Here is a 230,686-nt window from a genome sequence, read left to right on the forward strand (position 1 = left end):
GAGGGCCGGATGGTTCGGAAATCCAATCCTAACCCTTCTTGACCACCCGCCGCCCCATAGGATCTGTGGTTCCTGCCGCCTGCATTTTTTTCGCAGGCGGGCCATGGGTGCGGCCAGCGCCCGGCATTCCCCGCGCCCTCTGCACTTTCAAGAGGGACGAACTGATCGCAGACCTCGGGCATGAGATGCCGCGAGAACGCAGCGTCATGGCTGAGCTGATCGACACCTGCTGTTTGAGCCGTGAATCCGCCACCCCCACCGCTGTCGTCCCGGACAAGCGGCGACGCGCGCCAGCGCGGCGCTGCGCCGATCCGGGACCCACACTCCGCGGCCGACGTGATGCGGGAGGTGTCAACGACCAGCCTGCCTCAAACTTCTCCCTGGGGTTATGGATCCCGGCGTTCGCCGGGATGACAGTGGAGGGTTTCGCACCGGCCCCTGGCCAACCCGCGACGCAATGGTGCGAACCCGCGCACACCGGCCCTAAACCCGCTATGGTGCGCGAAAGCCTCGATTCCACCTGGTGCCCCATGCTGCGGATCTCCCGCGACCTTGCCATCGACGAGAACGACATCGAGATCTCGTTCGTCCGCGCCTCCGGACCCGGCGGCCAGAACGTCAACAAGCTGTCGACCTCGGCGCAGCTGCGCTTCGACACGACCCGGATCACGCTGCCCGAGGATGCCGCGGCACGGCTGGCGCGGCTGGCCGGCCAGCGGATGACCAAGAACGGCGTCATCGTGATCCAGGCCGAGCGCTTCCGCACCCAGGAGCGCAACAAGGCCGATGCGATCGACCGCCTGGTGGCGCTGTTGAAGGAGGCGATGATCAGGCCGAAGGTGCGGCGCCCGACCAAGCCGACCTTCGGCTCGAAGCAGCGCCGGCTCGAAGGCAAGAAGATCCGCAGCGACGTCAAAGCGGGACGCGGCGGGCGTCGCTTCGACGATTAGTCCGCAACGCTGACACATCCTGCGGGCGGACGCGTCCTGCGCACGCTTTGTTCCTGCTGAAACAGCCCGCTACTACCACGGTGCTTTCACTGCGACCTAGTCTCATCAAAAATGATGAGAGAGGATCGATGTCGGGACAGCGTGCAGCGCAAACTGCTTTTCTTCGCGTTGGACTTGGATGTTGCGGCGCGATGCTGGGCGCGGCCGCCGCGCTCGCGCAGATGGCGCTGCCCTCGCCGAAGCCCGTCGACGGCGCGACTCTCTTCAAGCAGCAATGCGGTGTCTGCCATACGCTGAGCAGCGGCGAACCGATGCGACAGGGACCGCCGCTATCGAAGATCGTCGGCCGCCGCGCCGGATCGATCGACGGCTTCCGCTACTCGGCCGGCTTCGCCAAGGCCGACTTCAGTTGGGACGAAGCCAAGCTCGACGCATGGCTGACCAATCCGCAAGAGCTGATCCCCGGCGCCGTGATGGCCTATCGCCAGGCCAAGCCCGAATTGCGCGCCGCGATCATCACCTATTTGAAGGACAATTGAGATGGCAAAGCCCGTTCATTCCATGATCCGCGTGCTCGACGAGGCCAAGGCGATCGATTTCTACAAGCGCGCCTTCGGGCTCGAGATCGCCGACAACCTGCGCTTCGACGGCTTCGCGCTGATCTATCTGCGCCACCCGTCGTCGCCGTTCGAGGTCGAGCTGACCGTCAACTTCGACCGCAAGGAGCCTTACACGCTCGGCGACGGCTACGGCCATCTCGCTGTCGTGGTCGACGATCTCGATGCCGAGCATGCCCGCTTCGAGCGCGAGAACCTGGCACCAGGCCCGTTGCGCGATTTCAAGCACAATGGTGCGACACTCGCGCGCTTCTTCTTCGTCACCGATCCCGACGGCTACAAGATCGAGGTCATCCAGCGCGGCGGCCGCTTCGGATGAGCCGCTGACCACGAAAATACACCAAACAAAAAACCAACGGAGGATACCCATGAGAGAAGTCGATCGCCGCAACAAATACGACCGCCGCGTCTTTCTCAAGGGCGCGGCCTCGACCGTGCCGGCCGCAGCCGTGGCTTCCGCGACCGGCCTTGGCATTGCCGATGCCTGGGCGGAGGACGCCAAGGCGCTGACGCCGGCGACCCTGAAGACGCTGGTGAAGGTCGCGCGCGACATCTACCCGCACGACTTCCTCGCCGACCGCTACTACATCACCGCGGTCAAGCCGTGGGACGGCAAGGCGGCGGAGGATGCCGCCGTGAAGGCGATGATCAATGACGGCATCGCCCGGCTCGACCAGGATGCACGCGACCGCCACAAGGTGCCGTATGCGCAGGTGCCGTGGGAGGTCGATCGCGTCGCGCTGCTGCAGGGCATCGAGCAGACGACCTTCTTCAAGACCATCCGCGGCGACCTCGTCGTCTCGCTCTACAATCAGAAGGAGCTCTGGCCGAAATTCGGCTACGAGGGCTCCTCCGCCGAGCATGGCGGCTACATCAACCGTGGCTTCTCCGACATCGACTGGCTGCCGAAAGCCTGACGCCGGCGAACAACAGAGAACACGGAGGAAACCACCATGGCAAAATTCGATCAGAACGATTCGAGCGTCGTCGTCATCATCGGCTCGGGCGCCGGCGGCGGCACGCTCGGCAACGAGCTCGCGCAGAAGGGCATCAAGGTCGTCATTCTCGAAGCCGGCAATCGCTACGAGATTCCCGACTTCATCAACGACGAATGGGAGAGCTTCACCCAGCTCGCCTGGACCGACATGCGCACCACGTCCGGCACCTGGCGCGTGGCCAAGGACTTCGCCAATCTGCCGGCCTGGATCGTCAAGGCGGTCGGCGGCTCCACCGTGCACTGGGCCGGCGCCTCGCTGCGCTTCGACGAGCACGAGTTCAAGGCCCGCACCACCTATGGCGGCGTGCCCGGCACCAGCCTTCTGGATTGGCCGGTGACCTTGGCCGAGATGGAGCCGTGGTACGCCAAGGCCGAGTTCAAGATGGGCGTGACCCGCACCAACGACATTCCCGGTCTGCCCGGCAACAACAATTTCAAGGTGCTCGAAGCCGGCGCCCGGAAGATCGGCTACAAGACCGTGCACACCGGCAACATGGCAATCAACTCGCAGCCGCGCGACGGCCGCGGCGCCTGCCAGCAGATTGGCTTCTGCTTCCAGGGTTGCAAGTCCGGTGCGAAATGGTCGACCTTGTACACCGAGATCCCGAAGGGCGAGGCCACCGGCAATCTCGAGGTGCGGCCGGGCAGCATGGCGATCAAGATCGAGCATGACGCCTCGGGCAAGGTAACCGGCGTGGTCTATGCCGACAGCCAGGGCAAGATGCAGCTGCAGAAGGCCCGTATCGTCGCCGTCGCCGGCAACTCGATCGAGAGCCCGCGGCTGCTGCTCAACAGCGCCTCGAACATGTTCCCGGACGGCCTTGCCAACTCCTCCGGCCAGGTCGGGCGCAACTACATGCGGCACATGACCGGCAGCGTCTATGCGACGTTCGAGAACCCGGTGCACATGTATCGCGGCACGACGATGGCCGGCATCGTCCGCGACGAGGCGGCATTCAATCCGAAGCGTGGCTTCGTCGGCGGCTACGAGATGGAGACCTTGTCGCTCGGCCTGCCGTTCATGGCGGCGTTCCTCAATCCCGGCGCCTGGGGCCGCAGCTTCACGGCGGCGATGGAGACCTATCCGCGCATGGCCGGCATGTGGCTGGTCGGCGAGGACATGCCGCAGGAGACCAACCGCATCACGCTCGATCCCGTGGCGAAGGACAAGTTCGGCATGCCGGTGGCGTCGGTGCATTTCGACGATCATCCCAACGACGTCGCGATGCGCGCCCACGCCTACAAGCAGGGCTCGGCGATCTACGAGGCGGTCGGCGCCACCGTGACCTATCCGACCACGCCCTACCCCTCGACGCACAATCTCGGCACCAACCGGATGAGCGAGAAGGCCAAGGACGGCGTCGTCAACAAGTTCGGCCAGACGCACGACATCAAGAACCTGTTCGTCTCCGACGGCAGCCAGTTCACCACGGGCGCGGCGTGCAATCCCACGCTGACGATCGTCGCGCTGGCGATCCGGCAGGCCGACTACATTGCGGGAGCGATGCAGAAGAAGGAGATCTGAGGGACAAGGTCGTGCGATGGGGCACACTTGGCGCTCCACACTCGGTCAGCGCCTCCCCCGCTTGCGGGGGAGGTCGCATCGCATCAAAGATGCGATGCGGGTGGGGGAACGCTCCGGCGGGACTACTGATGTGGCGCCCCCACCCCGCCCTCCCCCGCAGGCGGGGGAGGGAGACGACAGAGCCGGCGTGCGGCTACTCCGCCGCGTCCATGATCGCGGCCGCGGGAAAATCCGGCAGCGCCGCGGTCGCCTTCGCCCGGTAGATCAGACAGGAGCACCTCAACAGCGACGCAAAATTCTTCACCTCGCCGTGATGATCGAGCACCTCGGCGTAGAGCGTGGTCACGAACTTGGCGAGGCTCATGCCCTCCTTGGCGGCGATCTCCTCGAGCGTGTCCCAGAACGCCATTTCGAGCCGGATCGAGGTGCTATGGCCGCCGATCCGCAACGAGCGGGTCTGCGATGCATAGTCGCGCTGAGGCTGGTGTGCGAACAGATGGCACATGGGCTTCCTCCGGCTGATCGTTATTTTTGCGAAACGATATACTGGCCCCGCCCGCCTCACAATCCCGTTGGAGAACGCCGCATTCGTCTGCCGCACTGCGTGAAAAACGCTATTCTCCCGGCAACACAAGTGGCGCCGCGACAGCGGCGTCGCATCAACGTTCCGAGCCGCACCATGCCCGTCCGCCAGCTTCCCGAACAGATCGTCAACCGCATCGCCGCCGGCGAGGTGGTCGAGCGGCCGGCGAGCGTGGTCAAGGAGCTGGTCGAGAATGCGATCGATGCCGGCGCGAGCCGCATCGACATCTTCACCGATGGCGGCGGCCGGCGAAAGATCGCGATCACCGACGACGGTGGCGGTATGACGGCGGCCGATCTTGCGCTCGCGGTCGAGCGCCACGCGACCTCGAAGCTCGACGACGAGGATCTGCTGCAGATCCGCACCCTCGGGTTCCGCGGCGAGGCGCTGCCCTCGATCGGCTCGGTGGCGCGGCTGTCGATCACGACGCGGCACAAGAGCGAGCCGCATGCCTGGGCGCTCGCGGTCGATTGCGGCGACAAGTCTCCGATCGTGCCGGCCGCGCTCAACCAGGGCACCCGCGTCGAGGTCGCCGATCTGTTCCACGCCACGCCGGCCCGGCTGAAGTTCCTCAAGACCGACCGCACCGAGGCCGAGGCGATCCGCGAGGTGGTGCGGCGGCTGGCGATGGCGCGGCCCGATATTGCGTTTACGCTGGCCGGCGAGGAGCGCGCGCCGGTGACCTGGGCGGCCGCGCTGCCCGGCGCGCCGGGCCAGCTGACGCGGCTTGGCGACATTCTCGGCGCCGACTTCCGTAGCCATGCGATCGCCGTGCGCAGTGAGCGCGATCATGTGATGATCGAAGGCTTCGCCGCGGCGCCGGCGCTGACGCGGGCCAATGCGCTCGGGCAGTATCTGTTCGTCAACGGCCGCCCGGTACGCGACAAGCTGATTCTCGGCGCGGTGCGTGCTGCCTATGCCGACTATCTGCCGCGCGACCGCCATCCCGTGGTGGCGCTGTTCGTGACGCTCGACCCGCGCGAGGTCGACGCCAACGTGCATCCGGCCAAGACCGAGGTGCGCTTCCGCAATGCCGGCCTCGTGCGCGCGCTGATCATTCACGCGCTGAAGGAAGGCCTCGCCCGCGAGGGCCGCCGCACCGCGGCCAATGACGGTGGCGCGACCATCGCCGCGTTCCGCCCGGCGTTCGCGCCGCAGCCGCGGCCTGCCAATTGGGATTGGCAACGCTCGCCGTCGGCGCCTGTGATGCCGCACTTCGGCGGCTCGTTCCCATCGGCCGCGCCCTCGCCCGCTGCCACATCATTTGGTCTCGCCGAGTCGACGCAGTCCGCATTCGACGTCGGCACGCCGCGCGCCGATCTGCGGCTGCATGAGCAGCCGGCCGCGCCCGACCTGCTCGACCGCCCGCTCGGCGCCGCGCGTACGCAGATCCACGACACCTACATCGTGGCGCAGACCCGCGACGGCCTCGTCATCGTCGACCAGCACGCCGCGCATGAGCGCATCGTCTATGAGCGATTGAAGGCCTCGCTCGCCGCGCATGGCGTGCAGCGGCAGATCCTGCTGATCCCCGACATCGTCGAGCTGGACGAGGCGACCGTCGAGGCGCTGCTCGCGCGCTCCGACGAGCTCGCCTCATTCGGGCTCGCGATTGAATCCTTCGGCCCCGGCGCCGTTGCCGTGCGCGAGACACCGTCGCTGCTCGGCAAGATCAATGCATCCGCGCTGCTGCGCGATCTCGCCGAGCATATGGAGGAATGGGGCGAGGCGCTGCCGCTCGAACGCCGCCTGATGCACGTCGCCGCCACCATGGCCTGCCACGGCTCCGTCCGCGCCGGCCGCCGCCTCAAGCCGGAGGAAATGAACGCGCTGCTCCGCGAGATGGAGGACACGCCCAACTCCGGCCAATGCAACCACGGCCGCCCGACCTACGTCGAGCTCAAGCTCGCCGACGTCGAGAAGCTGTTCGGGAGGAGATAGCGGCCACGAATTGGAGCACGACGAGAGCGACAAACTGGCTGTCGTCCCGGGCAAGCCACCGGCAACGCGCAGCGTTGTCCGGCGGCGCCGACCCGAGACCTATACGCCGCAGCAGAAGTGATGGGCGAGTACGCCGTCGCGAGCGTCGCGCGTCCCAACCCGATCCTGTGGTTATGGGCCCCTGCGTTCGCAGGGGCGACAGTGAGCAAGGATCACGCGCTGCGCAAAAATACGAACTCGGTGTCGTCATAGGCGCGGCGTTCGAGTTCGGTGAAGCCTTCAGGCACCTTGAACGCGGCCTTGGCTTCCTCGACGACCAGAAGCGCCGATGGCACCAGCCAGCCGCCGTCGCGCAACGCGGCCAGCGCCTTCTCCGCCAGGCCCTTGCCATAGGGCGGGTCGAGGAACACCAGCGAGAACGGCTCGACCGGATGCGCAGGACCGAGATCGGTGGCATCGCGGCGGTAGACCTTGGTGACACCGCCGAGGCCGAGCGCCTCGACATTGTTGCGCAGCAGCGCCCTTGCCTCGGCGCCGTTGTCGACGAACAGCGTGAACGCCGCGCCGCGCGAGACAGCCTCGATGCCGAGCGCGCCGGTGCCAGCGAACAAGTCGAGCACGCGCGCGCCGGCGATCGGATCGTCGTAGGCGTGGACGAGGATGTTGAACAGCGCCTCGCGCAGCCGATCCTGCGTCGGCCGAATCTCGCGCGACGCAGGCGAAGCGATGTTGCGGCCTCTCAGCCGTCCACCGACGACACGCATCGCAACGCCCTACTCGTCCTGCGGCGTGATATCGCGCTTGCCGTGATAGCCGCGCTTCGGCCGCCGTGGCGGGCCAGAAAAGCGCGCCTCGGCCTCGTGGCGCTCGCGCGCCTCGTCGCTGCCGGTACGCTGGACCAGCACGCGGCGGCCCTTGCGATCGGCGACCACCTCGCGCTTCGGCTTGGGCTTCGGATCCGGCAACGGCTCGCGATTGCCCTTGCCGGCTGGACCGAGATCGGCGCCCGATTGCGCGATGACCTTCTCGCCGAGCTGCTCGCGCAGAACTCGCGTCTTGACCTCCTGCACCTCGCCCTCGGGCAGCTCCAAAAGCTGGAATGGGCCGTAGGAGACGCGGATCAGGCGGTTCACCTCGAGGCCGAGATGAGCGAGCACGTTGCGCACCTCGCGGTTCTTGCCCTCGCGGATCGCAACCACGAGCCAGACGTTCGCACCCTGGTCGCGTTCGAGCGTGGCTTCGATCGGTCCGTATTTGACGCCGTCGACCTCGACGCCTGCGGCGAGCTGATCGAGCTGCGCCTGCGTGATCTCGCCATGGGCGCGAACGCGATAACGCCGCGTCCAGCCGGTGTCCGGCAATTCGAGCACGCGCGCCAGCCCGCCGTCATTCGTGAGCAGCAGCAGGCCCTCGGTGTTGAAGTCGAGCCGGCCGATCGAGATCAGCCGCGGCAGGCCCTCGGGCAGATTGTCGAATACCGTCGGTCGCCCCTCCGGGTCGCTGTGCGTCGTCATCAGCCCGCGCGGCTTGTGATACAGAAACAGCCGCGTGCGCTCGCGCTCCGGCAGCGGCGCGCCGTCGACCTGGATCACGTCGTTCTCGGTGACGTCGAGCGCCGGCGAGTTGATGATGCGGCCATTCACCGTCACGCGGCCCTGCGTGACCATCTCCTCGGCATCGCGCCGCGAGGCCAGCCCTGCGCGCGCCAGCACCTTGGCGATGCGCTCGCCCGCCTTCTTCGGCGCGGCCGGCTCGGCCGCGACGCGGGGGCTGCGCTTGTCCGTCTCCGGCTTGCGCTCGCGATAGGCGCCGCGGCCGCCAAACGCCGGGCGCTTGGCGAAGACCTTGCTGTCGTCCTCGTTGTCGCGGCGCGGCCGCTCGGAGAAGCCTTCGCCGCCGCGGCGCTCGCTGCGCGGATGCTCCTGCCAATCGGTGCGGCCCTCAGGACGGCGACGCGGCTTGTCGAAGCCGCGGTCGTCGCCGCGATCACGCGGACGATCGAATTTCGGCCTGTCGAACTTCGGCTTGTCGAACTTGGGACGATCCTCACGGCTGCGCTCGGTGCGCGGCCGGTCAAAGCTGCGCCCGCCTTCTCGCGGCGGACGCGCACTGCGCTCCGGACGATCTCCCTCCGCGCCGCGCTTCTGCCACGGCTTGCTCTCGCCACGGGCCGGACGATCGCCAAACTCCTTGCGCGGACCACGCGGTCCGGCCCCGAACTTGCGTTCGCCACGATCGCCATCAGCACCGCGGGAAAACTTCCTTTCGCCGCCGAACTTGCGCTCCGGCCGATCGCCGCTGCGCGGCGGACGGTCGCCAAAGCTGCGCTCCGCCCGCGGCCGGTCGCTGCGATCGCGGGCGCCTTCGCCGCGCGGCGTATAGGGCCGCTTGTCACCGTCACGCTCGCGCGCAGCGTAGGGTTTGCGCTCGCCGAACTTGCGCTCGGACGATCGCCCGGCAGGACGAGCCTCGTCGCGACCAGTGCGCGGCGTATAGGGACGCTTCTCGCCGCCCCGCTCGTCCCGATCGAATTTGGGCCGGTCACCCCGCGGCTTGAAGGCGCGCTTCTCGCCATCGCCGTCCCGCGCCGGGCGCGCGGCATAGGGCCGATCGCCACGCGGCCGCTCATCGCGGTTGAACCGTGGCTTGTCGCCAAAGGATTTGCGCGGCGCATCGCCCTCGTCGCGGCGGCGCGGCGCGCGGCCCTCGTCGAAGGCGCGCTTGCCCCGGCCACCCGCTTCCTTGTCGCCGAAGCCGCGCTTGGCGAACTTCTTCTCCGGCCCGCGTGCGGCGCCCGAGCGTCCCTTGCCGCCCTCGGACCGCCCCCGCGGGGCGCCGCCGCGGCGGCCGCGGGAATCGTTGTCTTTGTCGGTGGTGCGGGGCATGAAGGTCTCACTTCGAGGTGCAGGACGAGGCGTGAACCGCGCGCTTCTGAAGCAGCGCATGTCACGCAGGAAATCGGGGTCCGGTTGTGCTGAAGGGCGATCCAGTAGCAGACTTGGGCGGGCGTGACGAGCCATGAACGGCCCTTCTTTCATGGATTTGGCGCTGAAAGCGGCCGAATCGGCCGCACTTTCCGGCGAGGTGCCGATCGGCTGCGTCGTGGTGCGGAACAACGCGGTGATCGCCGCCGCCGCCAACCGCACTTTGACCGACCGCGACCCGACCGCGCATGCCGAGATCCTGGCACTGCGGCAGGCGGCCCAGGTCGTCGGCAGCGAGCGGCTGGTCGAGTGCGACCTCTACGTCACGCTCGAGCCCTGCACGATGTGCGCTGGCGCGATCTCCTTCGCGCGCATCCGACGGCTGTATTATGGGGCCGCCGATCCGAAGGGCGGCGCGGTCGAGTCGGGTGTGCGCTTCTTCACTGCGCCGACCTGCCATCACGCGCCGGAGGTCTATTCGGCCGTGGGCGAGCAACAGGCGGCGCAGATGCTCAAGGAGTTCTTCAAGGCGCGGCGATGAGGCTCGGTCAGCCTATGCAGCCGCCTCCTTGCGCAGCGCGCGAAAGCTCATGCGAACAGGGAGGCTGGAGACGCCGCTCATGAAGGGCGACCGCACCCGGCGCACCCGCCCGGCCAGTTCGATCCGGTCGGTCCGGCGCAGCAGCTCCGCAAATAGCGCCCGCATCTGCATCCGCGCCAACTGCAGTCCCATGCAGATGTGCGGGCCACGGCCGAAGGCGATGTGCGGGTTCGGACTGCGATCGATCCGGTACGCGCCGGCATCCTCGAACACGACCTCGTCGCGGTTCGCGGAATGGAAGAACAAGGCCAGCGCATCGCCTTCGCGAATGCGTTGCCCCGCGACCTCGGTGTCGCGGACCGCGGTGCGCATGAAGTGCCGCACCGGCGAGGTCCAGCGCAGCATTTCCTCGATCGCCGGATCGAGCAGCTCGGGCTCGGCCCGCAGCCGCGCCATCTGCTCGGGCGCTGCAAGCAGCGCCGCCAGGCCGCCGGCCAATGCGAGCGCCGTCGTATCGTGGCCCGCCGTGACCAGCAGGATGAAGTAGGAGATCAGCTCGTAATGCGGCATCGCTGCGCCATGCGGCGCGGCATGCGCAATCAGGCTGGCGAGATCGTCGCGCGGCTGGGCGCGCCGATCGGCCACGACGGCTTCGAAATAATCGCGCAGCGCCAGCATGGCCGTCCGCATCGTATCGCCCGGCGACTCGGCCAGACGGCGCTTCGGATCCTCGGCGCCCACGAAGGCCTGGGCCAGCCGCGCAAGCCGGGCATCGTCGGCCTCCGGCGTGCCCAGCATGCGGCCGATCACCCGGAAGGTGAAGGGCAGCGCCACGTCAACAGCGAAATCGCATGCGTCCCCGTGCGCGGCAACCCGGTCGACGATCTCGGCTGCCCATTGTGCCAGCCAGGTTTCCATCGCGCGCAAGGCCGGCGGCGCGAACGCCGCCTGGATGATGGCCCGATAGACACCATGATCCGGCGGATCCATCTCGGTCAGGCCGCGCACGAGTTGCGGCTTGCCGGTGACACGCTGCAGCACGGCCTCGGCGGTCTCGCTGGCAAGATAGGTGCGCGGGCCCGCGGCAAACTCCCTGCTTCGGGTCTCGATCGAAACGATGTCGGCGTAGCGCATGACGGCCCAGAACGGGCGCACGCCCTCACGCTCCACCCAATGCAGCGGTGACCGTCTGCGGAGCAGCGCGCAGGCCCGTTCGAGCCGCGCGGGACTGGCGTGACCTTGCGAGGAGATCAGCACGTCGATCGCGCTGTCGATGGCAGCGCTGTGACCGGCTTTCGAAGCAGGCGGCGGAGCTGCCGACATCAGCGCGAGAGCCCCGCCTGCGGCTGAGCGGCGTGAGGCGGCCGGCGTACCAGGAGCGTGAATTCCTTCATGCCATAGTTGCCGGCGATCTCGACTGCCGCTGCAAATTCCTGGTCGCAATAAGCGGCCCAAACGTCCGGCGCCGTGCGATACAGGCGCGCCTTGGCGGGATCGCCGTCCTGCTCCTCGTCAGCGGCAGCTCGCATGAAATTGACCGCAAAGCCGCGCCGGCTGGTCGCGAACATGCGCTGCAACATGGCCTTGATGTAGCCTTCCCAGGCGTCGCGCGAATAGCCGACATTGACGTTCATGATGCCGGAGGCGACCGAATAGTCGGCGATGCGCGGGCTCTCCGAAGCGACGACGAAGCGCCGCAAGGGGGCGGCGAAGCGGCGCCGCGCCCGGCTGATCATGGCGCGGGACAGGTCGATGCCGAGATAGTCAATCTCACAGGACGCAAATCGCGATTCAAGAAACGGCACCAGCGCGCCATAGCCGCAGCCGATGTCGTTGAGGCTGAACGGCGCCGACGCATCGCATAGCTTCATTAGCTGCACGAAGCGCAGGCCCTGCGTCGCTTCGCACGACCAGTCGACGCCGCGCGGCGTCGCGCCATGACGCGCGACGCACGCTGTGTAGTAGGCATCGACGTCGGAGCAGATGGCTTCACCAGAAGGAGCCTCGTGTCCGACGACGCTGCCCGAGGTCCCACTCATTTCTTCTTGCCGCGCTTCTGAACACGCCTGGTGCGCGCAACCTCGGCCAGATTCTGACGCGCCTCCCGTCCGGGAGTGGTCGGTATCGAAACGATCACGTGCGTTTCGAGCGAGAAAACGACCGGACGGCCTTGCGTAACCGTCACCCGAGGATCGTCCGCTGCCGAATGGCAGACGATCGAAACAGGCAAGGGCTTCTCGGATTCGAGGTCGTCCTTGAAAGCACGGATGACACGGTCGTGACCATTCACGCCATCATGATCCGACGGATAGGTCCTGAGGTGTTCCAAGAAGCGGTACCAGCGGCGACGCTCAGTCCAATCCTGCGGCACGATTCCCAGCAAGGCGAAAGACTGCTGCAAACCATGCTGCAGGGAAAAAACTCCGAACTCGCGCTGCAGCTCGACCATCTCCGGCAATGCTTCGGCCTCGAAACGCCTATTCAACTGCACCAAAATATCGAGTGTCGTACTGTCTTTAATCATCATCCCCATGTGCCCAGCCCTCCTAATAACGCTTCATGGAAAGCGGGCATACTGCACGGGTCATCTAGTACCTTCAAGGGACGATCGGCACGCTATCAACATGGGTCTGTAGATCTCGGCACCGGAGACGTCCAGCAGGCGCTCGGCGTCGAGCAGCGAGACGAAAGCTGCTGCGTCGTTGCGCAAGTCGGAATCGGTCGCGCTGACCAAACATTGCAGCAGCACGGCATGGAGTTCGCCGATCCGATCAGTCCTGCGCCGGGCGATGACGCTGGCTTCCTCAGCAACATCGAACGCGCCACGCAGGTCTCCTGCGCGATACAGGACGTCAGCCAGATCACTCATCATGCGCGCCTCGAACTCGAGGCCTGCTCTGGCGCGCCTCGAGTACTCGATCGCCTCCCGGAGATCATACGCAGCGTGAGTGAAATCGCCTGCGGCCGCCCGGGCAAGACCAGCCCCCGCCAACGCCTGCACACGAATATACGGCATCCCCGACGCTTCAGAGATCTGAAACAGTTCGGCCGAGTGCAGGGCTGCGGCCTCAGCACGATCTTGGCATCGCGCAAACTCGATTGCAGCGAAGTGCGGGATAAAGCGTATGACGGGAGCCAACTGTTCGGGAGGGGTGTTCAACAGTTCGAAAAGCTGGATTTCAAGTTCGGCGAAACGGCCGAGCTGCACCAGGATTCGCGTCTTGAGGCATTTGATCCAGTATTCGACATCGAACCCCAGGATCTGATTTGGCGTCAGACCCAGGGTCACATTACTGTCAAAACCACCTTGGCTGGCGATCGCCTCTTGGGCCGTGTCGGCCGCCGCCAGCGCTTCTCGTGCCCTGCCTGACATAAGAAGTGCCTGCGCCAGCATGGCGTTGACAGTCGCGTAGCGGCCGACATCCCCCTCCTCCGAGGTCAGCTTGACCGCGTTCTGCACGAGGTTAACGTAGTCGTCGGCCGCGCCCGTCGATGCGAGGACGCGGCCGTAAGCGCCGAGCAGGATCGGCTCATGCATCTTGTCGGAGGAGCGGGCATAGCGCAGCGCCTCCTCAGCGAAAGGCCTCACCTCCTCGGCCGAGATGCCCTCGCGCCATCCGCAGTTGAGGATCTGGCCGCTGGCCAGGGCGCGCAGGCGATCGACGTGCTCGGATGGCGGCACCGTCTGCAGCATGGAGCGGATCTTTTTCCAAAGCCGCAGCGCCTCCGCCGTGTTGGTGCGGCCGATCCAGCGCGCCGCGCGCTGCAGATGCTCGACGGCCTGCATGGTCTGGCCGGCGAATTCGTAATGCGAGGCGATCAGGGCGGCGAACTCGTCCTGCGTGCCCCAATCCAGCGCCTCGATCGCCTTGGCCACGGCCGCGTGCACGCCGCTCAGACGCGAGCGCAGCTGCATGGCATAGGCCACCTCCTGGATCAGCGGATGGCGGAAGGCGAGCACGCCCATGTCGAACGGCGGCAGATCATAGAGAAGATCGGCATGTCTCAGTTGTGCGAGCGCGTCGAACAGGTCCGCCTCGCTGAGCCCGACGACCGGCTTGAGCACGGCGAGCGCGACCGAGCGGCCGATCACAGCCGCTGTTTCCAGGACGCTCTTGGCGGTCTCGCTCAGACGGTCGATGCGGGCCGCTACCACGGCATGCACCGTCGGCGGCAGCGGAATCGGGCCGATCCCGCCCTTCAGCCGATAGGCGCCGCGCTCACCCTCGAACCCGCCGCTCTCGGAGACCGCGCTCGCCAATTCCTCGAGGAAGAACGGATTGCCCTGAGCGCGCTCGACGATGTCGCGCGCCAGCACCTCCAGCGAAGGATCGTCACCAAACACCCCGCGTAGCAGCTCGCTTGCCTCCTCGGAGGCCAGCGGAACGATGTGCAGTTCGTGAAATGGGACCTGCTGCATGAAGGAGGCGGCGAAACCCGGCCTGTAGTTCACGACCAGCAGCGTCTTGGTGCCGATCGTGGCCTCCGCGAGCGCCTCGACGAACTCCTCGCTGGCCTCGTCGATCCAATGCAGATCCTCGATCATGATCACCATGGCGCCATCAGCCGGCGCGGCGCGGAACAGCGTCTTGAACACGTTCAGGAGACGGGTCTTGAACACGCCGGGATCGAGCCGGAGCGCCGGACGTGACGGATCGGCGAGGTTCATGAAGTCCAAGAGCAGGACCAGCGCCGTGTCGGGCATGGCAATGGCTTCGAGCCGGTCGACCACGCGCTGGCGCGACACCTCCACCGGCTCCTTCGGCCGGATGCCGAAGAAGTCGCGCAGCAATTCGAGCACCGGCTGGAACGGGGTGGCGCGGCCATGTGCCAGCACGCGCGCCTCGTAGACGCGAATGCCCTGGCGGCGACAGTGCTCGGCGAACTCGAAGCACAGCCGGCTCTTGCCGATGCCGGCCTCACCCACAATGCCGACGACAGCGCCGCGCGCCGCCAGGACGTCGTCGAGCTCGCGTTCGAGCACGGCGAGCTGAGCGTTGCGCCCGATCAGCGGCAACAGGCGCTGGCCGCTACGAAAGACGTCGCTCGCCGGCGCACTGAGGCGGCCGATCAGCTTGTAGATCGACACCGGCGAGGCAATGCCGCGCAGCGTGTGGGTGCCGAGGGGCTCGGCTTCGACGAACTGCCTGGCGCCGGTGTAGGTCTCCTTGCTGATCAGGATGGTCCCGGGCTCGGCCATGTGCTCCAGACGATTGGCCAGATGGACGTTGGCGCCGGCCGCGTCGTAGGTCTGGTACATGCTGTTCTCGACGACCTGGACGATCACCTCGCCGGTGTGCAGTCCGACCCGGACCTGCAAATGCGGGTCGGCGAGGCGCGCGATGGAGTCCTGCATCGCCAGCGCGCCGAGGCAGCCGCGAACCGCATGATCCTCATGCGGCACCGGCGCTCCGAACAGGGCCATGACGCCGTCGCCCTGCGTCTTGTTGACGACGCCATCATAGCGGTGAACCGCCTCCTTCATGAGGTTGAGCACCGGGTCGAGCCGCTGCATCGCGAGCTCGGGATCGCCGAGGCTATCGATCAGCTGAGTGGAATCGCGGATGTCGGCGAACAGGATGGTGAGACGCTTGCGTTCTCCGCCCTTGCTGCTCAGCGTCCTCAGGACGCGCTGCGCCGCCTGGTCGGGCGGAGCCGGCCGGCCGGGCAACGGCGCACCGCATTGGCCGCAGAAGCGATTCGACGGGCTGTTGGTCTGGTTGCAAGCCTCACATCTGAGGCCGAGCGGCTCGCCGCACCGGTCGCACGAGGCTCTCCCTGGCTGATTCTGCCTGCCGCACCGCGCGCATTCCATGGCCCCTCCGTTCCACGGCGGAACTGATTCATCCCATCACGGCATGAGTCTATGGAACTGCCACAATTCTCGCGGGAAAAATAGCCTTGTGGGGCCGAAGGCGGCGATCACGATGCTCAGCCCTGAGCGCTTTCCTGCGCCACCGCCTGCCAGGCAATGTCGCGCCGGCAGAAGCCGTCGGTCCATTTGATGCGGTCGACGGCCTGATAGGCCCGCGCCTGAGCCTCGGTGACGCTCTTTCCCGACGCGCAGACGTTGAGGACGCGTCCGCCATTGGCGAGAATGGCGCCGTCCCTCGCCACCGTGCCGGCGTGGAAGATCTCCACGCCCTCGATCCGCGCGGCATCGTCGAGTCCCTCGATGACACCGCCTTTCGCGTAGTCGCCGGGATAGCCACTCGCGGCCATGACCACGGTGACGGCGGCGTCGGGAAACCAGCGCAGGTCGAAATTCTTCAACTGCCCGTCGCAGGCGGCCAGCATGGCGGGCACGAGATCCGACATCATCCGCAGCATCAGCACCTGACATTCCGGATCGCCGAAGCGCACGTTGTATTCGAACAGCTTCGGCCCCTGGGCGGTCAGCATCAGGCCGGCATAGAGAATGCCCTTGAACGGAGTGCCACGCGCATTCATTCCGGCGATGGTCGGCTGAATGATCTGATTCATGATCCTGTCATGAATCTCCTGCGTGACGAACGGCGTCGGCGAATACGCCCCCATGCCGCCGGTGTTCGGTCCCTGGTCGTGATCGAACACCCGCTTGTGATCCTGGGCGGAGGCCAGCGGAATCGCGGTCTCACCGTCGCACAGCGCGAAGAACGACACCTCCCGACCTTCGAGAAACTCCTCGATGACGACCTCGGCGCCAGCGACGCCGAAGCCGCCCTCGAACATCATCTTGATGGCGTCCTCGGCCTCGGCAACCGTCTTGGCCACGACGACCCCCTTGCCGGCCGCGAGCCCGTCTGCCTTGACGACGATCGGCGCGCCGTGCTCGCGGACATAAGCGAGCGCCTCGGGGGCATTGTCGAAGCGGCAGTAGGCGCCGGTCGGGATGTCGTATTCGGCGCAGAGATCCTTGGTGTAGCCCTTGGAGCCCTCGAGCTTGGCGGCGAGCCTGGACGGGCCGAACGCCTTGATGCCGACAGCCTCGAGATCGTCGACGATGCCGGCGGCGAGCGGCGTCTCGGGGCCGACCACCACCAGATCCACCTTGTTCGCCCGGCAGAAGGCGATTACCGCCACATGATCGGCGACGTCGAGCGCGACACATTCGGCCTCCTTGGCGATCCCGGCATTGCCGGGCGCGCACCACAGCTTGGTGAGCAGCGGCGAGCCGGCAATCTTCCAGGCGAGCGCGTGCTCGCGGCCGCCGGAACCAAGGAGCAGAATGTTCATCGTCGATGCCGTCGCAGGGGTGGGCCAATTTGGACGCCCCAATTGCCCGGCCATCGCTACAGAGTCAAATCATGGCTCGGACGGCTTGACGGCGGCGCCGGCGATGATCTCCTGCAGGCTGGCGACGTGGCGGGCGAACGCCGCCCGGCCGGCCGCGGTCGCCGTCACCGTGGTCTGCGGCTTCTTGCCGACGAAGGCCTTGTCCACGGCGGCGTAGCCGGCGCGCGCCAGCGTGTCGATATGGGCGCCGAGATTACCGTCGGTGGCGCCGGTCAGCTTCTTCAGCCGGACGAATTCCAGCCCGGCCCCGGCAGGCAGGGCATTCAGCGCCGCCATGATCTTCAGCCGCAGCGGTTGGTGGATGATCTCGTCGAGCTCCGCCAAACCGTCAGCCCCGCCGCATCCACAAGCCGCCGAGAACCAGGCCGCCGCCATTGACGAACGCCATCCACAACGGGAAAGCCGCGCCGATGAAGAGGTAGCCGACCAGGGTCAACGCGGTGACGCACAGGCCGAACACCGTGAAGGCCGCGCCGAACCATAATCCGGCAAGACCGTAGAACAGCATGAAATAGACCGGCCAGAACGCGCCCATTTCACGCGGTCCGAAATGGCCGATCGCTTCGACGAAGAAGCCGAACGCAAAGAACATGACGAAGGCGAGCAGGGCCCGGAGATCGAAGCTGCGGACGCCGGAACGCGCCTTCTCCGTCGCGCCCAACACCACCGATCCGGCCAGACCGAGGACATAGACCGACAGCCAGGCCTTGTCGGCGTAGTAAGGCGCCAGATAGGTCACGAGATTGCCGGCAAAGACGAGGACGCCCCAGAGGATCATCATCAGGCTCGACAGCCGATAGATCTGCGACTGCCGCACGCGCTTCGTGACATCCTCGATGTCGCTGAGCGCCCGCGCGGCTTCCAGGCTGTCGATCATGCGGCTTGAACCCCTAGCGCGTCGCCACGTCCTCGGCGATCGCGCTCACCGCCTGCGGCGCCGACACGATCTCCATGTGATTGACGCCCGCGATCAGCTTCACGTCAACACCGGGCGCGACGGCCTGCACCGCGCCGGCATATTTGTCGGCGAGCATCAGCTCGTCATCGGCGCCGGCGATGACGGTCACCGGATGCTTCGCCGCAGCGAGATCGGCCTTGTAGTCACGGGTCGCGAAATTGCGGAACAGCCGGTAGCTGTAGGTCGAGGCCACGAATTTCTCCGAGTTCGGCCTGACAGCAAAGGCCAGCGCGGGCAGCGCCTCGCAGCATCTCAGGCCGACGCGATCGAGCACGCCGAGCGCGAGGATGCGCGGAGTGTCGGGACTGGCCCAACCGCCCGAGTTCTCCCGGTTGGTGGGCGCGTCATAGCCGAGATAGGGCGACAGCAGCACGGAGCGCGCGAACAGGTCCTGGGTCGGCGCGCTGGCCGCGCGCAGCGCGAAGCCGCCGCCGGCCGAATGGCCGAGCAGCACGATCGGCTGGGACGGCGCGGTCCTCCTGACCTCTGCGACGAGATCGGTCAAATCGTCCTCGAGCTGGCCGAGATAGCCGATGTCGCCGCGGGTGCCCGAGCCGCCATGGCCGCGGATGTCGGGCGCGAACGTGTCGATGCCCCGGGCGGCGAGCCCATCCGCCAGCGCATGTACGGCGACGCTCGAGCCGGAGGAGCCGTGCACGAGGATGGCAACCTTGCCGATCGGCGTCGCCCGCGCCGGATAGTGGCGGTAGGCGAGCTCCGTGCCGTCCCGGGCGCTGAAGCGCTGTAGGGCCGGCATCGTGCTCCGATCGACACGCCCGACGGTCTCCGAGATCGATTTCAGCTCGGGCGGGCGCACCAACGGCGTCGCGATCATCCCGCCCAGAAGAAGGGCAAGGGCCCCGGCGAGGCCGAAGCCCCAACCGATGAGCCGACGCACGATCTTGATGCTTGCCCGCATACCCCTCTCCATTTCCTATAGAGTACTCTGTATTACAGAGTTATCGAAAAGGCAACGGCTTGATTGGCGGCGGACGCGGAAAGCCCCTACCTTGGCAACTGCTCCCCGAACCGAATCAAACAGCGATGCCGCCTGCGGAAGCCTTGCCCAACGCGCCCGAATTCACCGTCACCGAGCTGTCCTCGGCGCTGAAGCGCACGGTCGAGGACCAGTTCGGCCATGTCCGGGTGCGCGGCGAGATCACCGGCTTTCGCGGGCCGCATTCCTCGGGGCATTGCTATTTCGCGCTCAAGGACGAGAGCGCCAAGATCGAGGCGGTGGTCTGGAAGGGCGTGCATGGCCGCATGCGCTTCAAGCCCCAGGAAGGGCTCGAGGTGATCGCCACCGGCAAGCTCACCACCTACCCGAATTCGTCGAAGTACCAGATCGTCATCGAGGCGCTGGAGCCGGCCGGGATCGGCGCGCTGATGGCGCTGATGGAGGAGCGCAAGCGGAAGCTCGGCGCCGAAGGACTGTTCGATCCCGCACGCAAGCAACTGCTGCCGTGGCTGCCCGAGGTGATCGGCGTCGTCACCTCGCCGACCGGGGCCGTCATCCGCGACATCCTGCACCGGCTCGAGGACCGCTTTCCTCGCCGCGTGCTGGTCTGGCCCGTGAAGGTGCAGGGCGAAGGCTCGGCCGAGCAGGTTGCCGCCGCGATCCGCGGCTTCAACGATTTGCCGCAGGATGGCCCGATCCCGCGGCCCGACGTGCTGATCGTCGCGCGCGGCGGCGGCTCGCTGGAGGACCTGTGGTCGTTCAACGAGGAGATCGTGGTCCGCGCCGCGGCCGAGAGCATGATCCCGCTGATCTCGGCGGTCGGCCACGAGACCGACGTGACCTTGATCGATTTCGCCGCCGACAAACGTGCGCCGACGCCGACAGCAGCCGCGGAAATGGCGGTGCCGGTGCGCAGCGAGCTGATGCAGGAGGTCGCAAGCCTCGCGCGCCGTGTCAGCGTCTGCTGGCAGCGCGGCCAGGAGAGCCGCCGCAACGAGCTGCGCGCCGCCGCGCGCGCCCTGCCCGGCGCCGGCGACCTGCTGGCCATTCCCCGGCAGCGGCTGGATTCGGCGGCCGCCAGCCTGCCGCGCGCGCTCAAGACCAACACGCATGTGCACTTTCGCCAGTTCGCAGCGGCGAGCGCCAAGCTCACTCTGCGCGTGCTGCACGCGCAGATCGCGCAATCGCGCCATCGCCTCATCGCTTCGTCCGAGCGGCTGTCGCTGTCGTCGCGCGGCCAGCTGCACCGGCGGCGCGAGCGATTCGAGGCGCTCGACGCCCGCTTCAAGGCCTCGCGCCAGGCCTATGCGCAGGCCAAGCGCCAGGCCATCGGTCGCGAGCGCGACCGAACCGAACGTCTTGCCGAGCGGGCCCGGCGCGCGTTGCAGACTCAGCTCCAGCGCCTGACGGCCCGCGTGGGACAGAACGAAAAGCTCCTCACCGCGCTGTCCTATCGCAGCGTGCTGGCGCGTGGATTTGCACTGGTGCGCGACGAGGCCGGCCATCCGTTGCACCATGCCGCGAGCATCGGTCCGGGCGCCGCACTCTCGATCGAATTTGCGGACGGCAAGGTCACGGCCACGGCGGGCGCGGACCGCCCGCTTCCAGCCGCGGCGCCAGCATCGCCAAAAGCCCCGCGTGAGGGCAAGCCTTCGGCGCCGAAGCGCACGCCCGATCCCGCCGATCAGGGCAGCCTGTTCTGAGTGGTCCTCAGCGCGCGAGCCAATCGGCCACGAGCTTCTGCGCATCGGCACGCGCCTCGGGATCCGAGCCGACATGGCCGCGCTCGGGCGCCCCGGCGTCCGACCCTGCGACTTGATGCAGCGGCAGGTTCACACGATCGAAATCGTGATAGGCGCCGGGATAGATGACGATGCGGGTCAGCGCGCTGCGGCCGCGCGCGCCATCGATCATCTGTCGGCACGCCGGCGGCGAATAGACGTCGTCCAGGCCGCCGATCAGCACCAATGTCGGGACGCGCGTGCTCCAGCCGAGGCCGGACGAGGCGCGGCAATCCGGATAGAACGCCACCGCCGAGCGGAAATCCGGCGAGACATGCTCGGGCAATTGCGGGCGCACCGCCCACAACAGCGCGCTCGCGCCGCTGGCCCAGCCAACGAGGCTGACCCGGTCGGGCATCGCCCAGGCTTGCTCGGCCAGCCATTTCTGCGCGATCACGATGTCAGCGACACGCTCGCGCCGGCCGCTGATACGACGCTCCTTGACGCGGCATTGCGGCCCCAATCCGCGCGAGCCGTAGCTGTCCGGCAGCAGGACGGCCTTGCCGTCCTTGACCAGTTCCTCGGCCCAGTCGCGATAGCGCGGCAGCACCGGCTCGGAGCGGCCGGAAAGCCCGCCGCAGCCGTGCAGCGCGACGACGACCGGAAATGGGCCGGCCCCCTTCGGCCGGTAGAGCTGGGCGCGCAGCACATAGCTTCCCGAGGGGATCTCGACCGCGACGGGCGCCGGCAATGGCTCAGCCAAGGCTGAAAACGCCGTGGCGCAGAGCATTGAGACGACGATGGCGACGAGGGAGCGCATCAAACCAGCCGGGCGGGACAAGCGGCGGATATTGAAAGCTAGCTAGCACGGAGTTTCGAGCAGAAGCATCACAAATCAGTGGGTTTGCGCGGGGGGACATGGCCCCCCATCTATGCTAGGAAATCATCGAAATTCGGCCTGTCGTGTGCGCGCTGCGCCCGCGTAGGGGGACTTCACGTCAAGGAATTGGAGATCGCGGACGTGCTCAACAAGTTTGGTCCCTCGGGCCAGGGCGAGGCGCAGGTGCAGTATCTGGATGGCGATTTCCGCGTGATCTCGCCGGGAAGCTATGTGCGCTGCGCGGTCACCGATGTGCGGATCCCGCTGGACGAGCTGAAGTATTGGAGCGTCGATCTGCAGGAAGCCTATGCCCTGCCGAGCGCCGTGCTGCAGCGGCACTATCCGGGCGCATTGAAGGCCAGCGGCTGACCGTTCCGCTTCGCTGACAGCCGCTGCACAACCAGCGCGCGCAACGCGGCGAGATCGCCGAACTGCAGTGTCACCGGGAATGCCATGACATCGGGCGCGGCCTCGTGGCCGCGGAACCGCACGAGATCTTTTTCCGTGGTCACCAGGGTAAATCCATCACGCCTGGCTTCGTTGGCAAGGGCTACAACGTCGGCCGTCGTGAATGGGTGGTGATCCGGAAAGGCACGCTCCCGCCTGACGTCGAGACCGGCGCCGCGAAGGGTGCGGAAGAATCGGGCGGGATCGCCGATCCCGGCGAACGCCAGCAGCGGCCTGCCCTGCAGCGCCGCGACGATCTGCGCATCGGGCTGCAACGCGGCTGAAAACACCGGCTTGCCGGCCGCCAACACATGTGAGGCGACAGCCTCGCTGGCTCGGCCGCTACCGATCACGACCAACGCGTCGGTGCGCGCCAGCTGCGGTGGCAGCGGCGCGCGCAACGGGCCGGCGGGAAACACCTCGGAATTGCCGAGGCCGCGCGCGCCGTCGATCACGATCAACGCGAGATCCTTGGTGATCGACGGGTTCTGGAAGCCATCGTCCATCAGGATGACGGAGGCGCCCTGCGCCTTGACGAGACCGATGCCGTCGGCGCGGTTGCGCGCCACGACGACCGGCACTCGCGCCGCCATCATCAGCGGCTCGTCACCGACATCGGCAGCCTCATGGACAGCGGGATCGACGACGACGGGCCCGTGCAGCCGGCCGCCATAGCCACGGCTCAGCACCACCGGCTGCTCGCCGAGGTCACGCAGCATATCGGTCAGCGCCAGCACGGTCGGCGTCTTGCCCGCCCCGCCGACATGGAAATTGCCGACGCAGATCACCGGCAGGCCGGCATCGATGCCGGCTTGCGCCATGCGGCGTGCGGCAACGGCGCCGTAGAGTTTCGAGAGCGGGAACAGCAGACGCGATTGCCAGGACGGCGGCCGATGCCAGAAGGCCGGCTCACGCATCGCCGGCTGCCCCCATTTCGAGCCTGACCTGCAATAGATACGGCTCCAGCGCCGACAGCGTCCGCTCCAGCGCGCCACCGAGCTGATCGACCACGCGCGTTCCTGCCGCAACCAGGCTGTTGCCGGCTGCGGGATCAGCAAGCAGCTGCCGGAGTTGGCGGATCAGCGCCTCCTGATCGGGGGCGAGCCTGGCTCCCCCGGCTCTGTCCAGCGACTCATAGACGTCGGTGAAGTTGAACACGTGGGGTCCGTGCACGATGGCCGCGCCGAGCTTGACAGCCTCGATCGGATTCTGGCCGCCATGCTCGACCAGCGACCCGCCCATGAACACGACCGGCGCCAGCCGGTAGAACAGGCCGAGCTCACCCATCGTGTCGGCGACGTAGATGTCGGTGCCTGCGAGCGGCTGTTCCTCGCGCGAACGCAAGGCGCCCTGCAGGCCGGCGCTTGCGACGAGTTCGGCGACGGCCGGGCCACGATGCGGATGGCGCGGCACGATCACGGTGAGCAGCGACGGATAGGTAGCCGACAAGGCCTTGTGGGCCGCGATCAGGATCTCGTCCTCGCCGGGATGCGTGGAGGCGGCGACGACGACCGGACGGCCGCGCGTCATCGCCGTGAGCCGATCGAGCTTCGCCGGATCGGCGGGCGGCGCCGGCACGTCGAGCTTGAGATTGCCGGTGGTGATGACGGTGCGCGCGCCGAGCGCGGAGAACCGGTCGGCGTCCGCCTGCGACTGCGTCAGGAAGAGATCAAAGCGTCCCAGCAGGGCGGAGATGGTGCCGGACATGCGGCGCCAGCGCGGGAACGAGCGCGGCGACATGCGGCCGTTGATCACCACCATCGGCACCCGCCGCGAGGCGCCAGCGAGGATGAGATTCGGCCAGAGGTCCGACTCGATGAACAGCCCGAGCGAGGGACGCCAATGATCGAGAAAGCGCTCCACGAAGCGCGGCGTGTCATAGGGCACGTATTGGTGGATCACGTCGGGCGGGAAGCGCTTGGCCACGATGGCGGCCGACGTCACGGTGCCGGACGTGATGAGGATGCGGATGTTGAGCTCACGCAGCCGCTCGATCAGCGCCGCCGCCGCCAGCACCTCGCCGACGCTGGCACCGTGAATCCAGACCAGCGGACCCAGCGGGCGCGTGTCGTGGCTCAGGCCGCGCCGCTCGTCGGTCCGCTCGGGATCCTCCTTGCCATGCTTGAGCCGCTGTCTGATCAGTGCCGGCGCAAGCGGCACCGCCGCCGAGGACAACCCGCGGTAGACACGCAGGGCCATCGGCAGCGGCCTAGGCACTTGATGCTCCCGACGCGACCGGCGGAGGACAGGCCTCGGGACGACCGACGATCTCATAGGCGCGGCGCATGCACTCGTTCAGCGTCGCCTCGAGGTCGAGACGCGCCTCTTCCATCATCGCGGCGTCGGCATCGCGCGGCACGTTGATTTCCTTGATTCCCACCAATGCGCCGCGGCCGAATGGCAAATTGATGGTGGTGCTGTCCCAGTTCTTCAGGCGGATGAAGCGGCTCGTGACCATTGCGAACGGCATGATCGGACGTCCTGATTCGCGCGCGAGCATGATGATGCCCAGCCCCGCAATCCGCGCACGCTTCGGCACATCGGCGGTCGATGCCACATTATAGTTGTCTTCGAGCGCCCGCACCATCTCCTTGAACGCCCCCACCCCGCCTTTCCGGTGGAAGGAGGAGCCATGATCGCCGGAGCCGCGGATGGTTCCGATGCCGAGCCGCTCGGCGGCGATCGCGTTGAACTCGCCGTCGCGATGGCGGGAGATCAGCACCTTGGCGCGATAGCTCGGCTTGTTCTTGATGAAGGGTGTCAGCAGATGCTGGCCGTGCCAGAACGCGAAGATCGCCGGCATCTGCGGCTCGACGATGTCGTAGACCTCGGGCGGCTCATAGGTGAAGCGATTGGTCAGCCACACAAGGCGCAGGTACTCGGCCGCGAGGAACCCGACGGCGCGCTGGAACCAGCCGCTACGCAGCGTATTGCGGATCAGGTGTTTCAAGTCGCGAGCTTTGCGTCTTACTTCGCATCCTGACCGGGATCGAGCAGCCGGTGCAGGTGAACGATGAAATAGCGCATGTGGGCGTTGTCGACCGTCATCTGCGCCTTGGCGCGCCAGGCGGCGTGGGCCGCCGCGTAGTTCGGATAGACGCCAACGATATCGACCTTGTCGAGATCCTTGAATTCGTTCTTGTCGAGATTGATGAGCTCGCCGCCGATCACGAGGTGAAGGAGCTGCTGCGAGGCGCTATCTGTCATCGGTATTGTTTCCTAGTCAACGCCTTGCAGGCGACGTGGAGGGTGCGATCCAGGGGCGTTCAGTCCGGCGGTAACCTGCGATACTGCGCGACGATGTCGGCATGTCGGTCGCGGCCCGCTGCCACCAGCATCCCGTGCACCACCTCCGGACGATTATAGAGGATCGCCTCGCCGGACAACGCGGTCATTTTACCCCCCGCTTCCTGCACGATCAAATGAGCCGCCGCAAGATCCCAATCGCGGCTTTGCCCGCCTGCAAAAGCGGCATCGAGCCCGCCATGCGCGACACGGCACAGACGCAGCGCCAATGATCCGATTCGCGGATGGAGTTCAATCCGCGCAGAACTCGGAGCCAACCGCTCAACCAACGGTTTTGGACCGGCCACCCGCGCGAAGTCGAGCACGCGTCCGGTCGAGGCCTGAACCGGCTCGTCGTTCAACGTGGTGCCGCTGCCGCGGGCGGCAAAGAAGAACTCCTCGCTGACCGGGACATGCACCGCGGCGAGTATCGGCGCGCCGTGCTCGACCAGCGCGACGCTCACGCACCAGTCGTTGCGGCCGCCGAGATAGGACCGCGTGCCATCGATCGGATCGACGATCCAGACCCTCGACCGACCGAGTCTCGCCCGATCATCCGCGCTCTCTTCGGACAGCCAGCCGTAATCCGGCGTTGCCGATCGCAGCCTGAGCTCAAGCAGCGCATTGACCGCCATGTCGGCTTCGGAGACGGGCGACGACGCACCCTTGGTCCATTTGCGCAACTCCGTTCCGAACATCGAACGTGCGAGCTCGCCGGCTTCGCGCACCGCCTCCTTCAGGAGCCTGGCGTCTGCCGCGAGGCTGGTCTCGTCCGGTTTCTCGATCTCACCGTCCGCCAAGCGTCAATCCTTCGATGCGCACCGTCGGCGCATTGACGCCATAGCGGAATTCCAGATCGCTGGCAGGCGTCATCGACTTGAAGATCTCGAACAGATGCCCGGCGATCGTCACCTCGCTCACGGCATAGCCGATCTCGCCATTCTCGATCCAGAAGCCGGACGCGCCACGGCTGTAGTCCCCGGTGACGCCGTTGACGCCCGAGCCGATCAGGTCGGTGACGTAGAAGCCCTGCTTGATGTCCGAGATCAGCTCCTTAGCTGTCACGACGCCGGCTTCGAGATGCAGATTGAACGGACCGGGCGAAGGCGACGACGACACGCCGCGATGGGCGTGGCCGGTCGTCACCATGCCGAGCTCGCGCGCGGTGCCCGAATCCAGCAGCCACGTCGTCAGCACGCCATCGTCGACCAGCGCGGTCTGCTTCACCTTCACGCCCTCGGCGTCGAACGGCTGCGACCGCAGCCCACGCTTGCGCAGCGGATCATCGATGATGCGGATACCCTTGGCGAACAGTTGCGCGCCGAGCTTGTCCTTGAGGAAGCTGGTCTTGCGCGCGATCGAGGCGCCATTGATGGCGCCGACCAGATGTCCGACCAGCGAGCCGGACACGCGGGGATCGAACACGACCGGCACCTGGCACGTGGCAACCTTGCGCGGATTGGCGCGCGCCACCGCGCGTTCGCCAGCGCTGCGCCCGACGGCCGCGGGCGCCAGCAGGTCGGCGCCGTGCGGAGCCGCCGTGTAGTCGTAGTCGCGCTCCATCCCGGTGCCTTCGCCGGAAATGGCGGTCGTCGAGATGCTTTGGCTCGAGCGCAGATAGGCGCCGTGAAAACCGTCGCTCGTCACCAGCACCATGCCGCCGATGCCGGTCGAGGCCGACGCACCACCGGACTTCGTCACGCCCTTCACGCCGAGCGCGGCAGCCTCCGCCTCCTGGGCACGGCGCTCCAGCTCTGCGGTCGAGGGAATCTGCGGATCGAGCAGGTCGAGTTCGGGAATGTCGCGCGCCAGCAGCGCCGGATCGGCGAGGCCGACATATTGGTCGTCAGGCGCCACCCGCGCCATCGCCACGGCCCGCTCGGCCAGCCGCGCCACGCCGTCCCCGCTGACGTCGTTGGTCGACACCACGGCCTGGCGCTTGCCGACGAGAACGCGCAGGCCGACATCGTCGCCTTCCGAGCGCTCGGATTCCTCGACGCGCCCGTCACGGACCTCGACGCCTTGCGAGATGCCGCGCACCGCGATGGCGTCGGCGGCATCGGCGCCGGCCTTCCTCGCGGCTTCCACCAGCCGCTCGGCGAGCGTTCGCAGGGCGGACTGGTCAAGCAGATCTGATTGGGCTGAGGTCGACGATGAGGCTGGGGAAGAGGTCACGAACACGATCCGATCGATGTCAGGTGGGCGGCGAAGACGGCTCAATCCAAAGGAAATGTGGCCTGTTCACGCCGACTTCAAGCAGGACGGCAGACGGCACATCGGATTGTCGGCAAATCGGCAAGGTCTCGTCAATCATGCGGGGCAAGCGCTTGTCAATCATGACGGTAGGAGGATCACGCGTGAGATCTGATTAACCAGGCTTGTTAAGCCGATACGGGCGATCCGCGTGGCAAGGTCACACGCATCGACCGGGAGCATAATCCCGGCGGGGAGACCAAGCCGTGAGGCGTCAAACAGCAACAGGCGGAAGCCATTCCGCTGGGTCGGGCCGCGCCCTGCGGCTCGACCCTCTTTCCCTGCCCGTCTCGTACAGCGCGCACGATACCCGTGCCGATGGCGGAATCCGGCAGATCGAATTGCACCGGGAGCGCGTGGTCCTGCGTCGTGCCGTCAGCGGCATGCGCATGGCCCTGAACCTCCGCGTCAGCGATTTCCTCGGCATCGGCGTGCGCGAGATCGACGACACACAGGTGATGCTGGTGCTCGTCCACCGCGACCCTTCCCTGACCATCCCGCTCTGCGTCAGCGACGACCAGAACGAGATCGTTGCTGCGTGGGCGATGTGGAGCGAGACCTTCGCGCTGCCCCAGTTGCAGGACACGCGCCGGGAGGCCACGCCGCGCCGCCGCCGCCGCAACGCGATCCGCTCGCGCCGCCCGCGCTTCCTGATGCGACGCCGTGTCGGCTACCAGCTCAATCCAGCCTCGGTCCATCGCGGCGAGCGCGAGATCATCGCGCGCAGCTGATCAGGTTGCGCGCAGCACGGCATCGACCAACAGCCCTGCGAACAGCAGCAGTCCGGCATCGCGGTTCGACTTGAACACCCGCAGGCAAAGCGCCGGATCGGCGATATCCAGACGCCGGATCTGCCAGCCGAGATGGGCGGCGAAACACGCCAGCCCGAGCCACGCCGCGACATGCACGTGGGCGGTCGCGAACGCGGCCCCAATCAGGATGACGGCCAGACTGTAGAAGATGACCAGCGCCAGATGCGTGCGGTCGGCAAACAGGCGCGCGGTCGACTTGATGCCGATCAGCGCGTCATCCTCGGCGTCCTGATGCGCGTAGATCGTGTCGTAGGCGATCACCCACGAGATCGACCCGGCGTAGAGCAGCAGCGCGGTGGCATCGATGCGGCCGAACGCGACCGCAAATCCCATCAGCGCGCCCCACGAGAAGGCGAGACCCAGCACGACCTGCGGCCACCAGGTGACACGCTTCATGAACGGATAGATCGCGACGATCAGCAGCGAGGCGATGCCGGTGGCGATCGCGAACCGGTTGAACTGCAGCAGCACCACCAAGCCGATCAGGGCCTGCGCCACCAGGAAGGCGAGCGCCTGCTTGACGCCGACCTGACCGGCGGGAATCGGTCGCGAACGTGTGCGCTCCACCTTGGCGTCGAGATCGCGGTCGGTGATGTCGTTCCAGGTGCAGCCGGCGCCACGCATGACGAACGCGCCGACGAAATAGAGCCCGATCCACGCCGGCAACATGGATAGGTTCCCGGCGATCCCAGCGGCCAGAGCGGCCGACCACCAGCACGGCATCAGCAGCAGCCAGGATCCGATCGGGCGATCGAAGCGGGCGAGACGCAGGTAGGGCCGGCTCCAGACCGGCGCCAGCGTATCGACCCAATTGCCGGTCGCGTCAGCAACGCGGACGGCCGTGTCGCTCATCGGGTGAGAACGTTGCCGGTCATGGTGTCGAAGGCGGATCCGCCCTTCTTCGTTGTGTTGGCCTCAGGCAACGCGGCCGACGAGCCCAGGACGTCGCTCAGGCTCGGAGCGGAGGGCCTTCCGGCCCCCGACTGCATCTGCGCCGCCACGGCACAGACCTTCTTTTCCAGCGCGTCGGTGTTCTTGTGACCGGCCTTCAGCTGATCGGCGATCTGCTGAGGAATGCCGCAGCTCGCCGAATGCGCCTCGACATATTTGATCATCTTCACTTCGGCCTTGCCGAAATTTGCGATCAGCTTGCAGGCCTCGTCAGGCGAGGCCTTGCGGTCGCTCGCGGCCTTGATCAGCTTGCCGCGACGCTCGGCTTCCTCGCGCAGCGGAATGAACTCCTTCATGCAGCTCTCCGGCGGGCCCCCCTGCGGCGCGGCTCCCATCGGGGCCGGCTGGAAGCCACCACCGCCGCCGAACGCCGAGGCGCCTGGACTGGGGAACGGACTTGCCGGAGCTGCGGCCCGGGTCGGCGCCGCGCCGTTGATGGGCGGAAACGGCGAGTTGCTGGTCTGGGCCTGACCAGGCATCGGCGCGGGAAAGGAGCTCTGCGCGAAGAGCTGCCCTGTGGAGAGCACCAGGGCGGCAATGGCGAGCGGCATGAAAGACTGGCGGACGATCAAGGCTGGTTCTCCGGTAAGACCAAGAATCCTCAACACTTCCGGATGAAAGCACGATCCGATCCGGGGCTTTTACGATTCTCGCCCGTCCAGCACAACCGCGGAGTTGATCACAGCCGCGGCGGAGGGACGCAGCCGGGTTCCAACCGGCGCGGAGGCCCAAAACGAGGCCCTTCCCGAACATCGGGGCCCAAAATCCGTTCACTCCGCGCCCTCGCCCACCTGGTCAGGCCGGAGTCGCCAGTTCGGCGGCCGGCGGGACGGTTCACGTCGCCGTGCAGACCTTGCGCATGACGGCCAGGGTATTTTCGTGATTCGCCTTCAGCTGATCGGTGATCTTGGGCGGGATGCCGCAGAGTGAAGCATGGGCGACCGCGTAGTCGATCATCTTGGTCTGGGCGAGCTCGTAGTCATGCACCAGCTGGCAAGCCTCGCCGGGCGCGAAACGCCGCTCGGTCGCCGCCTTGAGCAGCTTGGCCCGGCGGGCGGTCTCGTCCCGCAGCGGGGTGAATTCCTTCAGGCAGGTTTCGGGCGGGCGAAAGCCGGCCGCTGCGGCACCACCCGGCACCGCGGGAGCCGCTTGCTGGGGCGGAGCAGCGATCGCCTTGTCGTCGGCCCGGGACGGCCCGGCGACCGTCACCACGATGACCGCGGCAAGCGCCCAAGTCGAATGTCTCAAGATCAAGGCCGTTCTCCGCTTCAAGGCTCACGGAATCGTCGGATGTCCGTCCCCAAGGGACGACCGGCGGGATCGAACCGGTAAAATCTGTCGACAGCACGGCCGAAAGGCGCCATCGCCAATACCCGATACAACACCCCGTGACGGCTCCGCCGGCTTTGCGGCCGGCGCGTGGTCTGGTTAAGCAACATCCATCATCGGCACCGCTTCGCTCCATGCCCGCATACGACTTCACCGCCCCGCGCCTGTTCGTCGACGCACCCTTGCAGGAGGGAGGCACGGTCGCGCTCGACCGCAATCAGAGCAACTATCTCGGCAACGTCCTGCGTCTCGGCACCGGCGATCACGTCTTGGTCTTCAACGGCCGCGACGGCGAATGGCGGGCCGTGATCGAGGGCCGCAAGCGGCCAGATGGCCTGACGATCCAGCAGCAGAGCCGGCCCCAGGATCACCTGCCGGACATCGCCTACGTCTTCGCACCGCTCAAGCACGCGAGGCTGGACTACATGGTGCAGAAGGCGGTCGAGATGGGCGCCTCGTGCCTGCAGCCGGTCATCACCCGTCACACCCAGGTGTCGCGCGTGAATGGCGAGCGCATGCGCGCCAACGTGGTCGAGGCCACCGAACAATGCGGCATCCTCAGTCTCGCCGAGGTGAAGGACCCGGTGCCGTTGGAGCGCTTCCTCGCGCAGCGGCAACCTGAGCGGCTGCTGGTGTTCTGCGACGAGGCCGCCGAACTGGCCGATCCGCTGCAGGCGCTGCGCGGCGGCAAGGACCCGGCCGGCATCGACCTGCTGATCGGACCGGAGGGCGGTTTTGCCGACGACGAGCGGGCGCTGCTGCTCCGCCAGCCGCACGTGATCAGGCTAGCGCTGGGCCCGCGCATCCTGCGCGCGGATACGGCCGGCGTTGCCGCCCTCGCCGTGATCCAGGCTACGCTCGGGGACTGGACCGGCCCCCGCGGTTAAGGCATCCGGCCAATTGTGGCTTACCGCGGCCATTCGCAGTCGAAACCGTCAAACGGCCATGCTAAGGGGCAGCCGCGGCCTCCAGAGGCGCTCACTCCACTTTGGAACTCGATCGACATGACCGGACCCGCTCCAACCGGACCCGCCGCGTGGGCGGACATGCTGCTGCAATCCTTCGCCCAGGCCGGCTATGAGCGGGCCGAACCGGCGATCCTGCAGCCGGCCGAGCCATTTCTCGATCTCTCCGGGGAGGACATCCGCAAGAGCCTCTATCTGACCGGCGACGCCGCCGGCGAAGAGCTCTGCCTGCGCCCCGACCTGACCATTCCCGTCGCCCGTGACTACCTCGCCTCGGCCCGCGCCGGGCATCCGGCTGGCTTCAGCTATCTCGGTCCAGTATTTCGTTACCGCGAGGGCCGCCCGAGCGAGTTCCTACAGGCCGGCATCGAATCGTTCGGCCGTCAGGATCGGCCCGCCGCGGATGCCGAGATGCTGGCGCTGGCGATCGAGGCGACCGCCACCGCCGGCCTTGCCGCGGTGGATATCCGCACCGGCGACGTCGCGCTTTTCACGGCCTTGATCGACGCCCTCGATCTCTATCCGGTATGGCGACGGCGGCTGATCAAGGACTTCAACCGCAAGCGCACCCTGGCGCAGGACCTCGAGCGGCTGGCGATCGCCTCGGTGGCCCCGCGCAACGAGTATGAGGGGGTGCTCGCCGCCTTGGCCGGCTCCGACCGCAAGGCGGCGCACGCCCTGGTCACCGACCTGATGTCGATTGCCGGCGCAACCGCGGTCGGCGGCCGCACGGTGGCGGAGATCGCCGACCGTTTCCTCGAGCAGTCCACCCTCAAGAGCGGCGCGCTGCCGCGTGACGCGCTGGACCGTATCAAGCGCTTCCTCGCAATCAGCGGGAGCCCGACCGAGGCTGTCCAGCAGCTTCGCGCGCTCGCCGCTGACGCCAAGCTCGACATTTCAGCGGCGATCGACACGTTCGAGGCTCGCGCCGGCTTCATGGCCCAGCGCGGCATCGACATCACCAAGGTGCGCTTCGCCACGTCGTTCGGCCGCGGCCTCGACTACTACACCGGTTTCGAGTTCGAACTGCATCATCCGGGCAATGGCGACGAGCCACTGGTCGCCGGCGGCCGTTATGACGGCCTGCTGAGCCAGCTTGGCGCCGCCGAGTCGATTCCGGCCGTCGGCTTCTCGATCTGGATCGAGCGCCTGGCCCAGAGCAGCGCCGTCGGCAAGTCCCCGCGCGGGAGAGCATCATGAGCGGCCCCCTCGTCCTCGCCGTTCCCTCCAAGGGACGTCTGCAGGAGAATGCCGAGGCCTTCTTCGGCCGCGCCGGGCTGAACCTGTCCAAGCCCGGCGGCGCGCGCGACTATCGCGGCACCATCGCAGGTCTCGACAATGTCGAGATCGCCTATCTCTCTGCGAGTGAAATCGCCTCGCAACTGGCGCGCGGCACCGTGCATCTCGGCGTCACCGGCGAGGATCTTGTGCGCGAGAGCATCACCGATGCCGACAAGCGCGTGCTGCTGATCGATACGCTCGGCTTCGGCGGCGCCAACGTCGTCGTCGCCGTGCCGCAGGCCTGGATCGACGTCCGCACCATGGCCGATCTCGATGACGTCACCACCGGCTTTCGCGCCCAGCACAATCGCCGCATGCGCGTCGCCACCAAGTACATCAACCTGACGCGCAGCTTCTTCGCCGCCCATGGCATCGTCGATTACCGCATCGTCGAGAGCGCCGGCGCCACCGAGGGCGCGCCGGCGGTCGGCACCGCCGAGCTCATCGTCGACATCACCAGCACCGGCTCGACGCTCGCCGCCAACGGGCTGAAGGTGCTGGACGACGGCGTGATCCTGCGCAGCCAGGCCAATCTGGTCGCCTCCCGCGACGCCGACTGGTCGGAGGGGCCGCGCGAGAGCGCCCGGATCATTCTCGACCACATCCATGCCCGCGCCCGCGCCAGCAAATACCGCGAGGTCCGCACCCGCTTCAAAGGGTGCGACGCAGCAATGCTGACCGAGGCGCACAACCGCTTCGGCGTCGTGGCGCCGTTCGGCGGCCCGACCTCGTCCGGCATGCTCACCCTGCACTGCCCGCCGGCGCAGATCTACGCGCTCGGCAGCTTTCTGCGCGCGCATGGCGCCGAGACCGTCTCGGTCGCCTCGCTCGACTATGTGCTCGACCGCGAAAATCCGCTGTTTGCTCGCCTCGAGGCCTTCCTGCGATCATAAATCGCCGTTCATCGTAGCGACAGGCGAGCGCAGCTACCATATGTTGGTAGCAGAACGAGGACGCTGAGCAATGCTGGGAACTGACGTGTCGGATCTGACCACGACTGCGGCCGACGCCGCGTCGCAGGGATTGTCGATCGTTATCCCCGTCTACAACGAGGGCGCGGGACTGACGGCGCTGCACGAGCGGCTGAATAATCTCGCCCGTACGCTGCGCCAGCGCTTCGGTCTCGCCTGCGAGCTCGTCTATGTCGACGATGGCAGCCGCGACAATACGCTCGCGATTGCGCGCACCTTGCAGGCCGATGCGCTCGACATCCAGGTCGTCTCGCTGTCGCGCAATTTCGGCAAGGAGGCCGCGCTGATGGCCGGCCTCGATCATGCCCGGCGCGGCGCCGTGCTGTTCATGGACGGCGATGGCCAGCATCCGCCGGCCCTGGTCGAGCAGCTCGTCACGCACTGGATCAAGGACGGCTATGACGTCGTCTATACCGCCAAGGCGCATCGCGACAACGAGCCGTTCCTGCGCCGCGTCGCCGTGCACGGCTTCTACGCGCTCATCAACTGGGGCGCGCGGCAGAAGATCCCGGAGGATGCCGGCGACTTCCGGCTGCTGTCGCCGCGCGCGGTGGCGGCGCTGCGGCAATTGCCCGAGCGCAACCGCTTCTTCAAGGGACTCGCGAGCTGGATCGGCTTCCGCCAGATCCGCGTCGACTACGAGCCTGCCGCGCGTGCCCATGGCGTGACGGCCTTCAACCTGACCAGCCTGCTTGGCCTGTCGATCGAAGGCCTGACCTCGTTCTCGGTCGCCCCGCTGCGGTTCGCCAGCCTGCTCGGAATCCTGCTCGCCTCGGCGGCCTTTCTGTTCGGCCTCTCGATCCTGTGGGAGACTTTAGCCACCGGCAAGTCGGTGCCCGGCTATCCCTCGCTGATGGTCGGCCTGATGACGATCGGCGGCGTGCAACTGATCATGATCGGCATCATGGGCGAGTATATCGGCAAGATCCTGTCCGAGCTGAAAGCGCGTCCGATCTACTTCGTCGCCGAGCACAGCGAGAAGCGTGCAGCGCTCGATGCGCGCAGCGACGGCGCCGAGAGGAACGCCGCCGAATGAGCGCGACGCCGCACCGGCGCATCTGGCTGTGCGCCGATGACTATGGCATCAGCCCCGGGGTTAACAGCGCCATCCGAGACCTGATCGCGCGCGGTCGGCTGAACGCAACCTCGGTGATGACCGTGGGCGCCGCGATCGGGCGCGACGAGGTGACGGAGCTGACCAAGGTCGCGTCCGACAGCCCGCGTTGCGCCATCGGCCTGCACGTCACGCTGACCGCGCCGTTTCGGCCCCTGACGATGCATTTCCGTCCCTCGGAAGGCGGCATGTTCCTGCCCTTCCCGAAGCTGCTGCGCGCCGGACTGACCCGTCGGCTCGATCCCGAGATGATCCGTGCCGAGGTCCTGGTTCAGCTTGCGGCGTTCGGCGATTTGTTCGGTCGCGCCCCCGATTTCGTCGACGGCCACCAGCATGCCCAGCTCTATCCGCAGGTGCGCGAGGGCTTTCTCGCCGCCGTCAAGGAAACTGCGCCCACGGCCTGGGTGCGCCAGGGCGGCCGCAATCTGCCCCTGATGCAGCGGCTGGCGGCACCGAAAGCGCTGCTGCTGGACGTGCTCAGCGCGCAATTCCGCCGTCAGGCCAGGCGGGCCGAGATCGCCTTCAATCCCGGCTTCGCGGGCGCCTACGACTTCACCAAGGCCTCCGACTTCGGAGCTTTGATGGATGGCTTCCTCGACGAGTTGCCCGAGCATGGGCTGGTGATGTGCCACCCCGGTTTCGTCGATGACGTCCTCATCGAGCTCGATCCGCTGACGGTGCAGCGCGAGCATGAGCACGCCTATCTTGCCGGCGAGCATTTTCCGGGCCTGTTGGAGCGCCGCAAGGTGACGCTCGGCTGATGGATGTTTCGCGTGCCCCGGCGAACAAAACCCGGCGCGGCGGCGTTCGAAGTGGGAGGGAGACAGGCATGCCGTCCGCCTTCGGCTTCCGAAACGCCTCGCAAGTGCAAAGACGCTTTGTCGCATACGGAAATTTAATCCGCGCCCCGGCTGGCCGGGCCACAAAGTCCCCCTAAATCTTGGCCGCGCTTGGCCGGAACAAGGCAAGCGGCAGGAGAACGACATGACACCGCAAGAACGCCAACTCATCGACGATCTGTTCGACCGGCTTGCCACGTTGGAGAGTGCACCGCGTGATCCGGAGGCTGCCGCCGCCATCGCCCAGGCGCTGCAGCGGGCTCCCAATGCCGTCTATGCGCTGGTGCAGACGGTGCTGGTGCAGGACGAGGCCCTGAAGCGCGCCAACGCCCGCATCGAGGAGCTGCAGCACGCCCAGGCCCCGCAGGGCCAGTCCGGCGGCTTCCTCGATTCGATGCGCGACAGCATCTTCGGCTCGGGCAGCCGCGGTTCGGTCCCCAACGTGCCGCCGCCGTCGCAGAGCCGCCCGGTCTGGAACAGCGGCCAGGCGATACCCCCGGGCTACCAGGGCCAACCCGGCTATCCCGGCCAGCCCAGCTCCTATGACCAGGGCGGCTTCGGCCAGCCGCGCGGCGGCATGTTCGGCGGGGGAGGCGGCTCGTTCCTCGGCACGGCGGCGGCCGCGGCGGCCGGCATGGTCGGCGGCTCGCTGCTGCTCGGCGGCATCCGCTCGATGATGGGCGGCGGGTCGCATCAGGCGTTCGGTGACACCACGATCATCGAGGAGCGGGGCGGCGGTGCCAGCCCGTGGAGCGGCGACCAGTCCGGCGGCTCGCTGGCGCGCGACGCCGGTCTCGACGACATCGGCCGCCCGGGCGGCGACGGCGGCCGGGCCGGCCTGTTCGACCAGGCGAGCCATGACGACAGCGGCAATGACAGCGACGCGGCCGACTTCGATGCCGATGACGGCTATGGCGACGACGACGGTGGCAGCGACTACGCGTGAAGCTCCCGGGTCGCAGCCAACTCAAGAATGCAAAGGCCGCCCTCCACGGGCGGCCTTTTTCAGTTGCGGATGTCGTGCAGCGGCGGTCGTCAGAGCACGATGACCCGGGCACCGACGTTCACGCGGCCATAGAGGTCGATGACGTCCTCGTTGCGCATCCGGATACATCCTGACGAGACGTTGGTGCCGATCGTCCATGGCTCGTTCGAACCGTGGATCCGATACAGCGACGAGCCGAGATACATCGCGCGTGCGCCGAGCGGGTTCTGTGGTCCGCCCTCCATGTGCCGCGGCAGGTCGGGCCGGCGCGCGAGCATTTCCGGCGGCGGCGTCCAGTCCGGCCATTCACGCTTGGCCGAGATCGTCTTCACGCCCGACCAGGTGAAGCCGGGGCGGCCGACGCCGATGCCATAGCGGAGCGCCCTGCCCTCGCCCTGGACCAGATAGAGGAACTTGTTCGGCGTATCGATGACGATCGTGCCCGGCCGTTCTTTGCCGTCATAGTCAACGATCTGTTTCTCGTATTTCGGATCGAGTGGCCGCTGCGTCTGCTCATAGGCCTCCTCATCCGGCAATCCCTGCTGCGGGACCATGCCCGGCGCCAGCCGCTGCGGCTCGTAGTAGGACGGCTGCTGCTGGTACATCGGCTGTCCCGGCGGAGGCGCGCCGCGGCCGCCTTGCGGATCCCCGAACAGGAATTCGATGAAGCCGCCACCCATGCGCGAGCGTTCGACATAGGCGGTGCGCACCGGCGCGGACTGCTGCGGCGGGCCGCTATAGATCACGGTCGGCTGCTGAAATCCCTGGGCCGCGGCGCGGCCCAGACCTGCATGGAAAACGCATGCGCCGGCCAGCAGCGCTGCGGATACTGATTTGAACATCGACGTACTCTGTACTGTTTCGTCTGAAGACTGTTCATCGCGCGAGGCAAATGCGCCGCCGCGTATCGTCAATAAAGAGCAAAACCCGATCGCTTTGGTAAACGCAGGAGGCGCCGGGATTCACCATCGCTGCACACCGCGGCGGTTTTGATCGCTAGCGTTTATTTTGCGTGAAGGCCGCTGGCGCATGGTTAATCGTTGACGCACGATGCACGCCAGCGTTGCTCAACGGCGGTTCCTGGCGTGAACGCGATGTTAAATAGCCTCTGCGTAGAACTGATCCGAGCAAAAGGTCAGGGATACTATCATGGCGGTTCGCAAGCGTTTCCGTATCGAAGAAGCAATCGTCGGCCATATGCCGGAGCCTGAATTCGTAGGCGGCGAGATCGGCCCCAACCACAAGGAAATCATGGACGAGCTCCGCGCGATCCGCTCCCAGATGGCCAATGCGATCCGCAGCGGCGGCAGCAACACGGCGAACGCCGCCATCGAAGAGTCCGCCGCACGCGAGGTCGCCGAAGCGCGCGCGCTGCTCGAGACCTATCGTGCCCAGATCGAGCAGTGCGAAAAGCTCAAGGTCGAGCTCGACCTGATCCACGACGCGATCAACCGCACCAAGGGCGAGATCGCGACCCTCCATGCCAAGAGCTTCAACGGCGAGGAGATGGCCAAGGTCAACGGCGAGCTCGGCGCGGTCGTCGGCGGCACCGAGCAGGCGACGCAGCAGATCCTCGAAGCCGCGGAGGCGATCGACCAGGCCGCCAGCGCGCTGTCCAAGGTGGACTCGGCCGACCAGCAGAAGATCCTGAGCGAAGAGATCCAGGAGCGGGTGGTCTCGATCTTCGAGGCCTGCAACTTCCAGGACCTGACCGGCCAGCGCATCAACAAGGTCATGACCACGATGAAGTTCATCGAGCACCACATCGTGGTGATGATGGACATCTGGGGCGGCGTCGACGCCATCAAGGCGCACACGCCGCCGATCGTCGACCACCGCGAGGGCGACGCCCGGCTGCTGAACGGCCCGAAGGCGGAAGGTGACGTCGGCCACGCTTCGCAGGACGACATCGACGCGATGTTCAACTGACCTCGTCCTGCCTGACCGGCGGCCACGCCGGCCAGGCATGGCACCGAGCAGCACCAAGCAAAACGCCGGCGCTTTCACCGGCGTTTTTCGTTTGGCTTTTGGGTGTGGCCGGGGCTTGTCGCGAGGGCTTCGCCCGGATCTCAGGCGCGCGGTCCGCAGCGGACGTAGACCATCGTCTGGTAACGGGTCGCCGCATCCTTGTCGACGAAGCGGGTGATCAGCACACGGCCGTCAAAGGAGACGACCTCGCGGTCCTGCTCGCCGCCGGGCGGTCCGGCCGGGCCGATATAGTTCTTGCCGCTGGCCGAGCCCTTCAGGCGCAGCTCCTGGGGGGTCGCCTGGTCGGCCAGATGCATCACGACACCGCCGGACGTGCCCGCCCCGATGACATAGGGCTGTTTGCACTGCGCCAACGCCATCTTCTCGGTGCGCGGACGGTCGTTGGGGTTGTTGTAAGCGGCGAGGCCCCATTTGCCGACGAGATCCTCGGGGCGGATCGTCGCCGGAACCTCGGGCTCGACCGGCGCCTCGGTCTGCATGGGGGGCGACGGCGACAGGCTGAAGCCCGTGCACGCTCCCAGAAGCATCGTGAGCGCCGACGCGATCGCGAGATTGGCAACCGGCCGCGCGCACCGTGAACTCGTCATGGCATCCCCTTAGGAACAAGATCGTGGCTGCCCCGTCCGGCAACCAAACCCAAAACGCTCGTCAGAGCAATGACGTCGGATGACGACGCCGCTCCACTAACATGTCTGGCCCGGGACAACATCCCCTAACAGCCTCAAGAACGGCTTAACTGCCGGCCGTTGCTTGACAGGAACAGCCGCAAGCCATATTTCCCCGAGCGGTCTTTAGCACTCGGAGGGCGCGATTGCTAAGGCTGCGAGCCAGTTGGCGCCAAGTGGGCGTCAAATGTGGCCGCATTCAGATTTCCTCCGACAGCAACAACTTATCCAAGCACCCCAAAAGGGATCCGTCATGGCCAAATCGAAGTTTCGTCCCCTGCACGACCGCGTCGTGGTTAAGCGCATCGACGCCGAAGAGAAGACCAAGGGCGGCATCATCATTCCCGACAGCGCCAAGGAAAAGCCCTCGCAGGGCGAAGTCGTCGCCGTCGGCCCGGGCGGCCGTGATGAGAGCGGCAAGCTGATCCCGATCGACGTCAAGGTCGGCGACCGCGTGTTGTTCGGCAAGTGGTCCGGAACCGAGGTCAAGCTGGACGGCGAGGAGCTCCTGATCATGAAGGAGTCCGACATCATGGGCGTCGTCGCCTGATCCCGACCTGCCGGGGGCGGCGATCAGCCGCCCCGGGCGAAAATGCTCTGCAACCTCGTTCCGGCGACAGACGGGCGATCACGCCCCTCGCCGTCGAGGTCTACTCCAGGAGAATTTTGAAATGGCAGCCAAGGACGTCAAATTCGCCGGCGACGCACGCGACCGCATGCTGCGCGGCGTCGACATTCTCGCCAACGCCGTCAAGGTGACGCTCGGCCCGAAGGGCCGCAACGTCGTCATCGAGAAGAGCTTCGGCGCTCCGCGCATCACCAAGGACGGCGTCACCGTCGCCAAGGAGATCGAGCTGGAGGACAAGTTCGAGAACATGGGCGCGCAGATGCTGCGCGAGGTCGCCTCCAAGACCAACGACACCGCCGGTGACGGCACCACCACCGCGACCGTGCTGGCCCAGGCCATCGTGCGCGAGGGCGCCAAGGCGGTTGCCGCCGGCATGAACCCGATGGATCTCAAGCGCGGCATCGACATCGCGGTGGCCGCCGTGATCAAGGACATCGAGAAGCGCGCCAAGCCGGTCGCCTCGTCCTCCGAGGTCGCCCAGGTCGGCACCATCTCCGCCAATGGCGACGCCGCGATCGGCAAGATGATCGCCCAGGCGATGCAGAAGGTCGGCAACGAGGGCGTCATCACGGTCGAGGAGAACAAGTCGCTCGATACCGAGGTCGACATCGTCGAAGGCATGAAGTTCGACCGCGGCTATCTCTCGCCCTACTTCGTCACCAATGCCGAGAAGATGACCGCCGAGCTCGACGACGTCTACGTGCTCTTGCACGAGAAGAAGCTGTCGGGCCTGCAGGCCATGCTGCCGGTGCTCGAAGCCGTGGTGCAGTCGGGCCGCCCGCTGCTGATCATCGCCGAGGACGTCGAGGGCGAGGCGCTGGCGACCCTGGTCGTCAACCGCCTGCGCGGCGGCCTGAAGGTCGCCGCCGTCAAGGCGCCGGGCTTCGGTGATCGCCGCAAGGCGATGCTCGAGGACATCGCGATTCTGACCGGCGGTCAGCTGATCTCGGAAGACCTCGGCATGAAGCTCGAGAACGTCACGGTGAAGATGCTCGGCCGCGCCAAGAAGGTCGTGATCGACAAGGAGAACACCACGATCGTCAACGGCGCCGGCAAGAAGGCCGACATCGAGGCGCGCGTCGGCCAGATCAAGGCGCAGATCGAGGAGACCACCTCGGACTACGACCGCGAGAAGCTGCAGGAGCGTCTGGCCAAGCTCGCCGGCGGCGTCGCGGTGATCCGCGTCGGCGGCGCGACCGAGATCGAGGTCAAGGAGAAGAAGGACCGCGTCGAGGACGCCCTCAACGCGACCCGCGCTGCGGTGCAGGAAGGCATCGTCCCCGGCGGCGGCGTGGCGCTGCTGCGCGCCAAGAAGGCGGTCGGCCGCATCACCAACGCCAATTCGGACGTCCAGGCCGGCATCAACATCGTGCTGAAGGCGCTCGAGGCTCCGATTCGCCAGATCTCCGAGAACGCCGGCGTCGAAGGCTCGATCGTGGTCGGCAAGATCCTGGACGAGAAGTCCGAGACCTTCGGCTTCGACGCGCAGACCGAGGACTATGTCGACATGGTCGCCAAGGGCATCATCGACCCGGCCAAGGTCGTCCGCACGGCGCTGCAGGACGCCTCGTCGGTCGCAGGCCTCCTGGTCACCACCGAAGCCATGGTCGCCGAGCTGCCGAAGGACGCGGCTCCGGCGATGCCGGCCGGCGGCGGCATGGGTGGAATGGGCGGCATGGGCTTCTGAGCCCCCCTTGCATCACCGAGACGTTCAGGAAGGCCGCCTCCGGGCGGCCTTCTTTTTGGCCGAGTGTCCGCGCCCGGGGGTGCAGCGATCGCAAATCGGCGCTACAGCTTAAGGCCGATTCTGCCCCCACAAGGATTTTCAGATGCGCGCGATTTTGCTTGCGCTGGCCGTGATTGCAGCGGCCGCGCCGGAACTCGGTTGGGCCCAGAGCAAGAGCGGGACCAAGGCCCCCGCCAACGAGACTCGGTATTTCACTGCGATCGACGGCCTGATGGACGGCAATGCCGACGTGATCCTGAAGGAGACGCGCCAGGGCAAGACCGTCACCGCCGCCACGCTCGACGTCTGCTATCCCGTCGCAAAGAATTCGGATCGCAAGGACCGCTTCGTGGTCAGCCTCACCGTCAATGGCCAGACCTTGACCGGTGCGACCCAGAGCAACGGCGCCAAGGAGCCGGTCACGGTGAAGCTGAATCGCAAGCCGACCGGCGACACGTTCGAGTTCCGCGGACAGATCGCGATCGGCAAGACCGTCACCGAGGTGACGTCGACCGACAATTCCGACGTCAGCGAGAAAGAGTTCCAGGAGAGCCAGTCGAGCGACGACGGCATCAGCGCCCAGCCGAAGGACTTCACCGACGTCTCGCCCGAGGCGGTCTCGGTCCGGCTCAAGCTCGACGCGGTGACCGACTTCCTCAAGAGCCTGAAGGGCGAGAACGTCGAAGTTTCGCTGTCGAGCCTCATCGTGAGCTGCGACGCACTGCGCGCGGGCGAGCAGACCATCAGCATGACCGTCGACCCCGAACGAGCCGGCGCACTGATCGCGAAGGCGCGGACCATGAACGGCGTCGTCACCGCCGGCTGGACCGCCGGCACGGTCGAGATGGACCGCACCATCCGCTTTGCGGCGGCCGACTGGCGCGACGGTGACAAGATCAACAAGGACAAGCTGGCGGGCGCCATCTCCGACGTGCTGGCCAAGACCTACAATGCCAGGCCGACGAGTGCGGCGTGGAATCCGGTCAGCGGCAAGCTGAAGCTGACGTTGAAGCGGCCGAGCCAGCTGATGCCGGCGCTCGAGCTGACCGACGTCATCGAGGTCACCGGCCTCGTCTCGGCGGACAAGCCGGGCGGCGCGGACGCGCTGATGCTGTGGATCAGCAGCCCGACGACGACCACCGTCGATGAGGCATCGAGCGCCAAGCTGATCCTGTCGGACGAATCCTCGGGCGACGAGGAAAGCGATACCCGCGACGACGGCGGTGCCATCGACGAGCTGGCGAAGGCCTTCAAGGCCAAGCGCTGGGATGCGGACAACTCCGTCTGGAAGTAAGGCGACGGCAGGCGCCGCGATCTCAGATGCCACCCTCCCCTGGAGGGGGAGGGTCGATCGCACGCGAAGCGGGCGAGCGGGGTGGGGTGACGCCGCGGGCACCGGTGCACGTGGGGAGATCACCCCACCCCGCCTCCCATTCGCTGCGCTCATGAGAGGCGACCCTCCCCCTCCAGGGGAGGGTGACAGCGGGGCTGACCTCAAAGCTGCGTGCTGCGGAATCGCGAACGTGCATGAAGCAGGACCAGGTGCCGGACCATGACAGCGAGGTCCACATGCCGATATATCGATGTGACCAAGACTAGGACTTTCGATACGGCCGTCTCGGCTCAATTGGTGTTGAGCCGGAAGCGCAGCGTCTTCGGTCCGATGAAGATGATCAGGTCGCCCTGACGCTTCCAGTTCGTCGCCGCGCTCAGCGTCGCGATCAGCTCGTCATCGGCTTGCGCGCGTGCCGCCGGGCAGTTGCGGTCCTCGATCTTGCTGGCGATGAACACGATGGTGTTGCCGGCGACCGAGAACTGCCCCTTGCCGCCCTTGCACCAGAGCTCCAGCACGGTCTCGCCGTTGTCGCCGATGTCGAGATCCGGCACGCGCTTCGAGCCGGGCATTGGTAACGCATCGAGCGTCATCTCCATTCCGAAGGGAAACTCCTCCGCCGACGCGCCGGCAAGCGGCAGGCCCGACATCGACAACGCCATCATCGCCACGGCGCAGCCACGCTTCAACACTTGCATCGTTCCTCTTCAGAGCAATCACACGCAGGGCTGCGCCTTCCAGGCGACGACCGTGATCCCCGCCGCGCCACGGCTCCCGCACAAATGTGTTCCAAACATAGCAAACCCCGCGCCGCAGCTGCGGCGCGGGGCTTTTGTCGCTGCCGGTGTTGCTACTTCAGCACCATCGCCGTGAACGGATAGACGTAGGCCTGCAAGGTGACGAACAGGCCGACCAGACAGGCCAGCACGATCGAATGCAGGAAGACGTAGCGCAGGATCGAGCTCTCGTGGCCGTACCAGTTGGTGGCGGTCGAAGCGACCACGATCGACTGCGCATCGATCATCTTGCCCATGACACCACCGGATGAGTTGGCAGCCGCCATCAGGACAGGCGACAGGCCGAGCTGCTCGGAGGTGATCTTCTGCAGGTTTCCGAACAGCACGTTCGAGGCCGTATCCGATCCCGTCAGCGCCACGCCCAACCAGCCGAGCAAGGTGCCGAAGAACGGATAGAGCACGCCGGTCGCGGCGAAGGCGAGGCCGAGCGTTGCGTCGACGCCGGACAGCCGAGTCAGCGTGCCGATCGCCAGCATCGCCGAGATCGTGATCAGCGAGATCGCGCACAGACGGATGGTGCGGCCATATTCCGCGATCAGCTTGCCCGGTCCGACACCCATCAGGAAGCCGGAGATGATCGCGGCGATCAGCATGCCGGTGCCGGTGAAGGTCAGGTAGGTGAACGAGAACACCGCGCCTTCCGGTGTCGGCTTCGCGGCCACCGGCGGCATCTTGTTGATCAGCTTGTCGAGCTCGGGCACCGGATAGTTCCAGGTGAAGATCGAGTTCGCCCAGGCCTTGAAGGCGCCGTTGCCCCAGATCAGCATGATCACGCAGACGATGATCCAGGGCAGCAGCGCGCCCCAGAGCTCGGCTTGCGTCAGCGGCGTGCGGTCCAGCGGCTTCGCCGCCGTCATCGTGGCGGCCGATTCGTCACGCCCGCGCAACGCCGGCGACAGCCACAGCTGCCTCGGCTGCCAGACCTTCAGGAACAGGATCAGCGCGCCCATCGAGATCAGCGAGGCGCCGATGTCGACGATCCACGGATTGATGTAGTTGGAGATCAGGAATTGCGGGACCGCGAACGAGACGGCGGTGACCAGGATCGCCGGCCAGACGTCCTTCATGCCCTTCCAGCCCGCGAACGCCCAGATCACCCAGAACGGCACGATCAGCGAGAACACCGGCAGCTGCCGGCCGACCATTGCGCCCAGGATGTAGGGATCGAGACCGGTGACCGAGGCGAGGCCCTGGATCGGCGTGCCCAAGGCGCCATAGGCGACCGGGGCGGTGTTGGCGATCAGCGACAGGCCGGACGCCGCGAGCGGCGAGAAGCCGAGGCCGATCAGCACGGCACCGGTGATCGCCACCGGTGTGCCGAAGCCCGACGCGCCCTCGAAGAACGCGCCAAAGGAGAAGGCGACCAGCAGCAGCTGCAGCCGCCGGTCTTCCGTGACGCCGCCGATGGCGCGCTTGAGCAACTCGAAGCGGCCGGTCGAGACCGTGACCTGGTAGAGGAAGATGACGTTCAGGACGATCCAGCCGATCGGAAAGAAGCCGGTGATGACGCCCAGAAACGTCGCGCGCAGCGACATGTTGGCCGGCATCGTGAACACGAAGATCGTGATCAGGTTGGTCAGGATCACGGCGATGATCGCCGCGATGTGTGCCTTCACCTTGCCGCTGGCGATCAGCACCAGCAGCGTCACCACTGGGACGGCGGCGGCCAGCGTCGACAGCGCCGGGCTCCCCATCGGGTCGTAGATTTGATTCCACATCGTGACTTCTCCCCCCACGTTCTTGTTGTTGGACCCGGTCCGGCGGGACGGATCAGGTCTCCTCGCCCAGGCCCCCAAGCCCGGCAAAGGTCGGAAAAGGAGATCACAAAACCGGCAACGCCCAACTCTGCTCAAATTCTCGCGAAATCTGGCGGCGGTCGCAGTCCCTCTCCCCTGCCCCATGCTACGGTTTGTCACACGCGACCGACAAGCCGGCGGTCACCCGCCACATTACGACTTTAGTCTATACAGGCGGCAATCACTGCGATTTTCTCGTTTTTCGTCAGCCCGTTAAGACCTTTTCTCAGGAGCAGCCCCTCTGTGAACAATCTGCGCTCGACCGTCGCCACCGTCTGGCGGATCGCCATTCCCTACTTCCGCTCCGAGGACAAGGTCGCCGGCCGCAGCCTGCTCGCCGCCGTGATCACCATCGAGCTGTCGCTGGTTGCGATCCAGGTTCTGGTGAACCAGTGGCAGAGCCGGTTCTTCAACGCGCTGCAGCAATACGACTGGAACAGCTTCATCTGGGAGCTCGGCGTGTTCGTCGTGCTGGCCACCGTCTTCATCATTCTGGCCGTGTACCAGCTCTATCTCAATCAGTGGCTGCAGATCCGCTGGCGGCGGTGGATGACCGAGGCCTACCTCAAGCGCTGGCTCGGCGAGGCCAACCACTATCGCATGCAGCTCAAGGGAGACGCGGCAGACAACCCTGACCAGCGCGTCGCCGAAGATGTGAAGCAGTTCATCGAGCAAACGCTCACGATCACGATCGGCCTGCTGAGCTCGATCGTGACGCTGGCCTCGTTCGTCGTGGTTCTCTGGGGCCTGTCGGAAGAGGCTCCGTTGACGCTGTTCGGTACGGAGTATCGGATACCCGGCTATCTGGTCTGGGGAGCCCTGTTGTACTCGATCTTCGGCACGGCACTAACGCATTGGATCGGCTGGCCGCTTGTCAATCTGAATTTCGAGCAGCAGCGCTATGAAGCCGATTTCCGCTTCAACTTGGTGCGGGTACGCGAGAGCTCGGAGCAGATCGCGCTGTTGCGCGGCGAAGCCGTCGAGCAGGGCCAGTTGGCGAGCCGGTTCGGTCGCGTGGTCCAGAATTGGTATCAGATCATGAGCCGGACCAAACGGCTGACGGCCTTCACCGCCGGCTATTCGCAGGCGGCCACGATCTTTCCCTACGTGCTGGTCGCGCCGGCCTATTTCGCCAAGAAGGTTCAGCTAGGCGGCGTGATGCAGACACTGTCGGCATTCTCGCAGGTGCAGGGCGCGCTGTCGTTCTTCGTGTCGGCCTATCGTACACTGGCTGACTGGCGCTCGACCGTCGCCCGTCTCGACGGCTTCGACATGTCGATCGAGAGCGCCGCCAAGCTCTCGGGCGAGCCGCAGACGATCGATGTCGTCAACCACGCGGACGACAGCATCGACCTCGCCCAGCTGCTGCTGAAGCTGCCGAACGGGCTGCCGCTGATCGCGGCCGACGGTTTCAGCCTCAAGAGCAGCGAACGCACGCTGCTGACCGGGCCGTCGGGCGCCGGCAAGTCGACGCTGTTCCGCGCCATCGCCGGGGTCTGGCCGTTCGGCAGCGGTGCGATCAGCGTGCCCGCGCATGCCAAGCTGATGATGCTGCCGCAGCGGCCCTACTTCCCGATCGGCCCGCTCAAGGCCGCGATCGTCTATCCGGCAGCGGCCGACGCGTTCAGCATCGACCTGGTCAAGGAGGCGCTCGTCGCTGTGGGCCTGCCGCAGCTCGCCGACCGGCTCGACGAGGACGCACACTGGAACCGGATGCTGTCGCTGGGCGAGCAGCAGCGACTCGGCATCGCCCGCGCCCTGCTGCATCAGCCGCAATATCTCTTCCTCGACGAGGCCACGGCGTCGCTGGACGAGCCGAGCGAAGCCCGGCTGTATCGGATCATCGCCGAGCGGCTGCCGCAGACCACAGTCGTCTCGATCGGGCACCGCTCGACCCTGCACGATCTCCATGATCGAAGGGTCGAGCTGATTCGGGATGGCGACCGGTTCTCGCTGCGGCCGGCGGGACAGGCTGCCGACGCGACCGCGGGTGGCGGCAACTGAAGCGAACGCTGCGGACCTCATGGATGAAGACGCGCTGCACAGCGGCGCGTCTCCAACAGCAAGGGGTCTGAGAGATCCGCCCCGAACCCAGCCCATTGTCCCGAGGGCGCCGCCAGGGATCTCATCGCGCCCCTGCGCCCCATGAGAAGTCCAATTGCCCGGGCGGCGTCCGAGCCATCGCGATCCAGAAGATGGCGATCCAGAAGATGGCGTTCCAGAAGGACGGCAAGACGCCCGAGCGACCACGGCGAGCTGCTGTCACCAAAGCAGAAGGGCGGCAGATTGCTCTGCCGCCCTCGTCAGGAATTTCGATCCGCCTTGGGACGATTACTTCAGGTTGGTCATCGCCGTCAGGTCGACCGAGAGCTTGGCGATGCCGGTCGCACCGCACCACTTCGAGCCCAGGCCACCCGGGTTGATCGCGGTGACGTTGGTGGTGCCGCTGGCGGTGAAGTCGCCAGTGAAGGCGTTGCAATTGCCCTTCGACAGGTTGGTGTCGGAGTAGCGCAGATCCAGCGTGAACACCTTGTAGGTGAAGCCGACGCCAACGTTCCAGGTGTTGTAGTCGGCGTAGTGGATGCCGTTCGGGAAGGCCGCGGTGCCGTAGAAGCTGTCGGTGGTACCGAACCACTGGCGACCGAACTCACCCGAGACGTACATGCCGACGCCGCTCGATCCAAACAGGGTGCTCGGAGCGGTATACTTGCCGGTGACCGAGGCGTAGTTGCCCCAGGCGCCGGAGTTCAGGAAGCTCGGGGTATAGAATTCGGTGACGCCGAACGACCAGTTGTCGTTCACCGTATAGGTGCCCTTGCCGTAGACCTCGAAGAAGCTGACGTCCTTCTTCATGGTGTTGAAGTTCGTCAAGGTGTTGGCCTGGCACTCGGCGCTCAGCGCGCGGCCGGCGAAGTCCGTCGTGGCGCCGCCGCCGTAATAGCAGGTGCCGCCCGGATACAGGTAGCCCCAGACGCCGATGTCGAAGGCGAAGGCGCCGAAGGTCGGGCGGATACCGCCGTAGATGTCGATCTCGGCCGCAGCCCGGTTCGGGAAGGAGATGCTCTCGCCAGCAACGCCGACGTAGAACTGCAGGTCCTTGTTGACGTTGAAGCGCGGCTCGAAATAGGCGGCGACCGACGGCTTGTGGTTCGACTGGGTGATGCCGCGGAAGACGTAGTCGTTCATGATCGCCGCGCCGAACGCGATATCCCATGGTTCAAACGCCACCGGAGGCGGAGCCTTATAGGCCTTGACCGCCATGTCCGCCGCCGAAGCCGATCCCGAAACCATTGCCAGCGCCGTTGCCAGCAAAGCCCACTTTTTCATGACGATCCCCATCACCCTATTTTCGAAAAAGCCTGCCCCACATTGGCCCCCCAGGGCGCAAACAAGACCGGCTGCGTCATCCAGACGCAATTTGTGCCAGGGTCTCGCCGCAGGTGAAGCAAAAAAGCGCGGCATCTGCCGCCTTTTTGGGCGTTTCGACAATTCCACGGCAGGTAGTCAGCGCGTGTTGCATTTGAACAACAAATCTCCGTGTTCTAGAGCAGCCCAGGACGCACATTCGGGTGTGCCGGCACGCTGACTCGTCGTGCCGCAAGCGAAATGCCGCAGCGCATCGGGATCGGATTCGCCCGGCCGTAGATCTGCGGGGGCGACGCTGGCGACGAGCAGATCGACAAAACGGCCAGCCAAAACAGAGCCAACAGACGGTGGCAACAACAAACGAGAAGGCCGCAGCGTTGCCGCCGCGGCCTCCCGATGTGAATTCGTTCGGTGGTGAGAACGATCCGATCCGGAAAGATCAGCTCCCGGAGGCAGTCCCCTCTCCGTCCTCGTGCGCCTCAGGTGCCACGCTCGGCATCGCCCAACTGGTTTCGGCAGCCGATTCGGTTGCGCTCACTTCGGGGGTTTCGACCAGAGGAGCCATCTTGGGAGCCCGCTTCTTGGCGGCCTTCTTCTTCGGCGCAGCGGGAGCCTTCGCGGCCGACGTCTTGGCCTTCTTGGCGGGAGCCTTCTTCGCAGCAGCCTTCTTGGCAGGAACCTTGGCCGGGCTCTTGGCCGCCTTCTTCGCCGCGGCCTTCACGGTCTTCTTCGCCTTCTTGGCCGGCGCCTTTGCAGCCTTCTTGGAAGCCTTTTTCGCGGACTTCTTGGCAGCCTTCTTGGCGGACTTCTTCGTCGCCTTCTTGGCTGTCTTGGCCTGCGCCATCAGCTTCTTCTTCTCTTTCTTGTCCTTCTTCGCCTTCTTGTCCTTCGCCATCAGAATCCCTCCAGTTGCCGCCGATCGATCAACTCATCCGGCGGGACGGGCCGGCAGTCAGCACGCGCCCGTCCGTCAAATCATTCCTGGTCGCGGACCGCCCGTCGCCCAGTCGAGAAGCTCAACGGTGTGCACGACGGGAACGGTGGTGCCGCTGGCAATCTGCATCATGCAGCCGATATTGCCTGCCGCGATCACATTCGGCTTGACGGTCGCGATGTTGGCGACCTTGCGATCGCGCAGCTTCATCGCGATGTCAGGCTGGAGAATGTTGTAGGTCCCCGCCGAACCGCAACACAAATGACTCTCCGGTATATCTTTCACCACGAATCCGCACTTGGAAAGCAATTCTTTCGGAATGCTCGTGATTTTCTGCCCATGTTGCAGCGAGCAGGCGGAGTGATAGGCCACGACGAGGTCGTCGTGCCGAGATGCGGAGACCAGATCGAGACCTGCGAGATACTCGCTGATGTCCTTCGCCATGGCCGACACGGCCGCAGCGGGCGCTGCATATTGCGGGTCCTCGCGCAGCATGTGTCCGTAGTCCTTGATGACGGTGCCGCAGCCCGAGGTCGTCACCAGGATGGCGTCGAGACCGCCACGCTTTGCCTCGGCAGCCCACACCCCGACATTGGCGCGGGCGCGCGCCAGCGCGTCGGCGTCCTGCCCCATGTGATGGGTCAGCGCACCGCAGCATTGCTCGTCCCTGACCAGCACGACCTCGACGCCGTGCCGCGTCAGGACGCTGATCGCAGCCTGGTTGATGCGGGGCGCGAGCGCCGCCTGCGCGCAGCCCTGCAGCAGCGCGACGCGGCCGCGACGCTCGCCCTGCGCGGCAAACACGCTGCCGCCCGCGGGCCCCGGCGGCGGCAGCGCCGCGGCCGGCGCCAGATCGAGCATCGCCCTGACGCGCCGCAGCAGGCTCGGCACAGGTCCCTGCGTCGCGGAGGATGCCGGCAGCAGCGCCTTGAACGGCCGGCCGAGCCGCGCCAGGGTCATCGCGAGCCGAAACTCGCGCGGCCGCGGCAGCACATAGGCGAGCACGGCGCGCAGCAGCCGGTCCGTCAGCGGGCGCTGGTAGCTCTGCTCGATTCGCCCCCGCGCCTGGTCGACGAGGTGCATGTAGTGGACGCCGGACGGGCAGGTCGTCATGCAGGCCAGGCACGACAGGCAGCGGTCGATGTGCTTGACCACGTCGGCGGTCGGGGCCTGGTCCTTCTCGAGCATCTGCTTGATCAGGTAGATCCGGCCGCGCGGGCTGTCGAGCTCGTCGCCGAGCAGCACGTAGGTCGGACAGGTCGCGGTGCAGAAGCCGCAATGCACGCAGGCGCGCAGGATCTTGTCGGCGACCGCGATGTCGGGATCGGCGAGCTGCGCCAAGGTGAACTCGGTCTTCATGACGCAACGCTCCGCCTGATACGGCCGCGGTTGAGAATGGTCTTGGGATCGAAGGAGACGCGAACCCGCTCCTCCAGCGCGGCGACACCCGGCGGCTGCGGCTGGAAGACGTCGACCGCCAGACGCATCTCGTCCCACGCGCGGAGCAGGGTGGCGTGGCCGCCAACGGCCTCGGCCTGCTTGCGCACCAGCCCCGCGGACGCATCGGGCTGCGGCGGCAGCGCCGCCCAGATCAGCCCCCCGCCCCAGTCATAGATCACCTCGCCGCCGGTCTGGCGCGTCAAGGCCTGCCCGATGACGCCGCCGGATACGGGCGGACAGACGATCCGCCAGACCGGCCAGGCGCCGAGCGGCCCGTTGGCCGCGAACGGCAGCACGTCGCGCACGGCGCTCCAGACATCGGCGGAGGCGTCGTCCGCGATGATCTCGGCCGCACCGAAGGTCGCGAGCTGCTTGGCGAGCGACGCCGCCCGATGCGCCGCGGACGCCGTGATGCCCTCGAGCCTGATCACCGTGACCGCCTCGCGCGGCGAGCCGATCGGGCTCAGCCCATCGACCTCCGGCCGCAAGGTCGAAGCCGGCAGATGGGCGGCGCCCGACACGTCGAACGGCGACCCCAGCGCCGCGGTCATGGCGCGGTTGGCCTTGAGGTCGTCGAGCCCGCGCAGCACCAGGGTGCGCTCGGATTCCGGCCGCGGCATCACCTTCAGCGTCGCCTCGGTCATGACCGCGAGCGTGCCCCAGGAGCCCGCCAGCAGCTTGCAGAGATCATAGCCGGTGACGTTCTTGACGACCTTGCCGCCGGTCTTGAAGCTCTCGCCGAAGCCGGAGACCGCGTGGGCGCCGAGCAGATGGTCGCGCGCCCCGCCGGCGCGGATGCGCCGCGGACCGGCCAACCCGGCCGCGATCATGCCGCCGAGCGTGCCGCGGCCACTTGTTCCGAGCAGCGGCCCCGTATCCATCGGCTCGAACGCGAATTGCTGGCTCTTCGAATCGATCAGCGACAAGAGGTCGGCGAGCGGCGCCCCGGCCTGCGCGGTGATGATGAGCTCGTTGGGCTCGTAGCCGACGACGGCGCTCAGGGCCGACAGGTCGAGCACGGCGTTGGTGGTCGTGATCTGCCCGATCTGGCGCTTCGAGCCATGGCCGATGACGTCGAGCGGCTGCTCGCTGGCGATCGCGGCGCGAACCACCTCCTCCACGTCGGCTGCGTTGCGTACTTTGAGGGCGTCCACCGCTGCTCGCCTTGCTTGTTGATGATGACAGGCGGCCCAGCGCGACGCGCGGCCACCAGCGTTGGAATCCTTCTAGAGCATGATCTGCGAAAAGGGCAGCCCGGTCCGGCGAAAAGATCGTGCATGGACAAGGAGATGGGAGGGGCGGACGGGCGCAGATGGCGGAACGTTCGGGCGGGTCTCGGCCGAGTGCAGTTCCCTTGTCGTGGAGAGGCCGGTAGGCTTAGCGCCGAAGCGCTCGCATAGCCCCGTAGGAGCGGGTTAGCCGCCGATTTTTTGAGGCCCATGGCGGATGACGCGTTCGGCTATCCGCCCTCATCCCTTGATCGCAACGTCAACATTTTGTATATACAGAATCCGCATGAAAATTGTTTGGGATGAGCCGAAACGCCTAGCGAACATAGCCAAGCACCGCTTGGATTTCGCCGCATTGACCGAGGACTTCTTTGCGAACGCCCTGGTGCTTTCCGCCAAGAGCGGTCGCTACCGAGCGATCGGAGTGGACGCAAACGGCGTGATCTCTGTCGTATTCGCCGTACTTGGCCTCGAAGGAATTTCGGTGATTTCGATGCGCCCGGCCTCCAAGAACGAAAGAAAGCTGTTCAATGCCACCAGCTAAGACGAAGCGCGCCTACTCGAAGGCTGACATGAAAGCTGTCTCGGACAATCCGGAATGGACCGAGAAGGATTTCGCCAGGGCCAAGCCATTTTCTGAGGTCTTGTCCGAGATTGCGAAAACAATCGCCCGGCGAGGTCCACAAAAGGAGCCGACAAAGATCCCGGTGAGTATCCGCTTGAGCCCCGTCGTCGTGAAGTATTTCAAATCAAAGGGACCGGGCTGGCAGACAAAAATAGATGACGCCCTGGTTGAGATCGTCACCAAGAAGCCCACGAACAAGCGCAAGGCAGCGAAGAAGTCACCCCGCCAGGCAGCGTGAACAGTCCGTACGACGGGTTCGCGAAGCGTCACCCGCCGACTTTGCGAGACCATGGCGGATGACGCCTTCGGCTCATCCGCCTTACGCCCTCTTATGCGCATCCATCCTTCGTCCGCCATCGAAGGATCGAGTGCAGGAACTGGGGTATCGTTGCCCTTGCAGCACTTCAACGAAAGGACTGATCACGATGACCGGATATGCCATCGAGACGAAAACCGTGAACGAGGCCGTCAGCGGCGGCGGCCTGCTGGTGGTGGCGCAATGGGAGGCCAGGGCCGGCGAAGCCGACCGCGTCGCCGAGATCCTGTCGCGCTTCCTGCCCAAAGCGCAGCGCGAGCCCGGCGCCGAGTTGTTCCTGATCTCCCGCGCCAAGGACAACCCGGCGCAGTTCCTGTTCTACGAGCTGTTCCGCGACGAAGCGGCCTTCAAGGCCCACCAGGAGAGCGACCACTTCAAGACCTATATCGCCGGCCAGGCCTTGCCGCTGCTGGCCCGGCGCGAGCGGATGCAGTACGGGTTGATTTAGGGCGTGAGCCCATCGAGATCGGGTTCGGTGGATAGCGGTCTGTCCGTTTCTTGCTATTGGAAGGGACAGGCCGCGTCAGAGGACGCTATTCGCAGAGAGCGAGTACGGTTTTCACTATCTTCGTCACGCTCCAGCTTGCTTCTTCGCAAATTTTTTGGGGCTATCCTCTTTTTTGGCGAGCAACGGCACCCCGCACCACGCATTGATGCCGACACATCGAACTTCAACAGCATTGCCGTCAATCTCAACCAAAGTGCTAGCTATTCCCGAAAGCCAATCGATAAGCGCTTCGAACGTAAGCGGTTTGCGCGTCGCTGGATCGAGCCACTTGCGATCCCGGTGATGCGTGACGACAAGAACGCCGTGACGGCGGGTCTCAGGCTTGAGGTAATCCACTGCAAGCTGAGTTCGGAGCGCATCTTCGAGTTGACTGGCTGTCCAGAGCTTTCCTCCATGCTTGACTTCGATCGCGACCTCACATTGAGAGGTCGTAGAGGCAACAATGATATCAGGCCTGTCGCGCTTAGCGACTTCAGCTTCGCGATAGGCATGGTATCGCCCCAGAGATCGCAATTGCAGTTGCTCGGTGAGCCATTGCTGAACCTCTTCCTCGTCTTTTGCTCGCTCTAACAATTGGCGCGACGTTGAATCGCCCTTTGAAAATTTCAGGACAATGTCGCGTAGGACACCTAGGACTAATCTAAGTAAATCATCTCCGGTCTTTACGGGTGCGATGCGCTTGTCTCCAAACGCCACAACTTCGGTAGCAGTCCATGCTGGGTGTTCAGCATCACGCTCGGCCTTACCGCGAGCTAGTTCACGAAACCTTTCCGATCTGATTGCGAAATTAGGGTCCTGAGCTATCCGTAACATCGCGCGATAGGCATCAGCGCCTGGGCGATCCAACAAAGCCGACAAAATCGTATTCCGCGCGCTTTGTGCATGGTCTCTCGCATTGGGAGAATAAGAGCCTTCGTGTACAACGTCATGTTCCGCTCGGATATGCGAATACGCCGCCCGCAAAAGCTTTTCGAGCGTGGCAACCGAAGCCCTTGAAAGCGCACCGCCAACAAGTGAGTCGTGCCTATCGAACAGCTTTCCAAGCGTATACTCGGCACGAGCCCGACGATCGTTGGGCGCCGGACTATCAAGCCACGCGACAAGATCGTTTGCTCCGCTGTCGGGATCTACCAATAAAAGCAGGGCAAGATAATTTAAGGCAAAGTCGTTCGCGCACGCCGCAACATGACGCGTAAACCTACGTCGCGCAACACGCAGGATTCGCTGTTTGTCGGCTTCGACAAACTGAAAATTGCGCACAATGCGACTGGATTGCGCAAGTGCTTCAATACTAGGAGCTTCCGTCTTTAAAAACTGATCGAGGAGCATCCCTTGTATCGGCTGTTGTAAGGATGTTGCCGGAGCTCCGTATCTCGAAAGAAAATCGGTGCCCCCATTAGCCGCAGCCGACCACTCCAAGGCGATTTCCTGCTCCAAAACCGGCAAGACTATATTCGGATGAGCCATCGCCAAAGCGTCAATCCAATCGGGATACCCTTGGCCGGACTCGCATCCGTGCCTTGCGGCGCGCAGGGCTTCGTCATCGGTCAGGCGATTGACCCATTCTACGTCTTCCGCAGCCTCGATGCCGACACCAGTGAACGCCAACACAGTAATATATTTCGTCGTTATGCCACTATCAGGTGTGCGTTTCGGACGCTCCGGACTGATGTTCCGCCAAGCCATCTTCATTCCGTCTCGATAAGCTTGAGCGACTTCCCGCCCAAATCCCTCTTTGAGAAGACGCCACTGACGTCCAGCCGCTGGCTCAGCACCTTGGGTCCGCGCCTGTAGCCACCGCGTAAGGTCCCATAAACGATGAATCCCGGCCTGCCATGATGTAAGGTTCTTGGGATCGGAAAGCAGGCTCGGATTGTCTCGAAGCTGATCTTTGAACCTCACCCAAGAGGCCTTATCCTCAGCGGTCTGCCGGTCACATTTCCTTTGCCGCGCTTTGGCCTCACGTTTCCAGCTAACTTCTTCCGGATCTTCAGCGGGTGGGTTCAAATAACCTTCTAAATCTTCCAAAAGGACTGATGATGCTGCGACGATATTGCGGAGATTTTCGGCTTCGGACTGCAGCTTTGCCCCTCTTGTGAGGACATGGATAATTGCACTGAAAATGACGCGCTTGTCGTCCTCCATAAATCGGGTCGACAATTCGGAATAGAGGGCGGGAAGATCAACTTGGGTAAACTCCCATAGAATCTGCCCTAACCCGAGACCGACTTGCCAGTATCTAAGCGGTTTACGCTCGATCCGCGAATTCGCACGCTGTTCCTCTAGATCGGAACAGAAGAGCGTAAGATTTAGCTTCGAACGCTTTTGCACGAGTTCGCGAAGGTTCGGCGCATCGTCGTCGCCTATATGTGAGCGGGAATCACATCGCTCAACAGCCATCAGTAGTTTAACTAGGCCAGGCGGCGGAGCGGTATCGCCTAGGATTGCGATTTCACGTGCGGCTAGCACGTCCAAATGCCTCGCAAGCTCGTAGTGACGCTTTGAGATGCGACAATGGGAGTCAGCGAATGGAGGCTGGAGACAAAGCTCGCCTAACCCGAAAGCAAGTGCAGAGCGTTCCGCCTTGTTGGGCGCAGCGTTGTAGAGTTGCTGGACGTTGTGCGCGAATCCGTCAGCTGTGGAACGGCCAGCGGGCTTTGATAAGTCGATAAGCCGTAGCAGATCCTCTAAGCTCAAATTGCGCGGATAGAGAACTTGAGCGAATGCCGAGGCGAGAGTTGCGCTGGCATTCGCACACGACTTCATCAGTTCGCGACTGGCTGTAGCGAGCGCTTCTTGCTCCCCACATGCTTCAAGAGCCTGAAGAGCGACGATCCGATGATAATCGGGAGCAGTGTTATCAAGCGCCACCACACGGGAAATATTGGCGCAGCCCCTTATGCTTCCGTCGCGAATGAGACGCAGCATGTCAAAGCGAAACTCTACCCGGTCATTTGCCTTCCAAACGGCTGCAACGGTATCTGCGAGATCTTGATGAGAGAACGACCATAAGGCACGCCAATCCAAACTGTCGTCCGCGATCTCCGCTGCTTTATGCTTCGCAGCGTAGACCGTCAAAATTCGCTTGCGAGCATCGAGGGATAACGAGCCGGGGTCGCCGTGCCGCAGAAGTACCAGCGGTTCACGTCGAATAATTTCGTCGCGAATACTCGGGTGCCAAAGTGAAAGCCACGCTGCTGCTGGACGTAGCGACGGAACGACAGTCTCGACCCCATATCGATCCACGAAGAGGATCTGCCATATCTCAGATATCGGGCATTTTGCGGAGATGAGGCGGTCCAGCCATTTTGCCGTAAGATATTCTTGGGTGGAGCGATGGTGAAAGCGAATTCGGCCATAGGTGGCTGGCGCAAACACCCCTCGGCGAAGGATCGCATTGCATTGTGCTTCGTTCCAATCGTTCAAGATCAGCAAAGCATCCAGCGCTCCGATGGCCAAGCTCGGATCAGGATCGTGATTCGGCGCTCGCAGCGTGAAGGATTTACCGAATGTCAAAGCTGCTGCGAGACGTGCTGCTCCCTCTCGGCTCTTCGCAAGTGACAAGGTTTCGTTGTCGGCCCGGTGCGTGTCGCGTTCTCGCAGTTTGCGGGTAATCCCGTGCTCCGCCATTTCGGCGAAGGAACCGAACTGCTTATGTGTCTTCCAGTATTCCGCGAGGTCGAGAAGATCGCCCGGTCGTTCCGCGAAAGCTTCGAGCCCATTGCGGTCTATCCCGGCGATGAACGCGTCAAGATTGGTGGCTCCGGCTTTCTTAGCGAGGGCGCGATATTGTTCAGCCGAAAGCGGGACCAGTTGAACGACGAGCAATTCATTTGGTGTCTTCTCGGCTCCTTTTTTCCGGGTCGATGTTTGCTTTTTGTCGAATAGCGGATCGAGAAGCGCGCTTTCATCACCCTCGGTCAGGGAATTTGCAGTTTCAAAAGCCGGGAGCCACTGGCCGATGGTTTCGCGGTCTTCGAGACCTTTCCAGTCGGTCACGCGACAGGAGATTAACACTCTAGCGCGTTCAACACCCGCACCCACTTCGCGCGCAAATCGCTTTAGAGCGCCTGCGAAGTTTTTCCTGTTCAGGCGCGCCTCGTCAATAGAATCAAAGAAGAACCAAGCCTCATCTGTACTGTTTGACCAGCGTTCGAATTGTCTGGCTGCATTCGCATCGAGTGCGGATTCGAACCCCTGGTCGGCAAGTTCTTCGATTGGCAGGTAGAACGCTGCTTTGCCTTCCTCGGTCAATCGCTCGACTTGATGTTTGAACTCCTCGGACTTTCCACTTGATGCCTCAGCCAAAAGCACCACGCGGCGGTGCTCGCGTAGATCTTTCCAATCAAGCCAGCCGCCCACCTTCCGCCCCCAAACAGGGCCGATGTCCAAACTCGGTTCGCTATCCTTGCTAAGAGGAACGAAGGAACGATTGAGTTCAACGAAAGCCATTTTGGGAGCACAAGAAAAAGAGCGGGGGACCTCGATATGAACCAACAACCACAACGATTTCAAGCCGAAGCTCGAATCACGGTCAGACAACCTTAGAGATAGTCACATCATAAATCTTATGATGGGTCTCTCGCAGCACAATGCGGCCGGCCACGACGTATAACGCATTGCGTAGGGAGTACTGATTGGGCCAACTTAAAGGGTGGCGACGCGATTCTTCCAACCAGTCGAACTTTTTTCTTTCGCTTTTACAGAAATTATGTCATACTTCGCCCATCCCGCCTCACCGAGAGGGGCGTACGCGCGGTCGTCACGATATGCGAGGCGGGGATGCGGTGGCCGTGTCGGGTCGCAGCGTGATCTGATCATGCCGACGAACGACGTCGATGCGGACGTGAAATCGTGTGGTCCTGGCCTCCCGGTGCTGAGGCCAAGCGGGCGATGCCCTTTGCGGGGCGCGCAGGCGACGGGGACAATCAAGCCGGCCCCCGAGGAGATCACGTATAAGCGTTAAGACCGCCGCGCAGGGAATGCCGGTTGATCGGCTGAACCTGTGGTACCTGCCGCCTGCATTTTTTTCGCAGGCGGGCCATGGGTGAGGCCTTCACCCGGCATTCCCTGCGCCCTCTCGTTTGTTTTGGAGGGCGGACGATCGCACGATCCGGGCGTCATGCGCCGCGGGGATGCGAAGTCATGTCCGATATTGTCTGGGATATGGACCTCACGCCGTCGGCATGGCTGGACGGGCCTCATGGTTCGAGACGGCGCTGCGCGCCTCCTCACCATGAGGGTTCAGCTCCGAGAGCGGCGCGGCACATGGACCGTCAGCAGCGTGGTCATGGAGAGAGCGAGAGTGCTCGATCGATCTACACGGTACGTGTTCTGGGCACGACTTCCGCTCCTCACCCTGAGGAGCCCGCCGCAGGCGGGCGTCTCGAAGGGCGAGGCCCGACTGCGGCCTCATGGTTCGAGACGGCGCTATCGCGCCTCCTCACCATGAGGGTCTCCAGCATTTGCGGGACGTGAGATCGAGCAGACACCAAACGATGCTGCCCTGCTCTCACGCGCGCTTTTCAGAACCGCGGCAGATCCGGAAACGCCAGCTTGCCGCCATGGACATGCATGCGCCCAAGCTCGGCGCAGCGATGCAAGGTCGGGAACACCTTGCCGGGATTGAGCAGGCCCTGGCTGTCGAAGGCGCATTTGACGCGCTGCTGCTGGTTGAGGTCGATCTCGGAAAACATCTCCGGCATCAGGTCGCGCTTCTCGATTCCCACACCATGCTCGCCGGTCAGGACACCGCCGAGCTCGACGCAGCAGCGCAGGATGTCGGCGCCGAACGCCTCCGCCCGCTCCATCTCGCCCGGCTTGTTGGCGTCGTACAGGATCAGCGGATGAAGGTTGCCGTCGCCGGCATGGAACACGTTGGCGCAGCCGAGCTGGTATTTTTCCGACAGCTCGCGGATGCGCGCGAGCGCCTTCGGCAGCGCGCCGCGCGGGATGGTGCCGTCCATGCAGAGATAGTCCGGCGAGATGCGCCCGACGGCGGGGAATGCCGCCTTGCGGCCGGCCCAGAACAGGTTGCGCTCGGCCTCGGAGGTCGAGATCCGGCAGGTGGTCGAGCCGCAGGCGTTGGCAATCGTTTCGACACGGCCGATCAGCTCGTCGACCTCGACGCCGGGACCGTCGAGCTCGATGATCAGGAGCGCCTCGACGTCGAGCGGATAGCCGGCATGGACGAAGGCCTCGGCGGCGTGGATCGCCGGCTTGTCCATCATCTCCATGCCGCCGGGAATGATGCCGGCGCCGATGATGCGGGCGACGCATTCGCCGGCGGCCTCGACCTCGGCGAACCCGACCATCAGCGCGCGCGCCGTCTCCGGCTTCTGCAGGATGCGCACCGTCACCTCGGTGACCACGCCGAGCAGGCCCTCGGAGCCGGTGATCAGCCCCATCAGGTCGTAGCCGGCGTTCTCGGCGCATTTGCCGCCGATGCGCAGCACCTCGCCGGTCATCAGCACGATCTCGCAGCCGAGCACGTTGTTGGTGGTCATGCCGTATTTCAGGCAGTGCACGCCGCCGGAATTCTCCGCGACATTGCCGCCGATCGAGCAGGCGATCTGCGAGGACGGATCGGGTGCATAGTAGAAGCCGGCATGCGCAACCGCCTGGCTGATGGCGAGATTGGTCACGCCGGGCTCGGTGACGACGACGCGGTTGTCGAAGTCGATGTCGCGGATGCGCTTGAACTTGCCGAGCCCGAGCAGCACGCCATCGGCCAGCGGCAGCGCGCCGCCGGACAGCGACGTCCCCGAGCCCCGCGGAACCACCTTGATGCCCTGCTCGTGGCAATATTTCAGGACCTTCGACACCTGCGCAGTGGTCTCCGGCAGCACCACGACCATCGGCGGCTGGCGGTAGGCCATCAACCCATCGGACTCGTAAGGGAGCATCTCGGCGGCGCTGTCGATGACGCCTTCGCCCGGCACGATTGCGCGCAGTGCAGCAACGATCTCGTCGCGGCGCGCCAGCACCGCCCGATCAGCTTCCGGCATCATGATCGCCATCGCGTTCCTCCGGCCCTCGATTTGCCCTGGCATATCAATCACAACGGAAACGGTTTGGATAGGCAGCGGATCAGCATCGGAGTTTGCGGCAGAGCAACAAACTCCGCCATTATGCTGATTTGCCTCAGCGCTTCCCCGCTTGTGCGTCGCTTGAGGCCATGCCACAACCTGCGCGCAAACTCGTCTCGTAACCCACAGAGCCTGATCCATGAAGAAAATGACTTTGAGCGCGCTCGTCATCCTCGCCTCGTCGTCGCTGGCGTCTGCCGCGCTGGCGCAGGATGCGGCCGCCGGCAAGACGTCCTTCAACAAGTGCCTGCCCTGCCACGCGATCGGCGAAGGCGCGAAGAACAAGGTCGGTCCGGAACTCAACGGCCTCGATGGACGCAAGTCGGGCAGCGCGCCGGACTACAATTATTCGGAAGCCAACAAGAACTCGGGCATCACCTGGAACGAGGCGGTCTTCAAGGAATACATCAAGGACCCGAAGGCCAAGATCCCCGGCACCAAGATGACCTTCGCGGGCATCAAGAACGAGACCGAGATCAACAATCTCTGGGCCTATGTCGCGTCGTTCGACAAGGACGGCAAGCAGAAGCAGTAAGCGGTCGGCCGCGGCCCTCCGCTCGAGACCTGGAGGCCCCGGCAGACGCCGGGGCCTTTCCATCATCAGGGCGCCGCTTCGACGGCTGTGAGCGCGCTGACCATCCGATCGACCTCGCCCACCACGAGCTCCGGCACCGCATTCTGGACCATGTGCCCGAGGTCGGGCACGACGATCAGGCGCGCCTGGGGCAAGACCCGCGCGAGCGGCCGGGAATGGATCTCGGTATAGACCGTCCTGTCGGCATCGCCGGCCAGGATCGTGACCGGCACCTTGATCTCGCCATAGCGCGGCGCCTGCTCGATCACCGCCTGCTTCAGGGTGACGAGGTCGCGCGCATTGGCCAGGAATTCGCGCGGCCGCAGCAACAGCGGCGTCGCGGTCTGGTCGACGAAATCGTCCGGCATCTCCTGCGGCGCGAACACCCCGCGGGCACCAGGCGCCATCAGCGCCAGGCCGAGCGGCAGCGTGATCGTATGCGCCAGCAAGGGCCCGACCACCGGCGTCGTGACGGCCGCATTGTACTGCCCGACCCCGCCCCGCCAGGGATAGGCGACCGGCGCCAGCATGACGAGGCCCGCGACCCGGTCAGGGAAGTCGAGCGCCATGCGCAGGCCGAGCGCACCGCTCCAGGAATGGACCACCAGGATCACCGGGCCGATGCCGAGCCGGGCCAGCGCCTCGTCCAGCATGCGGGCCTGAACCGCGGGCGTCGAATCCTCGGCGCGATCGCGCGGGCTCCAGCCGTGGCCGGGACGGTCGACCAGGAGCACCCGATGACGCCGGGCGAGCAGGTCGCCCAGCGGCCTGCGCATCGCCTCGAGGTTCGAGCTGGCGCCGTGGACAAGCAGAAGCGGCGGCCGCTCCCCGTCACGCGGCCCGATATCCACAAGATTGATGGTCGCTCCATCGACCTCGACCGCCTCTCCCTGGGCCGGATAGCGTCTTTCCATCAGCACGACGCCGGCCTGGGTCAGCAGCGCCAGCAGCCCCAGGGCCCCCACTACGAGTATTGAAATCATTGATGATTTTCTGCCTGTCACCTGGACAGATACGGGTCAGATCGCAGCAGGTTGCGGCTGCGGCCGCCGTCTCCCGTCATTTCGCCCGCGAATCCTGTCATGATGGCGTCGTCGGCCATTTTATAACCATGGTCAGGACATTTCCTCGCAATCAGCCGATGGCCGTGAATTACTTGCGGTCGGGTCATTGCGCAGTCGAAGCACGATGACCGGCCCTGCGTTTAGTTTGGTGTTTTGGGAGGGGGTTACCGATGAGCTTTCGTTCAAGCGAGGCAGCCATCGACGAGATCGTCGCGAGCTGCAACGGCGACCTTCGCGGCGCGCTGAAGGCGCTGCTGCTGGTCAACGAGCATCTCGAGGCCGAGATCGCACAACTCTATGCCGCGGCCGCCCAGTACGGCCTGCCGGACCGCCGCAGCACCGCGTTCCACTGAGCCGCCAGCCCGCTCGCGGGCGAGCCGATCAGTCCTCCTGCGTCATGTCCTTGTTCGGGCACGCGTTGATCGTGGATCTCGCGAGCTTGGCGTCATCCTTCGATTTGAAGGGGCCGGACGCGAACCAGATGTCGCCCATGATCGTGACGACCGGGTTGCTGGTCACGATCTCGCAGCGATTGGTGGCGCGGTTGCCGACCACCCAGAACAGATCCGGATCCTCGGCCCAGGCGGCCGACATCGTCGTCATCACCAGCGCTGCCGTCAGCACCGCCCGCCGCATCGCGTCTCTCCTGCCGAGCTCCATCGTTGAGAGGCAGCTAGGTTCGCGCGGCCGGTCCGACAAGGACGGCCGCCCAGACGTGGTTAATCGGCCGTTACGGCTAGATGTCGCGCCCCTCGACCTTCTCGGTGAGGGTTTTCACCAGCTCCGGCACCTTGTCGAGATGCGGATTGACCTCGAGCGCCTTGCGGAACGCGTCCAGCGCCCGCTTCTCCTCGCCGAGATCCTGCATGATCATGCCGAGACCTGCGAGCGCGCCGAAGTGGCGCGGCTCACGCAGCAGGACCTGCTGGATGTCGGCAAGCGAGCGGCCGTAATCGTTCTGGAGGTAATAGATGGTCGCGCGACGGTTCCAGGCCTCGACATAGTCCGGACGAAGCTTAATCACCGAGTCCAGCAGCTTGAGCGCCACCTCGTTCTGCTTCGCGTCCATCGCCGCTTTGGAGCGCGACATCAGCAGGGCGACGGTATCGCTGGGGGTCTGCAGCCAGATCGCCCAAATCCGCGCCTCGACATGCTTGGCGCTGATCTCGTCGGGCGCCGCCTTCAGGGCACCGAACAGGAAATCGAGGCCCTTGGTCTTGTCGGCGCCGATCTTCGGCAGCTTGGCCGGAGCCTCGGGCGGCTTTGGCTTGACGCCGGCCCGCGGCTCCCCCTGCGCAAAGGCAAGATGCGGTACCGAAATGACGACAACGGCGAGAAGAATCGCCCGCAAGGATCGCTTGGCCATGCCCCAAGTCTAAACGCAGTCGGCGCGTCCTGCAAAGCAGCACGCGCCTCAAAGACCTGTGAGGAGGCCCCTCTTCTCGAGGGGAGATCTACGGGATCAGCCCTGGCGCGCCTTGAAGCGGCGCTGGACCTTGTTGATCACATAGACGCGGCCCTTGCGGCGGACCAGACGGTTGGCGCGATGGCGGCCACGCAGCGACTTCAGCGAGTTACGGACCTTCATGGGACATCCTGATACGTTGAAAGGCCGTGTTGGACAGGCCGGAAGTGGCAAATACAAAGGGAGTTCCGCAAGCGACCAAGTCGCCCGGATTGGCCGGTTTCTAACCACCGGCCCGCCGGATGTCAATCATGGCGGGCCCCGTCTTCAACAGAACCGGCCGGCGACGCGCCCCTCGATCCAACTTGGCGATTGCCAAATTTGTTATATCCTATAATCAATTTTCCAAAGCCAAGAACCAACCGCCGGGAACGCCCATGCCCAAGCTCGCTCTGCCCAAGATCGACGATGTCGTCGCCATCGACATCCATACCCATGCCGAGGAGCCCTGCGGCATGCATGCGGATGACGGCTACGACGATTTCCAGGCCCAGATGGCCGACTACTTCAAGTCGCCGCACAAGCATCCGCCGACGGTGCCGGAGACGGCCGCCTATTATCGCTCCAAGAACATCGCCGCGGTGATCTTCCCGGTCGACGCCGAGCGCGAGACCGGCTTTCGGCGCTACAACAATTACGAGATGCTCGAGGTCGCCTCAGACCATCTCGACGTCCTCATCCCCTTCGTCAGCATCGATCCGCACAAGGGCAAGCTCGGCGTGCGCGAGGCGCGCAAGCTGATCGAGGAGTATGGCGTCCGCGGCTTCAAGTTCCACCCGACGATGCAGGGCTTCTACGCCAACGACCGGCTGGCCTATCCGCTGTATGAGGCGATCAACGACGGCGGCGCGATCGCACTGTTTCACACCGGCCAGACCGGCGTCGGCTCGGGCATGCCGGGCGGCATGGGGATGCGGCTGAAATATTCCAACCCGATGTACATGGACGACGTCGCGGCCGACTTCCCCGACCTCAAGATCATCCTCGCCCATCCCTCCTTCCCCTGGCAGGAGGAGGCGCTGTCGGTGGCGACCCACAAGCCGAACGTCTATATCGACCTGTCGGGCTGGTCGCCAAAGTACTTCCCGCCGATCCTGGTGCGCTACATCAACTCGATCCTGCAGGACAAGATGCTGTTCGGCTCGGACTGGCCGGTCATCACGCCGGACCGCTGGCTCGCCGATTTCGCCAAGCTCGAGATTCGCGACGAGATCCGGCCGAAGGTGTTGAAGGCCAACGCCCGCAAGCTGCTCGGGATCTGACTTCGTCGGTCCTGCCCTTGCCGCCCCGCGCAAGTCACGGGCATCATGCTATCATCCGCAGGCGCGGTGGCCATCAGCCTTAGCGCCTGTATGCTTTCGATCAGGTGAGCGCCGTGCCCTTCAAAGCCGTGGTCTTCGATGCCTATGGCACGCTGTACGACATCCAGTCGGTAGCGGCCGTGACCGAGCAGGCCTTTCCCGGCCATGGCGACATCATCACGCAGATCTGGCGCATCAAGCAGCTCGAATACACCTGGCTGCGCTCGCTGATGCAGCGCTACGAGGACTTCACCGCCGTCACCCGCGACTCGCTGATCTACACGCTGCGCGTTCTCGGGCTGCAGGCCGATGCGGCGACGCTGGACCGCATCATCGCCAAATATCTCGATCTCGATCCCTACCCCGATGCGAGGGCTGCGCTCGCCGCGATGAAGGATCATCGGCTCGCGATCCTCTCCAACGGCAGCCCTGCGATGCTCGACAGCCTGGTCAAGGCCAGCGGCTTCGATGCTCCGCTCGATGCGGTCATCAGCGTGGATGCCCGGAAGATCTTCAAGCCGAGTCCCCAGGCGTACGCGCTGATCGAGGAGACGCTCGGGTTTGCGCCCGACGAGGTGCTGTTCGTGTCCTCCAACCCCTGGGACGTCTGCGGCGCCAAGGCGTTCGGATTGAACGTCGCCTGGATCGAGCGCGTCACCCCGGACGCCATGGCGGCTGCCTGCAACAAGACCGACCTCGTCGCGCCGCTCACCCTGTTCAAGGCGCTGCGCACCCAGATGGACGAGTTGGGTTTGGCGCCGGACTATCGTATTGCTGCGCTATCCGAACTGCCCGAGATCGTCGCCAAACATGAGCCTTGATTCCGTCCGCGCCTTCTTCACCGAAAAAGCCCCCGATATCGACGTCCTCGTCTCCAGCCAGAGTTCCGCCACCGTGGCGCTCGCGGCGGAAGCCTATGGTGTCGAGCCGGCCCGCATCGCCAAGACGCTGTCGCTGCGCGTCGGCGAGCGCGTCATCCTGATCGTCGCCGCGGGCCACGCAAGGATGGACAACAAGAAGGTCAAGGCGCAGTTCGGCGGCAAGCCGAAGATGCTCGGCCTCGACGAGGTCGCCGACATCACCGGTCACGAGGTCGGCGGCGTCTGTCCGTTCGGGCTGAAATCGCCGCTGCCGGTCTATTGCGACGTCTCGCTGAAAGCCTTCGACATCGTCGTGCCGGCGGCAGGCTCGACCCATAGCGCCGTCAAGATCACGCCGGACCGCATGGCCGAGCTGACATCGGCCGAATGGGTCGACGTTTGCGAGGTCGCGACTTAGTCGTCGCACCGAAATGATACCAGGCGCGGCAGCTTCATCGCGTCGTGCGCTCATTTGGCGACTGACGAAAGCTCGCTCTGTTGCGAGCGAGCGGTGCCCGACTTCAAAAATAGCGCCCCCATGAGCGCCATGAACCATGCAACGAACGGATGCCAGAGCGGCACCGCCAGCAGTCCGAACCATCCGAAAGCGATTTCCGGCACTCGAGCGTTGCGCTCATAGCTCCGGGACGCGGGCATGAGTCCACCATTTGCGTCGTTGAAGGTGCAGGGTCCACGCCGGGCGGTCTCGACGCCGTCTTGTGTGTAGACGATCAACGCACGTGCACGCACGGAGCAGATCAGCACATCTCCCGCGTCACTGACACCGATATCGAAGGCGCCGCCTTGCGAACCGACGTAAAAACCTCGCTCGAAGCCCTGGGGACCATAGCGCTGCACTCTCCCCAACGGCTCGCTCGCAACGAACACACGTCCATTTGGAGCTGCAACCCGGGCCGAGCCAAGCGCGTTTGGAAGCTCGATCGCATTCAGCCAATCGTCCGGAAACACCCCCAATCCGAGCGGTAGCAAAAACCCAATGATTCCGAGAGCGACGGCGCACCTTGCAACGGCGCTCGGCAGCTGCTTCCACATGGAAACCACTCCCCCGAACGTCACTTGCGCTTCCCTTTCGCCAGCTCCTTGACCAGGAACTCCGCCAGCACCTCGACCCGGGCGGGGCGCGGGCCGCCGGGCGGCATCACCAGATGCATCGCCCCTTCGGGCTGGCTCCAGCCCTTCAGGATCACCTCGACCTCGCCCGAGGCGATCGCGTCGCCAACGATGAAGTCCGGCAGGTCGGCGATGCCGAGGCCGGCGAGCACCGCCGGCAGCACCGCCTCGCCATTGTTGACGCGCAGCTGTCCGGCGGGACGCACGCTGGCCTGCTCGCCGGCTGCATTGGTGTAGTGCCAGACGCCGGCGGTGGAGAGATAGGCGTAGCCGAAGCATTTGTGCTCGGCAAGATGCATCGGATGCGTCGGCCGTCCGTGCCGCTTCAGATAGGACGGCGCCGCCACCGTATAGCGCGGCATCGCGCAGAGGCGGCGCGCCACCAGTGATGAGTCCGGCAGCCGCGCGATGCGCAGCGCGAGATCGAACCCCTCGCCGATGAGATCGACGGTCGCATCGCTCATGTGCAGATCGATCGACACTTCCGGATATTGTTCGAGAAAGACCGGCAGCAGCGGTGCGATCTTCTTCACACCGAAGGTCATCGGCACCGCGAAGCGCACCAGCCCGCGCGGCGTCAGCGATTGCGCCAACGCCTCGGTCTCCGCCGCCTCGCCATCGGCGAGCAGTTGCGCGGCCCTCTCTGACAGCCGCTGCCCGGCATCGGTCAGCGCCAGACGGCGCGAGGTGCGGTTGAACAGCCGCGTGCCCAGGCGTTCTTCCAGCCGGCTCACGGCCTTCGACACTGACGCCTTGGACAGGCTCAGCTCCTGCGCCGCGCCGGCGAAGGAGCGCAGCTCGACGACCTTGGCGAAGATCGCCATCGCCTCGAAATCCGGAAGTCGCGCCATCGGCGGCAATCTCACTTTTGGAAACAATGGGTTTCAATAGTTTCTATTTCTATACTCGGATCGTCAGCCTATTCCAGTGCCCAACGGCACGGCGGCTCGCGGCCGACGTGCAACAACGGAGCAGACCCATGATCGAATTGAAGCCCTTTGCGGCGCTGGGCGGCGCCGACCACGGTTGGCTGAAGGCCAAGCACCATTTCTCGTTCGCGAACTATTACGACCCCAGCAACATGGGCCACGGCGCCCTGCGGGTCTGGAACGACGACGAGATCGCGCCGAACACCGGCTTCCCTGCACATCCGCACCGGAACATGGAGATCATCACCTATGTCCGCGAAGGCGCGATCACGCATCAGGACAGCCTCGGCAACAAGGGCCGCACCGAGGCCGGCGACGTCCAGGTGATGAGCGCGGGCAGCGGCATCCGCCACTCCGAGTACAATCTGGAGCCGACCACGACACGGATCTTCCAGATCTGGATCGAGCCGACCACCGATGGCGGCCAGCCGACCTGGGGCGCCAAGCCGTTCCCGAAGTCCGACCGCTCCGGCAAGCTGGTCACGCTGGCGAGCGGCTTCGCAGATGACGGCGACGCGTTGCCGATCCGCGCCAAGGCGCGCGTACTCGGCACCACGCTGAAGGCAGGCGAGACCGCCGAGTACAGCGCCGACAATTCCCGGCACATCTATCTGGTGCCCGCGGCCGGCAGCGTCGAAGTCAACGGCGTCCGAGTCAACGCCCGCGACGGCGCCGCCATCCGCGACGAGGCCACGCTGAAGATCACCGCGCTCGAAGATTCCGAGCTGGTGCTCGTCGACGCCGCCTAACCGTCTCACGCGATCCCGGCCGGGCATCCGGCCGGGACGCTCTTCCCGATCATCCTCGTCCCCACGGAGACTGCCATGACCAAGGTTCTCGTTCTCTACTACTCCGCCTACGGCCACATCGAAGCGATGGCCAACGCGGTGGCCGAAGGCGCCCGCGAGGCCGGCGCCACCGTGGACGTCAAGCGCGTGCCCGAGCTGGTGCCGGCCGACGTTGCCAAGGCCTCCTACTACAAGCTCGACCAGACTGCCCCGATCGCCAAGGTCGAGGAGCTCGCCGATTACGACGCGATCATCGTCGGCACCGGCACCCGCTTCGGCCGCATGGCCTCGCAGATGGCCAACTTCCTCGATCAGGCCGGCGGCCTGTGGGCCAAGGGCGCGCTCCACGGCAAGGTCGGCGGCGCCTTCACCTCGACCGCGACCCAGCACGGCGGCCAGGAAACCACCCTGTTCTCGCTCATCACCAACCTGCTGCACTTCGGCATGACCATCGTCGGCCTCAACTACGGCTTCGCCGGCCAGATGACGCTCGACGAGGTCACCGGCGGCTCGCCCTATGGCGCCACCACCATCACCGGCGGTGACGGCAGCCGGCAGCCGAGCGCGAACGAGCTGGCGGGGGCGCGCTATCAGGGCCGCGTCATCGCCGAGACCGCAAAGAAGCTGCATGGCTGATGCGACTGGGGCGGCACTTCCGCAAACGAAGTGCCGCCCCATTTCACAAGAGTTGGAAAGTAGGAGAGGAGTCCGCAATGCCCGCCATGCTCGAACTGGTGACGCTGGCCCGGTTGGCCCGCCATCCCCTGCAGATGATGGCGCGCCGCTGGTACTGCAAGAGCCTCTACCGCGCCAGCCGCGGCCAGCGCCGCTGCCCGGAATGCACGGCCGCTACAGCGGCTTGATCTGCACCTTCCTGAACTTCACGACGCCCGAGCCGTATTGCAGGGCGATCGGTCCCGCCGCGTGCTTGCTGTCGTCGACATCGGCGGTCTTCTCGCCGTTGAGGATCACGGTCAGCCGCGTGCCCTTGGCGGTGATCTCGTAGGTATTCCACTTGCCGCCGGCCTTCGGCATCGGATCGACCTTGGACACGTCGACGATCGCGCCGGTGCCGTATTTCGGATCGGGCCGCTTGTCGAAGATGTTGACCTCGTAGCAGATGTTGGAGTCGATCTTCGCCGACTGGTCGCAGCGGATGAAGATGCCGCTGTTGGCGGCGTCATCGACCCAGAACTCGGCCTTGATCTGGAAGTCCTTGTAGCTCACCTTGGTCACCAGATACGATGGATCCTTGCCGTCGAGCTTGTCGGCCGACAGCGCGCCGTCCTTCATCTCCCAATTGGCCTTGCCGACCTCGGTGAAGTCGGCCTTGGTCGTGGAGTCGACCAGGGTCACCCAGCCGTCATCGGCCAATGCCGCTCCCGTCATGCCTGCGCCCGCAATCAATAGTCCGGCCGCGAGCCCACTCAAGCGATACCGCATCGAAACTCCTCCCTGATTTCTGTTTCGTTCGTCGCCACGATAGCAAAGCGCCGGACAATTCAAACGGGTTTCGATGCTGCACCTGCTCTATCGTCTCCTCCAACTACACCGCCGTGGCGCGCGCAAAATCGACATAGATCTCGCGCAGCCGCGCCGCCACCGGTCCCGGCTTGCCGTCGCCGACGGGCTTGCCGTCGATCGTGACCACCGGCTGCACGAACGAGCTCGCGCTGGTGATGAAGGCTTCCTTCGCCGCGAGCGCCTCCTCCACCGTGAACAGCCGCTCCTCGACCTTGAGCTGGCGCTCCTCGGCGAGCTTCACCACGGCCTTGCGGGTGCAGCCCGGCAGGATCGCGTTCGAGTTCGGCCGCGTCACGATGACGTCGTCCTTGGTCAGGATGAAGGCCGAGGACGAGCCGCCCTCGGTGACATGACCGTCCTCGACCATCCACGCCTCGCCGGCCCCGGCCGCGGCGGCCGCCTGCTTCGCGAGCACCTGCGCCAGTAGCGCCACGCTCTTGATGTCGCGGCGCGCCCAGCGGATGTCGGGCACGGTGATGACGCCAATTCCCGTCTTCGCCGAGGGCGCATTGATGATATCCTTGGCGGTGACGAACATCACCAAGGTCGGCTTGACGTCTCCCTTGGGAAACGGGAAGTCGCGGCCCTTGTCGGCGCCGCGCGTCACCTGCAGATAGACCATGCCCTGGTCGAGCCGGTTGCGTGCGACCAGCTCCTTCTGCAGCTCCTCGATCCGCGCCAGGCTCTCCGGCAGCGCCAGCCCGATCTCGCCGACCGAGCGCTCCAGGCGGGCAAGATGCGGGGCACTGTCGACCAGCTTGCCATCGAGCACCGCCGCCACTTCGTAGATGCCGTCGGCAAACAGGAAGCCGCGATCGAGGACCGAGACCTTGGCCTCGGACAGGGGCACGAAGGCGCCGTTGACGTAAGCGATCGGGTCCAAATTCATATTCTCCAACTTCGAGATTCAGGGTTCGCGCGTTCCGCGCGCCCCGGAACGACGGTAAGTGCTAATGCGACAGGATCTTCGACAAGAACTGCTGCGCCCGCTCGCTGCGCGGCTGGCCGAAGAAATCCTCCTTCTTGGCGTCCTCGACGATCTCGCCGCGGTCCATGAAGATGACGCGGTGGGCGACCTTCCTGGCGAAGCCCATCTCGTGGGTCACGACCATCATGGTCATGCCCTCGCGGGCGAGATCGACCATGACGTCAAGCACCTCGCTGATCATCTCCGGATCGAGCGCCGAGGTCGGCTCGTCGAACAGCATCGCGATCGGGTCCATGGCGAGCGCACGTGCGATCGCCACGCGCTGCTGCTGACCGCCGGAGAGCTGCGCCGGAAACTTCTGCGCCTGCTCCTTGAGACCGACGCGATCCAGGAGCTTCATGCCCTTCGCGGTCGCTTCCTCATGGCCACGACCCAGCACCTTCTGCTGGGCGAGGCAGAGATTGTCGATGATCTTGAGATGCGGAAACAGCTCGAAGTGCTGGAACACCATGCCGACCCGCGAGCGCAGCTTCGGCAGGTTGGTCTTGGAATCATTGACCTTGAGGCCGTCGATCGTGATCACGCCGTCCTGGAACGGCTCCAGCGCGTTGACACATTTGATCAGGGTCGACTTGCCGGAGCCGGAGGGGCCGCAGACCACCACCACCTCGCCCTTGGCGACCGAGGTCGTGCAGTCCTTCAGCACCTGGAAGCTCGGGCTGTACCATTTGTTGACGTGGCTGATTTCGATCATGGGAGCCGACTATCTGATGATGGAGATGCGCGACTGCAGGCGGCGGACGCCGTAGGACGCGACACAGGAGATGGTGAAGTAGACCAGGGCCGCGAACAGGTACATCTCGACCAGACGGCCGTCGCGCTGGGCGACTTTCGAAGCAGCGCCGAGGAAGTCCGGAATCGAGAGCACGTAGACCAGCGACGTGTCCTGGAACAGCACGATGGTCTGCGTCAGCAGCACCGGCAGCATGTTGCGGAACGCCTGCGGCAGCACGACGTAGCGCATGGTCTGCGCATAGGTCAGGCCGAGCGCCGAGGCTGCGGCCGGCTGGCCGCGCGAGATCGACTGGATGCCGGCGCGCATGATCTCGGAGAAATAGGCCGCCTCGAACAGGATGAAGGTGATCAGGGAGGACGCGAACGCGCCGACCTTGATCGGCCGCGACGAGCCGGTGATCCACTGCCCGATATAGGGCACCAGGAAGTAGAACCAGAAGATCACCAGAACCAGCGGCAGCGAGCGCATGAAGTCGACATAGAGCCCGGCGATAAAGCCCATCACCCGATAGCCGGACAGCCGCATCAGCGCGATCAGGGTGCCGAACACAAGACCGCCCGTCGCCGACAGCGCCGTCAAGGTCAGCGTGAAGGTCATGCCGTCGATGAAAAGATAGCTCAGCGAGCGGCGGATGACGTCGAAATCGAAATTGGCCAGCATCTCATTTGCCCGTGATGTAGCCAGGGACCGCCACTGCGCGCTCCAGGAGCCGCATGCCGATCACGACGATGACGTTGATGACGAGATACATCAAGGTGGCGGCGCTGAAGGCCTCGAACACCTGGAACGAGAATTCCTGCATGGCGCGCGCAGCGCCCGTCAGCTCGATCAGACCGATCGTGATTGCGACGGCGCTGTTCTTGACCGTGTTGAGAAATTCGGACGTCAGCGGCGGCAGGATGATGCGGAAAGCCATCGGCAGCAGCACGTAACGGTAGGCCTGCAAGGTGGTGAGGCCGAGCGCGGTCGCCGCCAGCTTCTGGCCGCGCGGTAGCGAGCCGATGCCGGCCGCCAATTGCACGGCGACACGCGCCGACATGAACAGGCCGATGCCGACGGCCGCCGTATAGAATGGCGCATTGGGCATCTGCTTCAGCCACAGGCCGATCGTGGGCGGCAACAGCTCCGGCAGCACGAAGAACCACAGGAACAGCTGCACCAAAAGCGGCATGTTGCGGAAGAACTCGACATAGGCGAAGGCGATCCAGGTCGCCAGCTTGGACGGCAAGCTGCGCAGGATGCCGACGATCGTGCCGCAGATCAGCGCGATCACCCAGGCCGACAGCGAGGTCACGATGGTGACCTTCAGCCCCGCCAGCAGCATGTCGAAATAGGTGCCGGCCCCGGTCGGGTTCGGCTCCAGGAAGATGTGCCAGTTCCAGGTGTAGTTCACGGGGACATCCTGAGAGGGAATTAGCTCGCAAGTCGCATTACACAGTCTTTGCCAAAAACTCGCTGCGCTCCCTCCCCCTTGCGGGGGAGGGTCGGGGTGGGGGGTCCACACGGGCAATCTTTCCTGAGACCCCCACCCCCGACCCCTCCCCGCAAGGGGGAGGGGGGCGCATCGAATTCGGCGCGAGAGCTGCGACCTCACCTTACGGCTTGTACGAGTCCGGATCCGGCGAATCCGACGGCTTGGCGAACTCGGCCTTCAGCTCGGCCGACAGCGGGGTGTTGAGGTTCAGGCCCTTCGGCGGGATCTTCTGCATGAACCATTTGTCATACAGCTTGGCGCCCTCGCCGCTGGTGTAGATCTTGGCGGTCGCCGCATCGACCACCTTCTTGAACTGCGGGTCGTCCTTGCGCAGCATGATGCCGTAGGGCTCGGGCTTCGAGAACGCGTCCTTGGAGACGACATAGGCGGCCGGATCCTTGGAGCCGGCGACGAGGCTCGCCAGAAGAATGTCGTCCATCACGAAGGCGACGGCGCGATCGGTCTCCACCATCAGGAAGGCCTCGGCATGATCCTTGGCCGGGATGATGTTGATGCCGAGATTGCGCGCGGCATTGGCCTCGGTCAACTGCTTGATGTTGGTGGTGCCGGCGGTCGACACGACCGATTTACCCTTCAGATCGTCGATCGAGTTGATCTTGCTCGCCTTCTTCGAGACGTAGCGGCTCGCCGTCAGGAAGTGGGTGTTGGTGAAGGAGATCTGCTTCTGGCGCTCGGCATTGTTGGTGGTCGAGCCGCATTCCAGATCGATGGTGCCGTTGGCGAGCAGCGGGATGCGGGTCGACGACGTCACCGGGTTGAGCTTCACATCGAGCTTGTCGAGCTTGAGCTCCTTCTTCACGGCATCGACGATGCCCATGCAGATGTCGATGGCGAAGCCGATCGGCTTCTGATTGTCGTCGAGATAGGAGAACGGGATCGAGGAGTCGCGGACGCCGAGCGTAATGGTGCCGGTCTCCTTGATGTTCTTCAGGGTCCCCGTCAGGTCCTCGGCCTGCGCCTGGCCGGCGCAGAGCGCGGCGGCGACGGCAAGACCGAATAGGCGAAGCTGCTTCATAACTGATCTCCTCAATCCGGCTGATTGCCGGATGCTTGCATAAACCACAGCGAACTCAAAATGGCCCCCGCCCCCCGGACGATCTCCGGCCGGACGAGCGCGGGCACCATAGACCGCCCCGCGGCGGGACGTCCTCGGACGATCGCGACAAATTGCCTGTCCCGCGTCCCCTTCGACAAGACGTTCGGGCTGAAACGGCAGCGCCGAACGTCGGGATGGTAAACTGCGAGGGGCTCGCGAGCCCCGCGACCAGACGAAAGTCTCACTCGGGCGGTTCCCGCACGCGGCAATGCAACCGCACGGCACACGGGCCTCGTGGTTCGAGACGCGCCGCGCGCAGCAACCCCGCCTTCCATCTTCCTGACCGGCGCGGCGTTCCTCACCATGAACGTCACCGCGGACTTCGCCAAGGCACCAGTCCTCGCCCTGAGGAGCCCGCCGAAGGCGGCCGTCTCGAAGGGCGGCCGCAGGCGCTGAACACGACCGGGGCGTCGCTCACCCCGCCTCAGGCAGCGAGAGGTGAGCACCGATAACGCCAAGAGATGTGTGCTCATGCCTCTTCTCGCCTCACAACGGCTTCTGCAGCTCGCCGAGATCCCAGAACAGCCCGGCCATCAGGCCGAGCGCCTCCTCCGTGACATCCAGCAGAATGTGCTCATCCGGCGCGTGCTGCGAGCAGCCCGGATAGGAATGCGGCACCCACATGGTCGGCATCTTCAGCACGTCGGCAAACACGTCATTGGGCAGCGAGCCGCCGAAGTTCGGCAGCACGGCGGGCGCTTTGCCGGTGCTCATCTTGACGGACTCCGCGGCCCATTTGATCCAGGGGCTGTCGATGTCGGCGCGCGAGGCCATGAAGCTCTGCGCCATGCTGACTTCGATCATCGGGAAGCCATGCGCGGCGAGATGGTTCTTCACGTCGGCTACGATGCTGTCGACCTTGGTGCCGACGACGAAACGCAGCTGCAGCACGGCGCGGGCGCGGCCGGGGATCGCATTCGCCGGCTTGTCGATATTGCCGGAGGAGATCGCGAGCACCTCGAGCGTATTCCAGGCATAGAGCCGCTCCGCGGGCGTCAACCCCTCCTCGCCCCAATTGTCCGACAGCGCCGGCTCGTCGGCGGTCGGCTCCACCTTCACGTCGGCGAGGATGGCGCGGATCGCATTGGTGAGACGCGGCGGCTTCAGCGACTCCAGCTTGATACGGCCGTGGCCGTCGACCAGCGTGGCGATCGCGTTCGCCAGAATGGTCGCCGGATTGGCAAGCACGCCGCCCCAATTGCCGGAGTGATTGCCGCCCTCGCGCAGCTTGACGTCGAGATGCAACCGGATGCCGCCGCGGCAGCCGAGAAAGATGGTGGGGCGCGCGGTCGACAGCCGCGGGCCGTCCGAGCCGATGAAGACGTCGGCCTTCAAGGCGTCGCGATGCAGATCGGCCACCTTGGCGAGATCGGGCGAGCCGATCTCCTCGCCCATCTCGATGATGAACTTGGCATTGAAGCCGAGCTTGCCGCCACGCGCCTCGCGCACCGCGCGCAGCGCCGCCATGTTGACGCTGTGCTGGCCCTTGTTGTCGGCGGTGCCGCGGCCATAGAGACGATTGCCCGCCGGCGTCACCGCCCAGGGATCGCGGCCGTCGCGCCATTCGCCAGCCATGCCGTCGACGGTGTCGCCGTGGCCATAGCTGAGCACCGTCGGGGCGCTGTCGCTCTCGTGGTAGGTCGCGATCAGAAACGGCGACTTGCCGCTCGGCGAGGGCACGATCTCGGAGGAAAAGCCGAGCGCTGCAAAGGACGGCGTCAGCTCTTTGGTCAGATACGCCGCGAGCTCGTCCTTGCGCTCGGGATTGAGGCTCTCGGTGCGATAGGCGACCCGGCGGCCGAGCTCGGCCAAGAAGTCACCGCTCGTCAGCGTCTGACGGGCACGGGCAATTGCATCAATCCTGGTCATGGCGCTTTTCCAGTCACAACGAAGGCGGCGTCATATCGGGATCGCGCGGCGAGCGGAAGGGGCTGGGTTTGAATTCAATGCTGACATCAAGCAAGTCTCGGATTTCGGAACCGCGTAGCCTGCCATCAAACTCGGTGGTTGGATCGTGCTGCGGCTTGCTCGGTACTCCTCGCCCGCCCGTGTAACGCCAGCCCCGTCCTCGTCCCGGACGAAAGTGGTCAACTGACAATCCAGAGGCGCAGTCTCTCAATTCACCGCGTGGCTGACCATCACCTCGATCAGCTTGGCGCCGGGCCTGCGGAACGCGTCCGACAAGGTCGGATTCAGCTCGCGCGGATCACTGATGCGCATCGCCTCGCAGCCGCGCGACTGTGCCAGCCCTGCAAAATCCACCGGCGGGTCGGCAAAATCCATGCCGATGTAGTTGTCGTCGCCGTGAAACGACAGCAGCCGCTGCTTGATGATGCGATAGCCGCCATTGTTGACGATGACCACCGACAGCGGCAGCTTGTGATGCGCTGCGGTCCACAGCGCCTGGATCGAATACATCGCGCTGCCGTCGCCGGAATAGCACACGACCGGACGATCGGGATTGGCGAGACTGACACCGACCGAGGCCGGCAGGCCCCAGCCGATGCCGCCGGAGGCGAGGCCGTGATAATTGTAGCGGTCGCGATAGGGCCACAGCGCCGTCATGTAGCGCGCCGAGGTCAGGCCCTCGTCGACCAGGATGCCGTGCTCAGGCATCGCCTCGGCGACCTGCAGCGCCAGATAGTCCGGGTCGATCGGCGTCCGCTCGCGCGCCGCTTCGATCTGCGCGGCCAGCTTGCGGCGCCGCGCGCTCCAGTTCTTCGAGGACAATTCGGCCAGGCATTCCTGCGCACGCGCCTGCAGGGCCGCGCCGCCGAGCTCGCGCAAGAGCGGCGTGAGCTGAAGCAGCGTCTCGCGAACGTCGGACTTGAGCGCGATCTCGGCACCGAAATTCTTTCCCAGCTCCCAATCGACGAGGCCGATCTGCACGATCGGCAAGCCCTCGGGCAGGGGCTCGATGTCGCTATGCACGGACATCCGCAAGGGATCGGCGCCGAGCACGATGAGAAGATCGTGTGGCGCGAGCAGGTCGCGGACCTGCTGCTGCGCGCGCGACAATGAGCCGATGTAGCAGGGATGCTCGGACAGGAAATGCGCGCCATAGGGCGCGGACTGCTGATGCACGGGAGCGCCGATCGCCGACGCGAACTCGGCCGCCTGCCGCAGCGCATCGCTCTTGACGATCTCGTCGCCGGTGATGATCACCGGCCGCTGCGCCCTGAGAATGCGCTGCGCCAGCGCCTGCAACGCGTCCGCGGCCGGCAACACGCGCGCATCGACCCGGGTGGAACGGCCGAGCTCGATGCCGGCTTCGGCATTGAGGATATCGCCGGGCAGCGAGATGAAGACGGGACCGGTCGGCGGCGTGGTCGCCACCTTGGCGGCGCGCCTGATGATGCGCGGCAGGTCCTCCAGCCTCGTCACCTCGACCGCCCATTTCACCAGCGGCTCGGCCATCCGCACCAGCGGGCCGTAGAGCAGCGGCTCCATCAGGCCGTGGCCCTGCTCCTGCTGGCCGGCGGTGAGGATCATCGGCGTTCCGGTGAACTGCGCATTGTAGAGCGCGCCCATGGCGTTGCCGAGACCCGGCGCGACGTGGACGTTGCAGGCGACGAGGCGTCCCGAGGCGCGGCTGAAGCCGTCGGCGATCGCCACCACCAGGCTCTCCTGCATCGCCATCACATAGGTGAGATCGGGATGGTCCTTCAGCGCGTGCATGATCGGCAGCTCGGTGGTACCGGGATTGCCGAACAGATGCGTGATGCCCTCATCCTTGAGCAGCGCGAGGAAGGCCGAGCGTCCGGTGGTGCGGTTTTTCATGGGTCGGCTCCTCCAGGCACGGTCCTATTAGTTGACGCCAACTCTCGCTCCACCGTCATTGCGAGCGAAGCGAAGCAATCCAGGGTGGCGCACGCGACTCTGGATTGCTTCGTCGCTACGCTCCTCGCAATGACGGCGGAGAGAGCGCGAGCTACGCCTTCGCCATGGCGTCATACGCCGGATAGTCCGTGTAGCCCTTCTCCTCGCCTCCATAAAAGGTCGGACGGTGATACGGCGTCAGCGGCCAGCCGTGCCGCAGCCGGCGCGGCAGGTCCGGGTTGGAGATGAAGGTGCGGCCGAAGGCGATGGCGTCGGCGTGGCCGGCCTGGATCGCGGCGTCCGCCGGCTCGCCGGTGAAGCCGCCGGCGCCGATCAGCACGCCCTTCCACACCGGCCGGAACAGAGCGATGGCCGACGGCACGTTCTGCCAGTTGACGTCGGCGCGGCCGGCGCCGGAGGAGCGCGGCTCGATCAGATGCAGATAGGCGATGCCGAGCTTGTTGAGCGCCTCGATCGCGTATGTATAGAGCGGCATCGGCTCGGCCTCGCCGGAGCCGTTGGCGATGCCATAGGGCGACAGCCGTACGCCGACCTTGTCGGCGCCGCAGGCGTCGATCACCGCCTGCGTGACCTCGAGCAGGAAGCGGCAGCGGTTCGCGATTCCGCCGCCATAGCGGTCGGTGCGCTGGTTGCTGCGGGTCTGCAGGAACTGCTCGATCAGATAGCCGTTCGCGCCATGCACCTCGACACCGTCGAAGCCCGCCGCGATCGCGTTGCTCGCCGCTTGGCCATAGGCCGCGACGAGCGCGGGGATCTCGTCGGTCTCCAGCGCCCGCGGCGTCTCGTAGGTCGCCGGCCTGCCGTCCGCCGTCATTGCCTTGAGATCGTCGCCGATCGCGATCGCCGACGGCGCCACCGGCAGCGCGCCGCCCGGCTGGAACGAGGAGTGCGAGACGCGGCCGACGTGCCAGAGTTGCAGAAAGATGAATCCGCCCTTGGCATGCACCGCGTCGACGACCTGCTTCCAGCCCGCGATCTGCGCCGCGCTGTAGATGCCCGGCACGTTCGGGCTGCCGGTGCCGGTCGGCGCGACCGGCGAGGCCTCGGCGATGATCAGCCCGCCCGGCGTCGCGCGCTGCGCATAATACTCGACGTTGAGCGGCCGCGGCGCGAGCGTCTCCCTTGCGGCGCGCATGCGGGTCAACGGCGCCATCACGACGCGGTGCCTGAGGCGATAAGGACCGATCGTGAGCGGTGAAAACAGCGCAGGCAGCATTTCGTCCCCAGATGTCGTTGCGATTGTCGATTGGGATCATCTTGTTCGCAAAACATGATGGTGGCAATGTCCGCCCCACCTCCGCACGAGCAGACCCTCCATGCCGAAAGCGAACGCCCTGCCCTCGCTCAGCCTGCGCATCGATCTCGATGACGGCAGCCGGATCGGGCCGGGCAAGATCGCGCTGCTGGAGAACATCGAGCGACACGGCTCGATCTCTGCGGCCGGGCGCGCGATGGACATGTCCTACAAGCGGGCCTGGGACCTCGTCGACGAGATCAACCGGGTATGCCGGCAGCCCGCGGTCGCGCGGCAGACCGGCGGCCGCAATGGCGGTGGCGCGGCGCTGACGGCGTTCGGCGCGCAGTTGGTCGAACGTTACCGGCGCATCGAGCGCGATGCGGCTGACGCCGTGAAGAAGGATCTCGCCGCGCTGCGCAGCGACATCGAGAAGCCGAGGAAGGCGCGCGGGGCCAAGGCCGCGTCGTAAGCCGGTTCCAGCCGACGCGATGCATCTGCGACCGGACTGGTGCGCCTCGCGTTGCAGCCGCAAGAAACCCCTCTTGCCGTCAGCCGGATGATCTTGCGGCCGCGCCAGGATGTCATACACCAGCATCTCATCGTCATGCCGGAGAACCTGCCGTGTCTCACCCTGCCTTATCCGCCGACCACACCGCCGTCATCACCGGAGGCGCCTCCGGCATCGGGCTCGCCGCCGCCATGCGCTTCGCAGAACGCGGCATGAACGTCTGCATCGCCGATGTCGACGAGGCCCGGCTGCGCGACGCCGCCGCCAGGCTCGCGGCTGCGGCCAAGCGTGGCGAGGCTGCGGTCATGACCGCCACGGTCGATGTGAGCAACCGGGACAGCGTGGTCGCGCTCGAAACGGCGGTGCGCGCACGCTTCGGCGCGATCGACGTGCTGATGAACAATGCCGGTATCCAGCCGGGCAGCAAGATGCTTGCCGACGACAATTGGCAGCGCATCCTCGGCGTCAATCTGTGGGGCATCATCCATGGCGCGCAGGTGTTCGCCCCCGGCATGATCCCGCAAGGCAGGCCGGCGCTGATCATCAATACCGGCTCCAAGCAGGGCATCACCACGCCGCCCGGCGATCCCGCCTACAACGTCTCGAAGGCCGGCGTGAAGGCGTTCACCGAGGCGCTGCAGCACGAGCTGCGCAACACGCCCGGCTGCCAGGTGACGGCGCATCTGTTCATTCCGGGCTTCGTGTTCACGCCGCTGACGGCGAATGGCCGCGTCGAGAAGCCGGCCGCCGCCTGGACGCCGGAGCAGACGGTCGACTTCATGCTGGAGCGCGTTACGGCCGGCGACTTCTACGTGCTGTGCCCTGACAACGACGTGCCGCGCGCGCTGGACGAGCGGCGCATCCTGTGGGCGGCCGGCGACATCGTCGAGAACCGGCCGCCGCTGTCGCGCTGGCATGCCGACTACGCCGACGCATTCGCCGAGTTCGCAAAGATATCGCCATGATCCGACCACATCGGAGCGGCGGCGCATAGCTGCTCCCGGTCTCAGCACAAGCTCCCAGACGCGTCGGATCGTCGCAAGGCTGTCCGCGTACGTTCGGGACGTCTACCCGTCGACCGAATCGCTACGGTCGAATGCTCTTGCAACTTACTGATTTGCCGCGGGCGCGACGTCGCCGCTGGTCGCCGGCTCTTGAAGCGCCCCTCAACCGTCAAGCGGTGAGATGTCGCAGCTCTGCGGGAGCGCCACCCGTACGCCGCACGACAATCTGACGCAGACGCATTCCACAATCCCTGCGCGAAGCAGCCACGAAGCAGGCAGCAGATAGCCCTCATCATCCGCACCCGCGTCAGCCGCGCCCCGTTGCTTCGGCTCATCCGCAGTGGTGCGCAGCTTTGAGGAGTACGTTGGACATGTCGCGCCATCACCGTCACCATCACGACAGTCACCACGGTCACCATCATCACAACGACCACCACCACCATCATCATCACAATCATCACTGCCAGCCGGCGCCTGCGCCAATGCCTCCGACGCCGCCCACGCCGCCGACGCCCGCGCTCGGCTTTGCCGATCTCGGCGTCGTCTTCAACGACGCGACGCGCTTTCTCGAAGGCGGGCTGTGGCGCAACGTGGTCGAGGAAGGCGGCCAGGGGCTTGGCAGCGTCTACAACTACACTGGCGATCTCACCGTGATTCAGGATGGTCTGAAGGCGATGGTTGCCGCCGGCCAGTTCACCGGTCAGACGCTCACCAACATCAACAAGATCCTCGCCGACATCACGGTCGCGCAGGATGCCGCGATGGCTTCGGTGACCGGCGGCGGCGCGTTCGGCAGCATCGCCGCCGCGGACACAGCGCTGCGCAACGCGCATCTCGACATCCTCAACGTCGTCAACAACGATCCGAACCTTGCGGGCAAGGCGACCAATGCCGACGGCGCCACCGGCTTCCTGCAGGCGCCGGCGCTGCTGCCCGAAGGCGTGACGGCCGCAACCGCCGCCAAGGGCACGCTGGCCGAGCTCGGCCTGATCTTCAACGATGCCGCCAACCGGCTGATCGGCGGCGTGAACGAAAGCAATGTCGACGTCATCCAGGACGATGTCGACGCGCTGATCGCCGGCCTCAATGCGCTGGTCGCCGCCAATCCGCTGCAGTTCGGCGGCCTGACCGGCGTGCACGCGCTCGCCATCATCGACCAGCTCGCGCTCGTCAACACCCACATCAACGGCGCGGCCGGCAATGTCGACATCGGGCGCGCGCTGAACGACGACTTCCTCGACATCATCGACATCGTCGCCGGCGACACCAATCTCGCCAACATGGCGCAGCAGAACGGCCTGAACGGCTGGAGCGGCTTCGGCGACTTCCTCAACCCGACGCCGGCCTATCAGGACAACCAGGCACAGACCGATTTCTGGGCCATGTTCATCGCCCAGTCGAACGCGCTCGGCAAGGCGGCGATATCAGCCGTCAATTCCGGCGACGCCGCCGCGATGGCCAAGGTCACCGCCGACCTGATGACCTTCAAGAAGGACGTCACCGATTTCGACGCGGCGCAGGGCGGTATCTTCCAGGCCCGCTTCGACAACGAGCTGCTCGGCGACCAGAGCACGCTCGGCGCCGAGATCGCCAAGATTCTCGAAGGCTTCCAGGCCGGCAACAAGGCGCTGGTCGCCGCGGCCGCCGACCAGATGCACCAGAACGCAGCCGATGTCGGCGGCAACAACATCCCGGTCAATGGCGGCGCCTACAATGTCGACGGCACCACGATCGGCCAGGTGCTGGCGACCACCGGCGGCGGCAACAGTGCCGACGCCGCCGCGCTGCTGGCCGCGGTCGCCAGCGCGCCGGCCTCGAACGTGATCATGCTTCCAAGCGCCGCGCCAGCAGCACACGCCAGCGCCGCGCCGGCGACCCTGGTCATGGACGGTCCGATGATGGAGGGGCCGATGATGGAGATGTCACAGCATCAGCATCATCACATGTGGGCGTGATCACCTGTCGCTCGGGCGCCTGCATCAGCAGGCGCCTGACGAGCGCGAGCGCCGTTTCCGTGGCCGGATCGGCCGAGATCACGGAGACCGCGAGCACGATGAGATCGACCGGCTGGTACGACAGCACGATGACATGCGTCGCATGCCGCGCATCCATCAGCGCCACCACGCGCTCGACGGCGGGGTCGGTGACCGCCCGCCGCCACGGCGCATCGGCCCGGCGCAGCACACGGCTTGACGCGAGAAAGTCGCGCAGCAGCGGCGGATCATAGGCGGTCAGCTCATCCTCGCGACAGCGGCGTGCGCTTTCGAAGACCGGCTGGCGCGTGAGCTCGGCGATCAGACCGTCGCGCGTCGCCGCGATCGACGCCCCGATCGAGTCGAGCACGCCCGGCTCGCGGGCTTGCAGCATCGCGCGCAAGGCATCGCCGATCAGCCCGATCGTGAGCACGCCGGCCACCGCGACCGCGCAGAAACGCATCAATTGCGCCGCATCGACGTCCGGCGACAGCGCGGCCGCGGCGGCGCCGAGCAGGGCGGCGCCGAGGATTCGCAACAATGTCAGCAGCCCGCCCTGACGCTGCGTCTCCGCGCTGGCGCCGGCGATCAGGATCGCGGTCACCGCCAGCAGCGCGCCCAATGCGCCGAGCCGCACCGGCATGCTCGGCGCCAGCACGCGGAAATCGGTGATGATGAAGGGAATGACCATGACGGCGCCGAACGCGACGCGATCGATGACGCGGTTCTCCCAGGCCAGCAGGCTCGCGCGGTCGCGGCGAAGCAGCAGCCAGGCGCAGGTCGCAAAGCCTGCGAGCTGAAAGGCCGACAGCACGATCGTGTGCTGGCTTTCGAACTCGACCGGACCGAGCGCGCCGGCGAGCGCGAGCACCACGCCGACGGCCAGCGCGATCGCCTTGAGCGCGCGATGCGCGTGCCGGCGCAGCAGACCTTCCGTCACCACCAGCGCGCCGAGCGGGATCAGCGCCGCCGGAATCAGCGAGACGCGGTCGAGGAAAGCACTGTCCGTCCACCAGGCGACGCCGCGCAACAGGAACAGCGAGGCGACGGTCCCGAGCAGAACGACCAGCCGCGCCGTCAGCGGTCCCCTGGAATCGCGCCGGTGCAGCATGGCGGCGGCAACCGCGAGGCCGATCGCGCCGCAGAGGTTGACGACGGAGTCCGCAACGATGCCGGCCGTCATGGCGCGGGTTCGCCGGGCTGCAGGCGCGGACGGAGCGTGCCGAACGTCCTGGTGTCGTCGAGCCAATGCACCAGCGGCAGGATCATCCGCTGCAGCGCCAGCACGGCCGAGGTCGCCAGCAGCGCCGGCAGCGAGCCGGAGGGGATCTCGCGCAGCAGATAGCGCCGGGCGGCGGCGAGATCGATTCGGCCGAGCTGCAGCAGATCGTCGCCCCTGGTGTAGTCCAGCTCGCGCGCGCAGAAGCCGTTGTAGATGGCGTCGCGATGCTTGGGCGCATCGTCATACGTCTTCTTCAGCGCATCGGAGCCGCCGGTATAGGCGTTGGTGATGACGAAGCGCGCCTCGTCGAACCCGGCCTCGCCGCCGACACCGAACACCGCGCGATGCGCCCGCATGATGCCGCGCGCGAGCTGAAGATGCGCAAAGCTCTGTCGGGCCTGCGGCAGCGGCGACGGATAGACGTCGGAGAAGGTCTCGCAGACCATGCCGGCCACCGCCGGCACCTGCGTGACGTTGGAGATCCATTTCGGCCGCAGGCCGTCACGGATGAACAGCAGCAGCGTCGTGAGGCCGTAAAGCACGCCGGAAAGGCCTTTGCCGCGCGCTTCCGGGTCGACCATCACCAATCCGAGATGGATCACCTGCTGGCTGTCGCCGTCGCGCTCGACCTGCATCACCGCGAGCGCATTGAAGGCGATCGGCCGGCCGCCCGCCTCCTCCGACACCACCGTGATGATGGCGTGCGCGAGCGGGTCGCGCTCGCCTGAGAAGATGCCATAGGTGAGCTCGCCGGCGGGCAGCGTCTTGCCGGCGACGGTGCGGAGATCGGCCACGAGCGCCGCCAGCGCCGCGTCGTCCAGGGTCGTGCCCGGGCTCTCGACGATGCGCGTGCACAACTCCGCATGGGTTCGCAGCGACAGGTCCATCGCCTCCTGCCCCAGCGCCGTCAGCCAGAAGCCGACATTGTCGTGGATACGCCTGGCCGTTGCGACGACGTTCATTGCTCTCATCCACCTGCCCGATCAGAAACGGCTCGCCGAAGCCGTGCCGGAAGTTCACGACATACGCTCCGCGCCGTTAATTCATGATCATGACGCAGGACGGAGCGTCAGTGACGGTAAACGCAGGTTGAACGACCGCAAGCGGTGGACGCCATCGCATCCACCGCTTCCCGGCACGCGCGGAGTGTCCCCCTCACCGGATTGCATCTTCGATGCAATCCGGCCTCTACCCGCGAGTGGGGAGAGGCGAGGAAACCGCTGCTCACGCCGCCTTCGACACCTCCATCAGCAGGCGCTCGGCGCGGGCGTCCTCGATGCGGTTGACGAGCTTGCCGCTCTCGTGGCGGTCACGCAGGGTCTTGGTCAGGGTGACGCAAGTCTGCACCAGCATGACGATGCCCATCGTCAGATAGCCCTTCATCCAGAGATCGATCGGCATGAAGAACACGCCGAGGGCGACGAGGAAAGCGGAGGCGGCGAACGAGGCGTAGGAGAAGGTGATGAAGGCGCTGCTGTGGGGCTGGGTGTTCTGGTTCATGGTCGGCTCCTATGATGACAATCAGGTTGGCTGATGCGTTTCGATCGGTGGTGACGAAATTCAGTTGGCCGGTGCAGTGCGGCCGGCTTTCAGCCGCGCCAGCACGTCGTCGGCGGTGGTCTTGATGCGCGGGCCAAAGCCCTGCTCGGCGAGCTTCTCGGCGGTGGTGATCGGCCCCGTCGCGGCATCGAGCTCCATCAGCGCCACGTCGGCCGCCTGAGCCTCGATCTGCCGCTCGCGCAGCCGTTTCAGCGTCGCCTCCGCCTCGGGCAGCGTGCATTCGTAGGGACGCGCCGCCTCGATGCCGCCGCGGCGCAGATTGCGCACGGCCTCGGAGGCGCGCGCAATCCGCCGGCCGCGATCGAGCTCGGCAATGCGCGCCTCGGCGTTGGCGACATGCTTCTTCAGCCTGGTGATCTCGGTCGCGAACAGCGCCCGCGCCGTCCTGGCAGCGTCACGCTCGGCCTCGAGGCCAGCGATCGCCTGCGCCGCCTCGCGGGCCAGATCCTCGCGGCCGCCGTCGAGCGCTGCGGTGGCGCGCACCTCGAGATCGGTGATCCGCGCCAAGGTCGCCTCGAGCCGCTTGCCCTCCTGCTGGTCCTGCGCGATGGCCAGCGCCAGCGCGCGCTTGCTGCGATCGACGGCGGCAGCGGCGTCACGCAGCTGCTGATCCAGGATCACCAGCGCGGTACGGTCCTGCAGCTCCTCCTCCGCGACGGCCACGGTGCCCCGAAACAGCGTCAGAACAGTCTTGAACATTGTGAACTCCCTGTTATGAGCATTGCTCATATAGTTTCTTCTAGCGCAATCATGAGCGGCGCTCAAGAAGTATTTTGAGCATCGCTCAATATTTTGGTTAACAATGTCCAAGACACTGGAAAGACGTGCAAAACAGCGCGAAGCCCTGATCGAGGCCGCCGAGCGGATGATCCGGACGAGGGGTCTCGCCGGTCTGAAGACGCGCGATCTTGCCCAGGAGATCGGCGTCGCCAATGGCGCGGTCTACAATCTCGTCGCCGATGTCGACGAGCTCGTGCTGATGGTTGGATCACGCACCCTGGCGCGGCTCGACGCGGAATTGTCGGCGGCCGAAAGCGCCGGGCCGCCGGGCCCCGAGGCTGCGCTGGTGCGCATCGCGATCGCCTATTGCGACTTCGCCGCCCACAATCTCGAGCTCTGGCGCGCGCTGTTCGAGCATCGCATGGCGCCCGAGAAGCCGTTGCCCGACTGGGCCATCGCCGACCAGATGCACCTGTTCCGTCACATCCACCAGCCGCTGGCGGCGTTGTTTCCGCAGCGCTCGTTCGACGACATCAGCGTCACCGCGCGCAGCCTGTTCTCGGCGGTCCACGGCATGGTCGCGCTCGGCTTGGAGCAGAAGCTGATCGCTGTGCCGCTCGCGGCCTTGCGCGCGCAGATCGCGACCATGGTGAAGGCGATGGTGACGGGACTGGTGGCGGAGGAGACGGCCGGCCGGTGACGCGGAGCTCGGCGTCGCGCGCAGCGTCATCGGATGCTGATGCCAACAACAAGTACGGCTGCTTCACGGCACTTCTCTCCTGCCTGCTGCGATAGCTAGTTGCTGCCCCGGCGGCGCGGCTCCCGCCTTGTTCAGCCGGAATTGACGGCGAGAACAAACAACCGCCCCATTGCTTCGCAGTATCATGCCGACGTTCGGACTTGTTCCAGACAACATGTCTGGAACTGCCGTTCCACCGACGCTCGACGACGAGTGTTAGTTCGTGTGACATGTGCAGATCTCGGCGCATGGCCACGCTCATCCGGCCGGCAGAACCTGCAGCGTATGCCGCGCGATCCAGAAAAAACTCCAACGAGTCCATGACGCGCGAGCCAAGGGGAAAATCGTGAGACATCTGCGTGCGCCCAATGACGACCGCGATCCGCCATTCCCGTCCGGCTACGACGACGGCCGGCGTCCGCTGTATGAACAACCGTGGCGCGACGAGCACGATCGGCCTACCCCTGCTGAATTCGCGTCCCGTTATGGCGTGCAGGAGGTTCCTCGGCCGCCACGGGAACGGCGTCTCCTCGGCGCGTTGAGCATGATGGGGCTCGTGGCTGTCGCCGCAGGCGTGGCCGGCTTTGCAGCGACGAAACTTCCGACGCGGTGGAGTGCTGGGCTCTCCGCCAACGGCCGTGCGGAGGTTGCAGCCACGGCAACGGTGCCGTCATCGCCGGCCCGAGCCGCGCAGACCGTTGCACCGGTCCAAGATGCTCTCCCAACTGGAGCGATTGCGAGCGCCGTCCCCGTCGTCACGCCGGATCAGAGCCTGCCGCTGAGGGAGGAGGACCGCGCGCCGAAGTTCGATACACGGATGGCCAATGCCGCGTCGGCGCAGCCGACCAGCGCGCGGCCCCCGGTCCAGGGCGTGACGGATACCGAAATCAGCTTCGGAATGGCGGCGCCGTTCTCTGGTCCGGCCAGGGAGATGGGCCATCAGCTCAAGCTCGGCATCGACCTCGCCTTCGCGCAGGCCAACGAGGAAGGCGGCGTGCATGGCCGGCAGCTCAAGCTCTACACGGCCGATGATGCCTATGAGCCGACGCGGACGCTGAACGCGATGAAGGAACTCTACGAGCAGCACAGGGTGTTCGGCTTCGTCGAGAACTACGGCAGTCCGACGGCCCTGATCTCGGTGCCGTACGCGCTCGAGCATCATGCGCTCTATTTCGGCGCCTTCACCGGCGCTCCTTCGCTCCGCCACGATCCGCCGGATCGCTACGTCTTCAACTACCGTGCCGGCTACGCCGAGGAAGCCCATGCGCTCGTGAACTATCTCGTCAAGAGCCGCAAGCTGCGTCCGCAGGAGATCGGAGTTCTCACCCAGCAGGATGCCTACGGCGACGCGGGGTGGGAGGGTGTCAGCAAGGCGATGCACGGGCTGCGCGGCGGCGTGGGCGACGCCTTCCGCATGAGCTACAGCCGCAACACCGTCAATGTCGACGAGGCCATCGCGCAACTGCGCCGGCAGAAGCATGCGATCAAGGCGGTGGTGCTGGTCGCCACCTTTCGCGCCGCGGCCAAGTTCATCGAGAAGACCCGCGACCTGTATCCGGACATGATCTACGCGACGATTTCGGGTGTCGGCAGCACCGGCCTCGCCAGTGAGCTGATGGTGCTCGGCCCGCGCTATGCGGACGGCGTCATCTGCACCCAGGTCACGCCGGCGGTCGACGGCTACGCGTCCGTTACCCTGAACTACAAGAAGGCGCTCGACAGATATTTCCCGGGAGAGCCGGCGGACTACTCGTCCCTGGAAGCCTATCTCACCGCCAACATCCTGATCGAAGGACTGCGTCGCGCCGGTCCCGCTGTCGACACCGAGTCGCTGGTCGATGTCCTCGAATCGATGCGGAATTACGAGCTGGGCGTTGGATCAAGGGTGAGCTTCGGCCCGTCCGACCACCAGGCGCTGCACAAGGTCTGGGGCACGCAGCTCGACAAGACCGGCCAGTATCACGCAATAGATCTCGAATAGGCTGAATGGCCTGGGCTCGCCGCTCCGTGCAGCGTGCATGAGCGGGTTGCTTTCATCGGCGCTTTCGGCCATATCGATCGCATGATCAAGACTGAGACCTTGCACGCGAACACGTGGTGGCGCTCCATCTAGGAGCGGCACGGCCTCGTCATTCATTCGCCCGTCGCCGCCGTTCATCGGCCTGCGACGCGGTTCTTGTCATCAACAGCATCGAAGAGCTCGATCGAGCGGCGGTTCTCACTTCTGGAGAACCACGATGCCTCTCTCAATGCCAGAACGTCCCGTCATCCTGACCGGCGACAGGACCACCGGCCCCCTGCACCTCGGCCACTATGTCGGCTCGCTGCAGAACCGCGTCGCGCTGCAATCGACGCATCGGCAATTCCTGCTGCTGGCCGATGCCCAGGCGCTGACGGACAACGCCCACGATCCGGGCAAGGTGAGCCGGAACATCCTGGAGATCGCGACCGACTATCTCGCCGTCGGCATCGACCCGGAGATGACGACCATCTGCCTGCAATCGCACCTGCCGGCGCTGGCCGATCTCACGCTGCTCTACATGAACTTCGTCACGGTGGCGCGGCTCGAGCGCAACCCGACCATCAAGGACGAGATCCAGACACGCGGCTTCGGCCGCGATATACCGGCCGGCTTCCTGTGCTATCCCGTCGCGCAGGCCGCGGACATCACCGCCTTCAGGGCGACCATCGTGCCGGTCGGCGAGGACCAGGCGCCGCTGATCGAGCAGACCAACGAGATCGTCCGCCGCATCAACCGCCAAGCGGGCACGGAGGTGCTCCCCGAGGCACGCGCGCTGATCCCGAGCGTCGGACGCCTGCCTGGCGTGGACGGCAAGGCCAAGATGAGCAAATCACAGGGCAACACGATTCCACTCTCCGCCACCGCGGACCAGATTCGCGATGCCGTCCGCCGCATGTTCACCGATCCCGGCCACGTCAGGGCCGCCGATCCGGGGCGTGTCGAAGGCAATGTCGTTTTTACCTATCTCGACGCGTTCGACGACGATCACGCGGCGGTCGCGGACCTGAAGGCGCGCTACGTCCGCGGCGGCCTCGGAGACAGCGTCGTGAAGCAGCGACTTGATGACGTGCTGCAGGCCGTGGTCGCGCCGATCCGCGACCGGCGGGCAGCGTTTGCGCGTGATCCCGACCATGTTCTCGAGATCGTCAGGCACGGCACCGAACTGGCGCGCACCGTCACCGATGCGACCTTGCGCGACGTACGCGAGGCGCTGGGTCTGTTTGCGCTGCATTAGCGGTGCGATGCTAATGTCTGATAACATGAATTAACTAATTCCCGCTCCGCTGCGTCACTGGAACACGAAACGGCTGCGCGTGTCCCGTCGAAATAGGCGCTGCGCTGTCAAGCGGCCGCGAAAGGCGCTATGCTGCGTTCGCGCCTGCCCAACTGTGATGCCGAGATCCGGTTTCGAAGTATTCAGCACTCGCGTTTCACCCGGAGAACACATGGCGAAGCGACCCATCGTAAAGCCGCCGACGGCCGCAAAGCCGCAGCCAAAGAAGCAGGCTTTCGATCCGGCGGTGTTCCTGAAGACCGAAGGCCCAGGCCGGACGATCGGGAAATACCGAAAGGACCAGCAGATCTTTTCCCAGGGCGGCCTCGCCGATGTGCTGTTCTATATCATCACGGGCACGGTCAAGATCGTCGTCCATTCCGAGCAGGGCAAGGAGGCGGTCATCGCGCTGCTCGGTCAGGACGATTTTTTCGGCGAGGGGTGCCTGGCCGGCCAGTCTCATCGGCTGTCGGCGGCGTCGGCCATCACGGACAGCGAAATCCTGCGGATCACCAAATCGGCCGCGATCAGCACCCTGCGCGAGCAGCCGGCGTTCTCCGAGGTGTTCGTTTCGCACATCCTCGCCCGCACGATCCGCGTCGAGGCCGATCTCATCGATCAGTTGTTCAATTCGAGCGAGAAGCGCCTTGCGCGGGCGCTACTGCTGCTGGCCAATTTCGGCAATGACGGCAAGCCGCAGCGGGTCATCGCGAAGGTCAGCCAGGAGATGCTGGCCGACATGATCGGCACCACCCGCTCGCGGGTCAGTCACTTCATGAACAAGTTCCGCAAGCTGGGCTTCATCGACTACAACGGCCATCTCGTGATCCACAACTCCCTGCTGAACGTGGTTCTGCACGATCAGCCGCATATCGCAGGCGTGAAGTCGGTTGAAGGCAAGGCGCCCCTCAAGAGCCTATGACCGTGCATCTCGAGTGACCGTGCATCTCGAGATCGAGCTGGCCCTGCTCGATCCACGCCACCATCAAATCAATGCTGGCTGCGCACCGCCGTCGTGGGCGGCTGGAGAAATGCATCGAACCGCTGCTTGACGATGGCGTAACATTCGCACGAGGCTTTCTCGAGTCCGGGCCGGTCGAGCACCTGAATGGTGCCGCGACGATAGCTGATCAGGCCGGCCGCCTGCATGGATTGCGCGGCAAGCGTCACCGACTTGCGATTGGCGCCGAGGATCTGCGACAGGAATTCATGCGTGTACGGAAGCACCGCCCCTTCGGCCCGGTCGTGCATCATCAGCAGCGCATCGGCAGATGCGCTCTTCGGGATCCATCTGTCACACGCCCCACGACTCGCTGTCGGTGGGCCACACCACCGAGCGGAAAGAATTGCCGCCGAATGAGCGGAGCTGGCCGACGCGCCAACCCGGCCTGCCGCCTGGCTCGCATAGGGCGGTCTCCGATGATGAGGGTGCTGCCCCGCCCACTGAAAGGCTGGCATGAGCACGCCTCTCGCCACGGCATCAGTGCCCGCTCTCCGTGGAAGGTCCTCTGGATGAGCGCGCGGGGGGCACAGCGAGCGTCAGGTGCTACTGCCCGCGCCGGGGAGCCATTCTCCTCGATTCGGCTCCCGACGAATTGCGCTGCGGCAAACTGGACCCATGTTCGCTTTTGCTCAGACTCCGACCGGGAACGGCAACACAATAGTCTCATAATATCAAATTGTAAGGAAGAGAGCAGCGGGGAATTTGTAGTCGGAGTGCGTCCTGTTTTGGAGAATTCGCGTGTTGAGACATCAGAGCCAAGATACCGCTTTTCCGATCTTTCTCGAGCGGGCAGGCGTCCGGAATGACATACGCAGCTACAGGCTCATCCAACAATCTGTGCTCGCCGAATTCAGTCGTGCTGCATTGCAGACCCGCGATATCAACAGCGTTCTTCAGCGCGCCACCGCGCTCTGCGCCAAGGGCCTCAATGCACCGTTCACGATGGCGATGGAATTCGTGGCGGATGGCAAGAGACTGCTGGTCCGCGCGGGTTACGGATGGCCGAGCCCGGTCGAGCAATCATCGTTCGTCGTGGACAGCGCCTCGCCTGCTGGCCGCGCCTTCCAGACAGGTCAAGCCATCATCACCAGTCGCGGCCCCCCTGATGGTCGCTTCGAGACACCGGGACTTCTTCCAGTAGACCGCGGCATCAAGACGTCGATCAGCGTCCGGATCGATCGCGGCGGACAAGGCGGCGGCTATTTCGGCGTGCTCCAGGTCGACAGTCCGGCCCCCCGCCGCTTCGACGAGGCAGACGTTGCCTTCCTCACTGCATTCGCCGACATCGTCGGGATTGCAATCGAGCGCCTGCATGAGGAGACGCGGCTCCGGGAAGCCTTGGACCATCAAGCCATGCTGACGCGCGAAATGGGCCACCGCGTCAAGAACAGCCTCGCATCCGTCGTGGCCATGCTCCGCGTCCAGTCGTTCGGGTCGCATTCGGCTGAAGCCAAGCGCGCCCTCGAAGACGCAGGATCGCGCGTGGCGGCCATTGCCCAGGTTCATGATCATCTCTCGCGGGCCTCGCAGATCGGCTTGATCGACGTCGACGTCTTCCTCAATGACTTCTGCAGCCGGCTGCAACGCGTCGCGGGAACGAATGTGCTGCGCTGCGACTCCGACCCGATACGGCTTTCGGCCGATCATGCCGTTCCTCTCGGCCTGCTGATCAATGAGCTGGTCAGCAACGCCGTGAAACATGCCTACCCCGGCCGGGACGGGACGATCGACATCTCCGCCCGTGACATCGACGGCTGGCTACACCTCAGCGTGTCCGATCATGGTGTCGGTCTGCCGGCCGGTTTCGACATCGATCAACCGCGCGCGAGCCTGGGGTTCCGGATGATCAAGGGGATGGTCGAGCAGCTCCGCGGCCGCCTCTCCGTCAGCGCCAACCAGTCAACCGGCACGCGTGTCCTGGTCGAACTGCCGATGATCCCCCGCAATGAAGGGATTGCACCCGCGGCAGCACTCGTCACCGCAGAGCGACCGGTGCTGGAGAAGACCCGGTGATCCCTTGGGCGATCATCATTCGCCAGCACGGCCGATGACGTGATCCTCGATGCGCCGCTGACAAGGCCGGCCGCTTTCTCGAACGGCAGCTCTTTGTCAATGCTCCTCGTCCACGTGCCGCTGGTGGCGACGAGCGCGCTACACGCTTCATGGTGAGACCACACCGCAAATCCGAACATGCGCGAGCCCGGCGGCATTTACCGGGCGGAAACCGTTGCTGGCGTTCAATGCGAGCATGGCACAGTTGCGCATGGAAGTTCGCGATTCGACCGGCACCATCCTGCCGGGCTATGGCGACGCATTCTTCGACCTCAGGCTCCCCGGCGATCACCGCCGCGTGGCGCGGACCCTGCTCCAGATCATTCGCGGCGACGATGTCCGCTCACCGGTGCACAGCGTCCACTTCTTCCGGGGCGCTTCCGAGATCGGCTGCTGGTCGGTCGACGACGAGCGCGCGGAGATGAGCTTCGTGGACCAGTTCGCGCACACGCCGCCCGCCGCGGCGTAACAGCTTCCCCGACGAGCTCAAGGCACGCGGCATCGGCCTCACGCGATCCGCGGGTGCGCGGTCTGGTGTCAGGTCCAGGCCGAGCGGATGATCGTGCCGTCATAGTCGGTGCCGAAAATCGCGAAGTCCGGCACATGGCCGAGGATCGCCGTCAGCGCCCGCGGGATCAGGTGCGTCTCGGGATCGCGCAGCTCACCGATCAGGCCTGACGCGTCGGCACCGCCGGCGTTGAAGTGCGGCGATGGCCGGTGGACAGATTGTCGTAGCAGACCGGCGCGTAGCCGGCCTCGGCGACAGCCTTGCAGCAATGAGCCCCGATGTAGCCGGCGCCGCCGGCAACCAGGATCGCTCCCTTGTGATCCATGCATGAAGGCCTTCTGATCAGCAAACGGCTGGATCGAGTCGCGGATGCGAAATGTGACCCAGCGAGCCGACCGCTGCAACCGGGCAGCGCGCGCCGGCTGGCGTCACCGACAACCGCTTGGCGGAAGGCCGCTCCGCGCTCTTAACGCTCTCGCACCCGGCCGGTCGTCCGATTGCGGTCAGGTGACGCCGAATAGCGGGCGTCCCGCGACTACAGCACGACATCTAGCCGTGAACAGACCTCGTACCGGGCCGCGCCGCTGATTCGGACGCGGTTCGTTCAAGCCACGTTCTGAACGTTAACGTGAGCGCGCACGACGTCGCATTCTGGGACATCATGCGCGGGCTCGCCGTGGCAGCGAGTCCAGCGCTGATGTCGTTGGCGCGATCCCGGCGCGGCGAGGTCGGCGCGGCTCCAGGTGTAGGCCGTGCCTGCGCGCCCGCCCGGCACGCCGATCCGTTCGGCGCGCAGATGTCCATGCCCCCAGGTGCATGGCTCACAATCCAGAGTCCAGGTGGCACGCGGCGCAGAATGGGGTACGAGTCGTCGGACTGATCAGCGTCGGCCGATGCGGGAGACGTCCCTTGAGTGAAACACCGAGCAACGTCGACGCGGCGGCGCGCGCTGCAGCGACGCCACCGCCCTCGTCCGCCGCGGCGCCCGGGCTCTCGGCGCGTCTCGGCATTCCGCTGCTTGCGATGATCGCAGCGCTCGCCTTCGTGGCGCTCGCGACCACGCGCTGGAACGCCTGGACCGGCAACGCAACGACCCAATCGACCAACGATGCCTATGTGCGCGCCGACCTGACGCAGCTCTCGAGCCGCGTGGCCGGCGAGGTGACGAAGGTTGCGGTCAGCGATTTCCAGCAGGTCAAGGCCGGCGACCTGCTGGTCCAGATCGATCCGGCCGACTACGAGGCACAGGTGTCGCAGGCCGAGGCCAATGTCGAAGCGGCGCAGGCGGCGCTCGACAACCTCAGCAATCAGGTCGAGCTGCAATACGCAACCATCGCGCAGGCCGAAGCGCAGCAGGTCTCGGCCGGCGCGGCCGAGGTGCAGGCCAGGCAGGAGGAAGAGCGCCAGCAGTCGCTGTCGCAGAGCGAGGCAGGTACCAAGCAGCGGCTGGAACAGGCAACGGCCGCCTATGCCAAGGCACAGGCGGACGTGCGCGCGAGCCGCGCGGTGATCGCCGCGCAGCGCCACCAGCTCGAGGTGCTCACCGGCACCAAGAAGCAGCGCGGCGCCGATCTCGCCGGCGCCAAGGCCGCGCTCGCCGCCGCGCGGCTCAAGCTCGGCTACACCAGGATCACCGCGCCGTTCGACGGCGTCGTCGGGCAGCGCCAGGTCCAGGTCGGCGACTACGTCAATATCGGCAGCAGCCTGATCGCGGTGGTGCCGCTGCCGCATGTTTTCGTCATCGCCAACTACAAGGAAACGCAGCTCACCCATGTCGCGCCCGGCCAGCCGGTCGAGGTCACCGTGGACTCGTTCCCCGGCGAAAGCCTGCACGGCCGCGTCGAGCGGATCGCGCCGGCCTCCGGCTCGCAATTCGCGCTGCTGCCGCCCGACAATGCCACCGGCAATTTCACCAAGGTCGTACAGCGCATTCCGGTCCGCATCGCCCTCGACGGCGACCAGCCGCTGCTCGCGCGGCTGCTGCCGGGGATGTCGGTCGTGACCCACATCCGCACCGCCGGCCAGGCCGATGGCACCAAGTGAGACCGAGCGCGGACCGCTGTCGCGCGGCGGCCAGGCGGCGCATCCGCTGTTTGCCGTCGGCGCCGTCCTGCTCGGCTCGTTCCTGGCGAATTTCGACAGCCGGCTGACCTCGGTCGGCCTGCCCGATCTGCGCGGCGCGTTCTCGCTCGGTTTTGACGAGGGCGCCTGGCTGTCCACCGCGGCGATCGGCTCGCAGATCGTGATCGCGCCGGCCGTGGCGTGGCTCGCGACGGTGTTCGGTCTGCGCCGTGTGCTGGGTATTCCCAGCCTCATCTATGCGGTGCTGTCCCTGATCATTCCGTTCGTGCGCGACTACCCGACCTTGATCGCGCTCGCGATCCTGCACGGCATGCTGCTCGGCACCTTCGTGCCGGCCACGCTCATGATCATCTTCCGCAACCTGCCGATCCGCTGGTGGCTGCCGGCGATCTCGATCTATGCGATCCGGGTCGGCTTCGCGCTGGATACCTCGACCTCGCTGGTCGGCTTCTATGTCGAGCATCTCGGCTGGCAGTGGCTGTACTGGCAGGGCGTCGTGCTGGCGCCGCTGATGGCGCTGATGGTCTATCTCGGCACCCCGGCCGAGCCCGTCAACCGCGCGCTGCTCGAGAACGCCGACTGGGGCGGGATGCTGTTGCTCGGCAGCGCCGTGGCGATGATCTATGCCGGTCTCGACCAGGGCAACCGGCTCGACTGGCTGCAATCTGGCACGGTGATGGCGCTGCTAGGCGGCGGCGCCGTGCTGTTCGTCCTGTTCCTCGTCAACGAGGCGCTCGCCCCGCAGCCATGGGCGCATTTCAACGTGCTGTTCTCGCGCAACATCGGGCTGTCGCTGGTCGTGATCCTGCTCTACACGCTGACCAGCCTCTCGAATGCGTCGCTGGTGCCGAACTTCCTCGTCACCATCACGCAGTTGCGGCCGGAGCAGAGCGGCTCGCTGCTGTTGTTCTACGGCGCGCTGCCGATGGTCGTGCTGGTGCCGCTGTCGATCGTCCTGCTTCGCCATCTCGATCCTCGCATCGTCGTCGTGCTCGGTCTCAGTGCCTTCGCGGCGGCCAATCTGCTCGGCACCCAGATCACCCATGCCTGGGCACGCGAGGATTTCATCGTCATCGTCGTGCTGCAGTCGATCGGACAGGCCCTGACCTTGCTTCCGATCATCATCCTCGCGCTGTCGAATTCCGATCCGGCGCGGGCGACGTCCTTTGCGGCCTATATCCAGGTGATGCGGCTCGGCGGCGCCGAAATCGGCGTCGCCCTGATGGGAACGTGGCTGCGGGTGCGCGAGCAGGTGCATTCGGCCTATCTCGGCCTCAATATCCAGAGCAGCGATCTCGACGTCGCGCGCGCGCTGCAACGGCTGACCGGCTATTTCGCCACGCATGGCGGCGGCCAGGCCAAGGCCCGCGCCGTCGGGACCTTGGCCGCGCAGGTGCAGCGCGAGGCCAACGTGCTCGCTTATCTCGACGCGTTCTGGCTGTGCTTCTGGCTCGCGATCGCCTCGCTGGTGCTGGTTGCGCTGATCACCCGCGCGCCGCCCGGTCCGTTCTCGCCGGCCCCCATTGGGTTGAGAACGGCGTGGACGCGACGATTCGGATCGTCGCCGACGTGAGAGCGACGACATTCTCCGACGCGGCACGGCTGCAACGTCACAACACACGCGCCTCGCGGCGGCGCCGAGGTTGCTTAACTTTCTGACGCCGGCACAGCAGCACGGCGCGTGCGCCGGAGCTGCATCTTGCATCTCAATTCAGCGTGGCACGAGATGTAGCCGTGAACAGACCTCGTACCGTGACTCGCCGCCGATTCGGACGCGGTTCGTTCCAGCCGCGTTCCGAACGTTAACGTCGCAAACCGCAGCGTCACACTCTGGGACATCGTGCCGCGAGAGCTGCGGCCGGTCATCTTAACCTTTCGCGACCAGGCCAGACGCGGCTGTCCATCGCAACGTCTGGATCTCGTAGGTCGCGGAAGCGCGCCGCGACATCTAGGCGTGAACAGACCCCGTACCGTGACGCGCAGCCGATTCGGACGTGGTTCGTTCCGAGCGCGTTCCGAACGTTAACGGCGCGGCCAGCAGCGTCGCACTCTGGGACATTACGCACGCGATGGTTGCGGAAGCGGGTCGAGCGGCCATTTCGGACGCTTGATCTTCCTGTAGGGCAACGTCGTGACATCGCGCGCGACCACGCCGGGCGCATCGACCATGATGATGTCGGCCGCGATCGGCGCAAATGCCGCGCGGAAATGCTGGGCGGATTTCACCACGACGAGCTTGCGCGTGGCAGGATCGCAGCCGAGCTGCGTGAAGAAGTCGGTGCCGAACGCCTGGCAACGGAACGTCGTGATCACGACCTCGACGCCATTGCTCACGATCAACGCGCAATCGCCGAGCTTGGCGGGCGTGCCGGCAAGGCCCGTCATCACCATGTTCTCCTTCAGCGCCTTGATCTCCCAGGTCGCATCGACCGGATCACCCGACAGCGGACCGATCTTGCCGCCGATCCGCAGCGGCAGCTTGGCGCCAACGCCGGCATCGAAGGCGATGCGCACCGCGATCGGATCCCAGAGTGGACCGAGGCAGGCATTGCCGATGTTGCGGTCGAGCAGCCGGCGCAGGATGAACGTGGAATCGCCGGGCGCACCGCCGCCGGGATTGTCGCTGGCATCGCCGAGCACGATGGTGCCGTCTGTCGCCAAGGCCTGGTCAAGCGCGGCATCGACGGCGGGCATACGCTCGGTCACCGCCTCGCGCATGCCGATCAGTTCGTCCGCAAGGCGGCGTGCCAGCGCCTTCGCCCTGACACCATCCGGATCGACGGCGGCATCGCTGTAGACCAGCACCTTGGTGCCCATGTCAGGCGTGTCGCCCCAGCCGAAGCCGTGCACGATCGAGACCGAGACGATGCCGTCCTTGCCTTCGAGCGCGGTGATGCGGTCGACGAAGCTGCGCACCGGCTCGCGCGTGGTGTGCAGGGTGACGATCATGTCGGTGTCGACCAGGGCCTTCTGCAGCTTCAGCCGCTTCTCGGCGATCTCGGTGCAATGCTTCACCAGATCCTGCGCGCGCTCGAGGATGTCGGTGTGCGGATATTCCTTCCAGCAGATCAGCAGATCGGCGCTTCTGACCATCAGCTCGCTCATGTGAACGTGGGGGTCGAGCGTCGCACCGATGACCACATCGGGCCCGACGATCTCGCGGATGCGCGCGAGCAGCTCACCCTCGCAATCATCGTAGCCGTCGGCGATCATCGCGCCGTGCAGGCCGATCAACGCCATGTCGACCGGCAGCGCGGCTTTGAGGTCGGCAAGAATCTGGTCACGCAGGGTCTCGAACGCGGCGCGGGTGACCAGCCCGTTGGGCACGGCCGCAGCCACCAGCCCTTCGATCAGCGTCCAGCCCTTGGACGGCCCGACCTGGCGCGCAGCCCATAGCGGCCCGCCATGCATCTGCATCTTGTCCGGATGCTGGCCGGCCGGGAAGTAGGCGCGCTCATGGAAGGTCGCGAGCCCCGTGGGCATCGGCGCGAAGGTGTTGGTCTCGGTGGCAAGGGCGGCGGAGAAGACACGCATGGAGGGGAGGCTCTTGGTTCGCGCGAGGGACGAGGATGCGGCGCAGGGGACCGCATCGCGTCCATCAGCACAAGCCGGCAGGAATGAAGAGCGCCCCGTCGCCCAGCGCATGAGCGGCGTCAGACCGCGCTCTCAACCGCGACCGACTGATCCTCGATCGCCTTGATCGCGACCAGCGCGACCTGCGTCAGCGCCTCGCGGTCGGCGCCTGACGACGCCATCACGCTCATGCCGGTGATGACGGCCGAGACATAGCGGGCGAGCGCCGCAGGGTCGGCGGTGGCAGCCAGATCGCCTTCGCCCTTTGCGCGATCGAAACGCTGCCGGAGCTGTTCCTCGGTCTGCGCACGGCGGGCCGCGAGCTCGAACGGCACATTGGCCGAGCCGGAGCCGCAGGCGAGACCGCCCTGCACCAGCAGGCAGCCGGGCGGATTGGAGGGATCGGTCTGTTTCTCGGCGACGCCCATCAGCATCCGCGCGGTGACCTCGCGGGCGGTCGGCGCACTCAGCACCTCGTCCATCCAGGCCTCCCGTCGCGCCGTGTAGCGGTCGAGCGCGGCCCTGAGCAGGGCCTCCTTGCTGCCGAACGCGGCGTAGAGGCTGGGCGGGTTGATGCCCATGGCGTCGGTGAGCTGGGCGATGGTGGCGCCCTCATAGCCATGGCGCCAGAACACCTCCATCGCCTGGTCCAGCGCGGTGTCGCGATCGAAAGTCCGGGGCCGTCCGATGCCCATGTGCAAAACTCCTGTTCCGTCTCCGCCCCGTCCGATTCTTATCTAGTTGTTATTGAACGCGATTTCTTTGATCTGGCGCAGTCGCCGAAAGTCGGGCTACTATTTTCGTAGTATCCGTTACATAAGTCTCTTGCGAACCGGTTGCCAGCGCCACATTTGTAGCGAGCACTACAAAACTGGAGCGCGCCAATGCCTTCGCCCGAAATTCGTTCCTCCGGCCGCCTGAAGCGGTGGCTGAGCACCGTCGCCGCCGCTGGCCTGCTGATTGCCGCCGGATCCTATGCCGGCTCCCATTATTTCAACTTCAGTTCCGCGCCGAATGCAGCCCGCGCTGCGGCCCCCGAACAGGCCGTCGCCGTTACGGTTGCCGTGGTCGAGCCGCGAAAGGCGAGCCTGTGGGACGAGTTCTCCGGCCGGCTCGAAGCTGTCGAGCGGGTCGAGATCCGGCCGCGGGTGGCCGGTGCCATTCTCGGCACCAATTTCACCGAGGGCTCGCTGGTCAAGGCTGGCGACGTCCTCTTCAAGATCGACCCGGCGCCCTACGCAGCCGAGGTCGACCGGGCGCAGGCGCAGCTGGAAGCGGCGCGCGCCCGCGCCGCTTTCGCTGCCAACGAACTGGAGCGCGGCGCGCAGCTGGTCGGCAATTCGATCGTGACCAAGCGCGATTACGACCAGCGCGACAACGGCAATCGCGAGGCGATCGCCAACGTCAAGGCCGCCGAGGCGACCTTGCAGACGGCCAAACTCAACCTCGACTACACACAGGTGCGGGCGCCAGTCGACGGCCGGGTCGGCCGGATCGAGGTCACCGTCGGCAACCTCGTCGCCGCCGGCTCGGCCTCGCCGGTGCTGACTTCGCTGGTGTCCGTCAATCCGATCTATGCGAGCTTCGATGCCACCGAAGAGCTGGTGTTGCGCGCATTGTCGGCGATCGCCGATGGCTCGGGCAAGCGCGGCAATCTCGACCGCATCCCGGTCGAGATGACGACCTCGGGCGGCATCGCGGCATCCGGCCACATCCAGTTGATCGACAATCAAGTCAACGGGCAGAGCGGCACGATCCGCGTCCGCGCCGTGTTCAAGAACGAGGACGGCCGGCTGATCCCCGGCCAGTTCGCGCGCGTGCGCATGGGCCAGCCGCAGCAGCAATCGCTGGTGCTGCTCGACGAGCGCGCCATCGGCACCGACCAGGACAAAAAATTCGTGATGGTGGTCGGTGACGACGAGCGCGCTGTCTATCGCCCGGTCAGCCTCGGCGGCAGCGTCGACGGCCTGCGCATCATCTCCGCCGGTCTCAAGCCCGGCGAGCGCGTCGTCGTCAACGGCCTGCAGCGGGTGCGGCCGGGTGCGTTGTTGAAGACGCAGGTGGCCGCGATGGGCGCACGCGATGGGGCGGCGTCAGACAACAAGCAACTGGCGCAGCGCTGATCGTCATTGAGGCCCGGCTATCCGCGACCACCACAACTGTCGTCCCCGCGAAAGCGGGGACCCATAACCACCGGCCCTGCTTGTCGACCAAGGAAGATGACCCGCAGTCTTTTTCACCAATTGGCCGTCCGCGGTATGGGTCCCGGCGTTCGCCGGGACGACACCGGATGTGAGGCGGCAGCGAGCCAAACAGGCCAAGCGAAATCCACACTACACGCTGACATCTCCCGACCACGGGGCCTCCCATGAACCTCTCCAAATTCTTCATCGACCGGCCGATCTTCGCAGGCGTGCTGTCGACGCTGATCTTCCTCGGCGGCTTGATCGCGCTGTTCTCCATGCCGATCTCTGAATACCCCGACGTCGTGCCGCCCTCCGTCGTGGTGCGCGCGACCTATCCCGGCGCCAATCCGAAGGTGATCGCCGAGACGGTGGCGACGCCGATCGAGGAGCAGATCAACGGCGTCGAGAACATGCTCTATATGAGCAGCCAGGCGACCACCGACGGCGCGATGACGCTCACGGTCACCTTCAAGCTCGGCACCGATCCGGACAAGGCCACGCAGTTGGTGCAGAACCGCGTGCAGCAGGCCGAGCCGCGGCTGCCCAACGTCGTGCGCCAGCTCGGCGTCATCACCAAGAAGAGCTCGCCCGACCTCACCATGGTCGTGCATCTGATCTCGCCGAACGGCCGCTACGATACGACGTACCTGCGCAACTACGCGGTGCTCAACGTCAAGGACCGGCTGGCGCGCATCGACGGCGTCGGCGACGTGCAGCTGTTCGGCGCCGGCGACTATTCGATGCGGGTCTGGGTCGATCCGCAGAAGGCGGCCGAGCACGGCCTGTCGGCGTCCGACATCGTCAAGGCGATCCAGGCGCAGAACGTCGAAGCCGCGGCCGGCGTGGTCGGCGCATCGCCCAGCGTCAAGGGGCTCGACCTGCAGCTCTCGGTCAATGCCGAGGGCCGGCTGTCGAACGAGGACCAGTTCGCCGACATCGTGGTGAAGACCGGCGCCCATGGCGAGATCACGCGGCTGCGCGACGTCGCGCGCATCGAGCTCGGCGCCTCGGAATATGGACTGCGCTCGCTGCTCGACAACAAGCAGGCGGTGGCGATCCCGATCTTCCAGGCACCCGGCTCCAACGCGCTGCAGATCTCCGACAACGTCCGCGCCACCATGGCCGAGATCAAGAAGACGATGCCGGAGGGCGTCGAGTATCACATCGTCTACGATCCGACCCAGTTCGTGCGATCCTCGATCGAGGCCGTCGTGCACACGCTGTTCGAGGCCATCGTGCTGGTCGTGATCGTGGTGATCCTGTTCCTGCAGACCTGGCGCGCCTCGATCATCCCGCTGCTGGCGGTGCCCGTCTCGATCGTCGGCACCTTCGCGGTGATGCACCTGTTCGGCTTCTCGATCAACGCGCTCAGCCTGTTCGGCTTGGTGCTCGCCATCGGCATCGTCGTCGACGACGCCATCGTCGTGGTCGAGAACGTCGAGCGCAACATCGAGAGCGGCCTGTCGCCACGCGACGCCACCTACCAGGCGATGCGCGAGGTGTCCGGACCGATCATCGCGATCGCGCTGGTGCTGGTCGCCGTGTTCGTGCCGCTCGCCTTCATCTCCGGCCTCACGGGACAGTTCTACAAGCAGTTCGCGCTGACGATCGCGATCTCGACCGTGATCTCCGCCGTCAACTCGCTGACCCTGTCGCCGGCGCTGTCGGCGCTGCTCCTCAAGGGCCATCACGAGCCGAAGGACCGCCTCACCCGCATCCTCGACAAGAGCCTCGGCTGGTTCTTCCGCGGCTTCAACCGCGCCTTCGTCCGCGCCTCCAACAATTACAGCGGCAGCGTGTCGAAGGTGATCATCGGCAAGGCCGCGGTGATGATCCTCTATGTCCTGCTGGTCGGCGCCACCGCCGTGCTGTTCAAGCAGGTGCCGGGCGGCTTCGTGCCGGGCCAGGACAAGCAGTATCTGGTCGGCTTCGCGCGGCTGCCCGATGGCGCCACGCTCGACCGCTCCGAGGAGGTCATCCGCAAGATGAGCGACATCGCGCTGACCCAGCCCGGTGTCGAGAGCTCGGTCGCCTTCCCCGGCCTGTCGATCTCCGGCTTCACCAACTCCTCCAATGCCGGCATCGTGTTCTCGACCCTGAAGCCGTTCGACGAGCGCAAGGATCCGTCGCTGTCCGGCGGCGCGCTGGCGATGGAGCTCAACAAGAAATATGCGGGCATTCAAGACGCCTTCATCGCGATGTTCCCGCCGCCACCGGTCAACGGCTTGGGCACCATCGGCGGCTTCAAGCTGCAGATCGAGGACCGCGCCGGGCTCGGCTATGAGGCGCTCAACGACGTCACCAAGGCGTTCATGGCGGGCCTGCAAAAGTCGCCGGAGATCGCCGGCGTGTTCTCGAGCTTCCAGGTCAACGTGCCGCAACTGTTCGCCGACATCGACCGCACCAAGGCGCTGCAGCTCGGCGTGCCCGTGACCGAGGTGTTCAACACCCTGCAGATCTACCTCGGCTCGTACTACGTGAACGACTTCAACAAGTTCGGCCGCACCTATTCGGTGCGCGTGCAGGCCGACGCGCCGTTCCGCGCCCGTGCCGACGATATCCGCCAGCTCAAGGTGCGCTCCGCCTCCGGCGACATGGTGCCGCTGTCGGCGCTGCTCAACGTGCGACAGAGCGCAGGTCCCGAACGCGCCATCCGCTACAACGGCTTCCTGTCGTCGGACATCAACGCGGCAGCGGCGCCCGGCTTCTCCTCGGGCCAGGCGCAGGCGGCGGCGGAGCGGGTCGCGGCCGAGGTGCTGCCGCCGGGCTTCGCCTTCGAATGGACCGACCTGACCTATCAGGAGTTCATCGCCGGCAATTCGGGCCTGTGGGTGTTTCCGCTCGCGATCCTGCTGGTGTTCCTGGTGCTGGCCGCGCTGTACGAGAGCCTCACCTTGCCGCTCGCGATCCTGATGATCGTGCCGATGGCGCTGCTGGCGGCGATGTTCGGCGTCTACCTCTCGAAGGGCGACAACAACATCTTCACCCAGATCGGCCTGATCGTGCTCGTCGGCCTCTCCGCCAAGAACGCGATCCTGATCGTCGAATTCGCGCGCGAGCTCGAATTCGCCGGGCGCACGCCGCTGCGCGCCGCGATCGAGGCCAGCCGGCTCCGGTTGCGCCCCATCCTGATGACGTCGATGGCCTTCATCATGGGCGTGCTGCCGCTGGTGCTATCGACCGGTGCAGGCTCGGAGATGCGGCGGGCGATGGGCGTCGCGGTGTTCTCCGGCATGATCGGCGTCACCGTGTTCGGCCTGTTCCTGACGCCCGTGTTCTACGTGCTGCTGCGGACGCTGACCGGCATGAAGCCGCTGACCCAGCACGGCGGCCACGGCACGGTGGCAGCGCAGCCTGCGGAGTAAACGGCATGTGAACAAGCGTGATGTCGGACGCGGAGAAACGCAATCGTCTCTTGTTTCGTAGAGGCAAGTGACAGTCGGCGTCCTCATCACGCTTCCCCGATGATCCGGGGCACGATCAATTCTCAGCGACTGTGAACTGGATCACAGACCAGCGCAGCGGAATGGAGGACGCCAACTCCAGCACGTTGCGCCGACCCGGCGGCCTGTCCCGCACCAGGCCGCCGGGTCATTCGACCGAAGGAGTTGCAACATGGATTTTTTGAATCATCTCGTCGCCGCCAGGCTGAAGAAGACGGCAAAGGGTTTTGAACGCATCGGCGCACACGGTGCAGCGCGGCGGCTGCCGGCTCCGACCCGTGCACGGGCGACGAGCAGACCGGCGCTCGGCCTCGTCGTCGACAATTCGGCGGAGAGCGAACCGGTACCGGCGCTTGCCTGCCCGGACGATCAAGGCTGCAGCGCCGGATTGTAGGGCCGCAGGCCCCCAACGCGTCCCCGAGGTTGAACCCGGCCGGACCAGGCCAGGCGCCGGCAGCGGACGATCTCAACACGTCCTGCCGCAACGCGGCCGACGCCGCCCCTAGCGCCAAAATGGCATCATCTCACGATCAAAACTCGCGCTTGCCACGGCTGGGAACAGCCGATAGCTTTTTTGAACCTTTCAAAGCGCGACGGATCATCGAGCATGTTTTCACGGCGGACCAGCCCCACGAGTGTGAAGGTGTCGAACGGAACGGGTCGGGCGACGCCACGCGCGGCCCTCACCGTCTCGAAGACGGTGCTGGTGGCTGCGGCAGCCGTGCTGAGCCTCGCCTCGGCGGCGCAAGCGCGCGATCTCACGGTGGTGTCGTGGGGCGGCAACTATCAGGACGCGCAGCGCAAGATCTACTTCCAGCCGTTCGCCGCCAAGCTCGGCGCCACCGTGCTCGACGAGAGCTGGGACGGCGGCTACGGCGTGCTGCAGGCCAAGGTGAAGGCCGGGGTGCCGAACTGGGATGCGGTGCAGGTCGAGGCCGAGGAGCTCGAGCTCGGCTGCAGCGACGGCATCTATGAGAAGATCGACTGGAGCAAGATCGGCGACAAGAAAGGCTTCATCCCGGCCGGCGTGAGCGATTGCGGCGTCGGCGCCATCGTCTGGTCGACAGGCATGTCCTATGACGGCGACAAGATCAAGGACGCGCCGAAGACGTGGGCGGACTTCTGGGACACGGCGAAGTTTCCCGGCAAGCGCGGCCTGCGCAAGGGCGCCAAATACACGCTCGAATTCGCGCTGATGGCCGACGGCGTGCCGGCGGCCGACGTCTACAAGATGCTGAAGACCAAGGAGGGCGTCGAGCGCGCCTTCAAGAAGCTCGACGCGCTGAAGGCCGACATCGTCTGGTGGGAGGCCGGTGCGCAGCCGTTGCAGCTGTTGTCGTCCGGCCAGGTCGCGATGACCTCGGTCTATAACGGCCGCATCAGCGCCATCAACCGCACGGAGGGCAAGCATTTCGGTTTCGTGTTTCCGGGCAGCATCTACGCGGTCGATAGCTGGGTGGTGCTGAAGGGCTCGCCAAACAAGGATGCCGCGATGAACTTCATCGCGTTTGCGAGCCAGGCCGAGAACCAGGCCAAGCTGCCCGAATACATCGCCTACGGCCTGCCGAACATCGCCGCCGCCAAGCTGGTGCCGGAAAAATTCGCCGCCGAGTTGCCGACGACCCCCGATAATCTCAAGCAGGCGATCGCGCTCGACGTCGGCTTCTGGACCGACAATTCGGAAGAGCTGTCGAAGCGCTTCAACGCCTGGCTGGCGCGCTGAGGCTCGCCGCTTCAGCAAACCGGGCGCGCGATGATCGTCGTCGCGACGCGCGCCTGCCCTCCTCGCGCATGAGTCCCGGCGAGGTCCGCGCCGAAAGCCTCCGTCATGGATACCCCCTTCATCTCGTTCCGGCAGGTGGTCAAGCGCTTCGCTGCGCTGACCGTGGTCGACGATCTCGATCTCGATATCGCCCGCGGTGAGTTCGTCGCCCTGCTCGGGCCCTCCGGCTCCGGCAAGACCACGCTCTTGATGATGCTCGCCGGCTTCGAGCAGCCGACCAGCGGCACGATCGAGGTCGGCGGCGCCAGGGTCGACGGGCTGCCGCCGCACAAGCGCAACATGGGTGTGGTGTTCCAGAACTACGCGCTGTTCCCGCATATGAGCGTGCGCGACAACATCGCCTTTCCGCTCAAGATGCGCGGCACGTCCAAGCCCGAGATCGCGCAGCGCGTCGCCCGCGTGCTCGACATGGTCAAGCTGTCGACCATGGCCGAGCGCAAGCCGGCGCAGCTGTCCGGCGGCCAGCAGCAGCGCGTCGCGCTTGCCCGCGCCCTGGTGTTCGAGCCGCAGGTGGTGCTGATGGACGAGCCGCTCGGCGCGCTCGACAAGAAGCTGCGTGAGCAGATGCAGCTCGACATCCGCGACCTGCACCGCCGGCTCGGCCTCACCATCGTGTTCGTCACCCACGATCAGGACGAGGCGCTGACGATGTCGGACCGCATCGCCGTGTTCAACCACGGCAGGATCGAGCAGATCGGCACGCCGCGCGAGATCTACGAGCTGCCGCGCACGCCCTTCGTCGCCGAGTTCATCGGCGAGACCAACCTGCTGGCGTGCAAGGTCGACGAGCACGCGGGCGAGGCGGTGCGGCTGACGACGGACTCGGGCCTCGCGCTGGCGGCGCATGCCGGGGCCGGCCGCATTGATGGCGGCAGGGTGCAGGTCTCGATCCGTCCCGAGGCCATCCGGATCAACGATCATGCAGCGGCGACCGCGAACCGCCTGACCGCGCGCATCCTGGATGCGGTGTATTTCGGCGATCACATGCGTCTGGTCGCCACGGTCGGCGCGCAGCGGCTGATCATCAAGGGCGATCGTGCCGGTGGTCAGGCTGCGGAGGTCGGCCGCGACGTGGCGCTGTCATTCGCGGCGTCGGATGTCTGGGTGGTGGGATCATGCGACCAGACCTCGCCCAGCGCCTGAAGGCGGCCCTGCTGCTCGCGCCGCTTCTGGCGTTCATGCTGTCGTTCTTCGTCGTGCCGCTGGTGACGATGATGAAGTCGGCGGTATCGGATCCGGTCGCGACCGAGTCCCTGCCCCGCACCCACAAGGCGCTGGCGCGCTGGGACCGCATAAGCGTGCCTCCTGCAACCGCACAGGCCGCGTTCGTCGACGACATCCGCAAGCTGGCCAATGACGAGCAGTTCGGCGATCTCGTTCGCCGCCTGAACAGCGCGCAGTCCGGCTTCCGCAGCCTGCTCGGCAAGACCCGCCGCGCGCTCGACAGCTCCGGCGCGGTCGACCTCGCCGCGATCGACTCGCGCTGGAGCGAGACCTCCTATTGGACGACCATCGCCGAGGCCGTGGCCTCGCCCTGGACCGACAAGAACCTGCTCGCCGCCGTCGACCTCGAGCGCGACGCCGCCGGCAATATCGCTGCGATGCCGGAGGGCGCCTCGGCCAACCGCCTGATCATGATCCGGACCTTCGTGACCTCGGCGCTGGTGACGCTGGCCTGCATCCTCATCGGCCTGCCGTTCGCGATGGTGGCCGCCTCGGTCGAGGGCTGGCGCCGGCAGATCCTGCTCGGCGCGGTGCTGCTGCCGCTGTGGACCTCGCTCCTGGTGCGCACCGCGGCCTGGTATGTCGTGCTGCAGGACAACGGCCTGATCAATGCCACGCTCAGGGGATTGGGCCTTACTTCAGCGCCGGTGCCGCTGATGTTCAACCGGCTCGGCGTCGTCATCGCGATGACGCATGTGCTGCTGCCGTTCATGGTGCTGCCGATCTTCAGCGTGCTGATCGCGATTCCGCGCAACCTGATGCCGGCGGCGGCCTCGCTCGGCGCGCATCCGCTGCGCGCCTTCGTCCACGTGCTGCTGCCGCTTTCGATGCGCGGCGTCGTCTCCGGCGCGCTACTCGTGTTCATGGCCGCGCTCGGCTATTACATCACGCCCGCGCTGATCGGCGGCGCCAACGATCAGATGATCAGCTCGGTGATCGCCTACTACGCCACGGGAGCCGCGAACTGGGGCATGGCCGGCGCGCTCGGCCTCGTCCTGCTGGCGATGACGATCCTGCTCTATGCCGTCTACATCCGGCTGACCTCGGCCGAGGAGCAGCGCGCATGAAATGGCTGCCGCTCATCAAGCTGCTGTTCGCGATCGCCGTCGTCGTGTTCCTGCTCGGACCATTGATCGCGGTGCTGCCGTTGTCGCTGACCGACAGCGTGTTCCTGAACTACCCCATTCCCGGCTATTCGACGCGCTGGTTTCGCGAGCTGGTCACGGCCGAGTCCTGGCGGCTGTCCATCGTCAACAGCCTGCTGATCGGCTCGGGGACCACAGCCCTTGCAACGTTGCTCGGCACGCTCGCCGCGCTCGGCCTGCGCGGCAGGCGCGCCTCGCTGCTGATCTCGACCTTGCGCACCGTGTTCCTGCTGCCGATGGTCGTGCCGGCGGTGGTGCTCGGCGTCGGCATGCAGCTGATGTTTTCGCGCTATGGGCTCACCAACACCTATCTCGGCGTCATCATCGCGCACACCGTCGTCGCCGTGCCGTTCGTGCTGGTCAACGTCTCCTCGGCCTTGCAGGGAGTCGATATCCAGGTCGAGCGGGCCGCCGCGAGCCTCGGCGCCTCGCCCGCCATGGTGCTGCGCTCGGTGACCTTTCCCATCGCGCTGCCCGGCATCATCTCCGGCGCATTGTTCGCTTTCGCGACCTCGCTGGACGAGGTGGTGCTGACGCTGTTCGTCGCCGGCCCCAATCAGCGCACCCTGGCGCGGCAGATGTTCGCCACCATCCGCGAGAACATCAGCCCGGCGATCGTCTCGGCGGCGGCCGTGTTCATCGTCGGCACGATCGCGCTGTCGCTGGCGATGCTCGCGATCCGGCGGCGGATGTCGTGACGAGCGAGCTGCCGTGCGCATCCGCCAGTTGAGTGACCCGTCATGCCCGGGCTTGACCCGGCCACGACGTCGTTGAGAGAGCTGGGCAACAATTCTTATCGTTGGACGTGGTCGCGCTATCCCACCTTTACATATTTCCGCCAGTCATGCGCTTCCTTGAACCCCAGCACCTCGCGCGCCTTGCGGTTCGACAGCGGCGCTTCGCGTTCGCCGAGCTCGCGGGTGATCGGGACGTTGGGACAGTAGCGGCGCAGCAGCTCGCGCGTCGGGATATCAGCCGTCACCGTGTCGTTGACGGCATTGAAGACCTGGAAGCCGAGACCATCCTTCTGGATCGCCAGATGCACGATCTCGCCGAGGTCGCGGGCGTCGATATAGGACCACGCATTGCGCTTGCGCGACGGGGGATCGGCGAGAAAGCCGGGAAACCTGTCGTATTCATGCGGCTCGATGACGTTGCCGATGCGCAAGCAATAGATGTCGATGCCGTAGCGCATTGCAAACGCCCGCGCGGTCTTTTCGTTCACGACCTTGGACAGCCCGTAGGAATCCATCGGATCGGTGTCGTAGTCCTCCTCGAGCGGAAAGCTCCTGAAGTCCTTGTCGCCCTCCGCGAAGCAGACCCCGTAAGTGGTCTCGCTGGAGGCGATGATGATCTTGCGCACGCTGAGTTTGGCCGCGGCCTCGATGACGTTGTAGGTGCTGATCGTGTTCACGCGAAAGGTCTCATTGTCGGGCTCGATGAGCACCCGCGGGATCGCGGCGAAATGCACCACGGCATCCGGCGCCCGTGGCGGCCGGCCGGCGTTGAAGCCGCCGAAGCCATGATGCGTGGTCAGCGCGTTGAAGGCCTGGCCGCTGTCCGTCAGATCGGCGATCAGGGTATTGATCCCGGGGTGATCGAACGGCTTGAGGTCGACGTTGAGGAGCTCGTAGCCCTCGTCCTGCAGATGCGGCAGCACATGCCTGCCCGCCTTGCCTGTTCCCCCGGTGAACACCACGCGTTTGGCTGTCATTGTTCTGTCCTCGTGAATGCGTCGGTTCTAGCAGCTTCCGCCGCGCCCGCTCCATAGGAACTTCCAACCGGCCGCGGCCCGCTGTCCCTCGACGTCGAACCGTGTTGCCGCGCCGCATGGGCTGACGAACGCGCCGGCCGGCAGGCGATCCATTTCAAGCTGCTCCTTGTAGATGAAATATTCCACGCACGATTCCAACAATCCGAATTCGGCCAATGTCCCGACAGGCCAAACCCAAGCAACTCATTCGCCTCTGATCCATCACGACGCCGGCGACAGCGGCCGCTGAGAATCTTTCTCACCATCAGTAGCCAAGTTCCCGCACTCGTGATCGGTAACTAATTGCCGTTACGTAGATGCCCTGGGCGGCTGGTCCGTCCCGGAAAGGAGTTGTCATGCGATTGTCGTCTCGCGTCGTCGCGCCGTCATTCGTTGCAGTATTGGCGACGATCCTGCTCTGCGGCCCGTCCGTCTCGCAACCCGCAAAAGGCTCCGCCTCCACTGCTCCTGTTTCGAAATATCAAGGTAGTACTTGAGCAGCGTGATACCCGAACGCTCGATCATTGCCTCGAATGCCGGCACGGTCTCGAGGAATTCCTCGGTTTCCTCCTTGGTGCAGAAGCCCATGATGCTCTCAACTCCAGCCCGTTTATATAAACTGCGATTGAACAGCACGATCTCTCCTGCCGCGAGCAAGTGCGAAACGTGACGCTGCAAGTACCATGAACACTGTTCCCGATTGCTTGCCGGCCCCAGCGCCACGACGTGGGTATCACGCGGGCTTAGATGTTCGACGATCGACTTGATCGTGTCATCCTTGCCGGCGGCGTCGCGACCTTCGACGATGACGAGAATGCGCTGACCGCGCTCAATCACGCAGCGCTGCAGCTTCACGAGCTCTCCGATGAGACGAGATCAGATTTGTCCAATCGATGCACGCTGACGTTGCGCTAGATCAATTCATACAGGCCTTCTCGGATCATTGTCGTTTTTGAGACACCGGATGCGGGTAGCTGCGCTCCCCGAAATGATCTTGGAGATGCCCTATGAACAAGTCGTCCAAAACCGTGCTGGCTGCACTCATCATCGCCACCACACCACTTCTCGTTGCCCCTGTCATTGCCGCTCCGGTAACCTCCCCGCTGATGCTGCGCAGCGCCGTGGCGCCATCGGTCGAGACCGTGCGATATCGCCATGGCTGGCACGGCGGCGCGGGTGTCGGAATTGGTGCAGGCATCGCTGGCGCGCTGATCGGCGGAGCGATCATTGGGGCAACGCAACCCTACGGATACTACGGCTACGGTCCCGGGCCGGTCTACGTCGCTCCGGCTCCCTATGTGGGCGACGCCGTCAACTATTGTGCGCAACGCTTCAGGTCTTATGACCCGTATTCCGGCACGTATCTTGGTTACGACGGCTTACGACATCCGTGCCCGTGAGAGTAACCGGAGTCTCCGCCTGTCTGTTGTGATTCAAGCCTGTGATCTATTCAGATCAACCGCTCGAAATATAACAAATCCGCTATAGCTGGACGCCTCATTGGCGGGCTCCGTTCCTCCTTGTCCACTCATGAAAATGAGTGGACATTATTGGACTCCGTGCTCCCCTTCAGAGGCTGCTCCAGTCTCGCCGGGCGCTGTTCTTCTGAAACAAGGGCCTCCTCGTCCGGCGTGACGGAGGTCTACTACTGACGCTATCGTGGCCGCTACTACCGCGCTTCCGGAGTCCGCAATCGGTTCTGGGATTCCCGGCGCCGAAGCTGGAGCCGCTACCTACCGACCCGGCTATTTCGCGCCGGGCTACTACGCACCAGGCCAATACGGTTGTCCCTACCGCTATCGTCGCCGCCACGTGCCATGCTGAGGGCACGATTGATCCAAGATATATAGAAGAGACGCGGCAACGCTCATCTGCGTTTGGGAACGTCACGGCTAAACACGCGCCGCGCAGCCCAAGCTTGTTGCCGTGATTAGGTCAACTCGGTTGACGCGTTCTCCTTTATCGTCATGCCGGCCTTTCCGCCTCGAAATTACCCCCGCGGTTTTGCGCTACATCAAGGTCGCCATGACCGCGAGGAGCAGGCTGTTTTTCTCTTTCTTCAACCTGCGGAGAAACCAGATGAGCCTTCCGAGATTGTGGACTACCAGCCAGGAGCCTGCATTCGACCCATTCAGGGCCATGCGGCGTGAAATGGAGAACGCGCTTCGCGTTTTCGATCAGGGTTTGCCTTCTCCCAGCATCGGTGCCGGGGCGCCAGCAGTCAGTGTGGCGGAAACCAAGGATGCCTTCGAAGTGACCGCCGAACTTCCCGGCGTGGACGACAAAGATATCAAGGTCAGCCTGGACGGCAACCAGCTGGTTATCTCCGGCGAGAAGAAGGCGGAGAGCACGAAGGACGAAAAGGACTGGCACGTCGAGGAGCGCAGCTACGGCTCATTCTATCGATCGATGTCTCTCCCATTCGAGCCGGAAGAGGGAGCCGTCGAAGCTCACTTCGACAAAGGCGTGCTGCATCTCGCCATCAAGAAGCCGGCCAAGGCGGTGAAAACCACCAAGACGATCGATATCAAGACAGGTGCTCCACCGAGCGCAAGCCCCGCACCGAACAAGGCCGCCGCACCTGGCAAGGCCGCCTAGTTCTGCTCGGCAGAAAGCCGGAGACCAGACCGAGGCAATCCGGTCGCGGTCTCCGGATTTTGTCCTTCGCCTTCTCCGGTGCCGCGATGAGACTTCGTAGCTTGATCGGCTTCTTGGTCTCAGCGAGCCTCCGTCACGCTTCTGCGATAGAATGAGAGCTCCGATGAAGAAGTCAGTTCGCTCAATTGAGGAGTCTGAGCAGAAGGTGCCACGTGCCGACCGGCCGCCGTCGGAAGGATTTGTGGTCATTGTCGACGGGCACTTCAAGTCGGCGTTTGAGACGGCCGAAGCGGCCGAAGCATCAGGTCGTAAACTGAAGTCGACCTATCCGATGCTCAAAATCGAAATCTATGACGCCGCTACAAGGGTCAGAACCTTGTTGACCCAAGACACATAGCTATCGCATCGTCCTCGTCGGGAGCGGACAATGGCCTTCCTAAAAAGGGAACTGTATCGCCAGGTGAAAGGCCCCGATATCACACGCGAGGATCGCTGTTTCCTTGTCTTCGATACAGACACCAAGAACTTGTATGTCGAGCGAGAGGTGGCGCGTTTGGAGACTGGCATTGGGGGCACGATCGAATACCAAACGGCGACAATGGATATTTCGGACTATCTGACGCAGGGCGGTCAAACAGCTGGTCACCGCGAACTTTGGCGTTTGCTGAGAGCGCTCTTCAACGAGGACCGCGACGGTGCCGGCCCCTCGCGCGAGGTCTAACTTCGCCGCACCTTTCCACCGCCATCATCTGATGAACTGCGCACCCCAAGCCGACTGACCCGGCGCCGCGCGCACGACAACCTGCGGCGACGTCATGTTGGGCTTTGCTTCTCTTTTACAATTTGCGCCAATAGTCTGCGCACTCGCTCATCGTGAAATGTCATTCCGAAAAGGGCCAGAACGACCTGGCCAGGCGGAAGTTCCTCGTCGCCCTTTGCCTGCCGAATGAACATTTCCATCTCGCCATTTTCACGAACAACGATAGCCGCGTCGTTGGCCTTGGCCGGCACCGGGCCGTATAGCTTGATCCCAATCAACAATTCGGCCTAGCCGTAGCCTATGGTGGCAATGACCATCATCCCAGGCCCGGAGCCAAAGCGAGATGAACACGCAGCTCGGCACTGGTGCTGCGGCCGAAAGCAGGGAAGCTCTGCCCTATGTGCCGCGTCCATCGACTGGACGCCCGGTCAGCGAGCCGGCCGTACAGCCACGATTTGCGACGAGGCGCTGGGTTCTCGTTGGGATCGCGGCACTGCTTCTTGCTGCATCCCTGGGCATCTGGTGGTCGTTCAGCGGCGACGCTTCAGTTCGATATGAGACAGCATCTGTTGCGATTGGCGACATCGCGCGCGACATCAACGCCACGGGGTCGGTCAATCCGGAATTGACGATCATTGTCGGGACCTATGTCTCCGGCGTGATCCAGGAATTGAGTTGCGATTACAACACGCAGGTCAAACGCGGACAAAGCTGCGCCAAGATTGATCCCCGCCCCTATCAGAGCATCGTCGATCAGGCGAAAGCCAGTCTCGCCATCGCGAAAGCGCAACTGGAGAAGGACAAGGCATCGCTCACCTATGCCAAGGCCAACCTGGAACGCCTCGCCACGCTCGTCAGGACAAGCGCCGTGTCGGAGGACGCCTACGACAATGCGAAAAACGTGTACGATCAGGCTCTGGCGCAAATTGCGTTTGACGGGGCCACCATCCAGCAGCGCGAAGCCGTGCTCGCCGCGGCACAGGTCAATCTCGACTATACCAACATCATCTCGCCGGTCGATGGCACGGTCGTTTCGCGCGCCGTCACCATGGGACAAACTGTGGCGGCGAGTTTCCAGACTCCCACCTTGTTTCTGATCGCGACCGACCTCACCAGGATGCAGGTGGACGCCAATGTCAGCGAGAGCGACATCGGCGGCATCAAGAATGGCGACAAGGCGACGTTCACGGTCGACGCATATCCGAAACGTCTGTTCGAGGGAACGGTGACCCAGGTCCGCCAGTCCCCGCAAACCGTGCAGAACGTCATCACTTACGATGTCGTCGTGAGCGTCAACAACCCTGATCTGGCGCTCAAGCCGGGCCTGACGGCGGCGACAAGGATCATCGTCGATCGGCGCAGCGGCGTGCTCCGAGTTCCGAACCGGGCGTTGCGTTATGTCCCGACCGGGACCGCCCTTGGCGACACGAAACAAGCGCGCGTTTGGGTGCTGCGGGACGGATCGCCGGTGCCGGTTCAGGTCATGGTCGGGCTCGACGACGACGAGTTTACGGAGATCGTGCAGGGCGACCTGAAGATCGACGGCCGGGTGATCGTCGCGGAGCAACGGAATTCAGCGAAAGCACGTTCCAGCGTGCCGCGGCCCCGCCTCTGATCGCATCGGCTACAACGATTGAAGGCACATGGCGGAGCCGGTTATCAGGATTGAGGGAGTGTCGCGGACATATCATGTCGGCGACATCGACGTTCGCGCGCTTTCGGACGTCAGCCTGATCGTCGAACATGGCGAGTTCATCGCCATCATGGGCGCGTCCGGATCGGGCAAGTCGACGCTGATGTCGATCCTCGGTTGCCTCGATCGGCCTACCGCCGGTCATTACTGGTTCGACGGCATCGACGTCGCGCAGCTTGCAGAGCCGGATCTCGCCGGCCTTCGCAGCGAGCGGCTTGGGTTCGTATTCCAGAGCTTCAATCTATTGCCGCGCACCAGCGCCATCGACAACGTCGCCTTGCCGCTTCTGTACGCGATGTCCGGCCAGAGCCATGCGAGCGCGCGCTTCGAGCGGGCTCGCGCGGTTCTGGACAAGCTCGGGCTGCGCGACCGGGAACGCAACACGCCGGGCCAGTTGTCGGGCGGGCAGCAGCAGCGGGTGGCAATCGCGCGGGCCCTGATCAATCAGCCGAGCCTGCTGTTGGCGGATGAGCCGACCGGCAATCTCGATACCCGCAACTCCAACGAGATCATGCAGACGCTCAGCTCGCTCAATCGCGAACAGGGCGTCACCATCATCGTGGTGACCCACGAGCCGGATGTCGCGGCCTTTGCCGATCGCGTGCTGACCATGCGCGACGGCCAGATCATCACGGATGTGAAGAAGACAAAGGTCGCCAAGGCGCCGCAGCCGGCCAGCGGGACGGCGGACAAATTGGTCCAGCCAAGGGAACGGTCGGCCTACGTCGCAATGTCGGTCGCATCATGGCCCTTTGCCTGGATGGTGATGACGGCGGCCGCCGAGGCGATCTGGCGCAACAAGATGCGTTCAGCGCTGACAATGCTTGGAGTCTTCATCGGCGTCGCCGCATTGATTGTCATGGTGTCCGTCGGCCAGGGAGCGAACGAGGCGGTCCGAAAGGAGATCGCAAGGCTCGGGACCAACCTCGTGGTCATCCTGCCGGGCGCCGCCACAAGCGGGGGCGCTCGGGGGGGCTCCGGAAGCGCTTCGACGCTGACCGTTGCCGACGTCCGGGCGATCCGGCAGGAGGCACCCGCCGCCGGGGCGGTGAGCTACCTCATCCGCCAGCCGGGGCTGATCCGCTTTGCGAACCAGAACTGGACCACCGGCATTCAGGGCGTAAGCGCCAATTATCCTCCGATGACGAACTGGCAGATCGCCGCAGGGCGGGCGATCACTCCGGAGGACGAGCGAAGCTCGGCGCTGGTCGCGGTCCTCGGCGAGACCGTGCGCCGGCAACTCTTCGGCACCTCTCAGAATCCGATCGGGGCGACGGTGCAGGCCAAGGGTGTGTCGTTGCGGGTGGTCGGAATTCTTGAAACCAAGGGACAGACATCTTTTGGGCAGGACCAGGACGATCTGATCATGGTTCCGTTCACCACCGCCGAGCGCAAGATTATCGGCGTTGCCGCCCCAAGCCAGCAGCAAACGGCGATCAACTGGATTTATCCGACGCCGCCGAATCCGTATGGGCTTCAACCGCGCATGACCGGGTATGTGAATCAGATTTACGTGCAGGCGGTGGATCAGGCCGGCATCCAGGCGGCGATCGATCAAGCTACTGAAATCCTGGCGCGGCGTCACCGCATCCGCCCAGGCACCATCAACGATTTTTCCGTGCGCAACCTCAGTCAGATTGCGCAGACCGCGGAGGGAAGCAGCCGCATCATGGCGCTCCTCTTGGCCGCGGTGGCGTCCATCTCGCTTGTGGTCGGCGGCATCGGCATCATGAACATCCTGCTCGTCTCGGTGACGGAGCGAACGCGGGAGATCGGACTACGGATGGCGATTGGCGCGCGGAGATTGCACGTCCTGCTACAATTTCTTGCCGAGGCGATCTTCATCAGCGTCAGCGGCGGCATCGTGGGAATTGTCATCGGCGCGGCGTTGTCCGTCGCCATCTCCATCCTCACAGGCTGGCCGGCGCCGATATCCCTGGCCGCGATTGCCGGCGGGTTCCTGTTCTCGGCAGCCGTTGGCATATTCTTCGGCTACTACCCCGCGCGAAAGGCCGCTCGGCTCGATCCCATCGAAGCGCTGCGCTACGAGTAAGCAATACGTTGACCAGACGGCCCGACGTTGACGGGCTCGGGAAACTTGCGCATCCTAACTCCTTCACGAAATTTCGAAAGACTTCGCTCGTATGGACTGAACGAACCAGGCCAGGACGCAGAAGCCTAATCGACGGAAGCCGCCGCCCCATCAGCAACGCCGTCGAGTTTCGCCAGGCGCTTCGGTCGCGGGCCCGAACTCGCCGTATTCCGGACTGCCTCGGTCAGCATCTCACGGAGCTCGGCCTTCGTCTTATGCGGTTGCCGCGTGCTCGATTTCTGCCATTTTGCCATCTACCTAATATGGGGATGCCCGCGCAAAATGCCACTTTTTGGTTCCGGGCATGGGTCTTCGGCGGCGACGAGAGGCGGAACGCCCAGGAGCTCATACGCACGATCGACGATGTGTCCAAAGATATCGTCTGCGAACATGACGCGGGCTTCAGCGAGCAATTGTCCACGAGTGGACATGTTAGCTCGATTCATGTCCACCCGACGAGGCAAACGTCATCCCGCTGTTGCTCGGAGGGGATTGGCTGACGCCGGCTCAGCAGGCTGATGTGGCCGCGTTCGTGCCGAAGGCGCTCGACGCGCTGCTCCTGGACGGCGGACGCTTCACCTGGGCCGCCGGGCCGCTGACCAAGGGCTCGAACCTCCGCCATGGCACCGGCGGTCTGGCTCGACCGCGTGCGCCAGTTCGCCTGGGATTGCATCGCGGGCGACGCGCGGTTTCCCACCATCGATGTGGTCTGACGTCAGCGGTCTGCTGAGACGGCTTCCAGTCATCCGCACGCAGGGCAAAGCGCCGATGTCGGCCTGGGTGACTCGACGGGGAGCGATGGACGACGACAAGCGATATTTACGCCGAGGATGGACGGTGCTCGCGAAACGCAGTCGCGAGGGTTCTAAGCGCTTCGCGGGATTTGGCGTCCGAGAGTGTCGAGAGAAGAATGATTTCGGACGAGGGAAGCGAGGGCAGTCCGAACCGCCGGCTAACCTCGACCGTGCCGGCCGGCGCGAGCCGGCACGAGAATACGGCGGTGGCCAAGCCGGCCGAAACCGCGTCGGACACGACGGAGGAACCGCCGCCGAGGAAAACCTCCGTCCAGGCTATTCCCGCAGCGTCGAGCGCGCGGGTGGCGATGTCACGGACTCCGCAGGACGGCGACAACGCGGCCAAACGCAGCGGCTCGCCTGCTCGATGCACGAAGTCCGGAGATGCAAACCAGCCGAAGTGTTCCGGCGCAAGCACCTCGCCATCACGCCGGTCGTCCTCCCTGCGGATAATCGCCGCATCGATTTCGCCACGGTCGAAAGCGTCCAGCAGGTTGCGCGAATTGTCGAGCCGCACTTCGATGGTGAGCGCCGGGTCGTGTGCGTTCAACCGCGCCAGCAGTGTCGGAATCTCCGATCCCGCCACATGGCTGGCAATGCCGAGCGCAAACCGGCGACGAGTCGAGGATAGCCCCGCGACGGCGCGGTCATGGGCGGCAAGAAAGTCGCGCGCCGATTCAAGGAACACCGCGCCCTGCGCCGACAGCCGGACCAACCGCGGCGTCCGTTCGATCAGTTTCTGGCCGAGCCGGTCTTCAAGCCGTTTCAGCTTTACGCTGATCGCGCCCTGGGTGGTGCCAAGCACCTCCGCCGCCCGCGTGAAGCTCTGCTGATCGGCGATCGTCACGAAGGCCTGGACGGCATCCACGTCCAGTATGGTCATCCCATCTATCCAAATTTGCTGTCTTTGAAATATCCAACCATCCAGTTCTGGAATGGTCAAGTCCCGACTATGTTGCGTCCCACCGCAACACGCGAACCGAGTTGCGCCGCCTCTCATCACCGCTGGACTCCACCATTGCCGACCACAACGTCGGAAGGCCGAATCATGACCCCTGCACTGACACGCCGAAGTACAATCGCCTTGGCCGCCGCCTGCCTCTCGTCCCTCATGTTCGGCCTGGAGATTTCCAGCATCCCCGCAATCCTGCCGACGCTGGAGCAGGTGCTGCGCGCCGATTTCAAGCAACTCCAATGGATCATGAACGCCTATACGATCGCGGTGACGACCGTTCTGATGGCGACCGGGACGCTGGCCGACCGCTATGGGCGCAAGCGCATCTTCATGGTCTCTATCGCCGCGTTCGGCGTGACGTCGCTTGTCTGCGGCGTGACCGAGAACGTCTCGGTGCTGATCGGCGCCCGATTTCTCCAGGGCCTCAGCGGCGGCGCGATGCTGATCTGTCAGATCGCCATCCTTTCTCATCAATTCCAGGAAGGACGGCAGCGCGCCATCGCCTTCGGCTGGTGGGGGATCATCTTCGGCATTGGTCTCGGCTTCGGTCCGGTCATCGGCGGCGCGATCGTCGCGGTCTCGAGCTGGGAGTGGGTGTTCTTCGTCCATGTCGCGTTTGCGATCCTGACACTGATGCTCACCCTCAGCGGCGTTCAGGAATCGAAGGACTCTGAGGCCGGCAGTCTCGACGTTGCGGGCATCATCACACTGTCGTTGTCGGTCTTCTGTCTCGCTTTCTTCATCACGCAGGGACCGGATCTTGGCTTCACCAGCCCGACCGCCCTGGGCGTCATTGGCGTTGCGATCGCGAGCTTCATCGCTTTCATCATCGCCGAAAGGTTCAGCCCGCGACCGATGTTCGACTTCTCGGTATTCCGCATCCGCGCTTTTTCCGGCGCAATCATCGGCTCGGCCGCGATGAACTTCAGCTTCTGGCCCTTCATGATCTATTTGCCGATCTGGTTTCAGGCGGGCCTCGGCTACGACAGTGTCTCTGCTGGTCTCGCATTGCTTGCCTACACCCTTCCGACGCTCGTCGTGCCGCCGCTGGCGGAGCGGCTTTCGCTACGCTATCAGCCCGGTTTCGTCATTCCCGTTGGCCTGTTCATGATCGGTCTGGGCTTCATTCTGATGAAATTTGGTAGCGCCGCCGCGCAGGCAAGCTGGCTGACGATGCTGCCCGGGTCGCTGTTCGCCGGGATCGGCCTCGGCCTGACCAACACCCCTGTTACCAATACGACAACGGGTGCGGTTTCGAGCGATCGTGCCGGTATGGCGTCCGGCATCGACATGAGCGCCCGGATGATCTCACTGGCGATCAATATCGCGGTGATGGGTTTCATCTTGATCAGCGGCGTGCTGGCACACCTCAAAAATGCGCTGCCGGATTCATTGGACGCCGCGCATCTGCGCTTCTTCGCCGAGAGGATCGCCGCAGGAAGTCTTGTTTCCGTTCCAGAGCTGTCGGAGTCGCTCGTCCATCAGGCGCTTGTCCAAGGCTTTGGATGGGTGATGCTTTACGGTGGGGTTGGCGTTTGGGGGCTCGCTCTCGTCAGCCTGCTTGCTTTTCGGCCTCAGGACCATCGATCGATGAAGTCGCCGATGGTTTGAAGGCAGCGCGGTGAATGGTCCGTTCGGCCGTCGGCCAGTCTCTTCGAACTCACGACCCGTCGGCGAAAGATCGAGTGGCCCGGCCCGCCGGGCAAATCGCTGCCGCGCAAGCAGCCTGCACGAGGCGCGATGTGCCGGCTCATCCCCGCGGGCTCGAGGTCGATTGCGGCCCCAACCGCATGCGCCGAAAAACTCATTTCGCGCGCCGGTTCAAACACATCGCCCTCGCCGGCCATTCGAGCAAGAAGATTTCTGTTTCTTTTTTCCAGAAATCGTGCTTTCCTCTCGTCCGTCCCGTCTCACAAGAGGGGCGCTTCGCGGTCGTCACGAACGTCGAGGCGGGATGCGGTGGGCGTGTCGATGTTGCAGCGTGGCTGAGCCGCGCCGACGAACGACGTTGATGCGCACGGTCAAGTCGCGTGGTCCTGGCATCCCGATGCTGATGTCCAGCGCAACGTGCGCAAGCACGTTGTGCGATACGGTGGCCAGAAAGCCCGGCGCACCGGGGAGATCGCGAAGCAGCCGTCAAAACCATCGCGCGGGGAATGCCGGGTGTTCTCGGCTGAACCTGTGGTGACTGCCGCCTGCTTTTTTTCTGCAGGCGGGCCATGGGTGCGGCCAGCGCCCGGCATTCCCCGCGCCCTCTTCTCGAAGAGGGCGATCGATCAGCAAGCCTCGGACGCGACAGCGCGCCGCGAGACAGCGAAGCCATGTCCTTTGATCATGTCGACAACGTCAAGTTCGCCAAATCGGCCAGCACCGGACCGTCCATCGGCATGCCGCTCTGCAGGCCTCGCGTTCGGCGCAGGTGCGCCTCCGTGCACCGGAAAATCGCACGTGCCGACAATGTCAGCGCCTGGATCTCGGTGCCTGGTTCTTCGAAGGTCGGGGAATGGACCGAGGTTGGGTCACCGGCCGGATCGGCCGATGGTGGGCACGACAGGGATCGAACCTGTGACCCCTACCATGTCAAGGTAGTGCTCTCCCGCTGAGCTACGTGCCCTAGTCCAGAAGTCCGTTCGGGTGGGCGTCCCTATATCGGCTCCCACGCAGGCAGGCAAGGACGCAAAATGCCGAAATTGGGAATAATCCGCCAGTTCCGGACGTCCGTCCCCGGCGGCTCAGGCCGCCAGCATCTTGTTGACCTCGCTGACGAGCTCGCGGAGGTGCACCGGCTTGGACAGCACCTTGGCGTTCTTGGGCGCCTCCGAATCGGAGTTCAGCGCGACCGCGGCGAAGCCGGTGATGAACATGATCTTGATGTCCGGATCGAGCTCGGAGGCGCGGCGCGCCAGCTCGATGCCGTCCATCTCCGGCATCACGATGTCGGTGAGCAGCATCTCGAACGGCTCCTCGCGCAGCCGCTGGTAGGCCGACATGCCATTGTCGTGGGGCGAGACCTGGAACCCGGCATTTTCCAATGCCTTGACCAGGAAGCGGCGCATGTCGTTGTCGTCTTCGGCGAGCAGGATTTTGTGCATGGCGAGGGGTTGTCTGGTCCGGGTGAGAGGCGGAGCGTTGCCGCCACTAAGCCTGACGGGCGGTAAATTTCGGGTGAAAGATTGCGCCTTTTGATCCGACATCGGCAAGGCAATTTGAGGGCTGAAGGTGCGGTCTTCGACCGAAACAGCACGCCAGCTCAGAGTTGTTCCAAACGGCGGGTGAACTTTTTCATTGCTTTTCGCTTGGCAGAACGGCTCGGATTATCGAAGATGTGCGTTGGCAAGAGCAGTGCCTGCGTTGTCCAGCGCGAATCGGCCGGAGGATACCGGCGCATCAACGGACGTGACATCGACGCACGTGACCAAGGGGACGGCGCCCAGAGATGACGGACTTTGATGGCGAATTGCCGCCGTTCGAGATCATGGAGCCGACCGAATGGCGCGCGCCCATCATCTTCAATTCCCCTCACTCCGGATCGGCCTACCCCGACGATTTCCTCCAGGCCTCGCGCATCGATCTGCCGTCGCTGCGGCGCTCCGAAGATTCGTTCATGGACGAATTGATCGGCGACCTCCTGTCGCGCGGGTTTCCGGTGGTCCGGGTGCATTTCCCGCGCTGCTATGTCGACGTCAATCGCGAGCCCTATGAGCTCGATCCGCGGATGTTCACCGGGCGGCTGCCGAGCTTTGCCAACACCCGCTCGATGCGGGTGGCCGGCGGCCTCGGCACGATCCCGCGCGTGGTCGGCGACGGCCAGGAGATCTATCGCGACCGGCTGAGCGTCGACGAGGCGCTGCACCGCATCGAGACGCTGTACAAGCCGTATCACCGCGCGCTGCGCCGGCTGATCAACCGCGTGCACCAGCAGTTCGGCACGGTCGTCCTGGTCGACTGTCATTCGATGCCGTCGGTCGGCGTCTCGCGCGACGAGCCGCGCCGGCCCGACATGGTGATTGGCGACCGCTACGGCACGAGCTGCGCGTCGCTGCTGCCGGACCTGGTCGAGGACGTGCTCGGCCGGCTCGGCTATTCCGTCGGCCGCAACAAGCCCTATGCCGGCGGCTTCATCACCGAGCATTACGGCAATCCGGCCACGGGCTTGCATGCGATCCAGATCGAGCTCAATCGCGCGGTCTACATGGACGAGCGCCGCAGGGAGCGCGGACCGCGTTTCGCGCAGGTCGCTTCCGATCTCGCCGTGCTCGCCGAGGTGCTGGCGACGGTGCCGCTCGGCGACCTCGGGCCGTTCCAGGCGGCGGCGGAATAGACCGGCTGCGCTTTCGGTACGAGGGATTTCGGCGGGTGGCGTCGGCACAAAAAAAAGGGCCGCTTGAATGACAAGCGGCCCAAGTCTAGGGAGGAAACGCCCAAGGAGGGCAGCGATAACGCGAAGCGCTACCGCACCGCAACAATATGCAATCGCGCTGCACAAAGCGCAAGGGTTTTTCCGCCCTTCTCCATGCAAAAAAACATAGGCCGGGTTGCGTTCAGCGCGACCCAGCCCTCTCTTTTTCATCATAGATGTCAATGGCTTGATTGGAGATTCCAAACGACTCGAGAGGGACCGCGGGTTTCGCTTTCACTTTCGCATGAGAGGCCAGCGACGGATCAATCGCGCCCGGCCAGCGGGCCGGACACCAAACGGTATCCAAGATGCCACGCCAGCGTTCCATATCCGGATGCACGCCGGACCGCTTTGAGCTAGGCATAGCCGCTCATTGCCACCCGATTCCCTCACCCAAGGACGCGTTGTGACGGTCATCGATTTCTCCGCCTTCATCGGTCGTCTGGCGACCGCGTCGGGCGAAACCATCCTGCCGTTCTTCCGGACCTCGCTGCTGGTCGACAACAAGAGCAGCCGGCACGATTTCGATCCGGTGACGGAGGCCGACCGCGCCGCCGAGGCGGTGATGCGCCGCCTGATCAAGGCGAACTTTCCTCAGCACGGCATCGTCGGCGAGGAGTTCGGCAATGAGCGCGAGGACGCCGATTACGTCTGGGTGCTCGATCCGATCGACGGCACGAAGTCCTTCATCGCCGGTTTTCCGACCTGGGGCACGCTGATCGCGTTGCTGCACAAGGGCACGCCGGTGTTCGGCATGATGCACCAGCCTTTCATCGGCGAGCGCTTCGCCGGCGACAACGGCTCCGCCAACTACAAGAACGGCGGCGGCGAGCGCCGGCTCTCGGTCCGGCGCTGCGAGCGTCTCGCGGACGCGGTGTGCTATACGACGAGCCCATTGTTGATGAACGAGGCCGATCGCGCCACCTTTGGCCGGGTCGAGGCCGAGACCCGGCTGTCGCGCTATGGCGGCGACTGCTACTCCTATTGCATGCTGGCCGCCGGCCATCTCGATCTCGTCATCGAGACCGAGCTCAAGCCCTATGACATCGCCGCCCTGATCCCGATCATCAACGGCGCCGGCGGCATCGTCACCGATTGGGAAGGCGGCCCGGCGCAGAACGGCGGCCGGATCGTCGCCGCCGGCGACAAGCGCGTCCACGAAGCGGCGCTGAAGCGGCTGGCAGCGGGCTGAGCCCGCCTCCACCGGCCTGGCTCCGCCTCGAACTGAACGGAGACGTCCGGCCTGTCGCCGGACGTCTCATGCAGCGGCCCGGCGCAAATGCTCGACGAGCAGCTTCGCGGGACGCGGCAGCGCCTTGAAGCTGCGGGCGCAGATCACGAGCCGGCGATCGGCCCAGGCGTCGCGCAGCGCGACGAGGCTGATCGGCATCGACCGCGCGCAACGCCGCGCCGCCGCTTCCGGCACCACGGCAATGCCGATCCCGGCCGCCACCATCTGGCAGATCGCGTCGAAATCGCGCAGCCTGGCCCGCACGTGCTGGCGGATGCCGAGCCGCGCGGCGTGCCGGCCGATATGGACGTTGAGCGCCGTCCCCTGCGTGAGGCCGATGAAATCCTCCCCCGCGGTCTCGCTGAAGTCGATCTGCCGGCGGGCTGCGAACGGGCTGCGCCGCCCGGCGACCAGGATCAGCCGGTCCTCGCCGAAGGCGAAGCGCTCGATCGTCTCGGGCAACGCATGCTCCGCCGCAAAGCCGAGATCCGCTCTGCCGGACGCGATCGCCTCGGCGATCTCGGTGCTTTCGCGCTCCTCGACGTCGACGTTGATGTCGGGATGCTCGCGCAGGAAGGCGGCCAGCGCCTTGGGCAGATGCTCGGCGAGGCCGACCGTGTTGGCGAGCAGCTGCACATTGGCGCGGCGGCCGGACGCGAAGCCCGAAAGCTCGCCTTGCATGGCCTCGACATTGGCCATGATGATGCGGGCGTGGTCGAGCAGGCTCTCGCCCGCCGCGGTCAGATCCACGCCACGCCGGCCGCGCTTGAACAGCTCGACGCCGAACGCGTCCTCCAGACCCTTGATCCGCGCGCTCGCCGAGGCCAGCGCCAGATGCGCCCGGTCGGCGCCGCCGGTGATGCTGCGGGCCTCGGCCACGGCAATGAAAAGCCTGAGATCGACCAGATCGAAACGCATGGTCATCCTGCCTCAGTCCTGGACGAAGGCTTGCTCCGTAACCTCCACATTGTGCCGCCAGCGCGGTCTGGTCAATGTGACGACCATGATCGACCCCATCCTCATCTTCATCGCCCTGGCGCTCACCTTGGCCGGCTTCGTCAAGGGCGCGCTCGGCCTCGGCCTGCCGACCATCTCGGTCGGGCTGCTCGCGGTCGCCATGCCGCCCGGCCGGGCGCTCGCCATCGTCATCGTGCCGGCAGCGATCACCAACATCTGGCAGACCTTCGCCGGCCCTTATCTGCGCGATATCGCCAGGCGCCTCTGGCCGCTGATGCTGGGCACCGCGATCGGTATCTGCCTCAACGCCGGCGCGCTCAGCCATGCCTCGACGCGCTGGGGCAACGTCGCGCTCGGCGTGCTGCTGATGCTCTATGCCCTGCTCGGCCTCACCAAGTTCGCCTTCAAGGTCGCGCCCCCGCACGAGAAATGGGTCGGCGGCATCGTCGGCCTCGTCACCGGGCTGATCTCGGCCGCCACCGGCGTGCAGGTCGTGCCCTCGGTGCCGTACATGCAGGCGATCGGGCTGGAGAAGGACGAGCTGGTCCAGGCGCTCGGCGTGTTCTTCACGGTCGCCACCGTCACGTTGGCGTTCAACCTGACGAGCTCCGGCCTGCTCAGCACGGCCACCGCCCTGCCCGGCGCGGTCGCCATGGCCTGCGCCTTTGTCGGCATGTTCGCGGGCCAGGCGGCGCGATCCCGACTGCCGGCCGAAGCGTTCCGCCGTGTGTTCCTGATCGCCATGATCCTGCTCGGCCTGTATCTCGCCGGCACGGCGGTCGTCGAGTTGCTCTGGTAGGTCAGCGCGCCTCGAGCATCGCGATCCGGATGCCGAGATAGATCAGCAGCCCGCCGATCGCGCGGTTGAGCCAGAGCAGCGCGGCGGACGAGCCGCGCACGCGGCGCGCAGCCCGGGCCGCGACGACGGCGACGCCGAGGCACCAGATCGTGCTGTTGACGATGAAGATCGTGCCGAGCAGCAGGAAGGCGAGCGCCTTGTGCGGTGCATCGGCTGCGACGAATTGCGGCAGGAAGGCGAGAAAGAACATCGCAACCTTCGGATTGAGAATGTTGGTGAGCGCGCCCTGCCAGAACACCTGGCGGAGCGTCACCGCCGGCATCGACGTCGCATCACTGGCCCTGGCGGTGTCCGGCCGTCGCACCAGAAGCTGCGTGATGCCGAGATAGACCAGATAGGCCGCACCGGCCCATTTCACCGCCGCGAAGGCCGCGGCGGAGGCCGTGAGCAGCGCCGACAGCCCGATCGCGCTTCCGAACACGTGAACGAGGCACCCCGTGCTGATGCCGAAAGCGGCAGCGGCCCCGCCGCGCCAGCCGATCTGCGCGCTGCGGCCAACGATGTAGGCGGTGTCGGGACCCGGCGTGACGTTGAGCAGCAGCCCGGAGACGAGAAACAAAGGCAGATCGTGAATGCCGAGCATGATTGAACATTTCCTAACGATACCGGTCTAATCATCTACCTGGCCTCGGCATTGCTGTCTCGCACCGCAGAGGCCGGCGCGGGGCCGCATGGCAAAGGTGCCGCGATAGGGTCCGGAAAAGCGTTGGATTCGGCCGCCTCGGTCGTGGTATGCGCGAGGCGGGAGCACGATGTGATGGAAAGACGCCTCGCTGCCATCCTTTGCGCCGACGTCGCCGGCTATTCACGCATGATGGGAATCGACGAAGACGGCACGCACGCCGCCTTCAAGGCTCATCGCGGCGCCATCCACCCGATCATTCTCAATCACGCCGGCCGCATCGTCAAACACACCGGCGATGGCTTTTTGCTGGAATTCGCCAACGCCGCCAGCGCCATCCAGTTCGGGGTCGAGATGCAGTCCCTGATGGCGGAGCGCAACGCCGATCTGCCGGCCGACCGCAACATGCGCTTCCGGCTCGGAATTCATAAGGGTGAGTTCACGATCGACGACGGCGAGGCCTTCGGCGACGGCATCAATGTCGCCATCAATCTCGAATCGATCGCCGTCCCGGGCGGTGTTGCTGTCTCGGCCAAGGCGTATGAGGAGGCCGGCCCGCAACTCCCCATCGAGCTGACTAGCGCCGGAAGCTTCCAGTTCAAGAACCTGCAGGAGCCGGTGCAGGCGTGGACATGGGAGCCCGGCAGCGAGGCGGCGATCCGGGCCGGGACGAGCGTCACCGGCCTGCCGCCGCAATATCGCACGGCGATCGTCGGCGTGCTGCCATTCGTCAACCTCTCCGACGGCGCCGACGAGTATCTCGCCGACGGGCTCGCGGACGACCTGATCCATGCGCTGTCGCTGCAATCGTTCTTCCGTGTCCTGAGCCGCACCTCGACGTTTCGCTTCAGGGACCGCGGCCTCAATCCCCGCCTGGTCGCACGCGAGATCGATGCGACCTACCTGATTCAGGGAACGGTGCGGCGCTCTGGTCACAAGCTCCGCGTGACGGCGGAGCTGATCGCGCCCGAGACCGGCGCTCAATTGTGGACCGGTCGCTATGACGGCGACGTCGGTGATCTGTTCGCGATGCAGGACGAGATCACCACCAGCCTGTGCGCGGCGCTGATGCCGGAGATCTATCGTGTCGAAGCCTCGATTCCGGTCCGTGCGCCGGCGACCGACCCGACCGCCTGGGACCGCTTCCTGCGCGGTCTGTCGCACTACTACCGACCGACCAAGGCCGACTACGAGATCTCCATCTCGCTGTTTCGGCAAGCCATTGCGCTCGATCCCACGCTCGGCCTCGCGCACGCTTATCTCGCGACCATTCTGATGCAGGGCATCAATTTCGGCTGGATCAAGGGCTCGCGCGAGCTCTGGGACGAGGCGAAGAACCTGGCGCTGGACAGCGTGCGGCTCGACGCGCGCTCCTCCTTCGCCTATGCGATCCTGGCCTTCGTGCAGGCCATGCAGGGCGCCCATGAGGACGGCATGAAGGCGGCGCGCAAGGCGACCGAGCTCAATGCCTACGACATGGGCGCGCGCGGCGTGCTCGGGCTCTGCCACATGGTCAACGGCGAGCACCAGCAGGCCATCGATCTGTTCTCGATCGCGGCCCAGCGCGGCAACAGCGATCCGCGCTATCAATGGCCGGCGCTGAACGCCTACAGCCACTACCTGCTCGGCCGTTATGAGGCCGCGTTGTCGTGGGCCCGCGAGGAGCTGTTTCTCTACCCGAACCATCTGCAGGCGCTGACGATCCGCGCGGCAACCCTGGCGCAACTTGGTGCGACGGACCAGGCGAGCGACGCCGTCGACGCGCTGCGCGCGCAATATCCCTGGCTCACGCTGGATCGCCACATCAAGAACATCCGGTGGAAACGCCGGGACGACATCGACCACTACCGCGACGGACTGATCAGGGCCGGGCTGACGTGAGCCAATCGGGCCGCATGTCGCCGGCCCGCCACATGGCCTACACATTGCTTCCGCAAATTGATTGGATTCGACTGCTGTTGCCGTGGTATCGCCCTGAGTAGGAGCAAAGACGGAATGGAGAGACGGCTGGCCGCGATTGTCTGTGCCGATGTGGTCGGTTACTCGCGGATGATGGGCGCCGACGAGGCGGGAACCCATGCCGCGTTCAAGGCGCATCGCGGCGCCATCCACCCGATCATCCTCAATCACGGCGGCCGCATCGTGAAGTACACAGGGGACGGATTTCTCCTGGAATTTCCGAGCGTCGTCGGCGCCATCGCGGCCTCGGTCGAGGTGCAGAAGCTGATGGCCGAGCGCAATGCTCATTTGCCGGCCGACCGGGTGATGCAGTTTCGCCTCGGCCTCAACATGGGCGACGTCATCTTCGACGAGGACGAGGTATTCGGCGACGGCGTCAACACTGCTGTGCGACTTGAAGCCGCAGCACCGCCCGGCGGAATTGCCGTCTCCCACAAGGCCTACCAGGAAGCCAGCAAGCACCTCACGGTCACCTTCGTCGACCGCGGGCCGTTCCGCTTCAAGAACATCGAAGACACCATCAACGTCTGGACCTGGGATCCGTCCTCGCCGGAGAAGACCCGCGAGCAGCGGTCCGCCACGACCCTGCCGGCGCAATACCGGACCGCCATCGTCGGCGTGCTGCCGTTCGCAAATCTCAGCGGCGAGACCGACGAATATTTCTCGGACGGCCTGGCGGAAGACCTCATCCACGCGCTGTCGCTGCAGTCCTTCTTCCGCGTGCTCAGCCGCAACTCCACCTTCGCCTTCAAGCATGCCGGCATGAGCGCCCGCCTGATCGCGCGCGAGATCGATGCGACCTATCTGATCCAGGGCTCGGTGCGGCGCTCCGGCGACAAGATCAGGGTGACCGCCGAGCTGGTCGCGCCGGAGAACGGCGAGCAGCTGTGGGCCGGCCGCTACGACCGCGACATCGGCGACCTGTTCGCCGTGCAGGACGACATTACCGCCAATCTGTGCACCGCGCTGATCCCCGAGATCTACCGTGCCGAGGCGGCGGTGCCGGTGCGGTCCAAGACCACCGACCTCACGGCGTGGGACCGCTTCCTGCGCGGGCTGTCGCACTACTACCAGCCGACCAAGGCCGACTACGAGAGTTCGATCGCGCTGTTCCGCGAGGCGATCAGGATCGACCCCGGTCTCGCCATCGCCCACACCTATCTCGGCACCATCCTGCTGCAGGGCATTCATTTCGGCTGGATCAGGAATTCGCGGGAGCTGTGGGACGAGGCAATGGCGCTCGCCGAGGCCGGCGTCCGGCTCGATTCCCGCTCGTCCTTCTCCTATTCGCTGCTGGCCTATGTCCACGCCATGCAGGGTCGGGTGGAAGCCGGGATGGAAGCGGCACGCAAGTCGCTGCAGCTCAATCCCTACGACATGGGTGCGCGCGGCGTGCTCGGCGTCTGCCATCTCGTCGCCGGCGAGCACCGCCAGGCGATCGAGCTGTTCTCGGTCGCGGCCCAGCGCGGCAACAGCGATCCGCGCTATCAATGGTCGGTGCTGAGCGCGTTCAGCCACTACATGCTCGGCCAGTACGACGCCTCGCTGTCCTGGGCGCGGGAGTCGCACTACCAGAACCCGAACCATCTGCAGTGCCTCGCCATCCGCGCCGCCGCGCTGGCGCAGCTCGGACGCTCGGTCGAAGCCGGCGAGGCCGTCGCGGCGCTTTTGAGCCAGCATCCGTGGATGACGATCGAGCGCCTCCTGAGCAACATCCGCTGGCGCAATCCGGCCGACATCGCGCATTATCGCGACGGCCTCACCAAGGCCGGCGTGCCGCTGACCAAGCTCACCCTGGTGGACACCAAGGCGAAATTCGCGGGCGAGTAGCGCGATCGCGACTTGAGGTTGACACTTGGGCGGGTTACGCCAATCATTGACGATTGCATTGTAACGTTCAGATGGCGGGGCTCCGCCCGTTCCTCGGCGCAATTCGGCGCCGCCCTCGTTTGTTGGCGTGATTTCGTTTTCATCACTCAGGTGCTTTCCAAGGATGTTCTTCGATGCAAGAAGACAGCGCCCGCGTCCGTGACGCCCTGCCCGGACAGCTTCCGGTCTCGTCCGATAACCCGTGTCCCTTCCTGCGCGCGCTCGTCGCCGGCGGCTTCGTCGACGGCCACAGCGTCCCCTTGAAAACCATCGGCGACCGGGTCGAGGCGGCGAGCGGCGAGACCGGCTTCAAGAAACGGCTGGTCGGCATCGAGACCCTCGGCGTTGCCCTGATCGCGAACGGCCTGTCGCCGCTGCGGCTCCTGAAGAGCCTGTGGTCCGGGGCCGATCTCGACCAGTTGCGCAACGGTCCGCTCGACAAGCATGGCGGCGGATCGCGCATCCTCGACGCCGAGGCCAAGGTCCATCCCGAGGAGATCGACCGGTTCGCGAGCTTCGGCAGCGACTATCCCGATCCCAATGGGGGCACCGAGCGCGGCCTCAACGAGGCGCAGATCCAGACCTTCATGAAGGCCAATCTGACGCGCGACGGCGATCGGGCGCGCTGGTACTTCCCCATTCTGATGCAGGGCGAATGGCCAGTGCTGCTGAACATCCTCGGCAAAGGCGAGGGCGACGGCCGCTATCTGTCCGTTGCCGAGGTCCGCACGCTGTTCGTCGACCGCCGCCTGCCGCAGCGTATCGCCGCACGGCTGACAGCCAAGCCCAAGCCCGCGAACATCGTCTGGCGCATCGGCAAGGCACTCGTCGGCACGGCAGTGCTGGCCGGCGCCGCCGTGTTGCTCGCCTGGGTGGCCGCACCCGACGCCGTCAGCGACAAGCTCGGCAAGGTTCTGCCGAAGAAGGTCGCGGCGTTGATTCCGCCCGCTTTGCCCGAGACCGAGCCGACCAAGGCGGCCTATTGGCTCGATCAGGGCTGGACCACGCAGGACCGGCACTGGTTTCACCACGTGACGCAGGGCACCGCGACCTTTCCGATTCCCTACGCCTGGTTCATGGCGATAGAGCAGCCTTATCTGACGCCGTTCGGCACGCCCGGCCTGATCTCCGACAGCGCCTATCTCGAACGGTTCGGCTTCATCCCGAGCCCGAAGAGCGTCGACGGCGACCCCAGCGCGCTCCGGCCGTTCGGCTACGCCGCCACGGCTGCCAAGACCGAGCCGGCAGCGCCGCTGCCGTCCGGCCTGAAGCCGACCCCGGCCGGCAACGATGGCGGCCTGCCGGTCGGCTTTGCCCGGCTCACCGGCGCGACCGATCCGGCCACCGGCGCCGCGCAGTCCGACAAGATCGGCCTGACCTGCGCGGCCTGTCACGCCGGCAGCATCCACTACAAGGGCGTCAGCGTGCGCTTCGACGGCGGCCCCGGGATGGCCGACCTGCGCAAGCTGGAAGAAGCCATGGGCTTTGCGATGATCTTCACGCAATACGTGCCCGGCCGCTTCTCCCGCTTTGCCGATCGCGTGCTCGGGCCGAACGCCTCCGACGCCGATCGCGAGACCCTGAAGAAGGGCCTGAAGGCCGCGACCGATTTCGCGCTCAACATGCAGGCCAAGAACTACAAGACCACGATCGAGGCCAAGGGCCAGACCGAAACGGAGGAAGGCTTCGGCCGGCTCGATGCCCTCAACCGCATCGGCAACCAGGTGTTCTATCTCGACATGGCCTCGAGCGGGCTGCCGAACATGCTCGGCAACCAAGAGGCCATCGACGCGCCGGTGTCCTATCCGCCGATCTGGACCGTGCCGTGGTTCTCCTGGGCGCAATATGACGGATCGATCGCACAGCCCCTGATCCGCAATGCCGGCGAGGCGCTCGGCGTCTCCGCACAGATCAACTTCTCGCCGGAGACCGCGAGCGACAGGCTGTGGCGGTCGTCGATGGCGATCGATAACCTGCTCTACATCGAGAACATGCTGCGTGGTCCCGATCCGTTCGCGACGACGACGCCCGCGTTCGGCGGGCTGACCTCGCCGAAATGGCCGGAGAAGCTGTTCGCCGGCGACGACGCCTGGAAGATCGATCCGGCACGCGTCGAACGCGGCCGGAAGCTCTATGCAGCTGTTTGCGTCGAGTGCCATCTCGGGCCGGTCGCCGACCCCGTGTTCGACAAGACCTATCCGGACAAGAGCTTCTGGAAGATCAAGCCCGCCGAGGATTGGGAGAGCAAGGGCTGGAATGCCAAGGGTCCGATCCTCGACCTCGTGCAGAAGACGGTCGACGCGATGCAGACCGACCCCGGACAGGCGAGCATTCTCGCCAACCGCAAGGTCAAGGTGGCAGGATTCCTCGAGGTCGATCCGGCCAAGGATCTGAAGGGCTGCAACCTGCCACAGGGCTCGACCACCGACATGCCCTACGCGCTGGCGCTGATGGCCGTCGTGCAGAAGGCGAGCGACAAATGGATGGAGGACCGCAACATCGGCGAGGCCGAGCGCGCCGCGCTGTGGGGCGACCGCAAGAACTGTCCCAACCCGGCCGGCAAGTCCTATCGCGCCCGCCCGCTCAACGGCGTCTGGTCGACTGCGCCCTATCTGCACAACGGCTCAGTACCGTCGCTGTACTGGCTGCTGACGCCGGCCGCCGAGCGGCCGACCTCGTTCTGCCAGGGCGCGCGCGACTATGACCCGAAGCCGGTCGGCTTCGCCGTGCCGAAGGGCGGCGAGAGCGCGTGCAAGGTCGGACAGACGCTGTTCATGACCAAGGATTCCAGCGGCAAGCCGATCAAGGGCAACAGCACACTCGGTCATTCCTTCGAAGGTCCGACGAAGCCCAACAAGGACTATCCGAACGGCATCATTGGCGGTGCGTTCTCGGAGGACGAGCGCTGGGACCTCATCGAATATCTGAAGACGCTGTGAGGATGTGAGGCTGCGCACCTTCGTCACGACGAAGCCACGGGCCTCGTGGGACTGATCTCTTGCGGCGAGAGCGGTCCCTCCCCTCCCGGTTGCTGGCAGGGGTTGGGACGGAGGTCCATGAGCTCCGGTCCCTACAACTCACTGAGCGCGACAGCGACGTCCGTGCGCCGACCCGGGACCCATACTCCCGGGCGGCGATGGGGCGCAGGCTGGCGCCATAGCGTGCCTTACGCGGGCAGAGGTGGATGGAGCGAGCTACGTTCTTCTGCCCGATCAGAACATCGCGGGCGGGCTGACATTCACTCCGTGCTGGACCAGCACGAGAGAAGCGACCACGCCCGTCAACGAGAACATGGTCACCAGACCGAATCCGGAATTGAGCGCATGGGGACCAACCAGCTTCCGCGCAATCATCATAATCATCAATGCCTCCTCCTGAATGTCGTTAGTGGACGTCACTAGAGGGACGGTGCGTTACCGGGGCGTTTCCAAACTTGGAGAGATCGGCGCGTGGTGAATGCATCCTTGAATGCACAGCAAGCCCGGCATGAAGCCCGCTTAACACTGATGGCCGATCTGGATCTGCATCAAGGTGAGGAAAGCGCCGGCGCTCGAAAAAGTTGAATCTTCGTAACCGCTCGCGCTGAACGGATCACAATGTCGACGACAAGGGTGGACCGCTACGCGCGTGGGGCACGATGGTTGTGTCGCCAGAGCGATCTTGTGTACGCGCGGCGAGAGAACGAGAATCCGGTGTTTCCCAGCGAAAGTATATCGACACCTCGAATGACGTGGCCGTAGCCGCCAGGCCATATCCCGTCATCCGGTTGATGACGTCCGGCTCGGGACATATCGCGTCGAAGACGTTCGCGGTCGGCGCCCTGACTCGATCCTATCTCGCCTCATTCATCGCCGTCGCTGCGAGCAGCGCCGCCTCGATCGTGTCCCGGGTCTTGTCGAGATGCGCCGTCATGAGCGACACCGCGCGCTCGGTGTCGCGCGCCAGCACCGCCTCCATCAGTTCGCGATGCTCGCGCGCGGCATCGCGGTTACCACGATCGGTCTTGCGGGCGAGATCGAGATAGCGCTCGTTATGCGCAAACAGGAGATCACGCACCCGCATCATCCAGGCGCTGCCGCAGGCCTGGGCCAACGCGGCATGGAAATCGGCATGCGCCAGCATCCAGGCCGGCGAGAAGCTGCCGTCATGGGCCGCGATCGGCGTCGCGGCCAGACGGTGATGCGCGGCAACGACCGTGGTCTCCCAGGCGAGATCACCGTTGGCGATGGCGTGGCGCAGGCACTTGGTCTCGATCTCGACGCGCATGTCGGTCAGGTCGCGCAGATCGGCCACCGAGACCGGCGCGACGCGGAAGCCGCGCTGCGGCGTCGCCGTCACCAGCCCTTCCGCCGTGAGCCGCGCCAACGCCTCGCGGATCGCCCCGGTGCTGACCGAGAAGGCTGATCCGAGCTCGCTGATCTTCAGCTTCTCCTCCGGACGATAGAGGCCGGCGAGCAGGCTGGCACGCAACTGCTCGTAGACGGTCTGGGTGGCGCTGCCGGACATCGATTCACTCTCGCGGGACAACAATTCACACTAGCAGAGCCTAAAAGTACATTTTCATCAAAAAATATATTTTAATTGCACAGCCTCCACCATCCCCCTATGCTCAACGCCAAAACGCCGCCGGCAGCGCGGCCCATCAGGGAGGTATCCATGCGAAACGCCATCGCAGCGGCAGGATTGTTCGTCGTCGCGTCCGTCCTCGCCGTACCCGCTCGGGCGGAGGATCAGCCGGGCATCACCCCCAGCGAGATCCGCATTGGACAGACCATGCCCTATAGCGGGCCGGTGTCCGCCTTCGGCATCCTCGGCAAAGGCGAGGTCGCCTATTTCAAGATGGTCAACGACCGCGGCGGCATCAACGGCCGGAAGGTCAACCTGATCTCACTGGACGACAGCTACGTGCCGCCCAAGACCGTGGAGCAGACGCGACGGCTGGTCGAGAGCGACGAGGTGTCGTTCATCTTCTCGACCATGGGCACCGCGCACAACACCGCGATCGCCAGGTACCTACAGGGCAAGAAGGTGCCGCAGCTGTTCGTCGCCTCGGGCGCCTCGAAGTTCGGCGATGCCGCGCAGTTTCCGCAGGCCGTAATGGGCGTGATGGCGCCGTTCCGCAACGAGGCGCGGATGTATGCGCGCTACGCGCTGCAGCAGAAGCCGGATGCGACCTTCGCCATCCTCGCGCAGAACGACGATTTCGGCCGCGACTATCTCACCGGGCTGAAGGACGTGCTCGGCGAGCGCTTCGACACGGCCGTGACCGTCGCGAGCTACGAGGCTACCGAGCCGACCATCGACTCGCAGATCGTGAAATTGAAATCCAGCGGCGCCGACGCGCTGATCATTGCCGCGACGCCGAAATTCGCCGCGCAGGCGATCCGCAAGACCTTCGAGATCAACTGGCGGCCGATGACCTTCCTGACCAACGTGTCGGTGTGGATGTCCTCGGTGATGGAGCCGGCGGGCCTCGAGGCCGGCAAAGGCATCATCTCGACCGCCTATGTGAAGGATCCGCTGGATCCGGCCTGGGCCGACGATCCCGGCGTCAAGGGCTGGCGCGACTACATGGCGAAATACGTGCCCGACGGCGACATCCGCGATTCCAACTACGTCAACGGCTACAACAACGGCATGGTGCTGGAGCACGTGCTGAAGGCGGCCGGCAACGATCTGTCGCGCGAGAACATTTTGCGGCAGGCGCTGTCGATCAAGGACCTGGAGCTGCCGATGCTGCTGCCGGGCATCAAGGTCAGCACCAGCGAGAGCGACCATCTGCCGGTCGAGCAGGTGCAGTTCATGCGCTTCACCGGCAAGCAGTGGGAGCGGTTCGGCGAGGTGCTGTCGACCAAGTAGCGGCGGCTGCCCTGTTGGACTTTCGGCGGCGAAGGCGTAGACCTCTGCCGTCGTCCACAGGAGAGCCGCGGCGCCGATGTCCGAGACTGAACCGCTCACGCTGAAATTCCGCTGTCCGAAGGAGCTCGAACGCCTCATTCCGCAGCCGGTGCCGGCGCCGATGGGCGTTCCCGACTGGGTCAAGACGATGCCGGCCACCGCGTTCAGCGCGCTCAACCAGGCCGAGGAGCAGACCGTCAAGCGCTGCCCGCCCTTCATCGACGCGATGACGACGGGCTTCCTCATTCCGCTGATCTGCGACCTCAAGGTCGAGGATGGCGGGATCAGTTGGGACAACGAGCTGCCGCCGGGCGGCGCGATCGATTTTCCGCGCTCGCCGATCAGCTTCCACGACGTCGCGCAGGTCGCGGGCTCGCCGCTGTTCGAGACCGACCGCTTCCTGCTCAAGTTTCACAATCTCTGGACGATCGAGGCGCCGGAGGGCTGGGCATTGCTGTTCACGCATCCCATCAACCGCTTCGACCTGCCCTTCACCACCGTGACCGGACTGGTCGACAGCGACCGCTTTCACGACTCGTTCGTGCACTTCCCGGCGCACTGGCATGACACGGCGTTTCGCGGCGTGATCCCGAGGGGTACGCCGGTCGCGCAATGCATTCCGGTGAAGCGGCAGACGTGGGCGATGCAGACCTCGGCCTTCACCGAAGAGGAAATCGCCGAGATCCACGTGGTGCGCGACGCGCTGAAGCGCGAGACCGGCGTCTATCGCAAGCGGTTCAGGGCTTAGCTGTCGCAGCGCCGTCGATCTGCAGGAATCTGGCGGCATCGCTCGGACGGAAGAAGAAGCGGCCGTGCGAGGTGACCGCGAGCGTGTAGGCCGCGCGCGTCAGCAGATGCGGCCGGCCGCGCACCACCGTGCGCAGCGCCGCCTGAGCGCCATCGCGATCCCCCATCTCGGCGAGGCACATCGCGAGATTGGCGCGGGTCTGGGTGTCGTCGGGCCGCAGGCCTAGCGCATGGCGGTAGGTACCGGCGGCCTCGGGATAGTCGCCGTCGAGGAACTGCACCCAGGCGAGCTCGATCAGGATGTCGGGCCGCCCCGGCGCCGCCTCGCGCGCTGCCAGCAGGTGCGTGCGGGCACGGACGCGGTCATTGGCCTGGAGACAGAGGCGCCCGAGATCGAGCTGGAGGTCGACGCTGTCGGGTGACAGCGTCAGGGCCTCCTCGATCACGGCGACGGCTTCACCGAGCTGTCCCGACTTGGCAAGCCGCCCCGCCAGCTCCTGGAACGCCGGCAGAAAAGGCGGCCGCCGCGCCGCGGTCTTGCGCAGCTGCGCGATGCCATCGGCGGCGCGCCTGGATTCGCACAAGGCGGCGCCGAGCAGCGTCTCGAGCTCCGGATCGCTGCCGCGAAGCGCCGCCTTCTCCAGCGGCGCAATCGCCTCGCTCGCGCGCTGCTGGCCGAGCAGCGCGTGGGCATGAACGAGCAGCGCGGCGCGATCAGTCCTGGCTGTGCGCAGGATCGAGGCGGCGATCTGCTCGGCGCGCGCGAACTGCCGCGCGCGCAGCGCGTGGATCGCTTCCTGCAGCGCCTGCGCCTGCTGATTTTTCCGCCGTTCACTCACGTCTGCAGCCAAGCTCCGAGGAAGAGGTCGAGCCTAGCTAGCTCGCCGGCCCCAGGAGTGTCCAGCAGCACGCTCACCCGAACAGCGGCGTGCCCGGCACGAAGGCGTCGAACGCAGCCCAGAACTGCGAGCGGTAGCGGTCCTGCTCCTGCAGGATCTCGTGCTTGGCCCCGGCGATGACGAGATGCGAGCCGGCGCGCAGATGATAGGCGAACTCCTCGATCGCTGCGGTCGACACCACGGTGTCGCTGGACGCCGCCAGCATCAGGATCGGCTGCCGGATCTGGGAGGGATAGGTCATGCCGCGGAAGGTCATCATCGCCGAGAAGGCGGAATCGGCCCAGGCCACCGTCGGCGAGGCGATGCCGAGCGTCGGATCCTCCTCGAGGATCGCGGCGTTGCGGGCATAGCGGACGGGATCAGAGGTCAGCGGATTGTTGACGAACGGCGCCAGCCCGCTGATCTCGTCGTTGCCGCCCGGCACGTAGCGGCCGCCCTGCCCGGCGATGCGCATGGCCCGCAGCAGCAGCCGAGCCGGCAGCGCGGTGCGGCTGTCCGGCAGGTCGATCATCGGCGCCGACAGTACGACGCGATCGAACCAGCGCTTGCCGGCATGCGCGAGCCGCAGCAGCACGGTGCCGCCCATCGAATGCGCCAGCGCGAAATAAGGCGGCGGACAATCCGGCAGCACGACCTGGGTGACGAAGGTCTCGACGTCGAGTTCGTAGTCGGAGAACGAGCGCACATAGCCCTTGCGGGAATCGCGCAGGCGCCGCGACGAATGGCCCTGGCCGCGCCAGTCGATGATCGCGACCGCAAAGCCGCGGTCGCGCAGGTCGCGCACGGTCTCGAAATACTTCTCGATCATCTCGCTGCGGCCGGTGAACACGCACACCGTGCCCTTGCGCCCGGCCGGCGGGGCCCAGCGCGCAAAGCGCAGCTCGGCGCCATCGGGAGTCTTGATGGTGCCGGCGGTGGCGTTTTCGGGGACGGGATTGGCGGGAATCGAGACGAGCGTCATGAGGCGCCCATCGAATAGGTGAAAGGCAGTGGGAATCAAGGGGTGGAACGGCAAAAAGAGCAGGTCTCGGACGCCCTTGAACGTCGAAACGTCCGACCCATATCGGGACCGTGCAGGCCGCGTCAGGCTGCACGACGGCCCGGCCCGATGGCGGGCGGGTTAACCAACAGTCGCTCAATGGAGGACTTTGACCATGCGTACCTACGACCTCACCCCCTTCTATCGTTCCACCGTCGGTTTCGACCGTCTGTTCTCGCTGCTCGACCAGGCCACCAGCGATCCCACCCCCGGCTATCCGCCCTACAATATCGAGCGCACCGGTGAGAACGCCTACCGCATCACCGTCGCCGTCTCCGGCTTTGGCAAGGATGAGCTCTCCCTCGTCGCGAAGGAAAACACGCTGACGATCAAGGGCGAGAAGGCCGCCAACGAGAACGGCAAGAAGAGCGAGTTGCTGTATCGCGGCATCGCCGCCCGCGCCTTCGAGCGCTCGTTCCAGCTCGCCGACCACGTGGTGGTGAAGAACGCCAGCCTCGAGAACGGCCTGCTCCACGTCGACCTCGTGCGCGAGATCCCCGAGGCCAAGAAGCCGCGGTCGATTCCGATCTCGACAAACGCGCAAGCTGAGCAGCCGGCGATCGAGGGTTCGGCCGAGAAGGCCGCCGCGTAACCGGCACGCATACTCAGGAATGCGAACGCCCCGGGCAACCGGGGCGTTTTTTTGTGTGGTGCTGCAGTGCAATCAAACGACCGTGACTGACGGTAACGGTCTGCGCCCCGCCCGCGAAGACCCCAGTGATCACCTCGCCAACCCGAGCCACTGGAGCCGTTAACATGAACGTCGTTCGTACCCTCACCCTCATCGCCGCCCTGTCGGCTTTTGCCGGCCCCGCTCTGGCGCAGCCGGCGCCGCCGCCCAAGGTCCACAACGTCGTGCTGGTGCACGGCGCCTGGGCCGACGGCTCGAGCTGGGCCAAGGTCATCCCCTATCTGCAGGCCGCTGGCCTCAAGGTCACCGCCGTGCAGAATCCGCTGACGTCGCTGGCGGACTCCGCGGCTGCCACCCGCCGCGCGCTGGCCGAGCAGGATGGACCGGCCGTGCTGGTCGGCCATTCCTGGGGCGGCACGGTCGTGAGCGAGGTCGGCACCGACCCGAAGGTCAGCGCGCTGGTCTATGTCGCGGCGCGTGCGCCCGACGCGGGCGAGGATTTCGTCAAGCTCGCCGGTCAATATCCGACACCGCCGGCCCGCGCCGGCATCGTCGACCATGACGGCGACACCAAGCTCAACGAGGACGCCTTCCTGAAGTATTTCGCCAATGGCGTCGATGCGACGACGGCCAAGGAGCTCTATGCGGTGCAATGGCCGACCGCGGCGACGATCTTCGGCAACCGCACCACCCAGGCGGCATGGCACGACAAGCCGTCCTTCTATGCGGTGTCGAAGCAGGACAAGACGATCGATCCGGATTTCGAGCGCTTCCTGGCCAACCGCATGAAGGCGACCACGATCGAGCTCGACGCCGGGCACCTGTCGCTGGTCTCACATCCGAAGGAGATCGCTGATCTGATCCTGAAGGCCGCCGGTCAGCACGAGTAGTCCGATTGATGGTGCGGGACTCGTCCCAGCGGCAACAAGCAACGCTGTCATGCCCGCGAAGGCGGGCATTCAGCACGCCGCGGCAGTCATGAGCAACCGAGATGCTGGTGGTGACTGGATCGCCCGGTCACGCCGGGCGATGACAGTTGTGGTGGTGGCTGGCGGCCGGGCAGACCGCTCAATCGTCTCTAATCCAGCCCCTGCACCGGAGGCATCTTTGCCGTCGGCTGGATCTGCGGTGTCGGCTTGGCCGCGGCCGCCGGCGCTACGGAGCCGGTGGTCTGAGGCGGCGCGGCTGCCGACTGCACCGGCTTGGCATCAGACGGCTTCGCCTCGGATGACTTCGCCTCGGATGACTTGGCCTCGGACGGCTTGGCCTCGCCCGTCTTCGGCTCGTCGGCCTTGGCTTCGACCGGCGCAGGCTTGACGTCGGCGGGTTTGGCTTCGGCCGGCTTGATGTCCGCAGGCCTGGGCGGAAGGGCTTTGGGAGCCTCCGTCGGCTTCGGGTTGAGCGCCGCGGTCTGCGGCGACGGCGCTGCCGGTCGGGCTGCTGGCGTCGGCACCTTCGGCTGAACTGGCACCGCGGTGGCAACGCGCGGCGCAGCCGGCATCGGCGGCACCAGGCGCGGATCGGCCCGGATCACGCTCGGCGGCGGCAGGCGGTCGAGGCCGCCGCGCGGGCTCGGCTCATAGCGCATCCGCTCGTACTCCTCGCCCCATTGGAACGCCGGGACGAAGCGGATGATGCGGCCGGAGCGGGCATCGACCACGAGCTTGCCGTCCTCGCCCTCGCGATCGAGCACCGCCACGACGTAGACATTGCCGCGCTGACGCGGCACGCCGAGCGGCGAGAAGCCGTTGTCGCGCAAAATCGCATAGACCTCATGCACCGGCAGGAACGTCGGCGCATAGCCATAATCCTGCTGGTAGCCGTCCTGACGGTAGACCGGCGCCGGCGGCACATAGCGCTCGTCGCGGTAGCCGTAGTCAGGGCCCGACCGGTAGCCGTAACGCGGCGGCGGTGCGGGCACGACGGCCGGCGGCGGCAGATCCGGATAGGGCGTATCGAAATCGGAGACCGCCGTGTAGGGCGCACGGACGCCCGATGGCGGCAACGGCTCGGCCCGCGCGGCAAACGGCGCAATCAACGCGGCTGAGACGACTCCAACTAGCAACTTCATGGCTCAAAGCTCCTGCATGCCCCCGCACGTGAAGCTGTTCGCTTCTTCTCAAGTGCCGCGGAAGTTCTGCCGTGATTCCGGCGGTCCTGGGTCGGCGAGGGGGCGGGATCGGGGCGTCAGGTTTCAAAATCGAGCGCAGCGCGTGATCGCCCGGCCCGGTCGGGTCGTTCGGTCAGCGGCTGAAACGGAAGATTTGCCGGGGAATGGGCGCGTTGCTGCGCCCGGACCTCAGGACTCCGCGATGCTTGTGTGATAGGTTAAAGTTTGGCATCTTGCGGTTTAGGACAGAAATGCTGTCTAAAATTTCGTTGCAAAGGTGACCGAGACTTTGCAATGATGTTACGGCGCCTGAGGGCGCTGCGACATGAACAGGCCGCGCTCGTCCAGCGGGGACATGGTCCCCCGGCGGCTGGCCTGAACTCTGCAAATGCGGCTCGCTGACAAGGACGAGCGTTGGCTTCGGAGAGGGGCCGCGCAGCGCCCGGGGTGCGCCGGACGGACTGTACCGGACTGTGGTGAAGGCCCTGACCAATAATTTATGGGGACGGATATGAGCGGATCGAAGGTCGAGCACGGAAAGTTGGGCGGCGCGGTGCTGGCTGTGGATTCGCGTGAAAAACCGGCCGAGATCACCCGCGAGCTGCATACGTGGCGCCCGGAAGCCGAAGGTCTGTATGACCCGAGCCAGGAGAAGGATTCCTGCGGCGTCGGCTTCATCGCCAACATCAAGGGCCAGAAGTCGCATCAGATCGTCGCCGACGCGCTGAGCATCCTCTGCAACCTCGAGCACCGTGGCGCCGTCGGCGCCGACCCGCGCTTCGGCGACGGTGCCGGCATCCTGGTGCAGATCCCGCATGCCTTCTTCTCGCGCAAGGCAAAGGAGCTCGGCTTCACCTTGCCCGCCCCCGGCGAATACGCCATCGGCGCGCTGTTCATGCCGCGCGACGAGGCGTGGCGGAACGTCATCAAGAGCATTATCGCCGACCAGATCGAGGACGAAGGCCTGGTGCTGCTCGGCTGGCGCGACGTGCCGACCGACAACTCCTCGCTGGGCGTGACGGTCAAGCCGACCGAGCCGCGCAGCATGCAGGTGTTCATCGGCCGCAACGGCGCCGCCAAGACCGAGGACGAGTTCGAGCGCAAGCTCTACATCCTCAGGAAGTCGATTTCGCAGGCGATCTATCAGCGCCGCGACCGCGGCATGTCGGGCTATTACCCGTGCTCGATGTCGTGCCGGACCGTGATCTACAAGGGCATGTTCCTGGCCGACCAGCTCGGCAAGTACTACGCCGACCTGCACGAGCCGGACTTCGAGAGCGCGCTGGCGCTGGTGCACCAGCGCTTCTCGACCAACACCTTCCCGACCTGGTCGCTGGCGCATCCGTATCGGATGATCGCGCACAATGGCGAGATCAACACCCTGCGCGGCAACGTCAACTGGATGGCGGCGCGGCAGGCCTCGGTGTCATCGGAGCTGTTCGGCAAGGACATCAGCCGGCTCTGGCCGATCTCGTATGAAGGCCAGTCCGATACCGCCTGCTTCGACAACGCGCTCGAATTCTTGGTGCAGGGCGGCTACTCGCTGCCGCACGCGGTCATGATGATGATCCCCGAGGCGTGGGCCGGCAATCCCTTGATGAGCGAGGAGCGCCGGTCGTTCTACGAATATCACGCCGCGCTGATGGAGCCGTGGGACGGCCCCGCCGCGATCGCCTTCACCGACGGCCGCCAGATCGGCGCCACGCTCGACCGCAACGGCCTGCGGCCGGCGCGCTATCTCGTCACCAAGGACGACCGCATCGTGATGGCGTCCGAAATGGGCGTGCTCAAGATTCCTGAGGACCAGATCGTCACCAAGTGGCGGCTGCAGCCGGGCAAGATGCTGCTCGTCGATCTCGAGCAGGGCCGCCTGATCCCGGACGACGAGATCAAGGCGCAGCTCGCCGCCAGCCATCCCTACACCGAGTGGCTCGCGCGCACACAGATCCAGGTCGAGAAGCTGCCGGATGCGCCGACCACGGGCGCACGCACCAACCTGCCGCTCTTGGACCGGCAGCAGGCATTCGGCTACAGCCAGGAAGACATCGCGATCCTGATGACGCCGATGGCGGCGACCGGCGAGGAGGCCACGGGCTCGATGGGCAACGACACGCCGATCTCGGCGCTGTCGGACAAGCCGAAGCTGCTGTTCACCTACTTCAAGCAGAACTTCGCCCAGGTCACGAATCCGCCGATCGACCCGATCCGCGAGGAGTTGGTGATGAGCCTGGTCTCGATCATCGGCCCGCGGCCCAACCTGTTCGACCTCGAAGGCGTCGCCTCGACCAAGCGGCTCGAGGTGCATCAGCCGATCCTGACCGATGCGGACCTCGAGAAGATCCGCTCGATCTCGGAGGTCTCCGACAGCCACTTCGTCTCGCGCACGCTCGACACCACCTTCGATGCGAGCCTGGGCGCCGCCGGCTTCGAGCAGATGCTCGACGATCTCTGCGGCCGCGCCGAAGCCGCGGTGCGCGAGGGCGTCAACATCATCATCCTGTCCGACCGCATGGTCTCGGCCGACCGGATTCCGATCCCGTCGCTGCTGGCCTGCGCCGCTGTGCATCATCATCTGATCCGCACCGGCCTGCGCACCTCGGTCGGTCTCGTCGTCGAGAGCGGCGAGCCGCGCGAGGTGCATCACTTCGCGTGCCTGGCCGGCTACGGCGCCGAGGCGATCAACCCCTATCTCGCCTTCGAGACCATCGTCGCCCTGAAGGACAAGCTGCCGGGCGCGCTGAGCGACTACGAGGTCGTCAAGCGCTACATCAAGTCGATCGGCAAGGGCCTGCTCAAGGTCATGTCGAAGATGGGCATCTCGACCTACCAGTCCTATTGCGGCGCGCAGATCTTCGACGCGGTCGGACTGAAGGCCGAGTTCGTGCAGAAGTTCTTCTACGGCACCCACACCCGCATCGAAGGCGTCGGCCTGCCGGAGATCGCCGAGGAGACCACGCGCCGTCATCGCGACGCGTTCGGCGACGCGCTGGTCTACAAGACCGCGCTCGACGTCGGCGGCGAATATGCCTTCCGCACCCGCGGCGAGGACCACGCCTGGACCGCGGAATCGGTCGCGACGCTGCAGCATGCGGTGCGCGGCAATTCGAGGGAGCGCTACCAGGCGTTCGCCAGGCTGCTCAACGAGCAGTCCGAACGGCTGCTGACCCTACGCGGCCTGTTCCGGATCAAGTCGGCCGAGGACGACAGGCGCAAGCCGGTCCCGCTCGACGAGGTCGAGCCGGCGAAGGAGATCGTCAAGCGCTTCGCCACCGGCGCGATGTCGTTCGGCTCGATCTCGCGCGAGGCCCACACCACGCTCGCGATCGCCATGAACCGGATCGGCGGCAAGTCGAACACCGGCGAAGGCGGTGAAGAAGCCGACCGCTTCAAGCCGCTGCCCAACGGCGATTCCATGCGCTCGGCGATCAAGCAGGTCGCCTCGGGCCGGTTCGGCGTGACGACGGAATATCTCGTCAACTCCGACATGATGCAGATCAAGATGGCGCAGGGTGCCAAGCCGGGCGAAGGCGGCCAGTTGCCCGGCCACAAGGTCGACGCGACCATCGCCAAGGTGCGCCACTCGACGCCGGGTGTCGGCCTGATCTCGCCGCCGCCGCATCACGACATCTACTCGATCGAGGATCTCGCGCAGCTGATCTACGACCTGAAGAACGTCAATCCCGACGGCCAGGTCTCGGTCAAGCTGGTGTCTGAAGTGGGCGTGGGCACCGTCGCCGCCGGCGTCGCCAAGGCGCGCGCCGACCATGTGACGATCGCGGGCTTCGAGGGCGGCACCGGTGCATCTCCCCTCACCTCGATCAAGCATGCCGGCTCGCCGTGGGAGATCGGCCTTGCCGAAACCCACCAGACGCTGGTGCGCGAGCGGCTGCGCAGCCGCATCGTGGTCCAGGTCGACGGCGGCTTCCGCACCGGACGTGACGTCGTCATCGGCGCCCTGTTAGGGGCCGACGAGTTCGGCTTCGCCACCGCGCCGCTGATCGCGGCCGGCTGCATCATGATGCGCAAGTGCCACCTCAACACCTGCCCGGTCGGCGTCGCGACCCAGGACCCGGTGCTGCGCAAGCGCTTCACCGGTCAGCCCGAGCATGTCATCAACTTCTTCTTCTTCGTCGCCGAGGAAGTCCGCGAGATCATGGCCGCGCTCGGCTACCGCTCGTTCAACGAGATGGTCGGCCAGACCCAGATGCTCGACCAGTCCCGCCTGGTGGCGCATTGGAAGGCCAAGGGCCTCGACTTCTCCAAGCTGTTCGTCAAGCAGAAGGAGGCGCCGGGCCAGAAGATCCATCACGCCGAGGCGCAGGACCATCACCTCGAGGCCGTGCTCGACCGCAAGCTGATCGAGCAGGCCAAGCCCGCGCTCGACCGCGGCGCGCCGGTCAAGATCGAGGCCGAGATCAACAACACCGACCGTTCGGCGGGCGCGATGCTCTCGGGCGCGGTGGCGAAGATCTACGGCCATGCCGGCCTGCCGCAGGACACCATCCATGTCAGCCTGAAGGGCACCGCAGGCCAGGCCTTCGGCGCCTGGCTCGCCCAAGGCGTCACCTTCGAGCTCGAAGGCGAAGGCAACGACTACGTCGGCAAAGGCCTGTCGGGCGGCCGCATCATCGTCAAGCCGCCGCGCAACTCGGGCATCGTGCCGGAGGAGTCGATCATCGTCGGCAACACCGTGATGTACGGCGCGATCTCCGGCGAGTGCTTCTTCCGCGGCATCGCCGGCGAGCGCTTCGCGGTTCGCAACTCCGGCGCGGTCGCCGTGGTCGAGGGCGCGGGTGATCATTGCTGCGAATACATGACCGGCGGCATCGTCGTCGTGCTCGGCAAGACCGGGCGCAACTTCGCGGCCGGCATGTCCGGCGGCGTCGCCTACGTGCTCGACGAGGCCGGCGACTTCGACAAGCACTGCAACATGGCGATGGTCGAGCTGGAGCCGGTGCTGTCGGAGGAGATGATCGCCGAGGACACCTATCACCAGATGGGCGACCTCGAGGCGCATGGCCGGGTCGACGTGTTCAAGAACCTGCTGGCGTCCGACGTGGAGCGGCTGCACGTCCTGATCTCGCGCCATGCCAAGGCGACGGGCTCGAAGCGCGCCGCCGACATCCTGGCGAACTGGAAGGACTACGCGCCGAAGTTCCGCAAGGTCATGCCGGTGGAATATCGCCGTGCCCTGAAGGAGCTCGCGGCCAACGCCGACGCCGAGCCGAAGATCGCGATCGGGGCTTGATGTCGCTCCTCATGGTGAGGAGGCGCGTAGCGCCGTCTCGAACCATGAGGCCAACAGCGGGGCCTCGCCCTTCGAGACGCGGCGCAAGCGCCGCTCCTCAGGGTGAGGAGAAGCGGGAAGCAAATTCCTCATGGTGAGGAGGTGCGAAGCACCGTCTCGAACCATGAGGCCGAGGTCGAGGCCTCACCCTTCGAGACGCGGCGAAGGCGCCGCTCCTCAGGGTGAGGGGAAGCACAGAGGAAATTCCTCACGGTGAGGAGGTGCGAAAGCAACCGTCTCGAACCATGAGGCCCGAGCAGTCAGGGACGTCGTAGGTCATGGGCAAGGTCACAGGTTTTCTCGAAATCGAGCGGCACGATCGCAAGTACGCGCCGGTTGCCGAGCGGCTGAAGCATTTCCAGGAATTCGTGGTGCCGCTCTCCGAGAAGGAGCTGCGCGACCAGGCGGCGCGCTGCATGAACTGCGGCATCCCCTATTGCCACGGCACCGGCTCGGCCGCGCCGGGCACCACGGGCTGTCCGGTCAACAACCAGATCCCGGACTGGAATGACCTGATCTACAACGGCAATTGGGAAGAAGCCGCGCGCAACCTGCACTCGACCAACAACTTCCCGGAGTTCACGGGCCGGATCTGCCCGGCTCCGTGCGAGGCGTCGTGCACGCTGAACATCGACGACAATCCGGTGACCATCAAGACGATCGAATGCGCCATCGTCGACAAGGCCTTCGAGCAGGGCTGGATCAAGCCCGAGCCGGCCACCGTGAAGACCGGCAAGAAGGTCGCGATCGTCGGCGCCGGTCCCGCTGGTCTCGCCTGTGCGCAGCAGCTCGCCCGCGCCGGTCACGACGTCCACGTCTATGAGAAGAACGCCAAGGCCGGCGGCCTGCTGCGCTATGGCATTCCCGACTTCAAGATGGAGAAGGGCATCATCGACCGCCGCATCGGGCAGTTGGAAGGCGAAGGCGTCACCTTCCACTATGGCGTCAATGTCGGTGGCAAGGATGGCCTCGATGCCAAGACGCTCTTGAAGGACCATGACGCCGTCGCGCTGACCGGCGGCGCAGAAGCTCCGCGCGACCTGCCGATCCCCGGCCGCGACCTCGCCGGCATCCACTACGCGATGGACTTCCTGCCGCAGCAGAACCGCCGCGTCGGCAACGAGAAGGTCGAAGGCGACGACATCCTCGCCGCCGGCAAGCATGTCGTCGTGATCGGCGGCGGCGACACCGGCAGCGACTGCATCGGCACCTCGCTCCGCCAGGGCGCCAAGTCCGTCACCCAGCTCGAGATCATGCCGGCGCCGCCGGAGCGCGAGGACAAGGCGCTGACCTGGCCGAACTGGCCGCTGAAGATGCGGACCTCGTCGAGCCAGGCGGAAGGCGCCGTGCGCGAATTCGCGGTGCTGACTCAGAAGTTCGAGGGCGAGAACGGCGCCGTCAAGAAGCTGCATTGCGTGCGCGTCGATGCGCAGTTCAAGCCGATCCCGGGCACCGAGTTCGTGCTCGATGCGGAGCTTGTCCTGCTCGCGATGGGCTTCGTGCATCCGGTGCACGAGGGCCTGCTCAAGAGCCTCGGCGTCGACCTCGACCCGCGCGGCAACGTCAAGGCCAACCTGACCGACTACCAGACCTCGCTGCCGAAGGTCTTCTCCGCCGGCGACATGCGCCGCGGCCAGTCGCTGGTGGTGTGGGCGATCCGCGAGGGCCGCCTGTGTGCGCAGGCGGTCGACAAGTTCCTGATGGGCAAGACCGAGCTGCCGCGCTAGCGGCGGCCGATCAAGCGCGTTAGTTGGATGCGACCCGCTTAGTTGGACTCATCTGCCGCCGCACCGTCGGTGCGCTCCCCTCCCCCTTGCGGGGAGGGGTCGGAGGTGGGGGTCTCCAGACGCTGAATTTCGTTGCGTTCGCCAGCGCGTCAAATGCGCTTGATGCGGTTGCAGCTCTCGCCGGACGCTCTTCGTCCACCCCCTCCCGTCATTGCGAGGAGCGAAGCCACGAAGCAATCCAGGACCTAGGAAATGACTCCGGCTTTCTTCGCTCGCAATAGCGGGGTGGCACCCGCCCGCGGACCTATCGCTCAGCTTTCATATAGAGCGCGACTCGCGGACCCCCACCCCCTCCCCGCAAGGGGGAGGGGAGTTCACCGCCTTCGGTGTGAGTAACAGACTCCAACTCGCTAACAGAAAAAGGGGTGGGGGCTTCGTCGACATGAGTCGCCGCTCGGCCTGAAGTGGCAGGTCAGGCCGTGGCCGCATGATCGATCGGATGAGCGTCGAAGCGTCAGGGTCGACGTTTCAACCGTGAAGCCCCCACCCGTCCTGGCCGTCAGGCCAGCTCGGATGAGCCGCGTCGCGCGGCTCTGATGTCAGGAAGGGTGAGGCCGTGTGCGGCGGTGACAGTCCTGCTCCGACGTCCGCGGCAGGATTAATCGCGTCGCGTGCATCACGATGTCAGTCATGCTGGGCGATCCCCCTTGTTCGACGGCCGGACCCGCGAGCCCCCTCGGGTTCCCGCAACCTAAGGGTGCGAATCTTAAGATAAGCCCAATGCGGACGCCGGCATTCCCTTCAAATGCCGCGCAACACGCGAAAAAGCTTCGTATCGACTGTTGCCAGCTCGATCGATTGCGAAGCACGTTCGAGAATCGAACATCATCCACGACACGGTCGTCCGGAGCTCAGCTCGACGTCCGCGCCCAGATGTCTTCGATTGGCACGGGAGGCGTCACACGGAAGATGTCGTCGATGAGCCGGCCGAGCTCGTCGGCGCTCTCGATGATCCGCTCCTCGATCACGTCTCCGTCGCGCGCCTGCCGCTGATAGCGGCGGCTGACCAGCTTGTGACGCACGCCGGGCTCGACACGCTCCATCATCAGCGTATGCGTGGCCGGCACGTTCGGGCTGGTCGACGTATACCAGCTGCCGAGCACATAGTCGGCATGGATCTGCGGCACGAGGTCGAACGCATACATCATGCGCCAGCCCGTCGGCTGCTTCGCGCTGACCGTATAGAGCCCGTCCCACGTGCCGATGCGAAACGTTCCCATCGGCGTCTGCTGCTCGGAGCCAACTTCGAGACGAATGGGCGCATCCATCATGCAGATGCCGAAGCCGACGTCGACGAGATGCAGATAGCCGTCGACCTTGACCATCAGCATCATGTGCTGGCGCGGCCCGAGCGGATCGGTCGGCGCCGAGCGCCAGCGCACGCGCCCCGTCAGGCCGCTGACCTCAAAGCCGACCGCTTCCAGCACCGCCTGGAACAGCACGTTCTGCTCGAAGCAGTAGCCGCCGCGGCGGCCGAGCACGAGCTTCTGTTGCACCGACGGCAGGTCGACATGGACGGGACGGCCCATCAGCGGATCGAGCGCCTCGAACGGCAGCGCGTCGACATGCGCGGCCTGCAGCGCTGCGAGCGTCGACAGGTCGGGCGCGAGCGGCCCGCGATGGTCGATGCGGGCGAGATAGGAATCCAGTTGAAGCTCACCGACCATCGTCATGCCTTCCGTCAGCTCTCGATGCGCTTCCAGATCACCTCGACGGACACCGGAAGCGTGACGCCGAACACCTCCTCGATGACGCTGCGCAGCGCATCGGGCGTTTCGATGATCCGTTCGCTCCGCACCTCGCCATCACGCGCCTCGATGACCAGGCGGCGATTGACCAGCTTGTAGCGCGCCTCACGCGTCAACCGCTCCAGGATCAGCATCGAGGTGAACGGCGTCAACGGGCTGGTCGAGGTGAACCAGTTGCCGAGCACGTAGTCGGCATGGATCTGCGGCACCAGATCAAACACATACATCGTGCGCCAGCCGGCGGGCTGCTTCGCCTCGAGCCAATAGAGCCCATCGGAAAGCGTCAGGCGGAACGTGCCCATCGCAGTCGGCTGCTCGACGTCGGGCACCATCTGCAACGGCGTATCGAGCAGGCAGGAGCCGAAACCGACATCGGCGAGATGAGGCCCCTCCGGCAGGTCCACCTTCAGCATCATGTGCGTGCGCGGCGTCAGCGGCGCGGCCGCATCGAGGCGCCAGCGCACCCGCGCCGAGAGCGGCGTCACCGCAAAGCCGATCGCCTCCAGCGCCGCCTTCAGCAGCGCATTCTGCTCGAAACAATAGCCGCCGCGACGGCCGTCGACGATCTTGGCCTGGACCGAGGCGAGATCGATGTTCACGGGACGGCCGAGCAGCGGATCCAGGCCCTCGAACGCGATCGCATCGACATGCGCCGCCTGCAATCCGGCAAGCGTTTCGAGCGTCGGCGCCAGCGGCCCGCGATAGCCGATGCGCACGAGATATTTATCCAGATCGAATGCGCCCGGCATCGGCTCTGCTCCCTGTCTCGGGCGAGCCCATAGCACGACGCCGCCGTGCCCGGCCAGACCGGGACCGCGCACGTGCCCAAGCTCGGCTCATCCCGTCTGCCGGCTCCAGCGCTCGGCAAAACGATGCAGCGGCAGGAAGGTCTCCAACAGCTCGCGCCCCAATGGCGTCAGCTCGTAGCCGCTGTCGCCCAGCACGATGAAGCCCGCCTCGCGCAGCTCGTCCAGCCGCGCCTGCAACACGGTCGGCGAGGCCTCGTCGCAGGCCGCGCGCAGCGCCCGGGAGGTCAGGGCGTCGTCGCGCAGCTCCCAGACGATGCGCAGGCACCAGCGCCGGCCCAACAGATCGAGCAGCGCCATGACCGGCCGGCCCGAGCGCGAGCCGCGCACCCGGCGCGGTTGAACGTCTTTCGGCACGAAAACTCTCCAACAGCTTGCCAAGCGCTACGGAAAGCGTAGCATACTGCTACAGTAAATGTAGCACCGCGCAGGAGGAACCGCCATGCCCCGGATCGCCCCGCTGCAGCCGCCCTACCCGGCCGACATCCAGGCGCAATTCGACCAGATCATGCGCGGGGCGCCGCCCTTGATGCTGTTCCGGGTGATGGCCGGCCATGCGCGCGCCTGGACCAAATTTCGCGGCGGCAGCCTGCTCGACCGCGGCCCGCTGTCCCTGCGTCAGCGCGAAATCGTCATCGATCGGACCTGCGCGCTGAATGCGTGCGAGTACGAATGGGGCGTGCACGTCCGCATCTTCGGCACAGACGCCGGCCTGACGGCGCAGCAGATCGACGCCACCGTGAATGCGCCGGCCGACGCGGCGTGCTGGTCGCCCCCCGAACAGGCCCTGATCGCTGCGGTCGATGCCTTGCACCAGCGGTCGACCTTGAGCGAGGACGAATTCACCCGCCTCCGCCTGCATCACGATGAGGATCAGGTGCTGGAAATCATCCTGCTGTGCGGCTTCTATCGCACCGTGTCGTATGTCGCGAACGCACTGCAGCTGCCGCTGGAGGCCGATGCGGTACGATTCAACGCAGGCTGACCGGTCTTCCCAAGCGCGCGGCAGCCGGGCGCCCGGAAACGACGCTTCGAGCTAGGCCACCCCTGCCCGCAGCAGATCGTGCATGTGCAGGATGCCGACCGGCTTGGCGCCGTCGGTGACGATCAGCGTGGTGATCTTGGCGGAGTTCAGGATCTCCAGCGCCTCGGAGGCCAGCGCCTCGCGGCGGACGGTGCGCGGGTTCGCGGTCATGATCTCCTCGACCGATGCGGACAACAGATCGGCACGCATCTTCCGCCGGAGGTCGCCGTCGGTGATGATGCCGGCGACGTGGCCGCGAGCATCGACGATGACGACGCAGCCGAGTCCCTTGGCCGACATCTCGGCCAGCGCATCCGGCATGCCCGTGCCCAGCGGCTTCAGCGGCACCGCGTCGCCCGAGCGCATCAGGTCCGAGATGTGCTTGAGCATGGCGCCGAGCTTGCCGCCCGGATGGAAATTGGCGAATTCGAGCGCGGTGAAGCCGCGGCCTTCCAACAGCGCGATCGCGAGCGCATCGCCGATCGCCGCCTGCATCAGCGTCGAGGTGGTCGGCGCCAGATTGTGCGGACAGGCCTCGCGCGCCTTCGGCAGCTCCAGCACGATGCGCGCCGCCTGCCCCAGCGACGATTGCGCATTGGAGGTGATCGCGATCAGCGGGATGGCGAAGCGCTTGGTGTAGTTGACCAGCGTCTTCATCTCCGGCTGCTCGCCGGACCACGACAGCGCGATGACGACGTCGTCGGAGGTGATCATGCCGAGATCGCCATGGCCGGCCTCGGCGGAATGGACGAAGAAGGCGGGCGTTCCGGTCGAGGCGAGGGTCGCGGCCATCTTGCGGGCGACGTGGCCGGACTTGCCGAGACCGGTGAGGATCGCCCGGCCCTTGGCCTGGCGGATCAGCTCGACGGCGGCGGCGAAGGCCGGCCCCAGAGGACCGCGCAGTGCAGCGGAGATCGCGGCAATGCCATTGCTGCCGGCGTCGAGCGTGCGCAGCGCCGACTGGATATCTGCGTTTGCGGGAGCGGCTTCGGGCAACGGTTTCGATCTCGGCATGCGGACTTCCAAGGCTGAACAGTCAGGCGCCGCTCTTTAGCATGGGTAAGGCAGCAAGGCGCCATCAACAGCCCATTAACCATATTTGTTTTTACTCCCTTAACGAGGCGGTTTGCCGGCGGCGCGGGTGTCCCGACGACGCAATTGATTTTGTTGGAGTATTTTTCATCGTGGGATGGAGGCCTGACAGCGGCCGCGCAGGACGCGCGATAAGGCGCGCGATGTGGCGCGGCGCCTCCGCCGCATGCCTGCTGCTCGGCGCGCTCGGCCCCGATGCGGCCCACTCCCAGACCATCGACGCGTTCCGGCCGGTGCGCGACGGCTTCCTCGCCCCGCAGGACTCCCCGCTGCGGCGGACCGTGGTCAGCGGCCTGACCGATGCCGTACCGACGCCAGGGCTGCCCGCGACGCCTGCGCCGACCAGCTCCACCGCACGACGAAATCTGGTTCCCCTGCCCGGTGTGCCCGCGGCGAGCGGCGCTGCCGAATTCGGCTATGATTCGCTGAACCGCAATCGGAAGAAGCCGAAATACTATCCCGCCCAGGCGCGGCCCAAGCCGCCGCCGGGCCCCGGCACGCGACCTTCCGGCGAGCTGACCGGGCAGTTGCGTCCGACCTTGCCGCCGTCGGCCACAGCCAACAGGCAGCCGGTCCCGGCCGCCATGGCGGGCACGGTGCCCGGCCAGCCGCCGCGCAAGCGGCTCAAGATCGACGACGACCCGTTCGGCGCAGTCGGCGATTACGCCGGCCCGTTCCTGATCAAGGGCGCGGTGGAGCTCTCGGCCGGGTATGACAGCAACCCGGCCCGCCTCGCCAGGCCGCGCGGCATGCCGGCTTGGATGATCGCGCCGGAATTTTTGGCGGTGTCGAACTGGGAGCGTCACGCCCTCGTCGCCGACCTGCGGGGCTCCTTCACCGGCTATGGCAGCACCCTGCCGGCTATCATGGATGGCGGCATCAATTCGGCGCCGACCACGCTCGACCGCCCCGACTTCACCGGCCATGTCGACGGCCGCCTCGACGTCAGCCGCGACACCTCGGTCGGCGCCCAGCTGCGGCTGCGCGCCGCGACCGACAATCCCGGCAGTCCCAGCGTGCAGGCCGGATTGGCGCGCTATCCGGTCTACACCACGCTCGGCACCACCATCGGCATCGACCAGCGCTTCAACCGGCTGCAGATTTCGGCGGGCGCCACCGCCGACCGCACCAGCTATCAGCAGAGCAAGCTGACCGACGGCACGATGACGTCGAACGACGACCGCAACTACAACCAGTTCGGCGGCATCGGCCGGGTGTCCTACGAGGTCATGCCCGGCCTGAAGCCGTTCGCGGAGGTGCAGGGCGACAGCCGCGTGCACGACCAGCGGGTCGACCGTTCGGGCTATCAGCGCGACTCCTCGGGCGGCTACGCCAAGGCCGGCACCTCGTTCGAGTTCACCCGGCTTCTGACCGGCGAGGTTTCGCTCGGCTATGCCACGCGCAGCTATGTCGATCCGCGGCTGAACCGGCTGCAGGGCTTCCTCACCACGGCCTCGCTGGTGTGGTCGGCGACGCCGCTGACCACCGCGCGCTTTCTCTCCGACACGCAGCTCGCAGAGACCACGGTGGCCGGCGCCTCCGGCGTGCTGGTGCGCACCTACACGGTGCAGGTCGACCACGACTTCCGGCGCTGGCTGACCGGCATCGGCAAGTTCAGCCTCGGCACGCTCGACTATCAGGGCTACGGCCGCAGCGACCGCACCTATTCGGCCGAAGGCAACCTCGTCTACAAGATGTCGCGGAACGTCTGGGTCAAGGGCACGCTGCGCTACGACAAGCTCGACTCCAACATCACGGGTGCTGGGTCGTCCGGCACGGTGGTGATGCTGGGCGTAAGACTGCAGAATTGAGCAGGAATCGTAGGGTGGGCAAAGGCGCGCAGGCTCCGCTCTCTCCGCATATTCCCTATGAGTTGGCGCGACGTGCCCACCGTCTCGCGCGCGATGCAGATGGTGGGCACGGCACGACACGGCTATCGCCGCGTCGTTCCTTTGCCCACCCTACGGCACCTACGCCGCAGCCACCGTGAGCTGGGCGCCGTCGGCCTGCACGATGCGGACGCGGCTGCCGGCGGGGGTGTCGGGGCCCGCGACGCGCCACACCGTGTCGTCGATGCGGACGGTGCCATTGCCGCCGACGATCGGCTTCTCCAAGGTGAACTCGCGGCCGACCAGGGCCGCCGAGCGGCGGTTGAGGAACGGATTGTCCCGCGACGGCGCCGCACTCGCCCGCGCGAAGCGCCGCCACAGCGGCACGGCGGCGACCGCGAACAGCGCAAACAGCAGGATCTGCAGTTGCCATCCCGGCGCAAACGCAAACGACAGCAGCCCGACCAGCAGGGCGGCGAGGCCGAGCCAGAACAGGAAGATGCCCGGCGCGAGCAGCTCCAGCGCCATCAGGATGATGCCGAAGATCAGCCAGTTCCAGGTGCCGAGCGTCACGAACATGTCGCTCATCAGCGTCCTCCCTGCGTCAAGCCTGCGGTGGCGTCGGCGGTTTCGGGGCCGTCCCCGCTGACGGCACCGAGCCGCCGCGGCGCGCGGCTGCCACGGCCGAAGCCGCGCTCTCGCCGAACGTCGCCTTGGCGATCTCACCGATGCCGGCGAGCGAGGCCAGCATGCCCGTTGCCTCCAGCGGCAGCATGATCACCTTCTGGTTCGGCGAGTCGGCGAGCTGACCGAATGCCTTGATGTATTTGTCGGCGATGAAGTAGTTGAGCGCCGCGACATCCCCCTTCGAGATCGCGTCCGACACCATCTGCGTCGCCTTGGCCTCGGCCTCCGCGGCGCGCTCGCGCGCCTGGGCATCGAGGAAGGCCGACTCGCGGCGGCCCTCGGCCTGCAGGATCTGGCTCTGCTTGGCGCCCTCCGCGCGCAGGATCTCCGACTGCCGCTGGCCCTCGGCCTGCAGGATGTCGGCGCGCTTGACGCGCTCGGCCTTCATCTGCCGGCCCATCGCCTCGACCAGGTCGGCCGGCGGCACGATGTCCTTGATCTCGATGCGGTTGACCTTGAGGCCCCACGGCGACACCGCGGCGTCGACGACGCGCAGCAGCCGCTCGTTGATCTCGTCGCGATGCGACAGCACCTGGTCGAGATCCATCGCGCCCATCACCGAGCGGATGTTGGTCATGGTCAGCGTGACGATCGCCTGGTTGAGGTTCGACACCTCGTAGCTCGCCTTGGCGGCGTCGAACACCTGGTAGAAGGCGACGCCGTCGACCGTCACGGTGGCGTTGTCCTTGGTGATGACCTCCTGCTCGGGGATGTCGATCACCTGCTCCATCATGTTGATCTTGCGCCCGATGCGATCGAAGAAGGGCACGATGATGTTGAGGCCCGGCGACAAGGTGCGGGTGTATTTGCCGAACCGCTCGACGGTCCAGTCGAACCCCTGTGGCACGGTCTTCACGCCGGAATACAGCGTGAAGATGACCAGCAGCACCAGCGCTATGGCGAAAATGTCGAAACCGCTCATGGATCCTCCAAGGGAGGAGACGATCGTCCCCTCACCAGCCTCTGCAGCCATCACGATCTAGGGATTACTGCATGATTTTGTCGGGGATCCGCTAGGGGCGGTTCAGGAAAGTATTTTCGAGGCGCGGACGGTCGTCCGACTTGCGCCGGCGGGCGGCTCACCTAGCGGGCCGGCAATACCGCCGACGGCTCAGAGCCAGCCCTTTACAACCAGCCCTGCAGCTCGCGCAGCACCAGCTGCCGCAGCACCTCCATGCCGGGCGCGCTGTCGTTCAGGCACGGCACGGCGGAGAATTCCTCGCCGCCATTGTGCTTGAAGATCTCGCAATTCTCGCCGGAGATCTCCTCCAGCGTCTCCAGGCAGTCGGCGGAGAAGCCCGGCATCACCACGGCGATGCGCTTGACTCCGTCCTTGGCGAGCTTCTCGATGGTCTTGTCGGTATAAGGCTGCAGCCACTCCGAGAAGCCGAAGCGCGACTGGAAGGTCAGCAGCAGCTTGGTGTCGTCCATGCCGAGCCGCCTGCGCAGCAGCTCGGTGGTGGCGACGCACTGCTCGCGATAGGGATCGCCCTTGTCGACATATTCCTTGGGCATGCCGTGGAACGAGGCCACGATCAGCTCGGGCTTGTACGCCAGCGTCTTCAGATGATCCTCGATCGAGACCGCCAGCGCCTCGATGTAGAAGTCGTCGTTGTAATAAGGCGGCGTCACCCGCAGCGTCGGCTGCGCGCGCAGCTCGGTCAGCACGCGGAACGCCTCGTCGCACACGGTCGCCGAGGTCGCGGCTGAATATTGCGGATAGAGCGGCACCACCAGGATGCGGTCGCAGCCCTTGGCCATGAGACCATCGACGCCAGCCTTGATCGACGGATTGCCGTAGCGCATGGCCCAGTCGACGATGACGTGGCTGCGATCGGCGATGCTGGCGGCGAGCTTCTCGCTCTGCGCGCGCGTGATCGTCTTCAGCGGCGATTCGTTCTTCTCGGTGTTCCAGATCGACTGGTAGTCTTTCGCCTTCTTGCGCGGCCGGACATTGAGGATGATCCCGTTGAGGATGATCTTCCACAACAGGCCCTGGTCCTCGATGACGCGGCGGTCGGACAGGAACTCCTTCAGATACACCCGCACGCCGGCGGCGTCCGCCGTATCCGGCGTCCCGAGATTGACCAGCAGCACGCCGACACGTGACGTGCTCGCGGCCGGCAACGGCCTGACGTCGACAGGCCTGGCATTGTCCAGAGAGATGGCGGCGGTCATGATGCCCGTGACTGCTGAAGGGCGTGGCTTGGCGGCTTGTTTCGACATTGTCAAGATAAGGGCCATTTCACCGATGTCATCGGGCTGGAGGAGCCATGACGATTGCCGAATTGTGCATTTTCGCCAGCGTGATGCTCTACCTGTTAACGATCGTGCCGGCGAAATGGATCAGCGTCGACGGTGCCGGGCGCTATGACAACGCCCGGCCGCGAGATCCCGCCTTCTACGCCGGCGGCATCCGCGAGCGGGCGCTGGGCGCCCATCAGAACGGCATCGAGGCGTTCCCGTTCTTTGCCGCCGCGGTGCTGCTGGCCGAGTTCCGCGGTGCGCCGCAGAACCTGATCAACGAGCTGTCGGTGCTGTTCCTGATCGTGCGCATCGCCTATGTGCTGACTTACGTCGGCGATCGGCCGTCGCTGCGCTCGATCCTGTGGGCGATCGGCTTCCTGATCACCGTCGGCATCTTCTTCCTGCCTTTGCTGCGCAATTACCTGCCGGTTTGAGCGGAAGCCGCGGTCCCCGCGCGTGAGCGGTGTCACATCCCTGTCCCCGCCGAGGTGCTAACCACGAGCGCTGAAGACCTCGGTCCGTACGCTTTTCGTTTCCGCTTTGATCCGGTCTGCTCCGGCCAGTTGATTGGATTTGACGGCGAAATTCCCTATAGGGCGGGGTGAATTCGACGGCTGCAGCGGCGCTATCGAGCCGCCAGAGGGATCATGATGACTTTGACCAGCTCGGCTTCCGCGCGCGCGCCGCGCGACCCGGGAAATTACCAGACCGCCCTGCAATCGACGGTACGGGCGGCTTCGGACTGGCTGATCGCCAACCAGAAGCCGGACGGCCACTGGGTCGGCCGCGCCGAATCCAACGCCTGCATGGAGGCGCAATGGTGCCTGGCGCTGTGGTTCATGGGGCTCGAGGAGCATCCGCTGCGCAAGCGCCTGGGCCAGTCGCTGCTCGACAGCCAGCGCCCGGACGGCGCCTGGCAGGTCTATTTCGGCGCCCCCAATGGTGACATCAACGCGACCGTCGAGGCCTATGCCGCGCTGCGCTCGCTCGGCTTCCGCGACGACGAGCCGCCGGTGCGCCGCGCCCGCGAATGGATCGAGGCCAAGGGGGGCTTGCGCAACATTCGCGTGTTCACGCGCTATTGGCTGGCGCTGATCGGCGAATGGCCGTGGGAGAAGACCCCCAACATCCCGCCCGAGGTGATCTGGTTTCCGCTCTGGTTTCCGTTCTCGATCTACAATTTCGCGCAATGGGCACGCGCCACCCTGATGCCGATCGCGGTGCTGTCGGCGCGGCGGCCGAGCCGGCCGCTGCCGCCCGAGAACCGGCTGGACGCGCTGTTTCCGCATGGGCGCAACGCGTTCGACTACGAGCTGCCGGTGAAGGCCAATGCCGGCGGCTGGGACAAGTTCTTCCGCGGCGCCGACAAGGTGCTGCATGCCCTGCAGAACCTCGGCAACAAGCTCAATCTCGGCCTGTTCCGGCCCGCGGCCACCAGCCGCGTGCTGGAATGGATGATCCGCCACCAGGATTTCGACGGCGCCTGGGGCGGCATCCAGCCGCCCTGGATCTACGGCCTGATGGCGCTCTACGCCGAGGGCTATCCGCTCAACCACCCCGTTCTCGCCAAGGGCCTCGATGCCCTGAACGATCCCGGCTGGCGGGTCGATGTCGGCGACGCCACCTACATCCAGGCCACCAACAGCCCGGTGTGGGACACGATCCTGACCCTGCTCGCCTTCGACGATGCCGGCGTGCTCGGCGACTACCCCGAAGCCGTCGACAAGGCGGTCAATTGGGTGCTCGACCGCCAGGTCCGCGTGCCCGGCGACTGGTCGATGAAGCTGCCGCACGTCAAGCCCGGCGGCTGGGCGTTCGAATACGCCAACAACTACTATCCCGACACGGACGACACCGCCGTGGCGCTGATCGCGCTGGCGCCGCTGCGCCATGATCCCAAATGGCAGGCCAAGGGCATCGACGAGTCCATCCAGCTCGGCGTCGACTGGCTGATCGGCATGCAGAGCCAGGGCGGCGGCTGGGGCGCCTTCGACAAGGACAACAACCAGCAGATCCTGACCAAGATTCCGTTCTGCGACTACGGCGAGGCGCTCGATCCGCCGTCGGTCGACGTCACCGCCCACATCGTCGAGGCTTTCGGCAAGCTCGGCATCTCGCGCAATCATCCGGCCATGGTGCGCGCGCTCGACTACATCCGACGGGAGCAGGAGCCGAGCGGCCCGTGGTTCGGCCGCTGGGGCGTCAACTACGTCTACGGCACCGGCGCGGTGCTGCCGGCGCTGGCCGCGATCGGCGAGGACATGACGCAACCCTATATCGGCCGCGCTTGCGACTGGCTCGTCGCGCATCAGCAGCCGGACGGCGGCTGGGGCGAGAGCTGCGCCTCCTACATGGATGTCAGCGCGGTCGGCCGCGGCACCACCACGGCGTCGCAGACCGCCTGGGCGCTGATGGCGCTGCTCGCCGTCAACCGCCCTGAGGACAAGGAGGCGATCGAGCACGGCTGCACCTGGCTGGTCGAGCGCCAGTCGGCCGGCACCTGGGACGAGCCGGAATTCACCGGCACCGGCTTCCCCGGCTACGGCGTCGGCCAGACCATCAAGCTGACCGATCCCACTTTGCAGGAGCGGCTGATGCAGGGCCCTGAGCTGTCCCGCGCCTTCATGCTCCGCTACGGCATGTACCGGCACTACTTCCCGCTGATGGCGCTGGGACGCGCGCTGCGGCCGCAGGGGCATGGTAACACTGCAGCTACACCTTCGCCGCCGTCCCGGCCTCGTTGACGATGGAGCCTGGCATGAGCGTTACGAACGATCGTGCCAGCCCGGCGCGTCGAAGCGCTGAAGCCAATTCTCTGGGAGATTCATCGTAACCTTCGTCGGTCAGACGAACGTACCCCAGTGATGACCAACCGCTTGCCGCGCGCCGCACAGCCGGAACGCTTCGACCGCCTCGGCCGGGTTCATGTGTTGGTCTTTCATGAACCAGCGCGGCGCGTAGGCGCCCACGGGCAGCAATGCCAACCGCAACTGCGGATGCGCCCGGGCCACCTCTCTGAAGGTGCTTCCGTCACTGAAGCCCGTGTCGCCTACGAAGTAGATACCCCCACCCGGCGCCTCAATCATACAGAGACGACGCTCGCGCGACGTTCGCCCCGATGGGCGGACGAACTGGCGAGCTTGGACTCAGGCTGCCGCATCGCGGCCAACCCTTCGTCCATGGTGATCCGGGGCGCATAGCCCAGCTCGGTCTGAGCCTTGCGGGTGCTGATAGTGAATGGCTTGCCGATAAGGCGTAACATCTGGCGCGTGATCGGCGGCTCGCCCTTGAGGCGCATTGCACGCCACGCTGCCCCCATGAGGCCGGCCATGGTCCAGGCTATTCCGAAACGAACGGACTTGTCCGCAGCGATTATCCCACGAGTGGCAAGCAGAGACGAGATGAAGCTTTTCAAGGTGCTCTGCTCGGCATCGGCGATGAAATACGCTTCGCCCCCCCGGCCCCGATCTGCGGCGAGAATCAGCGCGTCGCACAAATTATCGACATGGCAGCTCGACATGGCCTGCGTGCCTCCAGCGACCCACTGCCACCGGCCTGCGTTCACGGTCTCTACCATGTGATCGAGAGTTGGCATTCTGCCTCCCCAGATAAATGGCGGCCGCAGCGCGATGGTCTCCAGGCCGGGACGCATGCCATTAGCTGCCAGCAACACGCGCTCGCCTTCGGCCTTCGAAGATCCGTAGGGCGAGAAGGCACGGACCTGCAGCGGCAGGCTCTCGTCGACATTCAACATCGGTTCGGGATCGCCCATGACCACGGCCGCAGCGCTCACCGCAACCAGGCGGCGCACGCTGGCCGTCGCTGCGGCCGCGTTCACGACGGCGCGCGTGCCCTCGACGTTGATCCGGTCGAAAATCTCCTGGTTGCCCCAAAGCTTGAAGTGCGCGGCGACATGAAACACGACCTCGCATCCTGTCATCGCCTTTCGCAACGCTTGTTCGTCGTTGAGTTCGCCGCGTACGGGCGTTGCTCCGAGTGTCTTGACTTGCGCCTCGCTCTCCGCGCTTCGGGCCAGCGCCCGCACCTGCCACCCCCCCACGAGGAGATGCGTAATCAGGCGGCCGCCAACAAAGCCGGAGCCACCAGTCACGAGAGCGACGCGGTGCTGGTCGGATGGCGTGGCGGGAGCAGTCATGGCGAACCTCCTTGAGCTGGATGACCCAACCTTGTGGCCGCCTCGTTCAAAAGTCAACGAACATATTTCATAATCTGTTCGTTTGCATGCATCGGAGAGTTCTAGTATTCTTTCCGAACGATGGAATCGAAGACAACCATACCCGCAACCCATTCTTCTACCGAAGAAATTTCGTTTCGGGCGCAGATCCTCGACACCGCGCGCGCCCAAGTGCGCCGCCATGGTGAGGCCAAGACCAACGTCGTCGACATCGCCCGCGCTCTCGGCACTTCGCACACGACGATCTATCGCCACTTCCGCTCCAAGGCTGACATTTTCGATGCCCTGGTTGTCGAGGCGATGCGTGATGAGGAGGAGATGGCAAGCCGCTTTGTCGAGGCGGAAGGACCTTTCGCGGAGCGTCTGGAGGGCTTGGTGCTCGCGCTGCATGCCCGCAAGCGGGAGCGGTTCACTGCGGATGCCGAGGTTTACGGCCTATACCGCCGAATTGTGGAAGAGCGGCCGGAGATCATCGCCGCTTACTCACGAGCAATGACTGCTCTTATCGCCCGCATTCTGGCTGATGCAAAGAAGCGCGGCGAGATTCGAGTTGATGATATCGAGGCTGCCGCGGGCGTTGTGCGCGACGCAATCACCGTGTTCGTCCATCCCGCTCATGTGGCAGCCGCCGTCGCGGCCAATCTGCCAAGCGAAAAAATGGCCCGCAACGTCGTGCGCACGCTTTGCGCCGGCTTCCGCGCCGGAGCCGAATTGACCTGAAGCAGACCTTCGCGCGGGGCGTGTGTCAAACAGGCGCTGGCTTCTATGGCCTTTGACAATGCCGAGGTGGGCCTCATCTGCCCTGGGGACTACCTCCAATCGCCTATCAAACCCCGCGGCGGAAGGTATGGGTCCCGAGTCGGCGCCACGACCGCGCTATCGCGCGCTCGTGGCTTGCCCGGGACGACACAATTGTTGCTGCGCGATCGCGGCCAACCTTCACCGCTGTCATGCCTCGCGCAAGCGGGGCATCCAGCACGCAGTGACCAACGCGAGGCCAGGAACGGAGCCCGCGCCGCTCAGAAGCAGGTCGTGCGTTCCGCCGCGATGTAGCCCAGCAACAAGCCCGCGCCGAAGAGCAGCACCAGACCGGCGGCGCCGAATTCCAGGCCGCGCATGATCAGGGCGCCGCCGCCCTCGCGGCCGGCGCTGAGCCGGCGGGCGACGTCCTTGGCGGCGACGGCGAGCACCGCGATGGTCGCGACGGTCACCGCCGTGCCCATGCCCATCACGAAGGTCGCGGCGACGCCGGCCCAGAACATGCCCTGGGCCAAGGCGAACACCAGAACAAGGATCGCGCCCGAGCACGGGCGGATGCCGGCGGCGAAGATCGCCTGAAAGCCGCGCTGCCAGCCGCCGGGACCGGCGAGCTCGCTCGGCGCGGGCCCGTGGGAATGGCCGCAACCGCAATCATCGCCGTGAACGTGATCGTGGTGGACGTGATCGTGAGCGGCGTGACCATGCGCCGCCGCAGCATGGGCGTGCGCATGATCGTGGTGATGATGATCGTGGCCGTGGTGGTCGTGACCATGGTGATCATGGTCATGATGATGCGCACGATGCTGATGATCATGCGCGTCGCCCTGAGCGGGCGGGACCGCGGCGGCCGCTGGCGCTCCGGCCAGCGCCAGTGCCGGCGCCGCCGGCTGCCAGGTGCGCAGGAACGCCGCGCCCTTGACCCAGACCAGGCGCGCGCCGAGCAGCGCGATCAGGCCGTAGCTCGCGATCTCCACCACCTTTTCGGCGCTGCACATCGTGGCCGCGGTGGCATTGAGCACCACCGCACCGATGCCGACGATGACGACCGCGACCAGCGCCTGCATCAGGCCCGAGGCGAACGACAGCACGATGCCGCGCTTGGCCGTCTCCTGGTTGGCGACGAGATAGGACGCGATGACCGCCTTGCCGTGACCGGGGCCCGCAGCATGAAAGATGCCGTAGGCAAACGAGATCGCCAGCAGCCACCACACCGCCGAGCCGTCTTCCTTGGCCGAGCGGATCGCCCCCGACATCTGGCGGTAGAACTCCGACTGCTTGGCGAGCAGCCAGCCGACGATGCCGCCGACCTGTGGCTCGGCCGGTGCGCCGAACGGCGGCTTGGCGAGCAGCGCATGCGAGGCGGCGTCGGCGGCGACGAGTGCTGCGAGGATCGCAACGCAGGTCAGGAGCGGTCGAGCGGAGCTGGGGCGAGGCGTCATGGACATTCCACTGAGATCTTGTTGGCGAAGTTCATTCCGAAATTGGCGTTCGCCCCGCCGCTCAGGAATGTCTGTTCGTTCATGGTCTGCGCGACGGATCCGCCGTCGCTCGGTCTCACCAGGCCGAACTTGCAGCCCGAGGGAGCGCTGACCAGCGTGACGGGATCCTTCTCCGCCATCTGGAAATCGATGAAATAGCTGGGATCGTAGACCTCGACCTGGAGCTGCTTCGTCTTCACCGGCGCCTTCAGCGGCAGGGTGAAGTGCAGGGTCAGCTTGGTGTCCTTGTATTCGAGGTAATAGTCGACGGGGTCCTCGAGCTTCTGCTTGCGCCCGTCGGCCTTGAGGAAGGTGAAGTAGGCATATTCCTTCAGCGACTCGGCGTTGGTCTGCGCCAGCGGCGCCAGCTCCTCGCGGGTGTAGACGCCCTTCTGCTTGGTCTCGAGGCCCTGCAGCGCGTAGGTCGCGAACATGTCGTCGAAGGTCCAGGCGTGGCGCACGCCGGTCACCGAGCCATCGGCCGCATAGAGCAGCTCGCTGCTCGCGGTGACCCAGACATGCGGGTGGGCGCTCGCCGCGCTCGCGCCGAATACGAGCGTCAGCGCAGCGAAGACGAACCGGACCAGTGCCATCCTCTTCACCTCAAGCCGCCTTGGCAACGTCGAGCAGACCGCGCCGGCGCAGCAGCGCGTCGGGCTCGGGCTCGCGGCCGCGGAAGGCGATGTAGGCCGCTTCCGGATCGAGCGAGCCGCCCGAGGCGTAGACATTGTCGTGGAGCCGCTTGGCGACCGCCGGATCGAAGATGTTGCCGGCTTCCTCGAAGGCGCCGAAGGCATCCGCATCCATCACCTCCGACCACATGTAGCTGTAATAGCCCGCCGCATAATGGTCTCCCGAGAAGATATGGCCGAATTGAGTCGGCCGGTGGCGCAGCGCGATTTCGGGCGGCATGCCGATCTTCTCCATCTCGGCCCGCTCGAACGCACGCACGTCCTTCGACGCCGCCGCCGGCTGGGTGTGGAATTCGAGATCGATCAGCGCCGAGGACACGAACTCGACGGTGGCAAAGCCCTGGTTGAAGCGGCGCGCGGCCAGGAAGCGCTCGAGCAGGTCCTGCGGCAGCGGCTCGCCCGTCTGGTAGTGGCGCGCGAAGGTCTGCAGCACCTCGGGACGCTCCTGCCAGTGCTCGTAGAGCTGCGACGGCAGCTCGACGAAATCGGTGAAAACCGCAGTGCCAGATAGCGAGGGATAGGTCACGTTGGACAGGATGCCGTGCAGGCCGTGGCCGAACTCGTGGAACAAGGTGCGAGCGTCGTCCGGCGACAGCAGCGACGGCTGGCCGTCGGCGCCTTTCGCAAAATTGCAGACGTTGATGATCAAGGGCGCGGTGTCGCCGTCGAGCTTCTGCTGGTCGCGCAGCGAGGTCATCCAGGCGCCGGAGCGCTTCGACGAGCGGGCAAAGTAGTCGCCATAGAACAGCGCCTTGTGGCGGCCTCCCGCGTCCTTGATCTCCCAGACCCGGACGTCCGGATGCCAGACCGGGATGTCCTTGCGCTCGGCGAAGGTGATGCCGAACAGCCGCGTGGCGCAGTCGAAGGCGGCTGCGATCATGTTGTCGAGCGAAAGATACGGCTTGATCGCCGCGTCGTCGAAGTTGGCCTTCGCCTGGCGCAGCTTCTCGGCGTAATAGCGCCAGTCCCAGGCCGCGAGCTTGAAGTTGCCGCCCTCCGCCGTGATCATCTCCTGCAGTTGATCGCGGTCGGCCAGCGCCTTGGCGCGCGCCGGCTTCCAGACGCGCTCCAGCAGCCCGCGCACGGCCTCCGGCGTCTTCGCCATGGAATCCTCGAGGCGATAGGCGGCGAAGTTCGGAAAGCCCATGATCTTGGCGGCCTGCTCGCGCAAGGACAGGATCTCGCCGATGACGGCGTTGTTGTCGTTGGCGTTGCCATTGTCGCCGCGCGCGGTGAAGGCCTTGAACACCTTCTCGCGCAGGTCGCGGCGGGCAGAGCTCTGCAGGAACGGCTCGACCGAGGAGCGCGACAGGGTCACGATCGTCTTGCCGGGCATGCCGCGCTCTTCCGCCGCAGCCTTGGCAGCAGCCACGAAGCTCTCGGACAGTCCGGCGCGGTCGTCCTCGCCGAGCTCGAGGTACCAGTCCTGCTCGTCGCCGAGCACGTGGTGGCTGAAGGTGGTGCCGAGCTGGGCGAGCTTCTCGTTGATCTCGGCCATCCGTACCTTGTCATCGTCCGAGAGGCCGGCGCCGGCACGGCGGAAGCGGGTGTAGGTGCGCTCCAGGAGCCGCTGCTCCTCACCAGTGAGCTTGAGGTCCTTGCGGTTGTCGTAGAGCAGCGCGATGCGGCCAAACAGCACGGCATTCATCATGATCGGGTTCCAGTGCCGCGCCATCCGCAGCGACACGTCCTTGTCGATCTCCAGAATCGCCGGGTTCGAATGCGCCGACACCAGATCGTAGAAGACAGCCGCGACCTTCGACAGCAGCTTTCCCGAGCGCTCCAGCGCCGTGATGGTGTTGGCGAAGTCCGGCTCGGCCGGGTCATGGGTAATGGCGGTGATTTCGGCGGCGTGGTCGGCGAAGGCGCGCTCGAAGGCCGGCAGGAAGTGCTCGGGCCTGATCGCGTCGAACGGCGGTGTCTGGTGCGGGGTCTCCCAGGCCACGAGCAGCGGATTGGTCTGGGCGTCGATCACAGCGGTGGTGTCTGACATCGGCTGGGGTCCGTCCTCTCCCGGAAGTTCGATGCGCCCCTCATACCACGGAGCCGGCCCTTTTTGGGTCATTTCCCCTTGAAGGGCCGGGCCTTTTCGGAGAGATTGCGGCCCGCAACAGGACCCTGGACCATGAACGCAGAGACCACCTCCAAAGCCGGCCGCCAGATCGCCTGGCCGACCGTGATCACCGTCATCTCGGCGGCGATCCTGATCGGTGCCGAAGTGTTCGGTGCGGCCTTCGCCGGCGGCTGGGCGCTCGCGATTCTGTTCGGGCTCGGCGATGGCGGCGCGCACATCGTTCAGGCCGTGCTGTTCGCGATCGGCGTGTTCGTGATGATCGGCTTCATCCGTGGCGCGCAGCGCATCGAGCCGTTCACCAGGCGCGCGTGAGTCACGCGAAAACACTGTCCTGCAAGGGTGAACGCGTTACGAAACTTTAAGCTCGCTTAACGTTCGTTCAGACATCTGCGCAGCATGTGTGTCGCGTAAGCACAGATTAGGGAAATCTTTCCCGGCGCCCAAAAATTCCTTGCGAACGAAATTCAAAACGCTTATTTCCGCTTCTGCCCAATTTCGCACGTGCCTGTGGTCGTGTGTCAGTCGGTAGGTATCCGGACAAGAGGCCGGACAGCCGCCAAGGGATGAGGAACCGAGGGGCCCTCGGATCGTTGCGATCAAGATCAGTTCGATCGAGATCGTCATGCTCCGAAAGCCCAGCATCTCTCTCAAGAGATGCCGCTGAAGGTCACCCCATCTTTTGCAACCGTGACTGGCAGCCGGAGGCGAACCGGCGCACCCCGCTCTCAACGGGGGACGCGACTTAAAGCAACGACGGATCGGGCTTTTTTGGTCTCTACCGGCAGTCCAAAGCCGGCGCGGGCTACTGAAAAGGCTTGTCCTTCATTGCCAGGTGTGCGGGCGGGAAATCCCCAACCAATCCACGGCAGCACAATTCGGCTACGGGTTCGAGGTTTTGTCGCCTTTCCATCGGGCGGCAACGCCAAGGCACCCGTGTCGGGATCATTTTGAACGGGTCTCGTCGCTGGGACCGTTTGGAGGGTGCTATGACCGAACGTATCCGGGAATTCCTGCGCAACCGCCGCGAGGAAGGTCTGGACCACGAGCCCTGTCTCGTGGTCGATCTCGAGATCGTGCGCGACAACTACATGAGCTTCGCCAAGGCGCTGCCGGACAGCCGCGTGTTCTATGCGGTCAAGGCCAATCCGGCGCCGGAAGTGCTGTCGCTGCTCGCCTCGCTGGGCTCGTCGTTCGACACGGCGACGGTCGCCGAGATCGAGATGGCGCTGGCCGCCGGTGCGACGCCGGACCGCATCTCCTATGGCAACACGATCAAGAAGGAGCGGGACATCGCGCGCGCCTATGCGCTCGGCATCCGCCTGTTCGCGGTCGACTGCGCCGCCGAGGTCGAGAAGATCGCGCGCGCAGCGCCCGGCGCCAAGGTGTTCTGCCGCATCCTGTACGATTGCGCCGGCGCCGAGTGGCCGCTGTCGCGCAAGTTCGGCTGTGATCCGGAGATGGCGGTCGACGTGCTGGACCTGGCCAAGCGGCTCGGCCTGGAGCCGTGCGGCATCTCGTTCCATGTCGGCTCGCAGCAGCGCAAGGTGAAGGCGTGGGACCGCGCGCTGGCGATGGCCTCGACGGTGTTCCGCGACTGCGCCGAGCGCGGCATCAACCTGACCATGGTGAACATGGGCGGGGGCTTCCCGACCAAGTACCTGAAGGACGTGCCGCCGGTCGTGCAGTACGGCCGCTCGATCTTCCGTGCGCTGCGCAAGCATTTCGGCAACCAGATCCCGGAGACGATCATCGAGCCGGGCCGCGGCATGGTCGGCAATGCCGGGATCATCGAGTCAGAAGTGGTGCTGATCTCGAAGAAGAGCGACGAGGACGAGCTGCGCTGGGTCTATCTCGACATCGGCAAGTTCGGCGGTCTCGCCGAGACGATGGACGAGTCGATCCGCTACGCCATCCGCACCCCGCATGAGGGCGCGGAGATGACCCCGTGCGTGCTCGCCGGCCCGACCTGCGATTCGGCCGACGTGATGTACGAGAAGCTGCCGTATCCGCTGCCGGTGACGCTCTCGATCGGCGACAAGGTGCTGATCGAGGGGACCGGGGCCTATACGTCGACCTACGCGTCGGTGGCCTTCAACGGCATCCCCCCGCTGAAGACCTATCACATCTGATCCGGCTTGCTTCGCCACCCGCTTGCGGGTGAGACGACGCGAAGCTTCGGGTGGGGCTGCCCCCACCCCGACCCTCCCCCGCAAGCGGGGGAGGGAGCGATAGACCGACACCTTCAATCTGACATCACGCGTTTGCGCGCGGGCGAAAGCCTCGCGGCGCAGGCCGGGGACTGACGTGCCATGACCGCTTTTCGCATCCCTTCGACTGCGCCTGCTCGGACTGCCGCTCCGTTCGTGATCCGCAGCGAGCGTGCCTCCGACGTCGCGGCGCGCGAGACGCTGCTGGATGCCTGCTTCGGCGACAACCGCCATGAGCGCACCTGCCAGCGCCTGCGCGACGGACGCGCGCCCGCCGCAGGCCTCGCCTTGTCGGCGGTGCGCGGCGGCGCCCTGGTGGGAACGCTGCGGTTGTGGCACGTCAGCGCCGGCGGACGCGATGCGTTGATGCTGGGACCGCTGGCGGTCGCGCGTGAGGCGCGCAGCCTCGGCGTTGGCGCTGCGCTGATGAACGCCGCGCTGATGATCGCGGCGTCGCGCGGCCATGGCGCCGTGATCCTGCTCGGCGATGCGCCCTATTACGCCCGCTTCGGCTTCTCGGTCGCGCAGACCGCTGAGCTGGAGCTGCCCGGCCCGTTCGCGCACGAGCGCTTGCTCGGGCTCGCGCTGGTCGAAGGCGCGCTCGATGGCGCCGCAGGCCCGATCCTCGCCACCGGCGCCCGGGAGCGGAAGGCTCGCCGCGGCCGCAAGGAGCGGCTGGTATCATGCGCGGCGTAACTGCCCGCGACGGGCACGCGCCGCGGCGGCGGACATTGCTGCCGACGCTCCTGCTGATCCTGCTCGGGATCATGATCGTCCGCGACATCGTGGTGCGGCGCTGGAGCAGCACGCCGCCCGCCGGACCTGACGTCACCCGCCTGCGTTAGGCATTCCGGCAACGAACGCCGCAGCAGCCCCTCAGGGGTTGCGCAGGTGCAGCAAAAGCTCTTTAACCCCCGAAAATCCCATCACGAGGTCCGCCATGTCCCGCCGTCTGATCTCTACCGGATCACCGTTCGAGAAGAGCTTCGGCTACAGCCGCGCCGTCATCGATGGCGACTTCGCCTTCGTCGCCGGCACCACCGGCTACGACTACGCCACCATGACGATGCCGGCCGATGTCACGAGCCAGTCACGCAACTGCTTCAAGACCATCGCCGCCGCCCTGCAGGAGGGCGGCTTCGCGATGGCCGATATCGTCCGCGCGACCTACTACCTCACCGACGTCAACGACGCCGACGCCCATTTCGCGGTCTGCGGCGACGTGCTCGGCGACATCCGTCCGGCAGCCACGATGGTGGTCGTCGCAGGCCTGCTCAAGCCCGAGATGAAGGTCGAGATCGAGGTCACGGCCAAGCGGCGCAGCACCTAAAAGCGGCGCAGCGTCTGAAGGCGGCGCGCCGCCTGAATCCATCCATCCCACGCACCTTTCGCGGAGAACCATTCATGAGCTCGCAGATCCACGCGAAGATCACCGGCCCCATCGTGATGATCGGCTTCGGCTCGATCGGCAAGGGCACCCTGCCCCTGATCGAACGCCATTTCGACTACGACAAGAGCCGCTTCGTCATCATCGATCCGCATGACGACGGCGCGCTGGCGAAGAAGCATGGCGTCCGCTTCATCCAGCAGGGCGTGACCCGCGACAACTACCGCGATCTGCTGGTGCCGCTGCTCACCGAAGGCGGCGGCCAGGGCTTCTGCGTCAACCTGTCGGTCGACACCTCCTCTGTCGACCTCATGACGCTGTGCCGCGAGATCGGTGCGCTCTACATCGACACCGTCGTCGAGCCGTGGGCCGGCTTCTATTTCGACAAGCAGATGGGCGTCGAGCAGCGCTCCAACTACGCGCTGCGCGAGACGCTGCTCGCCGCCCGGCGCAAGAGCCCGGGCGGCACCACCGCCGTCTCCACCTGCGGCGCCAATCCCGGCATGGTCTCCTGGTTCGTCAAGCAGGCGCTGCTCGACATCGCCAAGGACACCAAGACCGAGATCGTCGAGCCGAAGAGCCGCGAGGGCTGGGCGCAGCTGATGCACAAGCTCGGCGTCAAGGGCGTCCACATCGCCGAGCGCGACACCCAGCGCTCCAGGAACCCGAAGCCGATGGACGTGTTCGTCAACACCTGGTCGGTCGAGGGTTTTGTCTCCGAGGGCATGCAGCCGGCCGAGCTCGGCTGGGGCACGCACGAGACATGGATGCCGGAGAACGGCCGACGCCACACCGAGGGCTGCGGCGCTGCGATCTATCTGCTGCAGCCGGGCGCCAACACCCGCGTGCGCTCGTGGTGTCCGACGCCGGGCGCGCAATATGGCTTCCTGGTGACCCACAACGAGTCGATCTCGATCGCCGACTACTACACCGTGCGCGACGGTGACAAGGTCGTCTATCGCCCGACCTGCCACTACGCCTATCACCCGGCCAATGACGCCGTGCTGTCGCTGCACGAGATCTTCGGCGCCACCGGCAAGATGCAGGGGAAGTGGCACATCCTCGACGAGAACGAGATCGTCGACGGCATCGACGAGCTCGGCGTGCTGCTCTATGGCCACGGCAAGAACGCCTATTGGTACGGCTCGCAGCTCTCGATCGAGGAGACCCGCCGCATCGCGCCATACCAGAACGCGACCGGCATGCAGGTCTCGTCCGCCGTGCTCGCCGGCATGGTGTGGGCGCTGGAAAACCCGACCGCCGGCATCGTCGAGGCCGACGAGATGGACTTCCGCCGCTGCCTCGAGATCCAGTCGCCCTATCTCGGCCCGGTGAAGGGCTACTACACCGACTGGACCCCGCTGAACGACCGCCCGGGGCTTTTCCCGGAGGATATCGACACGTCGGATCCCTGGCAGTTCCGCAACATCCTGGTGCGGTAAACCTCCACTGTCGTCCCGGGCAAGCCACGACGGCAACGCCGTCGTGGCGCCGACCCGGGACCCATACTCCCCGGCGGGTATGAGACGGGAGATGGAGCTAACAGCCTGCCTCGAACGACGTCCTGGGGTTATGGGTCCCGGCGTTCGCCGGGACGACAGCGGAATTTGTGGCCGCGTTTGGGCCTCTCCAGCTACTTCCGCTCCATCGTCGGCGCGATCTTCTCGGCCGGGGCTGGCGGCAGCGCCGGCTTCGCGCCTTCCTTTTGAGCTTCCACGTCAGGGCGCGCGGGCTCTGGCGCCGGCGTGGTCGGGCGGGTGCCGCCGGGCTTGGACTCGGCCGGTGTCGCTGACGGCTCAGGCGAGGCTGAGGGCGTCGCCTGCGCGATCTGGTCGAGATGATTGGCCTTGATCTCGGTCAGCGAGATGATGGCCACCAGCGCGCCCAGGCCGAGCAGGCCAGCTGCCAGCAGCAGGTCCCTGCGCAACGTCTGTTTGCTATTGATCGAGGCCATGGCTTGTCATCCGCATCCTGTGATGTGCGGAACAACGGTCACGCGCCTGTGGGGTTCCATCGGAGCCTGCGCCCCTGTGTCCCATCAGAGCCGCAGTAGGCCGGCCTCGCCGCTTTCGTCCGAGAATGCGAGCCACGTTCCCGCGGCATTCCAGCCCAGCGCCACGATCGGCGGCGTCTCATTCCGCCGCACCAGGATCTCGGCGCCGTCCTGCATCCGCACCATCAGCACGGTGCCGTCCTCGTAGCCGCAGGCCAGGATGTCCTGCTTGGGATGGCAGGCGACCGCAGTGACCTTGGCCTTCATGGGCGCCAGCATCGCCGGCTCCTTGCCCATCGGGCCGTCCTTGCCGACGAACGGCCAGAGGATGACCATGTCGGCCCCCGAGGTCGCCAGGAAACGGCCGCCGCTGCCCCAGGACATCGACTTCACCCGCGAGGGGTAGCCAGTCATCCGCATGTGCCTGCTATCCGCGAGTCGCCAGCCATGCAGCGCCGGCTCATGCATCGCGGTGACCAGGAACTTGTTGTCCGGGCTGAAAGTGACGGCGTGATGCGAGCCGGCCCATCCTAAAAATTCCGGCTCGCCCGCCATGTTGGGAAACCACAAGGTCGCGCCGTTGTAATGCGCGATCGCGAGCCGCAGGCCCTTCGGCGCAAACGCAAGTCCGCCCGCGGTCGAGGGCACCTCGAGCGACTTCTCCTCGCCCTTGGGCTGACGCACGAACGCGGTCTTGCCGACCGACCAGGCGATCGCACCGTCCGGATGAAGCGCGACGTTGTCGATCCAGCGCCGCTTCGGATCGGTCACGAGCACGCTGACGCTGCCCGCCTTGTCGAGCGAGGAAACCTTGCCGTCATCGCCGCCGATCACGATGCGCGATCCGTCCGACACCGCCGACAGGATGCCGCCGCCTGACACCTCGACCTTGCTGATCTCACCCTCGCCGTCGACGACCGCGACGCTCTCCTCGGTGCCGACGAAGACGGCACGATCGCCGAGATAGTGCACGGCCGTGACCGCCATGCCGAGCGAGACCGGCTTCACCTTGTCGGTGACGGAGACGATCGATGCGGCCTCGCCGCCCTGGTCGAACGACGTCATCAGGTCACGATGCAGCGTTCGAAGCCTTCGCGGATGGCGTCTTCCGGCAGCTCGCGGCCGATGAAGACGACGCGGCTCTGGCGCGCCTCGTCGGGCTTCCACTTCCGCTGATGATCGCCTTCGAGCATCATGTGCACGCCCTGGAAGACGTAGCGGTCGTCATCGTCCTGAAACGACAGGATGCCCTTGGAGCGCAGGATCTTGCCGCCCTCGGTCTGCACCAGGTTCTGCAGCCACGGCATGAATTTCGACGGATCGAGCGGCTTGTCGGAGCGCAGTGACAGCGACTGCATCTCCTCGTCGTGATAGTGCTTCAGGCCGTGATCGTGATGATGATGGTGATCATGGCCGTGGTCGTGATCATGGTGGTGATGATCGTGATCGTCGCCCGCTTCGAGGAATTGCGGCTCGATCTCCAGAATGCGGTCGAGATCGAACGCGCCGCGCTCCAGCACGTCCGAGATCGCGATCTGGCAGCGCTCGGTGCGATGCAGCTTTGCGTAGGGGTTGATGGCGCGGATGCGCGCCTCGACCTCGGCGAGCTCCGGCTTGGTGACGAGATCGGTCTTGTTGAGCACGATCACGTCGGCAAACGCGATCTGGTTCTTCGCCTCCGGCGCATCCTTGAGCCGGTCCGACAGCCACTTCGCGTCGGCCACCGTCACGACCGCGTCGAGCCGCGCGTTCTTCTGCACGTCCTCGTCGACGAAGAAGGTCTGCGCCACCGGCGCCGGATCGGCCAGCCCGGTGGTCTCGACGATGATGGCGTCGAACTTGCCCTTGCGCCGCATCAGGCCGGAGATGATGCGCACGAGATCGCCGCGCACGGTGCAGCAGATGCAGCCGTTGTTCATCTCGAACACTTCCTCATCGGCGCCGACGATGAGGTCGTTGTCGATGCCGATCTCGCCGAATTCGTTGACGATGACGGCGTATTTCTTGCCGTGGTCTTCCGAGAGGATGCGGTTCAGAAGCGTGGTCTTGCCGGCCCCGAGATAGCCGGTCAGGACCGTCACTGGTGTCTTGCTCGCGTCGGACATGCTCACTCCGAAAACCTCAGATCGCGTCGAAAATGGCTCAAAAGCGCACCGCCGCGAGGGCTCGAAAACCCTAACGGACCAGCGCGCTCGTCAGGGCCCTTATATTGTGCCTGACCATGGCAATGTAAGTGGGAACGGGGCCCTTTTCATCGCTCAGGGCGTCGGAATACAGCGTCCCGCCAATCTTCGCGCCGGTCTCGGCGGCGATCCGGCCGACCAGCCGGTCGTCGTTGAAATTCTCCAGGAAGACGGCCGGAATCCCCGCTTTTTTCACTTGGCGGATGATCTCGGCGACGTCGCGGGCCGACGGCTCGGTCTCGGTGGAGACGCCGAGCGGGGCGATGAAGGCGACGCCATAGGCATCGGCGAAATAACCGAAGGCGTCATGGGTCGAGATCACCTTGCGCCGCTCGGCCGGGATCTTGTCGATCTCGGCGCGGACCTCGCGGTCGAGTGCATCGAGCTCGCCGAGATAGCGCTCCGCATTGGCCTTGAAGACTTCCGCGTCTGCGGGGTCGGCCGCGACCAGCGCATCGCGGATGTTCTTCACATAGGCCTTGGCGTTGCCGACCGACTGCCAGGCGTGCGGATCAGCATCCGAGCCGCGCTTGCGCGGGGTGATGCCCTGGGTGGCGACGACGATCGGCGCCTTGCTGCCGGAGGCCTGCTGCAGCCGCGGCAGCCAGCCCTCCAGCCCGAGGCCGTTGACGATCAGGAGCTGCGCGGCGCCGACATCCTTCGCATCATGCGGCGTCGGCGTGTAGACGTGCACGTCGCTGTCCGGCCCGACCAGCGAGGCGACATTGACCTTGTCACCGCCGACCTGGCGGACGAAATCAGCGAGAATCGAGAAGCTGGTGACGACGTTCAGCCGGGTCTCGGCCGATGCGGGGACAATCAGAACAAGGCCGAAGAGCAGGCTCAGCGCGGACAGCAGGCGTTTCATGGGCATCGACTTCAAGCTTCGAGATGGCGTCCCGGAAACAGTTGCGGAAGCACGCCGCCCACGCGTCCGAACAGTACCGAGCCGAGATAGAGCAAGGACGCGACCAGGATGATCGCAGGCCCCGAGGGAATGCGGGTCTGGAACGACAGCACCAGACCGACATAGCCGGAGACGATCGCAGACGCGACCGCGATGCAGATCATCGGCGTGACGTCGCGCGACCAGAACCGGGCGATCCCCGCCGGCAGGATCATCAGGCCGACCGCAAGCAAGGTGCCCAGCGCCTGGAATCCATTGACCAGATTGACGACGATCAGGGCGAGGAAGATCAGATGCGCCGGCGCACCGGCCCGGCTCACCGTGCGCAGGAACAAGGGATCGACGCTCTCCACCACCAGCGGGCGGTAGATCACGGCGAGCACCACGAGCGTGATGGTGGCGTTGGTCGCGACCATCAGCAAAGTCGGGTCGTCCATCGCCAGGATGTTGCCGAACAGCACGTGCAAGAGATCGACGTTGGTGCCCTTGACCGAGACGATGGTGACGCCGATCGCGAGTGACGCCAGATAGAAGGTCGCGAGCGACGCGTCCTCCTTCAGCCCGGTCGAGCGCGACACGAGGCCCGATAGCAGCGCCACGGCGAAGCCGGCGATCAGGCCGCCGGTCGTCATCGCGAACAAATTGAGCCCCGACAGCAGGAAACCGATCGCCGCGCCGGGAAGAATCGCATGTGCCATGGCGTCGCCGACCAGGCTCATGCGCCTGAGCATCAGGAATACGCCGATCGGCCCGGAGCCGAGCGACAGCGCGATGACCGCGGCGAGCGCGCGGCGCATGAACTCGAAATCCGAGAACGGAGCGAACAGCACCTCGCGCAGCATCATGCCGCCTTGGAGGCTTGCGCGGGCACGCAGGGTGCGGCGGCATCGTCGAACGCCTCGCACATCCGACGCGCCTGCGACAGATTGTCGGCGGTCAGCACCTCCGCCGTCGATCCCCAGGCCACGGCCTCGCGCGCCAGCAGCAGGGTCTGCGGGAAATGCGCGCGCACCATCTCCATGTCGTGCAGCGCCGCCAGCACGGTGCGCCGCTCGCCATGCCAGTGCTCGATCAGTTGCAACAGGTCGGCCGAGGTCTTCGTATCCATCGCATTGAACGGCTCGTCGAGCACGATCACCCGGGCATCCTGCAGCAGCACGCGCGCGAACAGCATGCGCTGCATCTGGCCGCCCGACAGCGTGCCGATGCCGCGGCCTTCGAATCCGGTGAGGCCGACGGCCGCGATCGCATGCGCGATCTTCTCGCGCGCGGCCGCGCCGATGCCGCCGAACATGCCGGTGCTGCGCCACAGTCCGGTGCTGACGAAATCGAACACCGAGATCGGGAAGGAGCGGTCGATATCGGCAATCTGCGGCAGATAAGCGATTTCGCGCGGCTTCAGGCCGGCCGCGGCGATGGTGCCGGCGAGCGGCTTCAACAGGCCGACGATGCCGCGGAACAGGGTCGACTTGCCGGCGCCGTTGGGACCGACCACCGCGAGCAGCGCGCCCGTCGCGACCTCACCGGTGAGGTGATGCACCGCCGGATGGCGGTCATAGCCCAGGGTCACGTCGCGAAATTGGAGCTGAGCCATTGCCGTCGTCACCGCATCGCCAGCCAGATGATCAGCCACAACACGGCGCTGGCGACCAACGCTGCGCCGAGCCGCGTGGTCACGGGCATGCGCAGGATCGACCACGGCGCGGCCTGCGCCGGATGCGGCGCAGCAGGCCCGTGGCTGTGGGCATGGCCGTGGCCATGTCCGTGCGCATGGTTGTGACTCTGGAGGGCGGACTGGGTCATCTCGTCAGAATGTTACATTATAACATCACCTCTGTCCACCGCGGCCGGGGGTGTTTCTGGGGCCGAAGGTCTTCGACGCACTCGTCATCGCGAGCGCAGCGACGCGATCCAGGCTGCCTCCGCGGAGGGGTTCTGGATTGCGTCGCTGCGCTCGCAATGACGGATGAGAGATCGCGCCGCTCTCCGATAAAGCGGTCGCCAGGACAGAGCTGCCAATTGGGTTCTCGTCATGCCTGGGCTTGTCCTGGCTTGCCCCGGCCACGACGGTGTGGAGAGGAGGCGCCTCTCCCTCGATCGACCTGCCCTCGGCAGCCAATTTGTCAGCTAAGATACCGCACCAGGGCCAAGCCGCCGAACAGGCCAGCGATCGAAATCCCGACCGATCCCAGGACATACAGCGCGGCCAAGCCCAGCGTACCCCGCTCATACAGCAGCGCGGTGTCGAGCGAGAACGCCGAGAACGTGGTGTAGCCGCCGAGGATGCCGGTCATCAGGAACAGCCGCCAATGCTGGGTCGCTTCGCCCTTGAAGGCGAGGTAGCCGGCGATCAGGCCCATCACGGTGGAGCCAGTGATATTGATGATGAAGGTGCCGTAGGGGAAGTCGGTGCCGAGCGCCCTGGCGCTCGCCATGTTGATCGCGTGCCGCAGCGATGCGCCGCAGCCGCCGCCAAAGAAAACGAGAAAATATCCGACCAGCTGATTCACGGGACCTCACCTGCAGACCACATCGCGACAATGGATGCCCTGCCCTTGCCACAAAAGATGCAAAACTTTTGCCGCAGAGGCTTCCGCCTTGCAAGGATCGCCCGCATCAAACCGCGTCGGGCATGAAAAAGGGCGGCGAGCCGAAGCCGCCGCCCGCACCTCGCATGCGAGGAATCAGATCGCCTTGCCGTAGAGCTCGTCGACGTAGTCCCAGTTGATCAGGTTCTCGACGAACGCCTTCAGATAGTCGGGACGACGGTTGCGATAGTCGATGTAGTAGGAGTGTTCCCAGACGTCGCAGCCGAGGATCGGGGTCGCGCCGTGCACCAGCGGGTTCTCGCCGTTCGGCGTCTTGGAGATTTCGAGCTTGCCGTTCTTGACCGAGAGCCAGCACCAGCCCGAGCCGAACTGGCCGACGCCGGCGGCCGCGAAGTCGGCCTTGAATTTCTCGAAGCCGCCGAGATCCTCGTCGATCTTCTTCTCGAGCCGGCCAGGCAGCTTGGAGCCGCCGCCGTTCGGCTTCATCCACGACCAGAAATGGATGTGGTTGAAGTGCTGGCCGGCATTGTTGAACACCGCGGGGTTCTTGCCGAACGAGCCCTTGACGATCTCCTCGAGGGACTTGCCTTCGAATTCGGTCCCCTTGATCGCATTGTTGCCGTTGGTCACATAGGCCTGATGATGCTTGTCGTGATGGTACTCGAGCGTCTCCTTGGACATGTAGGGTCCGAGGGCTTCATAGGCGTAAGGCAGGGGGGGAAGCGTAAAGGTCATGGGGGCGGTTCCGCAACTTGTGGAAGACGGGATTTAACGGGACCTTCTTATAGAAGGTTCCGACACCGTAAAACACCGTGAATTTGGAAAAAGCGAGCCGCTTTGATGAGCATCGAGATCGACATATTGAATGGTGACGCCGCCTGGCCGCTGGTCAAGCCGCTTTACGACGCGGTTTGGCCGCCGGAGGTGGTCGCCGGATTACCGTGGGCAGGTATCACATTTGCGCATGCCGACCTGCGGGTGCTGGTACAGGACGAGAGCGGCGAGGTGCTCTGCCATGTCGGCATCTATCGCCGACTCGTGAAATGGAACGGTCAGAACGTCAATGTCGGCGGCATCGGCGGCGTTTTGACGCGCGCCGACATGCGCAACCGCGGTCTCGCCACGGTGGGACTGAACGCGGCGATCCAGACCCTGCGGCACGAGGACTCGATCAACTACGCCGTCCTGTTCTGCGCGGCGGATCGCATCCCCTTCTATACGGCACGCGGCTTCATTCCGTTCGACGGCGACGTCTACGCCGAGCAGCCCGAGCAGGGCCGCATCCGCTTCGACACGCTGTCTGCGCTCGTGCACGACGTCAAGCGCACCGCGCCGACGCGCGGCACCATCGACCTCTGCGGCCTGCCGTGGTGAGGCCGCTCTTCCCTGTCGTCCCGGACAAGCGCGCGGCACGCGCGCGCAGATCCGGGACCATACCCGCAGGGAGATGTTTGAGGCACGCGGGTCATTGGCGCTTTGCCCATGATGTCCGCTGCGGAGTATGGGTCCCGGCTCAAGGCCGGGACGACAGCGGAGCACATGGCAGTCTTCCGAAAAAAATAATCACCTTGCGCTTTTTAAGAAATCATGATTGTATCCCGGCATCCCGCCTCACCGCAGAGGGGCGTTGCGCGCGATCGTCACGACACGCGAGGTGGGGATGCGATGGCCGCGTTGCTGCCGCAGCATGCTTATCGGCGTGCGGACGAACGGCAGCTTGCGGACGTGAAGTCGCAGCGTCCTGATACCCCGATGCTGGTATCAACCTGGCGCAATGCGAACGCATTGCGCTGGGGATGGTGGCCACAAGCCCGGCGCACCAGGGAGACTGCGTATAAGCGTGAAGACCGTCGCGCAGGGAATGCCGGTTGAATCGGCTTTGCCTGTGGTACCTGCCGCCTGCATTTTTTCAGCAGGCGGGCCATGGGTGAGGCCTTCACCCGGCATTCCCTGCGCCCTCTGCATTTTTGCAAGGGCCACGATGATCGCAGACCTCGGGCGTGAAGGGCCGCGAGACTGCAAAGCTATGTCCATCGCTGTTTGAACCGTGAAACCGCCTCACCCGCCGTCGTCGTCCCGGACAAGCCGTGACGCGCGCCAGCGCAGCATGGCGCCGATCCGGGACCCATACGCCGCGGCGGACGTGAGATGCGAAAAGCCAATGGCCGGCGTGCCTCAAACCGCTCCCTGGGGGTATGGGTCCCGGCTCAAGGGCCGGGACGACAGCGGAGTTTGTTGCGGCAGTCAAAACCATTTCCCGGCACATGCCATGAGACAATCGAACAAGGGATTGAGACGGCCCGTCGGCAATGCACCTGATCGTGATGATCATGCCTTGGACAACCGCACCTCGACGATTGCAACTGCGCCGTTTGCTGTTATGGAAACGCGGCTTCAACGGGGGGTAAGATGATTTGGAAATTGCGTTTGGCTGGTCTTGCGCTGGCGACCGTCGTGATGGCGCAGCCCGCTTTGGCCGCCGATGATCCGACCGGCACCTGGCTGACCCAGGCGGGCGACGCCAGGATCAAGGTCGCCAAATGCGGCGCCAATCTCTGCGGCACCGTCGTGTGGCTGAAGGAGCCGATGGACACCGACACCGGCAAGCCGGCCGTCGACAACAAGAATCCGAATCGCTCGCTGGCCAACCGCCCGATCATCGGGCTGCAACTGTTCGAAGGCGTTCACCCGGAGGGGCCGAACAAATGGTCCGGCAAGATCTACAACGCCGATGACGGCCAGAGCTACACCAGCCACATCTCCGTTTCCGGCCCGGATACGCTGAAGGTGGAAGGCTGCGTCGGATCGCTGTGCGGCGGCGAGACCTGGACCCGCTCCCGCTGATCCGCGCTCAGGCGACCGCGGCTTTCAACGCGGTCGCAGCCGACGCGTAGCCGCCTCGTGCGCCGTCGATGAAGTGGACGTGATCGGGCCGGATCGCGGACGGCGTGAAGCAGGTCATCATCGCGGCATCCTGCCGATGCAGCCCGTAGCGGACGATGCCGCGCGAGGCCGCCGCGCCGAGCCGGCGCTCCAGCTCCTGCGCGAGCTCGTCGGTGCAGTCGAGGATCATGCGCAGCGCATCGTCATATTTGCGGAAGTCGGAATTCTCGACCACCTGCTGCTTGTAGAGATCCGGCACGAAGCCGCCGATGCTGATGTTGAACCGCATCACGGCATAGACGAACAACGTACGTCCGAGCACGCGGGCCCAGCGCGAAAACAGCGGTCCGCGCGCGGCGCGGACCTCGTAGCCAAATCCCTGCGGCGGCCATCGCAACGCCGGCGCGCCGGCTGGCACCGGCCGCCCGGCGTCGGGGCTGCGCTCGGTGAGGGTGATGATCTCCTCGATCACCTTGCGATAGGCCTGCGCATCCGCGCCGGGAGCCGGCAGCACCAGCACCGACAGGATGACGCCGCGCGCCGCCGGAATCTCCTCGAAGCGGCACGAGAGTCCGGACAGATCGGGCTGCGCACCGGACGGCGCCGGGGGAATCGCGAACTCGCCCCGCTTCATCGCGGTCTCGGCCCAGCCCAATCCGCCGCCCGCGAACATCGCGTAGGACAGATTGGCCGATGGACCGTAGCGCGCCACGCGGACGTCGAGCCCCTGCGCGCGGATCGCGCTCACGGGCACCAGGGCGACGCGCATCGCGAGAGCGAGATCCTCCCTGACCCAGGTCGCGGTGGAGGCAAGGGCTTCGCGCGCGGCCGCTTCGTCATCCGGGCTGACGGCGAAGCTGGCGCCATCGCCCCCGAACACGAACGGGAATTCGCGCCCCTCCAAGGCATTGGTGACCGCGGCGATGACCGCCGCCCCGGCCATGTTGACCGCCTTGTAGCGCTTGTCGGCGATCGCCTTGGTCGACTCGACGATGTCGGCCGTGCCGATCAGCCAATCATCCGGCACCGGCTGGTAGAGCTGCGGCTCCATCAGGCGCGCAAAGCCGCGAAACACCGGAATCGAGGCATAGTAGTCCGCAGCGCTGGTCTTCGACATCGAGAGGCATCCGTCCGGGGTGCGCGTCCAATGAGGAGCTACGTTCATTCCTGTCAAGCGGGTTCAGGGAGCGATATTCGGCAGCGGACGTGTCGCCAGACGGATTGCGCCGCGTTATCGTTCCATCGGCAATGACGTGCTAGCCTTTCGCCATCATGGCCGACACCTCACCCGTTCCACAACTCGCCGCCCGCGCGCTCCAGATCGCGGACCGCATCAATACCGCCGGCTTCGAAGGCCAGGTGCTGTCGGCGACGCCGCTTGCGGTCCGCATCGGCGAGACGGGAGTCGCCGTGGTCTTCCGCTATGGCGTCGTCGTCTTCATCGGCCTGTCGGTGGCCGAGGAGATCAACTTCCTCGACCGGCTGAGCGCGCGGCTGTTCGGCCCCATCGCGCCGCACGAGGAGGAGACGGCCAAGGTCCAGGTCGCGCGCGAATCCGACGAACCGATCCCGGTCGGCGGCCCGGTCCTGGTCAAGGAATTGTCGCTGGAACGACTGCTCATCGTCGCCGATGCGCTGGCGAAGAGCGTCGTGCTCGGCCGCAGCGAGCGCGAGATCGCCAACGTGTTCGACACGATCGAGCCGTTCGCGCGCGAGCTGGCAATGCTGGGGCGAACGTCGAAGAGCCGGGTGGCGATGCTCAGGCTGCTCGGCGAGGCGCTGCTGGTGCAGCACCGGGTCTCCGGCCGCGTGGCGGTCGGCGAGAAGCCGGACGTGTTGTGGGACCGGCCCGATCTGGAGCGGCTCTATGCGCGGCTCGAGGACGAGTATGAGCTGAAGGAACGGGAGGAAACCCTCAACCGCAAGCTCGCGGTGATCGCCGAGACGGCGACCACGCTCGCCGACATCATCGACACCAAGCGCTCGCTGCGGCTCGAGGTGATCGTCGTCATCCTGATTGCCAGCGAGATCGTGCTCGGCTTCTACGAGATCTTCGCCCGCGGCGGGCACTGACGATGGAGCTGCCGCACGCCGGGCGACCGAGGGCGTTGCATTCAGCGATGGTTCAGGCGCGACATGGAACTTTCGCCTGGGCGCGATGAGCGATGCGGGGGATGTCGAACCATGACGTGGGTGGGGAGCTTGCGACGACCGCCGGCGGCCGGCAGCCACGAGGTGTGGCGAGCGCCCCGCCGCCGGTGCGGCGATGCTGGTCGGCCAATGCCGTCACACCAGCGCTCTGACGTTCCAGGTCGCATGACGGACCCCGGCGAGCTTCGCCAGCTCGGACACGACGCGGTCGAGATCGACCGCATCGACCGCGAGCGGCACCAGCGTCGCGACGATCTCGACGATGTCCTCCGACCGATAGACGACCTCGGTCTCCCGCACCGGGTATTTGGCCGCCTCCAGCCGCTCGTCGAGCGCCTCGCGCAACTCGGCGGCGCGCAGCCCGTCGGTGGTCAGGACGATCTCGTAGTGCGCCTCCGACGTCTGCGCATTGAGCGGGATGCGATCGATCGCGTTGACCAGCGGCCGCAACAGCGTGTTGCCGGCCAGCACGAACACGGTCAGCGCCACCGATTGCGCGATCAGGTCGGCGCCGGCGCAGGCGCCGACCGCGGCGGACGCCCACAGCGTCGCGGCGGTGTTGAGCCCGCGGACGTTCATGCCCTCCTTCATGATCGTGCCGGCGCCGAGGAAGCCTATCCCCGACACCACATAGGCGATGATCCGCACCGCGCCGTCGGCGCCGGTGAGGCGGTTGCCGAGGTCGACGAAGGCGGCCGCGCCGACGGCCACCAGCACGTTGGTGCGCAGCCCGGCGCTGCGCTGCCGGTATTGCCGCTCGGCGCCGATCAGCGTCCCCAGCACGAAAGCTGCGAACAGGCTGACGAGCGTGTCGAGGAAATCATAGACCTGGAAGGTGTGGAGGAATCGCATGGGCTTGCCGACTGTCTGCGGTATTGTGCTCCGTGGCCCGCCTGGCGGCAGCGACACGCGTGGCATCCGGCGGCGGAACCGCCGCGAGAAGCCGCTTTCTTAGAACGTCCTTGATCGAAATCAAATCCCAGTCCCTCCCGCATATTTTAGGCTAATATGATCAACAGGCAGATGACGTCCGGCAAACACATGACGCCATTCTCCGACGTCCGCAGGGATCACAGCCCGGCCGTCCGGCTGGGGCATGATGCGGTGAGTGCGGTGAAGCTGTCCCAGGAGCTCACCGCCGAGATCGACGCCTGGGCGGAGGCCCACCAGATGACACGCTCCGACGCCATCGGCCAATTGCTCACGATCGGCCTGCATGCATCGCGGCCGGCAGCAACAGGGCAGCTCACGTCGCGGGATCCCGTCGCCATCGAGCAGAATGCGATCCGGCTGATCGATCGGATGCTCGACCCGAACCTGGCGGCCGACGAGCGCCAGCGGCGGATTCGCCGCCTGATCGAAGGTCCCGCGGAATTTGCCAACGAGCGGATCGACCTGCCGCGGCATCCGGGCTGACGCGAACGGCTCAGGCGGCCGAGCGCGCCACCACGGCCTCGTAGATGTCGTCCTCCTGCGCCGTGTGCATGCGCACCAGCGTCTCGATCGCCTCGATCACCCGTTGCGCATCGCGGATCAGATAGCGGTCCACATGCTCGGACGGCAGATCCTCGACCAGCCGGCCGAGCAGCCGCGCCAGATGCAGGATCTCGCGATGCGCCCGGCTCATCGCCGACAGGCCATGGCTCTCCTGCAGGAGCCGCGCGAGCTTCGGATAGACCGAGCCTTCGTCGTCGCGCTCATGCGCCACGACCTTGTCCTGCACCAGGCCGTTCGCCTCCATGATCAGCGCGACGGCGCCGTCGGGCGAGGCCTCGTCGAGCGCATCGACGATCGAGCGCAGGCGGTCGAGGCCGCGCAGCAACGCCTGGTGATCATGCCTGAGCCCGCGGCCGTCTTCGGCCGTGATCCGGCCGGCCTTGCTGCGGCCAGCCGGGAACAAAGCGCGGAGCGCGTTCAGGATGACGGCGACGTCGATGGCCTCCTGGGCCAGGGCGGCAGGCACCGGCTGCAGCAGGCCGAAGGCGGCGGCCCCCATCGCGACAAACGACAGGCCCATGCCGACGAAGATGCTCTCCAGGGCGATGCGCCGGGCGCGCTGCGCGATCACGATCGCCTCGCCGACCCGATCGAGCCGGTCGGCAAGAATGACCACGTCGGCTGCTTCCGACGAGGCGCTGGCACCACGGGCGCCGAGCGCGATGCCGACATCGGCGGAGGCCAGCGCAGGGGCATCGTTGATGCCGTCGCCGACCATGATCGTGGGATGCAGCCGCTGCTCGGTCTTGACCGCCTCCACCTTGTCGGAGGGGACACGGTCCGCCAGCACGGCGTCGAGGTCGAGCGCCGCACCGATCGCCTGCGCGGCCGCGGCGCGGTCCCCGGTCACCATGACCATGCGCGCGATGCCGGCCTCGCGCAGCCAGCGGATCGCCCGCGGCGTATCCGCACGCAGCTCGTCGGCCAGCAGCAGCGCCCCGATCGGGCGCCCCTCGACGGCAACGAAGACGATCAGGGCTGAACGCCATGACGCCCGGCGGATCGCGCGCGCCGCCCAAGCCGGCGGCGTGCGGCTGCCGAGCACGAGGTCGCGCGAGCCGGCCATCACAGGGCGGCCATCGATCAGCCCTTCGAGGCCCGAGCCCATGGTCTCCCTGACCTGTTCGGGCACCTTCAGCTTCAGCCCGCGGGCCTGGCCGGCCTGAACGATCGCGTGCGCCACCACGTGGTGCGAGGCCTGCTCGAGCGATGCGCAGAGCAGCAGTACCGCATCGGCGTCCTCGCCCGGTGCCGCGTCGACCGAGAGCAGCCGCGCGCCGCCGACGGTCAGCGTGCCCGTCTTGTCGAACAGCACGGTATGGGCACGCGCGAGCGCCTCCAGCTTGCCGCCGCCCTTGACCAGGATGCCGCTGCGCGCGGCCTGCGCGACCCCCGCGATGAAGGCCACGGGTGCGGCGAGGATCAACGGGCAGGGCGTCGCGGCGACCAGCACCGCGAGGCTCCGGATCAGATCGCCCGAGGCGAACCAGGCGGCCGCCGCAATGGCGAGGCTGACGGGCAGAAAGATCAGGGCATAGCGGTCGGCAAGCCGCACGAACGGCGCCTTCGCGGTCTGGGCCGTCGTCACCAGCTTGACGATGCCGGCATAGGTGCTTTCGCCCGCGGTGGCCGTGACCACCATTTCGAACGTGTCGCCGGCGTTCACCGATCCCGAAAGGATCGCCATCCCGCGCGTCTTCGTCACCGGGATCGGCTCACCCGTGAGCGCCGACTCGTCGACGACGGCGATCGTCGCTTCGACCATGCCATCGACCGGGATGATTTCGCCGGCGCGGACCATCAGGCGATCACCGACCGCGACGCTGGCGATCGGAACGTTGTCGATGTCGTCGCCACGGCGGCGATGCGCCTCGCGCGGCGCGCGATCGACCAGCGCGCGCAGATCGTGCTCAGCGCGGGCGACGGCAATGTCTTCCAGCACGTTGCCGCCAGCATACATCAGCGCCACGACAGCGCCGGCCAGCGGCTCGCCGAGGATGATTGCCGCGCTCATCGACACCAGAGCAATCGCGTCGACGCCGATGCGGCCGGCCAGGAAATCGCGGACGATCGAGACGATCAGCCCGAGGATAACAGGAACGGTCGAGGCCGTGAACGCGATCCCGGCAAGATCGGGGCGACCGACCACATGCGCGAGCCCGCCCGCGGCGAGGCCCGCGATTGCGATTGCGACGAGGCTCCACCGCAGAATGCGCTCGAACATGGATACCGGTTCCGGATTGCGCCGGCACTATCGCTGCTGCCGCCCGTCGGACGCTTGAGCGAAATCAACGGCAAGAGCGACCGATCGCCGCAAATGGCCTCAGGCGGTATTGCCTGCGTCGACCGTCAGCACGGTGCCGGTGACATTGCGCCCGCCGTCGCCGAGCAGGAATTCAACCATCGCGGCCACGTCATCGGTTTCCGGCAGCCGCCGCAACGCGCTCCGGCCGGCGATGCGCCGCTGTTGCTCCTCGTCCATGCTCTGCGTCAGCTCGGTGGCGATGAAGCCCGGCGCGATCGCGTTCACGGTGATGCCGACCTTGCCGACCTCGCGCGCCAACGAGCGCGTGAAGCCGTTGGCGGCCGCCTTGGTCGCGCCGTAGACGGACAGGCCGTTGTAGCCGGTAGAGGCGATGATCGAGGAGATGTTGATCACCCGCCCCTCGCCCGCGGCCATCATGTGGCGAACGACGTATTTCGTCAGGATCATCGGCGCCAGCACGTTGAGCCGCACCAGCGCCTCGATCTCCGAATTGTGCATGGTCGCGAGCAGCCCTTCAGTGCCGAGACCGGCATTGTTGACGAGACCATAGAGCGGACCGAACTCGTCGCGGACCGACTTCACGAAGGCCGGAAGGTCGTCAACGACGCTGAGGTCGCAGGCGCGGAAATGAATGCCGGCGCTGCTGGCGCTGAACTCGGCCATCGCGGCGCGCAGTTCGTCGCTCTCCCGGCGGGCCACCGCGATGACGTCATAGCCCGCTCCCGCGAGCCTGCGCGCGATGGCGAGCCCGATGCCACGGCTGCCGCCGGTGACGAGAACATTATGCATCGGCGCGCGCCAGCTTGCCGGCCGGTGTGACGTCGAGCGCTGGCACGACGCGGATCATCGCCGGCACCTTGTGAGCCGCGAGACGCGCGCGACACGCGGCGAGGATCTCATTGCGAACCGTCTCACTCCGCGCCGGATCGGCATCCGCCGTCAGCACGACCTCGGCGACGACGATGCCGCCGGTGATCGGGCTGCGTCGCGACTTGGCGCGCGACATCCGCACCTCGGGATGGCCATTGATCACGGCTTCGATCTCTTCGGGATGGACCTTGAGCCCGCCGACATTGATGATGCCGTTCCGGCGCCCGACGAAGTAGTAGCGATCGCCGCGCAGCTCGACCATGTCGCCGGTGTCGACATAGCCGTCCGTATCGGTCAGGGCAGCCGCAGCGCGTCCGACATAGGCGTGCGCCGCGCGCCTGGAGCGGATGCGCAGCGAGCCGTCGAAGACCTTCATGTCGACGGCACCGCGGCCTTCGCCGAGCAGCGTCGCAGGAAAACCCTCCAGCCCATCATTGACCGCGAAGCCGACGCCGGCCTCCGTCGAGGCGTAGGCATGACCGATCGAAGCGTCGGGAAATGCCTGCTTCAATCCGTCGAGCACGGCCTGGTCGGCGATCTCGCCGGAGAGACGCACATAGCGCGGCGCAAAGCCTTCCACCGACCCACTCATCAGCAGCTTGCGCCAATGCGACGGCGTTCCGGACATGTGAGTGACGCCGCGTGCGTTGAGACGCGCGATGTGGTCCGTGAGACCCTCGCCCGAATCCGACAGCACCATCGAGCCGCCGCCGACGATGGCACGCAGGAAGATCTGCAGGCCGCCATAGCGGCGAATGTCGTAGAAGGTCGCCCACACCGGCATCGCTTCGCCAGGACCTGGACGGTCGCCGATGATCGCGCCGCACAGGCCCTCGAGCGTATGCCCGACAATCTTCGGCACGCCCGATGTGCCTGATGTCAGCATCAGCCATTCGGTGGCGCGCACCGTCTGCACCACCTCGACAGAAGGTTGCGACAGGGCGACCTCGATCACGAGATCCACGCCGCAGGCGTCGAAACGCTGGACCTCATCGGTCACGATGACGTCGATGTCCGCATCGGCGATGATGCTGGCGAGATGCTCGCCCTTGAGATCCGGCGGACACAACAGCAGGCGCCGCGCGACGCCGTCGATCTCGATCAGCGCGAGGCCGGCGAGCAACTGGCCGGAGGTCGCCAGCAGCACCGAACGTCCGTTGAGCTCTTTGGTGCGGCCGCCGAGGCAGCTTCCACGCGAGAGCTCGGCGAGCGATAGGACGTGACGCGGATCGGAGATCGTCCGCTCGGTCAGCGCGGTCCCGAGATGGTCGCGAAGGGCGAAGATCTCACGCGGGGACATTCTCATAGGCCCCGATGAAGTCGCCTATCGTGTTGGGGAACGTCACGTCCTCGGACAGTGTGAACGGATCGACGCCGAGATCGTCCTCGAGACGGGCGACCAGGATGGCAAAAGCGAGCGAGTCGAAGCCGGTCTCGTGCAACGTCAGCTCGTCGGTCAGCGGCGGCAGCTTGACCTTCTGCTCGTCCGCAATCTGCTTGATCGCTGCAATGATTCTTAACCGTACCGACATGGGCCAATCCGCTCACTGTTCAAACGATGAAACCGACCATAGGACGAGAAGGTGAAGGAAGCCGGACTTCCCAGCCATCTTTCGGGACCGTTGGTAAATACCCATCATGGCCTATGATTAAAATCATCTACAAACGAACCTCGCCGGCGAGGATCCGCGCATGGATATCCCGATCGAGCAGGCAATAGGCACCCGTCCCGGCGTCCCGCACGTAGAGCGGCTCGTGCACGATCGACGGATCGAAGCCGTCGCGCATCAGCTCCCGCTTCTTCTGCTTGAAGGTCTCCGTCGACTGCAGCGACGACGTGATGCGGAGCGCCACCGGGCGCGCATAGGGCGGCAACCGGCAGGCAAGTTCTACGGAGAGGCGATCGAGATCGAAGCTGTCGCCGACAACGAGCGCCGCCATGCCGGCGCGTCCATCGCTGCCCGGCACGACGACACCATAGGTCGATGCTTCCAACACGCCGGGACATTGCAGGATCGCCTCGTTCACCTCGCTGGTCGCAACGTTCTCGCCCTTCCAGCGGAAGGTGTCGCCGACGCGATCGACGAAATAGAAGAAGCCTTGGTCATCCTGGCGCATCAGGTCGCCGGTGCGGAACCAGGCATCGCCCTTCGCGAAGACGTCGCGCAGGATCTTCTTCTCGGTCTCGCCCGTGTCGGTATAGCCCTCGAAGCGGCCGCCTCCCTGGTCCGCCGTACCGATGCGGCCAATGGCTTCGCCGATCTCGCCGCGCGCGCAGACCAGGCACCGCCCATCGGGTCCGCGCAAGGGTGCGCGCTGGTCGGCGTCCAGCTTGATGATTTCGGCGGGAAAGCGATGCGCGAGCAGCGACGGCACGCGCCCGATCGATCCCACCCTGCCCTCGACATTGTAGAGTGAGAAGTTGCCTTCGGTCGCGGCATAGAATTCCAGCACCTGGGGAATGACGAAGCGCGCCTGGAACGCCTCCCAGACGTCACCGCGCATTCCGTTGCCGCAGGCGAGCCGCAGCCGATGGGCGCTGTCGAAATCGGATGGCGCGGCGGCCAGCAGGTAGCGGCAGAGCTCGCCGATATATTGCACCAGCGTGCAATCGTGACGAACGATGTCGCGCCAAAAATTGCTCGCCGAGAATTTCTCGGCGAGCACCGCCGCACCGCCGGCGCGCAGCATGCTGCAGGGCGCGACGATGCCGCCGACGGAATGATAGACAGGCAGACAGTCATAGAGGCGATCGTCGGGACCTGCACCGGTGAGGCCGGCAAACCAGCCGCCCCAGTTCATGATGCGGCGATGGCTGATGCTGGCGGCCTTGGGCAGGCCCGTCGTGCCGGAGGTGTAGATCAGCAGCGCGCGGTCGTTGATCGTCACGGCGCGGCGCTCAGTTGCGTCGAGCGCGTGCGTATCCATCGCGGCGACCGCGACGTCGAGATCGCCGCCATCGGCAACCCAGACACGCGGCCCGCCTGCGATCACCGGCGCAACCTCCGTATAGGCTTCGTGGAAGTCCTTGGAGACGATCACATGGACTGGCCGAGCCACATTGATGCAATGCGCGAGCGACGGTCCGATCAGATTGGTGTTGATGAGCGCAACCGTGCCGCCGACGCGGCTGATCCCAAGCCAGGCGGCCAGGTAGTCGGGCCGGCTCGGCATCATCAAAGCGACCGTGTGACCAGGCCCGATGCCGTTGGCCAGCGCCCAACGGGCGTATTGGTTGATGCGCGCAGACAGGGCGGAATAGCTCAGCGTCTCGCGATCGGAGACGAGCGCCGGCCGTTCGGGCTGCTTCGCAGCCCAGTCGTCCACCACGTCGGCGAACAGCCGCGCCGGCTCTGCCTCGATGCGCGAGGTCAGCTCGATCGCCTTCAGCCAGATCTTTGCCGCCGACGGCCTTCGAGGGGACGTGCTGAGTTCCACAGACCGGTCCGCCCGCTCGGAGTTCATGACTGCCCCCACCTCAATCCGGGGCGCTTATAGGCCCACCGGCCTGACCAGCCGTTAACCGGGAGGGTTAACCGGCCGAGAGTGCGTCGCTGTTGATGCGAATGCGATCCTTTACGAAGTTCTCGGAAATGCCGGTTAGCGTACCGCTCCCAGAACATGCCAACGCGAAGGCCGGCATGCCCAAGGACACGATGACACGACGCGCATTGCTGCGCTGCGCCGCCTGGAGCAGCGTTGCAGCCATGACTTCGACCACGGCGTTCGCCGGAGTTGATGCGCCCTATCCGGCTCAGCCTGTCACCTGGGTCATTCCGTTTGCTCCGGGTGGGGCCACCGGCCGGCTGTCGCTCTTGATCTGCGACCGGCTGACCCGCCGACTGGGCCAGCCCTTCGTGCTCGATCACCGGCCGGGTGCGGGCGGCGCGACCGCCACCAAGAACGTCGCGAGCGCCCCGCCGGACGGTTACACGATCCTTGCGACCTCGACCGCCAACGTCATCACGGCCTCGACCGACGGCCCGCCCGGCGCCGACGGCGATCTCATCCCCGTCGCGGGCATGGCGCGCATGCCGCTGCTGCTGCTGGTCAGCCGGCAGCTGCCGGTCAAGACGCTGCCCGAATTCCTGGCCTATGCCAAGGCCAACCCGGGCACGCTCAGCGTCGGCTCCGCCGGCCCCGGCACCGTGCAACTGCTGTCGGCCGAGCTGTTCCGGACCCTCGGCGGCATCACCTGGTCCACTGTGCACTATCGTGGCTCGGGGCCGGCCTTGACCGACCTCGCCTCCGGCCACATCCACGCGATGCTCGACAACGCCGCTTCCGCCGTCGACCTGTTGCGCAGCGGCAAGGTCCGGGCGCTGGCCGTCTCGACCCGCGAGCGCGCCGCCGCCTTCCCCGATCTGCCGCCGGTCGCCGACGTGCTGCCGGCGTTCGAAACCTCCGGCTTCTATGGCGTCGCAGTGCCGCACGGCACGCCGGAAGCCATCGTTGAGCTGCTCAACCGCGAGATCAACGCCGCGCTGGCCGATCCCGACATCAGCAGGCAGTTCGCGGAGGTCGGCGCCACGCCGCTCACCGGCGACGTCGGCGTCTATGCCGCGACCTACCGCGCCGAGATCATGCACTGGCGCAAGCTGGTCCCGCAGGTGAGCGCGAAGAACTGACCTCCGCGCCCGGCGACCCGCCTGCCTCAGGCCGCCGCGACGCCCTGCAGCACCAGCCGGTTGAGCCGGGCCGCGAACGCGGCCGGATCCTCCGGCAGTTCGCCGTCGAGAATCTGCGCCTGCTCGAGCAGCAGGAACGACAGGTCGTCGACCTTGGTCTTGTCGGCGCCGGCCTTCGCGACCGCGACGACCAGCGGATGGCGCAGATTGATCTCCAGAATCGGCTTGGTGCGGGCGCCGCGCGCCTGCTGCGACAGGATGCGCTCCAGCTCGCGGTCGGGACCATGGCTGCCGGCGACCAAACACGAGGCGCTGGTCGTGAGCCGGGTCGAGACCTTCACGTCGGTGACGTGGTCGCCGAGGCTTGTCTTGATCAGTGCGATCGTGTTGGCCTCGTCGGCGGCCGGCTGTGCCTCGTCCTCGGGCTTCGGCTCGGTCACCGGGATCGGATCGAAGTTGATGTCGCCCTGGCTCAGCGACTTCAGCGGCTTGCCGTCATATTCGAGCCTCGCCGAGGTCCAGAACGCATCGACCGGATCGGTGAGCAGCAGCACCTCGACGCCGCGCGCCTTGGCGGCCTCGAGCCGCGGATTGGACTTCAGCCGCTCGATGCTGTCACCGACCAGGAAATAGATCTCGGTCTGATTCTCCTTGAGCCCCTCGACATACTGCTTCAGCGAGCGCTTCTCGCCTGATGTCGTGGTGAAGCGCGACAGCGCCAGCAGCTTGTCGCGGCGCTCGAAATCCTCGTACAGGCCTTCCTTGATGACGGCGCCGAACGAATCCCAGATCTTGTCGAAGTTCTCGGCGTCCTTGTCGGCGAGCTGCTCCAATTCGCTGATCACCCGCGTCGTCACCGCCTTGCGGATCTGGGCGAGCTGCGGATTGTTCTGCAGCATCTCGCGCGACAAATTGAGCGGCAGGTCCTCGCTGTCGATCACGCCGCGGATGAAGCGCAGATAGGCCGGCATCAGGTCGGCGTCGTCGGTGATGAAGACGCGCCGGACATAGAGCTTGACCTTGCCCTTGCGCGCCGGCTCGAACAGGTCGAACGGCTTGGTCGACGGCGCGAACAGCAGCACCGCATAGGAATAGCGGCCCTCGGCGCGGTAGTGCAGCGTCATTGCCGGCTCGTCGAACGCGTGCGCAATCGACTTGTAGGCCTTGCTGTAATCCTCGGACGTCAGCTCGGACTTCGAGCGCTGCCATAGGGCGCTGGCGGAGTTGATCTGGCGCGGCTCGCCCTCCTCCGGCACCAGCATGATCGGGAACTGGATGTTGTCGGAATAGGCGGTGACGATGCGCTCGATCTCATAAGCTTCGAGATACTTCCTGGCGTCGTCCTTGAGGTGCAACACGATCTCCGTGCCGCGCGCCACCCGCTTGGCGTCCTCCTCGGACGCGGGTGCGACCTCGAAGCCGGCGCCGCCGGAGGAGGTCCAGGTCCAGACGTCGTTCTCGCCGGCGCGCCGGCTGATGACGACGATGCGGTCGGCGACCATGAAGGCCGAGTAGAAGCCGACGCCGAACTGGCCGATCAGGCCGGTGCCGTCCTTGGCCTCGGCCAGCTTCTGCACGAACGCCTTGGTGCCGGAGCGGGCGATGGTGCCGAGATGGTCGATCAGTTCCTGGCGCTCCATGCCGATGCCGCTGTCGGCGATGGTCAGCGTATCCGCCGCCTTGTTCGGAATGATGCGGATCTGCGGCGGCTCGCCCTCGCCGATCAGGTCGGGCCTGGCGATCGCCTCGTAACGCAGCTTGTCACAGGCGTCGGAGGCGTTCGAAATCAGCTCGCGCAAGAAAATGTCGGTCTCGGAATAGACCGAATGCACCATCAGATGGAGCAGCTCGGAGACTTCGGCCTGGAAGGAATGGCTAACGGTCGCGGTGTCGGTCATCGTCGTGCGTTGGCCCATGCTATCAAGGGTGGAGAGAGACCGTCGATATAGCGCGGCGGCGGCACCGATCAAGCCTTCCGACCGGGGGGATCACCGGCCGATCGTTCGGCGGCCGCGAGCAGCTTGTCGATGACCGCGTCCAGGGTGGCGATCTCGGCGGCCGAAAGCACGCTCAGCAGATCGGCCTCGCGCGCCAGCGCATGGGGCACGATTCTGCGGTACAGCGCCCTGCCGGCGGCCGTCAGCGCTACGATCCGCTCCCGTCCATCCGCGAGATCGCGGCTGCGGCTGACGATGCCGCGTGCCTCCAGGCTCTGCATGGCGCGGCTGACGTTCATCTTGTCGAGCGTCGTCAGCCGGCCAATCTCCTTGGTCGGCAACCGCGGCTGCTCGCCGAGCGCCGCCAGGATCCGCCATTCCTGGCGCGACAGCGCGAAGCGGTCGGCATAGACCTCCGCCACCGCCAGCGACACCTGTTCGGCGAGCCGGGCCAGCCGGTAGGGAAAATAGCGCTGCAGCCGGAGCTCGCGCTCCGTGGCCGCTTCGCCTTGCTTGCGGTCGCGAATGTCGGTGACCGGCTTTGTCATTGCGTCCTCTGCCCCTCGTTCCTTCCAACGATCCCGGCGACCTCGATCCGATCCTGATCCGGTTGATCTGGATCAAAGCCAAACGATCGTATCATTCGTTACTATTCTGCCAACAACGATCATGGGAGGACAATCATGCAGATCGAGAAGATCCATCACGTCGCCTATCGCTGCGTCGACGCCAAGGCCACGGTCGAGTTCTACAAGAAGGTCCTCAACATGGACCTGCTCGGCGCCATCGCCGAGGACAAGGTGCCCTCCACCAAGGCGCCCGATCCGTACATGCACATCTTCCTGGATGCGGGAAACGGTAATATCCTCGCCTTCTTCGAGCTGCCGAACTCGCCGCCGATGGGACGCGATCCCAACACCCCGGAATGGACCCAGCACATCGCCTTCCAGGTCAAGGACATGGAGGAGCTCGAGGAAGCGAAGGCACGCGCGGAGGCCGCCGGCCTCGACGTCGTCGGGATCACCGACCACACCATCTTCAAGTCGATCTATTTCCACGATCCGAGCGGCCACCGGCTGGAGATCGCGGCCTGGACCGCGACGCCCGACCAGATCGCACGGATGAAGTCGGTCGCCCACGCCATGGTGGACGAATGGGCGACCACCAAGAAGCCGCCGCGGCACACCGCCTGGATGCACGAGAAGGAATTCGCAGGCAGCGACTGAGCGATTGCTCGTCCCGACAGTCCCGACCGCAACGCGCCAGGCGAGGCAGCCATGAGCAACTATGTCTATCCGCGATTTCCCTATGTCTGCTCGGCGGAGCAGCGCAGCGGCGAGACCCGCCGCCATCCGATCGTCGTGATCGGCGCCGGGCCGATCGGCCTGACGGCGGCGCTCGATCTCGCCGCCCGCGGCCAGCCCGTCGTCGTGCTCGATGACAACGATACCGTCAGCATCGGCTCCCGCGCCGTGTGCTACGCCAAACGCCCGCTCGAGATCTGGGATCGGCTCGGTTGCGCCGCGCCGATGGTCGAGAAGGGCGTCAGTTGGAACATCGGCAAGGTCTTCTTCCGCGACCAGCTCTCTTATCAATTCGATTTGCTGCCCGAGCCCGACCATCGCTGGCCGGCAATGATCAACCTGCAACAATACTATCTCGAGGAGATTCTGGTCGATGCCTGCAACAGGACTCCGCTGATCGATCTGCGCTGGAAGCATCGGCTGGTCAGCCTGAAGCAGACCGACGACTGCGCTGATCTCGCGGTGGAGACGCCGGACGGCATCTTCACCATGGAGGCGCAATGGGTGATCGCCTGTGACGGCGCCAATTCTGACACCCGGCGCATGGTCGGCGCAGAGTTCAAGGGCCAGTTCTTCCAGGACCGCTTTTTGATCGCCGATGTCAGGATGAAGGCGGAGTATCCGACCGAGCGCTGGTTCTGGTTCGATCCGCCGTTCCATCCGGGACAGTCGGTCCTGCTGCATCGCCAGTCCGACAACATCTGGCGCATCGACTTCCAGCTCGGCTGGGACGCCAATCCGGACGAAGAGAAAAAGCCCGAGCGCGTGATCCCACGCATCCGGGCGATGCTCGGCGAGACCACCGAATTCGAGCTGGAATGGGTGTCGATCTATCAGTTCGCCTGCCGCCGGATCGACAATTTCCGTCACGGCCGCGTCCTCTTCGCGGGCGATGCGGCGCACCAGGTGTCGCCGTTCGGCGCCCGCGGCGCCAACACCGGCGTGCAGGACATCGACAACCTCGCCTGGAAGCTGGCGCTGGTGCTGCGCGGCGAGGCGCCGGAGAGCCTGATCGACAGCTATCACGAGGAGCGCGCCTTTGCCGCCGACGACAACATCCTGAACTCGACACGGGCGACCGACTTCATCACGCCGAAGACGCAAGCCAGCCGCCTTTATCGCGACGCCGTGCTCGACCTCGCACAGAATCACAGCTTTGCGCGGCCGCTGGTCAACAGCGGCCGGCTGTCGACGCCGACGCCCTATGTCGCGTCGTTGCTGAACACGCCTGACGGCGGGAGCGTCCCCGGGGCGATGACGCCTGGCACCAATGCCGCCGATGCGCCGGTGACGATCGCGGGACAGCCCGGCTGGTTGCTGAACTGCCTCGGCTCCGGCTTCACGGTGGTCACCTTCGACAACGCCGTCACGGCCGAGCAGCTCAGCATCGACGGCATCACGGCGCGGGTGATCGTCGTCGGCCGCGAGATCGCTGATGCCAAGGGCCTGCTCGCGGCACGATACGGTGCCTCGCCCGGGACGACCTATCTGTTCCGTCCCGATCAATATGTCACCGCCCGCTGGCCGCAGTTCGACGAGAACGCGATCACGGACGCGGTCCGGCGCGCCTGCGGCAGGCGCGGCGCGGTCCAGCAGGAGCTTGCGGCATGAGCCTGACCCTCACCCCGAACATCAGCGATCCCGACGACTTCTATGCCGAGCTGATCGGCGGCCAGCGCGACCTCAGCGAGGACGAGGCCCTGCGCATGAACGCCAGGCTGGTGCTGCTGCTCGCCAACCATATCGGTGACCGCGCGATCCTGAGCGAGGCGATCCGGCTGGCAAGGTCGCCCGCCGGCTGATGCAGGCCGCAACACGTCAAATCGGCAGCCGGCTTTGATCCGGATCAAAGCCGTTTCTCCGCATTCTGCGGCAGACAGAGAGAGCAGCCTGCGAGTCGTGCACCGGCACAGAGTCCGCTCACTTGCGCGCACATTGCGGCTCCCGATCCGCTCCCGGTCGGTTTCATTGTGACAACATCATAATGTCACGCCACCTTCACTGAAGGCCTCTACGTCTTCGCCTCGTTCCACAACGGCACGGGGATTCGCATGTCGCGCTACTACAAGACGCTGCAGACGCAGCGCTTCGACGACTATCGCTACTATCATCAGAGCCGGATCAATCAGACGCTGCACCTGGTCAGCGCCGTGATCTTCCTCGTGTGCTATGCGCTGCTGCTCAAGGATCCGGCGATGGCCGGCCTGGTCGGCTGGCTCGCGATGCTGACGCGGCAGACCGGGCACTTCTTCTTCGAACCGAACGGCTATGACCACGTCAACGGCGTCAGCAACGACTACAAGGAGGCGGTCAAGGTCGGCTACAATCAGACCCGCAAGATCGTGCTGCTGACGGTGTGGGGTCTGGTGCCGGTGGCGCTGTTCGCGTTTCCGACGCTGTTCGGCCTGTTCGCCGAGCCGGCCAGCCGGATGGACTTCGTCCGCCACGTCGGCCTGCTCTGGCTCGCGGTCGGCATCGGCGGCGGTCTGTTTCGCGTCATCCAGCTGTTTGCAATGCAGGATGTCTCGACGGGCCTGATCTGGGCCTTCAAGGTGTTGACCGACCCGTTCCACAACATCGCGCTGTATTGGAAGTCGCCGCTGGCGCTGCTGCGCGGCGAGCTCATCGATCCGACCATCAAGGACGCCTCGCATTGGGGCGCCGCCGAGGACGAGGCCGAAGAAGCTGCGCATCTCACCTGATCGCGAGTTCCCGCCGCCGGCCGGTCCTGCGGCGGGAGTTCTCGAACAGAGGGGCTGCAACAACATGGAACAACTCTCCTGCTACGCCGTTGCGGCCTCAGTGCTGGCGGCCTTCAGGAGCTCCCCATGTGTGACTACAGCCTCCATACTGTTGCTTCCCGCGATGCCAAAACTGCCGACGTGCTGGTCTCCTGTCGATTTCCCGGCACGGAGACCCGCGGCTTCTGCACCAAGGACGACCCGCTGACCGCCGTCTGCCTGCGGCCGGGCACGGAGCTCGCCTTCGAAGACGATGTCCGCATCAAGGGCTTCTTCTTCCGCCGCAAGGTCGGCGCCCATCTCGCCCGCTTCCGCCAGGTCGACACCAACAAGCCGACCGAACATCACGATGCGCTCGAATTCTCCAATGGCCGAATCGTCAAGGTCACCGACCTCGCCACCGGCCAGCGCGCCCGCGTGCTGCAGATGCCGGCCGATCCGGCTGCCAGGCGCACGACCGTGCCGCTCACGATCGAGCTGCGGGCGACGCAGCTCTGAAGGCTTCGACATTGACTTCGACATGGACGATGTCGGCGCCGCGGCGCTGGCGTCGCTCATGGCCAATCGAAATGCTCGGCTCATCGAACGCGATGCGTTGCGGGAGTGAGGTCTTGCTGCGGATATCATCGACATGCGTCGTCGCGTTCCCGCGGCCCGTCGGACCCGAGTGATGCGGCAGTCGTCCCTCTGAAAATGAGAGGGCGCGGGGAAGGCCGGGTGCTGACCGCGGCCCATGGCCCGCCTGCAACAAGAAAAGCAGGCGGCAGTCACCACAGGTCGGGCCTGACAACCGGCCTCCCCCGCGCGATCGGTTTTAACGGTGTCCTTCGTGCTCTCCCTGGGGATCGGCGTTCTTGCCCCCATCGCCCGCGCGTGCCGTCAAGCAACGCTTGCGGACTTGACCTCAGCGTCGAGAGGCCAGGACCACACGACTTCGCCGTCCGCGCCGGACTGCGCTCGTCTGGCACAGCCGTCACGTCCATCGCACCCCACCTCCACGTTCGTGACGACGCGTACGTCCCTCTGCACAAGGTGGGATGGGAGGAGATAAGCATTGTTTCGGAAAAATAGCAAGAGAAATTTCGTGAAATCCGCAAGCGCCCCTCGAGCAGGGGTGGGTGCGCTCCCCTCCCCCTTGCGGAGAGGGGAGAGGAGCGCACGGCGGGGCCGGCGCAGTAGGCGGAGGCTCGGGAAGCGCAGTCCGACGAATGCCTGGTTCAATCCGGCAGGTTCGTGAACCGCGGCCGCCAGACGCCGAGGATGACGTTACGGTGGCAACTCCCAGCATGACCCGGATCGCGCCCTACCCGGTGCCGAAGTTGGGCTGCAGCCTCGCCGGATCGAGCTGGCCGGCGACGGCGCGCGCGGCCTCGCCGGCCGCTTCCTGCATCGGCCCCTGCACGGCGGCAAAGCCCCATTTGAAGACGAGGATGCCGGAGGCCAGCTTGGTCAGCGCCCAGCCGGCGCTCTCCGGCCTCAGGACGGTGAGGCCGTCCGCGGAGCAGGCTCAGGCTTCTGCACCGCCGTGGTGCCGGTGCCGCCCTGTCCGACGCGGAACAGTTGGATGTAGCTGCCGAGATAGAGCGGCGTGAGGCCGGCGACCGGCTGCTCAGGGAGCGGCGGGTCGAGCAGCAGAACGGCATCGAAGTGCGACCGCCAGCCGGCCAGATAGCGCGCGAGCGGCAGCACATCGGCGGACGGCGTGTCCGGCTGCAGCCAGCGCCACGCGGCGGGCTCGGCCAGCGGCTGCGCAAGGCGAGCGAAGGAGGGACGGACTGCCACGGGCTGCTGGCTCGGATGGGCGAACATCAGCGGCCAGAACGCCCGTCGCTCGATCACGAGCAGCGCCGCCATATGGGAATCGACATAGCGGAATCCGGGCAGGATCCGCTCGCGCCGGCTGGAGACGGGCTGCTCATGGCCATGCGCGGCGATGACGCGCGCGCCGGGCTGCACATGCGCGATCGCCGCGCGCAGTTCGGCGAGGTCGACCCTGTGATCGATCCATGCCGATGCGATGTCCGCGGTCCGAATCAGCGTCAGGCCCGCGAGGACGATGCCGACGAGCGCCGCCTTCCTGCCGGACACGACCGGCTGCAGGCCGGCGAACAGCAGCAGGCCGCACATCGCGGCAAAGCGCATATCGATGAACGTTCCGCCCAGCGCGCTCCATGGCGCCGCGACGAAGGCGACGAACAGCGCCGCCAGCGCCAGCGGAATGCCCGGCGCGACGACGATCTGGCGCCGGACGAGGATCAACACCGACAGCACCGCGACGGTCGTGATGACCGTCAGCTCGGCGCTGGTGGTCAGGAACGGCGTCATGATGCGCCACAGCTTCGGCGGTCCGATCCAGGCGCCGAGTTGCAGCCCGCCCTCACCCAGCGGACAGAGCCCGTAGAGCAGCACGGCCGGGCTGAGCGTGATGCCGAGCGCGCAGGCGACGACCACCAGCTCCCGTGCAAGGCCGGGCGACCGGCGCAGCCGCCACAGCCGATCGGCCTCTCCAGCGCCGATCAGGACCGCGAAGAACAGCAGGCCGAAGATGTGGCAGAGGAAGGCGGCCGCCGCGGCGATGGCTCCCCACGCGATCGCGGGCAGCCAGCCGCGACGGCGCAGCGCCACCCAGCCGGCGGCGCCGCCGAGCGCGAGACCAAGCGAGAGCTGGAAATTCATGAAGCCGAGCAGGAAGACGCCGTCATAGGCGATGATGCCGGCCGCCAGCGGCCACAACGACAAGCGGCCGAACACCGCGCGGTGATAGGCGATCACGCCAAAGAGCGGCGCGAACAGGCTGAGCGCGAGCAGGATGCGGCCGCCGACATGAACGTCGGTGAAGCGCAGCAGCGCCACGCCGATCACATCCATGCCGAGATTGGGCAGGACGCGCCAGTTCGGCGCGTACATCTGCGACAGCACGGGATCGTCGGGATGCGCCAGCACGAACAGGCGCGCGAGGTGGTTCGGATAGTCGAGCACCGGCGGCACATCGACCAGCAGGAACGGCAGCGCGAGCACGATGGCGAGCACGAGCGCCAGCACGGCCCAGAGCCGCTGCATGTGGCTGGCGGTGGACGCGAACGCCGGATCGTGCAGACCCGGGAGAGTATCTGAATGCAGGATGAGGCCGGCCGGCGCGATGGCGCCGGTCACCGACGAGCACGATTGCGAACGCATTGAGGTACCCCACTCCACCCGGGATACTTCGATACCATCCGACCAAAGACTGCAAGACGCTCAAATACAACCTTATGGTTGTGCCTAATGCCCCGTTACTTTACGGGGGTTCGTGGAACCAGCGGCTCAGGCGATCGCCTGGAGATAACGCCGCACCGAGCGATCGAACGCCGCCTTCGCATCGTCGCCGATGTTCTTCTGCCACCACGCGCCGTAGACGCGGTCGAAGGCGAGCGGCGCGACCGCATCGGCGATGCGGCGCACGGCGGCGGCGCCGAGCGGGATGTAGTTCGGATAGGAGTACATGAAGCTGACGTGGCGGCGATCCATCGCCACCATCGCGATGTCACCGGTCAACAGCGCGCCCTTGCCACCGGCACCTTTGCGCCAATGCAGGATGGTGGCGCCGGCGAAATGCCCGCCGGTCCGCAGCAGCACGACGTCATCCGAGATGGCGAGGCGATCGCCCGTCCATGGCACGATGGCCGGATGCGGCCGGGTGACGAAGGCGCGGTCGTCGCCATGGAGATAGACCGGCGCGTTGCCGAATGCCTCGCTCCAATCGGCGACCGCGCCATAGTAGTGCGGATGCGACACCGCGATGGCCTTCAGGCCGCCCAATGAGCGGACGCGGGCAATGGCTGCGTCTGTCGCCAAGGGAATGCAGTCCCACATCACGCAGCCGTCCGGCTCGGGAACAAGCAGCGCGCGCTGGCCGATCGCAAAGCTGGGATCCAAAGCGAGGCCGGTCAGGCCGTCATCCTCGCGCCAGATGACCTGATGCCGGCCAGCAAGGTCGTCGCGGCTGAGGAAGCTCTGTCCCTTCCAGTTCACATATTGCCGCTCGTCCTCGCAGACGACGCAATGGCCGGGCGGCGCCTTCGTATCGGGAAACTGCGCGCCGCATTGAAAACAGGTCCAGAGAGGCATGGATCACCGGTCGTCGAGATGGGATTGCGGAGGATAGCACGCGGACCATCCCGGAACACCGTCGCGCGCGGCTTCGTGATTGCCTAGTGTCGCCGGACGCCGACAGGAGTTCTCGACATGCCGACCACGCTGCGCCGCGCCTACGTTCACCGCCTGCCGATGCGCAGCCCGGACGATGTCGGCGCGCTCGAGGCCGGAATCGCGCAAGGCGCCATCGATCCCGCCGGCATCGTCGCCATTCTCGGCAAGACCGAAGGCAATGGCTGCGTCAACGATTTCACCCGCGCCTTCGCCGTGCGCTCGCTGGAGGCGCTGCTCGGCCGATATCTCGCGGCCGACGCCGTGCGGCAGATCGCGATGGTGATGTCCGGCGGCACCGAGGGCGCGCTGTCGCCGCACATGATCGTGTTCGAGGCACGCGACGGCGGCGACGCCGTGGCGCCGCGCGATGTCCCGACATCGCTGGCGCTCGGGCGCGCGCGAACGCCGGTGCTGGCGGGCGAGCATCTCGGCCGGATGCAGCAGGTCGAGCAGGTCGCGGCCGGCGTGCGCGCGGCGATGGCTGACGCCGGCATCAGCGATCCCGCCGAAGTCCATTACGTGCAGGTGAAATGCCCGCTGCTGACGATGGAGCGGATCGAGGCGGTGGAGGCGCGGGGAGAGCGCACCGCCGTGCGCGATACGCTGAAGTCGATGGGCTTTTCGCGCGGCGCCTCGGCGCTCGGTGTCGCCGTCGCGCTCGGCGAGGTCGCCGCTGCCGATCTTTCCGATGCGACGATCTGTGCCGATGTCTCGCGCTACAGCGGGCGCGCTGCGACATCGGGCGGCGTCGAGCTGCTCGACCACGAGATCATGGTCGCCGGCATGTCGGCCAAGTGGAGCGGGCCGCTGGCGATCGATCATGCGGTCATGGGCGATGCCATCGACATCGAGCCGGCGCGGCAGGCGCTCGCCCGACTCGGCCTGAACGTGCCGGGCCAGGTGCCGGCCGCCGATCGCAGCCGCATCGCCGCGGTGCTCGCCAAGGCGGAGGCAGCGCAGAGCGGCCGGCTGCGCGGCCAGCGGCATACCATGCTGGATGACAGCGACGTCTCTTCGACCCGCCACGCCCGCGCCTTCGTCGGCGGCGCGCTGGCCGGGCTGTTCGGCTTCACCGACCTGTTCGTCTCGGGCGGCGCCGAGCATCAGGGCCCCGACGGCGGCGGACCGGTCGCGATCATCGCCGAGCGCCGCTGATCTCACGGTCGAGACCGCTGCAGACGCCGGCCCCCGGCCTGAAGGTCTACGCTCGGAACCTCACCGCTCCATCGCGACACCTTGCTACCGCGGTAACGTGCCGTTCACCCAGGTCGCTCCGGGCCACGCATTCGACCTGATCACCACGGCGAAGTTCCGAGCCGCAGACGCGTCCCGATCAGGAACCAGATTCGCCAGATTCCCGCCGCATCTCGCGACGCGGCGGGGAGCAGCTCAAACCGAAAATCGACCGAAGTGATCGTCAAGCGCACGATCCACCTCGCGAGACGACGTGAAAGACCACCAATTCTCTCGTCAGCAATTGAATGATGGAGATCGGTTCAACCAGGAGGTTTCAACTGTTGCCACGGAGCGACAGTCTGCGAACAACTCTCATTCTCAGAAATGGATGGAAACTTTTCGCATTCCGGCCACCGACGGAACCAGCTTTGGGCCGCTTTCCCCCGCTTCTTGACTTGCATTCGCAACTGGTATGCGCCGGTTGCGGGCGTTCAACGAACCCAAGTCTGAAGTTTTGCGTAGCGAATGGGGTGGTCGAGTATGGGTAAGGCAATCTTTCCAACGAGCCTGCGAGGGGCAAGCGGACACGAGTGGGAGCCATCTCCCGAGATTTCCGGTGTGAAAGTCTCGGCGGTCGCGAGCCTGATCGCGGTTGCCTCGTTCTCCAGTGCCGAAGCCCAGCAGGCGCCGCTGCCGTCCGTCAACGTCGAAGCCCCGGTGGCGCGCCCCAAGGCGGCCGCCTCGCGCCCGACCGCGGACCAGGTCCGCGCCCGCGACGCAATGCGCCGCGCCGCCCGCCAGCAACAGCAGCAGCAGGCCGCGGCGCCGAAGAGCAATCTGCCGCCCGACCGCAACCCCTATTCCAGCCCCGCTTCCGACTACAAGGGCGAGCGGCTGCAGGCCTCCGGCAAGTTTCCGGAGAAGCTGCTCAACACGCCAAAGACCGTCACCGTCCTGAGCAAGGAGATCCTGGCGGACAAGAACTCCACCAGCCTCAAATCCGCCGTGCTCTCCACCGCCGGCGTGACGCTCGGCACCGGCGAAGGCGGCAACGCGTTCGGCGACCGCTTCTTCATCCGCGGCTTCGACGCCCGCAACGACGTCTTCATCGACGGCGTGCGTGACGCCGGCGTCTCCGTGCGCGAGAACTTCTTCACCGAGCAGGTCGAGATCCTGCGCGGCCCGGCGTCGTCGTTCGCCGGCCGCGGCACCACCGGCGGCGCGATCAACATCGTGACCAAGCAGGCCACGACCGAGAACAGCTTCTACAACATGGACACCACGCTCGGAACCGACAGGACCAAGCGCGTGGTCATCGACGTCAATCAGAAGATCACGCCGACCTTCGCCGCGCGCGTCGGCGGCCTGTTCCAGGATGCCGGCGTTGCCGGCCGCGACTACGTGACCGACAACCGCAACGGCGGTTTCATCGCCACCAAGTGGACGCCGCTGGACACCGTGACCCTATCTGCCAACTACATCCACAACGAGGTGACCGGCCGTCCGGACTTCGGCGTGCCGTATTATCGGCCGAGCACGCTCACCGCCGGCGCGCCGTTCCCCGAGGTCGGCTCGCCGCGCAACGCCTGGTACGGCTTCGTCAACCGCGACTTCTCGCGTGTCGGACAGGACATCGGCTCGTTCAATGCCGAGGTGAAGGTCACTCCCGACCTGACGATCTCCGACAAGGTCCGGGTGTCGCGCTCGACCTTGAACTACATTGGCACGCTGCCGGAAGGCCCGACCAACATCAATCCGCCGTCCGGCGCGCTCATCAGGGCCAACCCGCAGAGCCGCTTCCAGCAGACGGACGTGCTCGCCAACCAGCTCGAGGCGACCTACAAGTTCGACACCGGCAACTTCAGGCACACCGTGCTCGCCGGCCTTGAGGTCTCGCAGGAAAAGGCGCGCATCAACAGCTACACCGGCCTGACCTCCGAGCAGCAGGGCTTGGCGTTCGCGGGCAGCGGTTCGCTCTCGGGCGTGAGCGTGTTCAACCCGCAGTTCACCAACCTGCCGTTCGGCATTCCGTCGTTGGGGCAATTCCCGACCAACGTGAAGATCGACTCGGCGAGCGTCTACGCCCTCGACAGCGTCAACTACCGCGATCTCGTCATCCTCAACGGCGGCGTGCGCTACGACAAATACGACGTCCGGGTCGACGGCTTCGGCACCGTCAACGGCGTCGCCAACACGCCGGGCTCGACGGCGGCCTCCAGCGGCATGCCGAACTTCAACGTCGGCATGACATTGAAGCCGGTGCCCTACGCCAGCTTCTATGCGGCCTACGCCACCTCGTCGAATCCGGTCGGCGCGGAGTTCGACGGCCTCAGCCCGCAATATGGCGGCCTGTCGGCGGTCACCAATGGCGGCGCAAACCAGATCTTCGGGCCCGAGAAGAACACCTCGATCGAGATCGGCACCAAATGGGAGCTGCTCGACGGTCGCCTGCTGGTCACGGGAGCGCTGTTCCAGACCGAGAAGGAGAACGCCCGCGAGTCGCGCAACATCACCAGCGCCGCGCAGGCCACCGCGGACTGCCCGTATCCGGCAGGCACCATCGGCTCTGTGCCGTGTCTCTCGGCCGGTGCCGCCTACCGCATCCGCGGCATCGACCTGCAGGCGGGCGGCAAGCTGACCGACAAATGGAGCATCTTCGGCGGCATCGTGCTGATGCAGTCCGAGGTGACCAAGTCGAACATCCCGCCGGCCAATACCGCGCTGTTCACCAGCAATGTCGGCCTGCAGCTCGCCAACACTGCGCACCAGTCGTTCAGCCTGCTGACGAAGTACCAGATCAACGACACCTGGGAGATCGGCGGCCAGGCGGTGTACCGCTCGAAGATCTTCGGCGGCACCTGGCTGGCGGCGAACCAGGGCACGGAGTTGCCGAGCTACTGGCGTTTCGATGCGTTCGCGGAAGCCAAGCTCGACAAGAACTGGACGGCGAAGGTGTTTGTTGCCAACATCTTCGACAAGCTCTACTACGACGCTCTCTATCAGAGTGCCACGCCGTTCGTGCTCGTCGGTCCGGGACGAAGCGCATCGATCGTCCTGTCCGGACGGTTCTGATCGCAGACCACCCAGCCGGGGGCACACATCAATTGATGAGTTCATGCTGATCTGTGTCCCCGGAATTCTGAGCAAAGACGATGTGGCGGAGTTTCGCCGCATCATGGACTCCAGCGACTGGGAGGACGGCCGCTCGACGGCCGGCGCCCAGTCGGCCATGGTCAAGCGCAACGAGCAGCTGCCGCCCGACAGCGAGGTGGCGCGCAAGCTCGGCCACCGCATCATTTCGGCGATGACCGCCAATCCGCGCTTTCTCGCCGCCGCCATCCCGCAGCAGATCTTCCCGCCGCTGTTCAACCGCTACAGCGCGGAGTCGGGTCATCATTTCGGCATCCACGTCGACAACGCCGTGCGCGGCGACAAGCTCACGGGCCTGCGCGTCCGCACCGACCTCTCGGTCACGCTGTATCTCTCCGAGCCGGAGGATTACGACGGCGGCGAGCTGGTGATTGAGGATCTCTACGGCTCGCACGAGGTGAAGCTGCCGGCCGGCGACCTCGTGCTGTATCCCTCCTCGAGCCTGCACATGGTCACCCCGGTGACGCGCGGCGTCCGCGTCGCCTCGTTCTTCTGGCTGCAGAGCATGATCCGCGATCCCCTCGCGCGCAGCATGATCTTCGATCTCGATACGACGATCCAGGGATTGTCGCAGCGGATGGGGCGCGACGATCCGGAAATGGTGCGGCTGACCGGCCTCTATCACAACCTGATCCGCTACTGGGCCGAGAACTAGAGGTTCTCCTTCGATCGCAACGATCTGGTTGAGTTCGATCGTTTACGAGCCGGGTTGCACGCGATGCAGCCCGGCTCATTCGTTTTGGTGATGATCCCATCGTTCAGGCGCTTTCCCCAGCGCTCGCGACAGACCGCCATCCGTGCTCACATGCAGTCGGCTGGTCCGTTTCTCGGAGCTGTCGATCCATGTCTTTGACCGCTGGCGGATCGTCGTTGGCGAGCTCTGCGATTTTCCGTGGCGGTGAGCGCGTGCGCTTCGCGAGCCCCCATCGCGACCGCGATGGCCGTTGATCACGACGTGATCAGGGGCGTGCGGCGCGTGCTTCTTGAACGACGCCGATCTCATCGGCATTCTGATTCGGACATCGACGCCCTCAAGCTCCTTTCGGACGGCATCCCGTCCCGAAAGCCGCGCGGCATGCCCTCGTACCAGCCGAACAGGATCATCACGGCGGTTCCGACTAATTAGAATCGATGGAAGACCGAACGGAGGCAATTGCGTGACGCGCGGCCGCATCGGCGGCGTCATGCACGGCTAGCTCCGTCTCGCATCAGGACTTTCAGGGAGTTAGGACGTCACGTGCGGCATCGACGGCCGATGAACAGGCCGCACGATTCGATTTTTCATTTGGCATCGCACTCACCGGAGTGACTGCCGACCTTGATGTTCCCGCTTTGAGTCAACGGGCCGTCTCAAAACAGCCGGGTTACGACTAGAAACATTACAGAGAAGATAACTACCAAGGGGTATGCAGCAACATGTTCAGGATCGTTCTTCATGTAGGAGCGGTGATCGCAGCCGTTTCGGCCGGCGCCATGGCGCATGCCGAGCAGCCGGCCACATCGCCGAGACCTGGCCAGGCTGCAACCGCCCCGCAGACCACAGCACCAAATCCGGCGAATGCGACCGGAGCGAAATCCGTTCAGCCTCCGGCTACAGCGGCCGCCACGCAGGCGCCTGCCGTTGCGCCCGTCAACGCCGCCGCGGCCAGCGCGCCGGCTCCCGTTGCGCACGCAGCTCAAACTCAGAGCGCGGCGCCGAAGCCAGTGACCATCGGACAGGCGCAGACGGCCCCCGCTGTTGCCCAGCCCGCGCCGCAGACGGCCGCGCCTGCTCCCACGGCAACGGCTCCGGCCACCGGCGGCGCCGCCACGGCGGCCGCACCGGCACCGGCTGTCACCACGCCGCAGGCTGCCGCAACGAGCCAGGCGCCGGCAGCCGCAACGAACGACGCCCAGCCGTCGACCGCTGCCGAAACCGTTACTGACGCGTCGGTGGGCGACAAGGCGAAGGATCAGGCAGAGAAGCCGACGCAAGGCGGTGCGCAGGCGGCATCACACGTGCCGCACGATCTGTCGCCATGGTCGATGTTCCTGGCCGCCGACATTCTCGTGAAGTCGGTGATGATGGGGCTGGCGCTCGCCTCGCTTGCGACCTGGACCGTCTTCATCGCCAAGACCATCGAGTTCTCCATCCTGCGCCGGAAGCTGAGCAGCGCGCTGCGCAAGGTCGACGACGTACGCTGGCTGTCGGAAGCCAAGCTCGCGCTGGGATCACGCCAGAACGTGCTGACAGCACTGATCGATGCCGCCATGCACGAGATCAGGATGTCGTCCGAACTGCCGTCTCACGGCGTCAACGAGCGCGCGGCGTCGAGTTTCTCCGAGATCGTGCGTGCCGAAGGCCGGCGTTGCCGGACCGGCATGGGCCTGCTCGCCACGATCGGCTCGATCTCGCCCTTCGTCGGCCTGTTCGGCACGGTCTGGGGCATCATGAACAGCTTCATCGGCATCTCGAAGTCGCAGACCACGAACCTCGCCGTGGTCGCGCCCGGCATCGCCGAGGCGCTGCTCGCGACCGCCATCGGCCTCGTCGCCGCGATCCCGGCAGTAATCATCTACAATCACTTCACGCGGGTGACGAAGGGCTACATGGAGCTCGTCAACCGGTCCTCCGGCGCCACCGCCCGCATGCTGTCGCGCGATCTCGACCGCGGCCAGAGCCATCACGGCGAGCGCTTCGAGCCGATCCACGTCCACTCCGCGCCTCCGATGGCGCTCGCAGCGGAGTAGGTCATGGCCGTTTCTCTGTCTGAAGGTGATGGTGACGACGATCTCGGCGAGACCAGCGACATCAACGTCACCCCGTTCATCGACGTGATCCTGGTGCTGCTGATCATCTTCATGGTCGCGGCACCGCTCTCCACGGTCGACGTGCCGGTCGATCTTCCGACCTCGACCGCCACGCCGCAGAAAAAGCCGGACAAGCCGATCTATGTCAGCATCAAGCCGGATCTGACGCTGTTTGTCGGCGAGGAGCAGGTGAGGCGCGCGAGCCTGGTCAGCACGCTCGAGCACATCCCCGAGGCCGCTAAGGACAAGTTCATCTTCCTGCGCGCCGACCGGGGCGTGGCCTATGGCGAGCTGATGGACGTGATGGAGCTGCTGCGGACCGGCGGCTATCCGAAGATCAAGCTCGTGACTGTCGAAGGCGTCTCACAGGCCGCCGCCCAGGCTGCACATTGAAACCAGTGAAACGACGGAAGTGAAGAATGGTCGAACACAAGTATCAAGGAGCGTCGCGCCGCTTGTGGATCTCAGCCGCGATTGGCGCCGTGATGTTGCACGGTGGCGGCGCCGCGCTCGCGGTCGTCCATCTCAGCGGCAATGATGCGGAAGGTGGCCTCGGCGCCGCCGGCGCCGAGTTCGCGCTCGAGATGGCCTCGCCCCAGGTCGAGGACAACGATCTTCCGCCGGGTCCCGACAGCGACGCGGCCGAAGCTGCGCCGGAGCAGATGCAGCAGACCGCCGAAGTCCAGGAGTCCGACGCCGTCAAGGACAAGCCGACCGAGACCGAGGAAGAGGCCGATCGGGTCGTCACGCAGAACGACCCCAAGAAGCCGGAGAAGGAGGAACAGCAGCAGGCGACCCAGCAGGCCGAGGCGTCGGTCGCGTCTGCCGCGCAGGAAGAATCGGCCCGCAAGGCGCTGGACGAGGCCGCGCCGCCGGCGGAGACGGCCAAGGCCCCCAATCCGGGAATGGGCAAGGACAAGCAGAAGCTGACCAACGATTGGGGTCGCAAGATCAGTGCCTATTTCGAGCTGCACAAGCGCTATCCGGAAGGCAAGAAGCACAATGGCACGGTCAAGGTCGCGCTGGTGCTGAGCCGGGCCGGCAAGGTGGTGTCTGCGTCCGTCATGCAGTCGTGCGGCGACTCGATGTTCGACGATGCCGCGCTTGCGATGATCCGCCGCTCCGACCCGGTGCCCGCGCCGCCGTCCGGACTGACGGACGATCAGTTCAGCTTCAGCCTCGACGTGAACTTCAACCAGAAGAAGTAGTCGTGGCCGAACTGACACGCAGATCCGGAGTTGGCAGCGCTCACCTCGTGGGCGCTGCATTTCGTTTTGGAGACTGGAGCCAGCCACTCCCGCCGCGCGTCCACCCGTCGCTGGGTGGCTATACTACATGGCGAAGCCGGCGCGAAACTCCAGCTTCCAGGCTTGCGGCCCTGCCCCGGAATGACTGTGGCCGCGTCACGACAGCAGGCGTGATCTCCAGGCACGCGCTCAGAAGACCGCAGATGCGGCGCGCGGGCGCCTGCCGGGCAGCCGATCAGTACTGTACCCGCGCGCCGACCTGCACCACGGTCGCCGACAGATTGTTTTCGCGGAAGTTGGAGCGCGTCTCCTCGCGCCGGACGCTGGCCCTGAGCTGCAGCAGGCGTGAGAACTTGTAGAGCATGCCGAGCTCGACCAGGTAGCGGTCGTCGACCCGCGTCGTGCCCGTGAAGGCGTCCTGACCAAAGCCGGCGAGGAAGGTGCCGATCAGCCACGGCTCGAACTGGTGCTCGACGCCGACCGTGACGTCGCGCTTGAGCACGCCGGAGATTCCGGGCTCGGTGATCTCCACGACCTGCGACTTGGCGCCGAACATCACCGCCGTCTCCTTGGCATACTGCCAGGTCAGGTTGGCGTCGGCGATGAAGCCGTTGACCGGTTTCAACATCGGATCCTGATAGCGGCGCGTGAGATAACCCACCGCAACGTCGCCGGTCAGCTTGTCGGCATAGTTGAAGGTCACGCCCGCCTCGACCGCGGTGCCGGTGGAGTCGCGGCGAAAGCCCTCGGCATCGACCGCGATGTCGTGAACGCGGCGGTCGACGGCGACGTCGACGAAGGGCCGGATCTCCGGGGTCAGGTTGTAGGTCACGCGGCTCTGCGAGCCGTATTGGACGAAGTTGCGATCGGCGTTGCTGACGATCTGGCCGTCCATCAGCGGCGCGTTCTGGAACGCGACACGGTCGATGGCGGCCTTGGTCGAGATTTCGACCTCCTCGAACCGCTTGGTGACGCCGGCCGAGCCGCCGACGGTGGAGGCCAGCGGGATCTTGGCGAACCGACCGGCGAAGCGCGGCGTGCCGGGATCATCGGCATCGACGGCAACGTGCCCCTCGCCGTTGAGCGCAAACGTATCGGTGATGTCGTAGCGTCCATTCACCTTGGCGTCGACGGTAGGCCTGCTGAGCTGCCGGAGCTTCGCATAGTCGATGTAGCCGACGCGCACATCGGCGTTGAGCAGATGCCGCTCGAACTGAGAGCGCACGAGCAGGACCGGCGCAACGCTGACGAACGCCGAGCCCTTGCCTTGTGGTACACGGCCGGGATTGCTGTCGAAGCCTGACGACATTTCGAACGCAGGCTTCAGGATGAAGTTTCCCACCGTGATGCCCTTGGGCTCATAGGGGTCCTCCTCCATCATCGGCGGCTGCGCCGGCGGCTCCTGCGGCTTCTGCCCCTTGTTCACCGGCGGCAGCCGCATCTTCGGCTTATCGGCCAGAACGGGCGGAATCGGCTGCGCATCCTGTCGCGGAATTGGCGGCAGGTTGCGCGGCAGCACGCCACGGGTGGCCGGCGGCGGACTGACGGCGAAGGCCAGCGCATCCAGACAGCGATTGGGGACGTTCGTCGTCGACAGCCGGCCGGGCGTCGACAAGCAGCCGCCAACCAGGAGGCCGGCGGACGGAGCACCGAAAAAGCCGTTTCGAACCGGAGCCAGACGCGGCGCCGGTTCGCGGCGCGCGGCCTGAGGGAGCGCGCCCGCGCCAGCATCGATCGGAGACCGCGGCCGCGGCGGTGCAGCCCCATCCACCTGCGTTGCCGCCTTGGGCTCCGGCTCGACGCCGCCAGGCGAAACGATCACCTGCGGAATGACCAGCGGTCCATTGCCATTCGCGGGCCGCGCCGGCTGGCGGCGGCGGTTCGGCACGACCACCACCGGCCCACCCTCGGTGGCCCCGGGATCTGCATAGGCTCTGACCTGGCTCCCCGGAACGACGGTCTGACCGTAGGACGGCGCGGCTCCAAACAGCGTCACGAGCAGCACGGTGATCGCAACCGACTCCTCCTGGCACCATGAGACGTCGCGACCGATGCCACGTCTGGAAGCGACCGTCTCTCGTGCTGCCCGTTCCAAAAAGCCTCGTCTCCGTCGAGTTCGGCAACCTGCGAAGCGCGGCCCCCCCCCCCCGCGGCGTGACACGTTCCGGCATCACGGCGCCGCGGGGGCCGAAGGCCGGATCACTCGATGATCAGCGTGCCCTTGTTGCCCTGATGGAAGTCGTCGAAGAATTCGTAGCGTCCCGGCTTCTGCGCCTTGACCTTCACGACGCCTTCCATGTTCGGCTTGATCACTGTCTCGAACTCCAGGGGCTCGCTCTCGAACTCGACCGGCGCGCCATCCAGATTCTTGACCTTGAACACGATCGGCGTGTCGGCCGGCGCCTTCATCTCCGTCGGCTGAAACTTGTTGTCCTTGACCGATATCTCGATCGTGGTCTCCGCCGCGCCCGCCGGAAGCGCGAGCGCCGCGATCAACAGCGCGGCGGCTCCTGCTGCCTGTACCTTCCCAAAGAGATTCATGGTGTATGTCCCTGTCCCGAATTCACCCGAATGTGCCGGACGGCTTCCAGACGCTCGCCTGTTTCGACGAGTCTCCGACACTTCATAGAACGACTATAAAGTCCCGAATGCGGCAATTTGCCGTGTCCAAATTTGACAACATCGTTGTGTGCGACAAAGCGCGCGACTTTATTAGTTGCGTAGCGTCGCGGCGCCGCGCAGATGCATCGGCTTGAGCATCGCCGACGCGCGGCACCGAATGACAGCGACGAAAATCAGCGGTTTCTGCGGTCGAGAGCAGCATGATCGCCTTGGTTCGCATCGCGGCTGTGCTGATATGAGACACGACAGGTCATGCAGCGTCGTCGCCCACCCCGCGAACCACACGAGACTCACGATCGACCGCGCGCGCTGCGCGCAGCACATGCATGATCCTCATGCGCCGGCTCGTCGAGGCGACTGCGAGCGAGATACACGCATAGGAACGCGCTCGCGCTGGTCCCGCGCGGCATGGACCGAAATGTGCGTGTGCCTCCATCCAGCTCGAGCCGTGCGCGGACAAGCCTTGCGCGCACCAGAAGTGAAATCAGACGCGAGCCCGCCCGCCCATATCGGCGGCGAGCGCACACGACCGATGCCCGCCGCCTCACCTGCCGACCCCCAGCCGCTTGTCGTGAATGCTGAGGGACCGCGGCATGCGTGCGGGCTTCGCGGCGCCCGACGTCGGATTCACGCGCAGGGGCGGCAGATCGGGCACGACGGATACGTGCTCCTCGTTCGCCATCGGCTCGGGCTCCGGGTTCTGCCGTGCGACGCTGCGCGCCGCCGCCGCACGCACGATTCCGGGCACGCGCTTGCGTCCCGTGACCATCGCGCGCATCAGGTTCTCCCGCTGCAGCACGCTCATCCACACCGTGCCGAGCACATGCACGGCGATCAGGGCGATGATGGCATTGGACGACAGCGCATGCGCCTGTTCGATCCAGCCGACGCCGAAGAACCGGACCGAGACCTGCATGACGCCGCTGATGGTCGAGACGATCAGAAGCGCGAGCATCACGACCAGCATCGCGGCGCCTGCCGGGTTCAGCCCGAGATAGCGTCCCGTCTCTCCGCGCAGCATGCCCACGATGTATTGAGGCGCCGCCCGCAGCTTGAGGCTGATCCGCGCGAACAGCGAATGGCGGCTGCCGATCAATCCCCAGATCAGCCTGAAGGCGAGCAGACCGATGACGGCGTAGCCCGCCAGCCGATGCAGGCGGTCGAACGCGTTGGGCGTGACGCAGGCGACGAGCACGAAGGCCGCGAGCGACCAGTGCCAGACGCGCAGCGGCAAATCCCAGACCGCCACGGTCCCCGAACTTGAGTTCGCCGGCGTCTCGGAGGAGACGCTCCGCTGCGCCCGGCCTGCGTCACGCATGACCATCAGATCACTTCGCCTTCGTATGCTTCAGTGCGAGGTCCTCGGGGCTGTAGAACAGCTCATAGAGCTTGCCGCCCTTGACGCCGTAGACCTCGTAGCAGGTGCCCTCGATCTTGGTCTGGCGGACCTCGTAGCCGGCAGCCTTCGCCTTCGCTTCGGCCTCGGCCGTCGTCTTCCACGACGCCTTGTCGAGCTTGGTGCAATCCTTGTAGCCGTCGGCGAGCGCAGCGGAGCCCGACGCAAGACCCGCCGCCAATGCCACAACCATTATCTTGATGACCTTCATTATCAAATCCCTCCTCGAAGACTGCGCCATCGGCGCCAACAGCGCTCGATGCGCGGGCTACAAAGGGGAGGGAGATTTCAACGAAACTTGGACATCGCATTCCGCGGCGGACGGCCTCGAACACGCATGCGCGGCTCGAAACAATCCGCATCCGGCCGCAATGTCGCTGAGATGCGAACTCATATACGTTCCAGTCAGGATCGAACCGTGTCGGCAGGCTGCTGATCTTTTTCCGGAATCGGCAACGTGCGTAGTTCCCCGTACGTTGCAACTGATATTGATTCGCAAGGATGTAGCAGCACTGGCGCGAGGCTCACGCGCCTTCCTCGCGCATAAGGCGTCACTGGCGATGCGTGCGGGACCACACTCCTGCCCGATTGCGGCTGTGACCAGGGTGCGGCGAGAAAGGAACAGACAGCTACACGGCTGCGACCTTAAGCCTCAGAAAAAAATATTCTGAGCGCTGCGATCGTTCACACGACCGGAGCGATATCGGCACCGGAAAATGACAATGCGGCTGTGCGCACGCATCTACCAACCGTCAAGCGCACATGCGTGCGAACAGCGGTATACCAAAGAAGCGATCCTGATCTCAGGGCCGGGCGATGCCCTTGCCGACACCGACCACCGGCCAGGATGGCGGATCGCTGCAGGGAAACGACTTGTCGGATGCCTCGGCAACGACGTCCCAGCTCGCGTCGGGATCTGCCATGGAATCGCGCCCGGACGAGCGGCCACGGCCGGGTGAGCTGCCCTTGCTCTCGCCGCCGCTGCGGACCGCGACGTCGGCGCGCCTCGCGAGCCTTGGCGCGAATTTCGACATGCTTCATTCCATCGCTGCGGCAGGCAGGATGATGATGGATCGCCCTTGCCGCTATGGAGCGACAAGCGCCGCCCTCGGCGATGGTTCCACAAGGAGCGACCGAGCTTGCATCCCACGGTCGCGCGTAAGCCGACGCACATCAACGCGCCCGGCCACCGGGAATGGAGAGATCGTCACTTCGTCCCGGAGAAGACGCGGCTGATGAAGTCGGAGCTCTCGGGCGACTTCGTCGTCTCCGGCGACGGCTCGGGCTGGGCCGGCGGCTCGGCGGGTACGGATCGGATCTGCGGTCTGTTTCGGGCGCTGACGCCACGCGTCGCGCGCGCCTCCTGCTCGCCTCCGTTCGGCTTGCTCACCGTGATCATGATCTTCTCGGAGATCACCGGCGGATCGAAGTTGAGATGCCTGGTGTCGCCCAGCACGAGCTGCAGCGTGTGCTTGCCGGGCGACAATTCGATCCGCGCCTCCGTCTCCCCCGCTGCGTAATGAACGTGTTTCTTGTCACGCGGAATCTCCTCGCCGGCCTGCATCGTCTCGTCGACGTCGACCAGAAGATGATGATGGCCACTGCCGGCGAAATCGTCGCCCGCATGGGTAACGCCCATGTTGCGCAGTCCGAAGCGAGCGATCACGGGCCCGGTCACCGTCTCCCCGTCCGCAGGAGAGATGAAATAGACGCGGGCATCCTTCGCAGCCTTCGTTCCCTTGGCCGGCGCCAATGACGGCGCGAGCACGAGCGATGCGGTCAGGATGAGGCAGAGTCGCGCAGACCTCGGCAGCATGCAAATCCCCTATGGTGAGAGCGCGACGCGGAAACCCAGGGTCGGATGCCGGATGCGGCCGTCATAGCGGTCGCGGCTGCCGGCCCGCGCATCGGCGGCGCCGTTCTTCCACGATCCCGAGCGGATGACGCGGGCATAGCTGCTCTCCTCGAGCCAGGCCGATCCGTCCGCCGGCGCGCCCTTGTAGTTCTTGTGCCAATTGTCGGCGACCCACTGGCCGACGCCGCCGCCCATGTCGAACAGGCCGTAAGGATTGGCCTGGACGCTGCCGATTTTCGGCGGCTGATCCGTCTCGGCCTCGCCGGCGCCGTTGCACCCCCTGCAACTGGCCATGCCCGGGCGCATGCGATCGCCCCACCAATAGCGGGTGCGCTGGCCGCCGCGCGCGGCGTATTCCCACTCGGCCTCGGTCGGCAGCCGGTACGACTTGCCGGTCGCCTTCGACAGCCAGCCGAGATAGGCCTGGGTGTCGTCGTAGCTCAGGTTGGTGATCGGACGATCATCCGCACCGGTCGCGATGTCGGCGCAGCTTGCCGCCGCGACACACTGCCTCCACTCGCCTATCGTGACGGGATACTTGCCGAGCGAGAACGGCCGCACGCTGACCTGATGCGCCGGCTGCTCGGACTCGTCGTCGCCACCCATCGCAAAACTGCCGCCGGCGATCGCGACCAGCTCGGGCACGCGCAGCTTCGACTCGGCTTCCGGCGCCCGCGCGGGCCGCGAGATGGCTGCGGTGTCGGATGATCGCGCCAGCGTCGCCTCGAGTGCCGGAGCCTGGCGCGGCGCGATGAAGGAGCTGGACGGCGATTGCGAGGCGTCCTGGGGCGCGCTGGCGGCTTCCAACAGGATCCGGCGCGGCGAAGGCAGCGGCGCGGCAGACTGCGCCTCCCGCTGCGAGCTCGACGATCCGGCCGACCCAGGCGGCGCCTGAATCAGCAGCCCGATCTCGCGTAGCGGCAGCAGCACGCCGCCGAGGAAGACGATGCCGAGGACCACGACGCCGAGCGCTCCACGGATCAGCTTCTTGCGAGCTCCTGCAGCCGGTGCGAACAGGGCCTTCAGCCGGCCGCCCTCACCCGTCTCCTCCTGATCATCGTCGCCGCCGTCGTCCCATCTGTCCGGAAGGGACGCCGCCGGCGCGGGCGACGGGCGCGGACGCACCGGAGAGACAGGTGCAGGTTCTCGTCGAGCCGCACTCTCCGGCTCTGCGATCTCCCATTCGGCGTCGAGCGACTGCTCGAGCGCGCCGCACATCATCAGCAGCAGCCCGCCTTCGCTCTTGCCGGTCCAGCGCTCCTGCACCTCGGGACACTCGACCTGATCCTCGACGCGCAGGAAGCTCGGCGGACGCATCGGGCTGAGCGAGACCTGCACCGTACGGCCGCAGCGCCGGCAGGCCACCGCGCGGGAATCCTCCGGCAGCGCATCCTCGGCGAGCTTGGGAGCCCGCAGCCATTGCAACGCTGAACTCTCGCTCATGCTGTCCTCGCTCGTGATGCCCGCCAACCCCGTCACTGACCCCAGCTGGCAAACACGTCCTTGAACACGCGGTCGCCGTCGGATCCCTTCTCGATCGACAGCAGCGCCCGGTTGCCGCCCTCGTAGACGATCGGAATGTCGAACCACTGCTTGCCCTTGAGAAGCATCAGGTTGCGCTTGGTATCGACCTCGTTGGCAGACAGCGCGACCATGAAGTATTTCGGTGTCACCCTGGCGGTCTGGATCACCAGCGCCGTCCCGCGCTCGGCCTCCTCGCCCTTCAGGCCGATGCCCCTCAGGCTGTTGAGGCCGCTCACCGACTGATCCGGCCAGTCGAACTTGAGCTCCATGACGTGGCTCGCCGGCATCTCCATGTCGGCGTTCCGCCGCAGCGAGATCGTGGCCTTGGTGCCGTTCTCGATCTCGATCTCACCCTTGATCGCCGGCGCCGCATCGAGTCGCGGCCCCTTGCTCTGCTCGATCGACCAGGTGACCTTGCCCGGATAACGCTTGCCCTTCGGATCCTGCGGATCCTCATGATAGAGGAACGCCTGCGCCGGTATGCTAACCGGCACGCTCATGCCGACCGTGGCATGCTCCTCGGCCGCGGCGACAACCACCGGCTTGGCCTCCGGCGTGATCCGCTCTGCATTGACCTTATGGGCGCCCGGTTCGCTCGGCAGAGCCGACGCTGCCGTCGCACCGCTCAGGGACAGCTGGATCCATTCCGACGCGCGCTCCCAGGACACCGCCGCACCGACGACTGCCAGCAGTCCGGCCGCGGCAAATGCCATCACCCGCCGGCTCGGCAGACGGCGGCGTGGTGCTGCGGCGTTCTCCGTCGACTTGAACGCCATCTCGACGAGGGAGGGATGAATCTTGATCTCTGTCGCCGGCGCTGCAGAAGTCGCAGCAGAGGCTGGAGCCGCAGCAGCGGCGGCGGGCTCAGTGGTGGCAGAAGCCGCTGCCGCAGCGGGTATCGCAACGACGCCAGGCTTCACGGGCTCTGCCGGCGCGGCGCTCGTGGACTCCGCCTCGATCTCCGCCGTGACCACCTTCTTTTCGGCAGGGCGCTGCGGCACCGCAAACCGATCGGCGACAATGACCGGCGCTTCAGTGACGGCGGCCGCGCGCGGTTGGGTCTGCTCGGCCGTGGCCGGCTGCGCGACGGCCGGAAGCTCAGGCGGAGCCGGAGTCACAACCGGCGTCACCATGTCCGCGGCCGGCTCGCGCGGCGGACGCCGGCGCAGAACGCGAACCTCCGGCGAGGGCTTGGGCGCAGCCGCGCGGCTCTCGGCCCGCTGCGGTATCGCGGGCGCGCTGGGCTTGGCCGCGGCAGCCGTGACGATGTCCGTCCCCGAGCGGCGGGCCATCGACAGATATTTCGCGACGGTGGCGATCTCCTCTTCGAGCGAGTGCGTCGTGATGACCTGCCGTGGCTGCGGCCGCTGCTTCGGCGCCGGCGCGCGGGCCGGCCGCGGCAGCTCGGCGGCCGGTGCATCGGCCGGCCTGGACGTATCAGCGGGCAGCAGCGGAGCTGGGACCGAGGCGGCTGCCCCGACGCCGGCAGGGCGCGCACGCAGCTCGATCCTGCGATCGGGAAAGAGGATCTCGGCGAGATCGCGCAGCGAGGCACCCGGCATCAGCAGCCGCCGCAGCGCCGGCGGAACGCGGCGCTGCGTGTTCGTCTCGGTGCGTTTGACAACAGTATCGTTGCGGCCGGCTTCGACCACGGCCCCGTCGTCGTGAAGCTCGTCGCTGATCAGAACCTTGCGGGCCCGCAGCATCGCCGTCAGTTCGCGCAGATCGGAGCGGGAGGCGTGGTCGATGACCAGAAGATCGAAGGTGCCGATCCGGGCCGGCAGCAACTCGGCGACACGCCAGGCCGGCATCACGTGACAGGGAATCTCCTCGAGCCAGCCGTCCAGAGACCTGCGCGCGGCAAACCGAAGTCGGCGCGCGGTCGGGCCGGAGCAGGCCGACGCCATCTTCTGCATCGAGTCCCTGAACCGCTTCACCGCTTGCCTGACGGCGCCGCCCGCATTCTGCGCGATGCCCAGCGACATGCGGGCGCCGATCACCGCTTCGAACAGGGCCAGCGACCGCGTCTCCAGCCGCGCGCGCTGAGCCGCGAGGTCATGCAGCAGCTGCCGCTCCTCCGGACTTTCGATCCGCATCAGCACGGCCCAATTCCAGGCCGTCACCCATTCCGCGAGCGTCGCCGCATCCTTCGCCTCGCCCGCGGCCGGCGCGGACCGCAGCCGCTGCGCCAGACTCGGCGCGCCCGCTGCAGTCGCCATCCGGCAGGCGGTCCTGACGAGTTCGTAGTCCGCGCTGGCCTCGCGGATCTTCTCCATGGTCGCGAGAATGCCTGTCCACCGCGTTTCGAGCTCCTGGGGCTCCGTCTCGGCGTCACCGACCCGCGACAGCACGTCATCCTGAACGGAGACGGCGAGCTCTCCCGCCCGGGCGAACAATTCGCCCAGCCGCGCAAGCTCGACCAGCGGACCCGATACGCGCGTCATGACGGTCCGGATAGCCGCGCCGAACGCGGCCAGCCGCTGCGCATCCGCCAGCATCGCCCTGACCTCGCCGTCCGGCATCGACAGCTTGCAGCAGGCATCGGCCACGTTGCGGACGGCGAGCGCGGCCGTCACGATGGCGGCCTCGACGCTCTTGACGATGTGCTCGAGGTCATCGAACGTCCGTGCCGATTCCAATTGAAGCGCGGGTGCATCGATCTGCGTCGCGATCGACGTCCAGCGCGCGCGCAACGCATGCAGGTCGTGGCGCCACAGCAGGAAGCGCCCGACATATTGCCAGTCCGCCGGCTTCGACGGCGCGGCACCGTCCACCGTGATCGCTTCGACGGCGGCCTTCAGCGCGCGGCGCGAGGGCGAGAACCGCGCGAACGGCTTCTCGCCGGCCGCAAGCCGCTCGACCACGCGGATCGCGTCCTTCCTGGTGAACGCCTCGACCGGCGCCTGCACCTGGCGCCTTGCGAATTCGGCGCTCCGCGACAGTTGGAACGAGGCATCACGCGCCCAACCCACGACCTTGTCGAGACCTGCGGGAGCGTCAGCCTTTGCGGCACCGAGCGGCGACAGCCGCGCGAGCCAGGTCTCTTCGGCGATGACGCGATGGCCGGCTACCAGCGCATCGAGGTCGGCCGCCAGGCGGGTGGTTGCGTCAAGCCCGAAGGTCGCGATGGCGTCGAGCGCGAGATCCTCGTCGCGGCCTGCGTCCGACGTCAGCCCTGCCTGGTGCTGCAGCTCCGCGTGCAGACGCAGGATCGCGGCGGTATCGGGAAGCGCCGCGAGCTCCGGCAACTCGTCATCGATATGCTTGAGATCAGTGGCAAGCCGCAGCCGCGCTTCGCGCGCCTTGTCGACCGCCGTGACGAGCGGGTCCGTAGCCGCGAGCAGGCGCTTCGGCCGGTCGGTGAACCAGGCATGAATGGCCTGCTCGCCGATCAGCGCATCGAACAGATCGAACGGCAGCTCCGGCAAGCCGCCGGCGAGCCGCAGGTTGCGCCCGACGATCTCGGCGATCTCGTCGTCCAGCGATGCGATCTGCGTGCGCTTCGAGATGATGTCGCGCTCGAGCCGGCCGATCTGACCGACCTGGTCGCGCAGATTGGTCGCGTCCAGGATCGATTGCAGCCGGCCGGCCAGGGCTTCGGCCTTCCTGAGCACGTCCTTGTCGGAGCCGGTCGAGCTGACGGTCAGCTCGCGAATGGCCGGCGGCAGCTTCTGATGCAGCAGGGAAAGTGCAGCCTCGTCCCTGGACACGACGAGGACGCGCGAGCCGAGCGCGAGGTGATGGCAGACGACGTTGGCGAGCGCCGTGATCCGATCGTCCCGCGCGACGGACTGGACCATCAGGCCATCCGACCGGGACAGCTCGCGCACGATTTCGACATCCTCCACGACCGCCGGCAACGGGAAGAACAGATCTCCCTGCTCGATGGCGGCAGGCTTGGGCGCAGGCGCAAGGTCGATCGGGCCGCCGACGACGCTGGACAGATGCCGGCGCAAATTGGCGTGCCCTCGTTTATCCGGCTGCGACAGCAGCGCGCTCACGGCTTCCGACAGGCAGCACTCGCTTTGCGGCGCATGCACGATCGCATTCTTGAGGCAGTCGATGTCGCGCAGGGCGAGGCTCTCCGGCCGACGCCGCGCGGAGATGACCCAGCGTCCCGCCGCGATGGCAGCCTCCGCGGCCTCCATCGCCGGCGCATCGTCCGAAGACGCGAAATTGCGCGACGTCTTGTAACCGGATTGCGCGCCTGCGGCGCTCAGGATCTGATCGAGGCCGATCGGCGTGAACGGCGACAGCTCTGCGCGCTGCTCCAGCGCCTCGACCAAGCGATCCGGCTTGTCGCGCACGGCAAGCGCCGCGTCCGGTGCCACCGCATCCAGCGCCCTCAAATTGACGGCTGCGCCGACGAAGCGCGGCCGGACCCTGACCTCGGCATCCGGACGCGCGATGATCTCGATCTCGACCGCGCGCTCGAACAGCGGCAACTCGAATTCGCGCCCGCCCTGCCGCCACGATGACAGCGCGATGCCCCACAGGACCTCCATCGCCTGATCGGCGCGGGTCGCGGCGGCCATGTCGCGCAGCCGCTGGTGGATCGCCATCGTACGGCGGCGCATGCGCTCGGTGTCGGCCCAGACGGTCCATGGCCCGCTGATATAGCGCTCGATCCGCTGCACGAAGTCAGGGCGCTGCTCCAGGCGCAGCCGTCCGGTCCAGGCGCCCAGCGCCGGGGCCGGCGAAAAATCCTCGGGCCGTGCGTGGCGGGCAAAGGTGAGGCGGTTCTTCTCGATCTCGTCGACCGTGACCAGGATGCTCTCGTGCTGCGATGGACGACGGTCGGGGTCGGACGACGGCTCGACCCAGGTTTTGAGATCGTCGTCGATGGCGGGCGGCTCCGTCGCGGCGAGCGCCTCGACGGCGAGCCACACCGGGCCGTCGACATCGAAGGTATTGAGCACCACGCCCGGCAGACCCGCCAGCTCCTCCTGGTCGAGCGTGAAGCCGTGATCGTCGGCGAATGGATGATCCGGCTGCCGCTCCGCCGGAGAGGCATCGGCACGAATGATCTCGGTCAGACTGCCGAGCACGTCCTGCAACGGCTCGACGGCCGATCCCGTGCCGAGCACTTCGCTCGTCGAGAACGCCCAGGCGTCGGTCGGCGACTGCGGCTCCAGGGCCGCGGCGCCGATAGCACCAAGCAGCCGCATGCCGTGATCGGCGGCACTGCTCTGCGCCTTGCGATCGCCCGCGCCGGCCTCGTTGGGCCGCACATTCACCAGCTGGCTCATCGCGCAGATCCTTCTCTGAAGTCGGCCGCGACGTCGGCACGAGCGCGGCGAGAGGCTGACCGACAAGGATGGCCCTGCGCATGATCACGGTGCGCCGGGCGATCGGAGAGTGGGTTCAGAGTGGACAAGCTTGCCTCGCTGCAACGTCGACGGAACTCCCGACTCGTTGCGGAGGGGTATGGCGAAGTGAGGTCACATCAATGACCCGACAGGTAGATGAATGTGACGATTCTCGCTCCCGTAGGCGAATCGGGAAAAAATCCCGGGTCATTCGATGAGGAAAATCGTGCGTAAGAAGTTTGTTGGTCTTGGCTTTTCGTGTAGCGCGGCGCGTGTGGCCGGCAACAAGCTTGGGCTGCGGACGAATACGCTGGAATGTGTCTAAGAATACTTCTAACGCTCAAGAAGAAATATCGGGACGCATGCCGAACGCCCGATCTCCCCGCCGCAGCGCGGCTGCGGTCCAGGTTCGGCCACTTGCCTGCCGCGCATGCGGCTCGCTTGCGAGACAGGCGCCACAAGCATCGGTGCCGGGCGTGCATTGCACTGCGTCGCTCCCTCCGCAGGTACCGTGATCGCATCGACGGAAGCGGCGCGGACAGGACGCGCGCGATGGCCCGACGAAGTCCTATGCGGTGGCTCCCGGCCGGCGCTGCTTGAAACACCCTCGAAGCTGAAGTAGCTGTTGTCGCAATGACATCGACGTCGTCCAGACGTTTCCCCGATCGATGGGCCGGGACTGCATGGTGAGGCAACGGACGAGAGCTGCGGCCGCATGCGGTGCCATGCTGTTCACGCTGGTTTCCCTGTCGTCGCGCGCGCAGGCGCAGTCCGACGGCGCGGCAGGCCGTGAACCGGCAACGGTCAGGCTTTCTGCAACGCAACAGAAGCAGATCGGACTCCAGACCGCCGTGCTGGCTGCGGAATCCCATCCCGAGCAGTTTCGCGCCTACGGCACGGTGCTGGACGTCGGCAGGCTGACCGACCTGACCAACAACTACGCCAATGCCCAGGCGCAGCTGCAGACGGCGCAAGCGAAACTCGACGTCGCAAGGCTCGCATTCGAGCGCGCCCGCGACCTCGTGCAATCGGCGGCAATGCCGCGGAAGGACGCCGAAGCGGCGGAGGGCACGTTCCGGACTGATCAGGCCACCCTGGCTGCCGCGGAATCGCAAGTGAAGACCCTGATGGCGACGGCGCGGCAGGAATGGGGCGCGGTCATCGGAAAGGGCATCATCGAACGTTCGCCGCAGGTCGTGCAATTGATCGAACGCGAGCAGCTGCTGGTGCAGGTCACGCTGCCGCCCGGCGTGACTCTGGCCGGGCCGCCGCGCGGCGCGCTGGCGCAGGCGCCCACCCGCAGCGCCAACATCGATCTGCGCTATTTGTCGGCTGCGCCGCGAACGGATCCGCGTATCCAGGGCGTGAGCTATTACTTCGTCGCCGCTGGCGACAGCGGGCTGCTGCCGGGGATGAACACCACCGCCTACGTGCCCTCGGGCAAGTCGTTCGACGGCGTCTTTGTCGAGGACACCGCGATCGTGCAATGGCAGGGCCGCTCGTGGGTCTATTTGCGCGCCGGTCCCGATCTCTTCAAGCGCCACCCGATCCGCACCGATCAGCCGGTGTCCGACGACGACTATGTCGTGCAGGACATTCCGTCGGGCTCCGAGATCGTCCTGCGCGGCGCGCAGGTGCTGTTGTCGGAGGAGGCCAAGAGCGAGTTGCGCGGCGGCGGCGACGATGATTGACGGCGTTCGCGGCGCCGCGGCCGGCCCCCAGGCGGCGCTGATCTCGTTTGCCATCCGCTTCCGCGGCATCGTGCTGGGGGTGGCCTGCACCATTCTCGGCTACGGCATCTTCTCGCTGGGCAGCGCCAATTACGCGGTCTTTCCCGAATTCGCGCCGCCGCAGGTCTCGATCCAGACCGAGGCCCCCGGGCTCAGTCCCGAACAGGTCGAGGTGCTGGTCACGCAGCCGATCGAAATCGCGATCAACGGTCTCGCCGGCGTCGAGAGCATGAGGTCGTCGTCGATCCAGGGCCTTTCCGTCATTTCGGTTATCTTCCAGCCCGGCACCGAGGTCTTCCGGGCGCGGCAATTGGTGACCGAGCGACTCGCGGTCGTCGCCGGCAGCCTGCCACAGGGCGTGCGGGCGCCATCGATGACGCCGCTGGTGCCGGCGGCCGGCACCGTGCTGGCGATCGGGCTGACCTCCGAACAGCGCTCGCTGATGGATCTGCGCACGATCGCCGATTGGACCGTGAGCCGACGGCTGCTGGCCGTCGCGGGCGTGGCGCAGGTCACGACCTATGGCCGGGACATCCGGTCGCTGCAGGTGCAGGTGCGGTCCGACGACCTTGTCCGCTTCGGCGTCGGCATGAACGACGTCGTCGCCGCCGCGCGCAAGGCCACCGGCGTGCGCGGTGCCGGCTTCGTCGACACCGCCAATCAACGGGTCATCCTGCAGACACAGGGCCAGTCGCTCACACCAGAGCAGCTGGCCCGGACGGTCCTGCTGCACCAGGGCGGCGCCAGCGTGGTGCTCGGCGACGTCGCGACGGTCGTGAACGCGCCGGAGCCGCCGATCGGGGGCGCGCTGATCAACGGCCAGCCCGGCATCATGATGATGATCAGCCAGCAGTTCGGCGCCAACACCCGCAACGTCGCGGCGCGCGTCGAGGCCGCGCTGCGGGAGCTGCGCCCGGCGCTCGACAGCGAGAAGGTCAGGCTGCACGCCGATCTGTTCCGCCCGGCGACCTTCATCGATGCAGCGACGCAGAACGTGCTGTACGCGCTGCTGATCGGCGGCGCCCTGGTCATCATCGTGCTGTTGCTGTTCCTCTATGACTGGCGCACCTCCGTCATCAGTTGCACCGCGATCCCGCTGTCGCTGTTATCGGCCGTGCTGGCGCTGCAGTGGATGGGACAGAGCCTGGACACGATGACCCTCGGCGGCCTCGCCATCGCGATCGGCGAGGTCGTCGACGATGCCGTGATCGGCGTCGAGAACGTGGTGCGCCGGCTGCGCGAGAACCGCGGCCTGCCGTCGCCGCGCAGCGAAGCCCGCGTGGTCTACGATGCCATGCTCGAGGTGCGCAGCGCGGTCGCCTATGCGACTTTCGCCGTGCTCCTGGTGTTCGTGCCGATCCTTGCGCTGCCGGGCCTCGCCGGCCGGCTGTTCGGGCCGCTCGGCATCGCCTACATCCTCGCCGTGGTGGCCTCGCTGATCGTCGCGCTGACGGTCACCCCGGCGCTGTCGATGCTGCTGCTGGCCGGCCGGACGCCGCGCGAGGAACGCGAACCGCCACTGGTGCGCTGGTCGCGCGGCTCCTACGAGACGGTGTTGCGGCGGCTCGGCCGCTTTCCCAAATCGGTCATGGCGACGGCCGTGCTGGTGACCGCCGCCGGCGCAAGCCTGGTGCCGTTCTTCGGCGGCACCTTCCTGCCCGACCTGAAGGAGGGTCATTTGATCCTCCATGTCTCGACGCTGCCGGGCACCTCGCTCGACGAATCGCTGCGGCTGGGCACGCTGATCGCCGGGCCCCTGCAGGGCGTGCCGGAGGTCCGCAGCGTGGCGCAGCATGCCGGCCGCGCCGAAGCCGGCGTCGATACCGCGGGCACGCATTCGAGCGAGATCGAGGTCGACCTGAAGCCGGGCCTGTCCGGCGAACAGCAGGAGCTGGCGCAACAGCGCATCCGCGCCGCGCTCGCCAACTTCGCCGGTATCAACCTGTCGATCAAGACCTACCTGACCGAGCGCATCGAGGAGACCCTGTCCGGCTTCAACGCCGCCGTGGTCATCAACGTGTTCGGCCCCGATCTC

Annotated in this window: 205 protein-coding genes, 1 tRNA gene and 1 pseudogene (1 of these 207 cut by a window edge); 99 read left to right on the plus strand and 108 right to left on the minus strand. The window is 65.7% G+C overall.

The genetic code is table 11. From position 1 onward, the window contains the following. The first annotated feature begins 530 nt into the window (after window positions 1–530). The 5 genes from arfB to QW868_RS01995 all read left to right on the plus strand — a co-directional run bounded on the left by arfB (window position 531) and on the right by QW868_RS01995 (window position 4,089). Window positions 531–950: an alternative ribosome rescue aminoacyl-tRNA hydrolase ArfB gene (gene arfB, locus QW868_RS01975; protein WP_315736589.1), complete on the plus strand. Its 420-nt coding sequence runs from the start codon at window positions 531–533 to the stop codon at window positions 948–950. Window positions 951–1,171: 221 nt separating this feature from the next. After that, entirely contained in the window at window positions 1,172–1,489 is a 318-nt protein-coding gene (locus tag QW868_RS01980) for a c-type cytochrome (RefSeq protein WP_316229946.1), read from the plus strand. Between the two features lies 1 nt (window position 1,490). Then, window positions 1,491–1,886, plus strand: coding sequence for a VOC family protein (locus tag QW868_RS01985; protein WP_316229805.1), 396 nt, complete (start codon window positions 1,491–1,493; stop codon window positions 1,884–1,886). A gap of 49 nt (window positions 1,887–1,935) precedes the next feature. Beyond that, window positions 1,936–2,484, plus strand: coding sequence for a gluconate 2-dehydrogenase subunit 3 family protein (locus tag QW868_RS01990; RefSeq protein WP_315736587.1), 549 nt, complete (start codon window positions 1,936–1,938; stop codon window positions 2,482–2,484). Window positions 2,485–2,520: 36 nt separating this feature from the next. Then, on the plus strand, window positions 2,521–4,089 hold the full coding sequence (locus QW868_RS01995; protein ID WP_316229806.1) for a GMC family oxidoreductase: 1,569 nt from the start codon (window positions 2,521–2,523) through the stop codon (window positions 4,087–4,089). A 193-nt stretch (window positions 4,090–4,282) separates the two neighbouring features. Here the strand turns inward: QW868_RS01995 and QW868_RS02000 are convergent, their stop codons facing one another. Further along, window positions 4,283–4,594 carry a ribbon-helix-helix domain-containing protein gene (locus QW868_RS02000; RefSeq protein WP_315754714.1) on the minus strand — a complete coding sequence of 104 codons (312 nt, stop codon included), beginning with the start codon at window positions 4,592–4,594 and terminating at the stop codon, window positions 4,283–4,285. A 174-nt stretch (window positions 4,595–4,768) separates the two neighbouring features. Here QW868_RS02000 and mutL point away from each other — a divergent pair, with 174 nt between their 5' ends. Beyond that, a complete protein-coding gene (gene mutL, locus QW868_RS02005; protein ID WP_316229807.1) occupies window positions 4,769–6,613 on the plus strand; it encodes a DNA mismatch repair endonuclease MutL in 1,845 nt (614 codons plus the stop codon). Between the two features lie 212 nt (window positions 6,614–6,825). Here the strand turns inward: mutL and rsmD are convergent, their stop codons facing one another. Further along, window positions 6,826–7,377 (minus strand): 16S rRNA (guanine(966)-N(2))-methyltransferase RsmD, encoded by a 552-nt coding sequence (rsmD, locus tag QW868_RS02010; RefSeq protein ID WP_316229808.1) that lies wholly within the window; start codon window positions 7,375–7,377, stop codon window positions 6,826–6,828. A 9-nt stretch (window positions 7,378–7,386) separates the two neighbouring features. Further along, entirely contained in the window at window positions 7,387–9,498 is a 2,112-nt protein-coding gene (locus QW868_RS02015) for a pseudouridine synthase (RefSeq protein WP_315796086.1), read from the minus strand. Window positions 9,499–9,631: 133 nt separating this feature from the next. On the opposite strand from QW868_RS02015, the gene QW868_RS02020 reads away from it, so the two are divergent. Then, a complete protein-coding gene (locus tag QW868_RS02020) occupies window positions 9,632–10,078 on the plus strand; it encodes a nucleoside deaminase (RefSeq protein ID WP_316229809.1) in 447 nt (148 codons plus the stop codon). A gap of 12 nt (window positions 10,079–10,090) precedes the next feature. Here the strand turns inward: QW868_RS02020 and QW868_RS02025 are convergent, their stop codons facing one another. From QW868_RS02025 to QW868_RS02060, 8 genes are all read right to left on the minus strand, one after another. Beyond that, window positions 10,091–11,401: a cytochrome P450 gene (locus QW868_RS02025; RefSeq protein ID WP_316229810.1), complete on the minus strand. Its 1,311-nt coding sequence runs from the start codon at window positions 11,399–11,401 to the stop codon at window positions 10,091–10,093. Further along, a complete protein-coding gene (locus QW868_RS02030; protein WP_316160533.1) occupies window positions 11,401–12,117 on the minus strand; it encodes a class I SAM-dependent methyltransferase in 717 nt (238 codons plus the stop codon). The genes QW868_RS02025 and QW868_RS02030 overlap by 1 nt, the downstream gene beginning before the upstream one ends. Next, the gene (locus QW868_RS02035) at window positions 12,114–12,611 is read right to left on the minus strand and encodes a hypothetical protein (RefSeq protein ID WP_315754702.1); all 498 of its coding nucleotides are present in this window, start codon (window positions 12,609–12,611) and stop codon (window positions 12,114–12,116) included. Before QW868_RS02035 ends, QW868_RS02030 begins: the two co-directional genes overlap by 4 nt. 51 nt (window positions 12,612–12,662) lie before the next feature. Continuing rightward, window positions 12,663–15,893, minus strand: coding sequence for an AAA family ATPase (locus QW868_RS02040; protein WP_316229811.1), 3,231 nt, complete (start codon window positions 15,891–15,893; stop codon window positions 12,663–12,665). Between the two features lie 116 nt (window positions 15,894–16,009). Then, entirely contained in the window at window positions 16,010–17,293 is a 1,284-nt protein-coding gene (gene purD, locus QW868_RS02045; protein ID WP_316229812.1) for a phosphoribosylamine--glycine ligase, read from the minus strand. A 69-nt stretch (window positions 17,294–17,362) separates the two neighbouring features. Continuing rightward, window positions 17,363–17,677, minus strand: coding sequence for a transcriptional regulator (locus QW868_RS02050; protein WP_315771257.1), 315 nt, complete (start codon window positions 17,675–17,677; stop codon window positions 17,363–17,365). A 4-nt stretch (window positions 17,678–17,681) separates the two neighbouring features. After that, a complete protein-coding gene (locus QW868_RS02055) occupies window positions 17,682–18,230 on the minus strand; it encodes a hypothetical protein (RefSeq protein WP_315777968.1) in 549 nt (182 codons plus the stop codon). Window positions 18,231–18,243: 13 nt separating this feature from the next. After that, a complete protein-coding gene (locus QW868_RS02060) occupies window positions 18,244–19,230 on the minus strand; it encodes an alpha/beta hydrolase (RefSeq protein ID WP_316229813.1) in 987 nt (328 codons plus the stop codon). Between the two features lie 125 nt (window positions 19,231–19,355). On the opposite strand from QW868_RS02060, the gene xseA reads away from it, so the two are divergent. Beyond that, window positions 19,356–20,972, plus strand: coding sequence for an exodeoxyribonuclease VII large subunit (xseA, locus tag QW868_RS02065; RefSeq protein WP_316229814.1), 1,617 nt, complete (start codon window positions 19,356–19,358; stop codon window positions 20,970–20,972). 7 nt (window positions 20,973–20,979) lie between these two features. Here the strand turns inward: xseA and QW868_RS02070 are convergent, their stop codons facing one another. After that, window positions 20,980–21,810 (minus strand): dienelactone hydrolase family protein, encoded by an 831-nt coding sequence (locus QW868_RS02070; RefSeq protein WP_315736571.1) that lies wholly within the window; start codon window positions 21,808–21,810, stop codon window positions 20,980–20,982. A 201-nt stretch (window positions 21,811–22,011) separates the two neighbouring features. Between QW868_RS02070 and QW868_RS02075 the strand changes: the two genes are divergently transcribed. Next, complete coding sequence (locus QW868_RS02075) at window positions 22,012–22,239, plus strand: DUF2093 domain-containing protein (RefSeq protein WP_315736570.1); 228 nt, start codon at window positions 22,012–22,014, stop codon at window positions 22,237–22,239. Here QW868_RS02075 and lpxK read toward each other — a convergent pair. From lpxK to QW868_RS02105, 6 genes are read right to left on the minus strand one after another with little or no spacing between them, the layout of a single operon-like run. Further along, window positions 22,209–23,234 (minus strand): tetraacyldisaccharide 4'-kinase, encoded by a 1,026-nt coding sequence (lpxK, locus tag QW868_RS02080; RefSeq protein WP_316229815.1) that lies wholly within the window; start codon window positions 23,232–23,234, stop codon window positions 22,209–22,211. The genes QW868_RS02075 and lpxK overlap by 31 nt on opposite strands. Next, complete coding sequence (locus tag QW868_RS02085; RefSeq protein ID WP_316229816.1) at window positions 23,227–24,534, minus strand: 3-deoxy-D-manno-octulosonic acid transferase; 1,308 nt, start codon at window positions 24,532–24,534, stop codon at window positions 23,227–23,229. The genes lpxK and QW868_RS02085 overlap by 8 nt, the downstream gene beginning before the upstream one ends. Next, window positions 24,527–25,267, minus strand: a complete 741-nt coding sequence (locus QW868_RS02090; RefSeq protein ID WP_315716682.1) for a lysophospholipid acyltransferase family protein — start codon at window positions 25,265–25,267, stop codon at window positions 24,527–24,529. Before QW868_RS02090 ends, QW868_RS02085 begins: the two co-directional genes overlap by 8 nt. A gap of 17 nt (window positions 25,268–25,284) precedes the next feature. After that, entirely contained in the window at window positions 25,285–25,524 is a 240-nt protein-coding gene (locus QW868_RS02095) for a DUF4170 domain-containing protein (protein WP_009031572.1), read from the minus strand. Between the two features lie 59 nt (window positions 25,525–25,583). After that, on the minus strand, window positions 25,584–26,330 hold the full coding sequence (locus QW868_RS02100) for a 3'(2'),5'-bisphosphate nucleotidase CysQ (RefSeq protein WP_315777962.1): 747 nt from the start codon (window positions 26,328–26,330) through the stop codon (window positions 25,584–25,586). A gap of 58 nt (window positions 26,331–26,388) precedes the next feature. Then, window positions 26,389–27,777: a TldD/PmbA family protein gene (locus tag QW868_RS02105; RefSeq protein ID WP_409998678.1), complete on the minus strand. Its 1,389-nt coding sequence runs from the start codon at window positions 27,775–27,777 to the stop codon at window positions 26,389–26,391. Between the two features lie 284 nt (window positions 27,778–28,061). Here QW868_RS02105 and QW868_RS02110 point away from each other — a divergent pair, with 284 nt between their 5' ends. Beyond that, the gene (locus QW868_RS02110; protein WP_315811153.1) at window positions 28,062–28,586 is read left to right on the plus strand and encodes a DUF6101 family protein; all 525 of its coding nucleotides are present in this window, start codon (window positions 28,062–28,064) and stop codon (window positions 28,584–28,586) included. On the opposite strand, the gene ubiA is transcribed toward QW868_RS02110, so the two are convergent. The 3 genes from ubiA to QW868_RS02125 all read right to left on the minus strand — a co-directional run bounded on the left by ubiA (window position 28,587) and on the right by QW868_RS02125 (window position 30,872). Then, window positions 28,587–29,519 (minus strand): 4-hydroxybenzoate octaprenyltransferase, encoded by a 933-nt coding sequence (gene ubiA, locus QW868_RS02115; protein WP_315736565.1) that lies wholly within the window; start codon window positions 29,517–29,519, stop codon window positions 28,587–28,589. After that, window positions 29,516–30,169: a hypothetical protein gene (locus QW868_RS02120; RefSeq protein WP_315778006.1), complete on the minus strand. Its 654-nt coding sequence runs from the start codon at window positions 30,167–30,169 to the stop codon at window positions 29,516–29,518. Before QW868_RS02120 ends, ubiA begins: the two co-directional genes overlap by 4 nt. A gap of 283 nt (window positions 30,170–30,452) precedes the next feature. Beyond that, on the minus strand, window positions 30,453–30,872 hold the full coding sequence (locus QW868_RS02125) for a hypothetical protein (protein WP_315736564.1): 420 nt from the start codon (window positions 30,870–30,872) through the stop codon (window positions 30,453–30,455). A gap of 209 nt (window positions 30,873–31,081) precedes the next feature. On the opposite strand from QW868_RS02125, the gene QW868_RS02130 reads away from it, so the two are divergent. From QW868_RS02130 to QW868_RS02155, 6 genes are all read left to right on the plus strand, one after another. Then, a complete protein-coding gene (locus QW868_RS02130) occupies window positions 31,082–31,834 on the plus strand; it encodes a 16S rRNA (uracil(1498)-N(3))-methyltransferase (RefSeq protein WP_316181790.1) in 753 nt (250 codons plus the stop codon). Window positions 31,835–31,951: 117 nt separating this feature from the next. Next, entirely contained in the window at window positions 31,952–33,112 is a 1,161-nt protein-coding gene (locus QW868_RS02135; protein WP_316229817.1) for an ATP phosphoribosyltransferase regulatory subunit, read from the plus strand. Continuing rightward, the gene (gene hisG, locus QW868_RS02140; RefSeq protein ID WP_315777956.1) at window positions 33,109–34,086 is read left to right on the plus strand and encodes an ATP phosphoribosyltransferase; all 978 of its coding nucleotides are present in this window, start codon (window positions 33,109–33,111) and stop codon (window positions 34,084–34,086) included. Before QW868_RS02135 ends, hisG begins: the two co-directional genes overlap by 4 nt. 70 nt (window positions 34,087–34,156) lie before the next feature. Further along, window positions 34,157–35,200 (plus strand): glycosyltransferase family 2 protein, encoded by a 1,044-nt coding sequence (locus QW868_RS02145; RefSeq protein WP_315736560.1) that lies wholly within the window; start codon window positions 34,157–34,159, stop codon window positions 35,198–35,200. Further along, window positions 35,197–36,039, plus strand: a complete 843-nt coding sequence (locus tag QW868_RS02150) for a ChbG/HpnK family deacetylase (protein WP_315736559.1) — start codon at window positions 35,197–35,199, stop codon at window positions 36,037–36,039. Before QW868_RS02145 ends, QW868_RS02150 begins: the two co-directional genes overlap by 4 nt. 223 nt (window positions 36,040–36,262) lie before the next feature. After that, a complete protein-coding gene (locus QW868_RS02155) occupies window positions 36,263–37,063 on the plus strand; it encodes a DUF2076 domain-containing protein (RefSeq protein ID WP_315779065.1) in 801 nt (266 codons plus the stop codon). 89 nt (window positions 37,064–37,152) lie between these two features. Here QW868_RS02155 and QW868_RS02160 read toward each other — a convergent pair whose 3' ends face one another. Beyond that, the gene (locus tag QW868_RS02160) at window positions 37,153–37,944 is read right to left on the minus strand and encodes a L,D-transpeptidase (RefSeq protein ID WP_315736557.1); all 792 of its coding nucleotides are present in this window, start codon (window positions 37,942–37,944) and stop codon (window positions 37,153–37,155) included. A 307-nt stretch (window positions 37,945–38,251) separates the two neighbouring features. On the opposite strand from QW868_RS02160, the gene QW868_RS02165 reads away from it, so the two are divergent. Continuing rightward, entirely contained in the window at window positions 38,252–39,031 is a 780-nt protein-coding gene (locus tag QW868_RS02165) for a protein phosphatase CheZ (protein WP_315716668.1), read from the plus strand. Window positions 39,032–39,171: 140 nt separating this feature from the next. Here the strand turns inward: QW868_RS02165 and QW868_RS02170 are convergent, their stop codons facing one another. Continuing rightward, entirely contained in the window at window positions 39,172–39,678 is a 507-nt protein-coding gene (locus QW868_RS02170) for a hypothetical protein (protein ID WP_315736555.1), read from the minus strand. Between the two features lie 331 nt (window positions 39,679–40,009). Between QW868_RS02170 and groES the strand changes: the two genes are divergently transcribed. The 3 genes from groES to QW868_RS02185 all read left to right on the plus strand — a co-directional run bounded on the left by groES (window position 40,010) and on the right by QW868_RS02185 (window position 43,404). Beyond that, a complete protein-coding gene (gene groES / locus QW868_RS02175) occupies window positions 40,010–40,306 on the plus strand; it encodes a co-chaperone GroES (RefSeq protein WP_008961387.1) in 297 nt (98 codons plus the stop codon). 121 nt (window positions 40,307–40,427) lie between these two features. Further along, entirely contained in the window at window positions 40,428–42,071 is a 1,644-nt protein-coding gene (gene groL / locus QW868_RS02180) for a chaperonin GroEL (protein ID WP_315777953.1), read from the plus strand. 142 nt (window positions 42,072–42,213) lie between these two features. Beyond that, window positions 42,214–43,404: a hypothetical protein gene (locus tag QW868_RS02185; protein ID WP_316229818.1), complete on the plus strand. Its 1,191-nt coding sequence runs from the start codon at window positions 42,214–42,216 to the stop codon at window positions 43,402–43,404. Window positions 43,405–43,733: 329 nt separating this feature from the next. Here QW868_RS02185 and QW868_RS02190 read toward each other — a convergent pair whose 3' ends face one another. Then, window positions 43,734–44,141 carry a hypothetical protein gene (locus tag QW868_RS02190; RefSeq protein WP_316229819.1) on the minus strand — a complete coding sequence of 136 codons (408 nt, stop codon included), beginning with the start codon at window positions 44,139–44,141 and terminating at the stop codon, window positions 43,734–43,736. A gap of 152 nt (window positions 44,142–44,293) precedes the next feature. Next, on the minus strand, window positions 44,294–45,958 hold the full coding sequence (locus QW868_RS02195; RefSeq protein WP_315736551.1) for an L-lactate permease: 1,665 nt from the start codon (window positions 45,956–45,958) through the stop codon (window positions 44,294–44,296). 321 nt (window positions 45,959–46,279) lie between these two features. On the opposite strand from QW868_RS02195, the gene QW868_RS02200 reads away from it, so the two are divergent. Next, window positions 46,280–48,040: an ABC transporter ATP-binding protein/permease gene (locus QW868_RS02200; protein WP_316229820.1), complete on the plus strand. Its 1,761-nt coding sequence runs from the start codon at window positions 46,280–46,282 to the stop codon at window positions 48,038–48,040. Between the two features lie 327 nt (window positions 48,041–48,367). Here QW868_RS02200 and QW868_RS02205 read toward each other — a convergent pair whose 3' ends face one another. From QW868_RS02205 to QW868_RS02220, 4 genes are all read right to left on the minus strand, one after another. Then, window positions 48,368–49,363 (minus strand): TorF family putative porin, encoded by a 996-nt coding sequence (locus tag QW868_RS02205; protein ID WP_315736549.1) that lies wholly within the window; start codon window positions 49,361–49,363, stop codon window positions 48,368–48,370. A 478-nt stretch (window positions 49,364–49,841) separates the two neighbouring features. Then, on the minus strand, window positions 49,842–50,297 hold the full coding sequence (locus QW868_RS02210) for a hypothetical protein (protein WP_316229821.1): 456 nt from the start codon (window positions 50,295–50,297) through the stop codon (window positions 49,842–49,844). Between the two features lie 75 nt (window positions 50,298–50,372). Beyond that, the gene (gene glcF, locus QW868_RS02215; RefSeq protein ID WP_316229822.1) at window positions 50,373–51,695 is read right to left on the minus strand and encodes a glycolate oxidase subunit GlcF; all 1,323 of its coding nucleotides are present in this window, start codon (window positions 51,693–51,695) and stop codon (window positions 50,373–50,375) included. Next, window positions 51,692–52,930, minus strand: coding sequence for an FAD-binding protein (locus QW868_RS02220; RefSeq protein WP_316229823.1), 1,239 nt, complete (start codon window positions 52,928–52,930; stop codon window positions 51,692–51,694). The genes glcF and QW868_RS02220 overlap by 4 nt, the downstream gene beginning before the upstream one ends. A 361-nt stretch (window positions 52,931–53,291) precedes the next feature. Between QW868_RS02220 and QW868_RS02225 the strand changes: the two genes are divergently transcribed. From QW868_RS02225 to QW868_RS02235, 3 genes are all read left to right on the plus strand, one after another. Continuing rightward, window positions 53,292–53,549 carry a BrnT family toxin gene (locus QW868_RS02225; RefSeq protein WP_316229824.1) on the plus strand — a complete coding sequence of 86 codons (258 nt, stop codon included), beginning with the start codon at window positions 53,292–53,294 and terminating at the stop codon, window positions 53,547–53,549. Between the two features lie 28 nt (window positions 53,550–53,577). Further along, window positions 53,578–53,868, plus strand: coding sequence for a BrnA antitoxin family protein (locus QW868_RS02230; RefSeq protein ID WP_316181806.1), 291 nt, complete (start codon window positions 53,578–53,580; stop codon window positions 53,866–53,868). Window positions 53,869–54,055: 187 nt separating this feature from the next. Then, entirely contained in the window at window positions 54,056–54,394 is a 339-nt protein-coding gene (locus QW868_RS02235) for an antibiotic biosynthesis monooxygenase family protein (protein ID WP_316229825.1), read from the plus strand. 123 nt (window positions 54,395–54,517) lie between these two features. Here the strand turns inward: QW868_RS02235 and QW868_RS02240 are convergent, their stop codons facing one another. Next, window positions 54,518–58,906, minus strand: a complete 4,389-nt coding sequence (locus tag QW868_RS02240) for a hypothetical protein (RefSeq protein ID WP_316229826.1) — start codon at window positions 58,904–58,906, stop codon at window positions 54,518–54,520. 1,073 nt (window positions 58,907–59,979) lie between these two features. Continuing rightward, window positions 59,980–61,473: an FAD-linked oxidase C-terminal domain-containing protein gene (locus QW868_RS02245; RefSeq protein WP_316229827.1), complete on the minus strand. Its 1,494-nt coding sequence runs from the start codon at window positions 61,471–61,473 to the stop codon at window positions 59,980–59,982. A 208-nt stretch (window positions 61,474–61,681) separates the two neighbouring features. Here QW868_RS02245 and cycA point away from each other — a divergent pair, with 208 nt between their 5' ends. Next, window positions 61,682–62,077 carry a cytochrome c-550 CycA gene (gene cycA, locus QW868_RS02250; RefSeq protein ID WP_315736540.1) on the plus strand — a complete coding sequence of 132 codons (396 nt, stop codon included), beginning with the start codon at window positions 61,682–61,684 and terminating at the stop codon, window positions 62,075–62,077. Between the two features lie 65 nt (window positions 62,078–62,142). Here cycA and QW868_RS02255 read toward each other — a convergent pair whose 3' ends face one another. Further along, window positions 62,143–63,099 (minus strand): alpha/beta hydrolase, encoded by a 957-nt coding sequence (locus QW868_RS02255; protein ID WP_315736539.1) that lies wholly within the window; start codon window positions 63,097–63,099, stop codon window positions 62,143–62,145. 251 nt (window positions 63,100–63,350) lie between these two features. On the opposite strand from QW868_RS02255, the gene QW868_RS02260 reads away from it, so the two are divergent. Further along, on the plus strand, window positions 63,351–63,533 hold the full coding sequence (locus QW868_RS02260; RefSeq protein WP_231319498.1) for a hypothetical protein: 183 nt from the start codon (window positions 63,351–63,353) through the stop codon (window positions 63,531–63,533). A 28-nt stretch (window positions 63,534–63,561) separates the two neighbouring features. Here QW868_RS02260 and QW868_RS02265 read toward each other — a convergent pair whose 3' ends face one another. From QW868_RS02265 to ykgO, 3 genes are all read right to left on the minus strand, one after another. Continuing rightward, the gene (locus tag QW868_RS02265; RefSeq protein WP_315736538.1) at window positions 63,562–63,816 is read right to left on the minus strand and encodes a hypothetical protein; all 255 of its coding nucleotides are present in this window, start codon (window positions 63,814–63,816) and stop codon (window positions 63,562–63,564) included. Window positions 63,817–63,916: 100 nt separating this feature from the next. Next, on the minus strand, window positions 63,917–64,546 hold the full coding sequence (locus QW868_RS02270; protein WP_315736537.1) for a tetratricopeptide repeat protein: 630 nt from the start codon (window positions 64,544–64,546) through the stop codon (window positions 63,917–63,919). Between the two features lie 96 nt (window positions 64,547–64,642). Beyond that, window positions 64,643–64,768, minus strand: coding sequence for a type B 50S ribosomal protein L36 (gene ykgO / locus QW868_RS02275; RefSeq protein WP_006611362.1), 126 nt, complete (start codon window positions 64,766–64,768; stop codon window positions 64,643–64,645). Between the two features lie 254 nt (window positions 64,769–65,022). Between ykgO and QW868_RS02280 the strand changes: the two genes are divergently transcribed. The 3 genes from QW868_RS02280 to QW868_RS02290 all read left to right on the plus strand — a co-directional run bounded on the left by QW868_RS02280 (window position 65,023) and on the right by QW868_RS02290 (window position 67,224). Then, window positions 65,023–65,907 carry an amidohydrolase family protein gene (locus tag QW868_RS02280; RefSeq protein ID WP_315754629.1) on the plus strand — a complete coding sequence of 295 codons (885 nt, stop codon included), beginning with the start codon at window positions 65,023–65,025 and terminating at the stop codon, window positions 65,905–65,907. Between the two features lie 113 nt (window positions 65,908–66,020). After that, window positions 66,021–66,767, plus strand: a complete 747-nt coding sequence (locus QW868_RS02285) for a haloacid dehalogenase type II (RefSeq protein ID WP_316229828.1) — start codon at window positions 66,021–66,023, stop codon at window positions 66,765–66,767. After that, window positions 66,757–67,224: a YbaK/EbsC family protein gene (locus QW868_RS02290; RefSeq protein ID WP_315736534.1), complete on the plus strand. Its 468-nt coding sequence runs from the start codon at window positions 66,757–66,759 to the stop codon at window positions 67,222–67,224. The genes QW868_RS02285 and QW868_RS02290 overlap by 11 nt, the downstream gene beginning before the upstream one ends. Before the next feature lie 50 nt (window positions 67,225–67,274). Here the strand turns inward: QW868_RS02290 and QW868_RS02295 are convergent, their stop codons facing one another. Continuing rightward, window positions 67,275–67,859 carry a hypothetical protein gene (locus QW868_RS02295; protein ID WP_316229829.1) on the minus strand — a complete coding sequence of 195 codons (585 nt, stop codon included), beginning with the start codon at window positions 67,857–67,859 and terminating at the stop codon, window positions 67,275–67,277. Between the two features lie 20 nt (window positions 67,860–67,879). Continuing rightward, window positions 67,880–68,788 carry a LysR family transcriptional regulator gene (locus QW868_RS02300; RefSeq protein ID WP_315754622.1) on the minus strand — a complete coding sequence of 303 codons (909 nt, stop codon included), beginning with the start codon at window positions 68,786–68,788 and terminating at the stop codon, window positions 67,880–67,882. Window positions 68,789–68,916: 128 nt separating this feature from the next. Here QW868_RS02300 and QW868_RS02305 point away from each other — a divergent pair, with 128 nt between their 5' ends. The 3 genes from QW868_RS02305 to QW868_RS02315 all read left to right on the plus strand — a co-directional run bounded on the left by QW868_RS02305 (window position 68,917) and on the right by QW868_RS02315 (window position 70,517). Next, the gene (locus QW868_RS02305) at window positions 68,917–69,615 is read left to right on the plus strand and encodes a pirin family protein (RefSeq protein WP_316229830.1); all 699 of its coding nucleotides are present in this window, start codon (window positions 68,917–68,919) and stop codon (window positions 69,613–69,615) included. 75 nt (window positions 69,616–69,690) lie between these two features. After that, window positions 69,691–70,290, plus strand: a complete 600-nt coding sequence (wrbA, locus tag QW868_RS02310) for an NAD(P)H:quinone oxidoreductase (protein WP_316229831.1) — start codon at window positions 69,691–69,693, stop codon at window positions 70,288–70,290. A 77-nt stretch (window positions 70,291–70,367) separates the two neighbouring features. Further along, complete coding sequence (locus tag QW868_RS02315; RefSeq protein ID WP_315736529.1) at window positions 70,368–70,517, plus strand: hypothetical protein; 150 nt, start codon at window positions 70,368–70,370, stop codon at window positions 70,515–70,517. Here QW868_RS02315 and QW868_RS02320 read toward each other — a convergent pair. From QW868_RS02320 to QW868_RS02360, 9 genes are all read right to left on the minus strand, one after another. Further along, the gene (locus tag QW868_RS02320; protein WP_315736528.1) at window positions 70,504–71,097 is read right to left on the minus strand and encodes a DUF1080 domain-containing protein; all 594 of its coding nucleotides are present in this window, start codon (window positions 71,095–71,097) and stop codon (window positions 70,504–70,506) included. The two genes, QW868_RS02315 and QW868_RS02320, sit on opposite strands and share 14 nt — an antisense overlap. A gap of 103 nt (window positions 71,098–71,200) precedes the next feature. After that, window positions 71,201–72,061 carry a D-amino-acid transaminase gene (locus QW868_RS02325; RefSeq protein ID WP_315736527.1) on the minus strand — a complete coding sequence of 287 codons (861 nt, stop codon included), beginning with the start codon at window positions 72,059–72,061 and terminating at the stop codon, window positions 71,201–71,203. Window positions 72,062–72,128: 67 nt separating this feature from the next. Beyond that, window positions 72,129–72,860, minus strand: a complete 732-nt coding sequence (locus tag QW868_RS02330) for an amino acid ABC transporter ATP-binding protein (protein ID WP_315736526.1) — start codon at window positions 72,858–72,860, stop codon at window positions 72,129–72,131. Between the two features lie 9 nt (window positions 72,861–72,869). Continuing rightward, window positions 72,870–73,562, minus strand: a complete 693-nt coding sequence (locus QW868_RS02335) for an amino acid ABC transporter permease (RefSeq protein WP_315736525.1) — start codon at window positions 73,560–73,562, stop codon at window positions 72,870–72,872. A gap of 1 nt (window position 73,563) precedes the next feature. Further along, the gene (locus QW868_RS02340) at window positions 73,564–74,295 is read right to left on the minus strand and encodes an amino acid ABC transporter permease (RefSeq protein ID WP_315736524.1); all 732 of its coding nucleotides are present in this window, start codon (window positions 74,293–74,295) and stop codon (window positions 73,564–73,566) included. Window positions 74,296–74,497: 202 nt separating this feature from the next. Next, complete coding sequence (locus QW868_RS02345; RefSeq protein WP_316229832.1) at window positions 74,498–75,412, minus strand: amino acid ABC transporter substrate-binding protein; 915 nt, start codon at window positions 75,410–75,412, stop codon at window positions 74,498–74,500. A gap of 567 nt (window positions 75,413–75,979) precedes the next feature. After that, window positions 75,980–77,362: a M20 family metallopeptidase gene (locus QW868_RS02350; RefSeq protein ID WP_315796013.1), complete on the minus strand. Its 1,383-nt coding sequence runs from the start codon at window positions 77,360–77,362 to the stop codon at window positions 75,980–75,982. A 246-nt stretch (window positions 77,363–77,608) separates the two neighbouring features. Then, window positions 77,609–79,273 (minus strand): thiamine pyrophosphate-binding protein, encoded by a 1,665-nt coding sequence (locus tag QW868_RS02355; protein ID WP_316229833.1) that lies wholly within the window; start codon window positions 79,271–79,273, stop codon window positions 77,609–77,611. A gap of 151 nt (window positions 79,274–79,424) precedes the next feature. Then, window positions 79,425–80,549 carry an alkene reductase gene (locus QW868_RS02360; protein ID WP_316229834.1) on the minus strand — a complete coding sequence of 375 codons (1,125 nt, stop codon included), beginning with the start codon at window positions 80,547–80,549 and terminating at the stop codon, window positions 79,425–79,427. 100 nt (window positions 80,550–80,649) lie between these two features. Between QW868_RS02360 and QW868_RS02365 the strand changes: the two genes are divergently transcribed. The 3 genes from QW868_RS02365 to QW868_RS02375 all read left to right on the plus strand — a co-directional run bounded on the left by QW868_RS02365 (window position 80,650) and on the right by QW868_RS02375 (window position 84,037). Next, window positions 80,650–81,039 (plus strand): winged helix-turn-helix domain-containing protein, encoded by a 390-nt coding sequence (locus QW868_RS02365; protein WP_315736519.1) that lies wholly within the window; start codon window positions 80,650–80,652, stop codon window positions 81,037–81,039. A 152-nt stretch (window positions 81,040–81,191) separates the two neighbouring features. After that, the gene (locus QW868_RS02370) at window positions 81,192–82,043 is read left to right on the plus strand and encodes an SDR family NAD(P)-dependent oxidoreductase (protein ID WP_316229835.1); all 852 of its coding nucleotides are present in this window, start codon (window positions 81,192–81,194) and stop codon (window positions 82,041–82,043) included. Window positions 82,044–82,453: 410 nt separating this feature from the next. Then, window positions 82,454–84,037, plus strand: coding sequence for a hypothetical protein (locus tag QW868_RS02375; protein WP_316229836.1), 1,584 nt, complete (start codon window positions 82,454–82,456; stop codon window positions 84,035–84,037). Here QW868_RS02375 and QW868_RS02380 read toward each other — a convergent pair. From QW868_RS02380 to QW868_RS02395, 4 genes are all read right to left on the minus strand, one after another. Continuing rightward, window positions 83,964–85,238: a hypothetical protein gene (locus QW868_RS02380; protein WP_316229837.1), complete on the minus strand. Its 1,275-nt coding sequence runs from the start codon at window positions 85,236–85,238 to the stop codon at window positions 83,964–83,966. The two genes, QW868_RS02375 and QW868_RS02380, sit on opposite strands and share 74 nt — an antisense overlap. Beyond that, window positions 85,235–86,239 (minus strand): hypothetical protein, encoded by a 1,005-nt coding sequence (locus tag QW868_RS02385; protein ID WP_316229838.1) that lies wholly within the window; start codon window positions 86,237–86,239, stop codon window positions 85,235–85,237. Before QW868_RS02385 ends, QW868_RS02380 begins: the two co-directional genes overlap by 4 nt. 262 nt (window positions 86,240–86,501) lie before the next feature. Next, complete coding sequence (locus tag QW868_RS02390) at window positions 86,502–86,777, minus strand: YiaA/YiaB family inner membrane protein (RefSeq protein WP_315716622.1); 276 nt, start codon at window positions 86,775–86,777, stop codon at window positions 86,502–86,504. 60 nt (window positions 86,778–86,837) lie between these two features. Then, complete coding sequence (locus tag QW868_RS02395; RefSeq protein WP_316229839.1) at window positions 86,838–87,536, minus strand: PspA/IM30 family protein; 699 nt, start codon at window positions 87,534–87,536, stop codon at window positions 86,838–86,840. A gap of 103 nt (window positions 87,537–87,639) precedes the next feature. Here QW868_RS02395 and QW868_RS02400 point away from each other — a divergent pair, with 103 nt between their 5' ends. From QW868_RS02400 to QW868_RS02415, 4 genes are all read left to right on the plus strand, one after another. Next, complete coding sequence (locus QW868_RS02400; RefSeq protein ID WP_316229840.1) at window positions 87,640–88,257, plus strand: TetR/AcrR family transcriptional regulator; 618 nt, start codon at window positions 87,640–87,642, stop codon at window positions 88,255–88,257. An 856-nt stretch (window positions 88,258–89,113) separates the two neighbouring features. Next, the gene (locus tag QW868_RS02405) at window positions 89,114–90,277 is read left to right on the plus strand and encodes an ABC transporter substrate-binding protein (RefSeq protein ID WP_315813628.1); all 1,164 of its coding nucleotides are present in this window, start codon (window positions 89,114–89,116) and stop codon (window positions 90,275–90,277) included. Window positions 90,278–90,533: 256 nt separating this feature from the next. Beyond that, window positions 90,534–91,553, plus strand: a complete 1,020-nt coding sequence (gene trpS / locus QW868_RS02410) for a tryptophan--tRNA ligase (RefSeq protein ID WP_315736511.1) — start codon at window positions 90,534–90,536, stop codon at window positions 91,551–91,553. Window positions 91,554–91,764: 211 nt separating this feature from the next. Then, entirely contained in the window at window positions 91,765–92,514 is a 750-nt protein-coding gene (locus QW868_RS02415; protein ID WP_315736510.1) for a Crp/Fnr family transcriptional regulator, read from the plus strand. A gap of 68 nt (window positions 92,515–92,582) precedes the next feature. Here the strand turns inward: QW868_RS02415 and QW868_RS02420 are convergent, their stop codons facing one another. After that, window positions 92,583–92,846 carry a helix-turn-helix domain-containing protein gene (locus tag QW868_RS02420; RefSeq protein WP_315813629.1) on the minus strand — a complete coding sequence of 88 codons (264 nt, stop codon included), beginning with the start codon at window positions 92,844–92,846 and terminating at the stop codon, window positions 92,583–92,585. 487 nt (window positions 92,847–93,333) lie between these two features. Between QW868_RS02420 and QW868_RS02425 the strand changes: the two genes are divergently transcribed. Together QW868_RS02425 and QW868_RS02430 are read left to right on the plus strand one after the other, a co-directional pair. Continuing rightward, window positions 93,334–94,608, plus strand: coding sequence for a sensor histidine kinase (locus QW868_RS02425; protein ID WP_316181850.1), 1,275 nt, complete (start codon window positions 93,334–93,336; stop codon window positions 94,606–94,608). 214 nt (window positions 94,609–94,822) lie between these two features. Then, window positions 94,823–95,116: a hypothetical protein gene (locus QW868_RS02430; protein WP_315736507.1), complete on the plus strand. Its 294-nt coding sequence runs from the start codon at window positions 94,823–94,825 to the stop codon at window positions 95,114–95,116. Between the two features lie 83 nt (window positions 95,117–95,199). Here QW868_RS02430 and QW868_RS02435 read toward each other — a convergent pair. Next, window positions 95,200–95,480 (minus strand): annotated as a pseudogene (locus QW868_RS02435) (NAD-dependent epimerase/dehydratase family protein); the annotation flags it as partial. A gap of 584 nt (window positions 95,481–96,064) precedes the next feature. Between QW868_RS02435 and QW868_RS02440 the strand changes: the two are divergent. Further along, entirely contained in the window at window positions 96,065–97,198 is a 1,134-nt protein-coding gene (locus QW868_RS02440) for an HlyD family secretion protein (RefSeq protein WP_316229841.1), read from the plus strand. After that, window positions 97,185–98,810, plus strand: a complete 1,626-nt coding sequence (locus QW868_RS02445) for an MFS transporter (RefSeq protein ID WP_316229842.1) — start codon at window positions 97,185–97,187, stop codon at window positions 98,808–98,810. The genes QW868_RS02440 and QW868_RS02445 overlap by 14 nt, the downstream gene beginning before the upstream one ends. Window positions 98,811–99,295: 485 nt before the next feature. On the opposite strand, the gene QW868_RS02450 is transcribed toward QW868_RS02445, so the two are convergent. Beyond that, window positions 99,296–100,771 carry a M81 family metallopeptidase gene (locus QW868_RS02450; RefSeq protein WP_316229843.1) on the minus strand — a complete coding sequence of 492 codons (1,476 nt, stop codon included), beginning with the start codon at window positions 100,769–100,771 and terminating at the stop codon, window positions 99,296–99,298. Between the two features lie 119 nt (window positions 100,772–100,890). After that, entirely contained in the window at window positions 100,891–101,505 is a 615-nt protein-coding gene (locus tag QW868_RS02455) for a TetR/AcrR family transcriptional regulator (protein WP_315779122.1), read from the minus strand. A gap of 189 nt (window positions 101,506–101,694) precedes the next feature. On the opposite strand from QW868_RS02455, the gene QW868_RS02460 reads away from it, so the two are divergent. The 7 genes from QW868_RS02460 to QW868_RS02490 all read left to right on the plus strand — a co-directional run bounded on the left by QW868_RS02460 (window position 101,695) and on the right by QW868_RS02490 (window position 111,289). Next, window positions 101,695–102,933, plus strand: coding sequence for an efflux RND transporter periplasmic adaptor subunit (locus QW868_RS02460; protein WP_315779123.1), 1,239 nt, complete (start codon window positions 101,695–101,697; stop codon window positions 102,931–102,933). 245 nt (window positions 102,934–103,178) lie between these two features. Beyond that, on the plus strand, window positions 103,179–106,361 hold the full coding sequence (locus QW868_RS02465; RefSeq protein ID WP_316229844.1) for a multidrug efflux RND transporter permease subunit: 3,183 nt from the start codon (window positions 103,179–103,181) through the stop codon (window positions 106,359–106,361). Window positions 106,362–106,611: 250 nt separating this feature from the next. Continuing rightward, window positions 106,612–106,833 carry a hypothetical protein gene (locus QW868_RS02470; RefSeq protein WP_315736500.1) on the plus strand — a complete coding sequence of 74 codons (222 nt, stop codon included), beginning with the start codon at window positions 106,612–106,614 and terminating at the stop codon, window positions 106,831–106,833. Between the two features lie 312 nt (window positions 106,834–107,145). Further along, window positions 107,146–108,162: an ABC transporter substrate-binding protein gene (locus QW868_RS02475; RefSeq protein WP_316229947.1), complete on the plus strand. Its 1,017-nt coding sequence runs from the start codon at window positions 107,146–107,148 to the stop codon at window positions 108,160–108,162. Window positions 108,163–108,267: 105 nt separating this feature from the next. Continuing rightward, the gene (locus tag QW868_RS02480; protein ID WP_316181866.1) at window positions 108,268–109,365 is read left to right on the plus strand and encodes an ABC transporter ATP-binding protein; all 1,098 of its coding nucleotides are present in this window, start codon (window positions 108,268–108,270) and stop codon (window positions 109,363–109,365) included. Between the two features lie 35 nt (window positions 109,366–109,400). Beyond that, on the plus strand, window positions 109,401–110,513 hold the full coding sequence (locus tag QW868_RS02485; RefSeq protein ID WP_316229948.1) for an ABC transporter permease: 1,113 nt from the start codon (window positions 109,401–109,403) through the stop codon (window positions 110,511–110,513). Next, on the plus strand, window positions 110,510–111,289 hold the full coding sequence (locus QW868_RS02490) for an ABC transporter permease (protein WP_316229845.1): 780 nt from the start codon (window positions 110,510–110,512) through the stop codon (window positions 111,287–111,289). The genes QW868_RS02485 and QW868_RS02490 overlap by 4 nt, the downstream gene beginning before the upstream one ends. A 116-nt stretch (window positions 111,290–111,405) precedes the next feature. On the opposite strand, the gene QW868_RS02495 is transcribed toward QW868_RS02490, so the two are convergent. The 3 genes from QW868_RS02495 to QW868_RS02505 all read right to left on the minus strand — a co-directional run bounded on the left by QW868_RS02495 (window position 111,406) and on the right by QW868_RS02505 (window position 113,211). Then, window positions 111,406–112,305 (minus strand): NAD(P)-dependent oxidoreductase, encoded by a 900-nt coding sequence (locus QW868_RS02495; RefSeq protein ID WP_316229846.1) that lies wholly within the window; start codon window positions 112,303–112,305, stop codon window positions 111,406–111,408. A 27-nt stretch (window positions 112,306–112,332) separates the two neighbouring features. Beyond that, entirely contained in the window at window positions 112,333–112,491 is a 159-nt protein-coding gene (locus tag QW868_RS02500; protein ID WP_316227457.1) for a hypothetical protein, read from the minus strand. Between the two features lie 207 nt (window positions 112,492–112,698). Next, window positions 112,699–113,211, minus strand: a complete 513-nt coding sequence (locus QW868_RS02505; protein WP_316229949.1) for a hypothetical protein — start codon at window positions 113,209–113,211, stop codon at window positions 112,699–112,701. Between the two features lie 140 nt (window positions 113,212–113,351). On the opposite strand from QW868_RS02505, the gene QW868_RS02510 reads away from it, so the two are divergent. The 4 genes from QW868_RS02510 (at window position 113,352) to QW868_RS02525 (ending at window position 115,663) form a co-directional block, all read left to right on the plus strand. Continuing rightward, complete coding sequence (locus QW868_RS02510; RefSeq protein ID WP_315771219.1) at window positions 113,352–113,744, plus strand: BA14K family protein; 393 nt, start codon at window positions 113,352–113,354, stop codon at window positions 113,742–113,744. A 679-nt stretch (window positions 113,745–114,423) separates the two neighbouring features. Further along, the gene (locus QW868_RS02515) at window positions 114,424–114,942 is read left to right on the plus strand and encodes an Hsp20/alpha crystallin family protein (protein ID WP_315795972.1); all 519 of its coding nucleotides are present in this window, start codon (window positions 114,424–114,426) and stop codon (window positions 114,940–114,942) included. A gap of 163 nt (window positions 114,943–115,105) precedes the next feature. Then, window positions 115,106–115,339 carry a hypothetical protein gene (locus tag QW868_RS02520; protein ID WP_315736493.1) on the plus strand — a complete coding sequence of 78 codons (234 nt, stop codon included), beginning with the start codon at window positions 115,106–115,108 and terminating at the stop codon, window positions 115,337–115,339. A gap of 30 nt (window positions 115,340–115,369) precedes the next feature. Then, window positions 115,370–115,663 (plus strand): hypothetical protein, encoded by a 294-nt coding sequence (locus QW868_RS02525; protein ID WP_315736492.1) that lies wholly within the window; start codon window positions 115,370–115,372, stop codon window positions 115,661–115,663. Between the two features lie 92 nt (window positions 115,664–115,755). Here the strand turns inward: QW868_RS02525 and QW868_RS02530 are convergent, their stop codons facing one another. Next, window positions 115,756–115,980, minus strand: a complete 225-nt coding sequence (locus tag QW868_RS02530) for a hypothetical protein (RefSeq protein ID WP_316229847.1) — start codon at window positions 115,978–115,980, stop codon at window positions 115,756–115,758. Between the two features lie 65 nt (window positions 115,981–116,045). On the opposite strand from QW868_RS02530, the gene QW868_RS02535 reads away from it, so the two are divergent. Both QW868_RS02535 and QW868_RS02540 read left to right on the plus strand, forming a co-directional pair. Then, on the plus strand, window positions 116,046–117,317 hold the full coding sequence (locus tag QW868_RS02535) for an efflux RND transporter periplasmic adaptor subunit (RefSeq protein ID WP_316229848.1): 1,272 nt from the start codon (window positions 116,046–116,048) through the stop codon (window positions 117,315–117,317). Window positions 117,318–117,345: 28 nt separating this feature from the next. Continuing rightward, window positions 117,346–119,448 (plus strand): ABC transporter permease, encoded by a 2,103-nt coding sequence (locus QW868_RS02540; protein WP_315771213.1) that lies wholly within the window; start codon window positions 117,346–117,348, stop codon window positions 119,446–119,448. Between the two features lie 858 nt (window positions 119,449–120,306). On the opposite strand, the gene QW868_RS02545 is transcribed toward QW868_RS02540, so the two are convergent. Next, window positions 120,307–121,164 carry a LysR family transcriptional regulator gene (locus tag QW868_RS02545; RefSeq protein WP_315736488.1) on the minus strand — a complete coding sequence of 286 codons (858 nt, stop codon included), beginning with the start codon at window positions 121,162–121,164 and terminating at the stop codon, window positions 120,307–120,309. A 165-nt stretch (window positions 121,165–121,329) separates the two neighbouring features. Between QW868_RS02545 and QW868_RS02550 the strand changes: the two genes are divergently transcribed. After that, on the plus strand, window positions 121,330–122,847 hold the full coding sequence (locus QW868_RS02550; RefSeq protein WP_315736487.1) for an MFS transporter: 1,518 nt from the start codon (window positions 121,330–121,332) through the stop codon (window positions 122,845–122,847). 14 nt (window positions 122,848–122,861) lie between these two features. Beyond that, window positions 122,862–123,248 carry a hypothetical protein gene (locus QW868_RS02555; protein ID WP_315736486.1) on the plus strand — a complete coding sequence of 129 codons (387 nt, stop codon included), beginning with the start codon at window positions 122,862–122,864 and terminating at the stop codon, window positions 123,246–123,248. A gap of 527 nt (window positions 123,249–123,775) precedes the next feature. Here QW868_RS02555 and QW868_RS02560 read toward each other — a convergent pair. Next, a tRNA-Val gene (locus QW868_RS02560) sits at window positions 123,776–123,850 on the minus strand. Between the two features lie 118 nt (window positions 123,851–123,968). Then, a complete protein-coding gene (gene cpdR, locus QW868_RS02565) occupies window positions 123,969–124,328 on the minus strand; it encodes a cell cycle two-component system response regulator CpdR (protein WP_006610087.1) in 360 nt (119 codons plus the stop codon). A gap of 344 nt (window positions 124,329–124,672) precedes the next feature. Here cpdR and QW868_RS02570 point away from each other — a divergent pair, with 344 nt between their 5' ends. Together QW868_RS02570 and hisN are read left to right on the plus strand one after the other, a co-directional pair. Further along, window positions 124,673–125,557 (plus strand): N-formylglutamate amidohydrolase, encoded by an 885-nt coding sequence (locus tag QW868_RS02570; RefSeq protein WP_315736485.1) that lies wholly within the window; start codon window positions 124,673–124,675, stop codon window positions 125,555–125,557. Between the two features lie 484 nt (window positions 125,558–126,041). After that, a complete protein-coding gene (gene hisN / locus QW868_RS02575; protein WP_315795959.1) occupies window positions 126,042–126,827 on the plus strand; it encodes a histidinol-phosphatase in 786 nt (261 codons plus the stop codon). Window positions 126,828–126,893: 66 nt separating this feature from the next. On the opposite strand, the gene QW868_RS02580 is transcribed toward hisN, so the two are convergent. Next, window positions 126,894–127,784, minus strand: a complete 891-nt coding sequence (locus tag QW868_RS02580; RefSeq protein WP_315737053.1) for a LysR substrate-binding domain-containing protein — start codon at window positions 127,782–127,784, stop codon at window positions 126,894–126,896. Between the two features lie 85 nt (window positions 127,785–127,869). Between QW868_RS02580 and QW868_RS02585 the strand changes: the two genes are divergently transcribed. Continuing rightward, entirely contained in the window at window positions 127,870–128,622 is a 753-nt protein-coding gene (locus QW868_RS02585; protein ID WP_316229849.1) for a sulfite exporter TauE/SafE family protein, read from the plus strand. Window position 128,623: 1 nt separating this feature from the next. On the opposite strand, the gene QW868_RS02590 is transcribed toward QW868_RS02585, so the two are convergent. Continuing rightward, entirely contained in the window at window positions 128,624–129,265 is a 642-nt protein-coding gene (locus QW868_RS02590) for a LysE family translocator (RefSeq protein WP_316229850.1), read from the minus strand. Between the two features lie 174 nt (window positions 129,266–129,439). On the opposite strand from QW868_RS02590, the gene QW868_RS02595 reads away from it, so the two are divergent. The 3 genes from QW868_RS02595 to QW868_RS02605 all read left to right on the plus strand — a co-directional run bounded on the left by QW868_RS02595 (window position 129,440) and on the right by QW868_RS02605 (window position 136,071). Continuing rightward, entirely contained in the window at window positions 129,440–131,185 is a 1,746-nt protein-coding gene (locus QW868_RS02595) for an adenylate/guanylate cyclase domain-containing protein (RefSeq protein WP_316160599.1), read from the plus strand. A gap of 114 nt (window positions 131,186–131,299) precedes the next feature. Continuing rightward, window positions 131,300–133,093 carry an adenylate/guanylate cyclase domain-containing protein gene (locus tag QW868_RS02600; protein ID WP_315795953.1) on the plus strand — a complete coding sequence of 598 codons (1,794 nt, stop codon included), beginning with the start codon at window positions 131,300–131,302 and terminating at the stop codon, window positions 133,091–133,093. A gap of 173 nt (window positions 133,094–133,266) precedes the next feature. Further along, on the plus strand, window positions 133,267–136,071 hold the full coding sequence (locus tag QW868_RS02605) for a di-heme-cytochrome C peroxidase (RefSeq protein ID WP_316229851.1): 2,805 nt from the start codon (window positions 133,267–133,269) through the stop codon (window positions 136,069–136,071). A gap of 273 nt (window positions 136,072–136,344) precedes the next feature. Here the strand turns inward: QW868_RS02605 and QW868_RS02610 are convergent, their stop codons facing one another. Together QW868_RS02610 and QW868_RS02615 are read right to left on the minus strand one after the other, a co-directional pair. Then, the gene (locus tag QW868_RS02610; protein WP_315759439.1) at window positions 136,345–136,494 is read right to left on the minus strand and encodes a hypothetical protein; all 150 of its coding nucleotides are present in this window, start codon (window positions 136,492–136,494) and stop codon (window positions 136,345–136,347) included. 469 nt (window positions 136,495–136,963) lie between these two features. Further along, window positions 136,964–137,638 carry a GntR family transcriptional regulator gene (locus QW868_RS02615; protein ID WP_316229852.1) on the minus strand — a complete coding sequence of 225 codons (675 nt, stop codon included), beginning with the start codon at window positions 137,636–137,638 and terminating at the stop codon, window positions 136,964–136,966. A gap of 150 nt (window positions 137,639–137,788) precedes the next feature. Between QW868_RS02615 and QW868_RS02620 the strand changes: the two genes are divergently transcribed. Both QW868_RS02620 and QW868_RS02625 read left to right on the plus strand, forming a co-directional pair. Next, window positions 137,789–138,991, plus strand: coding sequence for an ABC transporter substrate-binding protein (locus QW868_RS02620; protein ID WP_316229853.1), 1,203 nt, complete (start codon window positions 137,789–137,791; stop codon window positions 138,989–138,991). A 76-nt stretch (window positions 138,992–139,067) separates the two neighbouring features. Next, window positions 139,068–139,778, plus strand: coding sequence for a hypothetical protein (locus QW868_RS02625; RefSeq protein WP_316229854.1), 711 nt, complete (start codon window positions 139,068–139,070; stop codon window positions 139,776–139,778). Here QW868_RS02625 and QW868_RS02630 read toward each other — a convergent pair. Next, window positions 139,768–140,616, minus strand: coding sequence for a tetratricopeptide repeat protein (locus tag QW868_RS02630; protein WP_316229855.1), 849 nt, complete (start codon window positions 140,614–140,616; stop codon window positions 139,768–139,770). The genes QW868_RS02625 and QW868_RS02630 overlap by 11 nt on opposite strands. Window positions 140,617–140,689: 73 nt before the next feature. After that, window positions 140,690–141,637, minus strand: coding sequence for an alpha/beta hydrolase (locus QW868_RS02635; protein WP_315736473.1), 948 nt, complete (start codon window positions 141,635–141,637; stop codon window positions 140,690–140,692). 193 nt (window positions 141,638–141,830) lie between these two features. Here QW868_RS02635 and QW868_RS02640 point away from each other — a divergent pair, with 193 nt between their 5' ends. Both QW868_RS02640 and QW868_RS02645 read left to right on the plus strand, forming a co-directional pair. Further along, a complete protein-coding gene (locus QW868_RS02640) occupies window positions 141,831–142,307 on the plus strand; it encodes an Hsp20 family protein (protein ID WP_315759446.1) in 477 nt (158 codons plus the stop codon). 164 nt (window positions 142,308–142,471) lie between these two features. Continuing rightward, complete coding sequence (locus QW868_RS02645; protein WP_316229856.1) at window positions 142,472–143,236, plus strand: alpha/beta hydrolase; 765 nt, start codon at window positions 142,472–142,474, stop codon at window positions 143,234–143,236. 188 nt (window positions 143,237–143,424) lie between these two features. Here QW868_RS02645 and QW868_RS02650 read toward each other — a convergent pair whose 3' ends face one another. Continuing rightward, window positions 143,425–144,417 (minus strand): hypothetical protein, encoded by a 993-nt coding sequence (locus tag QW868_RS02650; RefSeq protein WP_316229857.1) that lies wholly within the window; start codon window positions 144,415–144,417, stop codon window positions 143,425–143,427. Between the two features lie 550 nt (window positions 144,418–144,967). Between QW868_RS02650 and gltB the strand changes: the two genes are divergently transcribed. Together gltB and QW868_RS02660 are read left to right on the plus strand one after the other, a co-directional pair. Next, window positions 144,968–149,704, plus strand: coding sequence for a glutamate synthase large subunit (gene gltB, locus QW868_RS02655; protein WP_316229858.1), 4,737 nt, complete (start codon window positions 144,968–144,970; stop codon window positions 149,702–149,704). A 317-nt stretch (window positions 149,705–150,021) separates the two neighbouring features. Then, window positions 150,022–151,470: a glutamate synthase subunit beta gene (locus QW868_RS02660; protein ID WP_316229859.1), complete on the plus strand. Its 1,449-nt coding sequence runs from the start codon at window positions 150,022–150,024 to the stop codon at window positions 151,468–151,470. A 911-nt stretch (window positions 151,471–152,381) separates the two neighbouring features. Here QW868_RS02660 and QW868_RS02665 read toward each other — a convergent pair. From QW868_RS02665 to QW868_RS02675, 3 genes are all read right to left on the minus strand, one after another. Then, complete coding sequence (locus QW868_RS02665) at window positions 152,382–153,197, minus strand: arylamine N-acetyltransferase family protein (protein ID WP_316229950.1); 816 nt, start codon at window positions 153,195–153,197, stop codon at window positions 152,382–152,384. A gap of 14 nt (window positions 153,198–153,211) precedes the next feature. Continuing rightward, window positions 153,212–154,027 (minus strand): arylamine N-acetyltransferase, encoded by an 816-nt coding sequence (locus QW868_RS02670; RefSeq protein WP_316229860.1) that lies wholly within the window; start codon window positions 154,025–154,027, stop codon window positions 153,212–153,214. An 87-nt stretch (window positions 154,028–154,114) separates the two neighbouring features. Next, the gene (locus QW868_RS02675) at window positions 154,115–154,384 is read right to left on the minus strand and encodes a winged helix-turn-helix transcriptional regulator (RefSeq protein ID WP_315716709.1); all 270 of its coding nucleotides are present in this window, start codon (window positions 154,382–154,384) and stop codon (window positions 154,115–154,117) included. Between the two features lie 142 nt (window positions 154,385–154,526). On the opposite strand from QW868_RS02675, the gene QW868_RS02680 reads away from it, so the two are divergent. Further along, window positions 154,527–155,069, plus strand: a complete 543-nt coding sequence (locus QW868_RS02680; protein ID WP_316229861.1) for a carboxymuconolactone decarboxylase family protein — start codon at window positions 154,527–154,529, stop codon at window positions 155,067–155,069. A gap of 51 nt (window positions 155,070–155,120) precedes the next feature. Here QW868_RS02680 and QW868_RS02685 read toward each other — a convergent pair whose 3' ends face one another. Continuing rightward, entirely contained in the window at window positions 155,121–156,122 is a 1,002-nt protein-coding gene (locus QW868_RS02685) for a KpsF/GutQ family sugar-phosphate isomerase (protein ID WP_315736464.1), read from the minus strand. A gap of 170 nt (window positions 156,123–156,292) precedes the next feature. On the opposite strand from QW868_RS02685, the gene QW868_RS02690 reads away from it, so the two are divergent. After that, window positions 156,293–158,011 (plus strand): outer membrane beta-barrel protein, encoded by a 1,719-nt coding sequence (locus QW868_RS02690; protein WP_409997650.1) that lies wholly within the window; start codon window positions 156,293–156,295, stop codon window positions 158,009–158,011. A gap of 159 nt (window positions 158,012–158,170) precedes the next feature. Here QW868_RS02690 and QW868_RS02695 read toward each other — a convergent pair whose 3' ends face one another. From QW868_RS02695 to hemH, 3 genes are all read right to left on the minus strand, one after another. Then, window positions 158,171–158,617: an NfeD family protein gene (locus QW868_RS02695; protein ID WP_315772400.1), complete on the minus strand. Its 447-nt coding sequence runs from the start codon at window positions 158,615–158,617 to the stop codon at window positions 158,171–158,173. Window positions 158,618–158,633: 16 nt separating this feature from the next. Continuing rightward, window positions 158,634–159,638 (minus strand): SPFH domain-containing protein, encoded by a 1,005-nt coding sequence (locus tag QW868_RS02700; RefSeq protein WP_315716547.1) that lies wholly within the window; start codon window positions 159,636–159,638, stop codon window positions 158,634–158,636. 203 nt (window positions 159,639–159,841) lie between these two features. After that, window positions 159,842–160,894 carry a ferrochelatase gene (gene hemH, locus QW868_RS02705; protein ID WP_315777656.1) on the minus strand — a complete coding sequence of 351 codons (1,053 nt, stop codon included), beginning with the start codon at window positions 160,892–160,894 and terminating at the stop codon, window positions 159,842–159,844. A gap of 95 nt (window positions 160,895–160,989) precedes the next feature. Here hemH and QW868_RS02710 point away from each other — a divergent pair, with 95 nt between their 5' ends. Next, window positions 160,990–161,397, plus strand: a complete 408-nt coding sequence (locus QW868_RS02710; RefSeq protein WP_316229862.1) for an MAPEG family protein — start codon at window positions 160,990–160,992, stop codon at window positions 161,395–161,397. Between the two features lie 216 nt (window positions 161,398–161,613). After that, window positions 161,614–163,707 carry a squalene--hopene cyclase gene (gene shc, locus QW868_RS02715; RefSeq protein ID WP_316229951.1) on the plus strand — a complete coding sequence of 698 codons (2,094 nt, stop codon included), beginning with the start codon at window positions 161,614–161,616 and terminating at the stop codon, window positions 163,705–163,707. 99 nt (window positions 163,708–163,806) lie between these two features. Here the strand turns inward: shc and QW868_RS02720 are convergent, their stop codons facing one another. Then, window positions 163,807–164,049, minus strand: coding sequence for an MBL fold metallo-hydrolase (locus tag QW868_RS02720; protein WP_316229863.1), 243 nt, complete (start codon window positions 164,047–164,049; stop codon window positions 163,807–163,809). Then, on the minus strand, window positions 164,046–165,119 hold the full coding sequence (locus QW868_RS02725; protein WP_316229864.1) for an NAD-dependent epimerase/dehydratase family protein: 1,074 nt from the start codon (window positions 165,117–165,119) through the stop codon (window positions 164,046–164,048). The genes QW868_RS02720 and QW868_RS02725 overlap by 4 nt, the downstream gene beginning before the upstream one ends. Window positions 165,120–165,239: 120 nt before the next feature. On the opposite strand from QW868_RS02725, the gene QW868_RS02730 reads away from it, so the two are divergent. Further along, window positions 165,240–165,878: a TetR/AcrR family transcriptional regulator gene (locus QW868_RS02730; protein WP_316229865.1), complete on the plus strand. Its 639-nt coding sequence runs from the start codon at window positions 165,240–165,242 to the stop codon at window positions 165,876–165,878. 299 nt (window positions 165,879–166,177) lie between these two features. Here QW868_RS02730 and QW868_RS02735 read toward each other — a convergent pair whose 3' ends face one another. The 3 genes from QW868_RS02735 to QW868_RS02745 are packed head-to-tail and all read right to left on the minus strand — an operon-like array spanning window position 166,178 to window position 170,080. Next, entirely contained in the window at window positions 166,178–167,356 is a 1,179-nt protein-coding gene (locus QW868_RS02735; RefSeq protein WP_315779179.1) for a nickel/cobalt transporter, read from the minus strand. Beyond that, window positions 167,353–167,988 carry a DUF1007 family protein gene (locus tag QW868_RS02740; protein WP_315779180.1) on the minus strand — a complete coding sequence of 212 codons (636 nt, stop codon included), beginning with the start codon at window positions 167,986–167,988 and terminating at the stop codon, window positions 167,353–167,355. The genes QW868_RS02735 and QW868_RS02740 overlap by 4 nt, the downstream gene beginning before the upstream one ends. 10 nt (window positions 167,989–167,998) lie before the next feature. Beyond that, on the minus strand, window positions 167,999–170,080 hold the full coding sequence (locus QW868_RS02745; RefSeq protein WP_315779182.1) for a M3 family metallopeptidase: 2,082 nt from the start codon (window positions 170,078–170,080) through the stop codon (window positions 167,999–168,001). A gap of 132 nt (window positions 170,081–170,212) precedes the next feature. On the opposite strand from QW868_RS02745, the gene QW868_RS02750 reads away from it, so the two are divergent. The 6 genes from QW868_RS02750 to QW868_RS02775 all read left to right on the plus strand — a co-directional run bounded on the left by QW868_RS02750 (window position 170,213) and on the right by QW868_RS02775 (window position 175,197). After that, window positions 170,213–170,473 (plus strand): hypothetical protein, encoded by a 261-nt coding sequence (locus QW868_RS02750; protein WP_315716541.1) that lies wholly within the window; start codon window positions 170,213–170,215, stop codon window positions 170,471–170,473. A gap of 674 nt (window positions 170,474–171,147) precedes the next feature. After that, entirely contained in the window at window positions 171,148–172,290 is a 1,143-nt protein-coding gene (locus QW868_RS02755; RefSeq protein ID WP_315777663.1) for a type III PLP-dependent enzyme, read from the plus strand. 180 nt (window positions 172,291–172,470) lie between these two features. Further along, window positions 172,471–173,064: an N-acetyltransferase gene (locus QW868_RS02760; RefSeq protein ID WP_316229866.1), complete on the plus strand. Its 594-nt coding sequence runs from the start codon at window positions 172,471–172,473 to the stop codon at window positions 173,062–173,064. Continuing rightward, entirely contained in the window at window positions 173,052–173,213 is a 162-nt protein-coding gene (locus tag QW868_RS02765) for a hypothetical protein (protein ID WP_315772381.1), read from the plus strand. The genes QW868_RS02760 and QW868_RS02765 overlap by 13 nt, the downstream gene beginning before the upstream one ends. Window positions 173,214–173,308: 95 nt before the next feature. After that, window positions 173,309–173,698, plus strand: a complete 390-nt coding sequence (locus tag QW868_RS02770) for a RidA family protein (protein WP_316229867.1) — start codon at window positions 173,309–173,311, stop codon at window positions 173,696–173,698. A gap of 74 nt (window positions 173,699–173,772) precedes the next feature. After that, on the plus strand, window positions 173,773–175,197 hold the full coding sequence (locus tag QW868_RS02775; protein WP_316229868.1) for a homospermidine synthase: 1,425 nt from the start codon (window positions 173,773–173,775) through the stop codon (window positions 175,195–175,197). 191 nt (window positions 175,198–175,388) lie between these two features. On the opposite strand, the gene QW868_RS02780 is transcribed toward QW868_RS02775, so the two are convergent. From QW868_RS02780 to QW868_RS02820, 9 genes are all read right to left on the minus strand, one after another. Continuing rightward, window positions 175,389–175,709, minus strand: coding sequence for a hypothetical protein (locus QW868_RS02780; protein ID WP_316229869.1), 321 nt, complete (start codon window positions 175,707–175,709; stop codon window positions 175,389–175,391). 84 nt (window positions 175,710–175,793) lie between these two features. Beyond that, complete coding sequence (locus QW868_RS02785) at window positions 175,794–176,813, minus strand: WD40 repeat domain-containing protein (protein WP_316229870.1); 1,020 nt, start codon at window positions 176,811–176,813, stop codon at window positions 175,794–175,796. Continuing rightward, window positions 176,813–177,853, minus strand: coding sequence for a CobW family GTP-binding protein (locus QW868_RS02790; protein ID WP_409997649.1), 1,041 nt, complete (start codon window positions 177,851–177,853; stop codon window positions 176,813–176,815). Before QW868_RS02790 ends, QW868_RS02785 begins: the two co-directional genes overlap by 1 nt. A gap of 70 nt (window positions 177,854–177,923) precedes the next feature. Next, window positions 177,924–178,799 carry a metal ABC transporter substrate-binding protein gene (locus QW868_RS02795; RefSeq protein WP_315736443.1) on the minus strand — a complete coding sequence of 292 codons (876 nt, stop codon included), beginning with the start codon at window positions 178,797–178,799 and terminating at the stop codon, window positions 177,924–177,926. Between the two features lie 11 nt (window positions 178,800–178,810). Beyond that, a complete protein-coding gene (locus QW868_RS02800; protein WP_409999051.1) occupies window positions 178,811–179,683 on the minus strand; it encodes a metal ABC transporter permease in 873 nt (290 codons plus the stop codon). After that, the gene (locus QW868_RS02805) at window positions 179,680–180,432 is read right to left on the minus strand and encodes an ABC transporter ATP-binding protein (RefSeq protein WP_316229871.1); all 753 of its coding nucleotides are present in this window, start codon (window positions 180,430–180,432) and stop codon (window positions 179,680–179,682) included. Before QW868_RS02805 ends, QW868_RS02800 begins: the two co-directional genes overlap by 4 nt. An 8-nt stretch (window positions 180,433–180,440) precedes the next feature. Beyond that, complete coding sequence (locus QW868_RS02810; RefSeq protein ID WP_316229872.1) at window positions 180,441–180,641, minus strand: hypothetical protein; 201 nt, start codon at window positions 180,639–180,641, stop codon at window positions 180,441–180,443. Window positions 180,642–180,961: 320 nt separating this feature from the next. Then, window positions 180,962–181,348, minus strand: a complete 387-nt coding sequence (gene crcB / locus QW868_RS02815) for a fluoride efflux transporter CrcB (protein WP_315813734.1) — start codon at window positions 181,346–181,348, stop codon at window positions 180,962–180,964. Window positions 181,349–181,522: 174 nt separating this feature from the next. Continuing rightward, a complete protein-coding gene (locus tag QW868_RS02820; RefSeq protein ID WP_315753699.1) occupies window positions 181,523–182,122 on the minus strand; it encodes a superoxide dismutase in 600 nt (199 codons plus the stop codon). Between the two features lie 105 nt (window positions 182,123–182,227). Between QW868_RS02820 and QW868_RS02825 the strand changes: the two genes are divergently transcribed. After that, on the plus strand, window positions 182,228–182,761 hold the full coding sequence (locus QW868_RS02825) for a GNAT family N-acetyltransferase (RefSeq protein WP_315736439.1): 534 nt from the start codon (window positions 182,228–182,230) through the stop codon (window positions 182,759–182,761). A 1,035-nt stretch (window positions 182,762–183,796) separates the two neighbouring features. Continuing rightward, window positions 183,797–184,231: a DUF2147 domain-containing protein gene (locus tag QW868_RS02830; protein ID WP_315736438.1), complete on the plus strand. Its 435-nt coding sequence runs from the start codon at window positions 183,797–183,799 to the stop codon at window positions 184,229–184,231. A gap of 7 nt (window positions 184,232–184,238) precedes the next feature. On the opposite strand, the gene QW868_RS02835 is transcribed toward QW868_RS02830, so the two are convergent. Then, the gene (locus tag QW868_RS02835) at window positions 184,239–185,387 is read right to left on the minus strand and encodes a DUF3095 domain-containing protein (protein WP_316229873.1); all 1,149 of its coding nucleotides are present in this window, start codon (window positions 185,385–185,387) and stop codon (window positions 184,239–184,241) included. 155 nt (window positions 185,388–185,542) lie between these two features. On the opposite strand from QW868_RS02835, the gene QW868_RS02840 reads away from it, so the two are divergent. Next, window positions 185,543–186,343: an RMD1 family protein gene (locus QW868_RS02840; RefSeq protein WP_316229874.1), complete on the plus strand. Its 801-nt coding sequence runs from the start codon at window positions 185,543–185,545 to the stop codon at window positions 186,341–186,343. Between the two features lie 213 nt (window positions 186,344–186,556). Here the strand turns inward: QW868_RS02840 and QW868_RS02845 are convergent, their stop codons facing one another. After that, window positions 186,557–187,273, minus strand: coding sequence for an MgtC/SapB family protein (locus tag QW868_RS02845; RefSeq protein ID WP_316229875.1), 717 nt, complete (start codon window positions 187,271–187,273; stop codon window positions 186,557–186,559). Window positions 187,274–187,429: 156 nt separating this feature from the next. Here QW868_RS02845 and QW868_RS02850 point away from each other — a divergent pair, with 156 nt between their 5' ends. Then, window positions 187,430–187,837, plus strand: a complete 408-nt coding sequence (locus QW868_RS02850) for a hypothetical protein (RefSeq protein WP_315736434.1) — start codon at window positions 187,430–187,432, stop codon at window positions 187,835–187,837. A gap of 10 nt (window positions 187,838–187,847) precedes the next feature. On the opposite strand, the gene QW868_RS02855 is transcribed toward QW868_RS02850, so the two are convergent. The 5 genes from QW868_RS02855 to QW868_RS02875 form a co-directional block, all read right to left on the minus strand. Continuing rightward, a complete protein-coding gene (locus tag QW868_RS02855) occupies window positions 187,848–190,142 on the minus strand; it encodes a heavy metal translocating P-type ATPase (protein ID WP_315779202.1) in 2,295 nt (764 codons plus the stop codon). A gap of 99 nt (window positions 190,143–190,241) precedes the next feature. Next, complete coding sequence (locus QW868_RS02860; RefSeq protein ID WP_315736432.1) at window positions 190,242–190,973, minus strand: SDR family NAD(P)-dependent oxidoreductase; 732 nt, start codon at window positions 190,971–190,973, stop codon at window positions 190,242–190,244. Next, window positions 190,966–192,354 (minus strand): AMP-binding protein, encoded by a 1,389-nt coding sequence (locus tag QW868_RS02865; RefSeq protein ID WP_316229876.1) that lies wholly within the window; start codon window positions 192,352–192,354, stop codon window positions 190,966–190,968. Before QW868_RS02865 ends, QW868_RS02860 begins: the two co-directional genes overlap by 8 nt. Next, a complete protein-coding gene (locus tag QW868_RS02870) occupies window positions 192,341–192,586 on the minus strand; it encodes an acyl carrier protein (RefSeq protein WP_315716519.1) in 246 nt (81 codons plus the stop codon). The genes QW868_RS02865 and QW868_RS02870 overlap by 14 nt, the downstream gene beginning before the upstream one ends. 127 nt (window positions 192,587–192,713) lie before the next feature. Beyond that, a complete protein-coding gene (locus tag QW868_RS02875; protein WP_316229877.1) occupies window positions 192,714–194,519 on the minus strand; it encodes a long-chain-acyl-CoA synthetase in 1,806 nt (601 codons plus the stop codon). A gap of 176 nt (window positions 194,520–194,695) precedes the next feature. Here QW868_RS02875 and QW868_RS02880 point away from each other — a divergent pair, with 176 nt between their 5' ends. Further along, window positions 194,696–195,682, plus strand: a complete 987-nt coding sequence (locus tag QW868_RS02880; protein ID WP_316229878.1) for a tripartite tricarboxylate transporter substrate binding protein — start codon at window positions 194,696–194,698, stop codon at window positions 195,680–195,682. A 26-nt stretch (window positions 195,683–195,708) separates the two neighbouring features. On the opposite strand, the gene htpG is transcribed toward QW868_RS02880, so the two are convergent. Further along, entirely contained in the window at window positions 195,709–197,580 is a 1,872-nt protein-coding gene (gene htpG, locus QW868_RS02885; RefSeq protein ID WP_410051276.1) for a molecular chaperone HtpG, read from the minus strand. 68 nt (window positions 197,581–197,648) lie between these two features. Beyond that, window positions 197,649–198,167 (minus strand): MarR family winged helix-turn-helix transcriptional regulator, encoded by a 519-nt coding sequence (locus QW868_RS02890; protein WP_315736427.1) that lies wholly within the window; start codon window positions 198,165–198,167, stop codon window positions 197,649–197,651. Between the two features lie 135 nt (window positions 198,168–198,302). Here QW868_RS02890 and QW868_RS02895 point away from each other — a divergent pair, with 135 nt between their 5' ends. The 5 genes from QW868_RS02895 to QW868_RS02915 all read left to right on the plus strand — a co-directional run bounded on the left by QW868_RS02895 (window position 198,303) and on the right by QW868_RS02915 (window position 202,162). Beyond that, the gene (locus QW868_RS02895) at window positions 198,303–198,845 is read left to right on the plus strand and encodes a VOC family protein (protein WP_315736426.1); all 543 of its coding nucleotides are present in this window, start codon (window positions 198,303–198,305) and stop codon (window positions 198,843–198,845) included. 51 nt (window positions 198,846–198,896) lie between these two features. Further along, the gene (locus QW868_RS02900) at window positions 198,897–200,534 is read left to right on the plus strand and encodes an FAD-dependent oxidoreductase (RefSeq protein WP_316229880.1); all 1,638 of its coding nucleotides are present in this window, start codon (window positions 198,897–198,899) and stop codon (window positions 200,532–200,534) included. Then, window positions 200,531–200,725, plus strand: a complete 195-nt coding sequence (locus QW868_RS02905) for a DUF2783 domain-containing protein (protein ID WP_315736424.1) — start codon at window positions 200,531–200,533, stop codon at window positions 200,723–200,725. The genes QW868_RS02900 and QW868_RS02905 overlap by 4 nt, the downstream gene beginning before the upstream one ends. Window positions 200,726–200,974: 249 nt before the next feature. Further along, on the plus strand, window positions 200,975–201,625 hold the full coding sequence (locus tag QW868_RS02910) for an Mpo1-like protein (protein ID WP_316229881.1): 651 nt from the start codon (window positions 200,975–200,977) through the stop codon (window positions 201,623–201,625). Window positions 201,626–201,751: 126 nt separating this feature from the next. After that, complete coding sequence (locus QW868_RS02915; RefSeq protein WP_315716509.1) at window positions 201,752–202,162, plus strand: hypothetical protein; 411 nt, start codon at window positions 201,752–201,754, stop codon at window positions 202,160–202,162. A gap of 978 nt (window positions 202,163–203,140) precedes the next feature. Here the strand turns inward: QW868_RS02915 and QW868_RS02920 are convergent. Further along, window positions 203,141–204,841, minus strand: coding sequence for a hypothetical protein (locus QW868_RS02920; protein WP_315777684.1), 1,701 nt, complete (start codon window positions 204,839–204,841; stop codon window positions 203,141–203,143). 126 nt (window positions 204,842–204,967) lie between these two features. Then, entirely contained in the window at window positions 204,968–205,771 is an 804-nt protein-coding gene (locus tag QW868_RS02925) for an MBL fold metallo-hydrolase (RefSeq protein WP_316229882.1), read from the minus strand. A 117-nt stretch (window positions 205,772–205,888) separates the two neighbouring features. Between QW868_RS02925 and QW868_RS02930 the strand changes: the two genes are divergently transcribed. From QW868_RS02930 to QW868_RS02955, 6 genes are all read left to right on the plus strand, one after another. Further along, on the plus strand, window positions 205,889–207,007 hold the full coding sequence (locus QW868_RS02930) for a ring-opening amidohydrolase (protein WP_316229883.1): 1,119 nt from the start codon (window positions 205,889–205,891) through the stop codon (window positions 207,005–207,007). A gap of 561 nt (window positions 207,008–207,568) precedes the next feature. Continuing rightward, the gene (locus QW868_RS02935) at window positions 207,569–210,100 is read left to right on the plus strand and encodes a TonB-dependent receptor (protein WP_316229884.1); all 2,532 of its coding nucleotides are present in this window, start codon (window positions 207,569–207,571) and stop codon (window positions 210,098–210,100) included. 43 nt (window positions 210,101–210,143) lie between these two features. After that, window positions 210,144–210,833 (plus strand): Fe2+-dependent dioxygenase, encoded by a 690-nt coding sequence (locus tag QW868_RS02940; RefSeq protein ID WP_315736416.1) that lies wholly within the window; start codon window positions 210,144–210,146, stop codon window positions 210,831–210,833. Window positions 210,834–211,882: 1,049 nt separating this feature from the next. Beyond that, the gene (exbB, locus tag QW868_RS02945) at window positions 211,883–212,908 is read left to right on the plus strand and encodes a tonB-system energizer ExbB (RefSeq protein ID WP_316229885.1); all 1,026 of its coding nucleotides are present in this window, start codon (window positions 211,883–211,885) and stop codon (window positions 212,906–212,908) included. Between the two features lie 3 nt (window positions 212,909–212,911). Then, window positions 212,912–213,361, plus strand: coding sequence for a TonB system transport protein ExbD (exbD, locus tag QW868_RS02950; protein ID WP_315779223.1), 450 nt, complete (start codon window positions 212,912–212,914; stop codon window positions 213,359–213,361). Window positions 213,362–213,387: 26 nt separating this feature from the next. Next, window positions 213,388–214,176 carry a TonB family protein gene (locus QW868_RS02955; protein ID WP_315736413.1) on the plus strand — a complete coding sequence of 263 codons (789 nt, stop codon included), beginning with the start codon at window positions 213,388–213,390 and terminating at the stop codon, window positions 214,174–214,176. A 274-nt stretch (window positions 214,177–214,450) separates the two neighbouring features. Here QW868_RS02955 and QW868_RS02960 read toward each other — a convergent pair whose 3' ends face one another. The 8 genes from QW868_RS02960 to QW868_RS02995 form a co-directional block, all read right to left on the minus strand. Continuing rightward, entirely contained in the window at window positions 214,451–216,310 is a 1,860-nt protein-coding gene (locus QW868_RS02960) for an outer membrane beta-barrel protein (RefSeq protein WP_315795866.1), read from the minus strand. Between the two features lie 104 nt (window positions 216,311–216,414). Beyond that, window positions 216,415–216,756, minus strand: coding sequence for a cupredoxin domain-containing protein (locus QW868_RS02965; protein ID WP_315736411.1), 342 nt, complete (start codon window positions 216,754–216,756; stop codon window positions 216,415–216,417). Between the two features lie 625 nt (window positions 216,757–217,381). Further along, a complete protein-coding gene (locus tag QW868_RS02970; RefSeq protein ID WP_316160786.1) occupies window positions 217,382–218,155 on the minus strand; it encodes a cytochrome b/b6 domain-containing protein in 774 nt (257 codons plus the stop codon). Window positions 218,156–218,165: 10 nt separating this feature from the next. Continuing rightward, window positions 218,166–218,444, minus strand: a complete 279-nt coding sequence (locus tag QW868_RS02975) for a PepSY domain-containing protein (protein WP_315736410.1) — start codon at window positions 218,442–218,444, stop codon at window positions 218,166–218,168. Between the two features lie 592 nt (window positions 218,445–219,036). After that, window positions 219,037–219,267 carry a hypothetical protein gene (locus QW868_RS02980; RefSeq protein WP_315736409.1) on the minus strand — a complete coding sequence of 77 codons (231 nt, stop codon included), beginning with the start codon at window positions 219,265–219,267 and terminating at the stop codon, window positions 219,037–219,039. A gap of 173 nt (window positions 219,268–219,440) precedes the next feature. Then, a complete protein-coding gene (locus QW868_RS02985; RefSeq protein WP_315736408.1) occupies window positions 219,441–220,049 on the minus strand; it encodes a DUF4399 domain-containing protein in 609 nt (202 codons plus the stop codon). Between the two features lie 9 nt (window positions 220,050–220,058). Further along, on the minus strand, window positions 220,059–221,531 hold the full coding sequence (locus QW868_RS02990; protein WP_316160642.1) for a formylglycine-generating enzyme family protein: 1,473 nt from the start codon (window positions 221,529–221,531) through the stop codon (window positions 220,059–220,061). 32 nt (window positions 221,532–221,563) lie between these two features. Next, window positions 221,564–226,861, minus strand: coding sequence for an AAA family ATPase (locus QW868_RS02995; RefSeq protein ID WP_316229886.1), 5,298 nt, complete (start codon window positions 226,859–226,861; stop codon window positions 221,564–221,566). Between the two features lie 743 nt (window positions 226,862–227,604). Here QW868_RS02995 and QW868_RS03000 point away from each other — a divergent pair. Continuing rightward, window positions 227,605–228,612, plus strand: a complete 1,008-nt coding sequence (locus QW868_RS03000) for an efflux RND transporter periplasmic adaptor subunit (protein ID WP_410051275.1) — start codon at window positions 227,605–227,607, stop codon at window positions 228,610–228,612. Continuing rightward, window positions 228,605–230,686: the 5' portion of an efflux RND transporter permease subunit gene (locus QW868_RS03005; RefSeq protein ID WP_316229888.1), read on the plus strand. It continues 1,071 nt past the right edge of the window; the window shows 2,082 of its 3,153 coding nt (coding positions 1–2,082); the start codon lies at window positions 228,605–228,607; its stop codon lies off the right edge, out of view. Before QW868_RS03000 ends, QW868_RS03005 begins: the two co-directional genes overlap by 8 nt.

The sequence above is a fragment of the Bradyrhizobium sp. SZCCHNR1051 genome (genome assembly GCF_032489615.1).
Taxonomy (GTDB): domain Bacteria; phylum Pseudomonadota; class Alphaproteobacteria; order Rhizobiales; family Xanthobacteraceae; genus Bradyrhizobium.

Coding starts and splice junctions, on each gene's coding strand:
- QW868_RS02355 (WP_316229833.1), bottom strand. CDS start 79,273: ATGAAAAACCGCACCACCGGACGCTCGGCCTTCCTCGCGCTGCTCAAG.
- QW868_RS02380 (WP_316229837.1), bottom strand. CDS start 85,238: ATGACGGCCGGCATCGTTGCGGACTCCGTCGTCAACCTCTGCGGCGCG.
- QW868_RS02400 (WP_316229840.1), top strand. CDS start 87,640: ATGTCCAAGACACTGGAAAGACGTGCAAAACAGCGCGAAGCCCTGATC.
- QW868_RS02975 (WP_315736410.1), bottom strand. CDS start 218,444: ATGAAGGTCATCAAGATAATGGTTGTGGCATTGGCGGCGGGTCTTGCG.
- QW868_RS02230 (WP_316181806.1), top strand. CDS start 53,578: ATGAAAGCTGTCTCGGACAATCCGGAATGGACCGAGAAGGATTTCGCC.
- QW868_RS02190 (WP_316229819.1), bottom strand. CDS start 44,141: ATGCAAGTGTTGAAGCGTGGCTGCGCCGTGGCGATGATGGCGTTGTCG.
- QW868_RS02165 (WP_315716668.1), top strand. CDS start 38,252: ATGGCGGTTCGCAAGCGTTTCCGTATCGAAGAAGCAATCGTCGGCCAT.
- QW868_RS02595 (WP_316160599.1), top strand. CDS start 129,440: ATGGAAAGACGCCTCGCTGCCATCCTTTGCGCCGACGTCGCCGGCTAT.
- QW868_RS02255 (WP_315736539.1), bottom strand. CDS start 63,099: ATGATTTCAATACTCGTAGTGGGGGCCCTGGGGCTGCTGGCGCTGCTG.
- QW868_RS02350 (WP_315796013.1), bottom strand. CDS start 77,362: ATGACCAGGATTGATGCAATTGCCCGTGCCCGTCAGACGCTGACGAGC.
- QW868_RS02855 (WP_315779202.1), bottom strand. CDS start 190,142: ATGTTCGAGCGCATTCTGCGGTGGAGCCTCGTCGCAATCGCAATCGCG.
- QW868_RS03000 (WP_410051275.1), top strand. CDS start 227,605: ATGGTGAGGCAACGGACGAGAGCTGCGGCCGCATGCGGTGCCATGCTG.
- QW868_RS02460 (WP_315779123.1), top strand. CDS start 101,695: ATGCCTTCGCCCGAAATTCGTTCCTCCGGCCGCCTGAAGCGGTGGCTG.
- QW868_RS02470 (WP_315736500.1), top strand. CDS start 106,612: ATGGATTTTTTGAATCATCTCGTCGCCGCCAGGCTGAAGAAGACGGCA.
- QW868_RS02020 (WP_316229809.1), top strand. CDS start 9,632: ATGAACGGCCCTTCTTTCATGGATTTGGCGCTGAAAGCGGCCGAATCG.
- QW868_RS02610 (WP_315759439.1), bottom strand. CDS start 136,494: ATGATTATGATGATTGCGCGGAAGCTGGTTGGTCCCCATGCGCTCAAT.
- QW868_RS02260 (WP_231319498.1), top strand. CDS start 63,351: ATGAGCTTTCGTTCAAGCGAGGCAGCCATCGACGAGATCGTCGCGAGC.
- QW868_RS02360 (WP_316229834.1), bottom strand. CDS start 80,549: ATGCTGCCTGCGCTGTTTTCACCGCTCACGATCGGTCCTTATCGCCTC.
- QW868_RS02660 (WP_316229859.1), top strand. CDS start 150,022: ATGGGCAAGGTCACAGGTTTTCTCGAAATCGAGCGGCACGATCGCAAG.
- QW868_RS02920 (WP_315777684.1), bottom strand. CDS start 204,841: ATGCGTTCGCAATCGTGCTCGTCGGTGACCGGCGCCATCGCGCCGGCC.
- QW868_RS02750 (WP_315716541.1), top strand. CDS start 170,213: ATGAACGCAGAGACCACCTCCAAAGCCGGCCGCCAGATCGCCTGGCCG.
- QW868_RS02835 (WP_316229873.1), bottom strand. CDS start 185,387: ATGTCGAAGACCAGCGCTGCGGACTACTATGCCTCGATTCCGGTGTTT.
- QW868_RS02485 (WP_316229948.1), top strand. CDS start 109,401: ATGCTGTCGTTCTTCGTCGTGCCGCTGGTGACGATGATGAAGTCGGCG.
- QW868_RS02850 (WP_315736434.1), top strand. CDS start 187,430: ATGATCAACAGGCAGATGACGTCCGGCAAACACATGACGCCATTCTCC.
- QW868_RS02955 (WP_315736413.1), top strand. CDS start 213,388: ATGGTCGAACACAAGTATCAAGGAGCGTCGCGCCGCTTGTGGATCTCA.
- QW868_RS02540 (WP_315771213.1), top strand. CDS start 117,346: ATGGCGGAGCCGGTTATCAGGATTGAGGGAGTGTCGCGGACATATCAT.
- QW868_RS02790 (WP_409997649.1), bottom strand. CDS start 177,853: ATGTCCGACGCGAGCAAGACACCAGTGACGGTCCTGACCGGCTATCTC.
- QW868_RS02015 (WP_315796086.1), bottom strand. CDS start 9,498: ATGCCCCGCACCACCGACAAAGACAACGATTCCCGCGGCCGCCGCGGC.
- QW868_RS02160 (WP_315736557.1), bottom strand. CDS start 37,944: ATGTTCAAATCAGTATCCGCAGCGCTGCTGGCCGGCGCATGCGTTTTC.
- QW868_RS02880 (WP_316229878.1), top strand. CDS start 194,696: ATGCCCAAGGACACGATGACACGACGCGCATTGCTGCGCTGCGCCGCC.
- QW868_RS02650 (WP_316229857.1), bottom strand. CDS start 144,417: ATGAAGTTGCTAGTTGGAGTCGTCTCAGCCGCGTTGATTGCGCCGTTT.
- QW868_RS02195 (WP_315736551.1), bottom strand. CDS start 45,958: ATGTGGAATCAAATCTACGACCCGATGGGGAGCCCGGCGCTGTCGACG.
- purD (WP_316229812.1), bottom strand. CDS start 17,293: ATGAACATTCTGCTCCTTGGTTCCGGCGGCCGCGAGCACGCGCTCGCC.
- QW868_RS02825 (WP_315736439.1), top strand. CDS start 182,228: ATGAGCATCGAGATCGACATATTGAATGGTGACGCCGCCTGGCCGCTG.
- QW868_RS02290 (WP_315736534.1), top strand. CDS start 66,757: ATGAGCCTTGATTCCGTCCGCGCCTTCTTCACCGAAAAAGCCCCCGAT.
- glcF (WP_316229822.1), bottom strand. CDS start 51,695: ATGAAGACCGAGTTCACCTTGGCGCAGCTCGCCGATCCCGACATCGCG.
- lpxK (WP_316229815.1), bottom strand. CDS start 23,234: ATGCGTGAGCCGGCCTTCTGGCATCGGCCGCCGTCCTGGCAATCGCGT.
- QW868_RS02545 (WP_315736488.1), bottom strand. CDS start 121,164: ATGACCATACTGGACGTGGATGCCGTCCAGGCCTTCGTGACGATCGCC.
- QW868_RS02980 (WP_315736409.1), bottom strand. CDS start 219,267: ATGTCGAAATTCGCGCCAAGGCTCGCGAGGCGCGCCGACGTCGCGGTC.
- xseA (WP_316229814.1), top strand. CDS start 19,356: ATGCCGCCTGCGGAAGCCTTGCCCAACGCGCCCGAATTCACCGTCACC.
- QW868_RS01990 (WP_315736587.1), top strand. CDS start 1,936: ATGAGAGAAGTCGATCGCCGCAACAAATACGACCGCCGCGTCTTTCTC.
- QW868_RS02985 (WP_315736408.1), bottom strand. CDS start 220,049: ATGCTGCCGAGGTCTGCGCGACTCTGCCTCATCCTGACCGCATCGCTC.
- QW868_RS02785 (WP_316229870.1), bottom strand. CDS start 176,813: ATGACGTCGTTCGACCAGGGCGGCGAGGCCGCATCGATCGTCTCCGTC.
- QW868_RS02335 (WP_315736525.1), bottom strand. CDS start 73,562: ATGCTGGCCAATTTCGATTTCGACGTCATCCGCCGCTCGCTGAGCTAT.
- QW868_RS02590 (WP_316229850.1), bottom strand. CDS start 129,265: ATGCTCGGCATTCACGATCTGCCTTTGTTTCTCGTCTCCGGGCTGCTG.
- QW868_RS02645 (WP_316229856.1), top strand. CDS start 142,472: ATGAACGTCGTTCGTACCCTCACCCTCATCGCCGCCCTGTCGGCTTTT.
- QW868_RS02605 (WP_316229851.1), top strand. CDS start 133,267: ATGCAAGAAGACAGCGCCCGCGTCCGTGACGCCCTGCCCGGACAGCTT.
- exbD (WP_315779223.1), top strand. CDS start 212,912: ATGGCCGTTTCTCTGTCTGAAGGTGATGGTGACGACGATCTCGGCGAG.
- QW868_RS02235 (WP_316229825.1), top strand. CDS start 54,056: ATGACCGGATATGCCATCGAGACGAAAACCGTGAACGAGGCCGTCAGC.
- QW868_RS02755 (WP_315777663.1), top strand. CDS start 171,148: ATGACCGAACGTATCCGGGAATTCCTGCGCAACCGCCGCGAGGAAGGT.
- hemH (WP_315777656.1), bottom strand. CDS start 160,894: ATGACCGCCGCCATCTCTCTGGACAATGCCAGGCCTGTCGACGTCAGG.
- QW868_RS02775 (WP_316229868.1), top strand. CDS start 173,773: ATGAGCTCGCAGATCCACGCGAAGATCACCGGCCCCATCGTGATGATC.
- QW868_RS02405 (WP_315813628.1), top strand. CDS start 89,114: ATGGCCAATGCCGCGTCGGCGCAGCCGACCAGCGCGCGGCCCCCGGTC.
- QW868_RS02525 (WP_315736492.1), top strand. CDS start 115,370: ATGGCCTTCCTAAAAAGGGAACTGTATCGCCAGGTGAAAGGCCCCGAT.
- QW868_RS02465 (WP_316229844.1), top strand. CDS start 103,179: ATGAACCTCTCCAAATTCTTCATCGACCGGCCGATCTTCGCAGGCGTG.
- QW868_RS02060 (WP_316229813.1), bottom strand. CDS start 19,230: ATGCGGGCAAGCATCAAGATCGTGCGTCGGCTCATCGGTTGGGGCTTC.
- QW868_RS02745 (WP_315779182.1), bottom strand. CDS start 170,080: ATGTCAGACACCACCGCTGTGATCGACGCCCAGACCAATCCGCTGCTC.
- ubiA (WP_315736565.1), bottom strand. CDS start 29,519: ATGAGCGACACGGCCGTCCGCGTTGCTGACGCGACCGGCAATTGGGTC.
- QW868_RS02580 (WP_315737053.1), bottom strand. CDS start 127,784: ATGCGTTTCGATCTGGTCGATCTCAGGCTTTTCATTGCCGTGGCCGAG.
- QW868_RS02000 (WP_315754714.1), bottom strand. CDS start 4,594: ATGTGCCATCTGTTCGCACACCAGCCTCAGCGCGACTATGCATCGCAG.
- QW868_RS02990 (WP_316160642.1), bottom strand. CDS start 221,531: ATGAGCGAGAGTTCAGCGTTGCAATGGCTGCGGGCTCCCAAGCTCGCC.
- QW868_RS02035 (WP_315754702.1), bottom strand. CDS start 12,611: ATGGGGATGATGATTAAAGACAGTACGACACTCGATATTTTGGTGCAG.
- QW868_RS02935 (WP_316229884.1), top strand. CDS start 207,569: ATGGGTAAGGCAATCTTTCCAACGAGCCTGCGAGGGGCAAGCGGACAC.
- QW868_RS01985 (WP_316229805.1), top strand. CDS start 1,491: ATGGCAAAGCCCGTTCATTCCATGATCCGCGTGCTCGACGAGGCCAAG.
- QW868_RS02550 (WP_315736487.1), top strand. CDS start 121,330: ATGACCCCTGCACTGACACGCCGAAGTACAATCGCCTTGGCCGCCGCC.
- QW868_RS02735 (WP_315779179.1), bottom strand. CDS start 167,356: ATGACGCCTCGCCCCAGCTCCGCTCGACCGCTCCTGACCTGCGTTGCG.
- QW868_RS02145 (WP_315736560.1), top strand. CDS start 34,157: ATGCTGGGAACTGACGTGTCGGATCTGACCACGACTGCGGCCGACGCC.
- QW868_RS02700 (WP_315716547.1), bottom strand. CDS start 159,638: ATGAGCGGTTTCGACATTTTCGCCATAGCGCTGGTGCTGCTGGTCATC.
- QW868_RS02890 (WP_315736427.1), bottom strand. CDS start 198,167: ATGACAAAGCCGGTCACCGACATTCGCGACCGCAAGCAAGGCGAAGCG.
- mutL (WP_316229807.1), top strand. CDS start 4,769: ATGCCCGTCCGCCAGCTTCCCGAACAGATCGTCAACCGCATCGCCGCC.
- QW868_RS02730 (WP_316229865.1), top strand. CDS start 165,240: ATGGAATCGAAGACAACCATACCCGCAACCCATTCTTCTACCGAAGAA.
- QW868_RS02915 (WP_315716509.1), top strand. CDS start 201,752: ATGTGTGACTACAGCCTCCATACTGTTGCTTCCCGCGATGCCAAAACT.
- QW868_RS02670 (WP_316229860.1), bottom strand. CDS start 154,027: ATGCCGGGCGCATTCGATCTGGATAAATATCTCGTGCGCATCGGCTAT.
- QW868_RS02445 (WP_316229842.1), top strand. CDS start 97,185: ATGGCACCAAGTGAGACCGAGCGCGGACCGCTGTCGCGCGGCGGCCAG.
- QW868_RS02830 (WP_315736438.1), top strand. CDS start 183,797: ATGATTTGGAAATTGCGTTTGGCTGGTCTTGCGCTGGCGACCGTCGTG.
- QW868_RS02135 (WP_316229817.1), top strand. CDS start 31,952: ATGACCGGACCCGCTCCAACCGGACCCGCCGCGTGGGCGGACATGCTG.
- QW868_RS02805 (WP_316229871.1), bottom strand. CDS start 180,432: ATGGCTCAGCTCCAATTTCGCGACGTGACCCTGGGCTATGACCGCCAT.
- QW868_RS02680 (WP_316229861.1), top strand. CDS start 154,527: ATGCCCCGGATCGCCCCGCTGCAGCCGCCCTACCCGGCCGACATCCAG.
- cpdR (WP_006610087.1), bottom strand. CDS start 124,328: ATGCACAAAATCCTGCTCGCCGAAGACGACAACGACATGCGCCGCTTC.
- QW868_RS02330 (WP_315736526.1), bottom strand. CDS start 72,860: ATGATCGAAATCAGCCACGTCAACAAATGGTACAGCCCGAGCTTCCAG.
- QW868_RS02490 (WP_316229845.1), top strand. CDS start 110,510: ATGAAATGGCTGCCGCTCATCAAGCTGCTGTTCGCGATCGCCGTCGTC.
- QW868_RS02570 (WP_315736485.1), top strand. CDS start 124,673: ATGACGGACTTTGATGGCGAATTGCCGCCGTTCGAGATCATGGAGCCG.
- QW868_RS02120 (WP_315778006.1), bottom strand. CDS start 30,169: ATGCCGCTCGCCATTGCCGCCCTGGTGCTCTCCACAGGGCAGCTCTTC.
- QW868_RS02930 (WP_316229883.1), top strand. CDS start 205,889: ATGCCGACCACGCTGCGCCGCGCCTACGTTCACCGCCTGCCGATGCGC.
- QW868_RS02585 (WP_316229849.1), top strand. CDS start 127,870: ATGATCGACCCCATCCTCATCTTCATCGCCCTGGCGCTCACCTTGGCC.
- QW868_RS02845 (WP_316229875.1), bottom strand. CDS start 187,273: ATGCGATTCCTCCACACCTTCCAGGTCTATGATTTCCTCGACACGCTC.
- QW868_RS02210 (WP_316229821.1), bottom strand. CDS start 50,297: ATGGCGAAGGACAAGAAGGCGAAGAAGGACAAGAAAGAGAAGAAGAAG.
- QW868_RS02480 (WP_316181866.1), top strand. CDS start 108,268: ATGGATACCCCCTTCATCTCGTTCCGGCAGGTGGTCAAGCGCTTCGCT.
- QW868_RS02095 (WP_009031572.1), bottom strand. CDS start 25,524: ATGACAGATAGCGCCTCGCAGCAGCTCCTTCACCTCGTGATCGGCGGC.
- QW868_RS02635 (WP_315736473.1), bottom strand. CDS start 141,637: ATGACGCTCGTCTCGATTCCCGCCAATCCCGTCCCCGAAAACGCCACC.
- QW868_RS02270 (WP_315736537.1), bottom strand. CDS start 64,546: ATGGCCAAGCGATCCTTGCGGGCGATTCTTCTCGCCGTTGTCGTCATT.
- QW868_RS02315 (WP_315736529.1), top strand. CDS start 70,368: ATGCCCGCCATGCTCGAACTGGTGACGCTGGCCCGGTTGGCCCGCCAT.
- QW868_RS02375 (WP_316229836.1), top strand. CDS start 82,454: ATGTCGCGCCATCACCGTCACCATCACGACAGTCACCACGGTCACCAT.
- rsmD (WP_316229808.1), bottom strand. CDS start 7,377: ATGCGTGTCGTCGGTGGACGGCTGAGAGGCCGCAACATCGCTTCGCCT.
- QW868_RS02305 (WP_316229830.1), top strand. CDS start 68,917: ATGATCGAATTGAAGCCCTTTGCGGCGCTGGGCGGCGCCGACCACGGT.
- QW868_RS02185 (WP_316229818.1), top strand. CDS start 42,214: ATGCGCGCGATTTTGCTTGCGCTGGCCGTGATTGCAGCGGCCGCGCCG.
- QW868_RS02870 (WP_315716519.1), bottom strand. CDS start 192,586: ATGTCGGTACGGTTAAGAATCATTGCAGCGATCAAGCAGATTGCGGAC.
- QW868_RS02170 (WP_315736555.1), bottom strand. CDS start 39,678: ATGACGAGTTCACGGTGCGCGCGGCCGGTTGCCAATCTCGCGATCGCG.
- QW868_RS02280 (WP_315754629.1), top strand. CDS start 65,023: ATGCCCAAGCTCGCTCTGCCCAAGATCGACGATGTCGTCGCCATCGAC.
- QW868_RS02155 (WP_315779065.1), top strand. CDS start 36,263: ATGACACCGCAAGAACGCCAACTCATCGACGATCTGTTCGACCGGCTT.
- QW868_RS02520 (WP_315736493.1), top strand. CDS start 115,106: ATGAAGAAGTCAGTTCGCTCAATTGAGGAGTCTGAGCAGAAGGTGCCA.
- QW868_RS02925 (WP_316229882.1), bottom strand. CDS start 205,771: ATGCCTCTCTGGACCTGTTTTCAATGCGGCGCGCAGTTTCCCGATACG.
- QW868_RS02810 (WP_316229872.1), bottom strand. CDS start 180,641: ATGACCCAGTCCGCCCTCCAGAGTCACAACCATGCGCACGGACATGGC.
- QW868_RS02205 (WP_315736549.1), bottom strand. CDS start 49,363: ATGAAAAAGTGGGCTTTGCTGGCAACGGCGCTGGCAATGGTTTCGGGA.
- QW868_RS02025 (WP_316229810.1), bottom strand. CDS start 11,401: ATGTCGGCAGCTCCGCCGCCTGCTTCGAAAGCCGGTCACAGCGCTGCC.
- ykgO (WP_006611362.1), bottom strand. CDS start 64,768: ATGAAGGTCCGTAACTCGCTGAAGTCGCTGCGTGGCCGCCATCGCGCC.
- QW868_RS02615 (WP_316229852.1), bottom strand. CDS start 137,638: ATGTCCGGCAGCGCCACCCAGACCGTCTACGAGCAGTTGCGTGCCAGC.
- QW868_RS02320 (WP_315736528.1), bottom strand. CDS start 71,097: ATGCGGTATCGCTTGAGTGGGCTCGCGGCCGGACTATTGATTGCGGGC.
- QW868_RS02795 (WP_315736443.1), bottom strand. CDS start 178,799: ATGAAACGCCTGCTGTCCGCGCTGAGCCTGCTCTTCGGCCTTGTTCTG.
- QW868_RS01995 (WP_316229806.1), top strand. CDS start 2,521: ATGGCAAAATTCGATCAGAACGATTCGAGCGTCGTCGTCATCATCGGC.
- QW868_RS02300 (WP_315754622.1), bottom strand. CDS start 68,788: ATGGCGCGACTTCCGGATTTCGAGGCGATGGCGATCTTCGCCAAGGTC.
- QW868_RS02895 (WP_315736426.1), top strand. CDS start 198,303: ATGCAGATCGAGAAGATCCATCACGTCGCCTATCGCTGCGTCGACGCC.
- QW868_RS02600 (WP_315795953.1), top strand. CDS start 131,300: ATGGAGAGACGGCTGGCCGCGATTGTCTGTGCCGATGTGGTCGGTTAC.
- QW868_RS02225 (WP_316229824.1), top strand. CDS start 53,292: ATGAAAATTGTTTGGGATGAGCCGAAACGCCTAGCGAACATAGCCAAG.
- QW868_RS02040 (WP_316229811.1), bottom strand. CDS start 15,893: ATGGAATGCGCGCGGTGCGGCAGGCAGAATCAGCCAGGGAGAGCCTCG.
- QW868_RS02365 (WP_315736519.1), top strand. CDS start 80,650: ATGCCGAAAGCGAACGCCCTGCCCTCGCTCAGCCTGCGCATCGATCTC.
- trpS (WP_315736511.1), top strand. CDS start 90,534: ATGCCTCTCTCAATGCCAGAACGTCCCGTCATCCTGACCGGCGACAGG.
- wrbA (WP_316229831.1), top strand. CDS start 69,691: ATGACCAAGGTTCTCGTTCTCTACTACTCCGCCTACGGCCACATCGAA.
- QW868_RS01980 (WP_316229946.1), top strand. CDS start 1,172: ATGGCGCTGCCCTCGCCGAAGCCCGTCGACGGCGCGACTCTCTTCAAG.
- QW868_RS02265 (WP_315736538.1), bottom strand. CDS start 63,816: ATGCGGCGGGCGGTGCTGACGGCAGCGCTGGTGATGACGACGATGTCG.
- QW868_RS02770 (WP_316229867.1), top strand. CDS start 173,309: ATGTCCCGCCGTCTGATCTCTACCGGATCACCGTTCGAGAAGAGCTTC.
- QW868_RS02495 (WP_316229846.1), bottom strand. CDS start 112,305: ATGACAGCCAAACGCGTGGTGTTCACCGGGGGAACAGGCAAGGCGGGC.
- QW868_RS02820 (WP_315753699.1), bottom strand. CDS start 182,122: ATGACCTTTACGCTTCCCCCCCTGCCTTACGCCTATGAAGCCCTCGGA.
- QW868_RS02900 (WP_316229880.1), top strand. CDS start 198,897: ATGAGCAACTATGTCTATCCGCGATTTCCCTATGTCTGCTCGGCGGAG.
- QW868_RS02450 (WP_316229843.1), bottom strand. CDS start 100,771: ATGCGTGTCTTCTCCGCCGCCCTTGCCACCGAGACCAACACCTTCGCG.
- QW868_RS02780 (WP_316229869.1), bottom strand. CDS start 175,709: ATGGCCTCGATCAATAGCAAACAGACGTTGCGCAGGGACCTGCTGCTG.
- QW868_RS02030 (WP_316160533.1), bottom strand. CDS start 12,117: ATGAGTGGGACCTCGGGCAGCGTCGTCGGACACGAGGCTCCTTCTGGT.
- htpG (WP_410051276.1), bottom strand. CDS start 197,580: ATGACCGACACCGCGACCGTTAGCCATTCCTTCCAGGCCGAAGTCTCC.
- QW868_RS02555 (WP_315736486.1), top strand. CDS start 122,862: ATGGTCCGTTCGGCCGTCGGCCAGTCTCTTCGAACTCACGACCCGTCG.
- hisG (WP_315777956.1), top strand. CDS start 33,109: ATGAGCGGCCCCCTCGTCCTCGCCGTTCCCTCCAAGGGACGTCTGCAG.
- QW868_RS02640 (WP_315759446.1), top strand. CDS start 141,831: ATGCGTACCTACGACCTCACCCCCTTCTATCGTTCCACCGTCGGTTTC.
- shc (WP_316229951.1), top strand. CDS start 161,614: ATGACTTTGACCAGCTCGGCTTCCGCGCGCGCGCCGCGCGACCCGGGA.
- QW868_RS02840 (WP_316229874.1), top strand. CDS start 185,543: ATGGCCGACACCTCACCCGTTCCACAACTCGCCGCCCGCGCGCTCCAG.
- QW868_RS02420 (WP_315813629.1), bottom strand. CDS start 92,846: ATGATGCACGACCGGGCCGAAGGGGCGGTGCTTCCGTACACGCATGAA.
- QW868_RS02710 (WP_316229862.1), top strand. CDS start 160,990: ATGACGATTGCCGAATTGTGCATTTTCGCCAGCGTGATGCTCTACCTG.
- QW868_RS02695 (WP_315772400.1), bottom strand. CDS start 158,617: ATGAGCGACATGTTCGTGACGCTCGGCACCTGGAACTGGCTGATCTTC.
- QW868_RS02415 (WP_315736510.1), top strand. CDS start 91,765: ATGGCGAAGCGACCCATCGTAAAGCCGCCGACGGCCGCAAAGCCGCAG.
- QW868_RS02740 (WP_315779180.1), bottom strand. CDS start 167,988: ATGGCACTGGTCCGGTTCGTCTTCGCTGCGCTGACGCTCGTATTCGGC.
- QW868_RS02905 (WP_315736424.1), top strand. CDS start 200,531: ATGAGCCTGACCCTCACCCCGAACATCAGCGATCCCGACGACTTCTAT.
- QW868_RS02245 (WP_316229827.1), bottom strand. CDS start 61,473: ATGGCGATCATGATGCCGGAAGCTGATCGGGCGGTGCTGGCGCGCCGC.
- QW868_RS02390 (WP_315716622.1), bottom strand. CDS start 86,777: ATGAACCAGAACACCCAGCCCCACAGCAGCGCCTTCATCACCTTCTCC.
- cycA (WP_315736540.1), top strand. CDS start 61,682: ATGAAGAAAATGACTTTGAGCGCGCTCGTCATCCTCGCCTCGTCGTCG.
- QW868_RS02455 (WP_315779122.1), bottom strand. CDS start 101,505: ATGGGCATCGGACGGCCCCGGACTTTCGATCGCGACACCGCGCTGGAC.
- QW868_RS02675 (WP_315716709.1), bottom strand. CDS start 154,384: ATGGCGCTGCTCGATCTGTTGGGCCGGCGCTGGTGCCTGCGCATCGTC.
- QW868_RS02720 (WP_316229863.1), bottom strand. CDS start 164,049: ATGATTGAGGCGCCGGGTGGGGGTATCTACTTCGTAGGCGACACGGGC.
- QW868_RS02510 (WP_315771219.1), top strand. CDS start 113,352: ATGAACAAGTCGTCCAAAACCGTGCTGGCTGCACTCATCATCGCCACC.
- QW868_RS02860 (WP_315736432.1), bottom strand. CDS start 190,973: ATGCATAATGTTCTCGTCACCGGCGGCAGCCGTGGCATCGGGCTCGCC.
- QW868_RS02395 (WP_316229839.1), bottom strand. CDS start 87,536: ATGTTCAAGACTGTTCTGACGCTGTTTCGGGGCACCGTGGCCGTCGCG.
- QW868_RS02965 (WP_315736411.1), bottom strand. CDS start 216,756: ATGAATCTCTTTGGGAAGGTACAGGCAGCAGGAGCCGCCGCGCTGTTG.
- QW868_RS02970 (WP_316160786.1), bottom strand. CDS start 218,155: ATGCGTGACGCAGGCCGGGCGCAGCGGAGCGTCTCCTCCGAGACGCCG.
- QW868_RS02995 (WP_316229886.1), bottom strand. CDS start 226,861: ATGAGCCAGCTGGTGAATGTGCGGCCCAACGAGGCCGGCGCGGGCGAT.
- QW868_RS02685 (WP_315736464.1), bottom strand. CDS start 156,122: ATGCCGAGATCGAAACCGTTGCCCGAAGCCGCTCCCGCAAACGCAGAT.
- gltB (WP_316229858.1), top strand. CDS start 144,968: ATGAGCGGATCGAAGGTCGAGCACGGAAAGTTGGGCGGCGCGGTGCTG.
- QW868_RS02765 (WP_315772381.1), top strand. CDS start 173,052: ATGCGCGGCGTAACTGCCCGCGACGGGCACGCGCCGCGGCGGCGGACA.
- QW868_RS02665 (WP_316229950.1), bottom strand. CDS start 153,197: ATGGTCGGTGAGCTTCAACTGGATTCCTATCTCGCCCGCATCGACCAT.
- QW868_RS02875 (WP_316229877.1), bottom strand. CDS start 194,519: ATGAACTCCGAGCGGGCGGACCGGTCTGTGGAACTCAGCACGTCCCCT.
- groL (WP_315777953.1), top strand. CDS start 40,428: ATGGCAGCCAAGGACGTCAAATTCGCCGGCGACGCACGCGACCGCATG.
- QW868_RS02345 (WP_316229832.1), bottom strand. CDS start 75,412: ATGAAGCAGCTTCGCCTATTCGGTCTTGCCGTCGCCGCCGCGCTCTGC.
- QW868_RS02055 (WP_315777968.1), bottom strand. CDS start 18,230: ATGATCGACAGCCTGGAAGCCGCGCGGGCGCTCAGCGACATCGAGGAT.
- QW868_RS02515 (WP_315795972.1), top strand. CDS start 114,424: ATGAGCCTTCCGAGATTGTGGACTACCAGCCAGGAGCCTGCATTCGAC.
- QW868_RS02130 (WP_316181790.1), top strand. CDS start 31,082: ATGCCCGCATACGACTTCACCGCCCCGCGCCTGTTCGTCGACGCACCC.
- QW868_RS02725 (WP_316229864.1), bottom strand. CDS start 165,119: ATGACTGCTCCCGCCACGCCATCCGACCAGCACCGCGTCGCTCTCGTG.
- QW868_RS02620 (WP_316229853.1), top strand. CDS start 137,789: ATGCGAAACGCCATCGCAGCGGCAGGATTGTTCGTCGTCGCGTCCGTC.
- groES (WP_008961387.1), top strand. CDS start 40,010: ATGGCCAAATCGAAGTTTCGTCCCCTGCACGACCGCGTCGTGGTTAAG.
- arfB (WP_315736589.1), top strand. CDS start 531: ATGCTGCGGATCTCCCGCGACCTTGCCATCGACGAGAACGACATCGAG.
- QW868_RS02865 (WP_316229876.1), bottom strand. CDS start 192,354: ATGTCCCCGCGTGAGATCTTCGCCCTTCGCGACCATCTCGGGACCGCG.
- QW868_RS02295 (WP_316229829.1), bottom strand. CDS start 67,859: ATGTGGAAGCAGCTGCCGAGCGCCGTTGCAAGGTGCGCCGTCGCTCTC.
- QW868_RS02625 (WP_316229854.1), top strand. CDS start 139,068: ATGTCCGAGACTGAACCGCTCACGCTGAAATTCCGCTGTCCGAAGGAG.
- QW868_RS02240 (WP_316229826.1), bottom strand. CDS start 58,906: ATGGCTTTCGTTGAACTCAATCGTTCCTTCGTTCCTCTTAGCAAGGAT.
- QW868_RS02760 (WP_316229866.1), top strand. CDS start 172,471: ATGACCGCTTTTCGCATCCCTTCGACTGCGCCTGCTCGGACTGCCGCT.
- QW868_RS02385 (WP_316229838.1), bottom strand. CDS start 86,239: ATGAACGTCGTCGCAACGGCCAGGCGTATCCACGACAATGTCGGCTTC.
- QW868_RS02800 (WP_409999051.1), bottom strand. CDS start 179,683: ATGATGCTGCGCGAGGTGCTGTTCGCTCCGTTCTCGGATTTCGAGTTC.
- QW868_RS02940 (WP_315736416.1), top strand. CDS start 210,144: ATGCTGATCTGTGTCCCCGGAATTCTGAGCAAAGACGATGTGGCGGAG.
- QW868_RS02535 (WP_316229848.1), top strand. CDS start 116,046: ATGAACACGCAGCTCGGCACTGGTGCTGCGGCCGAAAGCAGGGAAGCT.
- QW868_RS02150 (WP_315736559.1), top strand. CDS start 35,197: ATGAGCGCGACGCCGCACCGGCGCATCTGGCTGTGCGCCGATGACTAT.
- QW868_RS02070 (WP_315736571.1), bottom strand. CDS start 21,810: ATGCGCTCCCTCGTCGCCATCGTCGTCTCAATGCTCTGCGCCACGGCG.
- QW868_RS02910 (WP_316229881.1), top strand. CDS start 200,975: ATGTCGCGCTACTACAAGACGCTGCAGACGCAGCGCTTCGACGACTAT.